220 protein-coding genes, 14 tRNA genes, 4 rRNA genes, 2 riboswitches and 1 other annotated feature (2 of these 241 running past the window's edge) are annotated in these 230,686 nt (G+C 44.8%); of the genes, 204 read left to right on the top strand and 34 right to left on the bottom strand.

The genetic code is table 11. The features are described 5' to 3' along the window. From rplW to NST94_RS26740, 35 genes are all read left to right on the top strand, one after another. Window positions 1-141: the end of a 50S ribosomal protein L23 gene (rplW, locus tag NST94_RS26910; protein WP_036680537.1), read on the top strand. Its footprint begins 153 nt before the window's first position; only the last 141 of its 294 coding nucleotides appear in the window; its start codon lies off the left edge, out of view; it ends in the stop codon at window positions 139-141. 29 nt (window positions 142-170) lie between these two features. Next, complete coding sequence (gene rplB / locus NST94_RS26905; protein WP_076303340.1) at window positions 171-1,001, top strand: 50S ribosomal protein L2; 831 nt, start codon at window positions 171-173, stop codon at window positions 999-1,001. A 76-nt stretch (window positions 1,002-1,077) separates the two neighbouring features. Next, window positions 1,078-1,356 carry a 30S ribosomal protein S19 gene (rpsS, locus tag NST94_RS26900; protein ID WP_036652940.1) on the top strand — a complete coding sequence of 93 codons (279 nt, stop codon included), beginning with the start codon at window positions 1,078-1,080 and terminating at the stop codon, window positions 1,354-1,356. A 33-nt stretch (window positions 1,357-1,389) separates the two neighbouring features. Further along, the gene (gene rplV / locus NST94_RS26895) at window positions 1,390-1,722 is read left to right on the top strand and encodes a 50S ribosomal protein L22 (protein WP_036680546.1); all 333 of its coding nucleotides are present in this window, start codon (window positions 1,390-1,392) and stop codon (window positions 1,720-1,722) included. A 13-nt stretch (window positions 1,723-1,735) separates the two neighbouring features. Then, window positions 1,736-2,401, top strand: coding sequence for a 30S ribosomal protein S3 (rpsC, locus tag NST94_RS26890; RefSeq protein ID WP_038573452.1), 666 nt, complete (start codon window positions 1,736-1,738; stop codon window positions 2,399-2,401). 2 nt (window positions 2,402-2,403) lie between these two features. Next, window positions 2,404-2,838 carry a 50S ribosomal protein L16 gene (gene rplP, locus NST94_RS26885; RefSeq protein ID WP_036680552.1) on the top strand — a complete coding sequence of 145 codons (435 nt, stop codon included), beginning with the start codon at window positions 2,404-2,406 and terminating at the stop codon, window positions 2,836-2,838. Next, window positions 2,828-3,025: a 50S ribosomal protein L29 gene (gene rpmC, locus NST94_RS26880; protein WP_019908232.1), complete on the top strand. Its 198-nt coding sequence runs from the start codon at window positions 2,828-2,830 to the stop codon at window positions 3,023-3,025. Before rplP ends, rpmC begins: the two co-directional genes overlap by 11 nt. 43 nt (window positions 3,026-3,068) lie before the next feature. Next, window positions 3,069-3,335 (top strand): 30S ribosomal protein S17, encoded by a 267-nt coding sequence (rpsQ, locus tag NST94_RS26875; RefSeq protein WP_036680554.1) that lies wholly within the window; start codon window positions 3,069-3,071, stop codon window positions 3,333-3,335. A 38-nt stretch (window positions 3,336-3,373) separates the two neighbouring features. Then, the gene (gene rplN / locus NST94_RS26870) at window positions 3,374-3,742 is read left to right on the top strand and encodes a 50S ribosomal protein L14 (protein WP_036680556.1); all 369 of its coding nucleotides are present in this window, start codon (window positions 3,374-3,376) and stop codon (window positions 3,740-3,742) included. A 48-nt stretch (window positions 3,743-3,790) separates the two neighbouring features. Continuing rightward, complete coding sequence (gene rplX, locus NST94_RS26865; RefSeq protein ID WP_076099615.1) at window positions 3,791-4,144, top strand: 50S ribosomal protein L24; 354 nt, start codon at window positions 3,791-3,793, stop codon at window positions 4,142-4,144. A gap of 31 nt (window positions 4,145-4,175) precedes the next feature. Beyond that, window positions 4,176-4,718, top strand: coding sequence for a 50S ribosomal protein L5 (gene rplE / locus NST94_RS26860; protein ID WP_036680558.1), 543 nt, complete (start codon window positions 4,176-4,178; stop codon window positions 4,716-4,718). Between the two features lie 49 nt (window positions 4,719-4,767). After that, the gene (locus tag NST94_RS26855; RefSeq protein ID WP_013312154.1) at window positions 4,768-4,953 is read left to right on the top strand and encodes a type Z 30S ribosomal protein S14; all 186 of its coding nucleotides are present in this window, start codon (window positions 4,768-4,770) and stop codon (window positions 4,951-4,953) included. Window positions 4,954-4,985: 32 nt separating this feature from the next. After that, complete coding sequence (gene rpsH / locus NST94_RS26850; RefSeq protein WP_036680560.1) at window positions 4,986-5,384, top strand: 30S ribosomal protein S8; 399 nt, start codon at window positions 4,986-4,988, stop codon at window positions 5,382-5,384. 30 nt (window positions 5,385-5,414) lie between these two features. Then, window positions 5,415-5,957, top strand: coding sequence for a 50S ribosomal protein L6 (gene rplF, locus NST94_RS26845; RefSeq protein WP_036680562.1), 543 nt, complete (start codon window positions 5,415-5,417; stop codon window positions 5,955-5,957). An 84-nt stretch (window positions 5,958-6,041) separates the two neighbouring features. Beyond that, window positions 6,042-6,410 carry a 50S ribosomal protein L18 gene (rplR, locus tag NST94_RS26840; protein WP_036680564.1) on the top strand — a complete coding sequence of 123 codons (369 nt, stop codon included), beginning with the start codon at window positions 6,042-6,044 and terminating at the stop codon, window positions 6,408-6,410. Window positions 6,411-6,437: 27 nt separating this feature from the next. Beyond that, a complete protein-coding gene (gene rpsE, locus NST94_RS26835; protein WP_036652980.1) occupies window positions 6,438-6,935 on the top strand; it encodes a 30S ribosomal protein S5 in 498 nt (165 codons plus the stop codon). Between the two features lie 14 nt (window positions 6,936-6,949). Then, complete coding sequence (gene rpmD, locus NST94_RS26830; RefSeq protein ID WP_036680567.1) at window positions 6,950-7,135, top strand: 50S ribosomal protein L30; 186 nt, start codon at window positions 6,950-6,952, stop codon at window positions 7,133-7,135. Between the two features lie 40 nt (window positions 7,136-7,175). After that, window positions 7,176-7,616, top strand: coding sequence for a 50S ribosomal protein L15 (gene rplO, locus NST94_RS26825; protein WP_036680569.1), 441 nt, complete (start codon window positions 7,176-7,178; stop codon window positions 7,614-7,616). Further along, complete coding sequence (gene secY, locus NST94_RS26820) at window positions 7,616-8,914, top strand: preprotein translocase subunit SecY (RefSeq protein WP_076130016.1); 1,299 nt, start codon at window positions 7,616-7,618, stop codon at window positions 8,912-8,914. The genes rplO and secY overlap by 1 nt, the downstream gene beginning before the upstream one ends. A gap of 96 nt (window positions 8,915-9,010) precedes the next feature. Then, on the top strand, window positions 9,011-9,655 hold the full coding sequence (locus tag NST94_RS26815) for an adenylate kinase (protein WP_038573451.1): 645 nt from the start codon (window positions 9,011-9,013) through the stop codon (window positions 9,653-9,655). A 4-nt stretch (window positions 9,656-9,659) separates the two neighbouring features. Further along, window positions 9,660-10,412 (top strand): type I methionyl aminopeptidase, encoded by a 753-nt coding sequence (map, locus tag NST94_RS26810; RefSeq protein WP_038573450.1) that lies wholly within the window; start codon window positions 9,660-9,662, stop codon window positions 10,410-10,412. An 11-nt stretch (window positions 10,413-10,423) separates the two neighbouring features. Further along, a complete protein-coding gene (locus NST94_RS26805; protein ID WP_036680581.1) occupies window positions 10,424-10,732 on the top strand; it encodes a KOW domain-containing RNA-binding protein in 309 nt (102 codons plus the stop codon). Between the two features lie 2 nt (window positions 10,733-10,734). After that, a complete protein-coding gene (gene infA / locus NST94_RS26800; RefSeq protein WP_036652996.1) occupies window positions 10,735-10,950 on the top strand; it encodes a translation initiation factor IF-1 in 216 nt (71 codons plus the stop codon). Between the two features lie 53 nt (window positions 10,951-11,003). Further along, window positions 11,004-11,117: a 50S ribosomal protein L36 gene (gene rpmJ, locus NST94_RS26795; protein ID WP_003322638.1), complete on the top strand. Its 114-nt coding sequence runs from the start codon at window positions 11,004-11,006 to the stop codon at window positions 11,115-11,117. Between the two features lie 19 nt (window positions 11,118-11,136). After that, window positions 11,137-11,505, top strand: a complete 369-nt coding sequence (gene rpsM, locus NST94_RS26790) for a 30S ribosomal protein S13 (protein ID WP_036680583.1) — start codon at window positions 11,137-11,139, stop codon at window positions 11,503-11,505. 19 nt (window positions 11,506-11,524) lie between these two features. Then, window positions 11,525-11,920 (top strand): 30S ribosomal protein S11, encoded by a 396-nt coding sequence (gene rpsK / locus NST94_RS26785; protein ID WP_019908251.1) that lies wholly within the window; start codon window positions 11,525-11,527, stop codon window positions 11,918-11,920. A gap of 130 nt (window positions 11,921-12,050) precedes the next feature. Next, the gene (locus tag NST94_RS26780; protein ID WP_036680585.1) at window positions 12,051-12,995 is read left to right on the top strand and encodes a DNA-directed RNA polymerase subunit alpha; all 945 of its coding nucleotides are present in this window, start codon (window positions 12,051-12,053) and stop codon (window positions 12,993-12,995) included. A gap of 34 nt (window positions 12,996-13,029) precedes the next feature. Then, window positions 13,030-13,395: a 50S ribosomal protein L17 gene (rplQ, locus tag NST94_RS26775; protein WP_019908254.1), complete on the top strand. Its 366-nt coding sequence runs from the start codon at window positions 13,030-13,032 to the stop codon at window positions 13,393-13,395. A 317-nt stretch (window positions 13,396-13,712) separates the two neighbouring features. After that, window positions 13,713-14,495, top strand: coding sequence for a tRNA pseudouridine(38-40) synthase TruA (gene truA / locus NST94_RS26770; protein WP_076303339.1), 783 nt, complete (start codon window positions 13,713-13,715; stop codon window positions 14,493-14,495). A gap of 229 nt (window positions 14,496-14,724) precedes the next feature. Beyond that, entirely contained in the window at window positions 14,725-15,162 is a 438-nt protein-coding gene (gene rplM / locus NST94_RS26765; RefSeq protein WP_036680589.1) for a 50S ribosomal protein L13, read from the top strand. Between the two features lie 20 nt (window positions 15,163-15,182). Continuing rightward, window positions 15,183-15,575, top strand: a complete 393-nt coding sequence (gene rpsI / locus NST94_RS26760) for a 30S ribosomal protein S9 (protein WP_025706574.1) — start codon at window positions 15,183-15,185, stop codon at window positions 15,573-15,575. A 229-nt stretch (window positions 15,576-15,804) separates the two neighbouring features. Beyond that, window positions 15,805-16,497, top strand: coding sequence for a phosphoadenylyl-sulfate reductase (locus NST94_RS26755; RefSeq protein WP_036680616.1), 693 nt, complete (start codon window positions 15,805-15,807; stop codon window positions 16,495-16,497). Window positions 16,498-16,534: 37 nt separating this feature from the next. After that, window positions 16,535-17,704 carry a sulfate adenylyltransferase gene (gene sat, locus NST94_RS26750; protein ID WP_076303338.1) on the top strand — a complete coding sequence of 390 codons (1,170 nt, stop codon included), beginning with the start codon at window positions 16,535-16,537 and terminating at the stop codon, window positions 17,702-17,704. A gap of 78 nt (window positions 17,705-17,782) precedes the next feature. Then, on the top strand, window positions 17,783-18,523 hold the full coding sequence (cwlD, locus tag NST94_RS26745) for an N-acetylmuramoyl-L-alanine amidase CwlD (RefSeq protein WP_076303337.1): 741 nt from the start codon (window positions 17,783-17,785) through the stop codon (window positions 18,521-18,523). Between the two features lie 90 nt (window positions 18,524-18,613). After that, entirely contained in the window at window positions 18,614-19,723 is a 1,110-nt protein-coding gene (locus tag NST94_RS26740) for an Mrp/NBP35 family ATP-binding protein (RefSeq protein ID WP_076130012.1), read from the top strand. 59 nt (window positions 19,724-19,782) lie between these two features. On the opposite strand, the gene gerD is transcribed toward NST94_RS26740, so the two are convergent. Next, a complete protein-coding gene (gene gerD, locus NST94_RS26735; RefSeq protein WP_036680627.1) occupies window positions 19,783-20,469 on the bottom strand; it encodes a spore germination lipoprotein GerD in 687 nt (228 codons plus the stop codon). Window positions 20,470-20,601: 132 nt separating this feature from the next. Here gerD and NST94_RS26730 point away from each other — a divergent pair, with 132 nt between their 5' ends. Both NST94_RS26730 and NST94_RS26725 read left to right on the top strand, forming a co-directional pair. Beyond that, window positions 20,602-21,192 carry a KinB-signaling pathway activation protein gene (locus tag NST94_RS26730; RefSeq protein ID WP_038574906.1) on the top strand — a complete coding sequence of 197 codons (591 nt, stop codon included), beginning with the start codon at window positions 20,602-20,604 and terminating at the stop codon, window positions 21,190-21,192. Window positions 21,193-21,627: 435 nt separating this feature from the next. Next, entirely contained in the window at window positions 21,628-22,449 is an 822-nt protein-coding gene (locus NST94_RS26725; RefSeq protein WP_052097348.1) for a PPK2 family polyphosphate kinase, read from the top strand. A 50-nt stretch (window positions 22,450-22,499) separates the two neighbouring features. Here the strand turns inward: NST94_RS26725 and pdaB are convergent, their stop codons facing one another. After that, entirely contained in the window at window positions 22,500-23,303 is an 804-nt protein-coding gene (gene pdaB / locus NST94_RS26720) for a polysaccharide deacetylase family sporulation protein PdaB (protein WP_036680629.1), read from the bottom strand. A 108-nt stretch (window positions 23,304-23,411) separates the two neighbouring features. On the opposite strand from pdaB, the gene NST94_RS26715 reads away from it, so the two are divergent. The 20 genes from NST94_RS26715 (at window position 23,412) to NST94_RS26620 (ending at window position 31,312) form a co-directional block, all read left to right on the top strand. Next, complete coding sequence (locus tag NST94_RS26715; protein ID WP_076138447.1) at window positions 23,412-24,023, top strand: stage II sporulation protein M; 612 nt, start codon at window positions 23,412-23,414, stop codon at window positions 24,021-24,023. 253 nt (window positions 24,024-24,276) lie between these two features. Next, complete coding sequence (locus NST94_RS26710) at window positions 24,277-24,507, top strand: hypothetical protein (RefSeq protein WP_036680631.1); 231 nt, start codon at window positions 24,277-24,279, stop codon at window positions 24,505-24,507. A 358-nt stretch (window positions 24,508-24,865) separates the two neighbouring features. Beyond that, window positions 24,866-26,423, top strand: a 16S ribosomal RNA gene (locus tag NST94_RS26705). A 124-nt stretch (window positions 26,424-26,547) separates the two neighbouring features. After that, window positions 26,548-26,664: ribosomal RNA gene (gene rrf, locus NST94_RS26700) — 5S ribosomal RNA — on the top strand. A gap of 46 nt (window positions 26,665-26,710) precedes the next feature. Further along, window positions 26,711-26,787, top strand: a tRNA-Ile gene (locus NST94_RS26695). Between the two features lie 24 nt (window positions 26,788-26,811). Then, a tRNA-Ala gene (locus tag NST94_RS26690) sits at window positions 26,812-26,887 on the top strand. Between the two features lie 139 nt (window positions 26,888-27,026). Further along, window positions 27,027-29,953: ribosomal RNA gene (locus NST94_RS26685) — 23S ribosomal RNA — on the top strand. 142 nt (window positions 29,954-30,095) lie between these two features. After that, window positions 30,096-30,212: ribosomal RNA gene (gene rrf, locus NST94_RS26680) — 5S ribosomal RNA — on the top strand. Together the 16S, 23S and 5S rRNA genes with 14 tRNA genes alongside form the textbook arrangement of a ribosomal RNA operon. A 6-nt stretch (window positions 30,213-30,218) precedes the next feature. Continuing rightward, window positions 30,219-30,294: transfer RNA gene (locus tag NST94_RS26675), tRNA-Asn, on the top strand. A 1-nt stretch (window position 30,295) separates the two neighbouring features. Continuing rightward, window positions 30,296-30,371, top strand: a tRNA-Thr gene (locus NST94_RS26670). Between the two features lie 11 nt (window positions 30,372-30,382). Next, window positions 30,383-30,457, top strand: a tRNA-Glu gene (locus NST94_RS26665). Window positions 30,458-30,497: 40 nt separating this feature from the next. Beyond that, window positions 30,498-30,573, top strand: a tRNA-Val gene (locus NST94_RS26660). Window positions 30,574-30,616: 43 nt separating this feature from the next. After that, window positions 30,617-30,691: transfer RNA gene (locus NST94_RS26655), tRNA-Gln, on the top strand. 5 nt (window positions 30,692-30,696) lie between these two features. Then, window positions 30,697-30,769: transfer RNA gene (locus tag NST94_RS26650), tRNA-Lys, on the top strand. Between the two features lie 16 nt (window positions 30,770-30,785). Beyond that, window positions 30,786-30,869, top strand: a tRNA-Leu gene (locus NST94_RS26645). A 6-nt stretch (window positions 30,870-30,875) separates the two neighbouring features. Beyond that, window positions 30,876-30,950 (top strand) — tRNA-Gly (locus NST94_RS26640). Between the two features lie 7 nt (window positions 30,951-30,957). Next, window positions 30,958-31,034, top strand: a tRNA-Arg gene (locus NST94_RS26635). A gap of 31 nt (window positions 31,035-31,065) precedes the next feature. After that, window positions 31,066-31,139: transfer RNA gene (locus tag NST94_RS26630), tRNA-Pro, on the top strand. Between the two features lie 11 nt (window positions 31,140-31,150). After that, window positions 31,151-31,224, top strand: a tRNA-Gly gene (locus tag NST94_RS26625). 14 nt (window positions 31,225-31,238) lie between these two features. Then, a tRNA-Pro gene (locus NST94_RS26620) sits at window positions 31,239-31,312 on the top strand. A 100-nt stretch (window positions 31,313-31,412) separates the two neighbouring features. On the opposite strand, the gene NST94_RS26615 is transcribed toward NST94_RS26620, so the two are convergent. Together NST94_RS26615 and NST94_RS26610 are read right to left on the bottom strand one after the other, a co-directional pair. Continuing rightward, window positions 31,413-31,826: an ImmA/IrrE family metallo-endopeptidase gene (locus tag NST94_RS26615; protein WP_036681396.1), complete on the bottom strand. Its 414-nt coding sequence runs from the start codon at window positions 31,824-31,826 to the stop codon at window positions 31,413-31,415. Window positions 31,827-31,854: 28 nt separating this feature from the next. Further along, window positions 31,855-32,286, bottom strand: coding sequence for a transcriptional regulator (locus NST94_RS26610; RefSeq protein ID WP_076129758.1), 432 nt, complete (start codon window positions 32,284-32,286; stop codon window positions 31,855-31,857). A gap of 285 nt (window positions 32,287-32,571) precedes the next feature. Between NST94_RS26610 and NST94_RS26605 the strand changes: the two genes are divergently transcribed. The 23 genes from NST94_RS26605 (at window position 32,572) to NST94_RS26495 (ending at window position 48,640) form a co-directional block, all read left to right on the top strand. After that, window positions 32,572-33,072, top strand: coding sequence for an ArpU family phage packaging/lysis transcriptional regulator (locus NST94_RS26605; RefSeq protein ID WP_094902361.1), 501 nt, complete (start codon window positions 32,572-32,574; stop codon window positions 33,070-33,072). Between the two features lie 531 nt (window positions 33,073-33,603). Next, window positions 33,604-34,017, top strand: coding sequence for a DUF6838 family protein (locus tag NST94_RS26600; protein ID WP_038573440.1), 414 nt, complete (start codon window positions 33,604-33,606; stop codon window positions 34,015-34,017). Further along, complete coding sequence (locus NST94_RS26595) at window positions 34,014-34,193, top strand: hypothetical protein (protein ID WP_036681241.1); 180 nt, start codon at window positions 34,014-34,016, stop codon at window positions 34,191-34,193. Before NST94_RS26600 ends, NST94_RS26595 begins: the two co-directional genes overlap by 4 nt. Then, entirely contained in the window at window positions 34,193-35,515 is a 1,323-nt protein-coding gene (locus NST94_RS26590; RefSeq protein ID WP_076193913.1) for a phage tail sheath family protein, read from the top strand. Before NST94_RS26595 ends, NST94_RS26590 begins: the two co-directional genes overlap by 1 nt. A 1-nt stretch (window position 35,516) precedes the next feature. Then, a complete protein-coding gene (locus NST94_RS26585; protein WP_036681245.1) occupies window positions 35,517-35,987 on the top strand; it encodes a phage tail tube protein in 471 nt (156 codons plus the stop codon). 125 nt (window positions 35,988-36,112) lie between these two features. After that, window positions 36,113-36,535: a phage portal protein gene (locus tag NST94_RS26580; RefSeq protein WP_076129761.1), complete on the top strand. Its 423-nt coding sequence runs from the start codon at window positions 36,113-36,115 to the stop codon at window positions 36,533-36,535. Between the two features lie 194 nt (window positions 36,536-36,729). Beyond that, window positions 36,730-38,775, top strand: a complete 2,046-nt coding sequence (locus NST94_RS26575; protein WP_339281467.1) for a hypothetical protein — start codon at window positions 36,730-36,732, stop codon at window positions 38,773-38,775. Window position 38,776: 1 nt separating this feature from the next. Next, complete coding sequence (locus NST94_RS26570) at window positions 38,777-39,529, top strand: LysM peptidoglycan-binding domain-containing protein (protein WP_339281466.1); 753 nt, start codon at window positions 38,777-38,779, stop codon at window positions 39,527-39,529. A gap of 9 nt (window positions 39,530-39,538) precedes the next feature. Beyond that, a complete protein-coding gene (locus NST94_RS26565) occupies window positions 39,539-40,501 on the top strand; it encodes a hypothetical protein (protein WP_339281465.1) in 963 nt (320 codons plus the stop codon). A 5-nt stretch (window positions 40,502-40,506) separates the two neighbouring features. Next, a complete protein-coding gene (locus tag NST94_RS26560) occupies window positions 40,507-40,803 on the top strand; it encodes a DUF2577 domain-containing protein (RefSeq protein WP_076099903.1) in 297 nt (98 codons plus the stop codon). Continuing rightward, the gene (locus tag NST94_RS26555; protein WP_076186586.1) at window positions 40,800-41,231 is read left to right on the top strand and encodes a DUF2634 domain-containing protein; all 432 of its coding nucleotides are present in this window, start codon (window positions 40,800-40,802) and stop codon (window positions 41,229-41,231) included. Before NST94_RS26560 ends, NST94_RS26555 begins: the two co-directional genes overlap by 4 nt. Continuing rightward, entirely contained in the window at window positions 41,224-42,282 is a 1,059-nt protein-coding gene (locus NST94_RS26550) for a baseplate J/gp47 family protein (RefSeq protein ID WP_339281464.1), read from the top strand. Before NST94_RS26555 ends, NST94_RS26550 begins: the two co-directional genes overlap by 8 nt. 1 nt (window position 42,283) lies before the next feature. Beyond that, window positions 42,284-42,697 carry a hypothetical protein gene (locus NST94_RS26545; protein ID WP_036681259.1) on the top strand — a complete coding sequence of 138 codons (414 nt, stop codon included), beginning with the start codon at window positions 42,284-42,286 and terminating at the stop codon, window positions 42,695-42,697. Between the two features lies 1 nt (window position 42,698). Further along, window positions 42,699-43,721 (top strand): DUF2793 domain-containing protein, encoded by a 1,023-nt coding sequence (locus NST94_RS26540; RefSeq protein WP_339281463.1) that lies wholly within the window; start codon window positions 42,699-42,701, stop codon window positions 43,719-43,721. 11 nt (window positions 43,722-43,732) lie between these two features. Beyond that, the gene (locus NST94_RS26535) at window positions 43,733-44,068 is read left to right on the top strand and encodes a hypothetical protein (RefSeq protein WP_076099872.1); all 336 of its coding nucleotides are present in this window, start codon (window positions 43,733-43,735) and stop codon (window positions 44,066-44,068) included. A gap of 3 nt (window positions 44,069-44,071) precedes the next feature. Then, entirely contained in the window at window positions 44,072-44,683 is a 612-nt protein-coding gene (locus tag NST94_RS26530; RefSeq protein ID WP_076186581.1) for a putative phage tail protein, read from the top strand. Between the two features lie 11 nt (window positions 44,684-44,694). Then, window positions 44,695-46,257, top strand: a complete 1,563-nt coding sequence (locus tag NST94_RS26525) for a hypothetical protein (RefSeq protein WP_339281462.1) — start codon at window positions 44,695-44,697, stop codon at window positions 46,255-46,257. 245 nt (window positions 46,258-46,502) lie between these two features. Continuing rightward, complete coding sequence (locus NST94_RS26520; protein ID WP_339281461.1) at window positions 46,503-46,721, top strand: hypothetical protein; 219 nt, start codon at window positions 46,503-46,505, stop codon at window positions 46,719-46,721. Window positions 46,722-46,815: 94 nt separating this feature from the next. Continuing rightward, window positions 46,816-47,097, top strand: a complete 282-nt coding sequence (locus NST94_RS26515; RefSeq protein WP_036681272.1) for a hypothetical protein — start codon at window positions 46,816-46,818, stop codon at window positions 47,095-47,097. Window positions 47,098-47,099: 2 nt separating this feature from the next. After that, window positions 47,100-47,300 carry a hypothetical protein gene (locus NST94_RS26510; protein ID WP_036681274.1) on the top strand — a complete coding sequence of 67 codons (201 nt, stop codon included), beginning with the start codon at window positions 47,100-47,102 and terminating at the stop codon, window positions 47,298-47,300. After that, window positions 47,269-47,682, top strand: coding sequence for a hypothetical protein (locus NST94_RS26505; RefSeq protein WP_339281460.1), 414 nt, complete (start codon window positions 47,269-47,271; stop codon window positions 47,680-47,682). Before NST94_RS26510 ends, NST94_RS26505 begins: the two co-directional genes overlap by 32 nt. Next, the gene (locus NST94_RS26500; RefSeq protein WP_339281459.1) at window positions 47,654-48,346 is read left to right on the top strand and encodes a M15 family metallopeptidase; all 693 of its coding nucleotides are present in this window, start codon (window positions 47,654-47,656) and stop codon (window positions 48,344-48,346) included. Before NST94_RS26505 ends, NST94_RS26500 begins: the two co-directional genes overlap by 29 nt. A 12-nt stretch (window positions 48,347-48,358) precedes the next feature. Then, window positions 48,359-48,640, top strand: coding sequence for a holin (locus NST94_RS26495; protein WP_076220613.1), 282 nt, complete (start codon window positions 48,359-48,361; stop codon window positions 48,638-48,640). Between the two features lie 103 nt (window positions 48,641-48,743). Here NST94_RS26495 and NST94_RS26490 read toward each other — a convergent pair whose 3' ends face one another. The 4 genes from NST94_RS26490 to NST94_RS26475 all read right to left on the bottom strand — a co-directional run bounded on the left by NST94_RS26490 (window position 48,744) and on the right by NST94_RS26475 (window position 53,874). Continuing rightward, window positions 48,744-50,054, bottom strand: coding sequence for an MBL fold metallo-hydrolase (locus NST94_RS26490; RefSeq protein ID WP_339281458.1), 1,311 nt, complete (start codon window positions 50,052-50,054; stop codon window positions 48,744-48,746). Continuing rightward, window positions 50,051-51,730, bottom strand: a complete 1,680-nt coding sequence (locus tag NST94_RS26485) for an iron ABC transporter permease (RefSeq protein WP_076129775.1) — start codon at window positions 51,728-51,730, stop codon at window positions 50,051-50,053. The genes NST94_RS26490 and NST94_RS26485 overlap by 4 nt, the downstream gene beginning before the upstream one ends. A gap of 5 nt (window positions 51,731-51,735) precedes the next feature. Beyond that, window positions 51,736-52,815 (bottom strand): ABC transporter substrate-binding protein, encoded by a 1,080-nt coding sequence (locus NST94_RS26480; RefSeq protein WP_038574896.1) that lies wholly within the window; start codon window positions 52,813-52,815, stop codon window positions 51,736-51,738. A 90-nt stretch (window positions 52,816-52,905) separates the two neighbouring features. After that, window positions 52,906-53,874: an ABC transporter ATP-binding protein gene (locus tag NST94_RS26475; protein ID WP_339281457.1), complete on the bottom strand. Its 969-nt coding sequence runs from the start codon at window positions 53,872-53,874 to the stop codon at window positions 52,906-52,908. Between the two features lie 165 nt (window positions 53,875-54,039). Here NST94_RS26475 and NST94_RS26470 point away from each other — a divergent pair, with 165 nt between their 5' ends. From NST94_RS26470 to glmS, 8 genes are all read left to right on the top strand, one after another. Further along, a complete protein-coding gene (locus NST94_RS26470) occupies window positions 54,040-54,933 on the top strand; it encodes a LysR family transcriptional regulator (RefSeq protein ID WP_076129777.1) in 894 nt (297 codons plus the stop codon). Window positions 54,934-55,167: 234 nt separating this feature from the next. Further along, complete coding sequence (gene ppc / locus NST94_RS26465) at window positions 55,168-57,960, top strand: phosphoenolpyruvate carboxylase (protein ID WP_038573414.1); 2,793 nt, start codon at window positions 55,168-55,170, stop codon at window positions 57,958-57,960. Window positions 57,961-58,473: 513 nt separating this feature from the next. Further along, on the top strand, window positions 58,474-59,040 hold the full coding sequence (gene sigW / locus NST94_RS26460) for an RNA polymerase sigma factor SigW (RefSeq protein WP_036681288.1): 567 nt from the start codon (window positions 58,474-58,476) through the stop codon (window positions 59,038-59,040). Between the two features lie 121 nt (window positions 59,041-59,161). Continuing rightward, a complete protein-coding gene (locus NST94_RS26455; protein ID WP_036681404.1) occupies window positions 59,162-59,776 on the top strand; it encodes a zf-HC2 domain-containing protein in 615 nt (204 codons plus the stop codon). Between the two features lie 214 nt (window positions 59,777-59,990). Next, complete coding sequence (gene cdaA / locus NST94_RS26450) at window positions 59,991-60,821, top strand: diadenylate cyclase CdaA (protein WP_036681290.1); 831 nt, start codon at window positions 59,991-59,993, stop codon at window positions 60,819-60,821. Beyond that, a complete protein-coding gene (locus NST94_RS26445) occupies window positions 60,814-62,274 on the top strand; it encodes a CdaR family protein (protein ID WP_339281456.1) in 1,461 nt (486 codons plus the stop codon). The genes cdaA and NST94_RS26445 overlap by 8 nt, the downstream gene beginning before the upstream one ends. A gap of 88 nt (window positions 62,275-62,362) precedes the next feature. Then, window positions 62,363-63,703, top strand: a complete 1,341-nt coding sequence (gene glmM, locus NST94_RS26440) for a phosphoglucosamine mutase (protein ID WP_339281455.1) — start codon at window positions 62,363-62,365, stop codon at window positions 63,701-63,703. Between the two features lie 640 nt (window positions 63,704-64,343). Further along, window positions 64,344-66,176 (top strand): glutamine--fructose-6-phosphate transaminase (isomerizing), encoded by a 1,833-nt coding sequence (gene glmS / locus NST94_RS26435; protein ID WP_076129781.1) that lies wholly within the window; start codon window positions 64,344-64,346, stop codon window positions 66,174-66,176. Between the two features lie 427 nt (window positions 66,177-66,603). On the opposite strand, the gene NST94_RS26430 is transcribed toward glmS, so the two are convergent. Next, window positions 66,604-67,278 carry a DUF4097 family beta strand repeat-containing protein gene (locus tag NST94_RS26430; protein WP_339281454.1) on the bottom strand — a complete coding sequence of 225 codons (675 nt, stop codon included), beginning with the start codon at window positions 67,276-67,278 and terminating at the stop codon, window positions 66,604-66,606. 254 nt (window positions 67,279-67,532) lie between these two features. Here NST94_RS26430 and NST94_RS26425 point away from each other — a divergent pair, with 254 nt between their 5' ends. From NST94_RS26425 to NST94_RS26415, 3 genes are all read left to right on the top strand, one after another. Then, the gene (locus NST94_RS26425; RefSeq protein ID WP_339281453.1) at window positions 67,533-68,327 is read left to right on the top strand and encodes a MerR family transcriptional regulator; all 795 of its coding nucleotides are present in this window, start codon (window positions 67,533-67,535) and stop codon (window positions 68,325-68,327) included. A gap of 466 nt (window positions 68,328-68,793) precedes the next feature. Next, window positions 68,794-69,198 (top strand): GNAT family N-acetyltransferase, encoded by a 405-nt coding sequence (locus NST94_RS26420; RefSeq protein ID WP_076186548.1) that lies wholly within the window; start codon window positions 68,794-68,796, stop codon window positions 69,196-69,198. A gap of 192 nt (window positions 69,199-69,390) precedes the next feature. Continuing rightward, window positions 69,391-69,879: a DUF2199 domain-containing protein gene (locus NST94_RS26415; protein WP_339281452.1), complete on the top strand. Its 489-nt coding sequence runs from the start codon at window positions 69,391-69,393 to the stop codon at window positions 69,877-69,879. Window positions 69,880-70,401: 522 nt separating this feature from the next. Here NST94_RS26415 and NST94_RS26410 read toward each other — a convergent pair. Beyond that, window positions 70,402-70,926 (bottom strand): histidine phosphatase family protein, encoded by a 525-nt coding sequence (locus tag NST94_RS26410; RefSeq protein WP_339281451.1) that lies wholly within the window; start codon window positions 70,924-70,926, stop codon window positions 70,402-70,404. Between the two features lie 50 nt (window positions 70,927-70,976). After that, entirely contained in the window at window positions 70,977-71,447 is a 471-nt protein-coding gene (locus tag NST94_RS26405) for a tautomerase family protein (RefSeq protein WP_339281450.1), read from the bottom strand. A 254-nt stretch (window positions 71,448-71,701) separates the two neighbouring features. Here NST94_RS26405 and NST94_RS26400 point away from each other — a divergent pair, with 254 nt between their 5' ends. From NST94_RS26400 to NST94_RS26370, 7 genes are all read left to right on the top strand, one after another. Then, window positions 71,702-72,265: a PadR family transcriptional regulator gene (locus tag NST94_RS26400; RefSeq protein ID WP_076219066.1), complete on the top strand. Its 564-nt coding sequence runs from the start codon at window positions 71,702-71,704 to the stop codon at window positions 72,263-72,265. Between the two features lie 297 nt (window positions 72,266-72,562). Then, window positions 72,563-72,781: a helix-turn-helix transcriptional regulator gene (locus tag NST94_RS26395; protein ID WP_036681352.1), complete on the top strand. Its 219-nt coding sequence runs from the start codon at window positions 72,563-72,565 to the stop codon at window positions 72,779-72,781. Further along, window positions 72,765-73,199 (top strand): hypothetical protein, encoded by a 435-nt coding sequence (locus NST94_RS26390; RefSeq protein WP_339281449.1) that lies wholly within the window; start codon window positions 72,765-72,767, stop codon window positions 73,197-73,199. The genes NST94_RS26395 and NST94_RS26390 overlap by 17 nt, the downstream gene beginning before the upstream one ends. 58 nt (window positions 73,200-73,257) lie before the next feature. Next, window positions 73,258-73,629 (top strand): iron chaperone, encoded by a 372-nt coding sequence (locus NST94_RS26385; RefSeq protein WP_339281448.1) that lies wholly within the window; start codon window positions 73,258-73,260, stop codon window positions 73,627-73,629. A 420-nt stretch (window positions 73,630-74,049) separates the two neighbouring features. Continuing rightward, window positions 74,050-74,838 carry a helix-turn-helix transcriptional regulator gene (locus NST94_RS26380; protein ID WP_076129796.1) on the top strand — a complete coding sequence of 263 codons (789 nt, stop codon included), beginning with the start codon at window positions 74,050-74,052 and terminating at the stop codon, window positions 74,836-74,838. Between the two features lie 358 nt (window positions 74,839-75,196). Continuing rightward, entirely contained in the window at window positions 75,197-75,697 is a 501-nt protein-coding gene (locus NST94_RS26375) for a hypothetical protein (RefSeq protein ID WP_339281447.1), read from the top strand. A 30-nt stretch (window positions 75,698-75,727) separates the two neighbouring features. Beyond that, a complete protein-coding gene (locus NST94_RS26370; protein ID WP_339281446.1) occupies window positions 75,728-76,252 on the top strand; it encodes a hypothetical protein in 525 nt (174 codons plus the stop codon). Between the two features lie 55 nt (window positions 76,253-76,307). Here NST94_RS26370 and NST94_RS26365 read toward each other — a convergent pair whose 3' ends face one another. Then, the gene (locus tag NST94_RS26365; protein ID WP_076208631.1) at window positions 76,308-77,141 is read right to left on the bottom strand and encodes an AraC family transcriptional regulator; all 834 of its coding nucleotides are present in this window, start codon (window positions 77,139-77,141) and stop codon (window positions 76,308-76,310) included. A 170-nt stretch (window positions 77,142-77,311) separates the two neighbouring features. Here NST94_RS26365 and NST94_RS26360 point away from each other — a divergent pair, with 170 nt between their 5' ends. The 14 genes from NST94_RS26360 (at window position 77,312) to NST94_RS26295 (ending at window position 101,234) form a co-directional block, all read left to right on the top strand. After that, the gene (locus tag NST94_RS26360) at window positions 77,312-79,363 is read left to right on the top strand and encodes a beta-galactosidase (RefSeq protein ID WP_339282164.1); all 2,052 of its coding nucleotides are present in this window, start codon (window positions 77,312-77,314) and stop codon (window positions 79,361-79,363) included. A gap of 71 nt (window positions 79,364-79,434) precedes the next feature. Further along, window positions 79,435-79,543: riboswitch (TPP riboswitch) on the top strand. A gap of 102 nt (window positions 79,544-79,645) precedes the next feature. Continuing rightward, window positions 79,646-81,388 carry a phosphomethylpyrimidine synthase ThiC gene (gene thiC, locus NST94_RS26355; protein WP_076194050.1) on the top strand — a complete coding sequence of 581 codons (1,743 nt, stop codon included), beginning with the start codon at window positions 79,646-79,648 and terminating at the stop codon, window positions 81,386-81,388. Between the two features lie 85 nt (window positions 81,389-81,473). Continuing rightward, a complete protein-coding gene (locus NST94_RS26350) occupies window positions 81,474-82,460 on the top strand; it encodes a phosphotransferase (RefSeq protein ID WP_339281445.1) in 987 nt (328 codons plus the stop codon). A gap of 254 nt (window positions 82,461-82,714) precedes the next feature. Next, entirely contained in the window at window positions 82,715-86,260 is a 3,546-nt protein-coding gene (locus tag NST94_RS26345) for an alpha-amylase family glycosyl hydrolase (RefSeq protein ID WP_339281444.1), read from the top strand. Between the two features lie 93 nt (window positions 86,261-86,353). Continuing rightward, window positions 86,354-87,235: an aminoglycoside phosphotransferase family protein gene (locus NST94_RS26340; protein WP_076186522.1), complete on the top strand. Its 882-nt coding sequence runs from the start codon at window positions 86,354-86,356 to the stop codon at window positions 87,233-87,235. A 249-nt stretch (window positions 87,236-87,484) separates the two neighbouring features. Then, complete coding sequence (ahpC, locus tag NST94_RS26335) at window positions 87,485-88,048, top strand: alkyl hydroperoxide reductase subunit C (RefSeq protein WP_036681373.1); 564 nt, start codon at window positions 87,485-87,487, stop codon at window positions 88,046-88,048. A gap of 14 nt (window positions 88,049-88,062) precedes the next feature. Next, window positions 88,063-89,592, top strand: coding sequence for an alkyl hydroperoxide reductase subunit F (ahpF, locus tag NST94_RS26330; protein WP_076277814.1), 1,530 nt, complete (start codon window positions 88,063-88,065; stop codon window positions 89,590-89,592). A gap of 257 nt (window positions 89,593-89,849) precedes the next feature. Beyond that, window positions 89,850-90,671, top strand: coding sequence for a methyl-accepting chemotaxis protein (locus NST94_RS26325; protein WP_339281443.1), 822 nt, complete (start codon window positions 89,850-89,852; stop codon window positions 90,669-90,671). A 116-nt stretch (window positions 90,672-90,787) separates the two neighbouring features. Further along, entirely contained in the window at window positions 90,788-91,504 is a 717-nt protein-coding gene (deoD, locus tag NST94_RS26320) for a purine-nucleoside phosphorylase (RefSeq protein ID WP_036681380.1), read from the top strand. A gap of 301 nt (window positions 91,505-91,805) precedes the next feature. Then, on the top strand, window positions 91,806-97,943 hold the full coding sequence (locus tag NST94_RS26315) for an S-layer homology domain-containing protein (RefSeq protein WP_339281442.1): 6,138 nt from the start codon (window positions 91,806-91,808) through the stop codon (window positions 97,941-97,943). 233 nt (window positions 97,944-98,176) lie between these two features. After that, window positions 98,177-99,184 (top strand): cation diffusion facilitator family transporter, encoded by a 1,008-nt coding sequence (locus NST94_RS26310; protein ID WP_076193680.1) that lies wholly within the window; start codon window positions 98,177-98,179, stop codon window positions 99,182-99,184. Between the two features lie 74 nt (window positions 99,185-99,258). Then, window positions 99,259-99,579 carry a metal-sensitive transcriptional regulator gene (locus tag NST94_RS26305; protein ID WP_076128794.1) on the top strand — a complete coding sequence of 107 codons (321 nt, stop codon included), beginning with the start codon at window positions 99,259-99,261 and terminating at the stop codon, window positions 99,577-99,579. 105 nt (window positions 99,580-99,684) lie between these two features. Further along, window positions 99,685-100,014, top strand: coding sequence for a four-helix bundle copper-binding protein (locus NST94_RS26300; protein WP_076128792.1), 330 nt, complete (start codon window positions 99,685-99,687; stop codon window positions 100,012-100,014). A gap of 221 nt (window positions 100,015-100,235) precedes the next feature. Further along, window positions 100,236-101,234 (top strand): globin-coupled sensor protein, encoded by a 999-nt coding sequence (locus NST94_RS26295; protein WP_076137072.1) that lies wholly within the window; start codon window positions 100,236-100,238, stop codon window positions 101,232-101,234. A 79-nt stretch (window positions 101,235-101,313) separates the two neighbouring features. On the opposite strand, the gene NST94_RS26290 is transcribed toward NST94_RS26295, so the two are convergent. Beyond that, window positions 101,314-101,484, bottom strand: coding sequence for a hypothetical protein (locus NST94_RS26290; RefSeq protein ID WP_155288200.1), 171 nt, complete (start codon window positions 101,482-101,484; stop codon window positions 101,314-101,316). A 137-nt stretch (window positions 101,485-101,621) separates the two neighbouring features. Between NST94_RS26290 and NST94_RS26285 the strand changes: the two genes are divergently transcribed. From NST94_RS26285 to arsC, 14 genes are all read left to right on the top strand, one after another. Beyond that, window positions 101,622-101,945, top strand: a complete 324-nt coding sequence (locus NST94_RS26285) for a PadR family transcriptional regulator (protein ID WP_339281441.1) — start codon at window positions 101,622-101,624, stop codon at window positions 101,943-101,945. A 16-nt stretch (window positions 101,946-101,961) separates the two neighbouring features. Continuing rightward, the gene (locus tag NST94_RS26280) at window positions 101,962-102,498 is read left to right on the top strand and encodes a DUF2812 domain-containing protein (RefSeq protein WP_076185471.1); all 537 of its coding nucleotides are present in this window, start codon (window positions 101,962-101,964) and stop codon (window positions 102,496-102,498) included. Window positions 102,499-102,736: 238 nt separating this feature from the next. Then, window positions 102,737-103,969, top strand: coding sequence for a glycosyl hydrolase family 8 (locus tag NST94_RS26275; protein WP_254847763.1), 1,233 nt, complete (start codon window positions 102,737-102,739; stop codon window positions 103,967-103,969). 743 nt (window positions 103,970-104,712) lie between these two features. Beyond that, window positions 104,713-105,462 carry a CPBP family intramembrane glutamic endopeptidase gene (locus tag NST94_RS26270; protein ID WP_339281440.1) on the top strand — a complete coding sequence of 250 codons (750 nt, stop codon included), beginning with the start codon at window positions 104,713-104,715 and terminating at the stop codon, window positions 105,460-105,462. 137 nt (window positions 105,463-105,599) lie between these two features. Next, on the top strand, window positions 105,600-107,981 hold the full coding sequence (locus NST94_RS26265; RefSeq protein ID WP_339281439.1) for an ATP-binding protein: 2,382 nt from the start codon (window positions 105,600-105,602) through the stop codon (window positions 107,979-107,981). Beyond that, window positions 107,959-108,615: a response regulator transcription factor gene (locus tag NST94_RS26260; RefSeq protein ID WP_248549609.1), complete on the top strand. Its 657-nt coding sequence runs from the start codon at window positions 107,959-107,961 to the stop codon at window positions 108,613-108,615. The genes NST94_RS26265 and NST94_RS26260 overlap by 23 nt, the downstream gene beginning before the upstream one ends. A gap of 168 nt (window positions 108,616-108,783) precedes the next feature. Beyond that, a complete protein-coding gene (locus tag NST94_RS26255) occupies window positions 108,784-109,302 on the top strand; it encodes a DinB family protein (protein ID WP_076128815.1) in 519 nt (172 codons plus the stop codon). 16 nt (window positions 109,303-109,318) lie between these two features. After that, window positions 109,319-109,462: a hypothetical protein gene (locus NST94_RS26250; RefSeq protein WP_162636847.1), complete on the top strand. Its 144-nt coding sequence runs from the start codon at window positions 109,319-109,321 to the stop codon at window positions 109,460-109,462. Between the two features lie 207 nt (window positions 109,463-109,669). Next, entirely contained in the window at window positions 109,670-111,631 is a 1,962-nt protein-coding gene (locus tag NST94_RS26245; RefSeq protein ID WP_339281438.1) for an ATP-binding cassette domain-containing protein, read from the top strand. Window positions 111,632-111,659: 28 nt separating this feature from the next. Continuing rightward, entirely contained in the window at window positions 111,660-112,328 is a 669-nt protein-coding gene (locus NST94_RS26240) for a response regulator transcription factor (RefSeq protein WP_076128780.1), read from the top strand. After that, window positions 112,329-113,672 carry a HAMP domain-containing sensor histidine kinase gene (locus NST94_RS26235; RefSeq protein ID WP_339281437.1) on the top strand — a complete coding sequence of 448 codons (1,344 nt, stop codon included), beginning with the start codon at window positions 112,329-112,331 and terminating at the stop codon, window positions 113,670-113,672. It abuts the gene before it with no gap. 338 nt (window positions 113,673-114,010) lie between these two features. Continuing rightward, on the top strand, window positions 114,011-114,337 hold the full coding sequence (locus NST94_RS26230) for a metalloregulator ArsR/SmtB family transcription factor (RefSeq protein ID WP_036680319.1): 327 nt from the start codon (window positions 114,011-114,013) through the stop codon (window positions 114,335-114,337). 128 nt (window positions 114,338-114,465) lie between these two features. After that, window positions 114,466-115,755 (top strand): arsenic transporter, encoded by a 1,290-nt coding sequence (locus NST94_RS26225; RefSeq protein WP_076277127.1) that lies wholly within the window; start codon window positions 114,466-114,468, stop codon window positions 115,753-115,755. Window positions 115,756-115,776: 21 nt separating this feature from the next. After that, complete coding sequence (gene arsC / locus NST94_RS26220; protein WP_248549614.1) at window positions 115,777-116,196, top strand: arsenate reductase (thioredoxin); 420 nt, start codon at window positions 115,777-115,779, stop codon at window positions 116,194-116,196. 18 nt (window positions 116,197-116,214) lie between these two features. Here arsC and NST94_RS26215 read toward each other — a convergent pair whose 3' ends face one another. Beyond that, window positions 116,215-117,399, bottom strand: a complete 1,185-nt coding sequence (locus tag NST94_RS26215) for an oxalate decarboxylase family bicupin (RefSeq protein ID WP_076307276.1) — start codon at window positions 117,397-117,399, stop codon at window positions 116,215-116,217. Between the two features lie 164 nt (window positions 117,400-117,563). Here NST94_RS26215 and NST94_RS26210 point away from each other — a divergent pair, with 164 nt between their 5' ends. The 4 genes from NST94_RS26210 to NST94_RS26195 all read left to right on the top strand — a co-directional run bounded on the left by NST94_RS26210 (window position 117,564) and on the right by NST94_RS26195 (window position 123,595). Beyond that, window positions 117,564-118,418 carry a copper amine oxidase N-terminal domain-containing protein gene (locus NST94_RS26210; protein WP_076128771.1) on the top strand — a complete coding sequence of 285 codons (855 nt, stop codon included), beginning with the start codon at window positions 117,564-117,566 and terminating at the stop codon, window positions 118,416-118,418. A 55-nt stretch (window positions 118,419-118,473) separates the two neighbouring features. Continuing rightward, complete coding sequence (locus NST94_RS26205) at window positions 118,474-120,030, top strand: SAM-dependent methyltransferase (RefSeq protein ID WP_339281436.1); 1,557 nt, start codon at window positions 118,474-118,476, stop codon at window positions 120,028-120,030. Between the two features lie 45 nt (window positions 120,031-120,075). Then, window positions 120,076-120,336: a binding site (T-box leader), on the top strand. 81 nt (window positions 120,337-120,417) lie between these two features. Further along, window positions 120,418-122,097 carry a glutamine--tRNA ligase/YqeY domain fusion protein gene (locus tag NST94_RS26200; RefSeq protein WP_339281435.1) on the top strand — a complete coding sequence of 560 codons (1,680 nt, stop codon included), beginning with the start codon at window positions 120,418-120,420 and terminating at the stop codon, window positions 122,095-122,097. 205 nt (window positions 122,098-122,302) lie between these two features. Then, window positions 122,303-123,595, top strand: coding sequence for an Nramp family divalent metal transporter (locus NST94_RS26195; protein ID WP_076219332.1), 1,293 nt, complete (start codon window positions 122,303-122,305; stop codon window positions 123,593-123,595). A 94-nt stretch (window positions 123,596-123,689) separates the two neighbouring features. On the opposite strand, the gene NST94_RS26190 is transcribed toward NST94_RS26195, so the two are convergent. Then, window positions 123,690-124,838, bottom strand: a complete 1,149-nt coding sequence (locus NST94_RS26190; protein WP_339281434.1) for an N-acetylmuramoyl-L-alanine amidase — start codon at window positions 124,836-124,838, stop codon at window positions 123,690-123,692. Window positions 124,839-124,987: 149 nt separating this feature from the next. On the opposite strand from NST94_RS26190, the gene NST94_RS26185 reads away from it, so the two are divergent. Both NST94_RS26185 and NST94_RS26180 read left to right on the top strand, forming a co-directional pair. Further along, window positions 124,988-125,995 (top strand): TIR domain-containing protein, encoded by a 1,008-nt coding sequence (locus tag NST94_RS26185; RefSeq protein ID WP_175617364.1) that lies wholly within the window; start codon window positions 124,988-124,990, stop codon window positions 125,993-125,995. Continuing rightward, window positions 125,992-126,231: a hypothetical protein gene (locus NST94_RS26180; RefSeq protein WP_036680302.1), complete on the top strand. Its 240-nt coding sequence runs from the start codon at window positions 125,992-125,994 to the stop codon at window positions 126,229-126,231. Before NST94_RS26185 ends, NST94_RS26180 begins: the two co-directional genes overlap by 4 nt. Before the next feature lie 60 nt (window positions 126,232-126,291). Here the strand turns inward: NST94_RS26180 and NST94_RS26175 are convergent, their stop codons facing one another. Further along, on the bottom strand, window positions 126,292-127,377 hold the full coding sequence (locus NST94_RS26175) for an LLM class flavin-dependent oxidoreductase (RefSeq protein WP_076303105.1): 1,086 nt from the start codon (window positions 127,375-127,377) through the stop codon (window positions 126,292-126,294). Window positions 127,378-127,686: 309 nt separating this feature from the next. Between NST94_RS26175 and NST94_RS26170 the strand changes: the two genes are divergently transcribed. From NST94_RS26170 to NST94_RS26160, 3 genes are all read left to right on the top strand, one after another. Further along, entirely contained in the window at window positions 127,687-128,976 is a 1,290-nt protein-coding gene (locus tag NST94_RS26170; RefSeq protein ID WP_339281433.1) for a PQQ-binding-like beta-propeller repeat protein, read from the top strand. Between the two features lie 164 nt (window positions 128,977-129,140). Beyond that, on the top strand, window positions 129,141-130,424 hold the full coding sequence (locus tag NST94_RS26165) for an ArsB/NhaD family transporter (protein ID WP_036680299.1): 1,284 nt from the start codon (window positions 129,141-129,143) through the stop codon (window positions 130,422-130,424). Between the two features lie 62 nt (window positions 130,425-130,486). Beyond that, window positions 130,487-130,648 carry a hypothetical protein gene (locus tag NST94_RS26160; protein WP_339281432.1) on the top strand — a complete coding sequence of 54 codons (162 nt, stop codon included), beginning with the start codon at window positions 130,487-130,489 and terminating at the stop codon, window positions 130,646-130,648. A gap of 470 nt (window positions 130,649-131,118) precedes the next feature. On the opposite strand, the gene NST94_RS26155 is transcribed toward NST94_RS26160, so the two are convergent. Next, window positions 131,119-134,262, bottom strand: coding sequence for an S-layer homology domain-containing protein (locus tag NST94_RS26155; RefSeq protein ID WP_339281431.1), 3,144 nt, complete (start codon window positions 134,260-134,262; stop codon window positions 131,119-131,121). A gap of 326 nt (window positions 134,263-134,588) precedes the next feature. Here NST94_RS26155 and NST94_RS26150 point away from each other — a divergent pair, with 326 nt between their 5' ends. The 8 genes from NST94_RS26150 (at window position 134,589) to NST94_RS26115 (ending at window position 142,378) form a co-directional block, all read left to right on the top strand. Then, a complete protein-coding gene (locus NST94_RS26150) occupies window positions 134,589-135,365 on the top strand; it encodes an ABC transporter ATP-binding protein (RefSeq protein ID WP_036680296.1) in 777 nt (258 codons plus the stop codon). A 106-nt stretch (window positions 135,366-135,471) separates the two neighbouring features. Beyond that, window positions 135,472-136,275, top strand: a complete 804-nt coding sequence (locus NST94_RS26145; RefSeq protein WP_076185456.1) for an ABC transporter permease — start codon at window positions 135,472-135,474, stop codon at window positions 136,273-136,275. A 35-nt stretch (window positions 136,276-136,310) separates the two neighbouring features. Beyond that, window positions 136,311-137,198, top strand: coding sequence for an ABC transporter permease (locus NST94_RS26140; protein ID WP_076185455.1), 888 nt, complete (start codon window positions 136,311-136,313; stop codon window positions 137,196-137,198). A gap of 24 nt (window positions 137,199-137,222) precedes the next feature. Beyond that, the gene (locus NST94_RS26135; RefSeq protein ID WP_036680291.1) at window positions 137,223-138,830 is read left to right on the top strand and encodes an FAD-binding protein; all 1,608 of its coding nucleotides are present in this window, start codon (window positions 137,223-137,225) and stop codon (window positions 138,828-138,830) included. Then, a complete protein-coding gene (locus tag NST94_RS26130) occupies window positions 138,827-139,159 on the top strand; it encodes a ferredoxin family protein (protein WP_076307272.1) in 333 nt (110 codons plus the stop codon). The genes NST94_RS26135 and NST94_RS26130 overlap by 4 nt, the downstream gene beginning before the upstream one ends. 47 nt (window positions 139,160-139,206) lie before the next feature. Further along, window positions 139,207-140,271 carry an ABC transporter substrate-binding protein gene (locus NST94_RS26125; RefSeq protein WP_076282670.1) on the top strand — a complete coding sequence of 355 codons (1,065 nt, stop codon included), beginning with the start codon at window positions 139,207-139,209 and terminating at the stop codon, window positions 140,269-140,271. Between the two features lie 158 nt (window positions 140,272-140,429). Then, window positions 140,430-142,040: an FAD-binding protein gene (locus NST94_RS26120; RefSeq protein ID WP_076219603.1), complete on the top strand. Its 1,611-nt coding sequence runs from the start codon at window positions 140,430-140,432 to the stop codon at window positions 142,038-142,040. Beyond that, window positions 142,037-142,378 (top strand): 4Fe-4S binding protein, encoded by a 342-nt coding sequence (locus NST94_RS26115; RefSeq protein ID WP_076099941.1) that lies wholly within the window; start codon window positions 142,037-142,039, stop codon window positions 142,376-142,378. The genes NST94_RS26120 and NST94_RS26115 overlap by 4 nt, the downstream gene beginning before the upstream one ends. Before the next feature lie 66 nt (window positions 142,379-142,444). Here NST94_RS26115 and NST94_RS26110 read toward each other — a convergent pair whose 3' ends face one another. After that, on the bottom strand, window positions 142,445-142,990 hold the full coding sequence (locus tag NST94_RS26110; protein ID WP_038573366.1) for a glutathione peroxidase: 546 nt from the start codon (window positions 142,988-142,990) through the stop codon (window positions 142,445-142,447). A 622-nt stretch (window positions 142,991-143,612) separates the two neighbouring features. Between NST94_RS26110 and NST94_RS26105 the strand changes: the two genes are divergently transcribed. The 6 genes from NST94_RS26105 to NST94_RS26080 all read left to right on the top strand — a co-directional run bounded on the left by NST94_RS26105 (window position 143,613) and on the right by NST94_RS26080 (window position 149,924). Beyond that, on the top strand, window positions 143,613-144,689 hold the full coding sequence (locus NST94_RS26105; protein WP_076193656.1) for a bifunctional 3-deoxy-7-phosphoheptulonate synthase/chorismate mutase: 1,077 nt from the start codon (window positions 143,613-143,615) through the stop codon (window positions 144,687-144,689). 261 nt (window positions 144,690-144,950) lie between these two features. Further along, window positions 144,951-146,327 carry a SulP family inorganic anion transporter gene (locus NST94_RS26100; RefSeq protein ID WP_339282163.1) on the top strand — a complete coding sequence of 459 codons (1,377 nt, stop codon included), beginning with the start codon at window positions 144,951-144,953 and terminating at the stop codon, window positions 146,325-146,327. A 188-nt stretch (window positions 146,328-146,515) separates the two neighbouring features. After that, complete coding sequence (locus NST94_RS26095; RefSeq protein WP_076137019.1) at window positions 146,516-146,998, top strand: Rrf2 family transcriptional regulator; 483 nt, start codon at window positions 146,516-146,518, stop codon at window positions 146,996-146,998. 21 nt (window positions 146,999-147,019) lie between these two features. Next, window positions 147,020-148,018, top strand: a complete 999-nt coding sequence (locus NST94_RS26090; protein ID WP_339281430.1) for an LLM class flavin-dependent oxidoreductase — start codon at window positions 147,020-147,022, stop codon at window positions 148,016-148,018. Between the two features lie 193 nt (window positions 148,019-148,211). Further along, window positions 148,212-148,985 carry a hypothetical protein gene (locus tag NST94_RS26085; RefSeq protein WP_339281429.1) on the top strand — a complete coding sequence of 258 codons (774 nt, stop codon included), beginning with the start codon at window positions 148,212-148,214 and terminating at the stop codon, window positions 148,983-148,985. 105 nt (window positions 148,986-149,090) lie between these two features. After that, window positions 149,091-149,924 carry a prohibitin family protein gene (locus tag NST94_RS26080; RefSeq protein ID WP_076128733.1) on the top strand — a complete coding sequence of 278 codons (834 nt, stop codon included), beginning with the start codon at window positions 149,091-149,093 and terminating at the stop codon, window positions 149,922-149,924. Window positions 149,925-150,341: 417 nt separating this feature from the next. Here the strand turns inward: NST94_RS26080 and NST94_RS26075 are convergent, their stop codons facing one another. Next, window positions 150,342-151,334 (bottom strand): ketoacyl-ACP synthase III, encoded by a 993-nt coding sequence (locus tag NST94_RS26075; protein WP_076277142.1) that lies wholly within the window; start codon window positions 151,332-151,334, stop codon window positions 150,342-150,344. Between the two features lie 10 nt (window positions 151,335-151,344). Further along, window positions 151,345-151,686, bottom strand: a complete 342-nt coding sequence (locus NST94_RS26070; RefSeq protein ID WP_076099934.1) for a hypothetical protein — start codon at window positions 151,684-151,686, stop codon at window positions 151,345-151,347. 297 nt (window positions 151,687-151,983) lie between these two features. On the opposite strand from NST94_RS26070, the gene deoC reads away from it, so the two are divergent. The 7 genes from deoC to NST94_RS26035 all read left to right on the top strand — a co-directional run bounded on the left by deoC (window position 151,984) and on the right by NST94_RS26035 (window position 161,531). Next, complete coding sequence (gene deoC, locus NST94_RS26065; RefSeq protein ID WP_036680262.1) at window positions 151,984-152,661, top strand: deoxyribose-phosphate aldolase; 678 nt, start codon at window positions 151,984-151,986, stop codon at window positions 152,659-152,661. Between the two features lie 311 nt (window positions 152,662-152,972). Further along, window positions 152,973-154,265 (top strand): homocysteine synthase, encoded by a 1,293-nt coding sequence (locus NST94_RS26060; protein WP_036680260.1) that lies wholly within the window; start codon window positions 152,973-152,975, stop codon window positions 154,263-154,265. A 210-nt stretch (window positions 154,266-154,475) separates the two neighbouring features. After that, window positions 154,476-155,546, top strand: a complete 1,071-nt coding sequence (locus NST94_RS26055) for a hypothetical protein (protein ID WP_339281428.1) — start codon at window positions 154,476-154,478, stop codon at window positions 155,544-155,546. A 1,165-nt stretch (window positions 155,547-156,711) separates the two neighbouring features. After that, on the top strand, window positions 156,712-157,851 hold the full coding sequence (gene aroB, locus NST94_RS26050; RefSeq protein WP_076128722.1) for a 3-dehydroquinate synthase: 1,140 nt from the start codon (window positions 156,712-156,714) through the stop codon (window positions 157,849-157,851). A 324-nt stretch (window positions 157,852-158,175) separates the two neighbouring features. Continuing rightward, entirely contained in the window at window positions 158,176-160,140 is a 1,965-nt protein-coding gene (locus NST94_RS26045; protein WP_339281427.1) for a heavy metal translocating P-type ATPase, read from the top strand. 183 nt (window positions 160,141-160,323) lie between these two features. Next, the gene (trxB, locus tag NST94_RS26040) at window positions 160,324-161,265 is read left to right on the top strand and encodes a thioredoxin-disulfide reductase (protein ID WP_076128718.1); all 942 of its coding nucleotides are present in this window, start codon (window positions 160,324-160,326) and stop codon (window positions 161,263-161,265) included. Window positions 161,266-161,297: 32 nt separating this feature from the next. Then, window positions 161,298-161,531 (top strand): glutaredoxin family protein, encoded by a 234-nt coding sequence (locus NST94_RS26035; protein WP_076128716.1) that lies wholly within the window; start codon window positions 161,298-161,300, stop codon window positions 161,529-161,531. 138 nt (window positions 161,532-161,669) lie between these two features. On the opposite strand, the gene NST94_RS26030 is transcribed toward NST94_RS26035, so the two are convergent. Together NST94_RS26030 and NST94_RS26025 are read right to left on the bottom strand one after the other, a co-directional pair. After that, window positions 161,670-161,870, bottom strand: coding sequence for a hypothetical protein (locus NST94_RS26030; RefSeq protein ID WP_036680251.1), 201 nt, complete (start codon window positions 161,868-161,870; stop codon window positions 161,670-161,672). A gap of 192 nt (window positions 161,871-162,062) precedes the next feature. Continuing rightward, window positions 162,063-163,223 (bottom strand): ROK family transcriptional regulator, encoded by a 1,161-nt coding sequence (locus NST94_RS26025; RefSeq protein ID WP_076179356.1) that lies wholly within the window; start codon window positions 163,221-163,223, stop codon window positions 162,063-162,065. Window positions 163,224-163,491: 268 nt separating this feature from the next. Here NST94_RS26025 and xylA point away from each other — a divergent pair, with 268 nt between their 5' ends. The 4 genes from xylA (at window position 163,492) to NST94_RS26005 (ending at window position 170,034) form a co-directional block, all read left to right on the top strand. Then, on the top strand, window positions 163,492-164,808 hold the full coding sequence (gene xylA / locus NST94_RS26020; protein ID WP_076128712.1) for a xylose isomerase: 1,317 nt from the start codon (window positions 163,492-163,494) through the stop codon (window positions 164,806-164,808). A gap of 187 nt (window positions 164,809-164,995) precedes the next feature. Further along, complete coding sequence (gene xylB, locus NST94_RS26015) at window positions 164,996-166,492, top strand: xylulokinase (protein WP_076128710.1); 1,497 nt, start codon at window positions 164,996-164,998, stop codon at window positions 166,490-166,492. A 207-nt stretch (window positions 166,493-166,699) separates the two neighbouring features. Beyond that, window positions 166,700-168,487 (top strand): sensor histidine kinase, encoded by a 1,788-nt coding sequence (locus NST94_RS26010; protein ID WP_339281426.1) that lies wholly within the window; start codon window positions 166,700-166,702, stop codon window positions 168,485-168,487. Further along, window positions 168,484-170,034: a response regulator transcription factor gene (locus NST94_RS26005; RefSeq protein ID WP_339281425.1), complete on the top strand. Its 1,551-nt coding sequence runs from the start codon at window positions 168,484-168,486 to the stop codon at window positions 170,032-170,034. The genes NST94_RS26010 and NST94_RS26005 overlap by 4 nt, the downstream gene beginning before the upstream one ends. Before the next feature lie 78 nt (window positions 170,035-170,112). Here the strand turns inward: NST94_RS26005 and NST94_RS26000 are convergent, their stop codons facing one another. Further along, window positions 170,113-170,514: a hypothetical protein gene (locus NST94_RS26000; protein WP_339281424.1), complete on the bottom strand. Its 402-nt coding sequence runs from the start codon at window positions 170,512-170,514 to the stop codon at window positions 170,113-170,115. A gap of 741 nt (window positions 170,515-171,255) precedes the next feature. Between NST94_RS26000 and NST94_RS25995 the strand changes: the two genes are divergently transcribed. From NST94_RS25995 to NST94_RS25975, 5 genes are all read left to right on the top strand, one after another. Continuing rightward, the gene (locus NST94_RS25995; RefSeq protein WP_036680239.1) at window positions 171,256-172,236 is read left to right on the top strand and encodes an ABC transporter permease subunit; all 981 of its coding nucleotides are present in this window, start codon (window positions 171,256-171,258) and stop codon (window positions 172,234-172,236) included. Between the two features lie 65 nt (window positions 172,237-172,301). Beyond that, window positions 172,302-173,207 (top strand): carbohydrate ABC transporter permease, encoded by a 906-nt coding sequence (locus NST94_RS25990; protein ID WP_036680237.1) that lies wholly within the window; start codon window positions 172,302-172,304, stop codon window positions 173,205-173,207. 141 nt (window positions 173,208-173,348) lie between these two features. Beyond that, window positions 173,349-175,106 carry an ABC transporter substrate-binding protein gene (locus NST94_RS25985; protein ID WP_080742630.1) on the top strand — a complete coding sequence of 586 codons (1,758 nt, stop codon included), beginning with the start codon at window positions 173,349-173,351 and terminating at the stop codon, window positions 175,104-175,106. Between the two features lie 115 nt (window positions 175,107-175,221). Next, entirely contained in the window at window positions 175,222-177,594 is a 2,373-nt protein-coding gene (locus tag NST94_RS25980) for a glycoside hydrolase family 95 protein (protein WP_339245016.1), read from the top strand. A gap of 139 nt (window positions 177,595-177,733) precedes the next feature. Beyond that, window positions 177,734-178,873 carry a transglutaminase domain-containing protein gene (locus NST94_RS25975; RefSeq protein WP_076273155.1) on the top strand — a complete coding sequence of 380 codons (1,140 nt, stop codon included), beginning with the start codon at window positions 177,734-177,736 and terminating at the stop codon, window positions 178,871-178,873. 109 nt (window positions 178,874-178,982) lie between these two features. On the opposite strand, the gene NST94_RS25970 is transcribed toward NST94_RS25975, so the two are convergent. Both NST94_RS25970 and NST94_RS25965 read right to left on the bottom strand, forming a co-directional pair. Further along, window positions 178,983-180,464, bottom strand: coding sequence for an amino acid permease (locus NST94_RS25970; RefSeq protein WP_076219968.1), 1,482 nt, complete (start codon window positions 180,462-180,464; stop codon window positions 178,983-178,985). A 199-nt stretch (window positions 180,465-180,663) separates the two neighbouring features. Beyond that, window positions 180,664-180,869: riboswitch (Lysine riboswitch) on the bottom strand. A gap of 101 nt (window positions 180,870-180,970) precedes the next feature. After that, window positions 180,971-182,107: a virulence factor gene (locus NST94_RS25965; RefSeq protein WP_339245011.1), complete on the bottom strand. Its 1,137-nt coding sequence runs from the start codon at window positions 182,105-182,107 to the stop codon at window positions 180,971-180,973. Between the two features lie 223 nt (window positions 182,108-182,330). On the opposite strand from NST94_RS25965, the gene NST94_RS25960 reads away from it, so the two are divergent. Together NST94_RS25960 and NST94_RS25955 are read left to right on the top strand one after the other, a co-directional pair. Next, window positions 182,331-183,296 (top strand): MBL fold metallo-hydrolase, encoded by a 966-nt coding sequence (locus NST94_RS25960; protein ID WP_076185434.1) that lies wholly within the window; start codon window positions 182,331-182,333, stop codon window positions 183,294-183,296. Window positions 183,297-183,451: 155 nt separating this feature from the next. After that, on the top strand, window positions 183,452-185,077 hold the full coding sequence (locus NST94_RS25955; protein WP_036680232.1) for an ATP-binding cassette domain-containing protein: 1,626 nt from the start codon (window positions 183,452-183,454) through the stop codon (window positions 185,075-185,077). Between the two features lie 324 nt (window positions 185,078-185,401). On the opposite strand, the gene NST94_RS25950 is transcribed toward NST94_RS25955, so the two are convergent. Beyond that, a complete protein-coding gene (locus NST94_RS25950; RefSeq protein WP_036680230.1) occupies window positions 185,402-185,587 on the bottom strand; it encodes a hypothetical protein in 186 nt (61 codons plus the stop codon). 133 nt (window positions 185,588-185,720) lie between these two features. Between NST94_RS25950 and NST94_RS25945 the strand changes: the two genes are divergently transcribed. Both NST94_RS25945 and NST94_RS25940 read left to right on the top strand, forming a co-directional pair. Beyond that, complete coding sequence (locus tag NST94_RS25945; protein ID WP_076128688.1) at window positions 185,721-186,590, top strand: cation diffusion facilitator family transporter; 870 nt, start codon at window positions 185,721-185,723, stop codon at window positions 186,588-186,590. A 204-nt stretch (window positions 186,591-186,794) separates the two neighbouring features. Next, entirely contained in the window at window positions 186,795-187,892 is a 1,098-nt protein-coding gene (locus tag NST94_RS25940) for an SH3 domain-containing C40 family peptidase (protein WP_076310340.1), read from the top strand. A 221-nt stretch (window positions 187,893-188,113) separates the two neighbouring features. On the opposite strand, the gene NST94_RS25935 is transcribed toward NST94_RS25940, so the two are convergent. Continuing rightward, window positions 188,114-188,491 carry a hypothetical protein gene (locus tag NST94_RS25935; protein ID WP_076128684.1) on the bottom strand — a complete coding sequence of 126 codons (378 nt, stop codon included), beginning with the start codon at window positions 188,489-188,491 and terminating at the stop codon, window positions 188,114-188,116. 219 nt (window positions 188,492-188,710) lie between these two features. Beyond that, window positions 188,711-188,878, bottom strand: coding sequence for a DUF1328 domain-containing protein (locus tag NST94_RS25930; protein ID WP_036680225.1), 168 nt, complete (start codon window positions 188,876-188,878; stop codon window positions 188,711-188,713). A 183-nt stretch (window positions 188,879-189,061) separates the two neighbouring features. On the opposite strand from NST94_RS25930, the gene NST94_RS25925 reads away from it, so the two are divergent. The 9 genes from NST94_RS25925 to NST94_RS25885 all read left to right on the top strand — a co-directional run bounded on the left by NST94_RS25925 (window position 189,062) and on the right by NST94_RS25885 (window position 199,547). Then, entirely contained in the window at window positions 189,062-189,574 is a 513-nt protein-coding gene (locus tag NST94_RS25925; RefSeq protein ID WP_326058466.1) for a DUF948 domain-containing protein, read from the top strand. A gap of 59 nt (window positions 189,575-189,633) precedes the next feature. Then, on the top strand, window positions 189,634-190,158 hold the full coding sequence (locus NST94_RS25920; protein ID WP_339281423.1) for a hypothetical protein: 525 nt from the start codon (window positions 189,634-189,636) through the stop codon (window positions 190,156-190,158). Between the two features lie 237 nt (window positions 190,159-190,395). Next, window positions 190,396-191,562 carry a fused response regulator/phosphatase gene (locus tag NST94_RS25915; protein WP_076128679.1) on the top strand — a complete coding sequence of 389 codons (1,167 nt, stop codon included), beginning with the start codon at window positions 190,396-190,398 and terminating at the stop codon, window positions 191,560-191,562. A gap of 2 nt (window positions 191,563-191,564) precedes the next feature. Further along, the gene (locus tag NST94_RS25910) at window positions 191,565-195,233 is read left to right on the top strand and encodes a response regulator (RefSeq protein WP_076128810.1); all 3,669 of its coding nucleotides are present in this window, start codon (window positions 191,565-191,567) and stop codon (window positions 195,231-195,233) included. A 79-nt stretch (window positions 195,234-195,312) separates the two neighbouring features. After that, window positions 195,313-196,179: a protein-glutamate O-methyltransferase CheR gene (locus NST94_RS25905; protein ID WP_051491113.1), complete on the top strand. Its 867-nt coding sequence runs from the start codon at window positions 195,313-195,315 to the stop codon at window positions 196,177-196,179. 21 nt (window positions 196,180-196,200) lie between these two features. Then, window positions 196,201-197,871, top strand: coding sequence for a response regulator (locus tag NST94_RS25900; protein ID WP_076128677.1), 1,671 nt, complete (start codon window positions 196,201-196,203; stop codon window positions 197,869-197,871). 96 nt (window positions 197,872-197,967) lie between these two features. Further along, complete coding sequence (locus tag NST94_RS25895) at window positions 197,968-198,306, top strand: STAS domain-containing protein (protein WP_076128675.1); 339 nt, start codon at window positions 197,968-197,970, stop codon at window positions 198,304-198,306. Between the two features lie 18 nt (window positions 198,307-198,324). Beyond that, a complete protein-coding gene (rsbW, locus tag NST94_RS25890) occupies window positions 198,325-198,780 on the top strand; it encodes an anti-sigma B factor RsbW (protein ID WP_036680217.1) in 456 nt (151 codons plus the stop codon). Further along, a complete protein-coding gene (locus NST94_RS25885) occupies window positions 198,777-199,547 on the top strand; it encodes a sigma-70 family RNA polymerase sigma factor (protein ID WP_076128673.1) in 771 nt (256 codons plus the stop codon). The genes rsbW and NST94_RS25885 overlap by 4 nt, the downstream gene beginning before the upstream one ends. 189 nt (window positions 199,548-199,736) lie before the next feature. On the opposite strand, the gene NST94_RS25880 is transcribed toward NST94_RS25885, so the two are convergent. From NST94_RS25880 to NST94_RS25870, 3 genes are all read right to left on the bottom strand, one after another. After that, on the bottom strand, window positions 199,737-200,069 hold the full coding sequence (locus NST94_RS25880) for a DUF5665 domain-containing protein (protein WP_036680215.1): 333 nt from the start codon (window positions 200,067-200,069) through the stop codon (window positions 199,737-199,739). Between the two features lie 148 nt (window positions 200,070-200,217). Continuing rightward, window positions 200,218-200,715, bottom strand: coding sequence for a YtxH domain-containing protein (locus tag NST94_RS25875; protein WP_076128671.1), 498 nt, complete (start codon window positions 200,713-200,715; stop codon window positions 200,218-200,220). Between the two features lie 253 nt (window positions 200,716-200,968). Further along, on the bottom strand, window positions 200,969-202,735 hold the full coding sequence (locus NST94_RS25870; protein ID WP_305953968.1) for a glycoside hydrolase family 13 protein: 1,767 nt from the start codon (window positions 202,733-202,735) through the stop codon (window positions 200,969-200,971). A 446-nt stretch (window positions 202,736-203,181) separates the two neighbouring features. Between NST94_RS25870 and NST94_RS25865 the strand changes: the two genes are divergently transcribed. The 4 genes from NST94_RS25865 (at window position 203,182) to NST94_RS25850 (ending at window position 208,002) form a co-directional block, all read left to right on the top strand. Then, entirely contained in the window at window positions 203,182-204,531 is a 1,350-nt protein-coding gene (locus NST94_RS25865) for a maltose ABC transporter substrate-binding protein (RefSeq protein WP_254847769.1), read from the top strand. Window positions 204,532-204,549: 18 nt separating this feature from the next. Beyond that, complete coding sequence (locus NST94_RS25860) at window positions 204,550-205,857, top strand: sugar ABC transporter permease (protein WP_076128669.1); 1,308 nt, start codon at window positions 204,550-204,552, stop codon at window positions 205,855-205,857. Further along, the gene (locus NST94_RS25855) at window positions 205,854-206,690 is read left to right on the top strand and encodes a sugar ABC transporter permease (protein ID WP_076128667.1); all 837 of its coding nucleotides are present in this window, start codon (window positions 205,854-205,856) and stop codon (window positions 206,688-206,690) included. The genes NST94_RS25860 and NST94_RS25855 overlap by 4 nt, the downstream gene beginning before the upstream one ends. A gap of 307 nt (window positions 206,691-206,997) precedes the next feature. Beyond that, window positions 206,998-208,002, top strand: coding sequence for an asparaginase (locus NST94_RS25850; protein WP_076185432.1), 1,005 nt, complete (start codon window positions 206,998-207,000; stop codon window positions 208,000-208,002). 131 nt (window positions 208,003-208,133) lie between these two features. On the opposite strand, the gene NST94_RS25845 is transcribed toward NST94_RS25850, so the two are convergent. Then, window positions 208,134-208,358: a DUF1128 domain-containing protein gene (locus NST94_RS25845; protein ID WP_036680203.1), complete on the bottom strand. Its 225-nt coding sequence runs from the start codon at window positions 208,356-208,358 to the stop codon at window positions 208,134-208,136. Between the two features lie 143 nt (window positions 208,359-208,501). Between NST94_RS25845 and yyaC the strand changes: the two genes are divergently transcribed. The 6 genes from yyaC to NST94_RS25815 all read left to right on the top strand — a co-directional run bounded on the left by yyaC (window position 208,502) and on the right by NST94_RS25815 (window position 216,476). After that, entirely contained in the window at window positions 208,502-209,026 is a 525-nt protein-coding gene (yyaC, locus tag NST94_RS25840) for a spore protease YyaC (protein ID WP_248549634.1), read from the top strand. 108 nt (window positions 209,027-209,134) lie between these two features. Next, on the top strand, window positions 209,135-209,941 hold the full coding sequence (locus NST94_RS25835) for an alpha/beta hydrolase (protein ID WP_076128663.1): 807 nt from the start codon (window positions 209,135-209,137) through the stop codon (window positions 209,939-209,941). 194 nt (window positions 209,942-210,135) lie between these two features. Beyond that, the gene (locus tag NST94_RS25830; RefSeq protein WP_248549635.1) at window positions 210,136-210,807 is read left to right on the top strand and encodes a DUF6483 family protein; all 672 of its coding nucleotides are present in this window, start codon (window positions 210,136-210,138) and stop codon (window positions 210,805-210,807) included. Beyond that, window positions 210,807-211,625 carry a PhzF family phenazine biosynthesis protein gene (locus NST94_RS25825; RefSeq protein WP_254849012.1) on the top strand — a complete coding sequence of 273 codons (819 nt, stop codon included), beginning with the start codon at window positions 210,807-210,809 and terminating at the stop codon, window positions 211,623-211,625. Before NST94_RS25830 ends, NST94_RS25825 begins: the two co-directional genes overlap by 1 nt. An 88-nt stretch (window positions 211,626-211,713) precedes the next feature. Continuing rightward, a complete protein-coding gene (locus NST94_RS25820; RefSeq protein WP_076303094.1) occupies window positions 211,714-212,904 on the top strand; it encodes an SAM-dependent methyltransferase in 1,191 nt (396 codons plus the stop codon). Window positions 212,905-213,896: 992 nt separating this feature from the next. Further along, window positions 213,897-216,476 carry an O-antigen ligase family protein gene (locus NST94_RS25815; protein WP_339281422.1) on the top strand — a complete coding sequence of 860 codons (2,580 nt, stop codon included), beginning with the start codon at window positions 213,897-213,899 and terminating at the stop codon, window positions 216,474-216,476. On the opposite strand, the gene NST94_RS25810 is transcribed toward NST94_RS25815, so the two are convergent. Then, window positions 216,465-217,121, bottom strand: coding sequence for an SdpI family protein (locus tag NST94_RS25810; protein ID WP_076303468.1), 657 nt, complete (start codon window positions 217,119-217,121; stop codon window positions 216,465-216,467). The genes NST94_RS25815 and NST94_RS25810 overlap by 12 nt on opposite strands. Continuing rightward, window positions 217,121-217,459, bottom strand: coding sequence for an autorepressor SdpR family transcription factor (locus tag NST94_RS25805; RefSeq protein ID WP_051491108.1), 339 nt, complete (start codon window positions 217,457-217,459; stop codon window positions 217,121-217,123). Before NST94_RS25805 ends, NST94_RS25810 begins: the two co-directional genes overlap by 1 nt. Window positions 217,460-217,675: 216 nt before the next feature. Here NST94_RS25805 and NST94_RS25800 point away from each other — a divergent pair, with 216 nt between their 5' ends. From NST94_RS25800 to NST94_RS25725, 16 genes are all read left to right on the top strand, one after another. Then, window positions 217,676-218,434, top strand: coding sequence for a glucose 1-dehydrogenase (locus tag NST94_RS25800; RefSeq protein ID WP_248549639.1), 759 nt, complete (start codon window positions 217,676-217,678; stop codon window positions 218,432-218,434). A gap of 350 nt (window positions 218,435-218,784) precedes the next feature. Further along, a complete protein-coding gene (locus NST94_RS25795; protein ID WP_036680184.1) occupies window positions 218,785-219,399 on the top strand; it encodes a DedA family protein in 615 nt (204 codons plus the stop codon). Further along, a complete protein-coding gene (locus tag NST94_RS25790) occupies window positions 219,396-219,962 on the top strand; it encodes a thioredoxin family protein (RefSeq protein ID WP_076128653.1) in 567 nt (188 codons plus the stop codon). The genes NST94_RS25795 and NST94_RS25790 overlap by 4 nt, the downstream gene beginning before the upstream one ends. Before the next feature lie 4 nt (window positions 219,963-219,966). Continuing rightward, window positions 219,967-220,596 carry an MBL fold metallo-hydrolase gene (locus tag NST94_RS25785; protein WP_076208640.1) on the top strand — a complete coding sequence of 210 codons (630 nt, stop codon included), beginning with the start codon at window positions 219,967-219,969 and terminating at the stop codon, window positions 220,594-220,596. Window positions 220,597-221,141: 545 nt separating this feature from the next. Then, window positions 221,142-221,687 (top strand): RNA polymerase sigma factor SigY, encoded by a 546-nt coding sequence (gene sigY / locus NST94_RS25780; protein WP_076179762.1) that lies wholly within the window; start codon window positions 221,142-221,144, stop codon window positions 221,685-221,687. Next, a complete protein-coding gene (locus tag NST94_RS25775; RefSeq protein WP_076136947.1) occupies window positions 221,674-222,003 on the top strand; it encodes a YxlC family protein in 330 nt (109 codons plus the stop codon). The genes sigY and NST94_RS25775 overlap by 14 nt, the downstream gene beginning before the upstream one ends. After that, complete coding sequence (locus tag NST94_RS25770; protein ID WP_036680176.1) at window positions 222,000-222,215, top strand: hypothetical protein; 216 nt, start codon at window positions 222,000-222,002, stop codon at window positions 222,213-222,215. Before NST94_RS25775 ends, NST94_RS25770 begins: the two co-directional genes overlap by 4 nt. Window positions 222,216-222,267: 52 nt before the next feature. After that, on the top strand, window positions 222,268-222,459 hold the full coding sequence (locus NST94_RS25765; RefSeq protein WP_036680175.1) for a PLDc N-terminal domain-containing protein: 192 nt from the start codon (window positions 222,268-222,270) through the stop codon (window positions 222,457-222,459). Then, on the top strand, window positions 222,459-223,373 hold the full coding sequence (locus tag NST94_RS25760) for an ABC transporter ATP-binding protein (protein WP_076128642.1): 915 nt from the start codon (window positions 222,459-222,461) through the stop codon (window positions 223,371-223,373). The genes NST94_RS25765 and NST94_RS25760 overlap by 1 nt, the downstream gene beginning before the upstream one ends. Then, on the top strand, window positions 223,370-224,140 hold the full coding sequence (locus NST94_RS25755; RefSeq protein WP_076128640.1) for an ABC transporter permease subunit: 771 nt from the start codon (window positions 223,370-223,372) through the stop codon (window positions 224,138-224,140). Before NST94_RS25760 ends, NST94_RS25755 begins: the two co-directional genes overlap by 4 nt. Before the next feature lie 147 nt (window positions 224,141-224,287). Continuing rightward, complete coding sequence (locus tag NST94_RS25750; protein ID WP_036680170.1) at window positions 224,288-224,671, top strand: hypothetical protein; 384 nt, start codon at window positions 224,288-224,290, stop codon at window positions 224,669-224,671. Between the two features lie 249 nt (window positions 224,672-224,920). After that, window positions 224,921-225,208, top strand: a complete 288-nt coding sequence (gene gatC, locus NST94_RS25745) for an Asp-tRNA(Asn)/Glu-tRNA(Gln) amidotransferase subunit GatC (RefSeq protein ID WP_036680166.1) — start codon at window positions 224,921-224,923, stop codon at window positions 225,206-225,208. A 27-nt stretch (window positions 225,209-225,235) separates the two neighbouring features. Beyond that, complete coding sequence (gene gatA, locus NST94_RS25740) at window positions 225,236-226,693, top strand: Asp-tRNA(Asn)/Glu-tRNA(Gln) amidotransferase subunit GatA (protein WP_076128638.1); 1,458 nt, start codon at window positions 225,236-225,238, stop codon at window positions 226,691-226,693. Window positions 226,694-226,716: 23 nt separating this feature from the next. Then, window positions 226,717-228,150, top strand: coding sequence for an Asp-tRNA(Asn)/Glu-tRNA(Gln) amidotransferase subunit GatB (gene gatB / locus NST94_RS25735; protein WP_175617363.1), 1,434 nt, complete (start codon window positions 226,717-226,719; stop codon window positions 228,148-228,150). Between the two features lie 122 nt (window positions 228,151-228,272). Then, window positions 228,273-228,743 (top strand): GNAT family N-acetyltransferase, encoded by a 471-nt coding sequence (locus tag NST94_RS25730; RefSeq protein WP_076280551.1) that lies wholly within the window; start codon window positions 228,273-228,275, stop codon window positions 228,741-228,743. A gap of 45 nt (window positions 228,744-228,788) precedes the next feature. Continuing rightward, on the top strand, window positions 228,789-230,686 hold the 5' portion of the coding sequence (locus NST94_RS25725) for a DUF4097 family beta strand repeat-containing protein (protein ID WP_280753541.1). It continues 4 nt past the right edge of the window; the window shows 1,898 of its 1,902 coding nt (coding positions 1-1,898); its start codon is at window positions 228,789-228,791; its stop codon lies beyond the right edge, outside the window.

The raw sequence follows: 230,686 nt of genomic DNA, 5'->3' as shown, positions 1-230,686 counted from the left end.
ACTAATGTGAACACAATGCGCGTACCTGGCAAACTGAAACGTTATGGTAAATATTCTGGTTACACTCCAGAGTGGAAAAAAGCCATCGTTAAGCTTAGCCCGGACAGCAAACCGCTTGAATTTTTTGAAGCGGTAGAATAATACTCTGTTGAAGTAAGGAGGGAACTACAGTGCCAATCAAAAAGTACAAACCGACCTCTCCGGCAAGACGCGCTATGTCCGTGTCTACGTTTGAAGAAATTACAACAAACCAGCCAGAGAAATCGTTGCTTTCTCCGCTGTTCAAACATGCGGGACGCAACAACCAAGGTAAAATTACGGTTCGTCACCATGGCGGCGGACATAAACGTAAATACCGTATTATCGACTTCAAGCGGACTAAAGACGGCATACCAGGTAGCGTTGCTACAATCGAGTATGACCCGAACCGCACATCTAATATTGCTTTGATCCACTATGCTGATGGAGAGAAACGTTATATCATCGCTCCTAAAGGTCTAAAAGTTGGGGATAAAGTAGAGTCCGGTCCTGCGGCCGACATCAAAATTGGTAACAGTCTTCCACTGGAGAACATTCCAGTAGGTACAGTTATCCACAACATTGAGTTGAAACCAGGTAAAGGCGGACAATTGGTTCGTGCAGCTGGTACAGAAGCTCAATTGCTTGGTAAAGAAGAAAAATACTGTTCCGTTCGTTTGTCATCCGGTGAGGTTCGTAAGATCCTTAGCGTATGCCGTGCAACTATCGGTTCCGTAGGTAACGAAGATCACGAATTGATCAAAATTGGTAAAGCTGGACGTAGTCGCTGGCTCGGCCGTCGTCCTGAAGTTCGCGGGGTAGTAATGAACCCTAACGATCACCCACACGGTGGTGGTGAAGGTCGCGCTCCAATCGGACGTAAATCGCCAATGTCTCCATGGGGCAAACCAACCCTTGGTTACAAAACGCGTAAGAAAAACAAGGCATCTGATAAATATATCGTTCGCCGCCGCACTAAATAAGACGCTTCTGGCAAGTTAATAAAGCGCGAAGCGTCGATTCGCGGTTTGAAGAACCGGATGAAGGGAGGATTCACACATGGGTCGCAGTTTAAAGAAGGGGCCGTTTATCGATGGCTACCTGCTTAAAAAAGTTGAGGAACTGAACGAGGCTGAGAAAAAGGTTGTAGTTAAAACTTGGTCCCGTCGCTCAACCATTTTCCCTCAGTTTATCGGACATACGTTTGGTGTATATGACGGCCGTAAACACGTGCCTGTATACGTAACAGAAGATATGGTAGGTCACAAGTTGGGCGAGTTCGCGCCAACACGTACTTACAAAGGCCACGCGGGTGACGATAAGAAAACAAGAAGATAATAATAAGGTCTCTGTTTGAAAGGAGGTTAAACAATGGAAGCAAAAGCACATGCAAGATCGGTGCGAATTTCCGCTCGTAAAGCGAAACTGGTTGTTGACTTGATTCGTGGTAAGCAAGTGGGGGAAGCAATTGCTATTCTTCGCCACACTCCGAAATCCGCTTCTCCGGTCGTTGAAAAGTTGCTTAATTCGGCAATTGCGAATGCTGAGCATAACTATTCTTTGGACGTGAACAGTTTGTTCGTTAGCGAGGTTTTCGTTAACCAAGGACCTACTATGAAACGTTTCCGTCCGCGCGCCATGGGCCGCGCAAGTCGGATCAATAAACGCACGAGCCACATTACACTGGTGGTATCTGAGAAATAAGGAGGGATAACACGTGGGTCAAAAGGTAAATCCAATCGGACTCCGAATCGGTATTATTCGCGATTGGGAATCTAAATGGTATGCAGGAAAAGATTTCGGTACTCTTCTGATGGAAGACGTCAAAATCCGGGAATACCTTAAAGGCAAATTGAAGGATTCCGCTGTTTCCCATATCGAGATCGAAAGAGCGGCTAGCCGCGTGAACGTTACAATTCATACAGCTAAACCAGGTATGGTTATTGGTAAAGGTGGAGCAGAAGTAGAAGTACTTCGCAGCGCAGTTACAGCAATCGCTGGTGGCAAAAAAGTACACATCAACATCAATGAAATCAAGCACCCTGAATTGGATGCAATTCTTGTAGCTGAGAGCATTGCTCAACAATTGGAACGTCGTGTATCGTTCCGTCGTGCCCTCAAACAAGCGATTCAAAGAACTATGCGTTCTGGCGCAAAAGGGATTAAAACTCAAGTGGGCGGACGTCTTGGCGGAGCTGAGATTGCTCGTTCAGAAGGTTATAGCGAAGGAACAGTTCCACTTCATACGCTTCGTGCCGATATCGATTACGGAACGGCTGAAGCACATACAACTTACGGCCTTATCGGCGTAAAAGTATGGATCTACCGTGGAGAAGTTCTTCCCCCAGCTAAGAAACAAGCTGCTCAGGAAGGAGGCAACTAATCATGTTGGTACCAAAACGCGTAAAACACCGCAAGCAACAACGCGGACACATGAAGGGTATGGCAAAAGGCGGTACTGAATTGAACTTCGGCGAATTCGGCCTGGTTGCACTTGAACCGTCTTGGATCACTAACCGTCAGATCGAAGCTGCTCGTATCGCGATGACACGTTATATCAAACGTGGCGGTCAAGTTTGGATCAAGATTTTCCCAGATAAACCTATTACTCAAAAGCCTCTCGAGGTTCGTATGGGTAGTGGTAAAGGTAACGTTGAGAAATGGGTAGCCGTAGTTAAGCCGGGCAAGATTATGTTCGAACTCGGAGGCGTGTCGGAAGAAATCGCTCGTGAAGCGATGCGTCTTGCCGCTCACAAGCTGCCTGTAAAGACTAAGTTTGTGAAACGTGAAGAATTGGGTGGTGAAGCAAATGAAAGCTAATGAACTTCGCAACTTAACCACTGCTGAGATTGAACAAAAGATCGCTGGATTCAAAGAGGAACTTTTTAATCTCCGTTTTCAATTGGCAACTGGCCAATTGGACAACCCAACTCGGATTCGTGACGTGCGTAAGGAAATAGCTCGTGCTAAAACCGTGATCCATCAAAGAGTGCTTGGGATTAGTTAAGTGAGACGGATCGCAGATCCGTATTCAGGAAGGAGGCTAACTAATGAGTGAAGAACGTAATGCACGTAAAGTGCTAATCGGTAAAGTGGTCAGTGATAAAATGGATAAAACCATCGTAGTTGCTGTTGAAACCTATAAGAAACACAATTTGTACCACAAACGCATCAAGTCTACGAAGAAATTCAAAGCACATGATGAGGGAAATGTTGCAAAGATTGGCGATACCGTAAAACTCATGGAAACTCGTCCGTTGTCTAAGGACAAACGTTGGAGACTAGTTGAAGTGGTAGAAGCAGCGGTTATCATCTAAGATAATCAAGAGAGTTTTTCCGGAAGGAGGAAATTATAATGATTCAACCATTTACACGTTTGCATGTGGCTGACAACTCTGGTGCGAAGGAACTGATGTGTATCCGCGTACTGGGTGGTACTGGACGCCGTACAGCAGCAATCGGTGATTTGATCGTTTGTTCCGTTAAACAAGCAACACCAGGCGGCGTTGTCAAAAAAGGTGATGTTGTTAGAGCGGTAGTTGTTCGTACGAAACGTTCCGTTCGTCGTAAAGATGGATCTTACATCGCATTCGACGAAAACGCAGCTGTTGTTGTTAAAGACGACAGAAGCCCTCGTGGAACACGTATCTTTGGACCAGTTGCTCGCGAACTTCGCGATAAAGACTACATGAAGATCGTTTCCTTGGCACCGGAAGTTATCTAATAAACACGGCACCAATAAGTTGAAGGTTAGTTATAGGAGGTGTAATAAATGCCTAGAGTGAAAAAAGTTCTGGAATCCCATAACAATAAACTGCACGTGAAGAAAGATGACGTGGTGCTTGTGATCAGTGGTAAAGACAAAGGCAAAAAAGGCCGTGTCATCGCTGCTTATCCTCGTGAAAACCGCGTTCTGGTAGAAGGCGTCAATATGGTGAAAAAACACCAAAAGCCGAACCAGCTGAATCCACAGGGTGGAATTATTGAGCAGGAAGCTTCGATTCATGTGTCCAACGTAATGCACATCGATCCGAAGACCGGCAAAGTAACCCGTATCGGTTACAAAGTTTTGGACAATGGTAAAAAAGTTCGGATTGCTAAAAGATCCGGAGAGATTATCGACTAATCTAGCCCTTAAGAAAGGAGGTTAAATCTTCATGGCAGCAAGAATGAAAGAACGTTTTCTTAACGAAATTACACCTGCTTTGATGCAGAAGTTTAACTATACAACTGTTATGCAAGTGCCTAAGATCGAGAAGGTTGTCATCAACATGGGTGTGGGTGACGCTGTTCAAAACTCCAAAGTACTTGATGCTGCAGTTAATGACATGCAGTTGATCGCTGGTCAAAAACCAGTAATCACTAAAGCTAAAAAATCCATCGCTGGTTTCAAACTACGCGAAAATATGCCGATTGGGGTTAAAGTAACACTGCGCGGAGAGCGTATGTATTACTTCTTGGACAAATTGTTCAACGTAACACTTCCACGTGTACGTGACTTCCGTGGTGTTTCCACTAAAGCCTTTGACGGCCGTGGTAACTACACACTTGGTCTTAAAGAACAATTGATCTTCCCCGAGATCGAATATGACAAAGTGGATAAAGTCCGCGGTATGGACATCGTTATTGTAACGACTGCTAAGACGGACGAGGAATCCCGCGAGCTGCTGGGTCAGCTGGGAATGCCTTTCGCAAAATAAAGTCGGTTAATCCATTTTCTCCGAAAATGTTTAGGAGGTGTCAGGCTAAGTGGCAAAAACTTCGATGAAAGTTAAACAACAACGTACGCCTAAGTTTAAAGTACGTGCATATACACGTTGCGAACGTTGTGGTCGTCCACATTCGGTACTGCAAAAGTTTAAAATTTGCAGAATTTGTTTCCGTGAATTAGCTTATAAAGGCCAGATCCCTGGCGTGAAAAAAGCAAGTTGGTAAGAAGTTTATAAACGGGAAGGAGGTTTACACACATGACTATGTCTGATCCTATTGCAGATATGCTTACTCGTATTCGTAACGCTAACATTGTGCGTCACGAGACGGTAGAAATGCCTGCTTCTACTATGAAGAAACAAATCGCTGACATTTTGAAGCGTGAAGGTTTCATCCGCGATGCGGAATTCGTTGAAGATAGCAAACAAGGGATTATCCGTATCTTCTTGAAATACGGCCCTAACCAAGAGCGTGTTATTTCTGGTTTGAAAAGAATCAGTAAACCAGGCCTTCGCGTATACACGAAGAGCAATGAAGTGCCTCGTGTACTCGGTGGTCTAGGAATCGCGATTATCTCCACATCTAAGGGAGTTATGACCGACAAAGAAGCTCGTCAATCAAAATCTGGCGGAGAAGTTGTCTGCTACATTTGGTAATAAACGTCACAAGATAAGGAGGTGCAACACATGTCTCGTATTGGTCGCAAACCAATCGCAGTACCTAGCGGTGTAGATGTCACTTTGGACAACGCCGTTATTACAGTAAAAGGTCCAAAAGGTTCTTTGACTCGTGAGCTTCATAAAGACATGAAGGTTACAGTTGAAAATAACGAAATTACCGTTGTTCGCCCGTCGGATAACAAATTGCATCGTTCACTTCACGGCACAACCCGCTCCGTTGTCAACAACATGGTAGCAGGTGTGACTGAAGGTTTCTCGAAATCTCTGGAACTGGTTGGGGTCGGATATCGTGCAAGCAAATCCGGAGATAAAATCGTTCTGAACGTTGGTTATTCCCACCCGGTTGAAATTACACCGGAAGCTGGTATCGAGTTCGAAGTTCCTGCGAACACGAAGATCATCGTTAAAGGTATCGATAAAGAACGCGTTGGCGCATACGCTGCTAAAATCCGTTCCGTTCGTGAACCAGAACCGTATAAAGGTAAAGGTATCAAATATGAAGGCGAGCGTATCATCCGCAAAGAAGGTAAAGCTGGTAAGAAGAAATAACCAGTTTAAACTTAATTGTAAGATACCCCGTGCATCTTAAAGTGAAGCTGTTTACGGCAAACTGAAGGGAGTGAAAGGGAAGTCATGATTACAAAAGAAGATAAAAACAAGGCTCGTCTCAAAAGACACCTGCGTGTTCGTAAGAAGATCCAGGGAACTACTGAGCGTCCACGTTTGAACGTATTCCGTTCTTCGAAACACATCTACGCTCAACTGATCGATGATGTTAAAGGGGTTACTATCGTATCCGCTTCTACACTTGATAAAGATCTGAGCGCTAACATCGGTAATGGCGGTAGCGTTGAAGCTGCAGCGAAAGTTGGCCAATTGGTCGCTGAGCGTGCCAAAGAAAAAGGATATGCAGTGGTCGTATTCGACCGCGGAGGTTACTTGTACCATGGACGGATTCAAGCATTGGCTGATGCAGCTCGTGAAGCTGGTCTTGAATTCTAGAATAATTCTTAAAAGGAGGTTAACGACTTGCGTGTAGATCCGAACAGTTTAGAACTGACAGAAAGAGTTGTACACATTAACCGTGTTGCAAAAGTTGTAAAAGGCGGACGCCGTTTCAGCTTTAGTGCACTTGTTGTTGTGGGCGACGGCAACGGCTACGTCGGTGCTGGTATCGGTAAAGCCGGCGAAGTTCCGGATGCCATCCGTAAAGGCATTGAAGACGCCAAGAAAAACCTGATTCACATCCCAATCGTAGGAACTTCGATTCCCCATCTCGTTACTGGACACTTCGGCGCAGGACGCGTGTTGCTGAAACCAGCATCAGAGGGTACTGGCGTTATCGCTGGCGGTCCAGTTCGTGCGGTATTGGAATTGGCAGGCGTTGGCGACATTTTGACAAAATCACTGGGTTCTTCGAATTCCATGAACATGGTCAATGCAACTTTGGAGGGACTTTCCCGTCTGAAACGCATTGAAGAGGTCGCGAAACTTCGCGGCAAATCTGTCGAAGAATTGCGCGGTTAAGGAGGGGAACGTCAATGGCAAAATTGCAAATTACCCTCGTACGTAGTGTAATCGGACGTCCAGAAACACAACGTGTTACTGTTAAGACGCTCGGCCTGCGTAAACTCAACACGACAGTGGTTCACAATGACAGTCCTGCAATTCGCGGAATGATCAATAAAGTGAGTCACTTGCTATCTGTAACTGAAATTGAAGGCTAATCGCCTCGCATAAATTAACAAACATAAGGAGGTGCAAACGATGAAGTTACATGAACTTGCTCCAGCTCCTGGTTCCCGCAAAGAACGCAATCGCGTTGGTCGTGGTCCTAGTAGCGGAAATGGTAAAACTTCCGGTCGCGGTCACAAAGGTCAAAACTCACGTTCTGGCGGTGGTGTTCGTCCGGGCTTCGAGGGTGGACAAAATCCGCTCTATCGTCGTCTGCCTAAACGTGGTTTCGTCAATCCTACCCGTAAAGAGTATGCGATTGTGAACCTGGAAGATCTGAATAGCTTTGCAGAAGGAACTGAAGTGACTCCGCAGTTGTTGCTTGAAACTGGTGTTGTCAAGAATTCCAAAAGCGGCATCAAGATTCTCGGCAACGGTGAGTTGACCGTAAAATTGACTGTACAAGCAAATAAGTTCTCTCAATCTGCGGTAGAGAAAATCGAGGCTGCCGGCGGTAAAACCGAGGTGATCTAATGTTCAAGACGCTTAAGAATATCTGGCATGTTGAAGATTTGCGCAAAAAGATCCTGTTTACCTTGTTCATTCTGATTATCTACCGTATCGGTTCGTTTGTTCCGGTTCCTGGTGTGAACAAAGATGTACTGCAAACAGCAAATCAGAGCGGTGACGCTTTGATGGGACTCTTGAACACCTTTTCGGGCGGAGCGCTCAAAAACTTCTCGATATTTGCGATCAGTATTTACCCGTACATTACAGCATCCATCATCGTGCAATTGCTGTCGATGGATGTTGTTCCTAAGTTTGCTGAATGGGCTAAACAAGGGGAGCACGGGAAAAAACAATTGGCGCAAATCACTCGTTACGGTACAGTGATATTAGCCCTGATCCAAGGTTTTGCTACGTCGATAGGGTTTAACCGGATATATAATACTCAAATGATGCCGAATGCGACATTTGCTGATTACTTGCTGGTTGCCATTATCTTGACGGCGGGTACTTCTTTCTTGATGTGGCTTGGTGAACAGATTACCGAAAAGGGAATCGGGAACGGGATTTCGATCCTGATTTTTGCGGGAATCGTCGCCGCCATTCCGGGATATATCACAAGTACGGCTAACTCAAGTTTTATTCAGCCGGATCAGGTGTTCCTGAATATTCTTAAAGTCGTTATCGTGCTGATTGTGATTGTAGCGATTATTACAGCAGTTATCTTCGTACAGCAAGGTATTCGGAAGATTCCTGTTCAATACGCTAAACGCGTAGTCGGCAATAAAATGTACGGTGGACAGAATACACATATCCCATTGAAAATTAATGCGGCAGGTGTAATTCCGGTAATCTTCGCCGTATCATTGCTTCAGTTCCCAGTTGTTCTCTCCAGTTTCTGGTCAACACATGCCTGGGCTCAATGGATTGCTAAGTATTTAGCAACCGATGCTCCACTTGGTATGCTTCTGTATGTAGTGATGATCATCGGGTTCACGTTCTTCTATACGTTCGTGCAGATGAATCCTCAGCAGATGGCCGATAACATGAAGAAGAATGGTGGTTACATTCCAGGTATCCGTCCTGGTAAAGCTACAGAGAAATATCTGACTAGAGTAATGTCTCGTCTGACTATGTCCGGCGCTTTGTTCCTAGCTTTGATCTCTGTTCTGCCGATGTTCTTCGGTGCTTTATCTGGATTGCCTAAAGAAGTTCGAATTGGCGGTACATCACTGCTGATCGTAATCGGTGTGGCATTGGATACTATGAAGCAGATCGAGAGCCAATTGATCAAACGCCATTACAAAGGCTTCATCAATAAATAGGTGATAGGTTCCGGTGAAGCTTAAGTTTTTATTCTTCCCGGCACCTATTATGCTGTTTCTTGCTTGGTGGCGAACTTTTGGGGGGAGAGAGAAATCGTGAACATTTTATTCATGGGCCCTCCTGGGGCAGGCAAGGGAACACAAGCGGCAGAAATCGTTAAAGAATTTGGTATTCCTCATATTTCGACAGGAGATGCTTTCCGTTTGGCAATCAAACAGGAAACTCCGGTAGGATTGAAGGCCAAATCATTTATAGATCAAGGTTTGCTTGTACCAGATGATGTGACCATTGGGATAGTCGAAGAACGGTTGCAGCAGTCCGATTGCGAAAAAGGATTTCTATTGGATGGTTTTCCAAGAACTCTTTCGCAAGCGGAAGCGCTGGATGATATTCTTAGCCGTTTGAACACTTCTTTGGATCATGTCATCAACTTGAATGTTGACCGTGGATTGCTAATGGCGCGTCTTACTGGACGTCGTATCTGCAGCGTTTGCGGAGCATCCTACCATTTAATCTTCAACCCGCCGAAGCAAGATGGCATTTGCGACATTGATGGCGGTGAATTATATCAACGTCCGGATGACAACGAAGAAAGTGTAGGCAAGCGCCTGGATGAGTATGATAATAAAACAGCGCCGCTGCTTGCGTTTTATGATAATAAAGGTCTTTTGCGTCAGGTAAACGGGGAAAACGAAATTAATGTCGTTACTTCTGAAATCGTGTCTTTAATGCGGGGTTAATGTAATGATCATTTGTAAATCCGAACAGGAACTTGCCTTTATGAGGGAAGCTGGTCGAATTGTTGCCGAGAGTCACCGTCTTATTGCTCAGGCTATTGAGCCTGGCATTACAACGGGCGAGCTCGACAGAATCGCCGATCAATACATTCGCAGTCAAGATGCTGTGCCGTCTTTCAAAGGCTACAACGGTTTTCCTGCCAGCATTTGCGCTTCAGTCAACGAACAATTGGTGCATGGATTTCCAGGTAAACGTAAACTGATCGAAGGCGATATTGTTACGCTGGATATCGGTGCAGAGTACCGCGGTTATCACGGTGATTCCGCCTGGACCTACGGTGTGGGCAGCATTTCCGAAGAGGCTCAGCGTTTGCTGGACGTTACGGAAGGCTCCTTGTACGCGGGACTGGCGTTAGTTAAGCCGGATGTGCGCTTGTTTACAATCTCCCATGCTATTCAGCAATACATCGAAGAGGCTGGTTTCTCAGTCGTACGTGAGTATGTTGGTCATGGTATTGGGGCAAAACTGCATGAAGAACCGCAAATTCCGAATTATGGCATAGCGGACCGCGGACCACGTCTGAAACCGGGTATGGTGCTCGCGATTGAGCCGATGGTAAACGCAGGAAAGAGACATGTCAGAACACTGGAAGATAACTGGACTGTCGTTACGGTTGATGGCTCACTATGTGCTCACTTCGAGCATACAGTAGCAGTTACTCCGGACGGTATGGAAATTTTCACAAAACTGAATGCGTAGGTGATCTCCACTTGAATACTGTGAGCAGCCCGCAGGTTGGTCAATTAGTGAGAATTCTCAAAGGCAAAGATGCCGGAGAGGCAGCCGTTGTTATCGCAGTTGTTGATAGCAGATTTGTATACATTGCAGATGGAGACAAACGTAAGTTTGATGGGCCAAAGAAGAAGAATATTCTTCATCTTGAGCTCATACCCTTCATCAGCAGTGAGGTTGTGGACAGTTTGAAGGAAACTGGGCGGGTAACAAACGGAAAGCTGCGATTCGCAGTCATGAAGTATGCTGGACCCACCGGAATAAGTGCTGATGAGAAAGGAGACTAACTGTGGCTAAGGAAGATGTCATTGAAGTAGAAGGTACTGTCCTTGAACCGTTGCCAAACGCAACGTTTAAGGTTGAGCTTGAGAACGGTCATCAAATACTTGCCCATGTATCCGGTAAATTGCGGATGCACTTTATCCGTATTTTGACCGGAGACAAAGTGGTCGTGCAGTTATCGCCTTATGATTTATCAAAAGGTCGTATAACTTACCGTAAATAGATGGGAACTACGAAAAAAGTTTTGCTTCGCAAAACTTTGAGGAGGTAATTAACATGAAGGTAAGACCTTCTGTAAAGCCCATTTGCGAGAAATGTAAAGTAATCCGCCGCAAAGGGACTGTTATGGTGATTTGCGAAAATCCGAAACACAAACAAAAACAAGGTTAAGAAGGGGGTGTAGCGTAAAATGGCTCGTATAGCTGGAGTGGATTTGCCACGTGACAAACGCGTTGAGATCGCCTTGACTTATATTTTCGGAATCGGTAAAACGACTTCTCAGAAAATTCTTAATGAAACAGGCATTAGCGCTAATACACGTGTCCGTGATTTGACGGAAGATGAAGTCAGCAAACTGCGTGAAACGATCGACAAAACGGTTAAGGTTGAAGGTGACCTGCGTCGTGAAATTTCCTTAAATATTAAACGTCTTACTGAGATCGGCTGTTACCGCGGTGTTCGCCACCGTCGTGGATTGCCTGTTCGCGGTCAACGTACTAAAACGAATGCCCGTACCCGGAAAGGCCCGCGTCGTACGGTAGCAAACAAAAAGAAATAATAAGGGGGGATAAGAGACAATGGCTAAACCGAAAAAAGTCGTACGTACCAAACGTCGCGACCGTAAAAATATCGAATCCGGCGTGGCACATATTCGTTCCACGTTCAACAACACCATCGTTACCATCACGGATCCTCACGGAAATGCAATTTCCTGGGCAAGCTCCGGCGGCCAAGGATTTAAAGGTTCCCGTAAGTCCACTCCATTCGCAGCGCAAATGGCAGCTGAATCAGCAGCTAAAGCAGCTATGGAGCACGGCATGAAGTCGGTTGAGGTTATGGTTAAAGGACCGGGCGCGGGCCGCGAAGCAGCCATCCGTTCCCTTCAAGCTGCAGGGCTTGAAGTTAACCTTATTAAAGACGTAACTCCGGTTCCTCACAATGGATGCCGTCCGCCTAAGCGTCGTCGCGTATAGTGAAATCAGTATTGTGAATGTGGTATAATTCTGACGCATCTGCTAATAATAGGTGTTTAGGCATACTACATGATGCACCTGATGGGGTGACAGTTTCATATAGGAGCGACGTTGAAGGAGGGGTAAACTCGTGATAGAAATCGAAAAGCCGAAGATTGAGACCGTAGAAGCTAATGATGAAGGTACCTATGGGAAATTCGTAGTTGAACCGCTGGAACGTGGGTATGGCACGACTCTGGGGAACTCGCTTCGCCGGATATTGCTTTCTTCGCTTCCAGGAGCCGCAGTGACTTCGGTCCAAATTGACGGCGTTCTGCATGAGTTCTCGACCGTTCCAGGCGTAATGGAAGATGTGACGGAAATCATTCTGAACCTTAAAGCCTTGTCTCTGAAAATTCATTCAGACGAGGAAAAAGTGTTCGAGATTGATGCTGAAGGGGAAGGCATCGTTACCGCAGGTGATATCCGTGCGGACAGCGATGTTGAGATCCTCAATCCGGATCTTCACATTGCAACGCTGGGACCTGGTGCGAGACTTCATATGCGTATTTTTGCAGGCCGTGGTCGCGGCTATGTCCAAGCGGACCGGAACAAACGTGACGATCAGCCAATTGGTGTTATTCCAGTTGACTCCATCTACACTCCAATTTCACGCGTTAACTACGGCATAGACAATACACGTGTTGGTCAAGTGACTAACTACGACAAATTGACGCTTGAAATTTGGACGGATGGAAGTATCAGACCGGAAGAGGCTGTAAGCCTCGGAGCCAAAATTTTGAACGAGCACCTCGTTCTGTTCGTAGGTCTTACGGACGAAGCGAAAGACGCCGAAATTATGGTTGAAAAAGAAGAAGACAAAAAAGAAAAAGTACTTGAGATGACAATCGAAGAGCTTGATCTTTCTGTTCGTTCCTACAACTGCCTCAAACGTGCTGGTATTAATACCGTACAAGAGCTTACCACGAAGACTGAAGAAGATATGATGAAGGTGCGTAACCTTGGTCGCAAATCTTTGGAAGAAGTTCAGGAAAAGCTTGAGGAACTTGGTTTGGGGCTCCGCACAGAAGAATAGCTGCAGATTGCTTTAGTAAAGGAGGGAAAACACAATGGCATACCAAAAATTGGGCCGTGATTCCAGTGCGCGTAAAGCGTTATTTCGCGACATGGTAACGGATCTGTTTTTATACGAGCGCATCCAAACAACGGAAGCTAAAGCGAAAGAAGTTCGTTCTATCGCTGAAAAGCTGATCACTAAAGCTAAAAAAGGTGATCTTCATGCTCGTCGTCAAGTAGCTGCATTTGTTCGCCGCGAGACTGTTGATGGTGAACAAGATGCAATTCAAAAATTGTTCTCTGACATTGCTCCTCGTTACACTGAGCGTCCAGGTGGATACACTCGTATCCTTAAACTAGGACCTCGTCGTGGCGACGCTGCGCCTATGGTTTATCTTGAATTGGTAGACCGCGCGTAGTATCACAAGTATTGATTTCCGATGCTTCCCTTTCATCCAGCCCTCTTTGGAGTAAAGATGGGGGAAATATCAGCGTTATTGTGCTGCAGAGGCGCAAGACTCTGCTGTACTAATAACCGTGGGAATCACCTTGGTTCAATTGAAGGAGCTCCCGCAGGGGCTCTTTTTTTTGAAATTAAGGATCCTATAGGACTTGTAGTTCTATATATGAAAAATGGATGCCGTCCTTCTAGGGACGGCGAAGCCATTTCTTCAAATAGAAGATCAGACAGTGCTTCGATCGACGTTCTGCTGACCGGTTTAAAAAGGAGAACGGAATGCGCAATCTATTGATGAAGGTCAATTATGACGGAACGAATTATGATGGCTTTCAGACCCAGCCTCAGGGCAATACGATTCAGGATCGGCTGGAGCAAGCCATACTCCATCTGACTGGTGAGAAGCTGAAGATTACTGCTTCAGGCCGCACAGATGCCGGAGTACATGCCTATGGCCAGCCTTTTAACTTTACAACCTCCTCTCGAATCCCAACTGAACGTTGGTGTCTAGCGCTTAATGCCCGGCTGCCACAAGACATCGTGGTTACAGAGGCTAGGGAAGTTCCGCTAACGTTTCACTCTCGTAGAGGGGCTAAGCGTAAAACTTACCGATACACGATTAATGGCAACAGGTTTCCAGATCCGTTTCAACGGCGCTGGCAGCTTCACCATCCAGTGAAGTTGGATATTCCTGCGATGCAGCAAGGCTTAACGCAAATTATAGGGACACATGACTTCACTTCGTTTGCATCACGACGGTCTACGAAGACTTCTCATGTACGAACGATCTTTGAAGCTCATATGGAAGTAGATCGCAGTATGTGCCGACCCTCTTCATCAGATCAAGGAGTTATCCATACTTATATAACGGGTAGTGGATTTCTTCAGCACATGGTTCGCATTATTATGGGGACTTTGATCCATGTGGGGGAAGGTAAAATACCTGCTGATAAGGTTGCTGAAATATTGGCAGCATGTGATCGATCACATGCTGGTCCAACAGCTGTGGCCATGGGGTTAGCTTTGTGGAGTGTTGAATATGACGAGAATGAAAGTGAATAGTTTTTTCTATAAATTTCTTCCTAATTAATAGGCTAAATGTTTAAAAATCACTTGCACTTGTTATGTTTATACTGTAATATAAAAGTTGTGTTTTCTTGATGGCTATCCCACAGCCCCGATCAGGAAAATGCCAAAAAAATGCTTTGCTTAACTCACATAATCGTAATTCAATGAGAAACAAGATATACGAAACAGAAGATTTTCGTACGAGAACAAGGAGGAAACATTCATGCGTACCACCTATATGGCGAAGCCGAACGAAGTTGAACGCAATTGGCACATTATTGATGCCGAAGGCAAAACACTCGGTCGTTTGGCCAGCGAAGCCGCTGCTTTGATCCGTGGCAAACACAAACCGCAATTCACTCCACACGTTGATACAGGAGATTTCGTTATCGTAATCAACGCTGAGAAAATTCACTTGACCGGTAAGAAATTGCAAAACAAAAAATACTACCGTCACTCGATGCACCCAGGTGGTTTGAAAGTTACTAATGCTGAAACTCTGCTGAATACTAAACCAGAACGCGTAATTGAATTCGCGGTTCATGGTATGATTCCTAAGACTCGTCAAGGGGACCACATGAAGCTGAGATTGAAAGTATATGCAGGCGCCGAGCATCCACATGCAGCACAAAAACCTGAAGTTTACGAACTTCGCGGATAAGAATAGAGGAGGACAGTTTCATGGCACAAGTACAATACTATGGGACAGGTCGTCGTAAACATTCGGTAGCACGTGTTCGCCTTGTACCGGGTGAAGGACGCATTGTCATTAACAAACGTGAGATGGACGAATATTTCGGTGTGGAAACACTGAAAATGATCGTAAAACAACCTTTGAACCTGACTGAAACACTGGGCAACTACGATGTAATCGTTCTTGCACATGGTGGCGGCATTTCCGGTCAAGCTGGAGCAATTCGTCACGGTATCTCCCGTGCATTGCTTAAAGTTGACCCTGAATATCGCGGTGCATTGAAGAAAGCCGGCTTCCTGACTCGTGACCCACGTATGAAGGAACGTAAGAAATACGGCTTGAAGGCTGCACGTCGTGCGCCTCAGTTCTCGAAACGTTAATATCTACAGAATTCAACCCTTGGCCATATGCCCAAGGGTTTTATTTTTTTATTGCCCCTTTCCACAAGAAATGGGCTTTTTTTGCATCTATTTACTAATTCTAACGGTTGAAACGCATTGACTTCCTCAGTAAAAGTTATATACTATTTCATATAGAATTAGTTGGTTTTATTACTTCTTTTACCTCATTTATTCATACGATTAATATTTTGGATGGAGGAATACCTTAATGAACCTGCTCGAGAAAGAGGATTTAATCAAAGTTAAGGCCGAAGAATTAGAAACTGCTTCACCCGAGGAAATTATCCGCTGGGCTGTAGAAACATTTCCTAACATTACTTTTGCCTGCAGCTTTGGTGCCGAAGATGTAGTGCTAGTTGATATGCTTCACAAAGTTAGTCCGTCTACAGACGTCTTTTATCTCGATACAGATTATCATTTTAAGGAAACCTATGAGACCCGAGATTTGATGGCAGATAAATACGGGCTGGAGTTCGTACGAGTGTCTCCACAAATCACTCCGCAGGAGCAAGCACTTCAACACGGTGATGCGTTATGGACAGTAGACCCTAACCAATGCTGTGGGATTCGTAAAGTAGAGCCGCTGACTCGTATCCTATCTCAATATGAAGCTTGGATTACAGGCATTCGTCGTGACCAAGCGCCTACCCGTGCTAATGCCAAAAAGGTTGAGTATGATTATAAATTTGGTTTGGTTAAGTTTAATCCAATTGCGGATTGGACAACCGAAGATGTATGGAACTATATTCGTGAAAATGATGTAATTTATAACCCTCTACATGACCGTAACTATCCAAGTATCGGCTGTGAGCAATGTACACGTCAGGTTATGCCTGGTGAAGATCCGCGTGCTGGACGTTGGGCTGGATCAGAGAAGACTGAGTGTGGATTACACAAGTAAGACCTATCCCCGTGAGAACACAGAAGGAGAGACGATAATGACTTCAATACGTCCGCATGGCGGAACATTAGTTAACCGTGTAGTAGAGGGTACAGAAAGAGAAGAATTGCTGCAGCTTGCACGTGAATATAAGACGCTTTCCGTGAACACTTGGACTTTATCTGATTTGGATCTAATAGCGGTAGGTGCATTTTCTCCACTAACTGGATTTTTGAATGAACAAGATTATCACTCCGTAGTCAAAAACATGCGTTTAGCAGATGGCACAGTGTGGAGCATTCCAATAACACTTGCTGTAGAAGAGGATGTGGCCTCTGGTTTAGCTATTGGAGACAAGGTATCTCTAATCAGTGAAGAGGATGGCGAGATCTACGGTTTATTGGATATTGAGAGTATTTATACGGTTGATCAAAACCTTGAAGCGCAAAATGTATTCAAAACAACAGACCCTGAACATCCAGGAGTAAGTAAGCTGTTGGCCCGCCCGGCTACCTATGTAGGAGGACCAATTACAGTGCTAAATAGACCACAGCCAGAAAAGTTCGGAGAATTTTATTTTGACCCTTCAGCTACACGTAAGATATTTGCAGACAAAGGCTGGAGAACAGTTGTAGGCTTCCAGACGCGTAACCCTGTTCATCGTGCACATGAATATATTCAGAAGTGCGCTATGGAGGTTGTAGACGCTCTGTTCTTAAACCCGCTAGTGGGTGAGACGAAGTCTGATGATGTACCGGCAAATGTACGAATGAAGAGCTACCTGGCGCTTTTGGAGAATTATTATCCTGAGGATCGTACCTTTCTAGGTGTTTTCCCGGCGGCCATGCGTTATGCTGGTCCGAGAGAAGCGATTTTTCATGCTATGGTTCGCAAAAATTACGGCTGCACCCATTTTATTGTCGGACGTGACCATGCGGGCGTAGGTGATTACTACGGAACTTATGAAGCGCAAGAAATTTTTGCGAATTTCACCGCTGAGGAACTTGATATTACTCCATTATTTTTTGAACACAGCTTCTTCTGTAAAAAATGCGGAAATATGGCTTCCAGTAAAACCTGCCCACATCCTGGCGACGATCATATGACATTGTCGGGTACAAAGGTACGGGCTTTGCTTCGGGAGGGGCAATGTCCGCCTCCTGAATTTACGCGACCTGAGGTTGCGCAGATTCTAATTGAAGGCATGACTCAAGAAGTAACAGCTTAATCATCGTTAGCTAGTACTATTTGGCCTTCTTGTCCCATATAGATGAGTATTATCTATCGGGACGAGGGGGTCTTTGTTATGTCTGGCCGAAAACACAGTAAAGTCTCGGTCTGGATCTCATGGAGCAGTATCAAAAAATGTATGCTGGGCGCGACACTGCTGGCTATAATGATCGGCATTATAGCGTATGACATGCCTACTGCCAAAACGTTAAATTATTGGAGTCTGCCTTTGTCTGGTAAAGTGATCGCTATCGACGCTGGACATGGGGGAGCAGATGGAGGGGCAGTTAGCCGGGAAGGGCTAATTGAGAAAGACATTAATCTTGCGGTCTCTCTTTATTTACGTGATTACCTGCAACAGGCAGGGGCTATTGTTGTAATGACCCGTGAAGGGGATTATGATTTGGCTCATGAGGGCACTAAGGGCTATTCTAAGCGCAAGACTGAAGATCTTAAGCAAAGAGTAAGAAGCATTGAAGAGAAGGGCGCAGATCTTTTTATAAGCGTTCACATGAACAGTGTGCCTTCAAACCGATGGAGCGGGGCGCAGACCTTTTACTATCCCAATCACAAGGATAATAAAGCTATCGCAGAGTTTGTACAGAGTGAGCTGAAGACTACACTGGAGAATACTGATCGTGTAGCTAAGACTGTAAATACTGTTTATCTACTAAAGGCATTAAAAATACCTGCGATCCTTGTAGAGGTCGGTTTTTTGTCGCACCCTCAGGAATCAGTTCTACTCGGAGATGATGTTTATCAACGCAAGGTAGCGACTAGCATATATCGTGGCATTCTTCGTTATGCTTCCGAGTAGCCGGGACTACTCATCAGGAGATGGGTAATGCTATAATAGACAAAAACTCCGGAAGATTTCTCCTCCGGAAAGGAAACAGAGGTGCTTTCCATGCTGACTAGGGAACATATCCAGGAAATACTGCAGTCAATAACAGACCCGGAAACCGGAAAAAGCCTTGTGGAACTACAGCTAATCCGTGACATTATGATTAAAGAAGATCGTATATCTTTATCAATCGTGTGTCTGGATCCTGAAGAGCAAAGTCGCATGGATCTAGAACAACGGGTTCGTGAGTTGCTTGAAGCGGGTGGAGTCACTAATGTGCATATCCGGCTGCGTGATGCAACCGATTATGAACGTGCTCTGCTTCGAGGAGAGAGTGCCGGGGAAGAGCCGTTGGTTGATGAACCGGGGAAACTTAAGGGACATGCAGCAGGCCTTGACGATCATGAATTAATCAATGAGAACTCTGGTGTTAACTTTATCGCCATTGCCAGTGGTAAAGGCGGTGTTGGAAAGTCTACGGTTACTGTGAATTTGGCAGTAGCTTTGGCTAGAAAAGGTAAAAAGGTTGGATTGATTGATGCGGACATTTATGGGTTTAGCATCCCTGATATGATGGGAATCGAAGAGGGACCCGTTGTAGAAGAGGGAATCATTATTCCTGTGGAACGTTTCGGAGTGAAGGTCATGTCTATGGGCTTCTTTATCCGTGAGAATAGTCCGGTAATTTGGCGGGGACCTATGCTTGGCAAAATGCTGCGCCAATTCTTCGGTGATGTGGGCTGGGGAGAACTTGATTATATGCTGCTTGATCTTCCTCCAGGTACAGGTGATGTGGCGCTTGACGTACATCAGATGCTTCCTCACAGCAAAGAGATTATTGTTACTACCCCTCATGCTACCGCAGCGTTTGTGGCGGCTAGAGCGGGCTCTATGGCTCTGCAGACAGAACATGAGATTATTGGGGTCATTGAGAACATGGCTTATTATGAGTGTAAAGACTGCGGTAAAAAAGATTATATTTTTGGCAGAGGCGGAGGCGCTCGGCTTGCGGAGACACTCCATACGGAGCTGCTTGCACAAGTTCCATTGGGCGCACCGGACAACCATATTTCTGAACCGGATTTCTCACCTTCCGTATACAAGGAAGACACAGCAACTGCGTTGTTGTTTGCTGATATCGCCGATAAGCTGATTGCGAAATATGAGCACTAATTATTGTGCATAAAAAGAGGCCGTCCCACTTTGTTAGGTGGGATAAGGCCTCTTTTTGGTTATGTGCTTGAATCATCGCCGCTACCGCTGCCACTTTCACCACCGCTGCCGCTGCCTTCCTGTTTATCGCCGCTTTCGCCGCCCTTTTTCTGTTCCTTCGGTTCGAGCTCGTCCTGAACGACCTTTTTAAGTAAATTCAATACCTCCATCCGGAATAATGGAGTCTGCATAGATTCCTGGATGGTCTTCATGGATTGCTTTCGGTAGTCAGGTGTTTTGGTGAGATTAAGAAACATGGTCATCATTTCTGGAGACTTCATGATTTCCTCGACGGATTTTTGATAGGTGGGATCTTTAATTAGTTGCAGGTGCAATTCTTTGCTTTGTGATTGAATGGCTTTAGCAAAATCGCCTGCGAACTTGGGATCAGTCATAATTTTCTCGATTTCCTTTTGATATTCCGGTGCAGTGAGGGTATCTTTAACAGCGGTTTTTATATCCTCTGTTGTTTGAAGTGGCATCATTTTCATACTCATTCCGCTGGTGCCTCCAGAACTGGAATTTGATAATGATTCCTCAACTGCTTTTTTTCCATCTTCACTTTTTAATATATCAATAACCATGGTCTTCATTTCTTTATAACTGCCCTGACCAGAAGAAGAACTGCTCTGCTCACTTCCGCAAGCCGTTAAGGCCATAACAAAGCTTAAAGCCAAACCCACAGATCCGATAAATCTCCATTTCATTGGCGCTGCCCTCCTTTATTAGGATTCTCCAGTTGTATTATGCCGCATTAACACACATTTATGTTGCTGATGTAATGGTGTTTTGTCGGTATCCTTGGTAAAATAAATCTGACATAGGGGGAGGTGAAGTGGCTGAGTATAAAAAAATGGTTTTATTTATTTTGGACAACCCTTCTAATAGGAGCGGGCGGAGCAGTAATCGCAGGTCTGGCACTGCAATTCGTGAACGGTCGAATTGATTTCAAAAGTGTCGCTGATTTCTTTTTATACCCGCTGATACTATTCGGCTACGGTATGCTTGTCAGTGTTTATGCACAACTTGGTTTTTTTGCTTATCTAATTTTAAATTACATGGGCAATGGTGTTTTCCCGCCAAAAATTTGGAAATACATACAACTGGTGCTTTCTGTGCTCGCATTGCTTGAACTGATTTTTTTGCGTACCGTCGTTGGCGGGGAAAGAAGTGTCTTGTCTGATCTAATATTAGGAATCTTTATTTTGTTAGCTGCCATTATTGTGTCTTATTTCAAAGTGAAAAGTACAAACATCTCAGCTTGGATTCCAACCCTCTTTTTTATGACAGCTATTTCAATTGTGGAAATTATCGGCGTGCTCCGTATAGGTGTTGATAGTGCGACAGTGTTTATTGTTGTTCCGCTCATCGCCTGTAATGCATTCCAAATTTTGATGCTTCACCGTATTCTCAAGCCGGCAGCCGGATAAAGGCTGGGGCGAATTCAGCAAATCATGAACCCCGTGCTCTGGCCTTCAGAAGACGGGGTTTTTTGCTCTAGAATGTATCCTAACGATTAAAATCTGCTGGAGGAGGTTAATCTTAAAGAACAATAGAGCGGATTCTTTGTGTGTAGCACCGCTCACAAAACTAAGTAGATGCTTCCGAAGCGAGTTTTGTACGAAGTAATACAAGTGTAGCAACGCTCACAAAACTAAGCAGATGCTTTCGAAGCGAGTTTTGTACGAAGTTTTTCAATGATGCATATGCTTTACAAAACTAAGCGTATGCTTCCGAAGCAGTTTTGTACGTAGTAATACTAGCGTAGCAACGCTCACAAAACTAAGTAGATGCTTCCGAAGTGAGTTTTGTACGAAGTTTTTCAATGATGCACATGCTTTACAAAACTTTTAGGAGGGGAATATATGGACATCAAGCGTTATATGATAAAAGACACAAATGAAATCCAGCTTAACAAGCTGGACCCGGACGATACAGGTAACTTTAAATCAAAAAAAGAAGCAGAAGCCAAAACAGAGCAGTTAAAGGAACGGTTGGCAGAGCTTCAAGATATTCTTTTTGCACAGAAAAAGCATTCACTGCTCGTAATTCTGCAAGGGATGGATTCCAGCGGTAAGGATGGAACAGTTAAACATATTTTTTCAGGGATTAATCCACAAGGCTTTATAGTGACCAGTTTCAAGAAACCTTCTCTGGAGGAAGAAGCTCACGATTTCTTATGGAGAGTGCATCAAAAGACACCCCCTAAAGGCTACATCTCTGCATTTAACCGCTCACACTATGAAGATGTATTGGTACCGCGGGTACATGGGGGACTGAAAAAGGATGACTTGAAGCGCCGCTTTCGTTACATACGGCAGTTTGAGGAGATGCTGGTGGAAGAGGGAACGACAATTATCAAGCTTTTTCTGCATATTTCAAAAGAGAAGCAGCTTAAGAAAATCAAAGAACGGCTTGAAGATCCCAAAAAACACTGGAAATTTGACGCAAGTGATCTACAGGAGCGGGAGTTTTGGGATGATTACCAAGAGGCATATGTAGATGTTTTTAAGGAGTCTAGTATTGATAAAGCACCCTGGTACTGGATACCAGCCAATCATCAATGGTACCGCAACTATTTGGCCTTATCCATCGTTGTAAAGACACTGGAGAGTCTGGATCTGAGCTATCCGAAGCTGAATACCCCCACACCCGACATATCGGAGCTCATTTCCCCGCGTCATTAATATTTGGATAAAACCAACATCTATTGCGGTACCTAAGATTGGGAGGAGCGTTACAGCCCGGCAGCATCCTCTAAGGCACTATTTAGTGAGGCCGAGTCACGAACCTCTTTACCCTCTGCGTTGCTTTGGCTGATCAGCTCAGAGACGGTAACGAATTCATAACCTTGTCTGCGGAGCTCATCGATAATTTGCGGAAGAGCTTCGTGAGTTTGTTTGCAGGAATCACTGGCATGTAGTAGAACGATATCACCAGGATGTGCTTTAGTCGTTACACGCTTCACGATATTGTCTACACCTATGTTCTTCCAGTCCAGAGAGTCTGTGTCCCACTGGATGACTTTGTAACCAAGATCATTGGCCACTTGCAGAACTCTTTTGTCAAAATCGCCATTAGGCATACGAATTAAGTTGGGTTCTTTACCGGTTAATTCTGTAAGCACAGTGTGAGCCGTTGTGATCTGAGTGCGAATCTCTTCGTTACTTAGAGTGCTGTAATTGACGTGTTTATGGCCATGGCTGCCAATTTCGAATCCTGCGTTTTTAATGCTTGTTACAATATCCGGGTGAGTCTTACTCCATGGTGACGATAGGAAGAAGGTGGCTTTGTCCACTTTCTTGTCTTCAAGTACCTTCAAAATTGGTTCGGGTCTCTTTTCTCCCCAGCTAATATCGAAGGTTAGGGCAATCAGCTTCTTCTCTGTTGGCACACTGTAAATGGCAGAAGGTCCAGCCTCAGAAAAAACGGTGATATTACCCCTCTCGACATAGACAACTCCAGCAGCAAGAAGCACAGCGGCGAAGATATAGATGAACCTTTTGATCTTTTTGCCGCTGAATACATAAAAAGAATTCATTAATGACAGCGCTCCTCTCCCATGCGAAATGCTTGTTTGTTCTAAATGTATGCTCGTACCGCACGGTTATGACCTAAGAAACAGAGATCACAATTTCAGGAGGTATTTATGTTGTCGTTCTTCACGTTTGTTAAAGATATTAAATCGATCCGCAAGGCTTTGCTGCTATCCTGTCTGCTCTTCGTAATAGGAGCGGTTGTTGGCTGGGTAGCGACAAGTAGTCTGGAAAAACTATTGGTTCAGCAATTGGAAGGGCTTAGTGAGATCAGTGGGAACTTAAGAGACACCGCTAATCCGCAATGGAACTTCTTTGTATTTATATTTCTGAATAACGCCATCAAGGGCGTGGTTATTATTTTCCTGGGAGCGTTGTTCGGCATATTGCCAGCTATATTCTTATTTATAAACGGAGCGGTAATTGGCTACTTGATACATTTATCCGCACTGCAAGGACAGGATTTATTCGATTTAATCGTAAAAGGATTGCTGCCACACGGGATTATAGAGATTCCGGCAATCATTATCGCTTGTGCCTTTGGACTGCATTTTGGCGGGAAAGTGATTTCAAGTTTATTTCGATCTACAGATAGAAAAGAGGAGAGAAGCGCAGACTGGTCTGCATTCATGCGTCAAACACTTACGGCTTCCATATGGACTGTAATCCTGTTATTTGTTGCAGCCATTATTGAAAGTACAATTACTTTTTCACTTTTATCATAAAACTTCAGGGAATAGAGCATAACATTAAGGGCGTTCATCCAAGGATTGCCTAAAGGTAAGGAGTATATAATCGAGACGAAACCATAAAGGGAATTTTTAATAATTATGGTTATAAAAAGAGGACTCCGGTTAATCTAGTGTAAGAGGATCTTAAGGCAGCTTTCTCCATGAGATGTACTTACTGATTATGCAAAAAAGGTTTTGGGGGTTTAGAGAAGGTGTTAATTGCAACTTCATGAAGGAGGCCAAGCATATGTTGGGAATGTTGTTTAACGAAAAGGAATGCAAGGAACTGGATTATGTTTTGAGAAAAGAACTAGATGAGATGCTGTTAGATTTGAGTGATCAGCGCTTGGACCAAAATATCAGGCACGCCATCGCTAATAGATATAAGACTGTATTCCGGATGTATGCTCGCTTCGCTCCTCAGAAAGAGCTTTCCAAGTATGCATGGGGTGGGCGTTCTTCTCAGTATAAACACTGAAGATATACGAGAATTGCTACAGTTTTATAAAGTTTTCAGATTATTTAATAAAATAGCTTGACTAAAAAGGAGTGCTCATGATAAATTATATCTCGCGCTCCTTTTGCTTGTGTAAAAGGGAAGCGGAAGGCAAGAAAAATTGAAAAAAAGATTTTTCGAAAAAAAGACTTGCCAAACAGCTCAACACTGTGATATATTATAAAGGTCGCCGCTGATAAACAACGACGACGAAATGAGAGACATTGATCTTTGAAAACTGAACAACGAGTGAGTGGGAAATCACTTAAGTGAAATCCAAATTAGAGAATTAATTTTCTCGTCAGATGTTTCAAAATGAGCATATCGCTCTTTTCAATACTAATTGGAGAGTTTGATCCTGGCTCAGGACGAACGCTGGCGGCGTGCCTAATACATGCAAGTCGAGCGGAGTTACTTTGAAAGCTTGCTTTCAAAGTAACTTAGCGGCGGACGGGTGAGTAACACGTAGGCAACCTGCCCTTCAGACTGGGATAACTACCGGAAACGGTAGCTAATACCGGATAATTTCTTTTTTCTCCTGAGAGAAGAATGAAAGACGGAGCAATCTGTCACTGAGGGATGGGCCTGCGGCGCATTAGCTAGTTGGTGGGGTAACGGCCCACCAAGGCGACGATGCGTAGCCGACCTGAGAGGGTGAACGGCCACACTGGGACTGAGACACGGCCCAGACTCCTACGGGAGGCAGCAGTAGGGAATCTTCCGCAATGGGCGAAAGCCTGACGGAGCAACGCCGCGTGAGTGATGAAGGTTTTCGGATCGTAAAGCTCTGTTGCCAGGGAAGAACGTCCGGTAGAGTAACTGTTACCGGAGTGACGGTACCTGAGAAGAAAGCCCCGGCTAACTACGTGCCAGCAGCCGCGGTAATACGTAGGGGGCAAGCGTTGTCCGGAATTATTGGGCGTAAAGCGCGCGCAGGCGGCTATTTAAGTCTGGTGTTTAAACCTTGGGCTCAACCTGAGGTCGCACTGGAAACTGGGTGGCTTGAGTACAGAAGAGGAAAGTGGAATTCCACGTGTAGCGGTGAAATGCGTAGATATGTGGAGGAACACCAGTGGCGAAGGCGACTTTCTGGGCTGTAACTGACGCTGAGGCGCGAAAGCGTGGGGAGCAAACAGGATTAGATACCCTGGTAGTCCACGCCGTAAACGATGAGTGCTAGGTGTTAGGGGTTTCGATACCCTTGGTGCCGAAGTTAACACAGTAAGCACTCCGCCTGGGGAGTACGGTCGCAAGACTGAAACTCAAAGGAATTGACGGGGACCCGCACAAGCAGTGGAGTATGTGGTTTAATTCGAAGCAACGCGAAGAACCTTACCAGGTCTTGACATCCCTCTGAATCTGCTAGAGATAGTGGCGGCCTTCGGGACAGAGGAGACAGGTGGTGCATGGTTGTCGTCAGCTCGTGTCGTGAGATGTTGGGTTAAGTCCCGCAACGAGCGCAACCCTTAACTTTAGTTGCCAGCAAGTAATGTTGGGCACTCTAGAGTGACTGCCGGTGACAAACCGGAGGAAGGTGGGGATGACGTCAAATCATCATGCCCCTTATGACCTGGGCTACACACGTACTACAATGGCCGGTACAACGGGAAGCGAAGCCGCGAGGTGGAGCCAATCCCATCAAAGCCGGTCTCAGTTCGGATTGCAGGCTGCAACTCGCCTGCATGAAGTCGGAATTGCTAGTAATCGCGGATCAGCATGCCGCGGTGAATACGTTCCCGGGTCTTGTACACACCGCCCGTCACACCACGAGAGTTTACAACACCCGAAGTCGGTGGGGTAACCCGCAAGGGAGCCAGCCGCCGAAGGTGGGGTAGATGATTGGGGTGAAGTCGTAACAAGGTAGCCGTATCGGAAGGTGCGGCTGGATCACCTCCTTTCTATGGAGAATCGTTCTCTGCAATGAGAACATTCAAATCGGAAGCTTAGCTTCCACAATAGAACCTTCGGGTTCGAACACTCACTCGTGTTCAGTTTTGAAAGAGCAAGTCTCTTTCGTATGCGTTTGGTGGCGATAGCGGAGGGGTTCCACACGTACCCATCCCGAACACGACCGTTAAGCCCTCCAGCGCCGATGGTACTTGGACCGAAGGGTCCTGGGAGAGTAGGACGTTGCCAAGCGGACAACCAATTCATTGGTTGATTCACAATGTTATATATGTTATATGGGCTTTTAGCTCAGTTGGTTAGAGCGCACCTCTGATAAGGGTGAGGTCGGTGGTTCGAGTCCACCAAGGCCCACCATATAACATTATAGAGTAATTTTATGGGGCCATAGCTCAGCTGGGAGAGCGCCTGCCTTGCAAGCAGGAGGTCAGCGGTTCGATCCCGCTTGGCTCCACCATAAATTTTTAAATGAATAACTTTTTTAACTTGATCCTTGAAAACTGGATACCGAAACGAATTTGCGTTTTAGAACATCTTTTAGCAACTTGTGCAAACAAGTAAATGTTATTAGTGAGATTTTTCTTCGGAAGAATCAAGGTTAAGCTAATAAGAGCACACGGAGGATGCCTAGGCGCCAGGAGCCGACGAAGGACGTGGCGAACAACGAAACTGCCTCGGGGAGCTGTAAGCAAGCTTTGATCCGGGGGTGTCCGAATGGGGAAACCCAGCTGTGGTAATTCGCAGTTACTCATACCTGAATACATAGGGTGTGTAGAGGCAGACCAGGGGAACTGAAACATCTAAGTACCCTGAGGAAGAGAAAACAATAGTGATTCCGTCAGTAGCGGCGAGCGAACGCGGAACAGCCTAAACCTAAGAGCTTGCTCTTAGGGGTTGTGGGACGTCTCACATGGAGTTACAAAGGAATATGGTAGGCGAAGAGGTCTGGAAAGGCCCGCGATAGAGGTAAAAGCCCTGTAACCTAAACTGTATTCTCTCCGAGACGGATCCCGAGTAGTGCGGGGCACGTGAAACCCCGTATGAATCCAGCAGGACCATCTGCTAAGGCTAAATACTACCTGGCGACCGATAGTGAAACAGTACCGTGAGGGAAAGGTGAAAAGCACCCCGGAAGGGGAGTGAAATAGAACCTGAAACCGTGTGCTTACAAAAAGTCAGAGCCCGATCTATGGGTGATGGCGTGCCTTTTGTAGAATGAACCGGCGAGTTACGTTTAACATGCAAGGTTAAGCCGAGAAGGTGGAGCCGCAGCGAAAGCGAGTCTGAATAGGGCGACTTAGTATGTGGACGTAGACCCGAAACCGTGTGATCTACCCCTGTCCAGGGTGAAGGTGCGGTAACACGCACTGGAGGCCCGAACCCACGTACGTTGAAAAGTGCGGGGATGAGGTGGGGGTAGCGGAGAAATTCCAATCGAACTCGGAGATAGCTGGTTCTCCCCGAAATAGCTTTAGGGCTAGCCTCGGTATAAGAGTAGTGGAGGTAGAGCACTGATTGGGTGCGGGGTCCGCAAGGATTACCAAGCTCAGTCAAACTCCGAATGCCATATACTTATTGCCGGGAGTCAGACAGTGAGTGCTAAGATCCATTGTCAAAAGGGAAACAGCCCAGACCATCAGCTAAGGTCCCCAAGTGTGTGTTAAGTGGGAAAGGATGTGGAGTTGCACAGACAACCAGGATGTTGGCTTAGAAGCAGCCACCATTGAAAGAGTGCGTAATAGCTCACTGGTCGAGTGACTCTGCGCCGAAAATGTAACGGGGCTAAACACACCACCGAAGCTATGGCTAGATACGTATGTATCTGGGGTAGGGGAGCGTTGTGTAGGGGTTGAAGGTGTACTGAAAAGAGCGCTGGACACTACACAAGTGAGAATGCCGGTATGAGTAACGAAAAGATCAGTGAGAATCTGATCCGCCGAAAGCCCAAGGTTTCCTGAGGAAGGCTCGTCCGCTCAGGGTAAGTCGGGACCTAAGGCGAGGCCGAAAGGCGTAGTCGAAGGACAACAGTTTGAAATTACTGTACCACCGTAATCCGCTATGAGCGATGGGGTGACGCAGGAGGGTAGTGACGCGGACTGATGGATGTCCGTCTAAGCAGTGAGGCTGATGTGTAGGCAAATCCGCACATCGTTAAGGCTGGGCTGTGATGGGGAGCGAAAATTGTAGTAGCGAAGGTCATGATCTCACACTGCCAAGAAAAGCCTCTAGCCAGGAGAAGGTGCCCGTACCGCAAACCGACACAGGTAGGCGAGAAGAGAATTCTAAGGCGCGCGGAAGAACTCTCGTTAAGGAACTCGGCAAAATGACCCCGTAACTTCGGGAGAAGGGGTGCCCCGGTAGTGTGAATAGCACGAGGGGGCCGCAGTGAAAAGGCCCAAGCGACTGTTTAGCAAAAACACAGGTCTGTGCGAAGCCGCAAGGCGAAGTATACGGGCTGACGCCTGCCCGGTGCTGGAAGGTTAAGGGGAGTGGTTAGGGGTAACCCGAAGCTATGAACCGAAGCCCCAGTAAACGGCGGCCGTAACTATAACGGTCCTAAGGTAGCGAAATTCCTTGTCAGGTAAATTCTGACCCGCACGAATGGCGTAACGACTTGGGCGCTGTCTCAACGAGAGATCCGGTGAAATTTTAATACCTGTGAAGATGCAGGTTACCCGCGACAAGACGGAAAGACCCCATGGAGCTTTACTGCAGCTTGATATTGAATTTGGGTACGATCTGTACAGGATAGGTGGGAGCCGTAGAAATCGGAGCGCAAGCTTCGGTGGAGGCGCCGTTGGGATACCACCCTGATCGTATCTAGGTTCTAACCTAGTGCCCTAATCGGGTACGGGGACCGTGTCAGGCGGGCAGTTTGACTGGGGCGGTCGCCTCCTAAAGAGTAACGGAGGCGTTCCAAGGTTCCCTCAGAATGGTTGGAAATCATTCGCAGAGTGCAAAGGCATAAGGGAGCTTGACTGCGAGACCTACAAGTCGAGCAGGGACGAAAGTCGGACTTAGTGATCCGGTGGTACCGCATGGAAGGGCCATCGCTCAACGGATAAAAGCTACCCTGGGGATAACAGGCTTATCTCCCCCAAGAGTCCACATCGACGGGGAGGTTTGGCACCTCGATGTCGGCTCATCGCATCCTGGGGCTGAAGTAGGTCCCAAGGGTTGGGCTGTTCGCCCATTAAAGCGGTACGCGAGCTGGGTTCAGAACGTCGTGAGACAGTTCGGTCCCTATCTGTCGTGGGCGCAGGAAATTTGAGAGGAGCTGTCCTTAGTACGAGAGGACCGGGATGGACGTACCGCTGGTGCACCAGTTGTTCCGCCAGGAGCATGGCTGGGTAGCTACGTACGGACGGGATAAGCGCTGAAAGCATCTAAGCGTGAAGCCCCCCTCAAGATGAGATTTCCCAATTAGTAAGACCCCTTGAAGACGACGAGGTAGATAGGTTGGAGGTGGAAGTGCAGTAATGCATGGAGCTGACCAATACTAATCGGTCGAGGGCTTATCCTAAAAATACCCCAAAAAGTGAAGAAGAAGCTGCGAAGCTAATTCCGAATACTTTCCGGGGGCCCCGTAAGAAGGGCAAACGCAAATTCGTTTCGGATTCAGTTTTCAGGCGATTAAGCCTGAGCATTTACGCTGTAAATGCCCGTTTGGTGGCGATAGCGGAGGGGTTCCACACGTACCCATCCCGAACACGACCGTTAAGCCCTCCAGCGCCGATGGTACTTGGACCGAAGGGTCCTGGGAGAGTAGGACGTTGCCAAGCGGATATTCCCTGATAGCTCAGTTGGTAGAGCACTCGACTGTTAATCGAGTTGTCACAGGTTCGAGTCCTGTTCGGGGAGCCATGCTCTCATAGCTCAGCAGGTAGAGTGCTTCCATGGTAAGGAAGAGGTCACCGGTTCGAATCCGGTTGAGAGCTCCACAGATTTGCAAGGCCCGTTGGTCAAGGGGTTAAGACACCTCCCTTTCACGGAGGTAACATGGGTTCGAATCCCATACGGGTCACCAACTTTTACTTGTACTTACCCTTAGAGGGTCCCATAGATATGGAGGCTTAGCTCAGCTGGGAGAGCATCTGCCTTACAAGCAGAGGGTCGGGGGTTCGATCCCCTCAGCCTCCACCATAATCTTCCTAAGAGATTATGGGCAACATAGAGGTACCATCAATGGGGATTAGCCAAGCGGTAAGGCAACGGACTTTGACTCCGTCACTCATAGGTTCGAATCCTATATCCCCAGCCAAGTGCGAGCCATTAGCTCAGTTGGTAGAGCACCTGACTTTTAATCAGGGTGTCGAAGGTTCGAGTCCTTCATGGCTCACTTTTATTATTATCATGCGCGTGTGGCGGAATGGCAGACGCACCAGACTTAGGATCTGGCGTTTCACGACGTGGGGGTTCAAGTCCCTTCACGCGCACCACTTATTGCGGACGTGGCTCAGCGGTAGAGCATCGCCTTGCCAAGGCGAGGGTCGCGGGTTCGATTCCCGTCGTCCGCTCCATAATTTTGCGCCCTTAGCTCAGCTGGATAGAGCGTTTGACTACGAATCAAAAGGCCGGGAGTTCGAATCTCTCAGGGCGCGCCATTTTATTATTAAGCAATTATAGTATTTATAACGGGATGTAGCTCAGCTTGGTAGAGCACCTGGTTTGGGACCAGGGGGTCGCATGTTCAAATCGTGTCATCCCGATTTTCACCTTTGCGGGTGTAGTTCAATGGTAGAACTTCAGCCTTCCAAGCTGATAGCGTGGGTTCGATTCCCATCACCCGCTCCATAATTTTATAGTAACGGGATGTAGCTCAGCTTGGTAGAGCACCTGGTTTGGGACCAGGGGGTCGCATGTTCAAATCGTGTCATCCCGATACTCAGCTTAATCGCTGCTCAAAAGCTCTTACTTCGGTAAGGGCTTTTTTGTTATGTATTGAATATACATATAAATACATCATAAGAACGTATGTTCTATTATTCCTCCAAAAAAAATCGGACTTCCGGTGGAATTCCAATCCGTAGATAATAGTTTCTCCATGATTCCTCTTGTTCGGGGCTTCTGCCTGAAGATAATAATTTTACAGCAAATACATTAGCTTGACGTTCAAGCTTCCCAGGAGAGAAATAGGAGCTTTCCTCCAGAAAAAAGCGATTGATCCCCTTGTGAAGCCGATCATGTCCTAATTCATGCGCACAAACGAAGCGCTGCCATTCTACAGGCAACTCATTATGAATGACGATAAACCTTCTTCTTAATTTTCGATAATATAATCCCTTTGTGCCAGTCCCCAGATTCATGAAACGAATTTGAATGCCTAGTGCTGCGGCAAGCTCGAACGGGCAGTTGGTTTTATATTTTTTAATCAGACTATTGATCAGTTCATCCATGTTCTTCACCTGCAGCATGTTAGTATAGTTATTTAGTGTCTTTGGATTTTTTTCTCTTATTCATCTGTTTGGCTTCCCAGAACAATCCGGTTAGTACATCTTTTATCCTCTGTTTATCTTCTTTGTCTAATGGAATTCCGTCAAACATCAGCTCTCCATCATCCTCTAGCATTTTTCGAAAGTCTCTTTTATCTTTGCTTGTGGCCCAATCTGGGACAGCCTCATCGCTTGAAAGAGTCTGGTCCTGCAAATACCCTGCTTGATCCATTAGCTCCTCGTAGGGGACGCCAGTGGCCTCAGCAATTTTGCGTAACGTGGTTGGTTTAGGAACCCCTCTTAATCCATTCTCAATCCGGGAAATTTGCGAACCGCTGATTCCGGCAGCTACTGCTAATTGATTAATGGTGAGTCCCTTTGTTTCCCGAAGATGCTTCATATAATCCCCGAATTCCTGTTTCATCTCAACTCACTCCTTATTGGCTGTAACCTTATGATAATAATATAAGCCATTTTTGCCAATAGGTAAACAACAAAGCGCATATAATTGCCAAAAGGCAAGATAATGGAGGGATATACGCTCTTTTTCGATAAAAACAGCCTAAAACGGGGTTTTACGAGATTGGTAAAGAAGTGGTATATTATAGAAAAATACGAACAGAATACGAACAAGATTTATTTTATCACATTGGGCTGGAAAATTCCGCAAATTAAATCTCATTCAGTTAAACCCAAAAGGAGTGCATAAATGATGAACATATCAACTTTACCAGAGTTGGACCGTCGCCGAACCCAGGTCGCTATAGAGAGCATGTTGGAGAAATACCGTATTTTTAAGACCGTTACATTTGAAGCTAAGGAAGCAAGCACAACTTATTCATACACAGAAAGATTTCATGGTCCTACTAACACTGTAACTGATCAGACTGCTGCGATAGCTTCTTATAATGTGGACATCCCCGCCGCAAGGAGAGCTTATTGTTCCGCAATAGACTCTGTGGTAGAGAGACTCGATACGAGAGAACAGCAGCTGGTACGGGAAAGGTATATGAGAAGAGACGAGATGTACGATTATACGATTTACAATCATGTGTTTGATCCACCGGTAAGTAAGGACACTTACGTGAAGATACGCTCGAAGGCTTTTTACAAGATGGCATTAGCGTTAACGGATCTCGGCTTACTGTCTCTGCAAACTTTAGTAACAACAGCGCCTAGGGTAAAGAAAGAGAAAATGAGTATTACTTAATAGAAGTAGAATAGTTTGATTAGTAAAGAAGACTGTATCGTCCGAGCGGATGATGCGGTCTTTTTTTGAATTATAAGAAAGTATAAGTTTCAGGGTGTACTTTATCCTTATAATCCTCGCACAAATGCTTGCCGTCCATAAAAGGAGGGTCGAAAGCTCTTTAGCTTGTCTTCAATTGTGTACCTCCAAAAAAACGCTCTATACCATCCCAAAGCTAGCCAAAACCTCGTCCGTTTACCCTCTCCGCAAGGATAATATGGGGGTATGATTATAACATGGCAAATGAAGCAAAAGAACACCGCAAGAGCATGAATGCTCTGCTAATAGTTCCGCCCTAAGGGTGATGAGAACAACCTAGCGGTGAAAGATTCTTCTCGCATTTGCCTAATGAAGAAGGGATATTATCCAACCTCGGATAGTATCCTTTTTTCTTAAATCTAGTTGAGGGGGTGTCTGCTTAATGTTCATGCAGTTGAAGGTTAACACCATCAAGGATCGACGAACGGTCGCAGATCAGAAAGGAATGGAGTGATGTCGGTACAACAATTGCGAGAACACATTACAAGTACACTTGAACGGTATTTTCCTGATGTGCCTGTATATGTAGAAGGAGAAAAACCTCAAACCGCTTATTTTCATCCCGGATTGATCTCAGCAACACTGGATCGGCAGCGGGAGGGCAGATATTTAGCGGTCTACCGTTTTGGCATCCGTTATGAGCAAGGCAATTTGCTGGAAGCTGAGAGAATGGCAGATAAGCTGAGTGAGGCGATGGCAGGAATGGAGCAGGATGGTGGAGCTTTTCGTGTAGTTAGGCAAGCTTGGGAAGCTGGAACTGAAGGGCATGGGCCGCTGTTTACAGTTGACTATATGTTGTATTTGCAAAACGACAAGCCTGACAGCATTAAGATGGGACAAATGATTGGAGGAGAACGATTGAAATGAGTACTAAAGGGAGTAACGGGAATGGGTTCAGTAAGGAACAGATTGTGAATTCCTCACTTTTTACGCCGAGGGAAAAGGATATATTGAACGTTATTTTGCAGGATGGCAAGAACTATACGCTCGAAGAAGCAAAGCAATCTATGGGATTGTTCAAAAATAAGGAGGTAATGAACTAATGGCAGGCGGAACATGGACAACGCAAAATAAGGTGCGCCCTGGGGTGTACGTAAATGTAGCATCAAATCAAGGTGCCATCGGCAAAATGGGAGAACGCGGGATTACGGCATTGGCGCTTGCCCTATCTTGGGGAGAGCCGGGAGTAATCATGAAGATTACCCCGCAGGATGATGTGAATAAGCTGCTAGGAGTGGATTTGGAACATCCAACTCTACTGCCAGTGCGTGAAGCGCTGAAACGGGCGGGAACCTTGCTGCTCTATCGATTGAATGAAGGCGTTAAAGCGGCAGTCACGAATAACGGCCTTCAGGTAACAGCTAAATATGGCGGTGTACGCGGAAATGATCTTTTGATTGTGATTGAGAAAAATATAGAGAATGCTGCTCTTTTTGATGTAAAGACGTTGCTTAATGGAACCGAACTGAACAAGCAAACGGTCGGAACGGCTGAAGAGTTGGTCGCGAACGATTATGTTCAATTCCAGAAAAATGGTGCAGAAGGCTTGAAGCTAATTGCAGGCATGCCGCTTACAGGGGGGGCTAACGGAACCGTGACGAATGGAGCACATAGTGACTTCCTGTCTGCTCTTGAGGTGCAGGAATTCCAAACAGTGGGTCTAGTATCGCAGGATAGTGCTCTGAAGGCACTCTACAGTTCTTTTGTGAGACGGCTTCGGGATACAGAAGGGAAAAAGGTACAGGCTGTACTATCCGATTATGCGGCTGCAGGTCATGAAGGTGTGATTAGCGTGAATAATGGGGTAGTACTGAGCGACGGAACTACGATTGATAACGTCAATGCCGTTGCTTGGGTAGCTGGTGCTACAGCAGCAGCTGCTGTTAATGAATCGCTGACTTATCAGGGTTATGATGATTCGGTGGATGCTGATGTAAGACTTAGCCATTCTGAGACTACAGCTGCGTTGCTAAAAGGAGAGCTTATCTTTACTTACAGTGGCGGACGGGCTGTGGTGGAACAGGATATCAATACATTTACCGCGTTTTCACCGGACAAAGGCAAAGCATTCTCCAAAAATCGTGTACTGCGCGTGCTGGATGGAATTGCAAATGATATGAAGCGTATTTTTGAGAACTACTATATCGGTAAGGTCGCGAATAATGAAGATGGCCGTGCTCTTTTCTGGTCACAGTGTGCAACTTATATGAATGATTTGCAGGATATGGGTGCGATTGAGGGCTTTAACGCGCAGACAGATGTTGTAGTTGTGGCTGGTGCAGATAGTGATAGTATCGTGCTGGATGTGGCTGTGAAACCGGTAGATTCCGTAGAAAAAGTATATATGAAAGTGAAGGTGGTTTAAGATGGCATTTTTAAAAGCTAGTGATACGATTTCCGGCCAGGAGGGCCGTGCTTATGCTGTGATTGGTACGCAAACCGAAGAGATGTTCTATGTGAAAACTCTTGAAGCTACAGTAGAAAAAACAAAGGCAGAGGTGAAAACACTGGGCCGCCGGGGTGTTCAGCATAAAGCGACTGGATGGTCGGGCAGCGGTTCGATGACGATTTTTTATATGACTAGTCGTTTCCGCCAGATGATGCTCGATTATATGAATACGGGTGTTGATCAGTACTTCGATATTGAGGTTACGAACGAAGATCCATCGTCCAGCGTGGGAGCACAACGTATTATTTTAAAAGGCGTGAACCTTGATAGTGTCATCATGGCCTCACTTGATACAGAGTCAGATGCTCTGGAAGAAGAAGTTAGCTTTACCTTTGAAGATGTGCAGATTGTGCAAGCTTTTGGTGCTCCGGCAGGTTCCGGGCTTTAATTAAGACAACTAGATAGATTGGAGCAAGCAAGACCCGAACGTAGAATGAGCGGCGGGTCTCTTCTCTGTCTATTGGCAGCTAGTAGCAGGAGAAGTATCTAATAAATAATTCTAGGAGGAAGACAATGAGCGAATTAAGTTTGTTTTTTGCCCAAAATGTAGCATGTGACACGACCGAGGAGTTTGTAGTATCCCAGCGTTTTAAGGATAAGGAAGGAAATGCGGTAGCTTGGAAGCTGCGCAGTATGACTGAGGATGAGAATCAGGAATGCCGCAAGGCCGCAACCCGTAAAGTCAAAGGTAAAAACGGAGTGTATACCTCCGAAATTGAGCCTAACGATTATATGGCGAAGCTGATGACCTCAAGTGTAGTGCATCCGGATCTGAAAAATGCTGAATTGCAGCGTTCTTATGGCGTACTTGGCGCTGAGACACTGCTGCGTAAAATGCTGCTACCAGGTGAATTCGCGGCGTTGGGTGAGCGGGTGCAGGCCTTAAATGGTTTTGGCACGGACATGAACGAGCTGGTGGATGAAGTAAAAAACTAATCAACGAGGGCGATAGTGAAGCCAATTTTGCTTATTACGCCCTCCATGAGCTGCACATTTTACCCCATGAGCTGATGAAGCTGTCTTCACGCGAACGCGCCGCAATATATGCGATGATTGCTGTTCGTGTGGAGAAGGAGAAGCGCGATCAGGCACGGAGTAAGGCGAGGAAGAGATAGTTAGGGGGTGAGAGAATGGCAGGTGTACAAAATAATATAGCTGGAATACAGCAAGTCTCTAATCAATGGATCAATGATATAACCAATCAGATTACAACACAGGTTTCGGCAAATATTTCAAATTCCTTCTCAGCAACCTTAAACCGTATCAGTATGAAAATAGTCAATAAACCCGTGTACAACATCACTAATAATTACAGTGCAGCTTATACCAGAATTCAAGCATCTATTGGAGGTGCGGTTCAGGCTCAGGAGAGACTGAATGATGCGGCTGATAGAGGGGCTGGAGGAGCTGAAAAGCAAGCTGGAACCTGGGAAAAGCTTACTGGGGCCTTTGAAAAGGCTAAGGGTATGGTGGAAAAAGTTAAAGGTGTCATGGAGAAGGTGCTTGTGCCCGCTGCTGAGCAGCAAAAGTGGGAAGATCTTTTTAAAGCAAAAACCGGAAATGCTGATGTTGGTGTAGCTATGTTTGATAAATTCAAGAAGAGAGCGCTAGAAACCGGACAGGACGTCAGCAAGTCTATGGAAAGTGTCTTGTCGTTTTATCCTAAAACACAAAATACGGACCAGCTAGATAAGCTAATGGATTATTCCACAAGGCTTAGTATGATGTCTCCAGAAGGTAAGGATATTGACGATACTTCATCAGCGATTAATTCTGCATTTGATGGAGACTCTAGTGACTTAGCATCGATGCTTCAGGTAGATGAAGAGGAGCTTGGTGGACTCGACCTAGTAGCCAGTACGGGGAACATGGGCGCTTTTTTAAGTACTTTGGGAGATATCATGACAACGGCAGGTATGACGAGTACTTCGCTGCAAACCATGATGGATTCACCCGTAAATCAGTGGCAGACGCTTCTTGGAAACTATAACAATTCCTTAGCTGGTATGGGGCAAGGGGCTCTTGCAGCATTTTCCCCGTTGTTAAGCATTCTTAACGATGCGTTCTCAGAGGGTACCTTTCAGCCTATTATCGATGGGATGGCCATTGGATTGGCTATTATAGCACAAGGTTTTTCACAAGTAGTACAGGGAGCTTTGTTTCTTTGGAGTGTTCTTAGCAGTACGTTGCCTTATGTAGTACCAATTCTTTTGGGAATTGTTGCTGGGATTATAGCTTATAAAATTGCCATGGGTGCAGCTGCAATCGCAACTAATATGTCAGCAATTGCGACTGGGATCGCTACCGCTGCGCAAGGGATTTACAACGCTGTGTTAAATGCTAATCCTATTGCGCTTGTAATTGGACTTGTTATTGCACTTATTGTGGCTTTTCTAGGAATTGTCGCAGCTCTTCAGCCAGTAAGAGATTTTCTTGCCAATATGTTCAGGGCTCTGGGACAGATCGTTGCAGATTTTGTAGGTTATGTGATTGATCTTTGGACCGGGTTTATTAATGGCATCATTGATGCTGCCAATTTTTTATTAGGTGGTATTAATAAAGTAATTGGCGCTGTTGGTAAATTTATTGGTATAGAATCAGAGATTAATCTTCATCTTGAACAGGTTGACAGCAGTCAATTTAAACAGAACGTGGAGATGAGCATTGAAAATACTTTTGATACAGCTGCGAATTTCACGCAAGATTTTGATGTTAATAAATTTAAAGAAAGCCTAAACGTTGGTGGAAACACGAATAACGAGACTACAATCAATCAATGGAATACTACTCATCAAGATGATTCAACGAAACCTCCGAAATCGCCTACCATTCCTGAGGTTCCAGTAGTTCCTGTGACGACGACTCCTGCTTTAAATACGCCTTCCGCTGTAGGTTCTTTTCAAAATGCAGGAGTACCGGGTAATCTGAGCACCGTCAACCGTGTGAACGAGCTCGGCTCCATCAACGACACCGTAGACATCTCCAGTGATGATCTGAAAATGCTGCGCGAGCTGGCCGAGATTCAGGCGATCCAGAATTTTGTGGAGCTTACGCCGACGGTGCAGGTGACGACCGGGAATATTAACAATGCCGGAGACATTGATACGATTATCAACAAGATCGGGCAAAAGCTGAACGAGGAGTTTGTCTCTACGGCGCAGGGGGTGTATACGTAACGTGGAAGAGTACGGGATTTTTTTGGGCTTTAATAATCAGGAGGATGCAATCCGGCTGCCAGTCAATCCAGAGACCTTGGAAATCAAGGAGAGTGGAGATGGAAAAAGCTATACCATTATCGATCTGGGTGAGATCAATACGATTGCTTATCCGAAGCTTACGGAGATCACAATTGAAAGTATTTTCCCGGCACAAAGGTATCCATTCGTATTGGTGCAAGAGGATGGATTGAAAAGGCCTTTTGAATATGTGGAGCTTATTAAGAAATGGATGAAGAGTCGTCGTCCTATTCGGTTTGTGTTCTCCGGTGTGAGGTATCCCGATGATACGAAAAAGGATGAAAAGAAGTTAAACAAACCGCAGAAATGGCTAGAGGAATCTTCAATTAGTGAGGATAGATCTTTAGAAATTGATTTTGCTGTGAATATGGCTATGAGCATTGAAGGTTTCACTTGGAAGCTTAGTGCGGGTACGTCAGGGGATATTGAATATTCGTTATCTCTCAAAAAATACGTATTCTATCAGGCGGTAGCTGTGAAGGTTGTCAAAGGTGAAGTGAAGGCGGAGCAGAAGCGGGCCAATGAAAAAGCAAAGCCTACTACCTATACCTTAAAAGCTGGAGACAGTCTATGGAGCATCGCTCAAAAAAAACTAGGTGATGGCTCGAAGTACAAAGTCATTCAGAAGCTTAATGGCATTCCGGATAGTGAGCTGAAAAAGCTGCCCATCGGTAAAGTCATCAAGCTGCCGTAGGAGGGTGTTATGGAACTGCTAGTGAAGAATAAGGAAGGGAACCTATGGGATATTTCTGGCATCGTCTCAGATATTTCTTGGAAAACCGCACGGTCAGGTAAACCGTCAACGCTAGAGTTAACGCTTGTGGACAGCGGAATCTATCAGCTCCCCAAGTTCGGGATCAGCAATGGTGATATTATTCAGTTCAGTAAAGATAATGTGGATGTATTTTACGGATTTGTGTTCAGCATTGATACGGGCTCGGATCAGGAGATTAAGCTGACAGCCTATGATCAGATTCGTTATTTGCTGGGCAATGGTAGTTATATTTTGCAGGATGTTACGGCTAGTGATGTGATCAAGAAAATAACAACGGACTACGGATTAAAGACAGGTGTGCTGGAGGAGACAGAGTACCGGATTCCTTCTTTAATTGAAGATGACAAAAAGCTGTTGGACATCATTATGGGAGCCATCGGCAGTGAGCTTCAGTATAAGGGGCGGTTGATGGCTTTCTACGATGATTTTGGGAAGCTGACGCTGCGTAAACCGGATTCTATGCTGCTTAACCTGGTGCTCGGAGCGGGTCATTATCTGTACGATTATTCGCTCAAAAAAAGTATTGATGACGATACGTACAACACGATTTTTCTGTACAAGGATAACGAGGCATCGGGCAAACGCGATTTCTATCCGGTTAGTGACAAGGACAATGTGAAACGCTGGGGTATCCTGCACTTGTATCAGAAGGCTGATGACAAAGCGAATGCTGCCCAAATTCAGGAGAAGGCAAACAATTTACTGAAAATGCACAACCGCGAAAAGCTCAGTCTCTCCGTACAGGCGATTGGTGATATGCGTGTAAGAGCAGGCAATTTCATTTATGTCCTATTGGATGAATTCGAGACTCAATTGTTTCTGGTAGACCAATGCAGCCATAAGATTTCTGGAGGGGAGCATACAATGTCCCTCGATATTAAGGTGGTGTAGAAATGATGTTAGATATTATTAAAAAAGCAAGTCTAGGAGCCGTGGGGAGTACAAATCCCGTGGCTTTTTCTTATGGAACGGTAACGGAGGCAGCTCCTTTGCAGATCCAGGTGGATCAGCGGTTTATTTTATCGGGGAATGCGTTAGTGCTGCCTGAATCGGTAATGGAAAGCAAGATCGACATCGAGGGCAAAGAAGTAATACTTCGGCGAGGACTAGCGAGTGGGGACCGCGTATTAATGGTTCGAATGCAGGGCGGACAAAGCTACATTGTTCTGGATCGGCTGGTGAGCCCGATATGATCCCTGCGATTGGAAAAGCTGGACCGATAACGGCCCTGCTTGAGGGGGAGGTCAACCTTGAGCGTGGGGAAAGTCCTAGTCTTACGTACCGGATGGATTGGGAGAGAAAAAGGATTACAGGCCAAACGGATGGACTAGAAGCTGTTCAACAGGCGGCGGCTAAAATATTGCGAACCGATCGGTTTGAACATCTGATTTACAGTTCTGATTACGGAACAGAGTGGCGGTTGGTGCTTGGTAGGGACCGGCTGCTGGTTAGAGCTGAAATCAGACGTATCGTTAGTGAGGCACTACTTCAGGATGAACGAATCCTTAGTTTAGAGAATATTGTTGTTTCGTTTACCGGAGATAATCTAACTTTTGACTGTAAGGTCGTCACACGTTACGGAAATTTTCAGCTGAGAAAGGAGTGGAATGAGGATGTATGAGGATCAGACGTATGAGGCTCTTTTGGAGCGGATGTTGGACCGGATTCCATCAGGATTGGATAAACGCGGGGGCAGCATCATTTATGACGCGTTGGCTCCAGCAGCTGCTGAGTTGGCACAGATGTATATTGAGCTGGATGTGAATAATAATCTGTATTTTGCAGATACGGCTACCGGAGAGTACTTAGAGCGAAGTATCTCCTGGTCAGGCATTGTAAGGCGTGAAGCTAGCAAGGCGCAGCTGAAAGGGATTTTTTATAAGGCGGATGGAGGATTGTTAGATGTTCCACTCGGCAGCCGCTTCTCACTCGAAATACTGAATTATACGGCTGTGGAGAAGTTATCTCCTGGAGTGTATCGCTTGGAAAGTGAAACCGCTGGAGAAGAAGGAAATCGATATTTTGGCTCTTTACTCCCAGTGGATTATATTTCAGACCTAGCGCGCGGAGAAATAGCTTCTCTTCTGATCCCTGGGGAGGACATTGAAACGGATGATGCACTACGCCAGCGTTATTTGGATTCAGCCAGACGCCCAGCTACTAGCGGAAATAAATATCACTATATGGAGTGGGCACTGCAAGTTCCGGGTGTGGGAGGCGCACGTGTTTTTCCATTATGGAAAGGTCCTAAAACTGTGAAGGTGATTATTGTGGACGCCGAAAAAAAACCAGCATCCGAGCTGTTGGCGGCTCAGGTGCAGCAATACATTGATCCGGTCTCAGGAGAGGGTGAGGGACAAGCACCGGTAGGGGCTGTTGTGACCGTGGCGCCGGCTGCGGGCAAAAACATCAGTATAAGCGCCAAGGTAACCCTTGCTTCTGGCTATGCTCTGCAAGCTGTAAACCAAGGCTTTCAGGTGATGCTTGAGAAATATCGCAAGGAGAAGGCTTTTTCAGCAACCTATATCAGTCAGTCTGTCATCGGGGCATTATTGCTTGCTACTGAAGGAGTTGCGGATTACACAGAGCTGAAGTTGAACATTGGAGCGGGCAATGTGATGTTGAACGAAGAAGAAGTACCGTTGTTCGGCAACGTTCTACTGGAGGTGTAGCATGGGTTATCCAGAGCAAATTGATATTTTTCAAGAAAAACTTAATAAAAAAGCAAACGGTAGCAGTTATGTTATCGAAGAGAGATTACCGCTTGTAAATGGCGTTTATAGTGGTCTTCTAGCGCATGACAATATTAATAATCAGACCATTGCGGTGTACACAGGGTCACAGTATTCCGGGATCGAGCTACGCAATTTCACTGTGTCTTTTCCGGATGAGGCGCCCTGGCGGCGCTTGATTAAGATTTTTGCCGATGTGCCTGAGGTATATGTGACTTACGAAACCCCCGGCGATACGGTTGAAGCAGAGGATATTAACGGTTTGCAGGTGAGTCTTACCGCTGTTCAAACTGAAATAGAGCGTTATAAGAACAAGGGCCAGATTGACGGAGGATCATTTAGAAGAGAGGTGTAAAATGGCACAGACCATACAAATAAAGCGGGGTACAAAGGCTGAGCTAACGAGTTATGGCGTGTTGAAGGCAGGCGAGCTTGGTTTTTGCAGTGATACTAAGGAAGTTTATATTGGTGACGGCACGTCCAATTCCATGGTCGGCAGGGCGCTGTCAGGGCCAGAAGCTTCGCGTCCGGTTGCAGGATCCGTTGGTCGTTTGTATTACGTGACTACGGGTTCGAATAGCGGATATTTATATTTTGATGATGGGGCAGCTTGGCGGCGGGTGAATGCGCAGAAGCTTACCGATCTGACAGGTACAATTGATGATATCGCTGATGGAGCAACCTATGCGAAGGTGCTTAAAGCGGATATTAGTGCGGGACATATCAATAAAGTATCGGATGGCACAAACGTAAAGACTGCCGCTGAGATCAAGACTCACATTGATGATGTGGCCAAGCACCGGACAATCAATGATACAGGGACTACGATTACAGACTTGTGGTCAGCGCAGAAGATTAAAAATGAAATTGAGTTGGCCAAGCATAACATCGAACCGCAAGCATCGGTAAAAGACCAGAACCTGCTGGCTCCACCTGCCAGTCCGGTTGAGGGAGATCGATACATTATTCCAGCGGGAGCAACCGGGGCATGGGCGGGGAAAACGAATCAAATTGTTGAATACCAATTTGCCGCTTGGGTATTTTATGTTCCTGCCGTCGGTTGGACCGCTTACGTCGATGATGAGCAGAAGATTTATAGCTGGAACGGCAGCGCATGGGTACGCACGGGTGGTGCACTACAGACCATTACAGCTGGGAACGGGCTAATTGGTGGGGGTCAGGCCGATGCTGTGACACTCAATATTGGTGCAGGCAATGGAATCACGGTTACTGCAGACGCGATTGCGGTTACGGCAGGAAAAGGGATCACCGTAGATGGATCCGGTGTAGTTGTAAGTGTGGATGGAAGCAGCATCATTTATGATGCTGCGAATGGCAATAGACTTACCGTAGCCAGTATTGATGGCGGAACATTCTAGGGGGCGGGACAATGGCTCTAAAAACATTGATTCAAATACGCCGCGGCTTGGAAAGCGCCATTGGAGCGCTGGCTATTGGTGAGCTTGGGTATTGTACAGACAGTGGCAAGCTGTACATTGGTTCTGCCGCTGGTAATGTCTTGCTGGTAGCCGCGCAGAGTACCGGGGATATGCTGAAAAGCATTTACGATACGAATAACAATGGCAAGGTGGATTTTGCACAACAAGCGGATAGTGTAGCTTGGGCGGGGGTAGCAGGTAAACCAGTGGTATTTCCTCCGGCGGCGCATACACATGATTATTTGCCCAAAGGCCCCCTAACCTGGAATCAACTGAAGGGGGTGTAGAGGATGAGTTACGGCAGCTCTTTATACAGCGAATTGCAATATTCCGCAGATAAAGATTCGAGCCATCCGGGTGAAGTCGAGGCGCCTGATCTAATGCAGTATTTGCCGGACTATTATAAGGATGTCCGCGAAATGGAGAAGCTTCAGGAGACCATCGGGCTAGAAATTGGTGGACTGAAGCTGGGCACTATAGACGTACTGGATCAGGCTTTTGTTGAAACGGCAACGGTGAGCCTTGGACGATGGGAAGCTGAGCTTGGACTAAATATCGATTCATCCAAGTCATATGCCACACGCCGAGAGATGATTAAGGCAAAGCTGCGTGGAAATGGGACGACCACACCGGAGATGATTCAGCGGACGGCGTCAGCTTTTTCAGGTGGAGTGGTTGAAGTAAAGGAAGTGCCTGAGGAGTACCGTTTTGAGATTCATTTTGTGAGTACACTGGGGATTCCTCCAAATATGGCAGGGTTGATTCAAATCATCGAAGAGATTAAACCTGCGCATTTAGCTTATGAATTTGTGTTCAGCTATACCTGGTGGGACTCTGTTAAAGCCTTGACTTGGGAGAGTGCTCACAGTAAAACATGGAACGAATTAAGAACTTATAGATAGGAGAGTGACATATGCAAACCACAGGAAATTTGGGCTTAAAAAAGCCAGAGGGAACAGATATCGTTGATATTGCCGATTTGAACGGGAATATGGACATTTTGGACAATGCCGTTAATGGCAAGGTCGATAAAGTAACAGGCAAACAGCTATCTACGAACGACTACACCGCAGCTGAGAAAACGAAGCTGGGGGGGATTGCAACGGGAGCGAATAATTATACTCACCCAGTTACCCACCCACCAGCTATTATTGCTCAAGACGCGAGTAATCGGTTTGTTACTGACACAGAAAAGACAGCATGGAATGCGAAAGAGACTCCGGCTGGCGCTCAGGCAAAGGCGGATGCAGCTGTCGCAGCAGCAAAAGCAGACTACATTCGTCAACCGGGATATGCAGCCACTAGCGGTACGGCTGCAGCCTATATCGCAGTTCTTACTCCAGCACCTACGACCACACCGGATGGATTTGGTATTACTATCGTCCCTCATGTAACCAATGGGGCAAACCCTACATTAAGTGTTAACGGCCTTGCAGCAGCGCCTCTTAAAGATCAAAAAGGTGTAGCTTATGCAGCTGGCAAGCTCATCGCTGGCAAGCCTTATGCGTTCCGTCGTGTGGGTACGGATTTTTTGGCAGATAGCGCGGGTGGCTCTGGTAATGCGGTAGCAGGAGATATTCGCGCAGGAAAAACGGCGGCAACAGATGTAGGGGATATTACAGGTACACTCCAGGTTCAAACTGGTGGTACGGTTACTCCAGGGGCAACGGCTGTTGTTAAGCCAGCCGGGATTTATGATACAGCTATTACTGTTGCTGGGGTAAATGTTCCGGCTGCAAAGGTTCTTAGTGATACGACAATAGCTGGAACTAAGGGGACTATCCCAATAGCTAATCCTGTAGTCAGTTCCCATTGGGCTGCCAATCAGGTTTCTTACGGAGCGTACTCAGGTGATGGTATTCCGTATTTGTATCTTCAAGCTCCGAATGGTCACTTTCTAAATGGTGTTAATTGGGTTAGATATCGTGAGCCTAATTTTAACTCCGCATATTTCAGATCAGATGTAAGTATGTTTGGTGTGCAAGGCACTCTGCCAGTTATCACCTCGGGTGGGGACCCAGCGCAGGGGGTTGGCCTATGGCCAGATGGAGCATTAGCAGTTTATCCGAGTGAGGGATATCGTAAAGGTGGATCGGGAGCCGGGGAGATTAAGGTTAGTCCAGTACAGTTGCAATCAGTGACTCCTTTGCAACCGGGAAACATCCGAGCCGGGGTGATGATTTTTGGAGTAACGGGCAATTTACAGCCGGGCCCTCCATATTTTGAAAAAACAACGCAGAATCCATATGGAACAGATAGGTTTGACGTTGGTTTTGCACCGAGATTAGTCTATGTTGTGATAAATTCATCCGGTCGAGGTAATAACTCCGCATATTCATCAATAGACACGGGCTGGGGATTGACGCATAATTACGGCAGTAATGCGATGATTAGCAGTATAGAGGTATCCGGCAACAGTGTGAGCGTAGCGGGGTTTGAAACTCTTAACAGTTGGACGATAAGAGTATATGGGTAAATGAAATGAATGATATTATGCGAATTTTTAATTATTTATGGTATGACATGCCACATTATCAGCAGAAATAGGGGTGAAATTGCATTGACTAAATCACAAAGTGGGAGCTAACAAACCACCAGAATTAAGCGAAGTCGAGCAACTCCGTGCTGAAAATACTACTTTGCAAGACAGGCTTCAAGATGTCGAAGTCATTATGGCTGAATTACTCAGCATATAAACCCAAAGGGAGGTGAGTTGTAATCATGACAATGAATTCATTAACAGCCGCCAAAATTCGGTTGATGGCTAATGCCTGCATCACTCGTTTTGATCGTGAGGAGGGTCCGATAGAGAATATCATTTCTTCCTATAACATGCAGCCGGATAATGAAACTTTGGTTAAGGATCAGATTATCGAGAAACGATCAGATATTCATTTTGCTGAAAACGATTCGACTGAGCAAGCTTCATCAGCCAAATAATTAGCACGCATCCACACAGGAGCGTGTTTTTTTGTGCCCTCGGTGGTGCCGGGGGCTATTACGCATTAACATCATTACAGAAAGGAGCGGACGAATGGGCGAAGGGGATATTGCGCAATTGGAGAAGCTGCTGCCGCTGGCAGATAAGTATGGGCTGGCTTATATCGTTGCTTTCATTTTGATGATCGTGCTGATGGTGTTATTGCGTGCGATTGTCAAAGGGAACCTTGTACCGCGAGAAATGCTGGATCGGGCAGAGGAGGATCGGGATCGTCTGCAAGCGATTTTGGATAAGGAGCGCTCGGAGTTTATGCAGCCCACACTGGACGTCTTAAAGAAACTGAAGATTGACCATACGGAAGACAGGGGGAGTTAGGAATGCTGTCACAATGGATTCGGCGGCTGCTTCTCCCCCGGCATGTTGATAAAGAGATGGAGCTCCGCAGAGCCTCTACCAGCGTTACACTGACCATAAGTCATTATAAAAATGTCTCGCAGGAAATTCAGGAGGAGATTGATCGCAACCGGTTCGCCAAATATTTAGTTTATGATCGAGGGGATCATGATGCACATGATTGATTTTTTATTATTGGTGCTATATGGCACTACTACGGCCTGCGGAATATACATTATTCATTGCCACAGGCAATATTTTTACGAAAGATTTCATAAAGGTGTGGTCAGCGTTTTTATGCTGGCTATGCTTTTTTTCTTATTGGCTTATACATTCAATATGCTTATCGTTCTACTATTCCGTTTGGCAGAATTACTAGGAGTGGACATGGCAACATGGCTGACTTGGCTTCATTATAGCTGGGCTATTGCCCAATTCGGTACAACTGGTGGAATTATCATATTAGCGATACTGACACGTTCCGGGAAATACGACCAATTTATTTATCTGAAAAAGATAGACAGAAAAGAGGAACATCATGCTGACATTAACTCAGGTGAAAAATAAATCAGCCCAACGCCTAACAGGCCTACATCCCGTAGTCCGTTCCGCTGCTACTGCTCTAATCGAACGCTGTTACAAACTCAACATCCCCATTCTCATTACGCAGGGACTTCGCACAATTGCCGAGCAGGATGCTCTATATGCACAAGGCCGCACCAAGCCCGGAGCGATTGTAACCAATGCGCGAGGCGGGTATAGCTATCACAATTTTGGATTGGCCGTAGATTTTGTTCTTTTGCTGCCGAATGGATCGAGTGTGTCATGGGATATGTGCCGGGACGGCAATAACAACCAGATCGCAGATTGGCAGGAGGTTGTGAAGGAGGCAAAAGGGCTGGGCTTCGAGTGGGGTGGCGACTGGACAAGCTTCAAGGATTACCCCCATTTTCAAATGGCGTTTGGGTTAACACTCACACAGTTACGAGCAGGGACAAAGCCCTCAACATCTGCGGTGGAGTCAGCGTATAAGGTCATCAATCGGAAGGAGGAGGAAGAATTGAAGAGTGATGTTATTGCTGTCGTAAAGGTTAACGGGGTTAAGGTTGCAGATGGAGTGCTTGAAAAAGGCATCACCTACGTCCCTGTACGTGTTATTGCAGAAGCGCTGGGTGCTCAGGTAGGTTATGATTCTGCGACTCGAACGGTTGAGATTATAAGTAGCCACTAAGGAGGGAAAAGGATGGAAAATGGAACAATTTTAGATGATGTTATGGCATTCGCCTCTATATTAGCAGTATTCGTACTGGCACTGGTTCAGTTGGTCAAAAATAGTATCAACATCCCGCGTAATGCAGTCCCGATTATCGGACTATTGATAGGTTTGTTCATCGGCGTAGTAGCGTATCCTTTTACCGAACTAGATTTAGTGCTTCGCCTTTGGGCTGGGGGTCTTGCAGGTTTATCTGCGACGGGGTTGTTTGAGCTAGCTTTTAAGGATCGCCCGGGCACGACGAAAGGGTAAGTGGATAATAGGTACGAATTATAAAAAGGGCTGTTCCAAAAAGTCTGAAAAAGACCTAAGGAAGAGCCCCATTGTTTTTCTCATGATATTACATAAATAAGTCTCAGAATGAAAGCGTGCTGCCGGGTTGTAAAGAATATAGTCCTGTGAAACCTTCTCCTTTTAATATAGAAGCTACTTGGTCGATATGTGGTTTGGGAGCATGGACGAGCACTGTCCGGTGGCTGGGAATCGTTTGGAGCATTTTGCGAATGTCCGGCAAGCCTTGATGGACTTTATAGCGGATAAGTGAGACTGTACAGCGTACGCTGCTAGATTCTCCGATCATAGCTTGCTTAACAAGACGATGTCCAAAGCTTCCCGCCGCTAAATGTCCCGTAAAAATCACATGGTTGTCAGGAGAAACAGAGAGCTGGTGAAAGTATTCTTGCGCTTTTGCCGACTGCATCATCCCGTCATTGGTGAATACGATAGCTCCCTTAAGATTCAACATTGCCTTCGCGCGTTCGTCCGAATTAGATACAACACACAAGTTTTTTCTGTTAAAAAGCGCATTTACGCGCTGAATAGCGTCCTCTTTCAGCCATTCCACCTTGTCGCTTAATGCTCGTAAAGGAGCGACGAGTGCTTCTTCAACGATCAATTGATGATCTGGAAAACATTCATTTGCCCATACGATCAATTCCTGGCTTCTGCCATGGATAGGCACGGGAAGGAGAACAGAACCCCCTTTTTGCAAGGTGTTGTGGATGGCTATCTCTAATTGCTGTAATTTTACAAGCTGCTCATCAGGATCTGCCCCATAAGCGGCATCGATAATGGACAGATCAGCCACATTTTTAGCTTCGGCTTCCATAATTGCTGGTGTGTCTGCCGTGAGCAGCTGCGATTCCTCCGAATAATCCCCCGAGAAAAATACAGTCTTGCCCTCCCATTCTAGGGCCAACCAAACCGAACCTGCTAAATGCCCGCTACGTCCCCATTGAACTCGAAGGTTAGGCGCAAGCGTCAGCCAAGTGTGAGGGGAGACATACTCCTCTAAATACATGAATTGAATAGCTTTTTTATCCGTTTCCTCATAGGGGAGCGGGGCGGATTGAGCCGCCACATATTTATCCCAGGCCTCGAAATAATCAGGAAGCTGTAATGAGGTAGATCTAGTAGTCCATACCTTACCTCTGTATCCGTGTTTATAAAGTAAGGGCAGCGCTATGGAATGATCCTCATGCGCATGAGACAGAAATACTGCCTGCAAATGTGGAATAATATCCGTATCAAGTAGGGGGTATTCACCGGGGCCTTCTTTTTTTACGCCACAATCGAGCAGGATGCCATTTCGTGAATCCTTGCCCTGCAAAAGATAGGAGGAACGGCCATGCTCTCCGGCCCCTCCCCAAATCGTTAGTGTGCTCATTGTTGTCTCCGCTTTCTATCTGGGCTTAAATATTCTAAGACTAATAGTAGTATGGTGGTGATACCTACTGAAATTACAGCCATGGCCATCCCCATCGCTACCGCACCTTGTTCAAACTGGGCGAAAATATATGTTGCCGAGGTCTGCATTGAAGGCGGAAGAATGAGTAATGAGGCTACCAGTTCCCGATTGGAAATGGTGAAGGTCATCATCCAGCCAGCCACCATCCCCGGAAGGATGAGGGGAAGCAGGATACGGCGGAACACATACAGCTTACTACCTCCGAATACTTGTCCCGCTTGCATCAGAGAGGAATCGATTTGCCCATAGCTTGCTTTTACATACTGAACAGTATAAGGAAGGAAAAGTACGACATAAGTCAGTACAACCATCCAGTAGGTATTATAGAGCGGGATAGGCATCCAGCGGGCATTCCACAGCAGAATTAGCCCTACTACAATTACAATTCCAGGGACTGTATTAGGAAGCAAGCTGAATAAATCTGTAATTTTCTGCTTGAATGTAGCCCCTTTTCCTACCGTTAAGGCAAACCAAGTCCCGAGAATAACAGCGATACTGGAAGCAACGATAGCTAATGTGAAGCTATTTAATAAGGCCTCTAGTCCTTGCGAACCCGGGGATAACAGCTCTGCATAATGTTTTAAGGTTAGATTGCTCCAGGATACACCTTCTCCCCGAAGCTTCAATAATGAGGCTGTTATGATAGAGAAATAAGGAATGCCGATGGATGCCAGAAGCATTAGAAGAACATAACCCCAGCTAAGAAACCCTACGATTCCTGTACTCTTATAACGTTTAGTACGAGTTCCTTTTCCACCGATCAGACGGTAAGAGTAGCGGCTGCTAATTATAGTTTGGATGTACCACATGACAAGACAAACTCCGAGCAGCAAGGAGGCTAGTGAAGTAGCCTTACCAAAATCAATCGGCCAACTGGAGATATATTTATGGATCTCAGAGGTCAGCACGTAAAAGCCGATCCTGCGGCCAAAGGTCGCAGGGGTACCGAATTCAGCAATGGTTTTGACGAAGATGAGCAGTGCTCCAAGCCCATAGCTAGAGAGCAGTAAAGGAATAATCACTCTTTTAAATCTGTAAAAGAAGGGGGCGCCGTGAACCGAGGCTGCTTCCTCCAGATTGCCCCCGATCTGCAAAAGCGCATTGCGCAGCAGCAAATACAAGAAAGGGAACAGATGAAGGCTCATGATCAGCACCATACCCCCATAACTAAAGAAATACGGTGTCAACACGGAGGAGGAGGGAAGAAACTGCTCCATATACCCACCCGTCTGCATAAACAACATCCAGCCCATAGAACCAATGTAAGGCGGCGTCATAAATGGAATTAACAGCACGACATCCAGCCAGTTGTGGCGCCCTAAGTCGGTTTTTGCCATAATCCAGGCTAGAGGCAGCGCAAACAACGTAGTTAGCAGAATAACGCTTACCCCAAGCCCGATAGAATTCAGCAGCACCTCTACTAGGTCATTGCTCGCCATAATGGTTCGTAGTGGTGCGGCTATGTCAAGATGCCCCTCTGGATAAATACTGGTCCAGAAAATGAGCAGGAGTGGCAGCAGCACGAGCACGGTTAGTATAAATAAAGCCAGTCCACCGCTCACCCATTTAAATGAGCGCAAAGAGTTAGTATTCATTACGCTTATTTAAAAATTTGTGTGAAGGTCGAGGAAACTTCATCGCTGTGCTCATTCATCCATTCCCAATTCACATCAAATGTTTTGATTTCTTCAAGATTGGCACGATTTTCTGCCTTCACGTCAGTTCTGCCTGGCAGCAAATAGGCTTTGGCAACAAGGGCTTGCGCTTCATCGGAGAGAAGGTAGTCGATAAAAGCCTTGGCGTTATCTACATTCGGGCTTGTCTTAATGATCGCAGCTGGGCGGGGGCTGATCACTGTTCCTTCAGCAGGATAGACGATATCTACAGGTTCTCCGTCAGCTTTTGCTTTATAAGCCATGTAATCTACGCCAGCAGCAACGACGGATTTAGCACCGGTAATCACCGGATCAAGTGCCTCTTGATTGGCGCCTGCCATAGCTACTTCATTGCTTTTATATTGTTTAAAAAGATCCCAGCCACTGTCCCCCTTAGCACTTAAATACCCAGTCATGAAATCAAGAGCCGAGCCGGAAAGTGAAGGATCGGGGATATTGACTGCACCCTTCCATTCCGCTTTGCTGAGGTCATCCCAGGAGGTCGGCGGTGAGCTTACTTTTTTGGTATTGTAGACAATACCGAGTGCGGATGCACTGTAACTGAAATAGTTACCTTCATCTATATCTGACCAATCGCTAACCAGCTTGTCTGCATTAATCGCTTCTTTATATGGAAGTAATAATCCGTCGTTTTTCATTCCTTGCATGGACGGAAGAGAGGCGAGGACAACAACATCAACGACCGGATTGGATTTTTCTGCTTCCATGCGGGCAAGTATTTTTCCTGTAGTGCCTTGGAACATTTCAACCTTAACGCCAGTTTTGGCTTCAAAGCCGTCTTTGATTTTATTAGCTAAGCCTTCAGGGCCTGCACTGTAAACGACAAGATTGCCGCTTAGTGTCTTTTCTGTTGGTTGTGGGGCTTCAGTTTGCGTCGCCGCCGCAGTATCGGTTTGGTTGTTGCTTGCGTTAGCCGCAGGGGTGTTCGAGGAGCCGCAGCCCATTAAAGTAATACCAAGTGCAGTTGTTAGAAGAAGTGAACTTAACCCTTTTGTCTTTTTCATTTGATTCAATGTAATTGCCTCCCTAATATTGTTGTGTGCATCTTGCTGCATGGAACAGCATCATATAGAGCCATTCCATGCAGTGGACGCTTAATTCAGATGATGGATTTGGTGCTCTGAAGCGTACAGCTGAATCTTTTCCCCTACAGGTAGGCGCCGATCATGATAAGCGGTCCAAGTCCCATTGTGCTCCATGTCCAGAATGATCTCATAGCGATCCCCCATATAACTCACATGCTGAATAGTCCCTGTAAAAGGAAGAGAGGAAGCATTCTCCTGAGACCAGCGTAAATGTTCTGGACGCAGCATCTGTTTATCCGGAACGATCCAGTTGGATTTACCAATAAAGTGGGCTACAAAAGGATGACTCGGTTTACGATAAATGTCCTCAGGAGATCCACTTTGTAAAATAGTACCACCTTGCATTACAACTACTTCATCTGACATAGACATCGCTTCGGTTTGATCATGCGTCACATACAGGGCTGTAATGCCCATGTTTTTCACCAAGGAGATTAACTCCAGCCTCATTTCATCTCGCAAGACCGCATCCAGCGCACTTAATGGTTCATCGAATAATACAAGCTGAGGGCGCATGACTACGGCTCTGGCAAAAGCAACCCGCTGCTGTTGTCCACCGGACAGCTGATGTGGAAAACGCAGCTCCAACCCCTCCAGCTTGACCGATCGAAGCGCCTCCTGTACCCGAACCCGTAAATTCTTTTTTTGTTTGGAAGCTCGAAGTCCGAAGGCTACATTCTCGAACACAGTCAGATGCGGCCAGAGGGCGAAATCTTGAAAAACCATGCCAAAGTTACGGCGATGAATGGGGTGGCTAATTCTTTTGCTGCCTGAAAAAATAAACTCATCATCGATCAGAATTTCTCCTGCATCCGGTGTTTCCAGCCCAGCAATCAGACGGAGTAGTGTCGTCTTTCCACAACCTGAAGGACCGAGTAATGTCGTAAAGCTTCCAGCGGGAATCTTCAGATCTGCAGCTTTCAAGGCATGCACATCTCCGAATTTCTTTTCCAATCTGTGGATTGTAATTTCCTTCATTCTATCTACCTGCCTGTTCTTAAGCTTGTTCTTAGTGTAAAGGTAAAGAATTCCCGCTATATTTGCTGAATGTAACTGTGATATTAACTTTTTTGCCGATTTATTTTAACATTCATAGAATTCTTCTATGTTACCGTTTAGGAAAAGGCGAGGGAGTGGAAGAGAATGAACCTTAATCTAATGAAGCTGGAAATTGTAGAACTGCTGAATAAACATAAAAAAATTACCACGGTAGCAGATAAACTCGGACTAAAGCAGCCCACCGTTACGTATCATTTGAAGAATTTAGAGCAGCAATTGGGGGAGAAGTTATTTGAATCCAGAATGGATAAAATGATTCTTACGGAGAGTGGCAAAGCTTTTCTTCATTATGCGATCAAAATCAATGCGCTTGCTGCGGAAGCGGAGCGGGTGGTAAAAGAGTTCAGTCAGGCAGGTCGGGGGACACTGAAAATTGGCGCCAGTTATGTTCCAGCTACTTATATTCTTCCACAAATATTGGGGCAGTTTGGCGAACAGCATCCGGGGATTACCATTTCTTTATCGGTTAAGCCTTCACCGGTGATCAAAGAAATGCTTGCCAGTCATGAGATTGATCTTGGTATTTTGTCTACGGAATCTTTTTATCTGCCTGATCTGCATACTCAAGCCTTATGTGAGGATGAGCTTGTCCTTGTTTTTGCACCTACACATGATTTTGCCGGATTTTCTAATTTAAACTCAGCGATGATTGCTTCAGCGAGCTTTATTTTACATGACAAGGAATCAAGCACACGCCAGTTGACGGATAAATGGTTTGAACGAGAGGGAAAAGAATCAAAACCGCATATTTTGCTCGATTCACTGGAGGCAATTAAGCAATCGCTCATGAGTGGACAACATGTTTCATTTATTTCACGCCTTGCTGTGGAGGACGAGGTAGCCAGAGGAAGATTGCTAATGCGAGCCATTCCGGATTATAATTTTGAAAGACATATTTATTATTCGTATAACCGTGATCGCCATTATTCTCCTTTAATTGGACTGTTCATTGATCAGCTCCGCACAATCCGAATATAAGCATACATAGAGAATATACGATAGAGCCATTATATATATGAAAGAATACATAAAATATAAGGACTGTATAAATTCAGAAATTGGTGTATAATCTTAGGTGCTGTGTCGCTTTACAGCACAAAAAAGTTGCAGATTTTCAAACGGTTTTATTGTATGATATGAGGAAGCTTTAATAGACGATATTTAGACAGACAAACTTAACACATTGATCCGGAAGAGAATGGGGGGAGCAGCATGACCGAACTTACGACTACCGTCAGCAAAAGCAACTCTAACAATCTGCTGCGACGGGACGTACGGTTCTTGGGGAACATTTTAGGAGAGGTCTTGGTTCACCAAGGCGGTAACGAACTGCTAGAGATCGTGGAGAAGATCCGCGAGACCAGTAAATCGCTACGCTCACTATTTTTACCTGAACTGCATAGTGAATTTAAGGAGTTAATCAATTCTTTGGATCCGGAGAACCGTCATCAGGTAATAAGAGCGTTCGCCATTTATTTTCAATTGGTGAATATTGCCGAACAGAACCACCGGATTCGCCGTAAACGTGACTATGAACGTTCAGCTGGGGAGACAGTACAACCCGGTTCTATAGAAAGCGCTATTCAAGAGCTTCGTGAACGTGATTTCTCTCATGAGGAAGTCAACGAGATTATTGAAGGATTGTCTCTGGAACTTGTAATGACGGCACATCCAACGGAAGCTATGCGCCGTGCGATTCTCGATATTCATAAACGGATATCCGATGATGTTATGGGTCTTGATAACCCTACCTTAACTTTCCGTGAACGTGAACAGCTTCGCGAGAAGTTATTGAATGAAGTGATTACGCTTTGGCAAACGGATGAGCTGCGTGACCGCAAGCCTACAGTACTCGATGAAGTGCGTAATGGAATGTATTATTTCCATGAGACGATTTTCCATGTATTGCCCGACGTGTATCAAGAGCTTGAACGCTGTCTGAGCAAATATTATCCAGGACAGAATTGGCATGTGCCAACCTACTTGCGTTTTGGATCATGGATTGGCGGAGACCGTGATGGTAACCCATCGGTAACCTCAACAGTCACTGCGCAGACTTTACGCATGCAGCGTAAGCTGGCCATTCGTGAATATCAGCGTATTATGCGTGAACTCATGAAATATCTAAGCTTTAGCACAAGTATTGTTAAAGTGACGCCTGAGCTCGTAGAATCCATCGAAGCTGATCGTCAGATCATTAACCTAGGCAAGATGGAAGAATGGCGCAATGACAATGAACCTTACCGTATTAAACTTAGCTACATGATCTCTAAGACACAAAATGTTTTGGATGATGAGAAAAAAGATACTCCTGAGCGTTATGCTACACCTGAGGAGTTCATAGATGATTTAAATGTCATTGACCGCAGTCTACGGCATCACTACGCCGACTATGTGGCCGATACTTATATTAAAAAGCTAATCCGCCAAGTGGAGCTGTTCGGATTCCATACGGCAACTCTTGACGTGCGTCAACACAGTCAAGAACATGAGAATGCCATGACAGAAATTTTGGCGAAGATGAACATTTCGCCGGATTACTCTAAATTGACGGAGATTGAGAAGATTGATCTGCTGGAGAAATTGCTGAATGATCCACGTCCGTTGACCTCTTCTTACCAGACGTATACTGAAAGTACAGAGGAGTGTCTGGCTGTTTACCGGACGATTTTCGCATCGCAGGAAGAGTACGGCAAACAATGTATCACCAGTTATCTGATCAGTATGGCTGAAGCTGCGAGTGACATTCTGGAGGTTATGGTCTTCGCCAAAGAGGTAGGACTATTCCGCAAGGATAACGACGGTACAGTTGTATGTACCCTGCAAGCTGTGCCACTTTTTGAAACGATTGATGACTTGCATGAAGCACCGCAAATTATGAACACACTGCTCAATATGCCGATCTACCGTGATGCGGTAAGAGCAATGAATGATTTGCAGGAAATCATGCTTGGATATTCAGATAGTAATAAAGATGGCGGCGTGGTTACTGCTAACTGGGAACTGCGTGTTGCCCTAAAAGAAATTACAGCGACAGCGGATAAGTTCGGAATCAAGCTGAAGTTCTTCCATGGTCGTGGTGGAGCGCTCGGCCGCGGGGGTATGCCACTTAACCGCAGTATTCTTGCTCAGCCTGCTTCGACAATTGGCGGCGGGATTAAGATTACCGAGCAGGGAGAAGTAATCTCCTCCCGTTACTCCATGCAAGGGATTGCTTACCGCAGTCTGGAGCAAGCGACATCTGCGCTTGTAACAGCAGCAATTAGTGCGAGAGTGCCACAAGCGGATCTTTATGAAGAGAAATGGGAAGAGATTGTTGCCCGTATTTCTGAGGTCTCGCTGAACAAGTATCAGGATTTGATCTTCCGTGATCCGGATTTCCTGACTTATTTCAAAGAATCAACACCTCTGCCTGAGGTTGGAGAGCTTAATATCGGTTCCCGTCCTTCCAAACGGAAGAACAGCGACCGTTTTGAAGATTTGCGTGCAATTCCTTGGGTATTTGCATGGACACAAAGCCGTTATTTGCTCCCAGCCTGGTACGCTGCTGGAACCGGACTGCAGAGTTTCTATGAGGGTAAGGAAGAGAATCTGAAGATAATGCAACATATGTATGAGAACTTCTCATTCTTTACTACACTGATAGATACGCTGCAAATGGCTATTTCAAAAGCGGACTTGATCATTGCTAAGGAATACGCCAGCATGGGCAAGAACGAGGAAGCACGTCAACGGATCTTTGGCCAGATTGAAGATGAATTTAATCTGACTTCTGAGCTAATCCTGAAGATTACAGGCCAGCAGGATATTCTGGATAACGTTCCTGTGATTCAAGAGTCGATCAGACTCCGCAATCCATACGTTGATCCGCTTAGCTACCTGCAGGTTCAATTGCTATCTGAGCTTAGAGCGCTCCGTGAAATTGATGGAGATGATAGCGAGCTGCTTCGCGAAGTATTGCTTACCATCAACGGCATTGCCGCCGGTCTTCGGAATACCGGCTGATATAGTCTTAACAACAAAAAGTCCGCCCTATTTGGGGCGGACTTTTTTTGCCTAATACAAGTTGTTGTGATCATAAACTGTATATTGCTGCTGTGAACATTACTTGTTCCTAAATATTGGAGAGTCATACCCGATAGTTCTTTATTGCCCTACCCAAGTAACCGAGTTGTAAACGTAGGTAAATAACGTGGCACTTATTACTTCGGTGATGGAGCAGCGTAGAGAATATTTGGAACTGTAGGAGCGCCAGCGTTCGCCTTTATCCTCAGATTTCGACCGCTATATGCGGTTTCTAATCAGGAAATCAGAGGATAACAGCGACCGAAAGTCCAAATATTTCTCGGAGCTGCACTTAATCGCCTATACCAACTTGTCCAGTTTTTAACTCAGTTTACATAGAAGGTTACAATACAATCCTTGATTTTTACACAAACTTGAATTACGATTTAATTGCTTGTACCGTGGATATTTGCGAAGAAATACCAAGGGCGGCAAGTCTGGGGGAGTTAACAGGTGGAGAATTTGGAAGGCAGATTGACAAAGCTCGCCTTGAAGGGCGACCAAAGGGCATTTGCCGAGCTTGTGGAACTATATAAAGACAAAATATATCATCTAGCTTACAGGATGTTGAACAATCGCCATGAGGCGGAGGATATTGTTCAGGAGACCTTTTTGCGTGTGTATAGGAATTTGGATCGTTATGATGATAAACAGAAGTTCTCCACATGGATTTACCGGATTGGAACGAACCTCTGTATTGATAGATTGCGTAAACGAAAACCAACCTATTCGCTGGATGCTGAAATGAACGATCAGGAGGGCCTTGATGGCTATTCATTGATTCCAAGCGACAATGTGACACCTGAGACCGAACTATTGCTCTCTGAGACGCAGGGACTAATCTATGAAGCGATTGACAGTCTGCCTGTGAAATACAGGTCGGTGATGATTCTGAGATACCTGCAGGATCTGTCCCTTCAGGAGATTAGTGATGTCCTGGATATGCCCGTGACCACGATTAAGACGCGTGTACATCGAGGCCGTGAATTTTTGCGTAAAAAATTAGGCCCAAAAATGTAAAAATAGATTTTATTTATGAAACATCTTTTCGAGAGCGACGTATGTAAGTTAAGCAAGTCTTATGTGTCCTGACCCTTTGTCTTAGGATAATTAAATAGCACTCATGAAAGGATTGGCTCCTATGGAATGCAAACTGGCCGTCTCTATGATGCATGACTACTTGGATGACGACTTGCCCGAACAGCAGCAGAGGGAATTGAAGGAGCATCTTCTATCCTGTCCAGATTGCCGTGCAAAGTTTAAAGAATTGGAACAGACAGATATGTTGATGTTCTCCCTAATGCATCAGAATCCTGTAGCTTCAGATGATCTTGTGAGCCGGATAATGAGTTCATTGCCAAAGACTAAGAAAGAAAAAGCCTTTATTACCTGGATCAAGAGACACCCTGCACTTACAGCGGCATCTCTATTCCTTGTCGTTATGCTGATGAGCACCGTAACTTTTTGGAGTCCAGACCGACAACTTGTAGTTAGAGGTGTTGATTTGGATCAAGTGGTCATCAAAGGGGATACTGTAATTGTACCTTCCGGCAAAATAATTACCGGGGACCTTACCATAGAGAACGGTAAAGCACAGGTATATGGAGAAGTGAACGGCAACGTGACAGTCATTGACGGATCTCTATATCAGGCTTCAACAGCTCATATTTCTGGGCAAGTCAAAAGCATAGACCAGGCAGTAAGCTGGTTCTGGTATAAAGTGACGAACATGTTCTCTGAAGTTGCCTACCGTTAATGCGGGCAGTGGTTACCTTGAGCAGGAATATTAATTAGCGCCTCTTTTTCCGGAAAGATGGCGCTTTTTTGTTTCCTTAAATTGGGTGGTTTCGGAAAGGATTGAGGGACTAAACTTGCAACTGAAGCCCGAACGTTATAACCTAGATATGATACAGAGCTAACAGACATTTTACATAAACCCAGCTAATTTGAAATGACGGGGGTTTTAGGCAATGAGTTATTTTACTGAGCTAACATGGAAAGATTCCATTAAAGATATAATTGATATCCTAATCGTCAGTTACATTATTTATAAAGTGCTTAATATGGTACGCGGGACGCGGGCGATTCAGCTTTTAAAAGGGATACTGGTTCTGGTCTTGATTTGGGCGGTAAGCACAATCTTGGACTTGTATACACTTAAATGGCTAATGAATCAAATGTTTACTTTCGGGGTCTTAGCTGTCTTTATCATTTTTCAGCCGGAACTACGAAGGGGACTGGAGCAGCTTGGACGGGGCAGATTTTTCGGACGGGCTGGAGAAAGTGACGAAGAGATCAGTAAGTTAATCGGCGAAGTGATTAAAGCCGTGAATTATTTATCTCGCAGAAAAATAGGGGCGTTAATCGTTTTTGAGCGGGAGACGGGGCTAAACGAATATACAGAGTCAGGTATACCCATGCGTTCCCTGGTCAGCTCCGAATTGCTTATTAACATCTTCATTCCCAATACACCTTTGCATGACGGAGCCCTTATTATGCAGGGAAATCAGATTGCTGCGGCTGCTTGTTACTTGCCTTTGTCCGAGAATCCTTTTATCAGCAAAGAACTGGGAACCCGGCATCGGGCTGCTATAGGAATAAGTGAGGTTGCAGACTCGGTGTCTGTCATTGTCTCGGAGGAGACAGGGCAGATTTCCCTTGCCATAAATGGCCAGATCGTTAGAGACATTAAGGAAGAATCCATGATATCGAAGCTCCATCAAGAGCTTAGTGTAAGCTCATCGCTGAAGGAGAAGGGTTCAACTTTCTGGAAACGGAAGGGGGACAAGAATCATGGATAAGTGGATGAACAATAACAATTTCAATAAGATTCTGGCCCTTGTGTTTGGGATCATTTTGTTTACGATGGTTCATGTCGATACTGCGCCTTCTGGACAGACAACAGTGGATATTAAAACAAAAACTATTGAGAATGTGAAGATTGAAGTGACCGGCCTTGACGAGGACAAATATGTCCTTGAACCCTTGGCTGTCGATAGTGTCAGTCTGGAGGTAGCGGGTAAAAATTCCGATATCTCCTTTCAGTTCTCGGATGACTATAAAGTGATGCTTGATCTGAGTAAGGTTGAACCTGGAGACACCACGTTGCCACTTTACTATAAACTACCCAAAGGTGTATCTCTGGTAAGAATGAATCCTAAAGAGGTTACTGTACATGTAGAACCGCGAAACACGAAGTCTTTTCCCATAACATTGGTTACAAAGGGAAAACCTGCAGCGGGCTATCAAATAGGCACGCCTGTCTTGCAGCCTACAGATACTGTAAAAGTGACACTTGCCGATAATGAACTAAGCAAGGTAGCCAAGATACAAGGGACTATTGAGCTTAACGGTGAGAACGAAACCTTTGTAGAAAAAAAACTGAAGCTACACGCTTATGATAATAATGGAAATGAAATTAAAAATGCTGTAATTGAACCTTCTACTGTATCTGTGGAATTGCCGATTACCTTACCTTTTAAGAGTGTGCCGCTGGAGATTGGCTTTACTGGGCAACTTCCAGATTCACTCGTATTATCCAAAGTGACCCCTGAGCAGGAAACGGTCGTAGTGTATGGACAAGCAGAGGCTTTAAAAGCTTTATCTGCTTATGAAGCTACAGTCGACCTTAGTGCAATAGATTCTGCGGGGACGAAACAAGTGAAGGTTGATCTGAAGGCACTGGCTGGAACGGAGAAAGTTATGCCAGAAGCTGTGAATGTTTCATTAACCATCTCAGAAATTGCTGAGCGGACGATTGAGGCGGTACCCATCAAGCTCCAAGGCGTGGGGGATGATTTGGAAGGAAGTATTGTTAATCCTTCAAGCAAGGAAATTGCGCTTACCTTAAAGGGTGCACCTGCTTTACTTGATCAACTTGATAAGAAAAATATAGGGGTTGTGGCTGATGTTAGCGGACTTTCAGCTGGAACTCACGAGGTTTCTTTGCGGGTATCATTACCCAAGTTCATCGCATTAGCCAATGCAGGGGTGCCACTTACTGTGACCGTGCAGCTGCTATCGCCTGCAGCACCAGTCCCTACGCCTCATCCAGATACGGGGGGTGTGACTACTCCTGAGCCGAGTTCTGAACCTGTTATAGGCGATGTGGAACCTACGGAGAAGCCCACGCATAGTGGAGAGGCTGGTGGAGCAACACCAACGCCTGTCCCGACGGATAGCAATCCGGAGAATAACGGCACAGCTAACACAAGTACGAATTCCGAGAATCCTGTAAGTACAGGTGGGACGTAATCTTTTGAGCCCAGAGGTACACCAAAATAGTATGCAATTCATATGATAGTACATTAAGCTAACGTAGCGTATTCAAAGGAGAAAAATAATGGGGAAGTATTTTGGAACTGACGGTGTGCGGGGAGTAGCAAACCGTGAATTGACTGCAGAAATGGCTTATAGTATTGGCCGTTGTGGAGGATATGTACTAGCGGGTAACTTGGATAAACCGAAGGTTGTTATCGGAATGGATACACGTATTTCCGGTCCTTTATTGGAATCCGCGCTGATAGCGGGCTTATTGTCTATTGGAGCCGATGTAATCCGTATAGGCGTAGTGAGTACCCCTGCTGTTGCTTATATTACGAGATTGTTAAAAGCAGACGCAGGCGTCATGATTTCAGCTTCTCACAATCCTGTAGAGGATAACGGCATTAAGTTCTTTGGTGGGGATGGCTTCAAGCTTACAGATGAAACTGAACTGCGCATTGAAGAGCTTATGGATGCTGAGGTAGATGAATTGCCACGTCCTATCGGTTCGGGTTTAGGTATGGTTATCGTAGATAATGATGCTAAGTATCTTTATCTGGAGTATTTGAAAACTACCATTTCTCAGGACTTTAAGGGAATCAAGGTTGTACTGGACTGTGCGCATGGCGCAGCGTATGAGCTTGCTCCAAGACTGTTCAGAGAGCTTGGCGCTGAGGTTATTTCTATCGGGGCTGAGCCAGATGGATTGAATATTAATGATGGATTTGGTTCGACACATCCAGAGACTTTGCGTGAAGAAGTCTTGCGTCATGGAGCCGATTTGGGACTTGCTTTTGACGGAGATGCTGACCGCCTGATCGCTATTGATAATAACGGTGATGAAGTCGATGGCGACTTTATCCTTTGTATTTGTGGTGATGCCATGAACCGTGCAGGTAAGCTGAAGGATAGCACGATTGTGTCAACCGTTATGAGTAACATCGGATTCTATAAAGCTACCGAGAAATTATCCCTGAATACTGCTAAGACAGCTGTAGGGGATCGTTATGTTATGGAAGAAATGCGTCGTGGGGGCTTTAATCTAGGTGGAGAACAGTCTGGACATGTTATTTTCCTGGATTACAATACAACTGGTGATGGTATTCTTACAGCTATTCAGCTGGTAGATACGCTTAAGGCTACAGGCAAACAGCTTAGCAAAGTTAAGAGTATGATGACTAAATACCCGCAGGTGCTGGTTAATGTTCGTGTACAGGATAAGACTAACTACCCTAATAACCCGGCTATAGAAGCGGCTATCGCTGAAGTGGAAGGTAAGCTAGGTGACAATGGCCGTGTGCTTGTACGTCCGTCAGGTACGGAATCTCTAATCCGCGTTATGGCAGAGGGACCAGATAAGTCAGATCTAGATCTTTATGTGAATCAAATTGTGGAAGTAGTTCAACGCGAATTGGTATAATCCATTACCTTAACTATAAGGCTGGTGCAGTGAGCGGGAGCGATTCGAACTCGTTGCACCAGTGTTATTTTATTTTAGGATTGGATCGTTTGAACTCGTTTTGTAAAATTTAGGTTGATGCGCCATTGCCAAAGTACTACAAGGTGCATATAATAGATTAAGTGTCATTCTAGAAGGAAAGCGGGGATTGTGAGGTTAGCAATAGCAAGCGCCAGAGCTTGGTCTAGCGCGGGGGAGAAGGGAAAGCTGCTTACTTGTTATGTAGGCTATGGCTTGAACGGATCACGGCAGACGTAAGCTGACGAGGTGGAGGTGTTCGAAATGTTCGGCGGGGACCTCCCGGTGATGCACCAGAGCCGTAAATGGATACGGAAAATGAAAGGGCGACCTTTCACACAACGTTTTCATGGGTGCAACAAATTATATTATTCATGTGTGCGCGCATCAGAAGGAAACACGTTATTTCTGCCACGGCAGAGGAGAAGGCTGTGCATTTCATGAACATTAGAATGTAAGTGACAGTTTATTTTGTTGATCCTAAAATACAACAGAATATTTGCTTTTTCTCAAAAACATGCCGCACGGCACGTTTCTTTCCTTATGCCGCCACATTACGATAACTCGGACGGGGGAAATTATAATGTGTGGTATTGTAGGATATATTGGTAATCAGAATTCGCAGGGGATCTTGGTTGAGGGTTTGAAGAAATTGGAATATCGTGGATATGATTCCGCTGGTATTGCTGTATTTACCCAAGAAGGACTGCAAGTAGTGAAAGCTCAAGGCCGTTTGGCGAATCTGCAGTCGAAGCTCGAAGACAGCCCGCTGGCAGGTAGCGCAGGTATCGGACACACACGCTGGGCGACTCACGGTAAACCATCCGATGAGAATTCACATCCACATACGGATAACAGCATGAAGTTCTCGGTAGTTCATAACGGTATTGTCGAAAACTATCTGGATCTGAAAGAAGAGCTGATCGCTGGCGGATGCCACTTTGTCTCTGAAACCGATACAGAAGTTATTTCACATCTGATTGCTCGCGAATATGACGGAGATATCGTGAAGGCTGTACAAAAAGCGATTACGTTCATGCGCGGTGCGTTTGCATTAGGTGTCCTGACTGAATATGAGCCAGATAAACTGGTGGCTGTGCGTCAAGCTAGCCCGCTCATTATCGGTCTTGGCGAAGGAGAAAATTTTATCGGGTCAGATATTCCGGCACTGCTTGAATATACCCGTAACGTATATATTTTGAACGACGGCGAAATGGCTGTGCTGACAAGAGATGCTGTCGAATTGATGACGATTGAAGGCAATTTTATTTCTCGGGAAATGATTACTGTCGATTGGGATGCAGTTACCGCAGAAAAAGGCGGCTACGAGCATTTCATGCTGAAAGAAATACACGAGCAACCTAAGGCTTACCGCGACACCATGCGTGGTCGTATCAATGCCGAAGGTAACAAGGTTGTATTGCCTGAACTGAACATGACTGAAGAACAAATCAAGAACATTCGTAATATTCAAGTCGTTGCTTGCGGAACGGCATACAACGCAGGTGTGGTAGGACGTACTATGATCGAATCTTTGGTTCGTATTCCAGTTGAAAATGATATCGCTTCGGAATATCGTTACCGTTCACCAATCGTGACTCCAGAAACTTTGGTTATCGTAGTCAGCCAATCCGGTGAGACTGCAGATACTTTGGCAGCTCTGCGTGAAGCGCAAGCTAACGGGGCACACGTATTGGCGATCACTAACGTAGTGGGCAGTTCTATTGCTCGGGAAGCAAACGATGTGTTGGTAACCTTGGCGGGTCCGGAAATTGCAGTAGCTTCGACCAAAGCTTACACTTCACAATTGATCGCATTTGGATTGTTTGCTCTTTACTTGGCTGAAGTTCGTGGTACACAAACCGAAGCACAAGTTACTAAGATTCTTGCAGCTATGCAATCTCTACCAGAGCAAGTAGAAGAGATCCTAGCTCAAAAAGAAGCGATCAAAGGTTATGCTGAACAAATTTCTGAGCACAAAAACTTGTTCTTCATCGGCCGCGGCGTAGACTACGCTGTTGCTCAAGAAGGATCCTTGAAGCTGAAAGAAATTTCTTATATTCACTCCGAAGCTTATGCTGCAGGTGAATTGAAACACGGTACATTGGCTCTGATCGAAGAAGGCGTTCCAGTTATTGCCCTGGCAACTCAGGAAGCTGTACTTGAGAAGACCGTCAGCAACATCAAAGAAGTGAAAGCTCGCGGCGCAGACGTGCTGGCAATCACTCACCAAGAGCATTTAACTGACCTGCTTAGATCAGTTGATCAAGTGTTCGTGATTCCTAAAACACTTCCAATGCTGACAGCAGCTTTGTCCGTAGTGCCTCTGCAATTATTGTCCTATTATGCTTCTCTTGCGCTGGGTCATGATGTGGATAAACCACGTAACTTGGCGAAGAGTGTTACTGTGGAGTAGGATTGGTGATGCTTCATTAAGCTAACTGGCAGGATAGTTTGAATATCCAATATACGGTATTATAATAATTATATCGATAGTAGTACTTTTTATATGCATCGGATACATTCAGTTCCAAAGGATGGTTCAAAACAGTCAAACAAAATCATGAAGGTATAAGCCGCTATAATGCGGCTTATACCTTATTTTGATGGAATTCACGATCAAGCTTCATTTTGCCCTTCGGGTACATCATAAGATAATCGATTTACGGGTCGGATTAACAACTTTATTAAGGTGATTTTCCATTACAAGAGGGAGGGATATTTTATCGGTCATAGGCCGGTGGAATAGTCGAAGAGGTAGGCCAGAAGTTTCAAAAGTGAAACAGAGGTTATCCCTTTCAATATTGTATCTGACTTCATACGATCTAATATTTAACTGCTGGCTACTCAGAAAATTGTAAGGTAATATCGCCGTTATTTGTATAAGTAGATAATTTTTTCGAACCATTCTCTTTATTGGCAGGCAAATTGCTATCTCCTTTCTTTACCTTGCTTAAGATCGCAAAATCATCATATGACCCTAGAATTGAACCGCTAATATTTCCGTTTTTTGTTTCAAGGGTTATAGCCGTCCCTACATTCAATTTGTCCAGTTGGATATTTCCGTTATTTATGTTTACTTCCACTGTCCCTAAAAACGAGATTGTTGGTAATACAATACTTTCATTTGATGTTTTTAAAGTCAAATTTTTTAAAGTTGCATCAGGTATCCATACCTGAATAGTTCTGGTTACTTGTGAGCCTTTTCCTCCGATATAGTCGTTCCATTCCTTATTACTGTCACTTACCATTAACAGTTCTTTATCATCAGATAGATCAATGTTGTAAAAATCTTTCTCACTTTCATAGTAAACAATATGAATTTGTTCATCTTTAGATTGGAGGATAGTTATTTTTTTATCCTTTACATCAATTGTTAAGGTATCAATCTTTTGGGCAGGGATGATGTAATTTTTTTCCTCTATGGAAGTGGAGTGGGAGGAGCATCCTGCCAATGATATCAATAGTGTCACCAATATGCCTATAGTAGTTAGTAATTTTTTTGCAGTACTTTTCATTATAAAATGCTCCTTCGTTAAATCATTTTTCTTTTTAATATAGCCAGTCCTACGAATACCAATCCTAAGCTGCTCTGCAAAAAATTGCGATATGCAATTAAGCATTAGAGTTGAACATAATGATCTTGAAAAAGTCTACCCAAATATGTTGTAAGAGTTGGATCGGATCATTTTTGTATTTCGTTGCGTTTATCAGTCGCATATGTTTTAATCATCATAAACTTTTGTGTTACAAAAAGGTCAAGAGGGTAGATATGAACAACTATTTTACAATTAAGCAAGCAGCAGAGATCGTAGAGATGACCAGTGAGACCTTGCGGCACTATGATCGGATTGGATTAGTCAAGCCATGCCATAAAGATGAATTGTCGGGATATCGATACTATTCCGAGCAGGAGCTCGTAAAGCTGCAAACCATTGAACTGCTCAAAGCAATGGATCTTACTTTAATGGATATTAAAGATATATTGCAGCAGAATGATCTCTCTAAAGTAATTGAATTTCTAAAACAGGCAGAAAAAAGAGCAGACGATAAAATTGCTCGTCTGCAGTATGCAAAATCGAAAATTAAACGTGCCTATCTACATTATGAAAATAAGTTCCACAACGGTTATAGTCAAAGTGAAAATTACTTTGTCAGAAACATAGAGGAAAGGGTAATTATGCTTTCGAATAAAATGGAAAGCCCCACACTTAAGAATTTATGGGACTATCACAGACATTTCTATCAACAAATTGAGACTTCTCTGCGTTCACAATTTCTGTTTGAAGATATGGCGGGAATGTTCACGACTGAAGGAATAACACGGTTATTTGCTGTTTGCTTGAAATATCCGTCTTTAGAGGGGTTAACTGTGCTACCAGAAGGGGACTATCTGTGTGCAAACTGTACCGAAGAGAATAAGAATGCTGTATTACAAAATTTACTTGAAAGGGCAAAGACGGAATACGATGTGTGTCCAGATTTTGTTCTTCATAACATTATTGTGACTGGAATATTGCAGTGGGATTATCAGATACAACTGTTCATTAAGAAACGCACATGTTAGATTAAATACAAAGGAAAAGGTTTAGGAAGAGAGAATCGTTTGATTAAAAGTCGCTAATTTAGCGGCTTTTTTTTGATTAAGCAATCACGTTTCTTGCCCCAGGCTGAGGACAAGTACGTTATACTTCGCCGATTAGCTAAATATTTAACTATAGTTCAATGTTATCTATTTAGCTAACTGGCAGATTAACGCTATAAGCCTCTTAGGATTAGTATGCTTAAGTGAAAAAAGTATTCTCATGAATTATCTAATGTGAATAAATACAAATTCCACTGCAGTTAATCCATTTTCTATACATATTTTTAATAGTATATTGAGGTAAATAAAGTGATTATTCACTTTGATAATTCCGAAATTGCTTTGTCGGTATTATTTTATGGCTTCGTAAGGATTGCAAACCATCGAAATATGGGAGTTTAAAACAGATGTTGTGCCGTAGTTAGTTTTTTGAAAGGAAGGTATAGGGGTGAGTATTTATTATGCTTCAAGCAAAGAGGATATCACTAAGGATGCACTCCAAGAGTTATTTCTTTCGGTAGAATGGGAGTCTGGCAAGTATCCAAACGAGCTTTTACAAGCAATCGGAGGGTCTCATTCAATTGTTACCGCTTGGGAAGGAGGAAAGCTTGTCGGTTTAATAAATGCTTTGTCAGATGGTGTTTTAACGGTATATTTTCATTATATGCTTATTAATCCGAGTTATCAGAGTATAGGTATAGGTAAGGAAATGATGAATATAATGCTTGATAGATATAAAGGGTGTAAAACAAAAGTATTAATTTCTTATCCTCATGCAGTGGATTTCTATAATAAATTTGGCTTTAATACAGAGGATGGAGCTATACCAATGTTTATCTCAGAGTTGATATGATTAAAATAACGGATCACGATAGTTTAATCGCAACAAGAAGGCAGCCGATCAGAGGATCAGCTGCCGTTTTTATTGAAGTAAAGGGGCAGGATAACTCAGTAATTTCGCGAATACTCAAAAGATGGAATTATCACAAAGCTCCCGAATAAGACGTTATAAGAAATCGGCGAGAAACTATAAGGAGCAGAAAACATGAAATGCCCTCACTGTAACACCGAATTAAGTGAACTTCCTTTATGTTACGGAAGTGAAGCACCATATTATTTTTACACTGTACCAGAAGAGAAAAGAACAGAATTAATTAGAGATTTTTGTGTAATTGATGAACAGCATTTCTTTATTAGAGGCCATATTGAAATACCAATAATCGATAGCAAAGAGAAATTTATATGGAGTGTGTGGGTTTCTCTTAGTGAAGAAAACTTTCTGAAGTCTAATGAATTATTGCACGTAGAAGGAAGGGAGACGGAAGAACCTTATTTTGGTTGGTTATCGACTGAACTTTCAATATATCCAATAACTACATTATCGTTAAAGACAATGGTGCATACACAAGAGGTTGGTGCTGTTCCGTTAATAGAATTAGAACAAACGAATCATCCACTTGCAGTTGAACAAAGAGAAGGAATTACAATGGAGAGAGTTAAAGAAATTGCTCATTTAATAAATCATAGTCAGTAAGAGAAAAATTTGAATCTATAGTCGAAGAAGCTGCCGACATCTTATTAAATCATATCTACGCCAGCAGACAACCTTGCAAGGCTAAACTCGGTGTGTAATGTCGTTTAAGCTAACAGGAGACTTTTGTTCAATGAAACAGAGACAATCTAATATTTTATTTTCTGCTGACAATGACACGTTAGTCCCGATGATGTGAATAATCATCGGGACTTTTTATTCAAAAGGCAAATTTTAGATGCTATTACCATGATTGTACGGAATGTTATTTCCTGATTATTTGAATTGCCGCCTGGACCGGTCGAAGCAACTGCTTAATCGGTCAACCTGAGATGGAGATACAAGAAATCGTCCTGTCCAAGTTCCCGGACGGTCGGAGAGTGAATTGAAATATACTTGTAACTAATGCAGCAGCTGACCTAAAGAGTGGGGCAGCTGCTGCATTAGTATGGAAATCTGAAGGACACCGGAGATCTTGGCTAGTCAGAGCTCATTTTTTGGATCAGGAATTTACTCCGGAGAAAATTAGAACTCGTAGGTCTTTAGTTCTCCATTTCTTGACGCCAGTTTCAGAATATTTCCATCCTCAGGCATCCCTTCAAAATATGCTCTTATTGTGCCTGTTGTACACTGGTGCCCGCATATGAGGATATTGATCTCTTTTCCACCGTGTTCCGCTTCAAGCTCCTTCATAAACCCAAAGACTCTTGAGACATAATTAGCGACATCTTCAACATTCTCGTAAAAGGCTGGATCAGGAATGCCTCCTGCCAGTCTGACCTCTTCTTTTTTCAGACCATCGGCTGTGCCCAAATCAAAGACATTAAGCCGTTCATCGTTGCAGGCTTGCATACCGGTTGCGATTTCAGCTGTTTGAACAGCTCGTTCCTGTGGTGAGGAGAAGATATAATCAAACTGGATTCTATTGATTTTTTCTTTAAGGTTCTCCGCTTGTTGGAATCCGGCGTTATTCAAGGGAAGGCCATTGCGGCCCTGAACTCTCCCTTCTTTGTTAACGTCTGTTTCTCCGTGCCTGATCACATAAAGCATGATTAACCTCCCGATGTATCTATAATTTTCTGATTTCCTGGAGCTTTAGATTACGAAAAATTTTGACGGATCGACTCAGCTTTTTCTTTGGTAAAGACACCTGAATCAAGCAGGTCTAGTATGGACAATACTCCTCCACGAGAACCCCAGCTCCCTTCATCGATCACTTGGAAGGATACCCACCAGCCTGGAGATGGCTCCTTCATGTCAAGAGCTTGGGTCAAATTAGAAAGTATATTCTGAATAACCTCTTTTCGAACCTCATTTCTCCAGTCGCCGTCCATGACCAGAATGTTTATGAGGATGATATCCCTTTCCGGTGTATCCACTACCAATTTCCCCCCAATACCCATATGTTCGGTGGAGAACTCTGAGAATCGGACCTGGAAACCTTCACGTGCAGGCGGGCAAAACTGTCCAATCTCTGGAACTAGTACTGCATCTGTCAGTGTTTCCGCAAGAATGCGGCGTTGCTCTAAAGAAATACGGCCTTCCGGATAGTTAACTGCAATCATAGTCATGATGATTCGCTCCTTTTTTTTGTAGGCGACATTTAAGAAATAGTCGGACTTCTAAATGAGCATCCTGCTCATACCTATAATCTAAACGGCTATCAAAGCATTGTCAACAAAGATTATTTTAAAAATATATATTATTATAATATATGTGCGAAATCAGTGTATCTTCAGCTGAAATGTTTTATAATAAACTTGTCAGCTTCATTCGAGGTTAGCGTTTTGATTTTGGCAGCATTTCCATGGGAGGTAATATTAAAATGGCTTCACTATCGGCAAAAGAGAACACGATGCTTGCCATATTAGGCATTCTTACAATTGGTCCCCACACTGGCTACGATATTAAACAGCATATGGAACAAAGCACCCAGTATTTTTGGAAAGAAAATTATGGTCAAATCTATCCAGGTCTAGCTGAGCTTCTGAAAAACAAGGATGTGGCAGTCCGTGTACAGCGCCAGGATGGAAAGCCTGATAAAAAAATATACAGCATTACAGAACAGGGGAAGCAACTCTTAAATAATTGGCTCTCCCAACCCATGGAGCACATGGTGATGCTAAAGAAGAACGAATTATTACTAAAGGTTTTTTTTGGAAGTAATACTTCAGCTGATATTATTATCGGGCATATACTGGATCATAAGAAAAAGCTAGAGGAAGCATTACAGATCTTTTTGGGACTTGAGGAATGGCTTCTAAAGCAAGAAACGGATGACCCCAATATTAAATACTGGCTAATCACAAATGATTATGGGAAAAGACAGTTTAGCAGCCTTATTCATTGGTGTGATGACAGTATCAGTTTGCTTAATAAATCCATTTGAATAATCCTAAAGAACCCACGCCTGAGAGATTTATATGACCCGACAATTGATGTTTTCTTTCATGAGTTGTCGCCCGTGAAACACTCAACGTCACCCGTACTCCTATTAGGGAGTTAACGGGTGGCGTTTTTTCATGCCCAATTCTACATATGTAGTATCAACAAGGCGTGCCCTAAAAGATCACGGGTTAAATTGCAATCAATTTCAAGCTAATGGAAAGTTAGCTTTACATACACACTTCAATGTGTTATTCTTACGGAAAGTTAACTTTCCATAATTGCTTCAGGAGGTAAGATATTGAAAAACAGGCTTGAAGAGATTAGAAAAGAAAAAGGCATTAAACAAGAAGAACTAGCGGATAAATTGGAAGTATCCAGGCAAACGATTGGTTCACTTGAAAATGGCCGGTATAACCCATCCATCATTCTTGCATTTAAGATTGCGCGATTTTTTGAAATGAGTATTGAAGATATTTTCATTTACGAGGAGGAGCTGGGTAATGAAAACGGCAAGTAAATGGGTGCTCTTAAAAATTGCAGGTGCTATTATGGTTTATATGGGTGGATTTATTTTAATCGACGAGAAGCTAAAAGGAATTTCCGGTTTGCTCATTGGTGTGGGTTCAGTCCTTGCAGTGCTTGGAGTAGGAAATATGGTGTATTCGTTATGGCTTAATAAGCCAAAGAACAAAGTAAAAAATGATGAGAAAGTTAGAATGAGTAAAATTGAGGCTAATGATGAACGGAAAATAAGAATAAGAGAAAAAGCGGGTTGGAAAACTAATATTGTTAACTTTTACATCCTAATGGCTCTAACTGTTGTATTTAGTTTAATGGGAGTAGATCAAACTGTAGTCACTGTGTTATGTGGTGTTTTTGTTTTTCAAATCTCCTTAGGAATCTTCCTGTTTAATTATTATGCTAAGAGAATGTAATTGGAATGACGTAACATCAATTAGAATATTCGAAAATATTTTGTTAGGAGAGAATGACATGGAAGTATTTGCAGAATATTTAGCGCAGATTGATAACCCGCAACATCGGGAAAGAATGGAAGAGGTTTTAGCTTGGGTAGCTGGAAAATTTACTGATTTAAAGCCAAAAGTTGCGTGGAATCAGCCTATGTTTACCGATCACGATACTTTTATTATTGGTTTTAGTGTATCCAAACATCATTTGGCGGTTGCCCCTGAAATTGCAGGAATTAATCGTTTTTCTGATGAAATTGTGCAGGCAGGTTATGATCACACCAAGCAGTTGTTCCGCATCCGGTGGGAAAGTCCCGTTGATTTCTCATTACTTGAAAAAATGATCGAGTTTAATATGTTGGATAAGGCAGACTGTTCAACTTTTTGGCGGAAATAAAATGTATTATTTAGCGTTCAATTCATTTTAAGCAAATTTATATGTGGAAGCCCCGGAGGACAAGTCACTTTTAATATGTGATTTGTCTTTTTTATTTGAATTTTCAGCACGAAATATTCAATATTTTGGAAGGTGGATGGAATGTTGGAAGCGAATTTATACACGTTAGTTCAACCTGTTATGCGGAGCAGGCAGACAATCCGAGGAGACTACGACCCGGTGCTGGAACGCCTTAAGCCACTAGTATTCCTGAACGCGGAAACGTTTAAGAGGTCAGGGTATTGCTGCGATTCTAGATGTCAGAAGAAATGTATTACGCATTTGCAACTGCAAGTGTCGTAAACGCAACCTCAATCATATAGCATAGACTCCATTGTTTTTCTATAATTAAGGCAAGATATAGCAAAGGAGAGCAAGCAAATGTCTTTCAGTGAAAAATTGTTGCAACTTAGAAAAGAAAAAGGTTATTCCCAGGAAATGCTGGCCGAAAAACTGTGCACAACCAGACAGGCAGTCAGCAAGTGGGAAAACGGACAGGGGTTCCCCGAAACCGAAAAATTGCTAATGATTGGAAACCTGTTCGAGGTGTCCATTGATTATTTGCTAAAGGAGGGAGAGGTAAAGGGCGGGGTTGAAGAGCGTGGGTATTATGTCAGCCAAGAGATGGCGGAAGGGTATTTGATTCATCAGCGAAAGTCATCCAATCGCATTGCGACAGGTGTGTGCCTTCTAATTATGTCTTTTTTGCCGTATTTGATGCTTCGGAAGGAACAAGTCATTTATTCTTTTCTTATTATCATTTTGTTGGCGGCAGCGGGTGTCGTTGTTCTTGTGTCCGCCATACTGAAAGACGAGGAAAGGTACCATGTGCTGGATAAAGAGGCTCTTATGCTGGATCAAGGTTATGTGAAGCAATTAACAGAACGTTTGAATAGATTGAAGAGTAGGTACGCAACTGTGATCATTGTGGGTGCTGGCATGTTGGCGGTAGGTGGAATGGGCTTTTTGCTAGAGAGAAAGGGGATCTCCAAAGGCGTGTTAATCCCTTATTATCCTATTTGCGTCATTTTGATTGCTATAGGCACATATGTAATTATTCGAACATCTACTTTGTTGTCCTCCTATAGTCTGCTGATCTACAATGAGAAGCATATTAATCGGAGGAATGACGGCTTTTGGAGAAAAATAAGAAAAAAGTTGGCGGAATAATAAGCTAGGCTCTTGAATCAATGTATAATATTTAGCAGATGTCTATTGTTAACAATATGTAACGAATCCTGATTAAGAAAGCAAATAAGTTAAGGAATATTATGTTAATGGGGAACTTTAGTTTAATGAAACAGCGACAGTCTAGGACTTTATTTTCTCGTCCATTGCTGTCGCTGTTTCAATTTCTAGGGTCAGTTTAAAACTTATTTTATGAAGTCAGAAGGTATAATAATTAGAAGAGCAGCGTGGAATGGAGAGCCTATAAGACGCTAAAGAGTTTGATGATACTAAATTCATACAATAAGATTAATCTATGAGACTATTAAGGAGGTAATAAACACTCCAAGGAGAGGAACCTATGAACAAATTAAGGGCAATCATAGTTCCGTTATTCTTAATCTTTTTATTGGGATGTAGTAAGGAGCAAATTAGCGATAATTCAAAAAAAGAATATAGCCAAGCTGAACAATTTATTACCGATATGGGCTATCTGATCATTAGTAATGAAGGAATTGTTTCTGAATATTTATTAGATAAAAAACTGCTGACGGAAATGCCATACATGCAATACTGGAGTGTTCAAAGTGTTGATCCAGTCGATTATATAGGCAAGGAAATAACTACAAGTAAGTTCATCGTTAAAAATCACCCCTTAGATAATAAGAAGGATAATACAAAAAAACAAACCCTGATTTTTCTGCTAGAAGCAGACGATGAAGTGATAGGAGGCTATAGTTTTCCTGATTTCGATGAATTACATATGGGCTGGGTTTACACCATTGATGGAAAAACACTCGAAGAATTGACCAGAGAAGCTTTCCCGAAATGGTCTAAGGAGTGGAATTTAAGATATAAATAATGGTTGGGGAGTATTTATAAAGGAGCAGATATGAAAAAACTAATCCTAGTGCTTGTAGCGGTGGTTATTATTTCGAATGCGATATGGAGTTATTTATATTTCAATAAAGAGGTCGAAACAAATTTAAACACTGGTGTTCAAGTATATACGCTTAAGGGTACAGGGGATACATGGGATGTTTTAGATTACAAAATAATAATTTCATCTAGCAAAATTTTACGGGGACATGGGAAGTTAGTGTTCAAGGGAGACCCAAGCGCTTTAGTGAATAGTAGCTATTATAAGTATGAAGTTAATGAAAAAAACACTAATAATAAGGATGAAACAGTTCTTGTAAATGAAGCTAGGTCAACGGATGGACCCATTTCAATATTAAGTAACACTGATATCGGGTCTATAACTGGTCCATATTTATATGACGAATTAAATAAAAATAGACAAAATTATGAAAACACCACTTTATCTATTACATGGAATGATAATGAAGGGGAGCTTCATTCCGAAACAATAAGTTTAGATATTGAGAGTGAAATTTCTCTTAAGGATGATCTTTAAGGGTGATAAATCCAAGAGACTAAGATTGAATCTCTACGGACTGAAGGAAGATCCTCTACGCCCCAAAAGCCTGCCGGTACTTCACAGGAGACATGCCTTCAAACCTTCTGAACACTTTAATGAAATAGCTGGACTGGGCAAAACCGGACTGAGTCGCAACCTGAGCAATGGAGAGTCCTGTGGAAACCAGTAAAAGCTTGGCTTTAGCCAGCCGACAATCGGTTAAATAACGGTTTGGAGTTTTACCCATAACCACCCGGAACAGCCTTAGAAAATGATAGCTGCTGTAACCGGTCAATCTTGCCATCGATTCAAGAGACCAAGGGCTGGCACATTCGACATGAATGATATCTGCAGCACTGCGGATGGACTGCCTAACCTCGTGCGGTACTGAGCCGTGAAGCGGCTCGGAGTTCTGCAGCAAGTTTACTAGAAGCTCATACAGCAGAGCAGATAGTCTTGGCTCGCTACGGGTCACGTAGGAAGCACTCAGTAGGTACATTTCCTCGAATAGCTCGTCCAGCTTAGCATCCAAATCAAAAGTGAACAGGTATGCACGAGACTGGTCCACTTCTTCTAATAAGGGAAGGACAATTTCAGTGTTAAAATGAACCCAGCGGACATCCCAAGGCTCGCCTGGGTCAGAGCCGTATTGCTGATAAGCCCCTTTGGGGTACAGAAAACCTCGTCCTCTACTCATCGGAATACGTTCGCCCTCATGGAATACATAACCCTCCCCACCAAAGATCAAATGCAGGTTATAACTCCCCAGAAACCCTTCGCTTCTTCTCTCTGTATGTTGTGGAAAGTGAGTGTAATGTCCCAAAAATTCAGGATAACAGACATATTTTGAAAAAGCCGGTGTCGGCAAATACCATTGTTTCTTCATGTTTGGCAGCACCCATTTCTGTAGCGCAACAGAGCGCAAGTTGGATTAAGGCAATGAACGCAAGATTGTTATATGATAGCAATATTTTGTTATATAAGACCTCTTAACATTGATACTACAATAGAATTATATAATATTGAAAGCATATTTTTAATACTTTGGAGGTAATGATGAAGAAACCTGTCGCAACTGAAAAATTCGAGCTTGGCGTCTGTTATTATCCGGAGCACTGGCCAGAAAACATGTGGGAGGACGATTATCGCCGGATGCGTGAACTCGGCTTTACGATCATTCGGATGGGGGAGTTTGCTTGGTCTATTTTTGAACCGGCAGAAGGGCAGTTTCAGTTCGGGCTCTTTGATCGGGCGATTGATCTAGCACATAAATATGGTCTTCAGGTTGTACTTGGTACTCCGACGGCCACGCCTCCAGCTTGGTTGACTGATAAGTATCCCGAAGTTTTAAATGTAACCTACGAAGGTGTTACACTTCAGCATGGCATGCGCCGTCATTATAATTACAGCAGTCCTAAATACCGGGAACTGTGTGCACGTATTGCAGAACAAATGGCTGAACATTACGGCAATCATCCGGGTGTAGTTGGCTGGCAAATTGATAATGAGCTCAACTGTGAGATCAGTGAATTTTATTCGGAGAGTGACCATAAGGCTTTCCGGGAATGGCTACAGCAGAAATATGTTACACTTGAGCATTTGAACGAGGCTTGGGGAGCTGTTTTTTGGAATCAAAGCTATAGTGACTGGTCTCAGGTCTATCTTCCACGTCCGACTCCAGTACCGAAGCAACCCAATCCTCATCAGGCATTGGATGAAAAACGGTTTATTTCGGACAATACAATTTCTTTTGCCAAAAACCAAGCGGATATCATCCGTAAACTTGCCCCTAAGCAGTGGGTAACCACGAACGGTCTGTTCGGGCATCTCGATAGCCATGAAATGACGGATGAACTGTTGGATTTCTTCAGCTATGATTCCTATCCTCAGTTCTCTACTATTTTTTATGACCCGAATGAGCGGAATCCGCTGAATGATAGAGGCTGGGGACTGTCGTTATCTGTTGTTCGTTCGATATCCCCGAATTTCTGCATTATGGAGCAGCAGTCGGGCCCGGGTGGCTGGGTGAACCGGATGGATATGCCTTCTCCAAAGCCCGGGCAGATGCGGTTATGGACTTATCAGTCGATCGCTCATGGAGCAGATATGGTGTTATATTTCCGCTGGCGGACAGCTACGATGGGCAATGAAATTTATTGGCATGGAATCAATGACTATCATAATCAGCCTAACCGGAGAGTGCGGGAAGCGGGGCAGATCGGTCAGGAGCTGGCAGCAGCAGGTCATGCGTTTGTCGGTACTCGTAATCAGGCTAACATTGCTATTGTTCGTGATTATGACAATGAGTGGGATGGAGAATACGATGTTTGGCATGGCCCGTTTATGTGGAAGAGCAATAAGGAGTGGTACAAGGCGCTTCAGCAGAAGCATATCCCGAATGACGTACTCTATTTACGCAAAAAAACAACGCTGGAGGAGCTTGCAAGGTACGACGTGCTTATCTATCCTCACCCAGCGATTATGACAGATGAGACAGCAGCACTGCTGGATGAATATGTTCAGCAAGGCGGCAAACTGATCTTCGGCTGTAGAACCGGCTATAAGGATGAGCGCGGTCAATGTAATATGCGTCCTTTCCCAGGTGCTGCTAAGGATCTATGCGGGATCACAGTTGAAGAATTCACAATGGTTAAGGGCAGTCGTCAGCCAACAACAATTAGCTGGTCAGGCGCGGCCGAAGTCGTTACGGGAGCAGATGACTTTAATGATATTCTCAAAATAGAGGAAGCTTCGGTTGAAGTGATGGCGGTTTACGCCTCTGATTATTATGCAGGAAAACCGGCGGTATCTAGAAATCGTCGCGGCAAGGGTGAGGTTTGGTATTACGGAGCCGTATTTAATGAACAGGCAGCGGCTGAGATCATAAATTTAATTGATCTACAATCGCCAGCAGATTGGCTGGAGCTCCCAGAAGAGGTAGAGCTGCAAGTCCGTACCGGAGCTTCTTCCAGTTATGCTTTTTTGCTTAATTATAGTGAGACTCCTGTCACGATCCATCTTCATGAGACCAAAACAGATTTACTGAGCGGCACAACATTGTCGGGCGAGGTTCTTCTGGAAGGATTTGGGGTATTGGTGTTGAACTAACGTATACATTGATCTCACATTTGAGTAGATTTGGATAATTCTCTCTTTTCGGTTATACTTTGAAGTAGCAATTATATAGTCACGGGAGCTTGGTGGAACCAGGCTGAGAGGATAGTTATAACTATCGACCGTCAAACCTGATCTGGATAATGCCAGCGGAGGAAATGGAGCTCTATTTCTATTTGTCTACTCTAAGGCCGCATCTTATACAGATGTGGCCTTTTCTATGTGTGGGAGTAGACCGTCTCCGCTTGATCAAATCACCTTATAGGAGGAATTGAGATGACAAGCGAATTGAACAACGATCCAATCAATCTATCAGCTTTTCCAGCAAGTCAAAAAGTGTATGTAAAGGGTTCACGGCCTGATATACAGGTGCCTATGCGGGAGATCTCACTTAGTCCAACTGCGGGCATAGACGGCGAAGAGGAGAATGCCCCAATTCATGTCTATGACACAAGCGGGGCTTACACGGATGCTAATATTCATACTGATATTCGTCAGGGGTTAGAGCCCAATCGTCTAAGCTGGATTGAGGAACGAGGGGATGCGGAAGCGTACGAAGGAAGAACCGTGAAGCCTGAAGATAACGGGAATGCAACAGGAAAAGCTGTGGCGGAAGTGTTTCCAGCGCTCCATAGAAAACCTTTGCGAGCGAAAAAGGGGCGTAATGTCTCTCAAATGCATTATGCACGCAAAGGGATTATTACTTCGGAAATGGAATACGTTGCGATTCGTGAGAATGTGGCACCGGAATTTGTAAGAGATGAAGTAGCCCGCGGCCGCGCCATCATCCCAGCGAATATCAATCATCCAGAGAGTGAACCAATGATTATTGGACGCAATTTTTTAGTGAAGATCAATGCCAATATAGGAAATTCCGCAGTATCCTCATCCATAGAGGAAGAGGTAGAGAAGATGAGATGGGCCACCCGCTGGGGTGCAGATAATATAATGGATCTCTCAACAGGTAAAAACATTCATACGACACGCGAGTGGATCATCCGTAATTCTCCTGTTCCTATTGGAACGGTGCCTATCTATCAAGCGTTGGAAAAAGTGAATGGGAAAGCGGAAGATTTAACGTGGGAAGTATACCGTGATACGCTCATAGAGCAAGCGGAGCAAGGGGTTGATTATTTTACCATTCATGCAGGGGTTCTGCTTCGTTATATCCCGTTGACTGCACAACGTATGACAGGCATTGTTTCAAGAGGTGGCTCCATCATGGCGGCATGGTGTCTTGCGCATCATCAAGAGAACTTTTTATATACACATTTTGAAGAGATATGTGAAATCATGAAGCTGTACGATGTTTCTTTTTCCCTAGGCGATGGATTACGTCCGGGTTCGATTGCTGATGCGAATGATGAAGCACAATTTGCCGAGTTAGAGACGTTAGGTGAATTAACAGCTATAGCTTGGAGTCATGATGTACAGGTAATGGTAGAGGGTCCAGGACATGTGCCGATGCACTTGATTAAAGAGAATATGGATAAGCAACTTGAAACTTGTAACGAAGCCCCTTTTTATACATTAGGTCCACTGACTACAGATATTGCGCCTGGTTATGATCATATTACCTCTGCTATAGGTGCAGCGATGATTGGTTGGTTCGGTACAGCTATGTTATGTTACGTAACTCCGAAGGAACATCTTGGCCTGCCTAATAAGGAAGATGTACGTATAGGGGTCATTACTTATAAAATAGCGGCTCATGCCGCAGATTTGGCGAAAGGGCATAAAGGAGCACAAGACCGGGATAATGCTCTTTCGAAAGCCCGTTTTGAATTTCGTTGGCGTGATCAATTTCATTTATCGTTAGATCCTGAGCGAGCGCTCGAATATCATGATGAGACATTGCCTGCGGAAGGCGCTAAAACAGCTCATTTCTGTTCCATGTGCGGGCCGAAATTTTGCAGTATGAAGATCTCTCATAATATCCGGAATACGACGAGAATTGAATCAGGAATGCAAGAGAAGGCGCAAGAGTTTCTCCAAGGCGGGAGCCTCATTTATAGATAACTTTTTCTGCTAAAAAGAAATATCTAAAAGAAGTCGTCATTGGCGGCTTCTTCTTTTATACTTTGAATAGATAGGAGTTGATGAATTGGAAGCGATTCGTTCAGAGGAAGCCATTTTAGAGGATTTAAGTAATAGTTTCTATCATTTTTTTGGATTGAAAGTCCTTCATGCTACCCCAATAAAACGTGGCTGGTTAAATCTTAAGTGGAAAATCACAACGGAATCAGGACCATTTCTACTTAAACAATACAACAAAAAAAGATATAAATTGTATAACCCAGAAGAACTGAGCTTCGCCTTTTCTCAACAGAAAAGATTGTATCTACAGGGACTCCCATGTCCCGAATTGTTGGCTTATAACCATAAAGTTTTACTGGAATCAGATATGGGAGAGACGTTTATGGTTATGGAATATTGTGAAGGGCGTGTCATAGAGCCGGGCAAAATTAACATCCTTCAAATGTTTGATTTGGGTCGTGCCACAGGTAAAATGCATCGTTTATTAAATGATGGGACCCTTAGTTTGAAAAGAACCCCACAATTTATTCCCCAAAGCCCTGAGGAACGTTTAGAACATTGGAATGTACTCCTACAACAATCAAAGGAAATGGGCAAAACTTCACTCATCACTGACCTAGAGATACAACTGAGAGCGACTGAAGAAATAGATCCGGAAATATTCGATGGACTTGAAGCTGGATGGGCACATCGTGATTTATGGGTTGATAATCTTTTATTTCAAGATAGTCAATTGTCTGCAATTCTAGATTTTGATCGGTTCAAATATGATTATCCGCAGCTTGATGTTGCACGTGCAGTGATGTCATGTGCTTTAGATGAAGATTTAGATGGAGCACTAGCTTCAGCATTTATTGACGGATATCGTGAGGAACGAACGGTGGAGCAGGGGTATTTAACAAAATCATTGCAGTTGTTGTGGTATATGGAAAGCCCGTGGTGGATTAATGCCGCGATGGACAAACATAGTGTACCTCCAAAACGTTTTGCAAAAGAAATGAATTGGCTGGCTAAGAACCTGAACAATTTACCTGGTATCTTAGGGAACTTATAGTGAAAACGATTGAATTATAGCCTAAAAGATGCATTGACCAGCAAAAGTTTGGCGCCTATAATCTTAACAAGGAAAATCCATCAGATATAGAGCTGTTTGTAAACGCATACAATGAGTTTTTTCCTTATTAATCATTGAAGGAGGAGATCAAACCTATCAAGTATTTCTTTTTTTCTCATTTTTGCAAACGTTTGCACCCCACGATAGCGCTTAAAATCGTAAGCTGCACTTAAAATTATGAGGAGGTTATTTACTTGGTATCCAAACAATCCAGGCGTTATATTTCGTGGTTAATTATTTTTTCACTCATTTTTAGTTTATTTGGTTTATCGGGTGGAGCATCGGCCAGCAATACGGATCATACAGTCACCTATACCAATCCTACAGCGGCAGCTGTGACCTTACATTGGACTACGAATAACTGGGCTAATACTACGGACACGGTGATGACCAAAAATGGAACCACGTTCATCGCCAACCTCAATGTTCAGGAAGGCGCCACCCTAATTTATTGTTATCACATCACGGCTCCAACGGATAGTTGGGACAATAACGGCGGGAAGAACTGGACGGTTGTTATTCCGGTCGCCGGGAAATACGAAGCAGAGAGTGCATCCCTGTCTGGTGGTGCAAAAGTAAATACGAATCACACCGGATATTCGGGCACTGGTTTTGTTGATGGATATACAACTACAGGAGCAGCCACCACTTTTAACGTCCAGGCTTCCGCAGCAGGGTCCTATAATGCCACGCTTCACTATGCTAATGCATCCGGCAGTGCTAAAAAAGTGTCCATTTATGTCAATGGAATAAAGGTTACACAGACAACATTAGCCAACCTGACCAACTGGGATACATGGGCAGACCAAACAGAAACACTCTCTTTACAGGCAGGAAATAACACGCTTGCTTATAAATATGACTCGGATGATAGCGGGAATATTAATATCGACTATGTGACCCTTTCGGCCGGAGCTACACCAACACCAACGATAACTCCTACCCCAACAGTGACACCAACACCTACGGTAACTCCTACCCCAACAGTGACGCCAACACCTACGGTAACTCCTACACCTACGGTAACTCCTACACCAACAGTGACGCCAACACCTACCATAACACCCACACCAACGCCAACAGTGACGCCAACACCTACACCTACTTCAGCGGGGCTAACCGTTCACTTTAAGAAACCAGCAAGCTGGAATGCAGCGATCCGCATCCATTACTGGAATCTGAATCCGGTAACCGTTCCGACTAGTGGAGCATGGCCGGGAATACTGATGAAATCGGACGGGAACGATTGGTATAGCTATACTGTTCCAAATGCTACAGGGGCAAGCCTGATCTTTAATGACGGCAATGGCAAGCAGACGGCTGACTTATCTCGCAGCGTAAAAGAGGGCTGGTATAACTCAGATAACGTATGGTATGACGCCAATCCAGACGTTCCTAAGGTTCCGGTGATATCCGTCTCTCCTGTGCCCAAAACCTATGATTCTGCCCAAACGGTGACCCTATCCAGTACAAATAGCGGCGATAAAATTTATTATACGACCGACGGATCAACACCTACGACAACCTCAACGTTGTATACGACTCCAATCCAAGTACCTTCTTCTTTGACTATCAAAGCATTCGGCGTTAACTCTATAGGGCAAGCGGGTAATGTAGGCTCTTTTGCTTATGTGATTGATCTGAATGCCGATTTGCAAGCTCCGATTATCACTGCGAATCTGCCTGTTGGGAATTCGAGCTCAGCGGTTTCCGTATCTTTTAATATAAAAGACAACAAGGCGGCAACGACCACAGCATATTACACAGATAATGGTACGGAACCAACAACGAGTTCAAAAGTCTATATTTCAGGCAATGCACTGACATCTCTTACCGGACCGTCTATCTTGATTAACAAGACGACAACCTTAAAATTCCTTGTGATCGATGGTGCCGGAAATGAAACTAAACAGAGTTTTGTTTATAACATTGGTAATAAGGGCGATTTTCGTGAAGATACGATTTATTTTGTAATCACTTCCCGGTTTTATGACGGTGATCCGAGTAACAACGAACATGCATGGGAGGATGCCAAGGCAGGAAATCCGGACTCTGATCCAGCTTGGCGAGGGGATTTTAAAGGACTGATTCAAAAGCTCGATTACATTAAAGCACTAGGCTTCAGTGCCATCTGGATTACACCTGTGGTGCAGAATGCCAGCGGTTATGATTATCATGGGTACCATGCAATAAATTTTGCAAAAGTAGATCCAAGATATGAATCCGCAGGGGCATCTTATCAGGATTTGATCAATGCAGCACACGCTAGAGGGATAAAGGTTATTCAAGATATTGTCGTCAATCATACCGGTAATTTTGGAGAAGAAAATCTGTTCCCGATGTTCAAAAAAGATCCAACGGCGGCGGACACCGTGAGTAACATGCTCAAAATTACGGATAAGCTGCCAGCTAACTATGATTCCATGGCCCCGGATCAGCAATATCAGGCAAGACTTGCCTTAATGAAGACTGCGGAGACTAACAATAACATTTACCATACAGAAAAAAGTCTTTCTTGGGAGTCTTACACCGTCCAGACAGGACAGATTGCGGGAGACTGTGTGGACTTAAACACAGAGAATCCTCTAGTGAATCAGTATCTAATCGACAGCTATAATCAATATATTGATATGGGTGTGGATGCTTTCCGGGTCGATACTGTAAAGCATGTAAGCCGGTATATTTTTAACAAATATTTTGTGCCGGCATGGAAAACAAGAGGGGGCTCAGACTTCTTTGTCTTTGGGGAAGTGGCTACTCGGTACAGAGATGTGTGGAACAGTGGAATTCCGGCGATATCAACACCATTTTATACTTGGAAAAGCTCAAAACCCTATCCAGGTGACGGTCAAAATGACTACGCTTCCAACAAGCTATCGGTGGAACAAGAGTGGGCAGATAACTCTACTACAGCAGGACAACCTACCTCGAACAATGCTTTTTTAACAGGAAATACTTATCATACGCCTGATTATTCGAAGAAATCGGGTATGGATGTTATTGATTTTCCAATGCACTGGGCTTTCAAAACTGCTCAGGAAGCATTCAGTATGAGAAGCGGTGATCAATTCTATAATGATGCTACCTGGAATGTAACTTATATTGACTCTCATGACTATGCACCTGACCAAGCACCAGAAAATCAAAGATTTGCCGGCACACAGGACACTTGGGCTGAGAATCTCGCGCTGATGTTCACCTTCCGAGGAATACCTGCGATCTATTATGGTTCTGAAATTGAGTTCAAAAAAGGATCAGTCATTGATGTAGGTCCAAATGCGCCGTTAAGTACAACAGGCCGTGCTTACTTTGGCGATCATATTGAGGGTAGTGTTACTGTTCAAGATTACGGTAAATATACCAATGCTACTGGCACACTTGCAGACTCGTTAAATTATCCTCTGGCGAAACATATCAGACAACTTAATTTAATTAGAAGAGCTGTTCCTGCTTTGCAAAAAGGCCAATATTCTACAGAAAATGTATCAGGTGATTTGGCATTTAAAAGAAGATACACTGATAGTAGCAAAGGAATCGATAGCTTTGCTTTGGTTACGATCTCAGGAAATGCAACATTCACCGGAATTCCTAACGGAACATATGTGGATGCGGTCACTGGTGATACCAAAACCGTTACCAACGGTGTGATCACAATCAACTGCTCCGGTAAAGGAAATGCACGGGTGTATGTATTGAACGGTAGTGGTGGAATCGGAGAGTCAGGAACCTATTTGAAGTAGGATCTTGTATCCATTTCATAGTTAAAAAGAAGCAACATCAGCTCGGATTCCGCAACTGATGTTGCTTCAATTTCATATATGTGGAGAGATATTATGCATACTATAGACGTCGATTTAGTAGCAAGATTAATAAATGAACAATTTCCTGAATGGTCCGATTTAGAGATCAGACCTGTGAAATTCAGTGGGCATGATAATCGGACTTTTCATTTAGGTGAACAGATGAGTGTGCGATTACCAAGTGCAGTCGCTTATGTTCCTCAAGTGGAGAAAGAACAACAATGGTTACCTTTTTTAAAGAAAGGACTGACGTTACCTATTTCAACACCATTAGCGAAAGGGACACCTACCAAAGAATATCCCTGGCCTTGGTCTATTAATAATTGGCTAAAGGGAGAGACTTTATCCCATGAGAACATTAATGATCTCAATCAATTTGCGAGAGACTTGGGAAGCTTTTTAATTGAATTACAGTCTATTGATGCTAGTGGGGGACCTTTAGCCGGAGAGCATAATTTTTATAGAGGTGGGTCCTTAGCTGTATATGATGAGGAATCTAGAAATGCGATTGAGCATAATAAAGATATTTTTAATGAAGGTCTATTGAAAAAGATCTGGGAACTGGCATTAGACTCTGAATGGGAGTCAGAACCAGTTTGGGTTCATGGTGATGTCGCACCTGGAAATATATTAGTCAAAGACGGACAGCTTTGTGCAGTCATTGATTTTGGCATATTAGGGGTGGGTGATCCTGCTTGTGATGCTGCAATGGCGTGGACTTTTTTTGATCAGGCTAGTAGAAGGAACTTTAAAAAGGTATTAAACATGGATGCACAAACGTGGAATAGAGCAAGAGGGTGGGCTTTATGGAAAGCACTGATCACCTATAATGGAAATCGATATTATTCTAACCCAACAGTAGCGGAAGAATCCTTGAATATTATCAATCTAATAGTAGAAGACATCGAATTGTAGAAATTGAACTACATAAAACATGTAAACTAAACCATAATAGTCAATAAGCACGAATGAGCATCAGTCAGATGATAAAGTGTTGTACTTAAATCCGAAAGAAAGGAATTTGTATGAACATTTAGCGACTGACAACGATTATCATATTAGAATTATTATAAATAACTTGACAGGCCTTAATTTGGTTAATTATAATAATTATAAATAGTATCCACTCTATTCATAAATTAAACCCAAAGGAGATTAAACAATATGTCATTAATCGGAACAGAAGTACTACCATTCAAAGCAAGCGCATTTCAAGATGGGAAATTTATCGATGTTACAGAAGAAAACTTCAAAGGTAAATGGAGTGTAGTTTGCTTTTACCCAGCTGACTTCACATTCGTATGCCCAACTGAACTAGAAGATTTGCAGAACCAATATGAAACCCTCAAACAACTAGGTGTTGAAGTATATTCCGTTTCTACTGACACACACTTTACACATAAAGCATGGCATGAAAGCTCCGCAGCAATTGGCAAGGTGAAGTACATTATGATCGGCGATCCTTCCCATGTGGTTTCCCGCAACTTTGATGTATTGATCGAAGCTGACGGTCTTGCAGATCGTGGTACATTCATCATTGATCCAGACGGTGTTATTCAAACTGTTGAGATTAATGCTGGTGGTATCGGCCGTGATGCTAGCGCTCTTGTTAACAAAATTAAAGCAGCGCAATATGTACGCAATCATCCAGGTGAAGTTTGCCCAGCGAAATGGTCGGAAGGTGCAGAAACTCTTAAACCAAGTCTCGATCTTGTAGGTAAGATTTAAGGAGCGAAAGCTAAATGAAACTAGATCAAGAAATAAAAGCTCAACTAGCGCAATACCTTGAACTCTTGGAAGGCGATGTAGTACTGAAACTCAGTGCAGGCGCTGACGAGGCATCACAAGAGATGACCGAACTAGTTGATGAAATTGCCAAAATGTCACCTAGGATTACGGTGGAAAGAACCGAACTGTCTAGAACCCCAAGCTTTAGTGTAAATCGTGTGGGTGAAGATACGGGCGTAACCTTTGCCGGAACTCCGCTTGGACACGAATTTACTTCATTAGTATTGGCTCTGTTGCAGGTTAGCGGAAGAGCTCCTAAGGTTGAGCAAAGTGTAATTGATCAGATCAAAGGCATTAGTGGTGAATATAAGTTTGAAACTTATGTTAGCCTGAGCTGTCATAATTGCCCTGATGTTGTACAAGCACTGAATCTTATGAGTATCTTTAATCCGGGCATTACCCATACGATGATTGACGGTGGAGTATTCAAAGAAGAGGTAGAAAGCAAAGAAATTATGTCTGTTCCAAGCGTCTACCTTAATGGTGAATTTTTCGAAAGTGGTCGTATGACGGTTGAAGAAATTTTAGCTAAAATGGGCAGCAGTGTGGACGCATCTGAGTTTGACAATAAAGCTCCATATGATGTGCTTGTTGTCGGCAGCGGCCCAGCTGGTGCAAGTGCAGCCATATATGCGGCACGTAAAGGTATTCGTACAGGTATTGTTGCTGAACGCTTTGGCGGACAGGTTAACGACACGCTTGGTATCGAGAACTTTATTAGTGTGAAGTACACTGAAGGTCCTCAACTCGTAGCTAAACTTGAAGAGCAAGTAAAAGAGTATGGCATTGATGTTATGAAATTGCAGCGTGTCAGACGTCTAGACAAAAATGACTTAATTGAAGTTGAACTCGAGAACGGTGCTGTTCTAAAGAGTAAGACGGTCATTCTGTCTACAGGTGCTCGTTGGCGGAATATGGGCGTGCCTGGTGAAGCTGAATTCAAGAACAAAGGTGTAGCCTACTGCCCACATTGTGATGGTCCTTTGTTTGCAGGCAAAGATGTTGCAGTTGTTGGCGGCGGTAACTCAGGTATTGAGGCAGCTATTGACCTTGCAGGTATAGTGAAGCATGTAACGGTTCTGGAATTTGCTCCAGAGCTCAAAGCTGATGCTGTACTGCAAGATCGTCTCTATAGCCTTCCTAACGTTACTGTTCTTAAAAACGTGCAAACTAAAGAGATTACCGGAACTGATAAGGTAAATGGTATTTCTTATGTTGATCGTGCGACAGAAGAGACTCACCATGTTGAATTGCAGGGTGTATTTGTACAGATCGGTCTGGTTCCAAATACAGAATGGCTAGGTGACACAGTTGAACGTACTCGCGTAGGTGAGATTGTTGTAGATAGCCATGGTGCTACTAGCTTACCAGGAGTATTTGCTGCTGGTGACTGCACTAATAGTGCTTATAAACAAATCATTATCTCGATGGGATCCGGTGCAACTGCAGCGCTAGGAGCATTTGATTATCTGATCCGTAACTAATCGATATTATTAGTAACAGCAAGAGAACGAAAGCCCTCACTTTTCACAAAGTGGGGGCTTTTTTTATCTTTTGTGAGAGAGAAATGGGTGTTTGTAAACTTTTTTGGAGGATTTTATGAAGATTTTCGCGAATACATATCTAAAATATGAATTAAGCAAAATTAAGGATTTAGATTAAATGCATGTCTGCAAGGCATAATCTGGTTAGACTTGGTGCGCTATAAATAACGTTTTGCTGGAATGGAGACTATATTTCTGTGATTAACAACATTGAATCTTTAGACAAATTTATCTCACTTATACCAATTATAAAATTATCTATCCCCGCTGATTTATCAATAGCGATATGTGATTTGGAACGGTTCGTTGCTTATTTTCCTGGCGACACCATAAATTTAAACATTAACGAAGGACAACCTTTACACAAAGAAGAACCGCTTTACTTAGCGATACAAGAGAATCGTATCTTGAAGTCCGATGTTCCAGCCCACTTTTATGGATTTGAGTTTACAGGTACAGCAACACCTCTTCACGATCAAACGGGACAAGTCATTGGCGGGATTGCAGTTCAGATTCGAAGACAAAGTGAATTAAAAGCTATTGTAGAACAAATCTCGGAATCATTATCCCAAGCCAATGAGCAAATTAATAATATTTCCTATGGTGTAAGTTCACTTTCCGATCACTCTCAGGAACTACTCATTCAATCTCAGCAGGCTGGAAAAGATGTGGAGAATACAACAGAAGTCCTATCCATTATAAACAGGGTTGCTGATCAAACGAATTTACTTGGGCTGAATGCTGCAATAGAGGCAGCGCATGCAGGTGAGAAAGGTAGAAGTTTTGAAGTCGTAGCCAAGGAAATCCGGAAATTTTCAAGGGAAACCGTCGCCTCGACGCAAAACATAAATAAAACCATGTTACAGATTAAGGGAATTACGAATCAAATGGCTAATTCGATAGAGAAGATAGCAGCTATCGGCCAAGAACAGGCGGCATCTGTTCAGCATACTTCTACATTTATTGAGGAAATAAAGATAATGTCCCAAAAACTTAATGAGTTTGCTAATAAATTATAAAAAGAGATTCAGTAGCAGTATTTTTGTCGCAATAAAAGAAAATTTTAAACGTATATTTAAAATCATGAATGGTATAGTAAGATAGTAATGAGTAATCAACATAGGAGGAATAAATTATGTCAACGCCGCACAATGCAGCACAAAATGGTGAAATCGCCAAAACAGTATTAATGCCAGGAGATCCTTTGAGAGCGAAGTATATTGCAGAAACCTATTTGGAGAACCCAACCCAATTTAATACGGTACGTAATATGTTTGGATATACAGGAACTTATAAAGGCAAAGAGGTTTCGGTAATGGGTTCGGGAATGGGAATGCCAAGTATCGGTATTTATTCTTATGAACTATACAAAAACTATGGTGTGGAAAACATCATTCGTATCGGTAGTGCTGGAGCATATACTGATAAATTGAATTTATTTGACGTGGTGTTGGCGGATAGCGCGTGGAGTGAATCTACATATGCCTATGTGCAAAGCGGTGTAGAAGGAGATATCCAGCTGCCAAGTAAAGAATTGAACGAAGTCATTGAAGCAGCGGCTACACGTATTAACAAGCCAGTTCTGACGGCGAGAATTCATTCCAGCGATGTATTCTATCATGAAGACAATGTGCCTGGAGTTAATGAATTTTACAATGAACATGGCTGTGTTTGTGTAGAAATGGAGAGTTATGCGTTGTTCCATAATGCGAAAGTGTTAGGTAAACAAGCTGCATGTATTCTTACCATTTCCGATTCGTTAGTTACTCATGCTGTAACCACGGCAGAAGAAAGACAAAATTCTTTCAACGGCATGATGGAAGTAGCTTTAGAAGCAGCGATTTCTATTTAATAAAAAAGATTAAGCAGCTTAAAAAGTTCTACGAGAAAAAGCTTGAAAGCCTATTAAATTCAGGATTAAGTCCTGATATTTAATAGGTTTTTTTCTCATTTGTAAGGTTGTGGAAATGGATAGGTGAAGCGTGTAAAATATTGTTGTTTTTAATCAAAATTTAATGTTAAATTCGTAATAATTCTCTCGGATTATACCGATATAAAAATCAAACCAAATGGCTACAAATCTTAGAAAAGACATCTAATCTCCATATGGTGGAAGTATTTATATTTTGGTGTAATGCCAAAGGGGGAAAATTGTGATTAAGCGGAGTGGCAATCTTTTATTAGCAATAAGTTTAGTATTCTCTATCGTCAGTTCTCTGTTTATGCCTGCAGTAATTTATGCAGCACCCAGCAATAGCAATATCATAGATCAAAGCTCCACATCAGCTGGAAATTTGAGCAGTGTTGCTTTTGGTAACAATGTTTTTGTAGCGGTGGGCCAAGGAGGGATATCTACATCATCAAATGGCGTAGATTGGTCTATCTCAAAAAAGGCGGGGAACCCCAAACTAACTTCTATTGTGTTCGCTAATGGGCTGTTCTTAGCTATTGATGGTAGCGAAAAGGCAGTTTACAATTCACTCGATGGTGAAAATTGGACAAAAAAAACGTTAGCTATCACACCGGAAAGGTTGAAAGCGGTCAATGAAAAGTTCTTTGTATGGCAGTCAGTATATAAACCTGGCACCAATCCACCTTCTTATGATGTAACTCTACTACAATCCTCGGATGGCATTAACTGGACAGACACAGGAATCACTTCTACCAATGCAATATTCGGAATGCAAAGCTTAACGGATATTGCTTATGGCAACAACAAATATGTGGTCTCTGCTAACAATGCTGTCTATTATACCTCAACGAATCTGATCAATTGGACAACGGTCACCTTAACCGATCTTGTGATCAACCACTATAACTCTAGTTGGCCTTATGTTACGAATGTAATCTATTTAGATAATCGTTTCTTTAGTTATATCGTGACTCCTTATGCTAAAAAAGTATTCACCTCTACAGACGGTGCTAATTGGACCGTTGATGCCTCATGGGATAACAAGCAATTTTATGGGGGAGGTTCTTTAAATGGGAGCTATTTGTTGTTTGGGCAGGGTGTAATTTATAAATCTTCTGCGGCTCCGCTGGACAGCACCCAGTGGACATCTTCGGATACCCATACAACAATGATGGTGAGCAATATGGTTTACGGAAATGGCAAATATGTTGCTTCAGGGGGCAACGGCTTACTGGTTTCTTCTGACCTATCGGCGTGGAGTAATGTCAGCGGTAATCTGAAAAGTATTGCTAAGGATGGTAATGGCAATTATGTTGCCGTCTCATCCGGGGAATATGGCTCTATTTACAAATCTAATAGCTCCGCAGTATGGAACGATGTCACACCCTCCAAGCTGCCGGGAATGAATGCGGTCACTTATGGAGCAGGGAAGTTTATTGCGGTTACAGATAAAGAAAACTACAATCTTAACGCCAAAGTGGTGACCTCGACCAACGGTGATACTTGGACTATGACAGATACCGGAGTGCAGGACAATCTGACTGGCGTTGCTTTTGGCACAAATCAGTACGTTGCTGTTTCCGATTATGGCGGAATTTATTCTTCAGTTAACGGAACCTCATGGACAGAGAAATTTAAAAATGGGGATTTTGCATTTAATACAGTAGCTTACTTGAATAATCAATTTGTAGCTCTTGGGATGAAATACAATAGTACTACTTATGAGCAAGAGAGCGTTGTTATCGCAAAATCATCAGATGGAATACAGTGGAATGTGCCCTTAGAGATTGGGTTCCCCAATACTTCTTTAAAGGGAATTGCCTATGATGGTAGAGCTTATATTCTGGTTGGAGAAGATACACTTAGCCAGCAGGCAGTAATTCTAACCACAGAAGATTTGGTAACTTTTACGAAGGTTACAATATCAGCTAGCGCACTAAATAATATCAGCTTTGGTAATGGAAGTTTTCTGGCTGTTGGATTGAAGGGGGAGTTATTCTCTTCGGCAGACGGATCCACGTGGACTCAGGAAACATCTGATCTTACTTCTAATCTTAATGGCATTATTTACGATGGTACTAACTTTAAGGTCGTGGGGGATTATTTCACTAAAATGACCCTGAACCTAGGACCTACTCTTGCATATAGCATCACCGCCTCAGCGGCGACGTTGACACCTGTCGTAGGTGTGGATAATGGGATTACGCTGACCGTGAAAAATTCGCTGGGCGATACGGATACAACGTTCACCGGAACAAAAGAAGTGACGGTAACGGGTTATGGTGTTGCGCCGGACGGAACGTACGGAAGCTTAGGAAGCACCGCTTTAGCGGCTTCACCGAGCAAGATCAACGTTAATTTCGTTGAGGGTGTAGCACAGGTGAACCTTAAGCTGAATAAAGCGGGAGCACAGGCTGTGGTGTTTAGCCAAGCAGGCGTAACCTCGCCAGCGGCAACAGCGCTGAACATTGCACCTGTCGCAGGTAGCACGGCGACAATGAAGCTGACCACGGGCGTAAGTGCCCCGCAGGTCAATGGCGGCAGCTTCGCGCAGCAGCCAGTAATTACTTTGCTGGATCAGTTTGGAAATGTAAACCTTGGCGACAGCAGTACGATTGTTACTGTGTCGAAGAAGGATGCAGGAAGCTGGATGTTGACGGGGAATACGACGTTGACGGCAGTAGCGGGTGTCATTTCCTTTACGGATCTGGGAGCTACGAATGCAGCTGGAATCACCGGAGCCCAACTGGCATTTGATGCGACAGGACTTCCACAGATCACTAGTGTAGCGTTGAATCTTCCAGAGCCACAGGGAGCCCAAAGCATCACCGCCTCAGCGGCGACGTTGACACCTGTCGTAGGTGTAGATAATGGCATTACGCTGACCGTGAAAAATTCGCTGGGCGATACGGATGCAACGTTCACCGGAACGAAAGAAGTGACGGTAACGGGTTATGATGTTGCGCCGAACGGAACGTACGGAAGCTTAGGAAGCACCGCTTTGGCAGCTTCACCGAGCAAGATCAACGTTGATTTCGTTGAGGGTGTAGCTCAGGTGAACCTGAAGCTGAACAAAGCTGGCGCGCAAGCGGTTGTGTTCAGCCAAGCAGGCGTAGCCACGCCAGCAGCAACAGCGCTGAACATTACACCTGTCGCAGGCAGCACAGCGACAATGAAGCTGACCACAGGCGTAAGTGCTCCGCAAGCTAATGGCGGCAGCTTCGCGCAGCAGCCAGTAATTACTTTGCTGGATCAGTTTGGGAATGTAAACATTGGCGACAACAGTACGGTTGTTACTGTGTCGAAGAAGGACACAGGAAGCTGGACGTTGACGGGGAATACGACGTTGACGGCAGTAGCAGGTGTCATTTCCTTTACGGATCTAGGAGCTACGAATGCCACTGGAATCACAGGAGCCCAACTGGCATTTGATGCGACAGGACTTCCACAGATCACTAGTGTAGCGTTGAATCTTCCAGAGCCACAGGGAGCGCAAAGCATCACTGCCTCAGCGGCGACGTTGACACCTGTCGTAGGTGTAGATAATGGCATTACGCTGACCGTGAAGAACTCGCTGGGCGACACGGACACTCTGTTTACCGGAACAAAAGAAGTGACGGTAACGGGTTATGATGTTGCGCCGGACGGAACGTACGGAAGCTTAGGAAGCACCGCTTTGGCAGCTTCACCGAGCAAGATCAACGTTGATTTCGTTGAGGGTGTAGCACAGGTGAACCTGAAGCTGAACAAAGCTGGCGCGCAAGCGGTTGTGTTCAGCCAAGCAGGCGTAGCCACGCCAGCAGCAACAGCGCTGAACGTTACACCTGTCGCAGGTAGCACAGCGATAATGAAGCTGACCACGGGCGTAAGTGCCCCGCAAGCCAATGGCGGTAGCTTCGCTCAGCAGCCAGTAATTACTTTGCTGGATCAGTTTGGGAATGTAAACCTTGGCGACAACAGTACGGTTGTTACTGTGTCGAAGAAGGATACAGGAAGCTGGACGTTGACGGGGAATACGACGTTGACGGCAGTAGCGGGCCTCATTTCCTTTACGGATCTGGGAGCTACGAATGCAGCTGGAATCACCGGAGCGCAACTGGCATTTGATGCGACAGGTCTTGCAGAGATCACTAGCGCAGTTATTGACCTTACCTGGCCTGAACTTGCTGCGCCAAGTATTGAGTCTGTAACAGCAGGAAACGGACATATTCGAATTACTTGGAGTCCCGTATATGGTACCGATAGTTACGCTGTATATCAGTCTACAGCTTCAGGTGTTTATGGAGCTGAGGTAGCTACTATAAGTGGCTCTGAGAACAGTTACGATGCTGTAGGATTAATTAATGGAACTGCTTATTATTTTATTGTTAAAGCTGTTAATCCTGATGGTATCAGTGCGGCTTCCAATGAAGTAACTAGAACGCCTCAGGTTCCAGCGCCGGGCGCGCCAATACTTCATTCACCTGTGGCAAGTAATGGCCTCATCGGCTTAACATGGGATCCGGTGAAGGGTGCGATTGGATACACTATATATCAAGGTATCACTTCCGGAATCTATGAGACCCAAGTGGCTACAGTAAGCGAATCTGTCTACAACTATGATGTGACAGGGTTAACTAATGGCCAATCTTATTATTTCGTAGTTAAGGCATCTAATCCGGGCGGGGAGAGTGCAGCTTCTAACGAAGTCAGCACGAAACCAAGAACATCACCATCTGCACCTACGGACTTAATAGCGGTAGCGGGAGATGGCGAGGTGACTGTGACATTTGCAGTTCCTGATTCGAACGGGGGAACTCCAATTACGAATTATGAGGTAACTGCTTCTCCGGGTAATATCGTAACGGTTGGGGCAACAAGTCCAATAAAGGTAACAGGTCTAGCGAATGGAACCACTTATTCGTTTACAGTTAAAGCGATTAATAGCGCTGGTAGTAGTGTAGCTTCTGAAGTTTCGAACTCCGTGACACCGAAGTCATCAACTGAGGTTGAGGTTACACCTACACCGCCAACACCAACACCAACGCCAACAGAATCACCGACATCAACACCGACTGCACCACCTTCAACAACTGCACCAACTGCAACAGCAGGATCCACTGCTACAGCTACAGCTACACTATCTAGCAGCATGGTTGAGGTATTGGTGAACGGTAAGGTTGAAAATGCCGGAACAGCAACGATATCTGAGCATAACGGGCAGACGGTTACCACGATTGTTGTAGATCAGGCAAAAATAGAGCAACGTATCGAAAAGGAAGACCAGAATGCAATTATAACTATCCCTGTGACTGCGACTTCAGATGTGATTATTGGCGAGCTTAATGGCCAAATCATCAAAGATATGGAGCAGAAGCAGGCGCTGCTAATCATTCGTACTCCAAAAGGTACTTATACAATATCAGCAGCACAGATTGATATCAGTGCAATTTCAAAACAGTTTGGCACAGACATTGCTCTACAAGATGTGAAGGTGCAAATTTCAATTTCTGTTCCGACTGCGGATGCACTGAAAAGAATAGAAATGTTGGCAGCCAATGAAAAACTAACGTTGGTAGCTCAGCCATTAGATTTCACGGTGAAGGTTACTTACGCTGGGAAAACTGTTGAACTCACTAAGTTTAATACCTATGTGGAAAGAACTATTCCTCTAGCGGATGGTGTAGACCTTAAGAAGATCACGACTGGGCTAGTGCTTGAAGCGGGGGGGACGTTCCGCCATGTACCCACACAGATTGTTGCCATTGATGGCAAACACTTTGCGAAAATACACAGTTTAACGAACAGTACGTATTTTGTAGTTCAAGATCCACAGAACTTCAAGGATGTCGCTACCCACTGGGCTAAGGACATTGTCAATGAGATGGCTTCCCGTAAGGTTATTAATGGAGTCGGCGACGATTTGTTTAACCCTAATCTGGAGATTACACGTGCAGAATTTGCGGCGATTATCGTACGTGGATTGGGATTGAAGTTGGAAAGCGGGACAACATCCTTTACGGATGTAAAGGTCTCAGATTGGTATAATGATGCGGTGCAGACAGCTTACTCCTATAAGCTAATCAACGGTTTTGAAGATGGAGCGTTCCATCCAACAGACAAGATTACTCGGGAACAGGCGATGAGTATTATTGCTAAAGCTATGGTGATTACCGATTTGAAGACAAATCTTCCTGCCAAAGAAGCAAGCGAGCTGCTGAGCATTTACACGGATGCGAATGAAGCATCAGACTGGGCGAAGAGTGGCATCGCAGACAGCCTGCAAGCAGGAATCATCACGGGCAGAAGCGGAAATGTACTTGCCCCACAAGCCTTCATTACGAGAGCAGAAGTTGCGGCTATCATCCAAAGATTGCTGCAACAATCAGATTTGATTTAATACACGGTTCTGATTCGAGAGGATCCTTCATGCAGGAAGAGCTGCGGAGGGTCCTCTTTATTTTATTAGGTCAGAGACAATCATTTGTTGCTTTTTTATTGACAAGAAGAAAAATCCAGTTAATAATAACATATGAACACATGCTCATATGTTATTATTAACTGGAGCTTTTGAATGTAACTGCGCAGGGCTACGAATACTATCTAGCTGAAGGTAATAGGAGGTTAAGCATGATGAACAAGAAGAACAAACGCAATCATCAGGTCGAGAATGTACACGGGCAACAGTCCAATCACGATCACAGTAACCACGACCACACTCATGAAGGACACAGTCACTCCCATGGCTCTCACGGGCATCAACATTTTGATCCTAGTGGAAATAAAAAAGGGCTTTTGATTGCGTTGATCATTACGGTTGGAATTATGTTTTTGGAGTTTTTTGGTGGGTTGATTACTAACAGCTTAGCCCTGTTATCGGACAGTGGGCATATGTTAAACGATGCAAGCTCTCTAGCATTAAGCCTAGTAGCGGTCTGGTTTGCAACTAAACCTGCTTCTCCGAACAAAACGTATGGTTTTCATCGATTTGAAATTTTGGCGGCACTCTTAAACGGAGTTACTTTATTTGTAGTTGCTGGATTTATCATTGTAGAAGCTTATGGGCGGTTTTTTGAGCCGCCGACAGTTGCCAGCGGATCTATGATGCTGATCGCAAGTATTGGTCTTTTAGCCAATGTGGCTAGTGCATGGTCGCTTATGAGAAAAGGGGATGTGAAAAATAACATTAATCTCCGTAGTGCTTATCTCCATGTGCTTGGTGATGCTTTAGGTTCAGTAGGGGCAATTATTGCCGGTTTAATCATGATGATTTTTGGCTGGTATGTTGCTGATCCAATCATAAGCGTACTGGTTGCTCTATTGATTCTTAGAGGGGCATGGGGAATTATCAAACATACCGTTCACGTCCTTATGGAAGGCACCCCGATTACAATTAATCCAGCTGAAGTAAAGGAAATCCTCGAAAGCATTGAGGGGGTTAGAAATGTTCATGACCTGCATATCTGGACCATAACTTCGGGATTAGATTCACTCAGCTGTCATATCTTAATTGAAGAGGAAGCAGATGACCAACGCATTTTGCAGCAAGCGATTCGGTTAATTGCCGATCATTTCAAAATTCAACATACAACCATTCAGGTTGAAACTTCAGCTATAGTTCATGAAGAATTGAAAATCTAATCAATGATTTATTTTTTGAATAGAATAGGGGGGCTATAGTATAATAAAAATACGAGGAAAGGGGTGATCGGTGCATGGATAATCTGACTCACGAGCATGAATCATGCAGTACGGATGAGCGGAAAAGTCATCACTCAGATAAAACTAAAAAGAATTTGATTAGCCGGCTCAATAGAATTGAAGGTCAGGTTAGAGGGCTAAAAGGGTTAATTGAAAAAGACACCTATTGTGATGATGTGCTGCATCAAATCTCCTCGGTCCAATCTGCATTGAACGGCGTGGGCAAGCTTTTGCTGGAGCATCATATGAAAAGTTGTGTAGTGGAACGTATCCAGGAAGGTGAGAACGAGGTACTGGATGAACTATTAGTTACCATTAATAAATTAATTAGATAATTGATCAATCGGAAGGATTCCCCGGAATCCTTTTTTATTTGCTTAAATTGGGTATATATAGAGTAGGGGACTATCCTAATTAATGAATTGAGAGGAGAATGTGTTATGGCACATCAAAACTACAAAGAGTGTATCGATGAGTGTTTAAAATGTATGATAGCTTGCAATCACTGTTACTCAGCTTGTTTGGATGAGGATCATGTGGGGATGATGAAGGAGTGCATTCGCCTGGATCGTGAATGTGCAGATATATGCGAGTTTGCAGCTCATGCCATGTCGATGAACAGTAAATATGCAACAGAGATTTGTTTAGCTTGTGCAGAAGCTTGTGAAGCCTGCGGCAACGAATGCCAAAAGCATGATCATGAACATTGCCAGCAATGTGCAGAAGCTTGTTTTGCTTGTGCAAAAGTTTGCCGTGAAATGGCGGCGTAAATTAAAGCTTGAAACTGAAAGGGCTGCTGCGGCAGCCCTTTATTCATGAATAGGAAGCCAAATCTAAGGGCAACTAGTGAGGTTTTGTAAAATTATTAAGCAATATATGTAAATATAGTGTTAAAATTTATTGAAATAATACCTTTATAATCAAGAGATATAGATGCCATAGGGGATGGCTGAGAAAAATAAACAGTTATGAGAGGGATGTTAACGACGGTATGATCAATCTTAGTCCAGAACGACTCCAGCAAGTTAGCTATATAGGGATTACTGAGGCTGATTTAGAATTATTAAAAAGCAAGGAGAAAGAATTCAACTTAATCGTTAGCTCATTGGTTGAGGAGCTGTATAAACAGATGACGATGGAGCCAGAACTGCTCCACATCATTGAGCAGCACAGTACACTGGATCGATTGAAAGAAACACAGCAGTGGTATTTTTTATCTATGGCCGCTGGTGTGATCGATGAAGCATTTATTGAAAGACGTTTGCTTATCGGGAAAATCCATTCCCGTATTGGATTAACAACGAATTGGTATTTGGGGACGTACATATTATATCTGGATCTGGCTACTGCTTATTTTGAACGGATATTACCAAACGAGTGGAAGCCTGTTATCCATGCCTTAACCAAGATGTTTAATCTCGATTCACAGCTCGTTCTTGAAGCCTATGAAGTGGATGAAAAAGCAAAAATAGAAAACTTGCTGGAGAAGCAAAATCACCTGCTTACAGGAGTGAGTTCAGCCGTTCAGGAGCTGGTATCTTTGATGGTTCAATTAAAGGATAGCAGTGAATCGATAGAAAGTTTAGCTAGTAAAAATGCTGATTATCAAGAGAAAACGCATCAAACGGTATTATATTTGGACAAAGAGGTGGAGTCTATTCATCAAGTGGGTACGATGATTAGAGAAGTGGCTGATCATACGCATCTTTTAGGCCTGAATGCGGCTATTGAAGCAGCCAGAGCTGGGGAGTTTGGAAGAGGTTTTGAAGTTGTGGCTAATGAAGTTCGTAAGCTAGCCCGTCGCTCAAAGGATTCACTGGTAACCATTGACCAGAAACTCGACAATATCAATGCCACCCTTTCCAAGGTGAAAAAAGAATCGGAACACAACTCCATGTATTCCAAGGATCAGGTCAAAAGCTCTCAAGAGCTGGCTTCCTTCGTGAACTTAATTGAAAAAGTGACTGCTGAGTTAGAGAGCTTGAAATGAAACTGCTACGGATTGAAACACTCCTTCAGAAAAATCTGAGGAGTGTTTTTTTGTTTGAAGAAGTTATTAGCGGTATAGCTTAAACATCAGTTTTGGAGACACCGTTTAAGCTGGGCACATAATCAGCAGCCTTATCGATGTTCACCATCTGAGCGGCTTCATTGAAATTGTTGTTATTCTCCGCATTGTTTTTCTTACTTGGTTGATGTTTTCCTGGAGCTTCTTTGGGATTGGCACTATTTTTGGGCATGACATTCACCTCCATATTCTTCACCTAGTATGAGAAGGTAGTTTTAATTTTATGCCAGCAGTTGACAAGTGTATCATTAAAAGATATAGTTCATTTAATGATATATCTTTTAATGATACATATGAGGAGGTGATTAAGTGTCAAGAACGGACTCATTGGAAATGGGAGAGCTCACAGACACTGCATTTTATATTCTCTTGTCTTTAGTCGAAGCCAAACACGGATATCTGATTATGAAATCAATCGAAACGATGACGAACAATCAATTTTCAATTGGGCCTGCTTCCATGTATACAACCATTAAGAAGCTGCTAGCGGCTGAATTTATTGAGCTGTATAAAGAAGAAGAGGACGAAAAACGAAAAACGTATATTGCAACGGAAAAAGGGATTGGATTGCTAAGAAAAGAAGTAGAGCGCCGAAAAGAAATGATTAGACATGCAGAACAAATTCTCAAATAAAAGGTGGGGAATAGGCATGAAGAATACAAAATATGTGACCAGCGGGGGCTTAGCTTTTACTGAAAAAGGAGATATGCAGAAATTGAGTAAGTATGCCAAAGGGGGCTGGCTCCTGGAGAGCTTTGCACCTTTGGGTTATAAGTTAAGAAAGGGAGATCCTCAGAATCTTGAGTACAGTGTAGATTATCACACAAATGTCGATGAGGAGTATTATTTGATTTTTGAAGATGCCGGATGGACTTATGTCTGTTCTGCCGGAAATGGGTTTCATATCTTTCGGGCAGCTGCAGGTACGGCGCCTATCTACTCGGACACAGGGACCCTCATTGACAAATATGAACGTGAAAAGAAAACGATGGGCAAAGTAGCCTTGCCATTGCTTATAGCTTTGATTGCTTTTATCTTCCTAGCGATCTTGGGCGTTAATGGATGGTTACCTGAGATCGTGAGGAATATCAGCCTGGTGTTAGTAGTGGTCACACTTTGTATGTTGGTCTTTCCGGGTCTTCCATACATTGCGTATCGATTCAAATTGAATAAATTACGAGAATAGCGAATGGATTTTTATCTAAAGGATGTTTGCACAGCCATGAATGAAGTTGGTTGTGGAACCATCCTTTTTTTAGTTGAGGAGTGAGAACAAATCTAAGTCTCAGATATATAGTACTAATGATCTATTAATGGAATTGCTTATATATTAATTCCATATTCTGTATTACAATGATAGCGAATACGAATTAGCTTGCTGTTTTCTTTCAAATTTATTACCACAATTGAAGAGGAGGCAATGAATGATGAAGAAGGATGCAAAGCTTAGGTTGAGTTGGAAAAGCCTTATTGTCGTATGCTTGGTAATTAGTATTCTTCCTGCCGGTTCCGCGTTTGCAGCAGTGAACAAACCTTTTCCGCAACATACCACCTACACGAGTGGATCTATCAAGCCAAACAATGTAACCCAGACCAGTATGGATAATTCAGTGAAGACCAAATGGGATGCGTGGAAAACGGCCTATCTCAAACCAGCTGGCACTGGCAAATATTACGTTAAGTATAATTCAGATGGAGAAACGGTATCTGAAGCACATGGTTACGGGATGTTGTTCACAGTTTTGATGGCTGGTTATGACAGCAATGCTCAGACTTATTTTGACGGCTTATATAATTATTACAAGGCTCACCCAAGTGCAATTAACCCTTATTTGATGTCCTGGAAGCAAAACAGCAGCTTTCAAAATATTGAAGGCGAGGACTCTGCTACAGATGGAGATATGGATATAGCGTTCTCATTGCTGCTTGCGGACAAGCAGTGGGGAAGTAGTGGGACGATCAATTATTTACAAGCTGCAAAAGATATCATTAATGCGATTATGGACAATGAGATTAACCAGACACAGTGGACGATCCGTCTAGGTGACTGGGCGAATAGCGGCTCGTATAATACGGCAACTAGACCTTCTGATTTCATGCTAAATCATTTAAAAGCATTCCAACAGGCTACAGGAGATACCCGCTGGACGAATGTTATCGATAAAACGTACACGATTATAAATAGCCTTTATACGGGTTATAGCTCTAGCACTGGGCTCTTGCCTGATTTCGTAGTTTACTCTGGGGGTGTGTATAAACCTGCTGCGGCGAATTTCCTTGAGGATGCCAATGACGGGAATTACAATTACAATTCTTGTCGTACCCCATGGCGGATCGCAACAGATTATTTGATTACTGGAGACAGCAGGGCGCTTACGCAGCTCAATAAGATGAATAGCTGGATTAAGACTAAAGTAAGCAGTACACCTGGTAGTATAAAAGATGGGTACAAGCTAAACGGAACCGTATTTGGAAGTTACAATAGCGGTGCCTTCTATGCTCCATTTGGAGTCAGTGCGATGACCTCATCAACTTACCAAAGCTGGTTGAATTCTCTCTGGAGCCACACAGCAAGCAGTGCTGCAGAAGATTACTATGAAGACAGCATCAAGCTGTTTTCGATGATCGTTATGTCTGGTAACTGGTGGACCTATTAAGATAACGTATAGTTAGAAAAAGGCTGTCCCCAAAACGTTCATGCCCAAAACCATAAAAGTCAAACAGAACAGCGATTCTCCTAATATCGGGGAATCGCTGTTCTGCATTTTTGGTCAACTACTGTTTGCTTCAGTAGATTAGGGGCAAAAGTAAAGCCACCTGATCTCTAATGTTACGGCGGAGCATCCTTTATTTGATAACCAATTGAATCATGGAGCGTACCTAATGATGCTCCAAATGATGCAATAAGTGAAGCATTTATACAGCAATTGGGGAATTTCTCCCTAAAATTCAGAGATTTCTGTTCATCAGACTTATAATTAGGGAAAACTTCCCTGAATTTTGGCCGATTCAGTAACTAATAAAGAAATCCCCCTGATTATTAGGGAGGAATTCCCTGATTCCGTCCTTTTAGAGCCAAAATCGGCTATTTTCAGGGAGTATTTCCCTAATTAGTTTACACTTACGCTGCACATCGCACATCGCACATCGCACATCGCACATCGCACACCATTTCACTATTTTTAGGACAACCTTACTGAAGACTTTGCGGCATACAGATATGCAGTACCGCAAAAGAATTGTGGTTTTAACGAACGTTGTTTTCGGTGAAACGTCCTGCCTGGTTATATACAATTGGATTAAATAGGAAGATATAGTTCCTTATATCTAAAAAGGGTAGGTGATAATATTGCTCTCAGACAAGAAACAATCTCTTCTATTTATTATTATCGTATGGGCAATGGCGTTAGGGATGTTGCTGCTTCCGGAATCGGCGCAAGGTCTGTATGGATTTACTCCTTTTTTCACAGTATGTATCATGATGTTTCTGATTGTGAGAGATGGATACAGTGCTGAGGGATGGAGAAGGTTGGGCTTCAAAATTAGGGGAGGCAAAGAATACATATTGGCTTTAGTTATTCCCTTAGGTTCACTGGGAGCGGGATATGCTGTCTATTGGATGGGATGGAACTCAAGCTTAATTTCTCCAGATTCATGGATCAAGACTGCTATATATTTGCTCGTTTACATTGTTCTTGGTTCATTATCTGCTTTGGGGGAAGAGATCGGTTGGAGGGGTTGGCTGCTCCCGCGTTTTCAATGGATGGGAAGAGTAAGTTCTAGTGTAACAATGGGCTTAATCTGGGCTATATGGCATTATCCGGCGATTCTTGGGCCGCGTGCTTATCATTCCTCTGGAAGCCGCTGGCTCGTGGTGGTGCTCTTTACCTTATCTGTTATGTTTGCGGGCATCATTATAAATGAACTGCGTCTGACCTCCGGTAGTATTTGGCCGGCAGTGCTTTTACACGGAACTAATAATGCTGTAGATAATGTTTTGCACAATATTACTGTCAGTTCTTCACCTATGTTGGAGTATGTAGCCGGGGAGAGTGGTTGGGTTCCAGTGATTTTATATGGCTGCGCAGCTATATGGATTCTGGATCGAAACCACAGAGTGAACCAGCAAAAAGCCAGGATAGAGCTATAATTCAATGCGGATATTTAGAGGAGAAGGAATATCATGCATAAAAGTATATAATTTCCTTTGTGATTCATATAAAATGGTAGGGGAATACCAAATAAGAATAGAGATATGTATAATTTTGTTCGTTCGGGGGATTTGAAATGACAGTAAAACTCCGCCAGTTATTCATATCAGGGTTACTTTGCATTTTTGTTTTTCTTATTATTCATTTTGTGTGGGTCATTCACTCTAACATCTTGCTTGGCGTTGGTCTGGAGCAGAATGAAGAAGGGCAATATTATATTGCTGAGGCAGACGTTTCAAGCGAAGGGTATAAACAGAATCTAAGGGAAGGGGATATCTTATTACGGGTTAATGGGAAACCGATTGATAAAGTGGATGAAGCTGTGAGATATGGAAGCTTAACTCAGGTTCAATCCGTTGGCCTTCTTCGTAACTCCAAAGGGGGGGCTCCACTTGCTTTGCATTATGATATTGAGAATAAGTCCTCCATCTATCATACATTTACCCAGCTTGTAGTCCCTGGAGCGACATTTGTTTTTTTGGCAGTGTTAAGCCTTCTATTATACCGCAGGAAAAGCGGGGATCGCTCAGCAGAGCTGCTGATTTTATTCTTTTTATTAGTCGGAATAACTTACTTTGCGGGATATGCCTCAAGTAGATCTGATCTTATAGGTAGAATCGCGATGGGTAGCGTGTTGCCTTTAATTCCACTGGTTTTTATTCACTTTCTCCAAGTATATCTGAAACGATTTGATGTATTAGTTCTATCTACTACTGTAATCAAAATATACTATGGCCTGGTCATTTTACTAAGCCTATTTTCCACCTCCAGTCTAATGGTTTACTCCTGGGATAGATCTTTGTATTCCTTTATAAGGTTAATTATTATTGGGTTCTTTATTTTTGGGATTTTTTACAGCATATTTAAGCTGCTATATTTATACATTACTTATCGAAGCACAGCGCTTAAATCGATGTTTAAAATTATGCTTACCGGACAAATCCTTGCGTTTACACCGTTTGTTCTCTTCTCAGCTGCACCCATTGCTGTTGGGGTCAACCTGATTCCTTACGAAATTACTACGATCTTTTTGTTTTTGATGCCAGTTACTTATTTTTATCTGCTGACGGCTAGGCAACTATTTGATATTGATTTCGCTTTTAATCGGTTTAAATATTATTTATTAATTGCTTTTTTTCCGGCGCTAATGATTGTAGCCGTACTTGCGATCATTCAGAGCAGGCAAGAGTATGATTGGATCAAATGGATTCAGATGTTTTTGGTTGTATATTTATCTATTACAATCTTTTTATTCTTTAAGGAGAAAATAGATTATTACTTCCGGCCTAAACTGTTCCGTGAGCTTTATCATTATCAAGGTAGTCTGGAGCGATTCTCGAAGCAAATCTCCAAGGTTATGATGCGGTCTGATTTGGAGGCTGCAATTTACAAGGAAATCAATGAGATTTTACCGGTTAGTCGGTCTGCTTTTTTTGAGAGAGATGAGGATATGAGTAACCTCGAACAAATAGTCGACAATTCGGGCCAAGAGATCAACATAGAATTTGTATCGAAATCTCCAGTTTTTAAGGTAGGAGAAGTAGTTCAACTCAAACAGGGGATCTTACTCGTAATCGGACGTCACCAAAAAAAATTTCATCTCCTCTGGATTGATCATAAGAAGAACCATACAAAGCTTAATTCGGATGAGCTTAACTGGTTAAATACCCTCGCAAATTATGCGAGTATTGTCTATGAGAATTTATATCTTATTGAAGGCTTGATTGAAGACCTTGAAGCAGAGATGAAAAAAGAGCTACATGCAGCACCATGGGTTCTACGCCTGATCTTTAACTTATCAGAGAAAGAACGCAGAAAGCTGGCGGCGGATTTACATGATTCTGCTCTTCAGGATCAGCTCATTTGGCTTCGCAGGCTGGAAACACTGATCTCCGATCATGATATTGAGGCGGATATTTTGCCAGAGCTGCTTCAGATTAAAGAGGGACTTCTGGATGTGATATATCAGATTAGGGAGACCTGCAATGAACTGCGTCCACCGCTGCTAAGAGAGACCGGAATTGTGAAGGCACTGGAACTATTGTTTGAGTATGCCCAGCTGCAGTCCAACTACATTATCACCTTTACATCCAGTCCGATTGGTGAGCTAAGTGAAGACCTGGTGATTGCGTTGTATCGAATAGTACAGGAGCTCCTGCGGAATGCCGGGAAACATGCCAAGGCGAATCAGATTGAAATTGAGCTGGACCAGCAAGAGCACCTCTATTTTCGATATAAGGATGATGGGATTGGCATGAATATAGTTGATATCAGGGAATCTTTTCAGCATATGGGCCTGTCTGGAATCAAAGAACGTGTTGCTAGCTTAGAGGGGGAGTGCACTTTTACCTCGGAGAAAGGGAAGGGACTGGAGGTTATTATTTATTTACCGACAATGGCTTTTGTAGAAGAAAAGCACAGAGGAGGCGATGACGATGATACGTATCTTGTTGGTTGATGATCATCCTTCAGTCGGAGAAGGAACCAAAACTATGATTGAGCAGGACGCGGATATGGAGGTTACTTTTGTTTTGTCAGCGATGGAAGCTTTGGATAGGCTGGAGCAACAAGAATTTGATGTGATCTTATGCGACCTCAACATGCCTACGATCAGCGGACTTGAATTCGCCAAAAGAGCCGTTCAACGTGATCCTGAATCTAAAGTGGTGATTTATACCGGATATGAGATCAGTGCTCATTATAATCTTTTGATGGAGTCAGGGGTCATAGGATTTATCTCTAAAACAGCTTCCCGGGAACAGTTGTTAAATACTATTCGTTGTGCACTGAGGAATGAGGCGGTCATTCCGGTGTCTTTACTTAAACAGCTACGAAGAAATGATATCAAGATTTCTAATCACCGGGATAATCGGCTGCTTGAGGAAGTGTCCATTAATCAAAGAGAACAGGAAATACTCCAAGAAGTAGCTAGTGGAAAAAGCAATAAAGACATAGCCAGCAAGCTTTTAATGTCACAAAGGACTGTAGAGTATAACTTGACGAGAATCTTTGAGAAGCTTAGTGTACATTCCAGATCCGAGGCTATTGTTGAGGGTAAACGACTAGGTCTTGTTAGGATGGAGACTTTCTAAGTTGAAGCCCATACAACCCAATACATAGTTTTGTTAGTTTTATTCATGGTGTTAAGTACCTCACTTTTGCATCTTGATCGTCATTACCTGTAATTCATAATTCTGAACCATTCAGGTATTTAGAGTATTATTCTGAAGAAATCAAGGAGGAACATCCATATGATTGACATGAACCAAATATTTTTGATTACAGATATCCCAGGTTACTCCCCGCAAATCAGCCGACTTTTATCCATGATGAACTATGCAAGATATACAACATTAGAAGCCGTTAAGGGTCTAACTGTGGAACAACTGGATTATTTATTGGATGCTCAGAGTAACTCTATTGGAGCGTTATTATTGCACTACGCTGCTGTAGAATATGCATATCAAGTGGCAACGTTTGAGCAAAGAGATTTGTCTGAAGAAGAGCTAACAAGATGGGGGCCAGCATTAAATTTAGGAGACGAAGGACGAGCCAATATTAAGGGAAATGACCTGAGCTATTATTTAGATCGCCTAAATGAAGTTAGACAAAAGACTTATGAATTATTCGCAACCGTCGATGATAATTGGTTATATACTGAAGAGGAATTCTGGCATAACAAACCTGCGAACTACTATTTTATGTGGTTTCACGTTTTTGAGGATGAAATCAATCATAGAGGCCAGATTAGGCTGATCCGAAAAAGAGCACTAGCTTAAGAAAGGAGGCGCGCGAATGGAGTACATAGAGAAAAATATAAAGCCTTTATTTAAGAAATATCCGCTGCTCTCGAAATTTGTATTAACAGTGGTGATTATAGACATCGTTTATTACGCCGGAAAACAAGTTGGAGGATTAGCTTATTACCTCATGCACTAATTTCTTTTGAAAATAAGCCGAATAGAAAAGGCGAGTTCCACTCATTTTGAGTGTGAATTCGCCTTTTTATATTGCTTAACCTAAATATCTGCTGTAGCTCTGACTCTTCCATGTGGCTATCCAGTTCATTATCAGTTCACACAAATTTGTTAGGATATGAAACATCAAAAGAGATATAGAGCATGACCAGGAGAGGAAGAGAAATAAATGAAAATATTAGAAGTTAAACATGTAAAGAAATCATATACTTTGTACGGTAAAGAAAAGGTGCCAGTACTCCATGATGTGAATCTAAGCTTTGAGACAGGTGAATTCGTCTCTATTCTAGGTGAGTCTGGCTGCGGAAAGTCCACACTGATGAACATCATTGGGGGAATGGACTCCGATTATGAAGGCGAGGTCCTTGTCCGCGGAAAGAATTTAAGCACGATGACCGAAAAGGAAATGGATGATTATCGCAAGAACAATATTGGCTTCGTTTTTCAAAATTTCAATCTGATCCCGCATCTGTCAGTTTTGGAGAATGTTACAGTGGCGATGCAGATGACGGATACCAGTGAGAAGGACCGTAATAAACGTGCTATAGATATTTTGACTGAGGTAGGCTTGAAAGAGCACCTGAAAAAACGTCCCAATCAGCTGTCCGGTGGACAGAAGCAAAGAGTATCCATCGCCCGCGCGCTAGCGAATAATCCTGATATTATTTTGGCAGATGAGCCTACAGGGGCCTTGGACAAGGATACCGGCGATCAAATTTTAGCCTTATTGGACAGCATAGCCAAAAGAGGGATATTGGTCATTACCGTGACCCACTCACAGAAAGTAGCCGACTCTGGTACCCGTATCGTAAAGGTGGAAGAAGGACGGATTAAAGATGATATTCAGTTAAAGGACCGCTCTTTGATTAGTTACGATGGAGGAGAGGGGTCATCCCGGAATCTCAGTTTATTTGCATCTTTTAAAATGGCTCTGCAGAACATGAAACTCAACGCCAAACGTAATGTATTGGTAGCTTTGGGTGGGTCTATTGGTATTTTAAGCGTACTGTTGATGCTTTCCTTAGGGAATGGAATTACGAACTATATGAATGACGAAATTAATTCAAGTATGGATCCTTTACTCGTGGATATAACTAAACCCAGTGAAGAAGCTAAAGGCATGCAAGGTCCAGAGGCAATGATGTTGCCCGGCGAAACGTTTACGGCTGCCGATATTGAAACCATCCGAAATATTCCAAATGTTGATTATGTAGAAACCATCACTTCCATTTCGGGCAAATCTACTATGGTTTATGCAGATCAGACGGTTAGTCTTACACAATTAACAACCTTAACGGATGCTTTTGCTAAAGAGACGATTACCGCAGGGGCTTTTCCAGAGGGCAAAGAGATATTATTACCCGTGAAAACGGCTAGTAAATTAAGCGGAAACGACAGTCCAGAGTCTTTGGTAGGGAAATCGATTCATCTATATATTAATGAAATGGATGCTAAGCATAAACCGATCACATTGGAACAAGAAGTCACTATCTCTGGTATTTATGAAAGCACTGATCCAAGAGCGCAAATGCAACCCACGGGTTATCTTCCAGCGCAGACTTTGGAGCAAATGTATGCTGACAAGGGGATTACAATAGGTCCAATTCAAGTTAATGCTTTTGCAACCGATATGAAATATGTGAATGATATTAATGCAGCCGCTGTTGATGCTGGGTTCTCAGGTTCTCAATCGGCAAAAATCATGGAGCGAATCACAACTTATGTGAATATGGTTACTATAGTTCTCTCTGGTATTGCCGGGATTTCACTTCTTGTATCAGGGATCATGATATTGGTTGTGCTATATATCAGTGTAGTGGAACGGACTAAGGAAATTGGGATTCTTCGGGCAATTGGCGCAAGGAAAAAAGATATCAAACGTATATTCTTTTCTGAATCAGCTTTATTAGGTGTATTCAGCGGTATCTTTGCGGTACTCTTTGCCATTGTCATTAGTTATGTGTTAAATATTCTCTTGGACAATGCTTTTGGAGTGAAACTTATTAATCTATCCGGTTATTATGTGTTATTTGGGATCGTTGTGAGTACCCTGATTAGTATTATCGCAGGTTTGATGCCATCCTCTAAGGCTGCCAAACTGGATCCAATGGAATCTCTACGATATGAATAAATAGGTTAGCGGAGAGGAAAATTGAGAGATGAACACGATTCTAGTGGCGGATGATGATTCTCATATCCGTAGATTAATACGATTATATCTTGAAAAAAACCAATTTTCCGTAGTGGAAGCAGCAGACGGTCAAGAGGCATTAGACATTCTAGCGCATACAAAGATCGATTTGGTGATTGTAGATGTGATGATGCCAAATGTAGATGGTATTGAATTGACCGAAGATATCCGATCTTATATCGATATTCCAATTCTGATGGTTACAGCTAGAGGAGAATCTAAGGACAAAGTCAGAGGATTTAATGCCGGATCAGATGATTATTTAGTCAAACCGTTTGATCCCATAGAATTGGTCCTGAGGGTAAAATCACTATTAAAAAGATATCATTTAACCTCCTCGAGTGTGATTCAACTAGGCGCAGTGATGATTGATCTGGGGAATTTGAACGTTGTTACGGCTCAGAGAACGGTGGAGTTGAAGAAAAAGGAATGTGAGTTGTTATTTGCTCTGGCGGGTTCGCCAGGGCAAATATTCACGCGTTCTCAGCTCATAGAGAATATTTGGGGTGTCGATTATGAAGGCGACGAGCGTACGGTAGATGTGCATATCAAACGTCTGAGAGAAAGATTGGAATCGATCCCTGAGCTAATTATTTCTACGGTAAGAGGACTTGGATACCGTCTGGAGTTGGCCTGAATGTTGAAAAAAAGCCTGCGTCTGCGTATTGTCATTACGTTCATTGGGATTGTGATCGTCAGCTTAATGATCTCTTTTTTGCTAAATGTACGGTTTTCCGAAAATAATGTGACCCCAAACCATATCTTCATTAGAGTAGCTGGAGACGTAGCCAAAGTGCTTACCCTAATCGATGATCCGGAAAAAGCACAGGCATTTACTAAACTGCTCAATAAATATGGGGTCGATATTGCGAAAGTGAGAGTGAATGAGTGGAGTGATGCTGTTTTTTCAGTGGATAAGGAGAAGGTTGCCGCTCTATTTAAGCCAGATTCCACAGACGCAGTGATGCTTAATGATAAGTCTGGTGTTGCTATTGTTGGCGTTCCCATTGTAGATAAGGAGAAAGCTGCGCTCATCATTAAAATTGATTTTTCGTCGAGCTTGATCACATTCAGACGCAACGTGTTTTTTACACTTCTAACGGTTTTAGTCATTGGAAGTTTACTGATTCTCTTGATGTCCGGATTCATTGTTAAGCCTATCAAACGTCTGACGGAAGCAGCTAAAAAAATGGCATCAGGCGATTTATCTGTGCGCTTGACGCATAAAAATCAAGATGAGTTCGGGGAACTGATGGAAAGCTTTAATCATATGGCTAGTGAGCTGCAAAAGATAGATTCAGTTCGTGATGATTTTGTCAGCAATGTGTCCCATGAAATGCAGTCTCCACTTACGTCCATTAGAGGGTTTACTAGAGCGCTGCAAGATGGTGTCGTTCCAGTAGAAGAGCAAAAAGAACATCTGGATATTATTTATCAGGAAACGTTGCGCTTATCCCGCCTAAGTGACAATCTGCTTAGATTAGCCTCGCTTGATTCAGAACATCATCCGGTTAATCTCACCACTTTTCAGCTGGATGAACAGTTAAGAAGAGCGATCGTTCTGGCGGAGCCACAATGGGCACAGAAAAACATTCAGATAGAATTGGATTTATTACCCTGCCAAATTACGGTGGATAAAGATTTGTTTGATCAAGTCTGGCAAAACCTAATCAATAATGCTATAAAATATACAAGCCAAGAGGGTATCATTCATGTCGAAATCGAGCGTTCTATAGCGTGTGTGAAGGTTTCTATTAAAGATTCTGGTCAAGGCATACCAGAGGCAGCATTGCCCCGCATTTTTGATCGTTTTTATATGGTGGATAAAGCGCGGAGCAGCGTTCATAAAGGGAATGGACTTGGATTATCTATTGTATTAAAAATTCTAAAAATGCATGATTGTAAAATAGAAGTGGAGAGCAAGGTTGGGGAAGGAACTCAGTTTATTGTCTCGATCCCTGTCTCTCAACCCTATGAATAGTTAACGGGCTGAAGCTTAAGGCAAACGCAGACCCTTTCATTTGTGAACCAAGCAATAGAAGACTCTCAAAAAGTTCCCAGAACTCGGTTCGCGCAAGCCATAGTTGCAGTAGGAACTGAACATTTGATCGGCATGATTGAATTAAATATTAGAAGCCATACGGACAGAAGCGGTGAATTCGGCTATATTGTCCATCCTGATGCCTGGATTCTTTGATGTTCAGTATGTTGGAGCATGAGTGGACGGTAGCCCGCTAAAAATTAACTCTTGATTCCCAATGGTAAGTTCACTAGAATATAAGTATTAGCTTATATACTTTCAAGAGGAGGAGAGAAGGAATGCAGACACTAACGGAAATTGCTGAAGACTTGAAGCTGTTCGGAGATAAGACACGATTGGCAATGCTTTCTCTTCTGAAAGAGCGGGAATGGTGCGTGTGTGAATTCGTTGATATCTTTGACATTTCCCAGCCGGCGATTAGCCAGCATTTACGGAAATTGAAAAGTAGAGGAATCGTTAGGGAAAGCAAGCGGGGACAGTGGGTACATTATTCGTTAAATGTCGAGGATAAACCACATCTTAAGGCTGTTCTTCAACAGATGCCTAGTACCAAATCGATATTGGCTGAACTGAATAAAGAGGCTAAAGAGCCATGCTGCGACTAAATTTCAGGTAAGAATTTTTATGACTTATATATAACTATATAGTTATATAATGATGTTGGATTGAAGTCACATGCTTATATAGGAGTGTTGAAAAAGATGTGGATTTGCAGTAAAAGGGGGATGGCACTTTGGCTATTGTAGCTATCCTTATATTTTTAGTAACTTTAATCCTTGTAATCTGGCAGCCCCGTAATTTATCAATTGGATGGTCAGCCTGCGGTGGCGCGATTATAGCTTTGCTAGCTGGGGTAGTCAGCTTTAATGATGTTCTGGATGTAACGCAGATCGTGTGGAATGCTACTTTAGCGTTTGTGGCTATTATTCTGATTTCTTTAATTCTGGATCGAATCGGATTTTTTGAATGGGCTGCTTTACATATGGCGCGGGCTGCCCGCGGGAATGGCAGACGAATGTTTGTGTATGTCATCGTTCTTGGTGCGTTAGTGTCTGCATTTTTTGCGAATGATGGAGCGGCTCTGATTCTTACGCCTATTGTGCTTGCGATGGTAAGGGCGCTGCATTTTGATGAGAAAAAAGTATTTCCGTTTATTATCGCCAGCGGTTTTATTGCCGATACCACCTCATTGCCGCTCGTGGTCAGCAATCTGGTCAATATCGTATCAGCGGATTTTTTCGGGATTACGTTTATGGAGTATGCAGGCAAGATGATCATACCTACGCTGTTCTCACTTGTGGCGAGCATCGTGGTGCTCTATTTCTTTTTTCGCAAAAGTATTCCCAAGCATTTTAACGATTCACAGCTAAAAGATCCGCATGAGGCGATCAAAGACAAAAAAATGTTCCGGCTGTCATGGATTGTATTGGCTGTTCTTTTGGTAGGGTATTTTGTCAGCGAATTTTTGGGTATTCCGGTATCTGTGGTTGCGGGGATCATAGCTATTTTGTTCCTGCTTCTCGCGAGAAGAAGCCCTTATGTCAAGGTGAAAGAAGTGATTACCGGAGCGCCTTGGGCGATTGTGTTCTTTTCTATCGGAATGTATGTCGTAGTATATGGACTTCGAAATGTTGGGCTGACGGATTTACTTGCTAAGATGATTGGGTCTATTGCTGATCAGGGCTTATTTGCCGCAACGATGGGTATGGGCTTCATAGCTGCATTGATCTCATCGCTGATGAATAATCTGCCTACCGTTCTGATTGACGCGCTTGCCATTGATGCGACGCATACCACTGGAATCATTAGAGAGGCTTTAATATATGCGAATGTTATAGGTTCGGACTTAGGACCGAAGATCACTCCAATTGGCTCACTCGCCACACTGCTGTGGCTACATGTACTTTCGGCTAAAGGCGTGAAGATTTCTTGGGGAACGTATTTTAAGACAGGTATTATTTTAACCATTCCAACGTTATTTATTACGCTTTTAGGTCTTTATATGTGGTTGTTGATTAACTAATTTGGACAGGGGAAGATCAAGATGAACAAGAGAACGATTTATTTTTTATGTACAGGGAATTCCTGCAGAAGTCAGATGGCTGAAGGCTGGGCTAAGCAATATCTAGGAAAAGAATGGAGCGTGTACAGTGCAGGTATTGAAGCTCACGGTCTAAATCCAAAAGCTGTACAAGCGATGAGCGAAGTAGGCATAGATATTTCCGGCCAGACTTCGGATATTATTGATGCTAATCTGCTGAATAATGCCGATCTGGTCATTACCTTATGCGGAGATGCTGCGGATAAATGTCCAATGACCCCTCCGAAGGTCAAACGGGAACACTGGGGCTTCGATGATCCGGCAAAAGCGCAAGGGAGTGATGAAGAGAAGTGGGCAGTGTTCCAGCATGTGCGTGACCAGATTGGTAAAAGAATCAAACAATTTGCGGAGACGGGTGAATAAGCAAAGGGAGGAAGTAACCTATTCTTTTAACTTAGGGTATTTCACCACTGGCCATTTCACTTTCCGTAAGGCATTGATCACTTCGGGCCCAACGTTCAAATTACTTTGAACCAATTCATGGGGAGTGAGAGCCATCCATTGGTTCAGAGAGACGTCGGCAAAACGGTCACTTTTGAACATTTCGAGGAACCACAACGATTCTTCTCCTGTATTCTGAATATAATGTCCAAATGCAAAAGGAACATACCCAACATCGCCAGCCCTGTAATTAAAGGTACGTGCTGCACCGTTTCCGGCAAACACAGTCATCCGTCCTTTTCCGGTAAGATAATATTGCCACTCATCGTTGTTGGGGTGCCAGTGGAGCTCTCTCATTCCTCCAGGTTCAATCTCTACCAGTGCAGCAGCCACGGTCTTGGAGACCGGAAAGTTGCTGGAGTCAACGATTCTGACGCTCCCGCCAGGAGTCTTCAATGGAGGCTGTGCCAACAGCGAATGTTTGAAGCTCTGTGGAATTTCTCCATACGGCGATTGCACCTTTTGGCTTTGTAATGAGCCGGGAACTTGATCCTGATAAATGTAAACCTGTTCAGTGGGGATGGAGTCGAAGGCCTCGGCAGGTATTCCAAAGTTAGCTGAAAGTACCTCTTTGGGCGTATGGGTGAACCAATCGGAAATAGACAAGGTATTCAGATCAGAGAAGCTTCCGTCGTCGAAGACAAGGAGAAATTCACAGCCTTCTTCAAGACCTTGTATAGAGTGAGGAATACCCGGCGGAAAATACCATAGATCACCAGGTCCTACATCTGCTATAAAGTTCCGTCCATTCTGATCCACAGCAGTAATCCGGGCGCGGCCTAACAGCATATAAGACCATTCCGCTTGCTGATGCCAGTGAAGCTCTCGTACTCCACCGGGGGTCAGGCTCATATTCACACCTGCCAGTGTAGTTGCGATAGGGAGTTCTCTGACGGTTACTTCTCTGGACCAGCCACCATGATTAAGCTGCATATGCGCATCGGAGAAAGAAAATTTCAAATTGGGAACCAGGCCCGCATCAGTCACCGGAGGTACGAACATATCCGGATTCTCAAGATCCCGCATAACATCGCGGGGTCCTTTATCTAATCCCCCTGTGCCATCGCTTCGGATGGGCTGGGGGATGTTTGTTTTGTTTGCCGAATCCTGTCCAGCAGAAGTCATAAGATGTTCTCCTTTCTTGTTCCTTAAGAGTTCAATGAAAATATATGCGGAATGCTGTCTTTTATGATGGATAGCAGAAGTGGTACAAGTTGACATGTGTAGGGTCATCATTGATTATTACTAATAGAGGCTAAGGTTCTAGATGAACTGGAGAGGGGTTTGTGATGATTCACATCAAGGAGTCCTTACAACGATTAGGGAAAATAAAAGCTTACGTAATAGGTCTATTAGTGATTATGTTCGCCGCGGGATCTGCGGTTACACCTACATCGGTGTCGGCAGCTGTCCAGTTAGGGACACAGGTAATGCCACTGTCATACGGGGGATATTACGTGCTTTTTCCAGGTAAACTCGCCCCTTATTTCAAAGCAGGTAAATTAATGGTGCCGATTCGAGCCTTCTCCAATGCGATTGGCGCAGATTTGCTTTATGACGCTCTGAGCAAGAGTATTACTGTTTCACTGCTGGACCGATCGGTAGGAAATATTAAAGCAGGGCAGCTAGAGGCAGATTTTAATGGGGAGACCGTAGATTCATTAGGCGTTGCTCCAGAGATAAAGGATGGCACTCTGTTTGTTCCGGCGTCCCCCATTTTAGAAGGGCTTAAGTCTTTTCGCTGGGAAGTGCAATTTAATAATGTGAATAAATTAACCCTTGGCATTGGAGCCAGAAAAGGGGAGGAATGGGTGAAGCCTGAGGCAGATCGTGCGCTTGCTCCTTATCCACTCGAAACGACAGCACATCCGTATCCGTTATATCCTACTATGCTAACGCAGGCTCAATCCGGGAAAGAATATAGATTAACCTTAGGCGTGCAAAATACCTCCGGATTCATCATCCCCAAAGGAAACGCGGAATTAGAGCTGGTGAGTGTGGACAGTAAAGGGAATTCTTTTTATCAAACGTTGAAAGGACCTGATTCCTCAACCTCCAAGGCGGCATTATTATCATTTTCCGTTACCATTCCAACAGAGGCTGAATACGTCATTTTCAGGTCACGCACATTGAGAGCGCAATAAGGCAATTGCTATAGATTATTCCAACAAGCTAGACAGAGAGCGGGTAAAGAAACAGATGACAGGTAACAAAGAACAGCAATATCGCTTCAGCGAAGCACCGATTTGGGAATTGCAACGAACATATTATGAAGAGCAGGGATTAAAGGCTTGGAATAATGATCAGGTCCCGCAGTACATCACGAGTAACCCTATGATTGCGACAGCATACGCAGAGATGATCTTTGGATTTCTGCAAGACCGGGCTGGACAAGGGCATCTCTCAGAGACCGTTACGATTCTAGAACTTGGAGCGGGAGCAGGCCGGTTAGCCTTCCATGTGCTTAAAAAGTTATGTGAAATCGTAGACTACGCAGATATTCCTCTTCCTCCTTTTCGTTATGTGATGAGTGATTTGCCTTCCAAAAACATATCCAGCTGGCAGCAGCACCCGAGCCTACTTCCTTACGTAGAGCAGGGTATTTTGGACTTCGCTCGTTTTGATGCTGTGCAGGATGTAGAACTACATTTAGTACACGCTAAGCTCAGCATTCGGCCGGGTGATTTACAGCAGCCATTGGTGATTGTGGCAAATTATTTTTTTGACAGCATTCCGCAAGAATTAATTTATGTGGATGAAGGAAAAATATATGAATGTGAGGTTTCGATCCAGTATTCGGCGGAAGTTGATCCGGATAACCCCTCCGATGCGCTCGGCAAAATCATCCCGCAGTACCATTATCGGCGTGCGGCTAGTTATGAAGAGGAGACTTATCCCTATCATGACGTTATAACGCTTTATCAGCAGAAGCTGGAGGATTCACATATACTCTTTCCGGTGGTGGGGCTTACTTGTCTGGAGCGGCTTGCGCGGCTCTCTACAGAGGGATTCGTGCTGCTTACAGCGGATAAGGGAGACCATCGCTTAGAGAACTGGGAATTTGCAGAACCTCCATTGCTGATTCATCACGGAAGCTTCTCTTTGACCGCGAATTATCATGCGATAGAGCATGTGCTGAAACAAAAAGGGGCGCATTCAATATTCACCAGTCATCACTATAAAAACCTGAACATCGGCTGTATTCTTATGCTACCAACACCGCTGAGCTATACAAACACTCGGCTGGGTTACAAGCGGTTTATAGAACGTTTTGGCCCGGATGATTTCTTTAGTATGAAGGAATGGATGGATCAGCAATTAGATACGATGGGGCTGCAGCAAATTTTGGCCTTTTGGCGTTTGGGTGGGTATGATGCTGAATGGTTTATCCATAGCGCTGAACAGATTTCGGAGCTGCTGCCGGGTGCCAGTGATGAAGAAATGCTGGATCTACAGCGAGGTATACAGTTGATGTGGACGGGCTATTATCCGATGGAACAGAGTTATGATCTGTCGCTAGATGCGGGGTTGCTGCTGTATGAAATGGATAAATTCGCGGAAGCATTGGGTTACTTAGAACGCTCCATGCATGCGAGTACGGAAGAACCATTGGCATCAGTGCTGTATAGCATGGCAATCTGTAACTATGAGCTAGGAGCTGAAGCTACTGCATTGGAATACGCGCGTAGAGCTTTGGCTGCAGAGCCTGACAATGAAGTAGTATTGGAGCTCCTAACGGCGCTTAGCGGGGAATAAGCACATTTACATAGGGTTATCTTTTTGGTATCCTATACAAAATAATCAAACGCGATGACGAGAAGAGTACATGAAATCATTCCTTCACAGAGAGCCCTGGATGATGAGAACAGGGTAAGGGAGATTTTATCGAAACAAGCCTCTGAGCGGCATATCGGAACCGGACTAAGGGGATGGTATGACGGGAGCTCCTGTTATAGAGCTAGAGTATAAGCACTGCGCAAGATGTTTTGCCGTACTTGATGAGATTAATATGGCGACATATTAATGAACCTGGGGTGGTACCGCGAGAATTTCGTCCCCAAGACCATAAGTCTTGGAGGTGAGGTTCTTTTTATTTTGCAGATTAAGCAGGCGGATATCACTTATAAACAGGAGGTAACACCAATGAACGAGGAACCGGAAGTATTAGCAGAGAGTTACATCGACAGATGGATTCAAGAAGAGCTGGAAGCAGGGACTTACAGTAGAGATATTTGCACGAGATTTCCACCGGAGCCTAACGGGTATCTGCACATTGGCAGTGCGTATGCTATTCATACGAACTATACGACTGCGAAAAAGTATGGCGGGAAGTTCCATTTGCGCTTTGATGACACCAATCCTTTAAAAGAGGATCTGGAGTATGTAAATGCCATCATCGAAGATATTCAATGGATGGGCTATCCACCGGACTATATTTTTTATGGATCAGACTATTCTGAGAAAATATACAATAGCGCAGTTACGTTAATCCGAAAAGGAAAGGCGTATGTCTGTGATTTATCACCTGAAGAGGTGACAGCCTATAGAGGGACGCTTACGGAGCCGGGAAAAAACAGCCCGTTCCGGGAGCGTTCTGTGGAAGAGAATTTGCGGTTATTTACGGAGATGAAAGCTGGAGATTATCCAACGGGAGCCAGAGTGTTGCGAGCTAAAATAGATATGAGCTCACCTAATATCAACTTACGTGATCCGGTGATTTACAGAATCATTCATGCGGAGCATTATAGAACGGGTAACGAATGGTGTATCTATCCGATGTATGATTTTGCCCATCCTATACAAGATGCTATCGAAGGGATTACGTATTCCTTATGCTCGATTGAATTTAAGGATCATCGGCCGCTCTATGAGTGGGTATTGAAGGAGCTGGATATCCCTGAGGCTCCTAAGCAAAGAGAGTTTGGACGGGTGAACATCACCGGAGTTGTGACGAGTAAACGGTATATCAGACAACTGGTTACAGGCCATTATGTGGATGGCTGGGATGACCCGAGACTTCCTACGCTTCGCGGTTTACGCAGAAGAGGTTTTACGCCGGAGAGTATCCGGAATTTTGTGAAGGAAATTGGCTTTGTCAGAAATAGCACCATTGTGGATATTGCCATGTTAGAGCATGCGCTTAGACAAGATTTGAAGGCAAAGGTTCCAAGTGTGATGGCTGTTCTTAAGCCTTTAAAAGTGGTCATTACTAATTATCCTGAAGATCATAACGAAGGGCTGACGATTGAGAATAACAGTGAAGATAAGTCACTTGGAGAAAGAGAGGTTCCTTTTTCACGGATCCTTTATATTGAACAAGAAGATTTCATGGAGGAGCCGCCAAAAGGGTATCACAGGCTGACTATGGGGAACGAAGTAAGGCTGAAGGGTGCTTATTTCATAAAGTGCAATGAAGTAATCAAGGATGAAGTTACAGGAGAAATCCTAGAGCTTCGCTGCACCTATGATCCGAGAACGAAGAGCGGAAGCGGGTTTAATGAACGGAAGGTTAAGGCAACCATTCACTGGGTATCGGCAGACCAGGCTATCAAGGCTGATGTTCATCTATATGAGCGGCTGCTAAAAGATAACGATGGTCCTAAAGAAGACGGTGAGCGCTGGGACGCGTATCTTAATCCGGATTCCTTAACGGTCCTGAAGGATTGTTTGCTGGAGCCATCGATGGGCAACGCAAGACCAGAGGATAAGTTTCAATTGATCCGGCATGGATTTTTCTGCGTGGATAAGAAGTATACCACGGCAGATAAGCTGGTGCTGAACCGGATAGTACCGCTGAAGGACACATGGAAGAAAAATTCATAAGCAGCTTAAGCTGGGCGAAGATCGGGTAATTCCTGATCATCGTCCAGCTTTTTTTGTGCCTAGTCGTTGGTGAACAAGCAAATGAAAATTCCATATGAAACATGTTTACATTTTTCAGAAATAAGCATATACTTTAAATATAAGTTGCACAGGGGAAACTTTCGTGTATATAGACAACTTTTTCAGGGCAAGAGGAGGAATTGAAATGCTCGAACAAACTTTAGTAGAACAACCACATATAAAACAACATAAGAACTCGATTTCAGCACAAGCCGTACTTAACGGGGAGATCAAAGGGATTAAACGATTACTTCCTTTTCTAGGCCCAGCTTTTATCGCTGCTGTTGCTTATCTGGATCCAGGTAATTTTGCCACCAATATTACGGCGGGCTCCAAATATGGATATCTCTTATTGTGGGTGATCGTGGCCTCTAATCTAATGGCTGTGCTAATCCAAGCGTTATCCGCCAAGCTGGGGATTGCGACAGGCAAGAACTTGCCTGAGATCGCCCATGATCGTTTTCCGAAGAGTGTATCTATCTTCTTATGGATTCAAAGTGAGCTAGTGATTATAGCTACGGATCTGGCAGAGTTTATCGGGGCGGCATTAGGACTATATCTCTTATTTGATATTCCCATGCTGCCAGCAGCACTGATTACTGCGGTGGGCTCATTTGCTATCTTAGAGCTGCAACGCCGGGGATATCGCTCCTTAGAGGCAGGGATTGCCGCGATGATCCTTATAGTCGTATTAGCCTTCGCTTTTCAAGTTATTGTAGCTAAACCGGATATGGGAGCAGTTGCCGTAGGCATGTTTACACCTAAGTTTGAAGGGGTGGACAGCATCCTATTGGCCGCAGGAATTCTAGGTGCAACCGTGATGCCACATGCGATTTACCTGCATTCATCACTTACACAGAACCGTATCGTCGGGGTGAATGAATCGGAGAAAAAACAGATTTTCAAATTGGAATTTATAGATATTATTATTGCGATGATTATCGCAGGTGCAGTAAATCTGGCTATGGTTATTGTCTCCGCGGCATTGTTTTTCAAAAATGGTCTCGTGGTTGAGGATCTGGATGTCGCGTTTCAACAATTTGGTCACTTAGCTGGGCCAGTAACGGCGATCTCGTTTGGGTTGGGACTACTCATTGCGGGACTGTCGAGTTCCTCCGTAGGGACTATGGCTGGCGATGTGGTTATGCAAGGCTTCATCAACAAAAGAATTAACCTGTACTTGCGCCGTGCGATTACCATTATTCCGCCACTAGCGATCATTGGTTTTGGTGTGAATCCAACCAAAGCACTCGTGATCAGTCAGGTGATCCTGTCCTTTGGGATTGCGTTCGCGTTGATTCCGCTGGTTGTGTTTACAAGCAATCGCCAGATTATGGGCGGGTTAGTGAATCGCAAAATGACAGCCACTCTGGGCTGGATTATCTCCGGTCTGGTTGTCTCGTTGAACTTGTTCTTGGTCTATCAAATGCTCGTATAAGGAAGCAGTCAAAAGAGCCCGACCCACAGATCTCCTCAGATCATACCTGAGAGATACATGGGTCGGGCTTTTTTTGGAGTGTTGTTCCAGCCAGTTATTTAAAATAATCCGCAACGCCTTCAGCGATGGCTTTAGCCGCTTTTTTCTGATAGGAGGCCTTGCGGACAATGGACTCGTCTGTAGGATTGGTAAGGAATCCAAGCTCAACCAAGGTAGCTGGAATCCGATTCTCCCTTAGGATGTGATAATCGCCAAAGGACAACCCGTTGCTTTTCAGACCGATGCCTTGCCCCAGCCGGGTTTCAATCGCCCGCGCCAGCTTCAAATCATCCGCTTCTGAATAAAAGAAGGTCAACGTTCCGGACACATTTTTAGGTGAAGAATTATAATGAACGCTTACAAAAGCATCAGCACGCAGGGCTTGGCTCATCTGAACACGACGAGCTAACGTCGGCTTCTGATCGTCTCGGGTGCGCGTCATCTCTACCCGTGCTCCTTTAGCAACAAGAGCATCGCGGACATAAAGTGCAGTATGCAGATTCAAATCTTTTTCCATGGTGTTATATGTAGTGCCAAGCATGCCCGGATCACTGCCGCCATGACCAGGATCGATGACGATCAGCTTTCCTCGTAGTCCGCCTTTATGCTGGACGGTGCTTATGCTGCTTGTACTGCTTGATGTGCTTCCACTTCGGATATACTGCTCTGCCACCCAACCGGTTTCACCGCTGACTGTGCGAATTCGAGCCCAGCCGTTCTGATGAAGAAGGAGAGTGACTGTATCCTTGGCTTTTAAAGAACCGAGCACCTTATAGTGAGTTCCTGGGCCACTTCGGATGCGCAGAGAATCAGCCGTGACTGAAGCTTTTGAAGTTCTACTAGAAGTATTGGCTGATGTTGACGAGGCAGTATTGGTTTTAGTAGCAATAGACGTTCCAGAAGCGCTGGATTGCAGGGAGTTGCTGTTCACCTTTTTTAGGTAATAACCCGCTACCCAGCCAGAGGTGCTCCCCGCTTTAACCTCTAACCATCCATGCTGCTCATCAGTCACAGTAACCCGAGCCCCATTCTTAATTGATCCTACAACAGTTGCATTCTTAGCCGGTTCATCGCGTACATTTAAAGAACTCGCATATACCTGTGCGGTATAACTTCCCGCTGCTGTCTTTGCTTCAGCAGACTGTGGCGTTGCTATACCCAAAAGGCAAGCTGTGAGCAGGGTGACACCTATCATTTTGTTCATAGTATCCTCGCTTTTTGAGAGTAGTCGTAATTCCTTACCCAATTTACGAGGTTTAGAATAATATTTTTTGAGAATATGGCCTCTTTTCTGGTGGTCTAAAGACTTGTATAATTATTACATATCGGGAAAGAGGATGAAGGAGCATTGCCGTGACTAAACCAAAGCTATTCATTGGATCTTCCAGGGAGTCTATACGTTATGCAAGAGCGATTCATGAGCAGCTGAAGAGGGATGCTGAAGTGCATCCTTGGTATGCCAACGCTTTTCGGGCGAATGAATACACTATGGAGGCGTTGGAGCGAAATTTGGATGAGAGCGATTTTGCCGTATTTGTGTTCTCGCCAGATGATGTCGCCAAAATCCGTGGTAAATATTATTATGTGACCCGCGATAATACGGGGTTTGAAATGGGTTTGTTTTGGGCTAGATTACGGCGCAGCCGTGTTTTTTGTCTAGTGCCTGATCAGGTAACTGCGCGTGATGATCTCATCCCTGGAGAAAATGTAGAAGAATATCATCTGCTATCTGATTTAGCGGGAATTACATCTTTAGAGTATGAAGTGCATCACGATAATCCTACGGCTGCTGTGGATGTGAGCTGTGGTAAGATTATTGATAGTATTCAAGAACGTGGAAGATTCCGTGACCCGCTTAAAGATTTAGAGCAGCTAAAGATGGATTTAAGGCGCAAGGAAAGTATCCTTCATTTTTTTTGGCAATATAATAGTAATGTGACCATCTCCGAGAATGGAGATAAATATCACGCACTTAGTGAGGCGATACGCAATTCCTTTTTACCTCCGAAGCATTGTCGTGTAATCGGTGCAGCCATCTGGCAGGCACAAGAGAAGGAACAACTTGTTCAGGTGGGGGGGAATGTCGGACGTGGTCACTCCTATCCCTTGTCTGTAACGAAAGGGAATGAGAAGCAGCCTAGTGTGGTAGATGCATTTTTATCGAGTAAATGGACTTTTTTTCAACGCACGGAAGTTGCAGAGGTATATATCCTATGCTATCCTCTAGGTAAGAAGTATGTTCTTTCCGTTCATTTCTCAGGAAGTGATGGATTATCTGCAGATGATCTTAAGGCGGTAGTTGGGAATAATCAGGATTTATTCCGTACCATCAATCATTTAGTAGGAGAGGATTCAGCATGAAGAGAATAAAAGGTATTAACAGCTTATCCGATGCTGTTCTCCGATCTGCGAGTGGTGGGAGCAGGAGTGCAGGCGGCGATGACAAAAGCACCAAAAGAAAAGCAGGCTCGAGTCATTCTGCTCAGCAGCCAGCTTCAGCTCAGATTTATACTGCACCTTCTTTGGACGGCGGAGACGACGAATATAAGAAGCTTATCAGCGGGAAAGTAGATAATAATAAACCATCCTTTGCGTGATTTTTTTATAAAAAGGGGGCCTCAGCCGTTGGCTTGAGGGCCCCTTTTTGGTATTCCATTCTAACGGCTGTTCTTCTTGGCGATCTCGCGCCGTACGACAGGTGCAACCTCTGTTGCCAAAAGTTCAATGGCTTTGGCTACCTTAGCGTAAGGAAGGCCGCCGATATCGAGCTGAGTCATAAAGCGGCTATGACCGAACAGCTCATGCTGATAGAGAATTTTTTCGATAATTTGCTGCGGGCTGCCTACAGCCATCGTGTTATCAGCAGATACATATTGCCCAAAGTCATCACGAGACACCTTGTACTCTTGACCCGGTTTTGGACTGATAGAGTTACGGTAACTATAGTAGTAAGGGTAATATTCATCCAACGCCTGCTGTGAGGTTTCAGCAATGTAGCCGTGGCTAGTGATCGCAATCTTTAGATCCCCAGGTGGATGTCCTGCTTGAATTCCGGCACGCCGATAGGTTGCGGCAAGCTCTTGAAAAGGCTCTGGACTGCCGCTTAGGATGGCGATAGCCATTCCGGTCCCGAGCATCCCGGCCTTCTCCGCACTTTCTGGAGAACCGCCTACACCAATCCAGAGCGGAAGATTCTCTTGCAATGGACGTGGAGCAATCTCCGAATCCTTCAGCGATGAACGGAAGGAGCCCTCCCAGTTCATAACTTCATGTTTGTTAAGCTCCAAGAGTAAATTGATGTTCTCGGAGAATAGACGGTGATAATCTTCAAGCTCATACCCGAAGAGCGGAAAAGACTCCACAAAAGCACCACGCCCCGCAATAATCTCTGCACGTCCATTCGACAGCAAATCAAGTGTGGCGAAATCCTCGAACACCCGTACAGGATCAATGGTGCTTAATACGGTTGTTGCGCTCGTTAGTTTAATTCTGTTAGTAACCTGAGAAATGGCAGCCAGCACCACTGGCACCGAAGAAATTACAAAATCAAGACGATGATGCTCACCTACACCAAATACATCAAGTCCCGCCTCATCTGCCAGCTTAGCTGCAGCTACAACTTCGTCGAGACGTTGTTTTGGACTGATCTTCTTCCCTGTATGACAATCCGCTACGATGTCTCCTAAGGTATAGATACCAAATTCAAAATCGGATGCTGGTGCTGCGGTTGCTTCGTTACTCATGCTCACAAACCCCTTGTTATTCATATATTTGCTAAAGCCTGTCCGTGTATGGAGGAATGTGATTATTATAACACAATGACTTACAAAATGTAAGTTTGTGAGTAAATGTTTTGATTTCTTCTGTTGTTTTTGACAAAATGGAATAATAATCCATAAGTATTATGTCCTGCTCGTCCAATATTATTATATTTGATTTTAAGAAGCTATCCAAATGAGGCAGTTACTTATATGAGGAGGAGTTTGGTGGTGAGATGAACAATATTGAAATCTTATCTTCGTACTGCAGTTATTGGTTTAGGGGTATTGCTTATGGTAAATCCAGTACAAGCAGCTGCGGTTGATCCACACACCTCTTTTATAGGCTCGAATGGTGATGATTACTATGCAAACCTGCCTGCTGCGAAGGTTGAATGGTCAACAACAATGGATTTGCCAGCTTTGAAAGATGTGCCGTCGGATTATATCATGGGTAAGGGTGTTGTTGCAGTCGGAGCGGGCAAAGCTTTTATCCTTCAAAAGGGTCAGCTTTTAGCGATTAACGTCCAGACTGGAAAAGTAATGTGGAAATACGGCTCCAAATTAACAACGCCGCTGCTCTATCAGGATGGCGTGGCTTACGTCACTTCGGAGGCAGGTACGATCTATGCAGTTAACGCGGCTACGGGCAAAAATAAATGGAGCTCATCGGCAACCAGTAAAGGTGTCAGTAAATTGTTAATTGATAAAGAGCAGCTATTCGCTGCTAATGGCGATATTCAAGCCTACAATCTGAAAGATGGCAAGTTGCAGTGGCGCGATAATTTCAGCGAAATGCTGTTTGAACCATTTATGGTTGAGGGGAATCTGGTGCTAGCTCAAAACTCAGAATCCGGAGCGTATACGTATGACATTTTACATGCGTTTGATCGAACAACAGGTAAAGAGCTTTGGAATAGTGGTAATCATAGTCTTCCGATTGCAGCAGATGGGACTACGCTTATCTCACAACGGGAAGCTACATTGGTAGACCCTCTTCCTTTGACGACACTCGATCATTTGGATGTGAAGACAGGTAAGCTTGTAAAGGCTGTAGAGTATAACCCCGCTCATATAGATCCTAATCATCCGAAACCAGAAGAAGAATATATGACTAGCGGAGGCAGAGCCTGGATCATTGGGGACAGGATATATATTGGGGGACAAAAAGGAGTCTATGGCTACCCAGTAAATGTTGATCCAGCTGCCGTAACACGAGATAATTATTCGTATGAATCCATCGGAGCTAAGTTATCCTACGCAGCGGGTCCTTATGATGGAAGAATTCTTTTTAGTAACGAACAGAGCATCTATGGTGTTAAAATGTCTAATAAATCTGTGTTCCAGTACGGAGGAATCAGCAATCCGATTGCCCGCTTCGATCTGCTCGGACATGGCATGTATGTTGCCCAGACCGATGGGAAATTGGTTGCTATTGATCTAATTACCGCCAAACCGATCGTGCAGCTCAAAACATCAGGTAGAGTATTCGGCCCAACCTTGCTGGAGGATGGGATGATTATTGTGCAGAGTAAAGGGAAGTTAACTGCTTTCAAGGAGCCTCAGGCTCTGAAAATGAAATAATCGAATCCACAACGGCTCTCCGATAAACATCCGGCAGAGTCGTTTTTTAGTGGAATGATTCCACAATCCCAGTGCGAAAAATACAAATCTATTTTATGATAATAAGGTTATAGGATGAGTAGACTGTAAGTTAACGAAATTACATAGAAGGACCGAGGGATATTATGGAACAGCAAGCGGTTTGGGCGATAGGTATTTTTCTGCTGATTTATGGACTTATTATTTCCGAAAAGATTCACCGTACCATTCTGGCGATGTTAGGAGCTATCGTCATGATAGCGATGGGCATTGTGGATCAGGAGACGGCACTACAGCACATCGATTTTAATACTATAGGATTGCTTGTAGGGATGATGATGATTGTAGGGATTACCGCTGAGACGGGTCTCTTTAAATACGCAGCTGTGAAATCAGCTAAGTTGGCGAAGGGGAAGCCGAAGAGAATACTGATTGCTTTGTTTGTGATTACCGCAGTGGCTTCAGCCTTTTTGGATAATGTGACGACAGTGCTGCTTATGGTGCCAGTCACCTTCAGTATTACAAGACAACTGCGCATACATCCGCTGCCTTTTTTGATGTCACAAATTATCGCATCTAATGTAGGGGGAACGGCAACCTTGATCGGAGACCCGCCTAATATCATGATTGGCAGTGCGGTTAAGGAGCTGACCTTCATGGCTTTTATTAGCAATCTGACACCCGTGATTATCATCATTGTTTTGGCGTATATCCCGCTGCTGTTATTGATGTTCGGTAAACAAATTAAAACTACACCTGAATTGCAGCAGAGCATCATGGACATGGATGAGAAGGTTATGATTACGGATCATAAGCTGCTGCGAAAATGTTTGATCGTACTGGCAATTACGATTGCCGGGTTCTTTTTACATCAGGCGTTACATTTGGAGTCCGCTACGGTTGCGCTGGCTGGTGCATTTTTACTGCTGCTGCTGACCGGAGGGGAACATATGCTGGAAAAAGCTTTTCACAGCGTGGAATGGATTACGATCTTCTTTTTTATCGGACTGTTCGTGTTGGTGTCAGGGCTTGTAGAGACAGGTGTGATTGCAGAGCTGGCAGCAAAAGCGATTGAAATAACGAATGGGGATGTGCTGATGAGCTCAATGATGATTTTATGGGTCAGCGCCATTACCTCGGCATTTCTGGATAACATCCCTTTTGTAGCAACTATGATCCCGCTGATTCAGGAGATGGGCAATATGGGGATCAGCAATTTGGAGCCGTTATGGTGGAGTTTGGCCTTAGGCGCTTGTCTGGGTGGGAATGGCACATTGATTGGTGCGAGTGCTAATTTGATCGTAGCGGGTTTGGCAGGAAAAGAGGGGTACCCGATTACATTCATGAAGTATTTGAAGGTCGGATTTCCTTTAATGCTGTTATCCATTGTGATCTCCAGCGTGTATTTATATTTAAGATATCTGATGTAAGCAGCGTTGCTAAGAGCCGGGGAGCGATATGCTTGAAGTGATATTTTGAAACGGTAGAAGTTGTGGAGGAAGTAGAAGGAGTAGGAGTAGAGGAAGTAGAGGAAGTAGAGGAAGTAGAGGAAGTAGAGGAAGTAGAGGAAGTAGAGGAAGTAGAGGAAGTAGAGGAAGTAGAGGAAGTAGTGGAAGTAGAGGAAGTAGTGGAAGAAGAGGGAGTAGTGGAGTAGAGGAAGTAGAGAAAGTAGAGGAAGTAGATGCAGAAGTATAAGTAACAAGTGGAGGCAAAATGCAGATTTTGAAGTGGTAGACATAGGTTGGAGTAACGGTGGGAGCATATAAGTGTATTTTGTACAGTTATAACTCATCGAATAAATTGTCCCCAAAAAATAGCTGTATTCAGTACACTTATTTTCATGATTTCCTCAGCTAAAGGTGGTTTTTCTGGATTTTAATTGTACAGAATACAGTTATATTCAGGATAGCCCCTTTTTTATACGAAATAAGTGTAAAGAATGCAACTAAATCAAAGATTGGGTTTAGATTCGGTAATTAAAATATACGGGGGGATCCGGAGGAGTTATTCCGAGGTTTACCCAAAGTCGACTTAACCCTACGCAATGCAGATAAAAAGCAGGCAGTGTTTCTCCAATATTTGGAGGCTCACTGCCTGCTTGTTTTTTACATTAGAAAGGGCTGCTTAAGGAGTATGGCTTCCAAAATACTGGTAAGTTCCTTTGGGATATTGATTCCACTCGCCCTCAAGTGAATACTGCTGTGATCCAGTGTATATACCAGATTTACGGACAATAGTTCCACCTGTGGAGAGGAATTGCTGAGTAGAGGTAGGGTCACCGAGAACATCCACGATTTGACCGTTTTTCTTCAGTACTAATGCTGTAATATTATATGTTTTTGGATTATATAGACTCAGCTCATCATTGTAATAGGAGATATTCATTAAATCAAATGCGTCCCCAAAAGTAGAATCTATAAACATATACGGCATTGCTACAGGTACAGGAAATAATGGCCGGGAATAAACCTGTTTGGTTTGGGTGGCTTTCATAAATTGGTGAACTTCAAGGGTGTAACCTTCTGCTTTTCCTGCGGGATTACCATTTCCTTTATAGTACAGCTCAACTGCGATTCTGCCGTCACCGCCGTCCAGATACTCTGAGAAGAATAGCTCAGAGGTACCCTGTGAAGCCACGCTTATAGATAATACAACCGCTTTGCCATCAGAACCTACTATCCATACCGTTCCTGGACTTGTAGGACCATTCCATATAGCTCCATTCAGAGTTGCAGGTCCGCTCAATGAACCTGTGCTGCTTTCTGTATACACTTTAAATTGACTCTGATTAGGAATCAGCTTGGAAATATCGAAGGAAATATTGGATACACCTTGCTTGGTGGTTATTGGCACAAAGCCGTTGTTTACAAGCTGGGCTGTAATCAAGGTGAAAGTTGAGGTAGCTGAACCTCCTTTATCATCCGTTGCTGTGAGGGTCACTAAACCACTAGCTGAACTATTAGCTGCCGGAGTTACCGTCAGAGTGTTGCCATTAAGGCTAAGTGTACCAGCATTTACGTTATCTATAGAAGCTGAATAAGTAAGCATGTCATTGTCGGGATCTTGAAAAAGCTGGGCCAGATCAAATGTACGTGGTGCAGTGATACCTGGTGTTAAGAGTTGAGTAGTGATTCCAGATATCGCAATTGGTGGCTGATTAGACGTTACAGTGAATGCAAAAGTAGCAGTGTTAACGCCACCTTGGCCGTCCATTGCTGTTATTGTAATCATGGCTGTGCCTGAATCGACCGGCACAAGGTTGAGATGATTCCCATTTACAGATACAGTGGCAACGCTAGCGTCAGAGGATGCAGCTGCGAATGTAAGCGGGTCGCCGTCCGGATCAATGAACACATTACTGATGTCGACGTTTTGGACACCACTTGTGATCAGAGCAGATATTGGATCAATATTATTTTGCACGACTGGTGCATGGTTCACCGGAGTAGGCGCCGGAGTAGGGCTCGGAGTCGTCGCCGGAGTAGGCTCAGGAGTCGTCACCGGAGTAGGACTAGGAGTCGCGACCGGAGTAGGCTCAGGAGTCGGCGCCGGAGTAGGACTAGGAGTCGTCACCGGAGTAGGACTAGGAGTCGCCACCGGAGTAGGACTAGGAGTCGTCACCGGAGTAGGACTAGGAGTCGCCACCGGAGTAGGACTAGGAGTCGCCACCGGAGTAGGACTAGGAGTCGCCACCGGAGTAGGACTAGGAGTCGTCACCGGAGTAGGACTAGGAGTCGCTACGGGAGTAGGCTCAGGAGTCAGCACCGGAGTAGGACTAGGAGTCGCTACGGGAGTAGGCTCAGGAGTCAGCACCGGAGTAGGACTAGGAGTCGCTACGGGAGTAGGGCTCGGAGTCGTCACCGGAGTAGGGCTCGGAGTCGCGACCGGAGTAGGACTAGGAGTCGCGACCGGAGTAGGACTAGGAGTCGCTACGGGAGTAGGCTCAGGAGTCGCCACTGGAGTAGGGCTCGGAGTCGCGACCGGAGTAGGCTCAGGAGTCGCTACGGGAGTAGGCGTCGGAGTAGGACTCGGAGTCGGATCGCTCACGGAGTTAGCAGACGTGGACGAAGTATATGCAGGAGCAACGACTCCAGATGCATTTTGAACCTTTTGGATATTATCTTGAATGGCTGTGTAATTTGTTATGAAATGTGAAGGCAGACTGTTGCCAAGCAACTGCAGATTTTGAATAGACAAGGAGGGATCGATGGTGATCCTAGCGCCGCCTTCGACTATTTTTAAGGTTTGCAGGGGACCGCTGCCATGAATAGTAACTGGAGTTATAGAGTCCACAATGATCTGCCCAATTTGGCCCTGAAAAGTTATACTCGAAACGCCATTTTTAATCTTTAGATCACCGGTAACATTACCTTTAATAACAACATCATTTCCAGAAATATTGAGCAAAGAACCGGAGGGAAAGCCGGAGGTATTTAGTTGAACCCCTTTTTGTACAATTTCAAGCTCTTGCAAACCATCTACATGACGATTCAAGGAATTGAACTTAAGGACAGCTCCTCTTAAAGCATCATGGTTGCTATCACCCATTAATTCTTTGAGTGTACCTTCAATGAGGTAAGGCGTGCCATTGATCGTTACGAAATCTCCATCTATATTGTCGATCGTTGCAGTTTGTTGTTCTTCTTTAAAAATATTCAGCAGAAAAGAAGCCATATCCTGCCGCTGAACAGTACCTTTGGGGCTGAACATATCTTCGGGAGAGTCTATAAGTTTAAGACGTAGTGCGACATCAGTATACTCTTTTGCCCAATTGCTGATTGTGGATTCGTCATTAACCTTGTTGGCTTGTCCGCCTTGTGCTCCAGTTCCGCGGATGGCACGTACAAATATAACTGCAAGCTCTTCCCTAGTTACAGGTCTGGATGGATTAAAATTACCTGTAAGATCACCCTCCATAAATCCTGCCTTTTTAACAGCCTCAATAGCGGAGACACTCCAACTGGAATCAGATACGTCTCTAAAGGAAGAAGCGGAATTCACTGAGGAATCTAGCTTTAAGGTCTTCGCTAAAATGGCTGCCAGCTCTTGGCGAGTCATAGTCGCAGTGGGTCTGAATTGTCCATTGGGATCGCCTTTAAGCAATCCTAGACGAGCAGCCTCGAGGATTGCGGCACTTTTCGTCTGTTGTATTTCGGTTAAATCGGAGAACGGTGGAGTGATTTCAGCTGCAGATGCATAGAGAGTACCACCGAACAAGGTGTTAAGGGCAACAAGTGTTGCTCCCCATTTTAATGATATGCTTTTCAAGCAAAAGCCCCTTCCTTAGAACCAATTTGTCATAAGCTTACTTCATTATATCGACGCAAAAGCAAAGTTTTTTAATACTTTCATCCTACTAAAAGTGATTAAATTCATTGCTTTTCTAACTTATGAACTAGAAATAATTCCACTTCTATTCCATAAAAGGGCTTGTTTTTTGTTGACAGCTTATAAAATCGATGATATTTTAAATATTATAATTCCAATTGATTTACTTTGAATAATGTTTGCCGACTGTTCCTACAGAGGTATTGCGAATGTAAAAACGCAATGCCTCTGTTTTTTTGTCCATACAGATTAAAGGAGGGGTCAAGGTGGGAGAAGCGTTGCTGTCTATTTCGAACCTAAATAAACGTTTTGAGTCTGCCGGTGGTCATGTTCAAGCACTCCATAATGTAGATCTCCATGTACAGGAGGGCGAATTTATTACAGTCATCGGCCCCAGCGGCTGTGGAAAAAGCACACTATTACGCATCGTAGCCGGTCTGGATAGCGGGTACACTGGCAGTGTCACCCTGGAAGGGGCGGAGATTGGGGGTCCTGGGATCGATAAGGGTTTTATTTTTCAGGAGCATCGCCTCTTTCCCTGGCTTACCGTTGAGAAGAATATTGCCTCTGATTTACCGCTAGGGAACAAGGAGGTTAGGCGGAAGGTCGATGAATTGATTGATCTGGTGAAGTTAAATGGATTTGAGAAATCTTATCCCCGCGAGTTGTCGGGAGGGATGGCCCAGCGGGTGGCAATAGCTCGTGCACTTCTGCGCAATCCGAAAATACTGCTGCTGGACGAACCGTTTGGTGCACTGGATGCATTCACTCGGGCTCATATGCAGACGGTATTGCTGGACATTTGGCGGGCTAACCAAACAACCATGATTTTTGTGACACATGATATTGATGAGGCTGTGTTCTTGGGGAATCGGGTAGTGATTCTAGAGCCGCGTCCCGGGAAAATACGTAAAATTGTACCGATAGATTTACCGTATCCACGGAAAAAAACAACGACCTCCTTTCAAGAGCTGCGTTTGAAGGTGTTGAATTATTTTGAAAAGGTAGATGAGCTAGAGCTTACAGACGGAGCCGGAATATAAAATAGGTCGACCATACCCATGGAGACTTTCGAAGACATTAACATTCGAGGGTCTCTTTCTGTTTATTTAAAGTGATTGTAAAGCTGAAAAAAGGTGGGTTCAAAGTATGACAAATCGGGCTGTAGCCATAAGAACTTCCGGAAGACCCGGAAAGGCGGCAACACTAGGACTTGGTCTTTTGCTGCCGGGCAGTGTACTGATTCTGTGGCAGACGCTCGGGCATTATGGAATGATCTCGGAGATGCTGTTCCCTACGCCGTATACGATTGCGGAATCTTTTGTAACTTTAGCGGCTTCAGGCGATTTGTGGCCGAACTTTAGGATCAGCTTGGTCAGAGCCTTTTCTGGATTCCTGCTAGGTGGTGGACTGGGGCTGCTGTTAGGACTTCTCGTAGGTCTGTTCCGCAGATCGGAGAAGCTGTTAGATCCCTCCCTGCAAATGATCCGCATGATTCCCAGTCTGGCGGTAGTACCGCTGTTCATTTTATGGTTCGGGATCGGTGAGGAGTCAAAGGTGCTATTGATTGCTAAGGGAGCTTTTTTCCCGCTTTATATTAATACGTTCATGGGAATTCGCGGCGTGGATAACAAGCTGTTCGAAGTTTCCCGGGTACTTGGCTTCAGCCGGTTGAAGCAGATTGGCAGGTTAGTACTTCCAGCAGCGCTGCCGAACATTATTCTCGGAGTGCGTCTCTCTCTAGGGCTTTCTTGGCTGGGGTTAGTAGTGGCAGAGCTTATTGCATCTACCTCAGGCATTGGGTACATGATGTCCGATGCGCGTCAATTTGCGGACACACCAGTGGTGTTCGTGGGGATTATTATTTTTGCCGTAGCTGGATTGTTGAGTGATTCCATTGTTCGTTACATTGAACGACGGTTGTTGAGATGGCAAGACAGTTATCGCGGATAACCTTGAACGCTCATTAAACAAAAGGGGGATGCACCATGAGCGATGGAGTAGAAGCTATTATCAAAAATACTAAAAGAGCCAGAGAAACGCTGGATAGCGGCGGCACAGCTCCTTTATCCAAGAAGACACCGAAGAAACCCGCAATACAAGTTGCATGGAAACCCCTGCTCTCTGATTGGGGAATGGGTGCAATTATCCCGGTGGTGACGTTAGTCCTTTGGCAGCTGGCAGGGAGTACGGGGCTGGTCTCAGCAACCTTTTTGCCGACTCCGCTTTCGATTGCAAGAGCTTTTACCGACTTGTTGGTTACTGGAGAGTTAACTCATCATCTGGGCGTCAGCATGGGTAGGGCGGGCATCGGATTTCTTATTGGAGGTGTGTTGGGTCTTCTATTCGGCGTACTGACTGGCTTGTTTCGCAGTGTAGAATATGTGCTCGATCCTAGCGTACAAGTGCTTAGGCTTGTTCCCCATTTAGCTATAGCGCCGCTCATTATTCTCTGGTTCGGGTTTGGAGAGATGTCAAAAGTTGTGATCATTATGACAGGCTCATTTTTTCCGCTCTATATTAATACATTTATGGGCATCCGCAATGTGGACAATAAATTGTTCGAAGTAGCTCGTGTATTGGGATTCAGTCCATATCAGAAGCTGCGCAGGCTTATACTCCCGGCGGCGCTGCCCGGAATTTTGTTAGGGCTAAGATTGTCGCTGGCTGTAGCTTGGATTGGTTTGGTTGTAGCAGAGCTTATTGGATCACAGTCAGGTATTGGTTTTCTTATCAATGAGGCGAAGCAGAACTCTAATACGGAGGTTGTATTCGTAGGCATTATTATTTTTGCAATTGTCGGTAAGCTGATCGATTCCTTGTTCCGGATTATTGAACGAAAGTTCCTGTTCTGGCGCGATAGTTACGAAGGCTAAACAAACTGAGGAGGTCTTGAACATATGAGTGGATCGGTGAAAAAAGGATCGGTGAATTTGGTGGCAGACGTGCTCGTTATCGGAGGAGGTCCGGCAGGAACGTGGGCAGCCCTTACTGCATCAGCGAAGGGGGCCAAAGTAATCCTTGCAGATAAAGGGTACTGCGGTTCAAGTGGGGCAACGGCACCGTCGGGAACGGGAGTCTGGTATGTGAAGCCGGATGAGAAGCTCCGGAAAGAGGCAAAAGCAAGTCGTTATGCGCTTGGCGGGCAGCTGGCTGAATCTCGCTGGATGGACCGGGTGCTGGATCAAACCTATGCCAATATGAACAAGCTGGGTGTTTCCGGTTATCCATTCCCTGTAGATGAGCAGGGCAATCAATTCCGAAGAAGTCTGCAAGGACCGGAATATATGAAATTAATGCGTAGGCTGGTGAAAAAGGCAGGCGTTAAAATTCTAGATCACAGCCCAGCCTTGGAACTCCTGGCAGATGAGCATGGCGTAGCTGGAGCGGCTGGAGTTCATACCCAGAGTGGAGAAACATGGACTGTTCAGGCAGGAGCAGTCGTCATTGCTACCGGAGGCTGCGCCTTCCTAAGCAAGGCACTTGGTTGCAACGTGTTGACCGGAGATGGTTATCTCTTCGCTGCTGAGGCTGGGGCGAATCTGTCCGGCATGGAATTCTCCAATGCCTATGCGATCTGCCCTACGTTCTCTTCGGTGACCAAGACGGCGTATTACAGCTATGCCAGCTTTTATTATGAGGATGGAAGCATTGTGGAGGGAGCCGGTTCCAAGAAAGGCCGTTCTGTAATTGCCCGGAATCTGTTGGCAGGTAATCAGGTGTACGCCAAGCTGGATGGGGCACCAGAGGATTTAAGACCGCTGCTGCGGGTGGCGCAGACGAACTTTTTCCTTCCTTTTGACCGCCAGGGAATTGATCCGTTCAAGGATGCGTTTCCGGTTACTTTGCGGCTCGAAGGCACGGTTCGGGGGACGGGTGGCATCCATATTACAGATGAAAGCTGCGGCACAGGTGTTCCCGGACTTTACGCGGCAGGAGATGCGGCTACCCGCGAGCTGATTTGCGGAGGTTTTACTGGCGGTGGCAGCCATAATGCGGCGTGGGCGATGTCTTCAGGTTCTTTTGCTGGTGAAGGAGCTGCTGTCTATGCACAGAGTCTGGGGTCGCACGCTGCGCAGCGTAGTCCAGTCGGCTTATCATCATCACCACTGGTGCATCAGGAAGTGAAGCCGGGAGTGGCAGCCCAAACAGCAGAGTATGTGTCTGCTGTACAGGCTGAGGTGAAGCCGTATGATATCAATTTGTTCCGGACAGAACAAGGGCTGACGTCTGCACTAGATCGTCTGGATGGATTGTGGAAAGAGCAACGAAGCCGCGAAATTCAGCGTACGCCAGAAGGGGTCAAGGCACGGGAAGCCGAAGCCATGACCGCAACAGCCCGCTGGATGTACAATTCTGCACTTGCTCGTACAGAGACGAGAGGCATGCATAAGCGTGAGGATTTCAAGGCTACAGATCATGGCCAGCATCACCGCTTGATCAGTGGCGGATTAGATCAGGTATGGGTGAAGACGGAAGCCGTGGCTAAGGAGGGTGTTCTATCGTGATTGAGGTGATCAGCGCTGCCAGATGTGTAGAGTGCAACCAATGTGTATCTGTCTGCCCGACTAATGTTTTCGAACGGGTAGAGGATGGCATTCCTGTTATTGCCCGGCAGAGTGATTGCCAGACTTGCTTTATGTGTGAGCTGTATTGTCCTGTCGATGCTCTCTACGTTGCACCAGACTCTGAGAATATTATTGGTGTGACAGAAGCGGAACTTCAGGAGCAGAAACTACTTGGCGGTTATCGTGAAAAAGTAGGCTGGGGTAAGGGCAGGCAGCCGGTGGCAAGCCATGACTTTATGTATAAATTGGCGTCGAGGGCAGGGTTCTGAGCTGGATCAAGATTTAAATAAATAGCATAAACCTAGGGGGAGAAACAATGAAACAAGCGTACAGAGAGATTCAAGGGAAACGTTCTAGGAAGATTCGGTTTGCACTTTTAACTACAATTATGATGGCCATGCTGGTGCTTCAGGCTTGCGGAAATAATACGGGCGGCAATGGAGCATCTGCCTCCGGGGGATCAAATACGGAGAAGGCGGGAGAAGGGGCCACGAGCACGAGCAATGTTCCAGCGGTATTGAACTTTGGGTTTATCGGTTCCAACAAATTGAATGTGCCCGGCGGTGCAGAGGGTTGGGGCTTTTATAAAGGGATTATTCAAGAAGAGTTGAAGAAATACGGCATTACTGAAGTGAAGCTTACTGGCTTTCCAAACGGTCCGGATCAGACAGAATCCTTGATTAGTGGTCGGCTGGATATCGGCAGCCTTGGAGATACACCTGCTATTATTGCCTACGCTTCTGGAGCCAAGACCCGTCTGATTTCACAATCTTCCGCGAACACGATTGGTTATTTGATCGGCAAGAAGGATGGGCCCAAGACGGTGAAAGATCTGCAAGGTAAAACTATCGCGATTCAAAAAGGCTCCTTCATGCACCGTTATGTAGTTGGATTACTACAGGAAGAAGGCGTGACCGACTACAAACTCGTGCATATGCTCATTCCTGATGCTACTGCAGCTTTAGCCCGTGGAGATGTAGATGCTACAACAAATCTAGGTGTTCCTGCGCTGAAGCTGATTGACCAAGGTTACACTCACTTGGATGATGCCTCGAAGCACCCGAACCTGCTTGGTTCTAGCGCAACAGTTGTGTCTGAGGATTATCTGGCGAAATTCCCTGATTTTCCGAAGGTATGGAATGAAGCTAGAGAGAAAGCCTTGGCAGACTTGAAGCAGCATGAAGATGAGTATTATCAATTTCTGGCTGAAATCGGAGATACAACGCCTGAGCTGGCGAAGCAAGTGAATCCGATTAGTGATATCAAGGATACTGCGTTCACTGATGAAGGAACAAAGCTGCTGGACGGTACCAAAAACTTCCTCGTCGAAGAGAAGTTAGCGAAAAAAGACTTCAATATTAGCGATTGGCAGCTGAAATAAGTTGCTTAAAGGTTGCTTTAATTGAACTTAAGATTCTTCTGTAAAGGTAATTGAGTGACTGCGGTGAATGTTTGGACTTTCGGCCGCCTCTCCGCCACTCCTCCCTTTAGTGATTTTTAAGTTCAACTAACTCAGCTAATGGTGTAGGAGGAAAAAATATGTCGCAGCTTAAGAAGGAAATGACAGTGGATGTCCTCGTGCTTGGCGGAGGTCCTGCTGGGGCGTGGTCGGCATGGAGTGCAGCCTCGCAAGGTGCAAAGGTAGTCCTGGCGGATAAGGGCTACTTGGGCACTAGTGGCGCAACTGCACCGGGAGGAACAACGTTGCTAGTTATTCCTCCCATTGCCGAGCTGCGGGAGCAGGCAGTGCAGGCCAGACTTAAGGCCGGCGGATATTTATCGGAGAATGCTTGGATTCACCGGGTGCTGGATCAGGTAGAGCAGAACCTGGCTCAAGTGGAGCAGTGGGGGTATCCGTTTCCGAAGGATGAAGAAGGAAACTCACTGCGTACCCATCTCCATGGACCAGAATATATGCGGATTATGCGAAAAGTTGTGCGCAAAGCAGGGGTCACAATTCTTGATCAGTCACCAGCGCTGGAACTTCTTCATGATGAACACGGTGTTGGTGGAGCGCGTGGGATCAACCGCCTGACAGGAGAGTCTTGGGAAGTGAAGGCAAATGCCGTTGTAATGGCTACCGGCGGCTGTGCTTTTCTCAGCAAAGGTCTTGGTTGCAACGTGCTGACAGGGGAGGGATTGTTGATGTCCGCAGAGGTGGGAGCTGATCTTTCGGGTATGGAATTCAGCCGCCAATATGCGCCAAGCTTTGCGGACGGAACCGTAACACGTGGACGCATGCTGGCTTGGGCCACTCTCTATGACGCGGACGGTCATCCGTTGCATAGAGGGGATCGGACCTTTGGCAGCATTCCTGAGCTGATGCTGAAGGGTCCGGTTTACGCTTCGCTGGATCTGGCAGACACCGCGGAGAAACAGGATTTCCTGCGCAAAGCGCATCCGATTTTCTTTATGCCGCTGGAGCGGGCGGGAATTGATGCGTTTAAGCAGAAATTCCCGCTTACCCTGCGCTATGAGGGCACGATGCGCGGCACTGGGGGTCTGCGCTTGAGCGGCACGGATTGCCAGACGACCGTGCCCGGACTCTATGCGGCCGGAGATGCCGCATCTCGCGAGAAAGTGACCGGCGCCATCTCCGGCGGCGGGGCTTATAACGCTTCCTGGGCCATGTGCAGCGGAAGCTGGGCTGGACAGGGAGCCGCGCAGCATGCGCTGTCCTGCCGAGGACAGGCGAACAGCCGCAAGCTGACCGCAGCGGGACGCTACGGGCTGGCGGCTGGCGCCGATGCCTCGGAAACGCTGGAGGTGAAGCCGCTAATCGCGGCAATCCAGCGTGAAATCTTGCCGCTGCAGATCAATTATTTCCGCAGCGAGCCGGGCATTTCTTCAGCCTTGAAGCGGCTGAATGCCTTGATGCCCTATTTGAACGGGCAGGCTCCTGCCAGCGTTCAGGGCATCGTGCAATCACGTGAAGCCGCGGCTATGCTCGCGGTCGGCAGGTGGATGTACACCGCGGCACTCGCCCGGAAAGAGACCCGCGGACTGCAAAAGCTAGCGGAATATCCGGAGCTTGATCCGCGCCAGACTCACCGGCTGATCTTATCCGGTATTCAACATATAAGCGTCAGTACAGAGGCTGTGCCCCATGCTCATGAACTGAATGCGCTGAAGGAGGGGCAAACGATATGATCGAATTAATCAGCTTGGAGCGTTGTGTTGGTTGTAAGCTGTGTACGAAAGTGTGTCCGACGAACGTATTCGAAATGCAGGGGAAGATTCCGGTCATTGCCCGTCAGGAAGATTGCCAGACCTGTTTCATGTGTGAAGCTTATTGTCCTGTAGATGCTTTATACGTGGCACCACAGGCGGATCAGCTGATCGGTGTAAATGAGGAGGCGCTGATTCAGTCAGGTGTGTTGGGAAGCTGGCGTGCTGAAATCGGCTGGGGACCTGGTGCGAATGGTTCGATGGCGGAGAGGGACACGACTCCTTATTTTGAAGTGTTTACCGAGCAGTACCGAACATGATTAAGCAGATGCTTAAACCCAAAAAATCCGCCCGAAAGCTGGGCGGATATTTCATATATTAGAAACTTATAGCAGGGCTTCGATAGCTGGTTCAATATCCAGCGGGTCCACCGTAGATTCGAATCTAGTGACCACATTGCCTTCGCGATCAATCAGGAATTTAGTGAAGTTCCACTTGATTTCGTCATTGTTCAGAGCCTCTGGATCTTTGTCTTCAAGCATGCTTTGCAGCAGCTTTCCTGAAGAATGGTTGATGTCGAACCCTTCAAATCCAGCCTGTTCTGTCAGGTAGGTGAAAAGAGGGTGTTTAGCTTCGCCTTTTACGTCAACCTTTTCAAAGAGTGGGAAGGTTACCCCGTAATTGATTTGGCAAAATACATTAACCTCTTCATTGCTGCCGGGTTCTTGCTCTCCAAATTGATTGGAAGGAAAGCCGAGAATTTGGAGGCCGCGTTCCTCGTACCGCTCATAAAGCTTTTGCAGATCTGAATATTGGTGGGTAAATCCGCACTTACTTGCTGTATTCACTATCAGTAGCACTTTACCTTTGTATTGCTCTAGCTCGATATCTTTTCCCCGAATACTGCGTGCTGAATATTGATAAATGCTCATGGCTGCTACATCCCTTCAGTTATCTATGCTTTTTGAAAAAGAACAGGAAATATTTATAATAATTAAATTGTAAACAATTCAATTATCGCTGTCAAACAATACAGCTTGAAGGAATTGGAACCGTAATTGCCAGGTTGGAATAGGATAGATAATGGGTATGGATCAGTCAAAAAAATTTATTGCGTTAAAGCTACTCTGCGTTCCATTATTATCTTGCATCGGGGACGTTTTTTGATTAAGATAGCAGAAACCAGCGCAAAAGCCGCGCTGACATAGATAAGGACTATGACGAAGAGAGTAAGCATTATAGCGGATCTTAACAGGGAAGGCGTGCCGGAGACTGAGAGCACCCTCATGAGACGATTAATGCCGAAGTTCACTTCCGAGTTGGCCCCTGAAGTAGTTTGTCACAGGTTGTGGCAGGTATGAGTAGGGAGGCCCGCGCCCCGCGTTACCGGGTGAAAGACAGAATTAATTCTTAGTCAGGGGAACATGAGATTCTATTCCTTTGTGCTAGTATTCGGGTTAATTCTAAATAAGGGTGGTACCACGGCTCCTCGTCCCTTGCGACGGGGGGCCTTTTTGTGTTCCAAATTATAACAAAAGAGGGAGTGGAAGGGTAATGAGTAACGTGGAATTGGATGTTCTTAGAGGTCGTCTGGATGAAATTAATGGGCAATTGCTGGAGCTGATCTCCGAGCGGGCTAAGATTGTTCAGGAGATTGGAGGAGTTAAAGAAAAACAAGGTGTCCCTAAATTTGATCCAGAACGGGAAAAACAGATGCTGGATAAGCTCGTAGCGAGCAACAAAGGCCCTTTCACTAACGGGACGATCCGTAGCCTCTTCAAACAAATTTTCTCAGCTTCTCTGGACTTACAAACAGATGATCATAAAAAAACTTTACTGGTAGCCCGCAAGAGCCACAAAGAGGATACAGTGATTGTTCTGCCGGGAGATGTAACGGTTGGCGGTCCTTCTTCACTGATGGTAGCCGGACCTTGCTCTGTGGAAAGTGAACTGCAGACTCGCACCGTAGCTGCCGCCCTGCAAAAAGCCGGAGTACGTGTAATGCGTGGTGGTGCCTTCAAGCCTCGGACTTCACCTTATGATTTCCAAGGGCTGGGAATGGACGGTTTAAGAATATTACGAGAAGCAGCAAATGAATATGGACTGCTGACCATCAGCGAAATTGTAGATCCAAGACATATTGAAGAGTCACTTGATTATGTGGATATCATCCAGATCGGTGCACGTAATATGCATAATTTCGAGCTGCTAAAAGCGGTCGGAGAAGTCGACAAGCCGGTACTGCTGAAACGTGGATTGGCTGCCACACTCGATGAATTCATCCATGCAGCGGAATATATCATGTCTCGTGGAAACACACAGATCATGCTGATTGAACGTGGAATTCGTACCTATGAAAAAGCGACCCGCAATACGCTTGATATCTCAGCAGTGCCAATTCTCAAACAGGAATGTCATTTGCCAGTATTGGTTGATGTAACTCACTCGACAGGCCGCAAAGACATCCTTATTCCATGTGCGAAAGCCGCACTCGCAGCTGGAGCTGACGGTATTATGGTGGAAGTGCATCCTGATCCTGCAACGGCATTGTCTGATGCCGCTCAGCAGCTGAACATTGATGAATTCAACACCTTCTTTAATGAAGTGAAGGCTTCCGGATTGTACCGGTAATCTAGAAATATAGAATTTGCATGATATTTTAAGGATTCGCTAGAAAATGAGGTGTATAAGCGCTTACAAGTCTAACTAATCTTTTTGTGAAGGTGAAGGTGGGTCGAGTACAATAAGCAACATTAGCGTTGCACCGGCCCCGGGTCTTTTCTGACAAAAGATCCACACATTTTAATAGTCACAGGAGGAAAATAGATTTTGAAGCAGCTTACCTTAAATAATGGGTGGTTTTCTAACACTCGAACCGATATTTTATCGGGGATGACCGTAGCCGTTGCGCTGATTCCTGAAGCGATCGCTTTTTCGATCCTGGCGGGAGTAAGTCCGATGGTTGGTTTATATGCCTCTTTTTGCATTGCGATTGTAACGGCACTTGCCGGAGGCAGACCCGGAATGATCTCGGCGGCTACGGGAGCTATGGCTCTGTTAGTCGGAAGTCTCGTACTAGAACACGGAATAGAGTATCTGTTCGCGGCAACTGTATTGGCTGGCGTGTTTCAGATATTGATGGGGATGCTAAAGCTGGGGCGGTTTATCACGTTTTTGCCACAGCCGGTCATGACGGGTTTTGTCAACGCGCTGGCGATACTGATTTTTATGGCACAGCTTACCCATTTTAAAGGACAAGGCTGGGTGATGTACGGACTGGTAGCTCTGACCTTGCTTATTATCTACACGGTTCCTCGGTTTACCAAAGCCGTACCTTCAGCACTTGTAGCGATTGTTATTGTTTCTGTTCTTAGTATCGCTCTTCATCTGGACGTAAGAACCGTAGGCGATATGGGGAATATTACAGCAACTTTGCCACTATTCCATCTCCCGCAAATCCCGTTCACGCTGGATACGCTGCTTATTATTTTGCCATATTCACTTTCGCTGGCCGTAGTTGGGCTATTGGAATCCCTGATGACTGCCACCTTAATAGATGATATTACGGGCACAGGTAGTGATAAGAACAGAGAGGCGAAGGGACAGGGGCTTGCGAATGTAGTCACTGGTTTTTTCGGAGGGATGGCAGGCTGTGCGATGATTGGCCAATCGATGGTTAACATGAAGTCAGGAGGACGCACGCGTCTGTCCACGTTTGTATCAGGGATCTTTTTATTATTCTTAATTATCGTACTTGGCGTTGTGGTGAAGCAGATCCCGATGGGTGCGCTCGTCGGCGTAATGATAATGGTCTGTATCAGCACCTTTGAATGGGGCTCACTCAAAACTTTAACCCGTGTTCCGCTAAGCGATGCGCTGGTTATGATTGTGACGGTGGTCACTGTGGTGGTTACGGACAACCTTTCTATTGGGGTTTTGTTTGGAGTTCTGCTAAGTGCTTTAACGTTTGCTTGGAAAATAGCTTCGATCCGCCTAACTGTTCAGGAAGCAACCTCTTCCAAAACATATGCGGTATCCGGCCAGTTGTTCTTCGGCACGACAAGCCACTTCATTCATGAATTCGCCTACGATAGCGATCCGGATCATATTATTATCGATTTTTCACACTCCCATGTGTGGGACCAATCCGCTGTCCATGCCATAGCGAAGACGATGAGCAAATACGCCGAGCATGGTAAAAAAGTCACCATTACCGGACTTAATGACCAGAGCTCACAGCTGGTTCAGCGGGTGGGATTATCCATATGAAAAAAGATTGCGCTATATGCGCGATCTTTTTTTTATAGCAGATATTAACTGAAAGAAAGGCCAGCAAGGTTTTACTTTGGGTTTAAAATAATATAAAATATAAAGTGGATAATGTTTATCCGCTTTATACGCGGATGGCATTATCTACAGTTTGAATCAAGCTATTTACGTAAATCGAGGTGCTGTACATGCATATGAAAACAGGGGTAGAACAGTCGGTATATGCACTGGTTCTACTCAACATGCTGCCGGATAAGGCGGTGTTGTCTGGGGAAGCGATTAGCCAGCAGCTCGGAGCATCGGCGACCTATTTTCAGAAACTGTTAAGAAAGCTGGTAACCGCAGACATCATCACGTCTGTTCCCGGCATTAAAGGCGGTTTTAAATTAAAGAAAAGCCCTGAAGATATTCGTGTATATGACGTTTACCTCGCGGTGGAAGGCCAGCAGTCGCTGTATTCATCGAATGGTATTCTGGTAGATATGTTGGATTTAGAAAAAGAAGACAGCTGCTGCCTGTTATCGAATCTGATGGAAGAAGCTGAATCCTCTTGGAAAGCCGTATTAAAGCGGGAGACTATTGCTTCGTTGTCGGAGGAAATGCGTGGTGAACGCTTTAAAGATAAGATTGCAGCCCTAGAGGAATGGGTCAGTAATAAAATGGTCATCTAACCAAAGAAGGGATGTATTCGCATGAGATTAAGCATATTGGATCAGGCACCCGTGACAAGCGGCAACACTGCGGAAGGTGCCCTGAATAAAGCAGAAGAACTCGCTATTTTAGCAGATGAGCTGGGATATAGCAGAATGTGGATGGCAGAGCACCATGGTGGAAATACATTTGCTAGCTCAGCTCCGGAAGTAACGGCTGCCCGTTTAGCCGCCAAGACCAACCGTATTCGAATCGGCACCGGCGGTGTAATGATGATGCATTATTCTCCGCTTAAGATGGCGGAAGTATTTAAAACGTTAAGTGCTTTTTCCCCGGGGAGAATTGATTTTGGTGTGGGACGAGCTCCTGGTGGCGATACAAGCGCCATGTACGCTTTATCTGAAGGCCGCGAGTTAATGCTGCATAATATGTATGACAAGCTTGGCATTACCATGCAGCTGCTTAGTGATCAGATTCCGGAAGATGAGCTATATGCCAAAAATCTCGCTGCTCCAACGAAGGTGGCGCTCCCTGAAGTATGGCTGTTAGGCTCGAGCGGCAATAGCGCGCGAAAAGCTGCACAAATGGGAGTCAGATACTCCTTCGCACAATTTTTTAATGGTGCGATGAGTAATGAGATCTTGGACCATTACCGGAATAACTACCAGCCTTCTATCTTTATGGACAAACCAGAGATCAGTGTATCCTATATGGTGACCACAGCAGAAACGAAGGAAGAAGCTGAGTATGAAGCATTACCGCAGGATATTTTTCGGTTGATGATGAGTAAGGGCCGGATTACTCAGGTGCTGACACCAGAAGAAGCTCAGAACATTTCGCTATCGGAAATTGACCGGATGTCAATCAAGGAAGGGCGCAAGATTCATTTAGTTGGTGCGGTTAAAGACATCGCCGTACGTTTGCAAGAAGAACAAGCACAATATGGATTCCAAGAAGCAATGATATGCAGCATCCCACATTCGCAGGAGAAACGGCTAGAAGTTTACCGACTACTGGCGCGTGAACTGCTAGGCTCTTGATTCTGGATAGCTAACCTTAACCCGCATTTGATGCGGGTTTTTTGTATGCCAATTTAATTTTTTTGATCGAAGTTGGTCCTCAAAAGACAATAAATTAACCCTCCCGCCTCCTAAAAGTAACATTTGAATGCCTAACTTCATCTATGATTAGTGAAAGATTTATTTTTAAAAAGAGGTTAGGAAGTGATCAAGGATGTTTCCTTTACTTAAATCCGTTACGCTGACAGCCTTGCTTCTAATGAATCTACTGGCAGGTTGCCAACATCAGGTGGACCCATCCCCCTCTCAATCGGCTAACGACTACCACATCTCAAGACCGAAGCCAACAAACACCGCTGCTAACCTCATTAAGCTGGATTGGAAGCTGGTGGATACAATACCCATAGTCTCTCAACTAAGTGCTCCACCCACAGGCGCTACTTTGATTACAGAGAAGAAGCTGGAAGACTTCAGAGGAGTCAAAGTGAGTGTGTATACGGTGGCTAGTGACGAAGACTATGTGTATGCCAGAACTTCTACTTCCAAAGGACAATACAGTCTAGGGGCGATAGGAACTTATAATTATCGTCAACCGGAGGATATTAAGGTAGAAGTAGTGCGGCTGTTTAGCGAAAAGGTGTTGAAAATCACCGGGGGACTAGGAGCAAATAACTCGCTCAGTAACTATTATTTAATCGACGAGAGCGGTAACCCCTCGGGTTTGCTGCAAATTGATACCGGACATTCCAAAGAGCTGGATGTTGATCAGGATGGATCTTTTGAGGGTGTAGCCGCACATGGAAATCCAATGAGTGCCTATATTTACCGCTGGAATGTTGATCACGCTGAGATAACTTTTGTTAATGATGCTTTAAAGGCGGACTCCGTGGTGCTAACGGATGAAGGAATATATGAAGCTTCTAATATCGGGGACAAGCAGAGCAAGAAATTCCGGTTGACCGTAGAAGGACTGATTCCAGAGCGGTAACGCCATGACCACTGCTGTTGAAATATTTCCTGCGACCATTTACCCTAAACCTCCGTATAGACGGTTAAGCTTGAATGATTATCCATAATCTAGGAGGGGTATTGGATGAATATGCAAATGAATCCGAAATTGAAACAGCTGCGTCCGGGAAAAATAGTCACCGGTATTGCAGCGGTGCTTATTGTATTGTTGATCGGCGCGAACTCTTTTGTATCTGTGGAATATGGGCATGTAGGTTTATACAAAACCTTTGGTAAATTAAATGACAATACATTGTCACCCGGCATTCATTTTAAAATTCCATTTATTCAGACGGTGATTCAGGTCAATACACAGGTAACGAAGGCGGAGACCGATACTTCAGCCTCTTCAAAAGATCTTCAGCCCGTGTCCACACATGTGGCGGTGAACTATTCCGTAAATAAGGCTTCCGCCTTTAATCTGATGAACAATATCGGAGGTAATTTTGATAGTGTAATTATCAATCCGGCCATTCAAGAAATCGTTAAAGAAGTGACAGCCAAATATCCAGCAGAGGATTTGATTACGCGTCGTGATGTAGTGTCTAGTGAGATTAGTGAGCACTTAACCGCTAGGCTGGCAAAATATGACCTGATCGTCAACGATATTAACATCGTTAACTTTAAATTCTCGGAGGCGTTTAACCAGTCGATTGAAGCAAAGCAGGTCGCCCAGCAGCAGGCATTGAAGGCCGAAAATGATCTCCGGCGGATTGAAATTGAAGCGAAGCAAAAAATCGCCCAGGCGCAAGCAGAGGCTGAATCTTTAAGACTTAAGAAGCAAGAGGTTACACCTGAGCTGGTGCAGCTGAAGCAAATTGAGGTTCAGGAGAAAGCGCTGGAAAAATGGAACGGCGTGTTGCCATCTGTAACAGGGGGAGCCACACCTTTTGTGGATGTTCAATCCCTGACTAAATAATTCATTATTGGGTTTCTGATTTATTTCACAATTTGCTGTTCTGTGATTGAGATCGTAGCTGTCTGCTTCAACAGAGTATTTATTATCCCTTTACGCTTACGGACTCAGAAGATGTTATTTGTAAGTTTTAAGGCTTAGGAGCATGGCTTCGGACTCCAGTGGCGCTATCCCTTAGGTAGAGGTTCGGATTTGGTGTTTTTTATGCCAATAGCGGCTATGGGGTCCGATAGTTTCCCAAATGTACAATTATGCTGCCTATAAGGTCAGCTGTGTCCGATAGTGGCTCGTACGCAATAATTCTCCCTATTTTACCTTATATAATTCCGGGTTTGGCAATAAGGACAGCCCATAGTGTATCAACAACTGATCCTCTGATAGGAAAGCCCTACTTCTATAGAAGTAGGGCTTTTTATGCTATTAATATTGATAAAGCATCGTAGGAATTTGCCAGCCAGCGCCAACTGACCAAAAGAAGACATAATCGCCACGTTTAATTCGTCCGTCCTCGACTCCGCGTTGAAAGGCGATAAAAGGACTGCTTGTGGCTGTGTAGCCGAACTCGTCGCCTACATAAATGAACTTTTCTGCGGTTAGCCCAAGTCCGATTTGGATGAGCTCGATATTTTTCAGTGAGAATTGTGAAAGGCAGAATGCAGAGATATCATCCGTAGTCAGACCGTTGCGTGAGAGAAGCTCCTTCATATCCGCTATAGCCGCATCCACACACACTGTACCGTCAAAAGGGGTCCACCGTATCCGAATCTGCTCTGGGGTCATACCCTCTTGATAAATATTCGACAGGCCGCAGGCCGGGAACATAATATTTTCGGAGCCTTCAGAATCGGTGTAATAAAGGGAATCTATGAAGCCTGCATGCTCACTGCTGCGCTCTAGAATCACTGCTGCTGCGGCGTCCCCAAAGTTAGGGTAAGTAATTTCATCATCTGTATTGCAGTTTACTGAGCTGTAGTCGCTTCCTACAACGAGTGCGTACCTGATGCTGGGATTGGCTTGCATATAACGACTTGTCTGCTCCACGGCGGAGACCATTCCTGCGCAGTTAGCATTGGAATCCTGCGTAATGGTCCGGTGTTTACCTTGAAGCATACGGTGTAGGAGAAGTGCATTGGTAGGATAGGTGTACTCTGGCGTCTGTGAAGCGAACATGATCATGTCCATATCCTCACCTTGCAAATTCGCTTCGCTAAGCACTTTTTGGGCAGCCTTTAATCCCATCGTCAGAGCATTTTCACCCTGTTCTTTTACGATGTATCTCCGGTCGCGACCCATGACTTCTAGGAATCGTTTGATGTCCTTGCCCATACTCTGAAAATGCTTCAGATAATATTCGTTATCTACGATATGCTCTGGGTGGTAATAAGCAGCTTGGCGAATCGCTATATGTCCCAAGTGACGCCTCCTATGCTTCAATAATTTCGTAATTTTCTAATTTCGTTGCCCGTGCCACTCGGCTTAACTGCATTTTTAGGACAGGGCTTTTGGCAATAATAAAGGTTACTTTTTTAAATCCGGATTGTTTGTACAGTATGTAGCATTGCTCAAGCATGGGAAGTGTGTCCTTTGAGGATACATTCAATGTCTTGCAATCTAGGATGATCTCATATTGTTTCGGGTCGAATGCACTTATGATTTGGTTGTACTCATTAATGAAACGTCCTGCATCTTCTGGCGACATAGTTCCTTCCACTTGTACATTCAGTTTTTGATCGGCAGCATTTGTGGCGAAATTGAAGTTTCCCATTTTTGATTAATCTCCTCCTAAGTTTTATCTAAGAAAAATTTTGATGAATAGGATAAAAAAACCTATTTATCTAAGACTATTATCGTATTTTTAATTGGGAAAGTTTAGGGGATTAAACCTTTATTTTTTTTAAAAGATAATTTAGGGAATGATAAACTACTTAAAATCCATAAAATCTGCACAAATTAAGGTTTGAGGTAGGCATGCCCACCCTGTTTGCTTTGCAAAGCACAGTTCTATTGGTATGATTACAGAGATGAAAAAAACTACTATCCAAATCATGGAGGAATAATAAAAATGAGCGAAATTACACTATCGGGGATCATTGATCATACACTGCTTAAAGCAGATGCACGGAAAGAAGACATTATTAAATTGGCGGAGGAAGCTAAAACTTATAAGTTTGCTTCTGTTTGCGTAAACCCTGCTTGGGTAGCTACTGCCCATGAAGTGCTGAAAGATACGCCTGAGGTTAAAGTATGTACAGTAATCGGCTTTCCGCTGGGGTCATCGACAACAGAGAGCAAAGCATTCGAGACTACCGATGCTATCGCTAAAGGTGCAGGCGAGGTGGATATGGTCATCAATATCGGAGCATTAAAAGATGGCAACGATGAGCTGGTTAAACGTGATATTGCAGCTGTTGTAGATGCAGCGCGCGGCAAAGCCCTGACAAAAGTCATCATTGAGGCTTGTCTGTTAACGGAAGAAGAAAAAGTTCGTGCCTGCAAGCTATCTGTTGAGGCCGGAGCAGATTACGTAAAAACATCCACTGGATTCTCTACAGGCGGGGCAACGAAAGAAGATATCGCGCTTATGCGTGCTACAGTTGGACCTAATATCGGTGTAAAAGCTTCCGGTGGTGTACGTAGTGCAGAAGATGCACATGTAATGGTACAAGCAGGTGCAAGCCGTATTGGAACTAGTGGTGGTGTAGCGATTGCTAAAGGCGAAACAAGCCAAAGCAATTACTAAGCCGAAGGGCTGAATCGGAAGCGGCGAGTGAGGAGGACAAGCTCATTCGCCGCTGTCCTGATTCAAACTATTAACCGATCAGCTTGATTAGCGATTGTGTTTTATACATAAGGTTGAGGTTTTTATTAATTTATATTGAAAGCGTTATCCAGTAGGTAGAGGACACTAGCAGAAGCATTTGACCAAAGTACAATAATTCACACCGGAATAATGAGATTTTTTTCTTTTCAAATGACGTGGTTTGTGAGAGAATGGGTACAATTCAAAATTGTTAATCATTTCTATACTTAATTATAGGGGAGGAAATACCTATGTCAGAAGATCGCAAGCTGTCGTTTGAAACTTTGGCTGTCCATGCAGGCCAGGAAATTGATCCAACTACTTTCTCACGTGCTGTACCGCTTTATCAGACCACTTCCTACGGGTTCCGTGATGCTGATCATGCAGCGGATCTGTTCGCGCTTAAAGAATTCGGTAATATTTATACTCGGCTGATGAACCCAACTACGGATGTATTTGAACAGCGTGTGGCAGCACTTGAGGGCGGGGCAGGTGCGCTTGCTACAGCTTCCGGGGCAGCGGCTATTTCCTTTTCCATTCTAAATATTGCGGGCGCTGGGGATGAAATTGTATCTGCAGCAAGCCTATATGGCGGGACTTATAATCTATTTTCGACAACACTGCCTAAGCTTGGTATTAAGGTACATTTCGTAGATTCGGATAATCCTGAGAACTTCCGTGCTGCGATTACAGATAAGACCAAAGCCTTGTATGCAGAAACAATCGGCAACCCACAGGGAAATGTTCTGGATATTGCGGCAGTTGCAGCGATCGCCCATGAACATGGGATTCCTCTCATCGTAGACAATACGTTCCCAAGTCCATATTTATTGCGTCCGATAGAGCATGGCGCGGACATTGTTGTCCATTCGGCAACCAAATTCATCGGCGGACATGGTACATCCATTGGCGGGATTATTGTTGACGGCGGTAAATTTGATTGGAAGGCAAGCGGTAAATTCCCAGGTCTTACGGAGCCAGATCCAAGCTATCATGGAGTGGTTTATACGGAAGCGGTGGGCCCGATTGCTTATATTATTAAAGCCCGCGTTCAATTGCTTCGCGATTTAGGGGCGGCGATTTCACCGTTCAACTCTTGGATGCTGCTGCAAGGTCTGGAGACTCTTCATTTGCGGATGGAACGTCATAGCCAGAATGCGCTGAAGGTAGCGCAATATTTGGAGGCACATTCAGATGTGGAATGGGTAAGTTATTCGGGACTTCCTACGCATCCATCTCATGAATTGGCGCAAAAGTATTTGCCTAAAGGCCAAGGTGCGATCCTTACTTTTGGTATTAAAGGTGGAAGTGCTGCGGGACGTAAGCTGATTGAGAATGTGAAGCTGTTCTCTCATTTAGCGAATGTTGGGGATTCCAAGTCATTGATCATCCACCCAGCGAGCACAACTCATGCACAGCTGTCGGATGAAGAGCAAATCACAGCCGGAGTAACGCCGGAATTGCTGCGTTTGTCGATCGGGACGGAGTCCATTGATGATATTATCTATGATCTGGAGCAAGCTATTGCTGCCAGTCAACAATAGAAGTTTATATTTCGAAAAGCATTACCGCTCTGCGGTAATGCTTTTTTTGTTGCCTAAAAAAGTTGGAATATTCATCGGATTTGGCAACGCTTGCATATTTCAGGTGTGGCTCCCGTATTTATAAGTGAGGTAGGTAATGAAATGTCGGTCGCTTATGTTATATAGCTTGGCATACCGGCAGCAATCCAAAGATAAAGGGTGGGTGCGAGGATGAAGGGTGAACGTCAGCAGGATGGTTTGCGGAGTAGTGAAGAGCGCCCGTTCAAGTTCATGTATAAGGCTGGTGATCGGACTGTGGGAATGGAAATGAGCCAAGCTGGATCCGTAGCCTCCGCTGCCGCAGAATTTATCGCTGGAGTAGAGCAGAGGGATGTCATTGAGCCTTTGAAGCGGTCTTATTTTAAGCGGCCGGGGGAACCATCGACATTCCTAGTGCTGCGTGAAGGAAGAGAAGAACGTCTTGCTGGACGGGAAGGAACAAGGACTGTTCAAGCGGGCCCGTGTTTGATACGGAGTGAGGAATGGCTGCTGGAACCAGAGCTGTTCTGTCTTTATGAGAACTGGTTATCTAGTGAGGATGAACTGCAAACATCGCGCTTTCTACAGCGAATCTCTTATCGTCTGCGCGCAGCTGTTGTCGAGCTGCTCGAATCGCCGGATGGCGAATGGGCGGCAGTCACCCTGCTGCATCCAGAGTCACTTGCGGTGGCGCAGCCCGCCAAGCTTGCCGCGCTTCAGGACGCGCAGCTCGAAGCGCTGTTCGCTGCGGTGGCGGAGAGCCAGCGGCAAGGCGGTGATTGCCGCCTTGACCTGCTGGTCGCCTACACCGCAAGCGCAGCCGAATTCGCTGCAAAGCGCGAATTCATCGAAGACGTGGCCGATCAGACACTCGGCCACGCTTATGCGGCGGCATGCCGCATCGGGGCGCTGATCGCGCCCGATGTGGAGCCTGCCGCCGCTGCGGAAATCGCGCGTATCGCCGATTTCCTAGTGCTGGACGGCGCGGCGGGCGAGCACGCGCCGGAAGAGACCGCCGCGGAGGAATTCGCCCTGGCGGCGGGGAAGATCTTTGCCGCCGTGACGAGCGTGAAGCCGGCGGCGGTGGTGCTCGCCGCGGGGACACCGGCGGCGTCGGCTTTGGCCGATCTGTATCAGATCGGGCTCAGCGGGATCTTTTGCAGCGCCGGTCAGCGGACCGAAGCGCTGCTGAGAGCGGCCTGCCTGATCTGGATCGCCAGGCAGCGAGAAACGCTGGATACTGCCGCCGGGGGAAGGCAGTAAGCTTTTTCTGATGAACGATACGGTGCAGTTCATATAAGAATCGAAAAAAGACTTCAGAGCAGCGATTATCCGGTTATCGGAGAATCGTTGCTTTGTTTTTTTGGTCGTTAGCTACCTGCTTCAACAGCGTACATATATCCCTTTACTCAATCACTATACTCAACCTCCGTGCTCAATACTGTACTCTACCTCCGCACTCAAACTAATCGTGCACCTCTGCACTTAAACTAATCAGCACTCAAAGTCTGCACTTAACCTCCGCCCCCTGATGCTTAAGGACCCAGATGACGCTATTTGCCTGATTTTAGCTTTTTAAGCATGGTTTCGGACACCAGAGACACTATTCGTTAGGAAGAGGTACATATTTGATTCTTTTCAGGTCAATAGCTGCAAAGGGGTCCGTTAGAATACAAAATGTGTTTAAAACCAGCGATTAGGGTCAGCTGAGTCCGATAGTAGCTACATTCGCGAGCAACTTGCATCATACGTTCATCAATCGTGTCGTACTCATACTTTGCGCTCAACCTTCGTACTCAACCTACGTACTTAAACTAATCTGCACTCATGCTTTGCATTTAAACGCCGTACTCATACCGGGTACTCATACCATGTGCCCAAACACCGCACTCAACCTCCGCACTTAAACTAATCGTGCACCTCTGCACTTAAACTAATCAACACTCAAACTAGGCACTAACCTCCGCACTCCTCACCCCCCTGATGCTTAAGGACCCAGATGACGCTATTTGCCTGATTTTAGCTTTTTAAGCATGGTTTCGGACACCAGAGACACTATTCGTTAGGAAGAGGTACATATTTAGTTCTTTTCAGGTCAATAGCTGCAATGGAGTCCGTTAGAATACCAAATGTGTTTAAAATCAGCGATTAGGGTCAGCTGAGTCCGATAGTAGCAACATACGCGAGCAACTTGCATCATACGTTCATCACTCGTGTCGTATTCATACTTTGCGCTCAACCTCCGTACTCAACCCCGCACTCAAACTAATCTGCACCGATCCTCTGTACTATCACCAATAGCTACAGACAACATTAGTTTTGGAACCTCCGCATTTGTTTCCAGCTTCTCCTTACATTTTACATAAACAGGATAATGACAGTGAAGGCTCGAATTTTATTAGCATCTTGCTGAATAGGGGTGCTGTAGATGTCTACAAATTTTAGAGTTGGCCTGCAAAAGGTCGTAGATCATTCTTACGATATTGAGATTGGGGAAGGTCTTTTTGGCGCTCTGATCGAGGATTTGAAACATGGAATTGTCGAGAATGTAAGCAAATTCGCGATTGTTACAGATTCAAAAGTTGAAGCCCTGTATGGACAAGCCTTGCTGGAACAACTGCATCAGAATGATTTTCAAGCGGAGTTATTTTCTTTCCCTGCTGGAGAGAAGTCTAAAACCCGAGAAACGAAGGCACAGCTGGAGGACCGGCTATTAAGCCGTTCTTACGGACGAGACTGCTGTATCCTTGCCATTGGAGGTGGAGCGGTAACGGATTTGGCAGGTTTTTTGGCTGGAACATTTGGTCGGGGAGTGCCAAGTTTGAACTATGCAACTACCCTTTTAGCAGCAGCGGATGCTTCTATTGGTGGTAAAACGGGCGTGAATACACCGGTTGCAACCAATCTAATTGGTGTTTTTCATCAGCCTAAAAAGGTCTACATTGACCTAGCCACTTGGAGAACGCTTCCGGTACGTGAGCTTCGTAGTGGGTTGGCTGAAACAATCAAACATGCCTGCATCGCGGATGCTGATTTTTTTGAGTTTCTTGAACAGAATATGGAGCGAGTGGTTTCCTCAGAAGGCGATCTTGTATTAGATCGAGAGGTTTGCGAACGGATTGCTTTTCATAATTGTGAGATCAAGTATAGCGTGGTGGAAAAGGATGAACTGGAGAGCAACCTGCGCCAAATTCTAAATCTGGGGCATACTGCTGGCCGGGCGTTAGAGGCTTTAAGTGGTTATGAATTATTACATGGTGAAGCTATTGCGATTGGACTCGCGGTTCAGGTGCAGCTGGCAGAGCAGTTGGGGTATGTAACACCTGACCAAACTCAGCGTGTGATTGCTTTGTTGAAGAAGGCGGGACTTCCGACTGAAATACCAGCAACTATTACAAATAGAATGCTGATTGATAAGATGTATACGGATAAAAAGGTTCGCAAAGGGCGTATACGGTTTGTGTTCCAAGCTGGAATTGGAGCGATGAAGTCTTTTGAAGGTGGAGCTTATTCGACGCCAGTTGAAGAGCAAGTCCTATCCGAGCTTTTAAATAAAATACGCAGCTAAGATAGGAAAAAGTTATTCTAAATTTATGACGAATAGCCCGGAAGGTAGGGTTTACTTTTTCGTTCAAGGTGGTATTATTAAAATATAAGTTGCACTAAGGAAATATAGTTGTACTATTGCAACAATGATTATCATTCTCACTACTCATAGTTATCATTCATGCTGTCCCGGCTAAGCCGGGGCAGCATGTGTCATTTTAGGGGTCTTAAGAATGGCTCTCATTATCATTTAGACAAAACAAAACGTATGCTCCCGATGCAAGTTTTGTTGCGAAGAGAAGTCAATGAAGTAATCCTACACAAAACTTTCAGGATGGTGATTATTATGCAAGCAACATCAAAACATTTACCCCAGCAAACCTCAATCTCCGGCAGCATGAAGAAACCAGGCGCTCCAAAACGCCGGTTCGATCTGAGAGCCATGCTCAGCAACTCCGAGATGCAGGCTGCGCTTGGCAGCGGAGTACTTATGCTTTTTGCTTGGGCTATGGGCAGCTGGTCAGAAGTTTTCTCTATAGTACTTTATGTTATTTCGTATACCATTGGTGGCTGGAACAAAGCCAAAGAAGGCGTTGAGACGCTCGTCAAAGAACGTGATCTCGATGTGAACCTGCTGATGATTGCGGCCGCACTAGGCGCAGCTACCATTGGGTACTGGAATGAAGGTGCTATGCTCATCTTTATTTTTGCGCTTAGTGGAGCTTTAGAGAGCTATACGATGGAACGGAGTAAGAAGGATATTTCCTCACTTATGGCCTTGAAACCTGCCACAGCCATGCGGATTGAGAAAGGAAGCATGAACGAGGTAGCTATCGATCAGTTAGTAATTGGAGATCTGTTGCTTGTACGTCCAGGGGATCTTATTCCTGCAGATGGTAAGGTGTACAGAGGAGAATCGGCAGTAGATCAGGCTTCCATTACAGGAGAGTCAGTGCCTGTTGAAAAATGTGCCGGCAGCGAAGTATTCGCAGGTACGGTCAATGGAGAAGGTCCACTTTATATTGAAGTAACGAAATCAGCAGAGAACACACTTTTTTCCAAGATCATTAAGATGGTAGAAGAAGCAGAGACGGATGTTCCAAACTCACAGCGATTCATTAAAAGACTGGAAGCCATCTATGCACGGGTTGTCGTTGCCTCGACTGTGGCTCTTATTTTTCTTCCACCCTTTTTGCTGGACTGGAGCTGGAGCGCAACCTTTTATAAAGCGATGGTTTTTCTTGTAGTAGCCTCGCCTTGTGCGTTGGTCTCATCGATTATGCCTGCGATGCTGTCGGCCATTTCCAAAAGTGCACGAAAAGGGATTTTATTTAAAGGTGGGGTCCACCTCGAAAATATGGCCCGGACCTCTGTTGTAGCTTTTGATAAGACAGGAACCCTTACAGAGGGAACTCCGCAGGTGACAGACTTTATTGCAGCTGAAGGCTACAACCGGGAAGAATTACTGGCGATTAGCGCATCCATTGAGCATATGTCCCGCCATCCATTGGCGGAAGCCATTGTGCGTAAAGCTGAGGAAGAATATCTGGAGCTGCGGGGTGTGCAGGAAAGTAAAACCATCACTGGCTGGGGAATTGAAGGTCAAGTTGACGGGCATCTCTGGAAAATTGGAAAGTCCAATTTACTGGATGAGCTGACTTCGTCTGCGATAAGTTCTGAGCTTGCATTCTGGAGAACTAAACGGCAGCAGTTGGCGGAAGAGGGGAAGACTGTCTCCATTATTTTGGACGGTGAGCATATCGCAGGTATGATTGCATTGCAGGATACAGTTCGCCCACAAGCAGAAGCCGCAGTGCGGAAGCTGCAGGAGCTGGGGATTAAAGTGGCTATGCTTACGGGTGACCGGGAAGCTACAGCAAAAGTTATTGCGGCTTCAACCGGAGTAGATTTAGTATTTGCCGACCTTTTACCAGAGGATAAAGTAAAGCATATTAAGGCGCTTCGTGAAGAGCACGGTAATGTTGTGATGGTGGGTGACGGTGTGAATGATGCGCCTGCTCTGGCTACAGCGACTGTTGGCATGGGTATGGGCATGAAAGGCAGTGGTGCAGCGCTTGAGATCGCCGATGTAGTACTTATGAATGATAATATTGAAGAGATCGCCTCGACCATTTCATTGGCACGGCGCTCACAGCGTATTGTGAAGCAAAATATGATTTTTGCTGTAACAGTAATCGCGGTTCTGATGATCAGTAACTTTGTGCAGGGCATCGCCCTTCCTTTTGGCGTGATCGGTCATGAAGGCAGTACGATATTGGTTATTCTTAATGGGCTGCGATTGTTGCGGTAAGTGGTCAGTGAAGTTACTGTGTATTATTTATTGCCAAAAATTAAATTGTTCACAAATGATTTTTCCCTGAGGGAGTCTGGCTTATTGACATTTTTGCTTTCAGTTAGCATAATTAAGACTACATTATAATTATTTTAAATAAGAAGCGACGTCACTGCCGTCTAACTCAAGGAGGATATAGATATGTATAAATCAATAATTGTTGGAACCGGACCGGCGGGGTTGACTGCTGCTATCTACTTGGCTCGTGCCAATTTGAACCCACTAGTAATCGAAGGACCTCAACCTGGCGGACAATTGACCACCACTACAGAAGTGGAGAATTTCCCGGGATTTCCTGATGGAATTATGGGTCCAGACTTAATGGATAATATGCGTAAACAAGCTGAACGTTTTGGTGCGGAATTCCGTACGGGTTGGGTGAACAGTGTAGAACTTGGAGAGCGTCCTTTTAAGCTTAATGTTGAAGGATTGGGTGTTCTTACGACGGATACCCTGATCATTTCCACTGGCGCTACGGCAAAATACCTCGGTATCCCAGGCGAGCAGGATAATGTGGGACGCGGTGTGAGCACCTGTGCTACCTGTGATGGATTCTTCTTCCGTAATAAAGAGATCGTGGTTGTTGGCGGTGGAGATTCTGCGCTTGAGGAAGCGGGTTTCTTGACTCGTTTTGCCTCCAAAGTAACGCTGGTACACCGTCGTGAAGAGCTACGTGCTTCCAAGATCATGCAGGATCGCGTTCGCGATAATGTTAAAGTAGCTTGGAGCCTGAATCGTACTCCTCTGGAAGTAACTTCTGGAGACAAAGGCGTGAGTGGACTAAAAGTGCTGAACAATGAGACCGGACAAGAAGAAATCATTGAAGCAAGCGGAGTGTTTGTGGCGATTGGCCACCATCCTAACACTGCATTTTTGGGTGGACAAATCACAACTAATACTGAAGGTTATATCATGACTAACCCAGGTACTTCTGAAACTAATATCCCAGGTGTATTCGCTTGTGGTGATGTGCAGGATACCCGTTATAGACAAGCAATTACGGCAGCAGGCAGTGGATGTATGGCAGCTATGGATGCTGAGAAATACATTGAAAGTCTGGAACATAGCGCGGTTATTCTGTAACATAACTGTAATCTTCCATAGGAGGTCTAATGATGGAAAATGTAATTGTATATACATCAACAAATTGTCCACATTGCCGTCAGGTGAAGAGCTTTTTGAGTGAAAAAGGCGTAGCCTATGAAGAGCGTAATATTGAGCAGAATGATGATTACGCGCAGCAGGTTTGGGATATGGGAATGAGAGCTGTTCCTGTAACTGTAATTGGTGAGCACAAAATCGTGGGGATGAATAAAACTCAGTTCGACAAAGCATTGGCGACTGTTTAATTAAATATATTTCTGTGAGGAAATTGCAAAAGGTCGCTTCCATTTTGGAGGTGATCTTTTTGTGGTCTAAGTATACAAAAATAGCCTGACGCTAATATGCGCAGGCTATTTTTTATGATGTAAATCGCAAAGTTCAATTTAAGCTTGAGTGAAAGAGGTAATGATCTGAAATAGGACGTATACAGCAACACCGCTGCCGATCAGAATGAATCCTGATTTCTTTTTGGCTTGAAAAAAACGGAGCACACCGAGACTGATCAAAGGGGCAATAATGAGCAGAAAAAGCAACACAGTGATGAACATCTGTGCCGAGATATCAGACGTATCAACATAGGTCATGGACTCGCTCTCCATTTCAAAAAAGGGGTTGTAGTGATAAATGTCACACTAACTTATCCTTTATTATATAGGATTTAAGTTGCTTTTACTGCACTTTTGATCCACCTAAATGCGGCAATTTTACGTCAATTCTATCCGCTCTTGAATTTCACTCGTGAAACTGTCCCGCAAAACGTTGTCCATTAGACTACATTAAACGGTCACCCGAATATCGCCTAGAAAATGCATAACTGCAGAGAACCCCGCGCCTATCATCGTGCCTCGGCTGCCCAGCTTGGAGAAGGTAATCTCGAGCTGCTGCTTATGATAAGGAAGTGTACGCTCGGCTACAACCCGGCGAAGGGGCTCCCCTAACCAGGCTTCTGCTTCGGATAAGGCTCCACCGATGACAATCAGCTCTGGATTAAAGCTATTGATTAGATTCGTTACTCCGATGCCGAGATATTCACCCATTGATGAGAAGTGGCGCAAGGCGTCTTCTTGTCCAGCGGCTGCATAACGGACCAGTTCTTGTGTAGTATGAGCAGGGAGGGAGAACTCGGAATGGTCATAGGTTTTCTCCGAGGCATATAGCTCCCAACAGCCACGGCTCCCACAACTGCACGGCTTGCCTTGTGCTTCAATCGTCATATGTCCGGTCTCGCCGGCATATCCTCTTGCACCTTTGTACAGCTCTCCGCCAATAATAATACCGGATCCGATCCCTGAACCCGCACTGATATAGAGCAGATGTCTAACATCTTTTGCCGCCCCAAAGTTCAGTTCACCTTGTGCACCTGCGTTAGCTTCGTTATCAATAGTGACTGGAACCGCGAATTCCGCCTCCAAAATACCCCGCAGGTCGACCATTTCCCAGCCAAGGTTGGGAGCAAAAAGAACAACCCCGTTCTCATCCACCATCCCGGGGACACCTACTCCGATGCCGACGATACCGTACGGGGATTCAGGTGCTTTATCAATCAAGTCTGAAATTGTTTTTTTCATCCGTTCCAGTACATAAGGCAGAGCATGATTGTCCAGGGAGAAATCGCTTTCGAAAAGAATGCCACCACTTAAATCACATAAGACGGCTGTCAGTTGCTTCACCCGTAGCTCTATACCGATTACACTGCCGGCCATGCTGTTAAAATGCAGCATTAGCGGCTTACGTCCGCCACTGGATTGACCTGGTCCAACTTCAGTCACTAATTCTTGAGCGCATAGCTCAGCCACCAGATTGGATACGGTAGCTTTATTCAGTCCGGTCATCTCTGAAACCTTGGCGCGCGAGAGCGGAGAGTTCCTTCGAATAGTATGTAGTACGATCGATTTATTGATTTTTTTGACCAGCGCCTGATCTCCGGTAACCTTCACGAATCACACATCCTTTTTAGCATAGTTCCCTTTTGTTGTATGCCACTTAGTCTAGAGTGATGTGCTGGAAATTGCAATACATCGGCAGAAAAGAGGAAATCTATGTTTGTTGGATTTTTTGAATATTAAACGGATAGGCAAGGGAGACTTAAAGAGGCGGAAATTTTATAAAAAAACTTTGTTTAACCAATATACAAAGTCAAAAAGATGTGTTAAGATGATGCTGTAAACGCTTGCTAGCGTAGCACAATATGAGGAGGATTACACAATGGCTTATTTTGAGACAGTGAACAAAATCTCTTACGAGGGAAGCCGTTCCACCAACCCTTATGCATTTAAATTCTACAATCCTAAAGAAGTCGTAGCCGGCAAAACTATGGAGGAACATCTGAAATTTGCAATGGCTTATTGGCATACATTAACTGCTGGCGGTTCTGATCCGTTTGGCGCTGAAACTGCAATTCGCAGCTGGGACAAATTGAGTGGTCTTGATAAAGCTAAAGCTCGCGCTGAAGCAGCATTCGAATTTATGGACAAGATGGATCTGCCTTACTTCTGCTTCCATGATGTAGATATCGCACCAGAAGGCGCATCTTTGCGTGAGTTCTACAGCAACATCGACACTATTGTTGATATCCTTGAACAAGGCATGAAGACTTCCGGCAAGAAATTGCTGTGGAATACAGCTAATATGTTCACTAACCCGCGTTATATGCACGGTGCAGGTTCTACACCTAACGCTGATGTTTTCGCACATGCAGCAGCACAAGTGAAGAAAGGTCTGGAAGTTGGTAAACGTCTGGGCGCAAGCAACTATGTATTCTGGGGCGGCCGTGAAGGTTACGAAGAATTGCTGAATACAGATATGGGTCTTGAACAAGATAACATTGCACGTCTGTTCAGCATGGCTGTAGATTACGCTAAGGAAATTGGTTTTGATGGTCAATTCCTGATCGAACCTAAACCAAAAGAGCCTACTAAACATCAATATGATTTCGATGCAGCAACAACAATTTCGTTCTTACAAAAATACAACCTCGACAAGCACTTCAAGCTGAACCTTGAAGCTAACCACGCTACGCTTGCAGGTCATACTTTTGAACATGAACTTCGTGTAGCTCGTATTAATGGCATGCTTGGATCACTTGACGCTAACCAAGGGGATACACTGCTTGGTTGGGATACTGATGAATTCCCAGTAAACATCTACGATGCAACACTTACTCTTTATGAAGTATTGAAGAATGACGGTCTTGGCAAAGGCGGAATTAACTTCGACGCTAAAGTACGTCGTCCTTCCTTCGAGCCACAAGATCTGTTCTTGGCACACATCGCTGGTATGGATACTTACGCAAAAGGCTTGAAAGTTGCTGCTAAATTGATCGAAGATCGCGTATTCGAAGATTTCATTGACAAACGCTACAGCAGCTTCACAGAAGGCGTTGGTGCAGACATCGTTTCCGGTAAAGCAACATTGGCTTCTTTGGCTGAATATGCTTTGAACAATGAGAACCCACGTCCTAACCAATCCGGACGTCAAGAATACCTGAGAGCTACCCTTAACCAATACATCTTGGCTGAGTAGTCCTTATAGGGAGCTTGAAGCTTAGGCTTTGAGTCGAGTTTGAACAAATGCAACGGGGGTTGCTGAAGAGAGCATTCTTCGGCAGCCCCCTTTTTGTAGTAAAAACTAAGCAAGATGCTTACGAAGTAAGTTTTGCTCGAAGTAATTCAATGAAGTCTATGCTAACAAAACTTTTAGGAGGTCAAAAATGAAATACGTTATAGGTGTTGATTTGGGGACTAGTGCAGTGAAGACTGTTCTAGTGGACCCGCAGGGGAAGGTGGCTTTTGAGCATTCCGAGTCCTACCCGCTAAGCAGACCCCAACCGAACTGGAGTGAGCAAAATCCTGAAGATTGGGTAAAGGGCACGCTGGTCAGCCTGCGCCGTCTGATTGAAGTATCAGGCATAGACCCGTCTCAAGTAGACGGTCTAAGTTTCTCCGGACAAATGCACGGATTGGTACTAGTAGATAAAGAAGGGCAAGTGCTGCGTCCAGCTATTCTTTGGAATGATACCCGTACTACTGCACAATGCCGTAAGATTGAGAAGACGCTTGGAACGAAGTTGATCGATATCGCCAGAAACAAAGCATTGGAAGGTTTTACACTGCCTAAGATTCTGTGGGTTCAAGAGAATGAACCAGAAGTATTATCACAGGCGCATCAGTTCCTGCTGCCAAAAGATTATGTTCGTTATCGGTTGACGGGTGATTATGCAATGGATTACTCCGATGCTGCCGGAACGTTGCTATTGGATGTAGGTTCTAAAGAATGGAGTGCAGAAATCGCAGAGGCTTTTGAACTTCCGCTTTCTCTTTGTCCTAGATTGGTAGAATCCTTTGAACAGACTGGAACTTTATTGCCGGACATTGCTGAAGCGTCAGGTCTTTTATCTTCAACAAAGGTATTTGCTGGTGGTGCAGATAATGCTTGTGGCGCGCTCGGAGCGGGTGTATTGGGAGAAGGCCGGACCATGTGCAGTATTGGTACATCTGGTGTAGTTCTTTCTTATGAAAGCAATAAAGATTTGAATCTCGAAGGCAAAGTCCATTTCTTTAACCATGGTGAAAAAGATGCCTACTATATTATGGGGGTTACACTAGCTGCTGGTCATAGCCTTACGTGGTTCAAAGAAACCTTTGCGGCGGACAAAAGCTTTGATGAGCTGTTAAGCGGAGTTTCCTCTATTCCAGCTGGCAGCGGCGGCCTGTTATTCACACCTTATATTGTAGGAGAACGTACACCACATCCAGATGCGAATATTCGCGGAAGCTTTATTGGTATGGATTCAGGGCATACGTTGACGCATTTTACACGTGCAGTATTAGAAGGCATTACCTTCTCACTGCGTGAATCCATTGAGATTGTACGTGAGTCAGGCAAAGAGATTACAGAGATCATTGCAATTGGTGGTGGAGCTAAAAATGAGGCTTGGCTGCAAATGCAGGCTGATATTTTCAATGCATCCATCGTGAAGCTGGAAAGTGAACAGGGTCCGGCAATGGGAGCAGCTATGCTGGCGGCTTATGGAAGCGGATGGTTCACATCCCTTGCGGAATGTGCAGAAGCGTTTATCCGTCCTGCTGATGTATATAAACCAGATCCGAAACAAACGGCAATCTATGATGGTCTATTCAACCTCTATCAGGAAGTTTACGGCCAGACCCGCGAATTGAATAACAAGCTGGCTGCATATCGCCAATAAAATGCCATTTATCAATCTGTCTGATATAAAAAAGGTCTTTCGCATCTGGCGGAAGGCCTTTTTAAAGACCATCTTCTTTATAGAGGTGATGAACGGCAATATTCAAAAATGTTGCCGTTTTCATTTTTCTTCTGTAAAGTATGGAATATCTCCATGGTAGTGGCAGCCTGTACATGAGATAGTGAAGGTTTCGGGGGGCGAAAGGCCATGTTTCAATGGTTTGTTAAGGTGCTGAATGACATCAAAATCCGCAATAAGCTGCTGCTTGCTTTTTTACTGACTACACTTTTACCGGTATTACTGGTAGGTGGTTATCTTACGATTGAGATGAGGACCATGGCGTTTGAGAACGCACTGGAGCAAGCTTCAATTAACGTAGATCGGGTAAAAAAAAGAACAGAAGAAGTCATCGGTGTATCGCAAGATATAGCGTATCGATTGTCCAATGATGCCCGGCTGAAAAAACTCGCCATACGCCAGTATGTAAGCACTTATGATGTGGTTGAGGCTTATCGGGATTACACTGATATGCGTGAATACCTAAGATTATATAAAGACATATCCAACATACGTTTATACACTGATAATGCTACGCTGCTTAACAACTGGGAGCTGATCAATCCTTCGTCTGCCATTAAGGAGAGCCAGTGGTATCAGAGAGCACAGCGGTACGATAGCCTCGTCGGTTGGGAATATATAGAGGATGAGCGTGATCAGCGGAATTATTTAAGTCTTGTCCGCAAAATCGAGCTGGAGGGCTCCAGTAAGATTGGCGTGCTCGTTATTAATGTAAACAGTCACCAGCTAACCTCAATTCTGAGCCAGGAATCATTTGATACCATGATCGTGGATGATCAGGATAATATCATTGCTGCGAACCGGAGCGATCGGACAGGAAAGAAACTGGCAGATGTTTCTTTTGATACAAAGCTTTTGGGGCAAGGAAGCGGGAGCTATGAGGCAGAAGTAGATGGTGAAGCCTCCAAAATAGTGATAGAAGAACTTAAACCACAAGCCAGCCGTAACGCCCTGCGAATTATTTCTGTTTTTTCTATTGATAGTATAGTCAAAGAACCTAATCGGGTGATTAAGCTTTCGATTACCGTGATTGCCGTAAGCGTTTTATTGGCCTTTTTAATCATATATAGTTTCTCTTCGTTATTTTCACGTCGATTATTGCAGTTAAGCAGACATATTAACCGCGTTAGTACGGGTGATTTTGACACTTCATTAAAAATTGATGGTAAAGATGAAATTGCTCTGTTAGCTCGTCAATTCAATTCTATGGTGCGGAGTATTAACGATTTGATGTACGAGGTACAGGAATCTAATGACCAGAACAGTCTGCTGGAACAGAAACAGAATGATATCCGTTTTAAAATGCTGGCAAGCCAGATCAATCCTCATTTCTTGTTCAATGCGCTGGAATCTATTCGTATGGAGGCCCATATGAAAGGGCAAGTGGAGATTGCACGGGTAGTGCGTCTTCTTGGCAAAATGATGCGCAGTAATCTGGAGGTAGGCCGAAGTAAAATTTTGCTTAGCCAGGAGCTTGAAGTGGTTCGTTGTTATTTGGATATTCAGCAATTCCGTTATGAGGATCGTTTGAAATATCAATTTATTGTAGACCCTGCCGTCGAATCACTCTACATCCCGCCGCTGATTGTGCAGCCGCTTGTGGAAAATGCGGTGATTCATGGGTTAGACAACACGATGGATGGAGCAATGGTTACGGTGAATATCAAGCGTGAGCAGAATCATGCGGTCTTTACCATTACCGATAATGGAGCCGGGATCACTCCGGACAAGCTGGAGCAGATCCGTTATACCCTTGAGGTTCGTGATGAGCAGGAAGAGGCACGGATCGGGCTGCGCAATGTACACGACCGTTTGAAGTTATCCTACGGTGTTGAATTTGGACTGAATATCGAAAGCCGGATGAATGAAGGAACATCTATTACGTTTCGTATTCCAATGGAGGACATAAATCTATGATCAAAGTATTGATTGTTGATGATGAGCCAAAGCTGCGGGAAGGCCTTCGGGCTCTAATCCCTTGGGAAGAGCTAGGGTATACGGTGGTGGCTACGGCCGCCAACGGCTTGCAAGCTCAGGAGAAATATCATATTTTTTATCCGGAACTGATTGTGGTGGATATCCGCATGCCTGGTATGGACGGGCTGGAGTTAATCGGTGAGCTGCGCGAGGAAGGCTCGACCAGCCATGTGCTAATTTTAAGTGGTCATGCGGATTTTGAGTATGCCAAACGAGCCATTTCTTACCGCATTGACGGCTATTTACTGAAGCCGGTGGATGAGGAAGAGCTAATCAACTATTTGGAGGAACTCAGAGTCACGATCGCTCAGGAAGATCGCTTTAGCCGCTGGAATGAAGAGGAGCCTGCCCGTAATCGCGAAAGCCTGCTGCGTACATTGCTGCAGCCTTCAACTGCGGAGGAGGGGGAGAATGATCCTGTTAAGCAGGCGGCAGCACTGGGTCTTAAATCTGACCGTGTCGAAGTGATCCTACTCGAATTACTCGCGCCTGCGGGCGGCAGTGAGGAAGGGGAGCGGGCCGTTAAGGCCGCGGTAGAACAGTATTTTGGCAGCAGTGAAGAGCGGATGTTTTTCACGATGCCGCCATATATTGGATTCCTGCTGCAAGAGCCGCTGCCAGGAAAGCAGGAACAGGAGCGGCTGATGGAAGAGCTTGCTTCCTTAATTTGCCGCGAGGGATACAACTTCAGCGCAGCAACGGGAGGCCCTGTAGCTGGACCAGAAGAGGCGGCACAGTCTTTTCAAGTGGCGCGTGAACTGCTGCGCCGGGCATTTTTTTACCGCAAAGGGATTCTGATCAGCGCCGATCTCTCCGGTATGTTGTTTCCTGGAGTGGCGGAGGCGTACACCGAAGAAGGGCAGGATGCGGAGAGCCGCCTAATGCTTGCTGTTGAAACCGGAAGCCGCGCGGCCATTGAACCGCTGGTGGATACGATCTGTGCGGAGCTACTGGCTGCGGGCAGTGAGGAGCAGCAGATCAAAGATACATTTGTGCGGATTCTCAGTACGGTGTTGGCCCGTCTCGAACCGGTCTATCCAGAGATTCGCAGCAATGCCGCTAAGCATTCCCCGCCGATCGGTGAGCTCTACCATAGTCATTATCTGGCAGACCTGCAAGAGCAGGCCGTTAATTTCATGGCGGAGATCGCCGATCAAATGTCCAGTGGCAGCAAAGGGAATGAGATCAAAAAAATTACGGAGCTAATCAACCGCCGTTACAATGAGAACCTTAAGCTTGAGACCTTATCTGAGTTATTTAATTACAACAGCGCATATCTAGGTAAAATGTTCAAGAACACTACCGGGGAATACTTCAATACGTATGTGGACAAAGTGCGGATTGAGAAGGCGAAGCAATTCCTAGCGCAAGGCATGAAAGTATATGAGGTGGCCGAGAAAGTTGGGTACATGAACCCCGATTACTTCAACGCCAAGTTCCGTAAATATGTAGGACTCTCCCCAAGTTCTTTTCGCAAAAACATCTAAAATAGAAGCCCAAAAAGCCACAGTTGCAGTTCAGGTATAACCTGAGCTTTAGCTGTGGCTTTTTTTCTTACATTAAAGCTACTTCACTAATAATAAATCTAATCTTTGTTGCAATTCTTGATTTGCAGGGTCCTTTAGAAGGGCCAGAAGTAACGCTTGAATTTGATCCATCTCTTTAAAAGGTTCATTTTGTACATATTTGTCATGTATTCTGGTTTCCAAGGTATATCCATAATCGAACCCTAATGTTGAATACGTCGAAAGGGCAGCAATTTTACTCGCTTGCTCTACAGCAAGAATGCTTGGTGTTGAGGACCGTTCTAATTCCACTCTTAGACCGTCGAGTTCTGATGTCAGATTCAGGTCCAGCCTATTCATTAATCTGTTATGGCTTACGTTGTTATTGAATTGAAATAAATTTAGTGTCAATAATACTGCGGCAATAATCAATAATAATATCTTGATGTTTTTGTTTTTCATTGCTCTCCTATTACCCTCCTTTAGGAAAAGAAATTGCAGGTACAACAGATAATGTCGACTCGGTATGTGCGTATAAGGAATATGTATCTGAAATAGTTGAAGTACTGATGTATCAGGTAATATTTTCTAGCTAAGATGATATTAAAGTAATTAATTTTAATTGAACCATACGGAGGTTTTCGTTGAGGAGCAGGGCAGGGGTTACGGGTATACTTGTTACGCCTCATCTGAGAGCACATTATAGTTTTCATTCGCGGGTATGACGGACTCCAGAGTCGTTATTTGGGCTATTTCGAGTCCAATTTCGATTTATCGGACTCCATGTACGTTATTAGCTGCAAATGTTCTCCAAAAGGTGGTTTTTTAAGTGAATAAGGTCTTTATAGTCCGCCTAACCCAATAAGATGTGCAATTTGCTTAAATAAGGTCATTTCAGTCCGCGCCTTCGCTTCCGGCCACGTTCACTCATAGAACGTTAGCTCGGGGTGTTTTTAATTATGGGATGAAGTATTAATTGTGTGAAATAGACAGGGGATTAAGTATCGTATTGATTTATGAAATCAAATAATTTCACTTAATTTTATTTTCAGTAAATTCATGTTTGTTTTCAGTGTTTTCAACGATGTATCCGCTTTATTTGGGCTCTAAATCTCTAATTTTCACCTGATTTTAGGTCGAATTTATAGGGTACTGCAATCGCTTACAGAGATTTAGAATATAGACATAGAGAGGAGGGGCTTTATGAAAGCGGACACAGTAACTTCTCAAATCCCGCCGGATACCCGAACACGCAACAAAAAGCCTGCTTCAGGAGGACGGTTTTGGAGAAGCTTTAAGAATCAAAAGTACTTATGGATGATGTCGATACCTTTTGTGATCTGGGCATTCGTCTTCAGTTATCTCCCGTTATGGGGCTGGACGATGGCTTTTCAAAAGTACAAGCCCGCACGTGGCTTTTTTGAACAAGAATGGGTAGGTTTTGAACACTTTAAGACACTGTTCAGTGACTCGCAATTCCTTCTGGCGCTGCGTAATACGCTAGCGATGAGTGGAATGGGCTTGGTCGCAGGCCTTATCTTTCCGATAACGTTTGCAATATTGCTCAATGAAGTGCGTCTCGGCTTCTTTAAACGATTTGCTCAAACAGTCTCGTATTTGCCCCACTTTGTATCATGGGTGGTTGCAGCAGGGATTGTAACTAAAATGTTATCTGGTGAAAATGGTATTGTAAACGATATCTTGTTAGGAATAGGATTCATAGACGCACCTATCCAGTTTATGGCCCAGGGCCATCTTTTCTGGGGAATCGTTACCTTATCGGATATTTGGAAAGAGACCGGATGGAATGCCATCATCTACCTTGCAGCTATCGCAGGTATTGGGCCTGAATTGTACGAAGCAGCCCGGGTAGACGGTGCCAGCAGGCTGCGTCAGGTATGGCATATTACACTTCCGGGTATTCGCCCAACAATTACTGTACTACTTATTATGTCGATTGGTAATTTGCTCAATATCGGCTTTGAGAAGCAATTCTTGCTTGGAAACAACCTCGTTACCGACTATTCTCAGGTGTTAGACCTGTATTCACTTAAATACGGACTGGGCATGGCGAGATATTCCTATGGTACAGCGATCAATATATTCAACTCAGTGATCAGTGTAATTCTACTGTTTACGATTAATGGAATCTTTAAACGTACAACAAAAGAGAGCCTTCTGTAACACAGAGGGCCCTTCAACCCAATCGTGGCAGCAAATTGCCCTTTTCATGAAAGGAGAGCGTTACCGTGGGAGAATCAGCTATCACCAGAAAGTCATGGTCAGACCGGATCTTTGATTTCTTTGTATATTTTGTAATCCTGTTTGTGGTTGTAATCACGATTTATCCGTTTTTGAACGTGCTTGCCATCTCACTGAATGATTCAGTGGATAGTGTGCGCGGTGGAGTGACCATCTATCCCCGCCAGTTTACTTGGGACAATTACTTGAAAATCTTCACCTTCTCGGGATTAATCACCGGGTTTAAAATATCCGCTTTACGGACAGTTGTTGGAACTTTATTCGGACTGATCAGTGCCTCGATGCTGGCGTTTACGATCAGCCGCCCTGACTTTGCAGGCCGTAAATTCGTTTCCACATTCTTGGCAATGACCATGTATATCTCTGGAGGAATGATTCCTATATACATGCTGATCAAGGATCTGCATATGATGAACAGCTTTGCAGTTTATGTCCTACCTGGATTGGTCAGTGCTTTTAACGTTTTCGTTATCCGCTCCTTTATCGACGGTCTGCCTTATGCGCTGCAGGAATCAGCGAAGCTGGATGGAGCCAATGACTTTACTATCTACTTCCGGGTCATTTTGCCACTGATGAAACCAGCGTTAGCAACAATTGCGCTGTTCCTAGCAGTAGGTCAATGGAATGCTTGGTTGGATACTTATCTGTACAATGGTTCAAGCCCTAACTTAACCACATTACAGTTTGAATTGATGAAGGTTCTACAGACCACAACCAGTGGTAACGGAGGCGACTACCGCTCCAACATTGCTTCGCTGGCTTCCAATCAGGTCTCGCCGGAGTCGCTCAAAATGGCGATTACGATTGTCGTAACCGTACCGATTCTGTTGGTTTATCCGTTCATTCAGAAGTATTTTGTTAAAGGTATGACACTTGGTGCTGTGAAGAGCTAATCACAGTTTAACGGGGGAGCTTAGTCTCCCCTATGCTTAAAACCTATTGTGTATCCGTTTTCTTTTGGCAAGCTGGGTAAAGTATTAACAGGTCTTCACCTGTGATACGATAGATAAACAATTTTAAGGAGGGTTTATTTAATGGGAAGTAATAGAAAGATAAAAGCCAAAGCTACGGCATTAACGCTCACTTCTATTATGCTGCTCGGTGTGCTTGCAGGCTGCGGCGGTAACAATGGCAACAATGGTAATGCTGCAGCTGGAAATACAGGCGGCAATGCAACTAATGCTGGAAATGCGACCAATGCGGCTGAGGATATTTCCCCGCTCACGATGACCTTCTTCAGTGCAGACCCTAACCCGAACTGGACAGGTATGCAAGATGAAGTTGGTAAAGTGATTACGGAAAAAACGGGAGTAACCCTAAATGCTGAATATGCAGTTGGTGATCCTCAACAAAAAGTAGCCTTGATCGCAGCGAGCGGCGAATATCCGGATTTGATCAGTGCTAAGACTGATGTCAGCAAGCTGGTAGATGCAGGCGCAATGCTTGATCTAACAGACCTGATTGAAAAATATGCTCCGAATATCAAAAAAGTATTGGGCGAAGAAGGCATGAAACGTTCACGTTACAGTGACGATGATCACGCGATTTATGCCATCCCTACCTATGCAGGTGTGGACAACAAATATTTTGATGCTGGTGGCGGATTTGAACTACAGCACCGTGCTGTTAAAGAAGCTGGATATCCTGCAATCAAAACTGTTCAAGATTATGAGAACGTAATCAAGGCTTACCTGGAAAAACATCCTACGGATGAAAATGGTAACAAAAACATCGGCCTGACTCTGAATGCAGATGATTGGTACATGTACATTACAGTAACTAACCCAGCATTTATTACTACTGGTTCTCCTGACGATGGTGAATATGCGATTGATATCGACACCCAAGAAGTAACTTATCACTTCCGTCGTCCGGCTGAAAAAGAATATTTCCGCTGGCTCAACCACATGAACGATATCGGATTGCTTGATCCAGAAAGTTTCGTTCAAAAGTATGATCAGTACAAAGCTAAAATCGCTACCGGCCGCGTTATTGGTTTGATTGACCAAGACTGGGGTTATGGCGATGGAGAAAGAGCATTGAAAGCTGAAGGCAAGCTGGATCAAGGCTATGGACACTATCCTGTAACCTTGTCTGAGGAGTACAAAGAAACCTCCTTCTGGCCTACAGGCTTCATGGGTGGTAACGGAATTGGGATCAGCGTAGATGCTAAAGATCCAGTTCGTGCGATTAAATTCCTGGACTACCTAGCTTCCGACGAAGGTCAAGTATTGGTTAACTGGGGTATTGAAGGCAAACACTACAATGTTGTGGATGGCAAACGTGTCATTCCTGAAGATGTGAACGACCGTAAATATAATGACACTACCAACTTCCAAAAAGAAACTGGTTTGGGTAATGTCGGATCAAACTATGCATTGCTGAGCGCTCACTATGGCGACGGTGTATTGGATCCATCTGGTAACTACTACACAACTCGTTTCCCTGAGCAAGTAACTGTAGGTTACAATGCGGTTGAAAAAGAAACACTTGCTGCTTACAAAGCAACAACTTGGAAAGACCTCTTCCCAAGTGAAGATGAGTTCAAAGTTAAACCTTGGGGCGCAGCATGGAACATCACGATTCCTGGGGATAGCGAAATTGTCGTTCTTGACAACAAGCTGAAGGATATCAGTTGGAAACGGATCCCAGAAGCAATCTTGTCTAAACCAGCTGATTTCGATAAAGTTTGGGATGCTTACATGGCTGAGCTTGATAAAGCTGGTGTAACGAAAGCTGAAGATTTGCGTGAAGAGCTGGTTAAACAACGCGTGAAACTTTGGAATGATTAATTATTAAATTTCGTCTAATCCAATAAAAGCATGAAGATGGCGGGAAGTCCGAACGAAAGTCCGGGCCTCCCGCTGATTGCTTTTCACCGGTAATAACAGGACAGGAGGAATATACATGGGAGAGAGCAAGAACTCCGGACGGCATGAGTTATGGTACAAGCAGCCGGCGGCTGTATGGGAAGAGGCGCTGCCCGTAGGTAACGGCAGGCTGGGCGGCATGGTCTTTGGTGGAATCGAAGAAGAACGGATTCAATTAAATGAAGACACTCTATGGTCAGGTTTCCCGCGGGATAAAGCCAACTATGAGGCACTGCGGCATTTGGCTCCAGCTAAACAGCTAGTTGCAGAGGGGAAATACAAGGAAGCAGAAGCACTGGTGGACGCCAAAATGTTAGGCAGCCGGACGGAATCCTATCAACCGCTTGGAGATTTGCGATTGAAGTTTAATTTTGCAGGTCCTGTAGAGGATTACCGGAGAGAGCTTGATCTGGATCAGGCGTTGGCTACGGTAACCTATACTGCCGGTGGTGTAAGGATCGTACGTGAAGTATTGGCCAGCAGACCGGATGACATTATAGCTCTTCATATCCGTGCTGAGGGGGGGGAGGGCCAAGCTACTCTGCCAGATTTCTGGGCGGATCTGGCATCACCACATCCTTTCAACTCGGAGATTACTCCGGATGGCATGCTGATTATGACTGGCCGTGCCCCGTCGCATGTGGCTGATAACTACGTAGGGGATCACCCGCGTGCCGTATTATATGAAGAGGGGCTTGGCATAAGTTTTGCTGCGGTTATGGAGATCCAGACGGAAGGTGGGACTTGTGTAGCGGAGAACGGCTCGCTGTTGATTTCTGGCGCGCACTCTATTACCCTTCGTCTGGCTGCGGCAACCGATTATGCCGGGTATGACCGGATGCCGGGAAGCGGTGGCAAGCTGCCAGCGGAGTTGTGCCTAGTGCAGTTAGCTTCAGCCTCTAAAGGATACGCAGAGCTTAAGCAGCGCCACTTAGAGGATCATCAATCCTTGTTCCACCGTGTGGAGTTGACGCTTGCATCTGCTGCTTCCCGAGGAGAGCTTCCGACTGATGAGCGCCTGGTACAATACCGCGAAGGACAGGCAGATCCTGAACTGGAAGCGTTGCTGTTCCAGTATGGCCGCTACCTGATGATTGCTGGCTCACGGCCGGGGACGCAAGCTCTGAATCTGCAGGGCATTTGGAATCCCTATATTCAGCCACCATGGAACAGCAATTATACGACAAATATAAACACCGAAATGAATTATTGGCCAGCCGAGTTATGCGGATTGGGTGAATGCCATGAACCTTTAATAGATTTTATCACGGAGCTTAGCGTGGCTGGCAGCCGTACAGCGAGTATTCATTATGCCGCACGTGGCTGGACAGTACACCATAATACCGATTTGTGGCGGATGACTTCTCCATCAGACGGTAAGGCGATGTGGGCTTTTTGGCCGATGGGCGGGGTATGGCTCTCTCGCCATCTATGGGAGCGTTACGCTTTTCGTCCAGATGAGGACTATTTGCGCACAGCTTATCCCATATTAAAGGGAGCCGCATTGTTTTGTCTGGATTGGCTAGTAGAGCTGCCTGATGGAAGATGGACCACAGGTCTGTCTACCTCGCCAGAGAATGTATTTCTGACTGCTGACGGCACACCATGCAGTGTCTCGGCTGGCTCAGCTATGGATTTATCGCTTATCGCTGAGTTGTTCAAGCACTGCATTCAGGCTGCTGATATTTTAAATACCGATGTAGAGCTGCGTCAGGAGCTTATGCAGAAACAGAAACAGCTTGCCCACCAAGGGATCGCACCGGACGGAACTGTCCGCGAATGGAATGAGGATTTTGCTGAACAAGAGCCTGGGCATCGTCATGTTTCTCATTTGTATGACCTGTACCCTGGGAACGTAATTAGCCCTTCCTCCACACCAGAGCTAGCGGAGGCGGCAGCCTTAACACTGAAGAAACGCATAGAACACGGAGGTGGCCATACAGGCTGGAGCGCAGCATGGTTGCTTAATCTTTATGCGCGTCTGAAGGATGGCGAGAGTGCGGTTAGCTGTCTACGTCGCATTTTGCAAGATTCCAGTTTGCCGAACCTGTTCGGAAATCATCCTCCGTTTCAGATTGATGGAAACTTCGGCACTACAGCCGGAATAGCAGAAATGCTTTTGCAGAGTCATCAGGAGGGTCTGGAACTATTACCTGCTCTTCCAGAGGAATGGTCTGAAGGCAGCGTGAAAGGGTTGGTGGCACGTGGTGGCTTTGTCATGACTATAGAATGGAGCGGGGGCTGTTTAACTAGGGCAGAGGTTACCTCGACTCATGGCCGATCCTGCAGAATTGTTCAACACCAGCCTTTGCTCATTCAAAAACCGGATGGTACACAGATTGAAGGAGCGGGGCTGGAATTTGAAACAGTAATAGGAGAGACCTATATCATTACACCCCTAAAGAAATAATTCATATTGATCTGGCTTAGAGGCTGTTCTCAGAGTAGAATTATTCTACAGAGAACAGTCTTTTTTTGCCCAAGTCTTCATTATCTATTAAATGGAGGGTTTTGAATAAGTCTGTAGGAGCCGGAGGATCAGAATAATTATGTGGAAAAAACGCTTCACGTTGGCAAAAGTCATTCTTGGAGGAGTGATTATTTGCGCAGCCATTCCCCCGACATTGTATTGGACCTGGGGGCATGCTTATGCGGCCACGACTTCACCGACCGTTCGTTCTGTGAGTGAAATTGCCCAGAAGCTAACCGGTGCGATGAATAATCGTAGAGAGACTATCACTTTTACTTATGAGGGGAAAACCTCGAATTTAAAAACACAGATACAAACGGGTCTAGATCAAGCGATGAATAGCGATCCCTATTTGTATTACATCATAGACAGCTACGGATACACTTATCGAGGGAGCAAAAGTTCTGTAAAGGTTACGGTAGAAGTGAAATACTTGGAAACGCTGGAGCAGACCGCTTTTGTGAACAAAGAAGTAAAGGCAACGCTCAAGAAGATCATTACACCGGGCATGAATAATCATCAGAAGGTTAAGGCTATCCACGACTGGGTGGTGCTGCGTCTGAAGTATGATACCTCTTATCGTAAATATACGGCTTATGAAGGCCTGAAGAGTGGCAGTGCCGTTTGCCAAGGGTATTCGCTGTTGACCTATAAGCTGCTCAAGGAAGCGGGATTCAGTAATAAAATCGTCGAGGGCACTGCAAAACAGCCGGGAGGACGCAGCCAGTCTCATGCTTGGAATCTAGTGCTGCTCGAAGGGAGATGGTATCATCTCGACACAACTTGGGATGACCCGACACCTGATAAAGCCGGCGTGGTAAGCACCGCGTATTACTTGAAGACGGATGCACAAATGCGTCAGGACCATAGCTGGACGAAGTCTTATCCGGCAGCTTCGGTTGCCTATTATAAGACCTTGTCAGCACTTGTAGAGCGTGGAGGACAGAGCGCCGGGGTGTATAAGCAGCTTCAGAAGGACCTTAATTATGAGCTGTATGCCGAGGAACGGATTGTACGTTCAGCAGCAGATTTAATTCAGCTGGCGAATAAGGCTGTCGCTTCAGGAGAGGGATCTTTATTATTCCGTTATCACGGTAGTGGAACCCAGCTGAAGAATGATCTACAGGAGTTATATAAACTTGGACTAGAGGAAGTGTCTTATTCTAGCACTTCTTTTGATAATACGGGTGATCTAAAAGTGTATGTGACTTGGGAATAGGCAAAGGGCTAAGTAAAATCAGGAGTTGAATATACTAGATTGATTTATATAAAAAGGGATATCCCGCAGCCTTTCAGGCTTCTGGATATCCCTTTTTTGCGGAGTCTATTTATTCTGGGTGAGTACTAAGATCGCATTTTTCCAAAGGAATAATATTACTCTTGCGGAAGAAGCGATAGCCGGCCCAAATCAAGACGAATAATGGCAGACTGATATAGGAAACGGCAATACCGTACCAGTCGATGTTTCCACCTGAGAAGGCACCCATATTCTGGCCAAGGATGGCTACCGTACAAAGTACTAAGGCAAATATAGGCCCAAACGGGAACCATCTAGCCCGGTAAGGCAGCTCATCAAGGGAATGACCTTGAGCTATAAAGGCGCGTCTGAAACGATAATGGCAGACAGCGATGCCGAGCCAGTTAATAAATCCACACATACCGGAAGCATTAAGCAACCAGTTGTATACAGCACCATCACCAAAGAATGATGCTAAAAAGGCTAACATACCAACGGCTGTGGTCACGAGCAAAGCACCAACAGGAACACCGCGGCGATTAAGCTTGCCTAGAGCACGTGGAGCCATTCCATCCTTAGCCATAGCGTACAGGACGCGGGTGGAGGCGTACATTCCCGAGTTCCCGGCTGACAATACGGAGCTGAGAATGACAGCATTCATGACGGATGCGGCAATAGCAAGTCCTGCTTTATTAAATACGATCGTAAACGGACTGACTCCGATATCATCAATACCACCGCGCAGCAGATCTGGATTCGTGTAAGGAATCAGCATTCCGATTACTAGTATAGCGAGGATATAAAAGATTAATATACGCCAGAAGACTTGGCGAATAGCAATAGGTACGTTACGGCGAGGGTTCTCACTCTCACCTGCTGCAACACCGATTAGCTCGGTGCCTTGGAAGGAGAATCCCGCAGCCATAAAGACACCGACGAAAGCGAAGAAGCCACCGTGGAACGAGCTGCCCCCGATCTGGAAATTGCTGAAGCCTACGGCTTTTCCGCCCATGATTCCGAAAATCATCAAAACTCCGACAATAAGGAAGGCGATAACAGTAATAATTTTGATAATGGCAAACCAATATTCTGATTCTCCGTATCCACGAGCAGATAGGAAATTAAGACCGAACATCAGCAGCAGGAACACGAGACTCCAGAGAAAGGAGGGACTGTCCGGGAACCAATATTTAATAATGACGGTGGCGGCAGACAATTCTGCTGCAATCGTAACCGCCCAGTTATACCAGAAGTTCCAGCCGATGGCGAACCCAAAAGCGGGGCTGACGAAACGCGTGCCATAAGTGCTGAATGAGCCCGAATCCGGCAAATAGGTAGCGAGCTCTCCCAGACTGGTCATGAGGAAATAAACCATAACACCAACAGCCGTATAGGCTAGAAGTGCTCCACCGGGTCCGGCTGAAGCGATAGCGCCACCACTGGCCAGGAAGAGTCCAGTACCAATAGATCCTCCAAGCGCAATCATGGTCAAATGCCTTGCTTTAAATGATTTTTTTAGCTCAGGCGGGTTACTTACGTTGCCTTGTGCTAGATTTTGCTGCTTGCCCTGCATGATTTGACACTCCTTATGATCTAATCTTTCAATTCATGAACGGGGAGTGCTGAGCTGCTTCCTCCCGCAGAGCGGGAGAGTGTATTTGGTGGTCTCCATAAGGTTATGGACAAACACTAAATATACAAATTCTGTAAACGCAAAGAAACCGCAGACTATATCTGCGGTTTCCATCTATACAGCTCCGCATCATACTCCCTGTGAAGATAGCGCAACACATTATGACCTGCTGCTTATGCAGGTTATACAATGTGACAGTTCCGTGCCTTTCGGCAACGGCCCCAGCCTGCACCGCTGTAAGAGCGACAGTGCAGACTTCGGCAGATATTCCTTTCGACGCGATTCATAGACGGCTCTAACGTCTCCACGCGCGTACTCTTTATATCCGCGACCTCTACCTCATCTTAGTATGACGAGGCTATCTTTACTTCATTCATTTATAAACAACAGGAATTAGTATAAAGCAAGTTCGCAAGTCAAGCAATGACAAAATCCGGTAGGGAATGTTAGCTGCGACGACGCTCTGACATTTGCTGCCAAACGGTACCCGCCGCTGCTTCACCGGAAGCGATACGTTCCAAAGCCATTTTGGCCTGAAGTCCAACCTCGAATTCCGGATCTTCCGCCGCAACTGACAGCGCTTCTTGGGCATCGGATGTGCCCACCTCATAGAGGAAACGAGCTGCGCGCCAGCGGACAAGCTTGCTCTTATCTGTCAGTGCTGCCGTCATCACTGGCGTGGCGGCAGGATCGCCGATGTCGGACAGCGTATCGCCTGCCGTACGTCTCACGGCTGGCGCGCTGTCTGCCATCGCCTCATAGAGCAGCTCCATCGCTTCAGGCGTGCGAAGGTCGCCTAGATACACGACCGCAAGCCTGCGAATATGCAGCTTGGGATCGTGCAGCGCCGCCTTAAGCTCCGGCAGGAGCTCCGCCGTCGGCGTAAGATCCTCCAGCGCGGCGTAGCGCACGCGCCAATCCTCATGCTTCAGGTCTCGCAGCAGCTCATCCTGACTGCGGGTTCGTCTCTGCTCGACGAACTCGCCTTCGGCGCCGTGCGCAATGGCTTGCTGCACGAGAGAGTCGAGGCGTTCCTGCGGATACGCCGCTTCGACCTCTTGCTCCACCTCGCGTGCAATCTCCGCGGGCTCGCCATAACGCACGCCGTAATCAGTGAGCTTACGCTCTTTAATCATCACGGCGCTAGCCACATCCATAACCGCCTTCGTGAAGCGGTTTGCTAAGGAGATGCGCTCTTCATTCGCGCCGGTCTTAACGCGGATCTGCAGCGGAATTCCGCGGAACATCTGGACGAAGACTTGAGCTTCGCCGAAATGAGCGCCAGCGTTCTCATCGGCAAGACTCCAATCGTCATTTAAGCCTTCGCTGTTGCCGAAGCGGTTCTGGACTTCTCTTAGAATCGCTGCCCAATCCGCATTGCCCTTGCGTTCGAGCGCTGCAAAGTCAGCAGCGTGATAGATGCTAATAACGCCCGGTATCGTTAACATTTCGCGTGCCCAGGCCGGTGCGGAACGTTCACTTTCTGGTGTATAGGTTCTGCGAATTCCAGGTTCCAGACTTTCGTCCAAATGAAGCTTCATCGTATTTGGACTTGGAGTCGGTTCAATAAAAGTAATCTTCATACGTAGCTCCCCCTTGAACGGTATATGCACCGCCATACTTTATACACATATTATCTCATTTCTGGCGTGAAACACAAAAGGGTACTTAGATATTTTGCGGAAAAAGGGCGCACCATTACCAAGTAACTTGTATATTTTGCAAAATACTCTGCCGTTCAATATAGTTGTATTATATTCGCTAAAGTAAAGCATGCTCTGCAAACTTCTAAAGATGAGGTGCTCTATGGCTAAATTTCGCTACAATAACCTCGACAATGTGAGTACCGATAAAACACTTAAAGAGTTTCGTAAGTGGCGGGAGGAACGTCGACGGAAGAAAAAAGATTATTCATATGTAGTGCCAAGTACGCCGCCGAGGTTAGCTTATCTGGCGGAGAATCGCCTGGAGACCACCATTACGTGGATTGGGCATTCAACGTTTTTCCTTCAATATGAAGGGATGAATATCATTACTGATCCAATCTGGGCGAGAAGACTAGGCTTTGAGAAAAGATTGGGGCAACCCGGGATTCCGCTCAGCGAAGTGCCTCCCATTGACCTGATTCTGATCTCGCACTCTCATTATGACCACTTGCATATGGCTTCTATCCGTAAATTATATAGAGCAGGGACAACCCTTGTTGTTCCTATAGGCTTGAAACGAAAGATGCTCCGCAAAGGATTTCATAACTGCATAGAAATGGAATGGTGGCAGGAAAATACGCTAGGTAAAATTAAGCTTACCTTCGTGCCGACTCAGCACTGGACGCGGAGAACGCCTTGGGACACGAATACTTCTCATTGGGGAGGATACATTCTGCAGCCGATCGAATCGGATAGCGACAAGCTGCCTCCTAACCTGTATTTCGCAGGAGATAGCGGTTATTTTCCGGGTTTTAAGGAGATTGGGAGCCGCTATAAGCTTCATGTTGCACTCATGCCGATTGGAGCTTATGAACCGGAGTGGTTCATGACCTCGCAGCATGTAACCCCTGAAGAGGCTATACAAGCATTTGTAGATGTTGGAGCGGAGACCATGATTCCGATGCATTACGGCACCTATAGACTTGCTGATGATACGGCCCGGGAAGCGCTGGATCGGATGGAAAGTGCCCGGCTTAAACAGGGTATTTCTGAAGAACGAATCCGTACGCTCAGCTATGGCGAAACGCTTATTATACAACCCGAGAATCGCATAACTGGACAATAATTGAAAAAATTCCTCCTAACTGGCGACCTCTGTACAGCAGCTGGAATAACTTTAGTATTGGAGAGAACAGCTGAAAAGGCTATTTTACGGGCTTTTTGCTCTCTATTTATGCTATAATGAGCCGAAACCCTAAGTGAAAAGGATGGTAATGCGTAATGATTAGCACAAGCGGCGTAACACTCCGCTACGGAAAACGCGCTCTCTTTGAAGATGTAAACATAAAATTCACCCCTGGTAACTGCTACGGTTTGATTGGTGCCAATGGTGCCGGTAAATCAACCTTTCTGAAAATTCTGTCTGGTGAGATCGAAGCAAATACCGGTGAGGTACATGTTACACCGGGCGAACGTCTCGCAGTACTCAAACAGAACCATTTTGAGTATGATGAATTCCCAGTACTTGAGACCGTAATTATGGGTCATACACGTCTTTATGAAATTATGAAAGAAAAGGACGCGCTTTATGCGAAGTCCGATTTCACAGAAGCGGATGGCCTGCGTGCAGGGGAGCTTGAAGGTGAGTTCGCTGAGCTTAACGGCTGGGATGCTGAGCCAGATGCAGCTGCCATGCTGATTGGTCTCGGAATTATGCGTGAACTGCATGACAAAAAAATGGCCGAACTGAGCGGCAATGAAAAGGTACGGGTACTCTTGGCGCAAGCCTTGTTTGGCCGTCCAAATAACCTGCTGCTAGATGAGCCTACCAACCACTTGGATCTCGAATCTATTGGCTGGTTAGAGAACTTCCTCATGGACTATGAAGGTACTGTTATCGTCGTATCCCATGACCGTCACTTCCTGAATAAAGTATGTACGCATATTGCGGATATTGATTTTGGCAAAATCCAGATGTACGTCGGCAACTACGACTTCTGGTATGAGTCCAGTCAGCTTGCGCAAGCTTTGCAGCGTGATTCTAACAAGAAGAAGGAAGATAAAATCAAGGAATTGCAGGCATTTATCCAGCGTTTCTCGGCCAATGCTTCCAAGTCTAAACAAGCGACATCACGTAAGAAGCAACTTGAGAAAATTACCCTGGACGACATTCGTCCGTCCAACCGTAAATATCCGTTCCTTAACTTCAAACCAGAACGTGAAGCGGGTAAACAATTGCTGACAGTCAGCGGATTGTCCAAAGCGGTTGAAGGTGAAAAGCTTCTTGATGAAATTAGCTTTGTAGTAAATAAAGGGGATAAGATTGCTTTTGTAGGCCCTTACTCCCAGCCTAAATCACTGCTATTTGATGTGATCATGGGTGAGCAAGAAGCGGATGCGGGCGAATATACATGGGGAGTAACTACAACTCAAGCGTATTTCCCGAAAGACAACTCCAGCTATTTCGATGGTGTGGAAATGAATCTTGTAGAATGGCTACGCCAGTATTCAAAAGATCAGGACGAAACTTTCCTGCGTGGATTCTTGGGCCGTATGTTGTTCGCCGGAGAAGAAGCACTGAAGAAAGCAAGTGTGCTGTCCGGGGGCGAGAAGGTTCGCTGTATGCTGGCCAAAATGATGCTCAACGGCGCGAACGTGCTTGTGTTCGATGAACCAACCAATCACTTGGATCTGGAATCCATCACGGCACTGAATAACGGGCTGATCGATTTCGATGGCACGATTCTATTCACTTCCCATGACCATCAGTTCATCCAAACCATTGCTAACCGCATCATCGAGATTACACCTACAGGTGTAATTGATCGCTCCATGAGCTACGATGAATATTTGGAGAATCCAGAAATTAAGGAAATGCGCCAGCGCATGTATCCTGTAGAAGTATAATATTTAATTTCCGCTATGCGGAAGGAATCCATGAAGCAGCTACACTAATCCTTTTAGGATCAGGGTAGCTGTCTTTATAATTTCAATTTTGAAAAGTTATTAACAAGTAGAATTCTACGGGGTGTATGCGGGGTTTCCAAGACAGGAGTCTTTAGCCCTTGAGGTTTCCCAAAGCGCATGTTTTCAGCTGGCTAATCGTACATTAAAGAGAAGCAATTATGAATTTGAAGAGTTCTAATCCATCCTATCAGGCAGGACGAACGTATAAACGGCTGCGTTTCCCCGAGGGATTCGCAGCCGTTTATGTTTAAGTATAAGTAAATACTAAGATCCGCCAGTACGACGGCGTTGGTTGTTAGGCTTTTTGTTATTTTGGCTTTTTAGCGGTTTGGCGGAACCGGCCTGAAATGTGGATCCAGGCTTGGAGGAAGATTGTTGCTTCTTCTGTTCCAGTTTTTTACGGATAGCTTCCGCTAAGTTGATTTTACCTTTATCGTTGCTTTCGCTCATTATGATAACCTCCTTCGAAGCAAGTCCTTACACTTTATTCTAATTGTTTTTAAATGCTGCCACAAGGGCAAGAATAATTGAAAGAATTCTTTTCCGTATTTTAAATAATCGGGGAAAAGAGGGGGAGCCAAGAATGACTGATATTTACGAAGATATACGTAAAGGTGAACGAGGAGCTTGGGTGAGCATAGCGGCTTACCTCATCCTATCATCATTCAAGCTGGTTTGTGGTTATTTATTTGCATCTAGCGCACTCGTAGCGGACGGGGTCAACAATTTAACAGATATCGTAGCATCCATAGCTGTACTGGTGGGGTTACGGATTTCGCGGAAGCCACCTGACTCTGACCACGCTTATGGGCACTTCCGGGCAGAGACCGTAGCGGCGTTGTTGGCTTCTTTTATCATGGCGGTAGTGGGCCTTCAAGTGATTGTGGAGGCGGTGCGTTCCTTTTTCGATCGTACAAAAGAAACGCCGCAGCTCTGGTCGGCAGGGGTGGCTATTGTATGTGCAGTAGCTATGATGGGGGTATACATATATAACAAAAGACTGGCCAAACAAATTAACAGTGGAGCACTTATGGCAGCGGCTAAGGATAATTTTTCTGATGCAATGGTCAGTGTTGGAGCCGCAGTTGGGATTGTGGGTGCACAGTTTGGTTTGCCATGGATTGATTCCGCAGCAGCTGTTCTTGTCGGACTCATTATCTCCAAGACCGCTTGGGATATTTTTCGTGATTCGACCTATCGGCTTACCGATGGCTTTGATCAAGATAAATTGATGGATCTACGCAGTACGATTGCTCGAACGCCGGGAGTTGAAGAGATTAAAGATGTGAAGGCACGGGTTCATGGTAATCATGTGCATGTGGATGTTGTAGTGGAAGTGGATGCGAATATTTCTGTGACGGAAGGTCATGAAATAAGTGATTCCATCGAAGAAAGAATGAGCAAAATGCATAATATTATGAATGTGCAGGTGCACGTGGAACCTAAAAAATAAATCACGAAATGCTATATTAAGGAAAAATAACACATATTCAAGGAGAAATCGAGACTTTAGACCTGTGTGTTACCATAAAGTGGCATGATTATATGTGAAATTTGGAGCATGTTCCAAATCCCGGGCAAGCCTATAATGAGGGCATAAAGGAATAATGTAGTACAATCCTTTATTGAAATCTCATCATGGAATTTGGGGGAACGTATGATCAAATCACATAAGCAAATTACAGCATCTTTGTTAGTATCTGCTGCAATTGTTGCAGGTTTAGGAGTATCTGCTCCTGGACAAGCAGCGGCAGCCTCAAGTTCATCTAATTCAGTTACAGCAGCTTCAGCCGTTCAAACAGGTGTGATCGAGGCTAGTGTTCGCCTTCGCAGCACCCCTTCTACTGACGGAGAAATAGTGAAGTACTTGCAAAAGGGAGATCAAGTGCAGATCCTTTCGCAGCCGAACAGCTATTGGTATCAAGTAAAAACGGCTGATGGTTCAGTGGGTTATACAAGTGCAGGAGATAAATATATCAGTGTATCCTCTGCTTCAGTAACGACACCATCGGCACAAACTGGCACCATTAAGTATGGTGTGAATCTTCGAGTTTCACCTTCAACAAGCGGGAAAATAATGAAGCTTTTGAATAAGGGAGAAAAAGTAGAAGTTCTGGCGCAGCCTAACAGTTACTGGTATCAAGTTAAAGCGGCGGATGGTAGCATCGGATATATAAGTTCAAGTGAACAATATAGTACACTTTCAGGAAACGGTGGGGGATCTGGAACGGTAACACCAACGCCTACACCAACGCCTACACCAACGCCTACACCAACGCCTACACCCAATCCACCTGTAACAACACCGGGGGCTTCAGCCCAAATCGAACGGGTGATTGCTGCAGGTATGGGATATCTAGGAACGCCTTATGAGTATGGCTCCAGCAGAAATGATACAAGCACCTTTGATTGCTCGGACTTCATCCGGCAAATTTTTATGGATGCAGCCAATCTCAAACTGCCGGCGGATTCCCGTCAACAGGGAGATTGGGTGAAGTCGAATAGTACGGTGGTTACGTCTATTTCCAATTTGAAGCGCGGCGACTTAATGTTCTTTATGGATTATAAGGGGAATTCTGCTTCTGCTTATGAGGGAATCGACAAATCTACAGCTAGAATATCGCATGTTGCAATGTATCTAGGAGATGGACAAGTTCTACAAACTTATTCCGTAGCTTCAGGCGGGGTAAGAGTAGATAAACTAAGCGCTTCTTGGATGAATCGTTTTCTCTACGGAGGTTCGGTCATTCGCTAAATATATGAAAATGCAGGAAGCGACAGCATCGCATGTTTGTGACGGGTGAACGATGGCGGGCGTACGCGCAAGAGGGCTATCCTTTTAGTAGAATTCTCTACTGAAGGGGTAGCTCTTCCTGTTTATCTGTTCAGAATATGTACTCTCCACATAAAAAAAAGGGCAGTACCATCGGCCATTTTCTTGGCTCTTGGGACACCCCTTCTTCGCTTATTGATTAATTATGGCAAAATCACATTGGCTGATACTGGAACCTTAACCCATGCTTTTCCTAGCCAAGTGTAAATTTCTCTCCATTCATTACCCCAAGTATCCGAAATGACTTCACCTGTTGTATCAAGAGTCTGAACGCCAAGCCAGCCTGCTGGAATTATACCTCCGACTGAAAAGTAGAAAGGTGTTTTCTCAGTCAGCACTATTTGCGGTGTAGCTGGACTCATATCCGCTGGAGTAATAATGGTTTCAAAAGAATTGCTGTAAGTGCTTCCAGTTACGGTTGCAGGAGCCGTAGTAGTTCCTGTTACTTCAGCTGCTGAAGCTGTAGCTGCAATGGAAGCCATAAGTCCTAAGGCTACTGTAAGGCTGGCGATTTTTTTCATGTTTGGTTCCTCCTGTGGGGGTTGGATGTATTTTTTTCCAAAAGTACTGTTTGCTAATAAGCTAGTAAACGTAAATGATGCGTGATGAACCACCCATTCAACATTTCTTATTTTCTCAAGTGACATCCGTGCAGGAATGACCTATACTTTCTGCATGATGAATAAGATATATGGATAGATATGGGAGGGATACGAAAGTCACACCATTGAAATGAGGGGCTACATTGATCTACCTCTGCGTCCCGTGAAGAGAGAAATTACAAACAGAACCAGGAAGACGAAGAACAGGATCTTAGCAAGACCAGCAGCGGCAGCTACTAGGTTGAAGAAACCAAAGATTCCGGCGATTACTGCGACTACAAGTAGTATTGCGGACCATTTTAACATTACATATCACCTATCCTTTTTTGATTAATGTAGTCATTGTATAAACGGGGACTTTGATTTTGAAACAAAAGGGAAGAGGGACTCTTGACAACGCTCGACAAGATGTTTCGGCTTATGGGACCAGGGGTAACTATGCAGTATACAAGGCTGATTAGCCGATATTTATGAGATATGGAAGGGGTTATGAATATGATCATTGAACTTAGTGTAGCTCTCGTCGCAATTGCATTCGCAGTACTTGTTTTCTTTTTAATTAAAACCTTAAAGTCGGCAAAGGATTCACTCGACAAAGTCAGCCAAACCTTGGTGGAAGTACAGAAGACGATGGATGAGCTTACTTATGAAGTGAAAACGACGGTCAGACACGCAAATGAAATCACTGCTGATGTACAGCATAAGATTCAAAAGATTGACCCAGTCATCGATTCAGTCAAGAATCTGGGTGATGTCATGAATGAGCTGACCTTAACGGTCAAACAAGTGTCAGTCACAGTGATTGAGAAATATCGTAAATCGCGTGAGCTGAAGGAGAAGAGTAAGGAAGTCTCTATAAAAGAAGCTCCGTTAACTCCTGCTGAAGAACGTACTGTTAACTCCTATGATGCCATTTATGCTGAGAAGTCACCGGGAAAAATAGCTACAGTGCTAAAAGGTGTAGACGTAGCTGCAACTCTTTGGAAAAAATTTCGTCATTAAGCATAAGATAGTAAGGCTTCTGTAATCGGTGGCTGCAGATAAGAAAGGTGGGACACAACATGAACATGATGATCCTTTTATTTGGTCTTCTTTTCCCATACTTTGATGCGTCTCCACAGTTGGGGCCTATCTCTACTTTTATTGAACAACCTAAGTCGGTTCTCGCATTTGAACATGCTTCAGCATCCAGCCCATATATAAATCACTTTGATTCTCTGCAAGGTGTTGCTTTATACACCACAAAGGAAGAACTGCTTCTGACCAAAGGCAATCCGCTTGCGGTGACAAATGATCCATTGCTAGAGACAGTGGAGTACCATTACGCAGATGTGACAGTGGGTGTGGGCGAGGGTGTTGTACTTTATGTACATGTTGCACCTCCGCAAGCACAGCAGTTCGGTTTACATGTAGATGGCGTAGAAATCGATCCTTTAACAGATAATCTGCAAGATACTCTGGGCAAACCGTATTTTATAGCCGAAGATGGGGATGTATACCTGAGAGGGAATAACGCACTCAAAATATATCGAAATTTGGCGGGTGAATTTGAAGGAATTGATTTATTTGATAGTATTTCTTCCTAATCTGTTTCATATTTGAGCAAATTGGTTAATAAACATAGGCTGTCTTTAGAATAGAGTAACCTCCAGCCCCACTAGGTATAGTGGGGCTGGAGGTTACTTTGCTGAATACGTAAATTGATCCTATGACTATATTTACATATTATGAAAATAGAAATAACACTGTGAAATAGCGTATGATATAGTTAGTAGGTTTGCAGAATTTTACGGTCGTAATACTACTCGTGTGAGGTGAAGATGATGAGAATCTTAATCGTGGATGACAATCCGACTAATGTTATCATTATCCGTGAAATCCTGAAAAAAGAAGATTACCGAAATTTCGTAACCGCATCCTCTGCCAAAGAGATGCTGGAACGGCTTGGAATCGGTTCGGGGAGTGAAGATGGACGTCCCCGGATGTCAGATATTGATCTGATTTTACTGGATATGATGATGCCAGAAATGGATGGGATCGAAGCATGTCGTGTTGTGCAGCAATACGAACATCTTAAGGATATTCCAATAATAATGGTTACAGCTGTAGGTGATTCAAAGAAATTGGCCGAAGCGCTGGACGCAGGTGCAGTAGATTATGTTACGAAACCTATTAATAAAGTGGAGCTAATGGCCCGGATTCGGCTTGCTCTGCGGTTGAAACGTGAGAAAGATTGGCATAAGGAACGGGATCAGCGGATTCAGGAGGAATTGAGACTGGCTGCACTCGTGCAGAATGCTGTACTCAGCCTACCCCTGCAGGAAGAGAATTTCGAGGTGCATGCTATCTATCAGCCTTCCTCTGAATTGGCGGGTGATTTATATGCCTGGTATCCCCTTGGGGATGGCCGATATGGCGTAATCCTCCTGGACATTATGGGACACGGTATATCGTCCTCTCTTTTTTGCATGTTCCTTGCGTCAGTATTAAAGGATACGGTAACTACCTATGTAGAGCCGGAAAAGGTAATTCAGGAACTCAATCGAAGGTTTAACCAACTTTATATTGAGAAAAAGCTGATTCAATATTATTTTACGACGATTTATCTTGTGATCGACACTCGTATAAAGCGTATTGACTACGTTAACGCCGGGCATCCACCTGCGCTATTTTTTGAGGGCGCAGCTAAGACTCCGGTCTTGCTGGAAAGTAATTGTCACCCTGTAGGCCTGTTTGAACGGATTGATATTCAGCCTCAGAGCTTGACCTACGAAGATGAAGGGCATTTGGTTCTCTATACAGATGGTCTGCTGGAGCTGGTTGAGGGTGAACAGGAAGAGCAGCTGAAGTTTATGATTAAGCATTTAAATGTTGAGCATGAATGGAAGGAAGAAACTATACGGGCTGCTTTTTTCAATGCTGATGTTCCTAAAGAGCGTGACGATGACAAATGTATAGTGTGGATCTCACTGAAGAAGGGAACAGAATGAGGATGAAAATAAAGGCTAAACTCTTAATTGGTTTTAGTGCGATGCTGGCGATTATGCTGGCACTTACTATGATTGGATACGATCGTTTGGATTATATGAATGGTCAGCTTGAGGGTTACCAGGATAGATATATGAAGGGGCGCTCTTCTTCAGGTATGCGTGGAGAAGTGAATGATATGGCGCGCATATTAACGACGACCATGTTAAGCGCGGATACATCAACGGTAGAATCACAAAAAAAAGAGATTGATAAAAAAATAGCTAAGGCGAATGAGCACTACGACAAAATAAAAGAATCAATGACTAGCGCTGAAGAGATGCAGATCGTTAATCAAATTGATGATTCTTATACGATCTATCTAAATTATCAGGAAAAAATATTGAAGCTGCTATCAGCTGGTTATTTCCAGAATGCCAGCACGTATTCTAACACAGAGGGACAAGCGATTCAGAATGCCGTGTTAAATGCTCTGAACAGTCTCTCTGATTATAATGCCTTTATTATGAATGAAGAGAGCGCAAAAGCTAAAGATGCCTATCAAAGCTCTACTCAGATGGTCATCTTGATGATGATTGTGGGCCTGCTACTTGGACTTGGAGTTGTTCTATGGATCATTCCAAGCATTACGCGGGGGCTTAATGTCGTTTCGATGATGATTACCAGCTTTGGCAACGGCAGAATTCGGGCCATAAGGCGCATAAAGGTTACTTCGAAAGATGAGATTGGTGAGGTTGCCCTTGTCTTTAAGAAAATGGCGTTAGATCTTGAAGAGAAACAGCAAATGGAACAGGCTTATGCACAGGCACAGAATGATCAATCCTGGCTGAATGCAAATGTTGCTCAGGTGACAGAACTTCTCCGGGGGGTTAGCTCATTGGATCAGGTCTCACAGACCTTTATCAACGAGTTCACCCCTGTGCTCGGAGCCCAGTTTGGAGCTGTGTATTTGAAGGATGCTAATCGTCCCGATTTTTTACGAAGCAGTGGTTATTATGCAGTAGATAACGATAAGAAACCAAAGGAAGGTTTTTTGATTGGAGAAGGGCTTGTAGGACAAAGTGCGCTTGATATGCACCCAATCAGATTGGAGCGGGCTCCTGAAGATTATATCTCCGTGAAATCCGGCTTTGTGGATTCACAGCCAGGATATATTTCCATTCATCCGCTTATTTTTGAAGACGAGCTGCTCGGTGTAGTAGAATTCGCTTCATTCCAGCCATTTAGCAGTCTGAAAAATGATTTGCTGCAACAACTTGCGAATAATTTAAGCATTATTTTCAATAATATTAGTCGTCGTCTGATTGTAGAGAAATTACTGCGTGAGTCACAAGCACTTACGGAAGAACTGCAATGTCAGTCAGAGGAGCTGCAGACTCAGCAAGAAGAACTGCGCCGTTCTAATGAGAACTTGGAAGAGCAGACAGATGCGCTTAAACGTTCAGAAGAACTGCTGCAACGTCAGCAGGAGGAACTGGAGCATTACAATACGGAACTCGTCGCCAAGACTCGTGCACTAGAGGAGCAAGTGCAGGAGGTTGAGGAGAAAAAAGATGAAATTGAGCATGCTAAGGTTCAGCTAGAGAAACAGGCTATGCAATTATCCGTGACTAGTAAATATAAATCGGAATTTATGGCGAACATGTCCCATGAATTGCGGACGCCGCTCAACAGTCTGCTGATCTTGTCTCAGCTGCTTACTGAGAACAAGGATGGTAATCTAACGGAGAAACAGGTTGAATTTGCCCATACGATTTACATGTCAGGTGCTGACCTGCTTAAAATGATTGATGAAATTCTCGATCTATCCAAGGTTGATGCAGGAAAAATGGAACTGAATCATGAAGAAATTAAACTGACTGAGCTGAAAAGCTTTGTGAAGCAGAATTTTGCTCCGCAGGCGATCAAAAAAGGACTCTCCTTACGGATAGCCTTTAACGAGCCGCTGCCAGATAGCGTTATTGCCGATAGTCACCGGTTGAAGCAGGTCTTAAGAAATCTGCTCTCCAATGCCTTTAAATTTACAACCGAAGGTTTTATTGAGTTTTCAGTTAGCCCGGCAGATAATAATCTCTTGCCACTAAATCTGCCGAGTGATAATGAATATATTGCTATTGCTGTGAAGGACAGTGGCATTGGTATTCCGGCTGACAAAACAGATATTGTATTCGAAGCCTTCCAGCAAGTAGACGGAACAACCAGCCGTAAATATGGAGGCACGGGGTTGGGATTGTCGATCAGCCGTGAATTGGTTCGTATAATGGGTGGCGCTATTGTGCTCGAATCCCGTGAGGGACAAGGCAGTACCTTCACTTTATATTTGCCGGTGAAGGCAAATTACAGTAAACAACGTGCAGAAATAGAAGCTGCGGTGTCCAAAGAGGATTCCACATATGATGAATATATTGGAGACATGCTTCCAACCTTAGTGCCAGCAGCCGTTAACGTACCCCTTCCACAACTGACAATTGAGGATGACCGTGACAATTTGACGGCAAATGACAAAGTCCTGCTTATTATTGAAGATGATGAAAGCTTTGCGAAAATCTTGTTAGACATGGCTCGTGGGCGCAGATTTAAAGGTTTAGTAGCGCTTCAAGGCGATATTGGACTACAGATGGCAAAAACTTATTTGCCAGATGCGATCATTCTCGATATACAGCTGCCTGTAATGGACGGCTGGACCATCCTTAGAGAGCTGAAAAGTGCATCTCAGACCCGTCACATTCCTGTTCATGTTATCTCAGTGAACGATGAAGTGAAGCAAGGATTAATGATGGGAGCTATGGCGTATCTTAGAAAACCATCTTCAAGAGAAGCATTGGAGCGGGCTTTCTCACAAATTGAGAACTATACGTCCAGCACAGTGAAGTACCTTCTGATTGTTGAAGATGATGAGATTCAACGTCGTTCCATTATGGAATTGATCGGTCACGATGATGTAGCTATCACCGCGGTATCAACCGGCAATGAGGCACTGATGGAGCTGCGCAAGCAGAGATATGATTGTATGGTTCTGGATCTTATGCTTGGGGATATGAACGGCTTTGAATTGCTGGATCAGATTCGTGATGATGAAGAATTAAATGATCTTCCTATTATTATTTATACAGGTAAGGATTTAGATAGCAAAGAGGAGACACAGCTCCGCAAGTATGCTGAATCCATAATTATCAAGGATGTTCGTTCTCCGGAACGACTACTGGATGAGACAACGTTGTTCTTGCACCGGGTAGAAGCCAATCTTCCGGAAGATAAACGTAAAATTTTGCAGAAGCTGCATAACAAAGAAGAGTTATTCGAAGGGAAGAAAATACTGCTCGTCGATGATGATATTCGTAATGTTTTTGCACTCTCTAGTGTACTGGAAGAATACCACATGGAAGTGAAGTTTGCGGAGAACGGACGTGAAGCGCTGGAAATGCTGGTAGAGCAGGAAGATTTTGATCTCGTGCTTATGGATATGATGATGCCGGAAATGGACGGATATGAAGCTATGCGCCGAATCCGTGAAATGCCGCAATATCAGAAACTGCCTATTATTGCGCTTACCGCCAAAGCAATGAAAGAGGATCGCGCCAAATGTATTGAAGCGGGAGCTTCTGATTATATGAAGAAACCGATCGCAACAGGTCAACTTCTTTCGTTAATGCGTGTCTGGTTGTATTCGTAAACTCAAATTTGGGGTAATACCTTTTTAAGAACTAACATGACTAGAATTACGGTGTGTTAATAAGGGAGTCGGGATAACAATGAAAGCGATAGAACACGGATATGAGGAGCAGCCCGTTATGGTAGGAAGTGACGAGTTGGAGCAAATTGAGATCGAGCTGCTCCTTGATGGAGTACACCGTTTATATGGATATGATTTCCGGAATTATGCGTTGCCTTCTTTGAAGCGACGTATCTGGCATCATGTGCATGCGGAGAATGTACACAGCATATCCGCGCTGCAAGAAAAGGTGCTGCATGATCGTGCCTGTTTTGAACGATTTGTCTATAGTCTCTCCATTCCGGTTACCGAAATGTTTAGGGACCCGGGGTTATTTTTAACGTTTCGCCAGAAGGTAGTTCCGTTGTTGAGGACTTATCCCTATATTCGTATCTGGCATGCCGGATGCTCCACTGGTGAAGAAGTATACTCTATGGCCATCCTGCTTCATGAAGAAGGGCTTTACGATAAGGCTCGGATTTATGCCACAGATATGAATGAGCGTTCTTTACAGCAGGCTAAGGAAGGCGTCTATGATATTAGCAGAATGAAGCAATACACTAAGAATTATTTGGAGGCGGGAGGTACCCGGGCATTCTCTGAATACTATACAGCGAAGTATAACTCGGTTATTTTACAGCCATATTTACGCAAAAACATTATATTCGCTGAGCATAACTTGGCTACAGATACTTCTTTTAATGAGTTTAATGTTATTTTCTGCCGCAATGTGATGATTTATTTCAATGATGAGCTGCGGGATCATGTTCACGGCTTGTTTCATGAAAGTTTGAGTCGTTTTGGAATACTTGTTCTAGGCTCTAAAGAATCCATTCACTTTACGAAGTACAGCGATTGTTATGAGTCTTTGGACAGAGTAGAAAAAATATACCGTAACATAAAATAACGCATGAAGGAGGGTGGTCCTATGGGGTTTCAAGAACCAATTCATATACTACTAGTAGATGACCGTCCTGAAAATCTGCTGGCGCTGGAGGCGGTACTTGAAAGCCAGCATTATGAGCTAGTCAAAGCCACCTCCGGCGAAGAAGCGCTGCGGTGTTTGTTAAGGTATGATTTTGCTGTCATCGTACTGGACGTGCAGATGCCAGGTATGGATGGGATCGAGACCGCAAAGTTGATTAAAGCCAGAGAAAAAACAAAGGAAATTCCGATTATCTTTATCTCTGCGAATAGTAAGGAAGCGGAGCATTTATTCGCGGGCTATTCTGCAGGGGCTATTGATTATATGGTCAAGCCCTTCATTCCACAAATTCTGAAGTCTAAGATACAAGGTTTTGTCGAAATGTATATTACGAGCAAAAAACATCAGACTCAGACCATGCTGCTGCAGCAAAAGACGAAAGAACTGGAAATCATAAATAGTGAGCTCGTAAAGGCTAAGGAAGAGGCGGAGATCGCCTCCAAAGCGAAGTCGGAATTTCTGGCTATGATGAGTCATGAGATTCGTACACCAATGAATGGCGTAGTGGGTATGATTGATTTATTAATGGAGACTGACCTTGCTCCTGAGCAGAAGGAGTATTCTGAGATCATTAGGAAAAGTGCAGACACGTTGATTACGGTTATAAACGATATTCTTGATTTCACCAAAATGGAATCCGGTAAAATGGAAATCGAAGAGCAGCTGTTCGAACTTCGCACATGTATTCAAGAGGTGTTCAGCCTCTTTTCGGTGGAAGCGGGAAAAAAGAACCTGGAGCTCGCTTATTTTATCGATCAGAAGTTGCCTAGACTTTTATATGGAGATATGGCCCGTTTACGCCAAGTATTAATTAATCTGATTGCTAACGCAGTTAAATTTACGAATCAAGGCGGTGTCTATTTAGTCGCTTCCATCAAAGAAACATCTGGGAACAAGGTAGAAGTCGAGTTCACGATCATGGATACTGGGATTGGTATTTCTCCAGAGAAATGCGACCGATTGTTCCAACCGTTCTCACAGCTGGATTCTTCAATGACACGGAAATACGGGGGGACAGGGCTTGGTTTAGCCATATGTAAATCCCTTGTAGGCATGATGGGTGGAGAAATACGGGTAGAATCCATGGAGCAAAAAGGAGCTACCTTTATTTTTACGATACAAGCATCCGTACCTGGAGAAGATTTGACAGGAGGTTATCAAGAAGAGGAATCGCCTCATCTTCTTCTTAATCAGGAGAGCAGAAGCCGAATCCTTGTTGTAGATGACCATCCTATCAATCAGCGTCTGATGGTTAGCATGCTAGATAAGCTCGGCTATGAAGCTGATATGGCTGAGGACGGGAAACAGGCTGTGCAAATGGCGCTTAAGCAGCCCTATGATTTTATCTTTATGGATCTCCAAATGCCAGTAATGGATGGCCTGGAGGCAACCGCTCAAATCCGTCGAGAAGGCGGTCCGGCGGCTGAGAAGACTATTATTATTGCAATGACTGCGAATGTCATGGATGGCATCCAGAATCGCTGTAAAGCCTCAGGAATGGATGACTATATCAGCAAGCCACTTAAGATGAGTAGTATTAAGCAGATTATCTCTCGGTATTCTAGCAGCGATAATCGGATGGTTGAAACAGATACCTCTATTTTTCAGGCGTAACCCAAGATTTACTAGTTTATATTTTAATGTTATTTGTTTCAAAGGTAGGACTATGAGGTTATTAATATAGAAAATATTTATCAGGAGAGATCGTCTATGAACACGCATAAAAGTAATAAGTTTCACGCTAAGACAGAGACAAAAGAAAGTGTATGTACGGTTTTCCTGAATGGTGAACTTGATCTATCCGTGGCTTCCGATTTCCGTTTGGTAATGGAGCCGCTTGTAGGTGATACGAAGCATGATTTAGTAATAAATCTTAAAGAATTAAAATACATCGATAGCACAGGTATTGGTATTTTACTTTCGATCCTGAAATCAAGACAAGGTATGGACGTTAAGTTTATGGTTGAGGATGTTCCTCCCCAAATTCAGAAGCTGTTTGACATGACTGGTATTACCAAGTTTTTTGCCTCCCAAGAGAATTCCCACTAGGAAAGGATAGAACAAAGAATGAGTGATGATGTGCAAAAAGTAATTCTTCAGCTGCCGGCTAGCGCAGAGTATGTGGATATTGTTAGGTTGAATTTATATGGTATTGCTTCAAAAATGGGCTTCACCTACGAAGATATTGAAGATATGAAGGTAGCTGTATCAGAGGCGTGTAACAACTCAGTATTGTACGCCTATGGACAACAAGACGGAATGGTTGATGTAATCTTTGAGGTGGGTGAAAGTGCCCTATCCATTACAGTCAAAGACGAGGGGGAGAGCTTTGACGGTTTGGAAGACTCGTCCAGTGAGCGTATGACACTGCATGATAAAGAGTTAAGTGACGTTCAGGTCGGCGGTTTAGGGTTCTACTTAATGCAAGCGTTGATGGATGACGTGAGCGTCGTAAGTGAGGCCGGAAGAGGGACGGTAGTAACTTTGAAGAAGCACCTTAACTTTAGCGAGGAAAAGGTATGAGTGATAAGGTGACTCCCCCCGAGTCCATGAATGAAGCAGTCACCCAAATTTGGGAATATCAGCAGACTAAGGATAATGAACGCGCAACAGTGCTGATTAAGAAATATGAGCCTATGGTAAAAATGGCTGCTGGAAAAATTTCTCGCAACCGCCCCGACTTGTATGAGGATTTATATCAGGTCGGGCAAATGGCGCTCATCCGGTTATTACAGCAATATGATATTAGCCTTGGAATCCCTTTTGAGCCCTATGCGATGAAAAGCATGATTGGACATATGAAGAATTTCCTACGTGATAAATCTTGGTACATACAGGTACCTAGACGGATTAAAGAAAAGGGAGCACTTGTTCAACACGCGATTGACGAACTAACAGTGAAGCTGGAACGTTCGCCTGCGGTGGATGAGATTGCTCATTATCTTGATTTGTCTGTTGAAGAAACTGTAGAAGTACTGGCGGGCAGAGAATGTTATCATTACGTCTCCCTAGACTCGCCCCTTTCTCAAGAGGAGACAGGAGCCACACTAGGCGAGCTGATCAGCTCTGACGCAAATGATTACGAGACCGTAGAGAAACGTATGGATTTGCAACAAGCACTAGGTCAATTGAAGGAACAGGAGCAGCAGGTGCTGCTGTTAGCGTTCCAAGATGGACAATCCCAGCGGGCGATCGCCCAGAAGCTGGGGGTATCACAGATGAGCGTTTCACGCATACAGAAGCGGGCCACTGAGAAGTTAAAGCAGATTATGGCCAACTCTTCCTATTGAGTTCCTGTATGGGTAATATACATTTTCGACGATAAGGACATGCCTCTCTCCGCTGACTGGAGACCCGCATGTCCTTTATTTGTATACTGTTGTAGACTTATTCCCCCGCTTGTCCGTCCAACCTAGAGGATTAGACGGACAAGCGGGGGAAGCGGTCGATAGTTGGGGAATAGATTGATAGTCTTGCGGTTAGCTATTAGCATCAATGTATTTTTTAATTTCCCCAAGATACTCTCCGATTACTGGAACATTAAGAAAAAGACTAAGAATGTAGCCTAATAAACCAAGGACTACAAATGTTCCGAGAGATAGTCCAAGTCCCCGAGATATACCGGCCATCAGGTTTGTGATGATTCTTTTTTTCGGATCTGAATAGTTGTCGAGAATGTCTTTGAATTCTGATTTTTCCAGTGAGTGAGCGATCTTATCAAGACGACTGTTTAAGCGTTTCACTTCATGTCGCAACTCGAAAGGATGTTCATCAATTTCATAAGGTTTTGTTTGGTTATTTGAATCTGCCATGCGCCATCCCTGCTTTCTATAGCCCGAACGGGCATTAATTAAATGTCTAGTTGTATCTGCTGATGTGAATAAAGGTGTAACTAAACAACAGCCAGCTGCGGTCAGCTGGCTGTTGTTTGTTAAAGTGATAGCTGTATGATGCCGCAGATTAGTAATTGGATTTATAGGAGGATTTTACATCCTCTTTCGCATCCTTAGCCTGATTGGCAACCTCTTTAGAGGATGCTTTAGCTTCATCAGCTACGTCTTTAGAGGCGTCTTTAACATCCGAGCTTACATTGCTTGAGGCTTCACTTACAGTGTCACCAATTTTACTTCCAGCCTCTTGAAGAGTGGCGGCAATTTGTTGTTTGCTGTCACTGACAGTGGTATAGATATCAGAAGCTTTATCTGACACCGTACTAGCCAAATCGGTTGCTTTTTCGCCAACGGTTGTCGCAATAGCTTTGGTTTTGTCAGTTACGGCACCAGCAACTTCTTTGGTCTTGTCTGTAGCTTGAGAAAGTTTATCTGACAGATCACTGCGCATTTCACGACCAGGCTTTGGTGCAAATAGCAGGGCTGCTGCGGCACCAATTAAGCTACCAATAAAGATACCTTTTAATAAGCTGCTTCCGTTCTCTACTTCATGTTCTACGTTACTCATCACCAATCACTCCTTATAATTTATCTTACTTCGTATATAAACTTTGGCGTATGGGCTGAAACAGTTGAAGAGCAAGGGGGAGATTACGGGAGTTTAAGGGAGGATACGGTAACCTAGAGGGCTTTAGGTCATATAAACCGCCTTTTTAAGGCTTTATCAAGATTTGTTTATGCGCAAAAAGAAGGGCGAAGACAGGCTGTGATATGCAGCATATGTCTCCATCCTTCCACGATTGAATTTATAATGTTACGGATTAATCATTAACGGCTTGGAGTACCGCATAGCCGAATTCAGGCAGATTCAGATGCAGCTGGGATGTGGAGGTTTCAGTCCGTTTCTGCGTCTTTAGATTTACCCATATTGTGTCTGCTCCGGTTACAGGAATGATGACTTCGGCCATAACATCTTCATTGTTCAATACGATTATGAACCGGCTTTGTTTGTCCCACCGCTCATATACAAGCAGCTTTGGATAACCCGGAATCTCCAGCGCTTTAAATCCACTGCTCCGGAATGCGGGATGAGATTTACGAAGGCTGATCGTCCAGCGATAGTATTCGAACAATTCTTGATTCTGTTTCTGGGAGTCCCACTCCATACATTTTCGGTTGTCCGGATCGTATCCGCCATCCATGCCGATTTCATCGCCATAATAAACACAGGGTGCTCCTTGAAAGGTCATCTGGAACAAAACGGCCAGCTTTAACTTCCTGATGTCACCGCCACAAAGTGTCAGGAAACGAACTGTATCATGGCTGTCTAGCAGATTAAAGGCGGCTTCCGTAATTTGCTGCGGATAATTCGCTAGCATAGTAGCAACCGACTGAGAGAATTGTGCAGCATTGATCTGTCCGTGAGCGAAAAAATTAATTTGAATATTCGTTAGCGGGTAATTCATAACGGCGTCAAATTGATCGCCAAGCAGCCACGGCAAGGAATCATGCATGATTTCTCCTACGAGATAGGCTTCTGGATTAATGCTTTTGATCGTACTGCAGAATTGCCGCCAGAACGAATGGGAGACTTCATTTGCGACATCAAGCCGCCATCCGTCTATACCGATTTCCTCGATCCAATAGCGGCCTGCATTCAGTAGATATTCTATGACTTCAGGATTCTCAGTGTTGAACTTAGGCATGATAGGCTCAAATGCAAAGGTGTCATAGGTGGGAATTCCGTCGATGACCTGTGGCGGCCACTCGCGTACATGGAACCAATCCGCATAACGTGAAGATTGCCCGTTCGCGAGCAGATCAACAAATGGCGGGAAGGTATGACCGCAATGATTAAAGACACCGTCCAGGATGACACGGATGCCTTTGGAATGACAGGAGTCCACAAGCTCTTTCAGCAATGTATTAGTGCCAAAATGAGGATCGACCAAGTAATAATCTTTTGTATCGTATTTATGATTGGTGGTTGCCGCAAATAAAGGATTAAAATATATAGCATTGATGCCCAATTCACAGAGATAATCCAAATGATCTAGTACACCCTGTAAGTCCCCTCCGAAGAAATTCCGAGGACTCGGCGTGCCGCCCCATTCCAATACATCTGTCGGATCGTTGGTGGGATCCCCATTCGCGAAACGCTCCGGGAATATTTGATAAAATACTGCATCTTTCACCCACGATGGAGGGGAGTGGACATCTTCACGATTCAAAAATGGAAAGTCGAACAAGCCTTCATATACCACAGCAGGTGGCTCTGGATAAAAACCTTTTTCTAAAAAATAAAGAACTTCGTCTTTGTCATAAAGCGCAAAGTAATACGCGAGTCTGCGGTAAACAGGACGGACGGAGGCTTGCCAGTAATCGAACAAGCCGTCAGAAGCGAGGCGCTGCATTGGAATGACCTCATGCGTTTTGTCCCAGCCAAATTTATCTCCACAGAAAAGATCGATCTGTGATACGTTGTCCCGCTTAGTTCTTATGCGAATATGAAGTGTAGACTCATCGTAGGCATATGACCAATTTTGTCCCATACGGTGATAAACGGCTTCCGGTTGAATCATACTCATTTTCCATCCCTTCGGGCATGTAAACGCAAAAAAGGGCCAACCTCATGATTTTCAGAGGTTGAACCCTTGGCGGTTTCATTGCCTTTAAATTTGTCTGCATCTTACCATAACCCTCAAGAGCAAAGCAAGAGGTTATTTCACAAGAAATTACAATATGGAATATTTAGTATGTGGTAGGGATAAAGAGAAAATAAAAGAAAAGAAAAGATAAACTTTGTTAAACCGTCTTTTTTGGACTTATACTCTGATTGCAATCAAAATTATGGATATTATAGAATGAGGGCGAACGAACTTGATTTTTCATAACACGCATTCAAATTAAAGGCACTGTTACCTGGAAAGGTACAACCTCGGCACTTTGTGCAAATGAGGTTGTACCTTTTTTATATGCTTTTTTTCAATGCGGGTTAGGTTTAATCACTCATGAACGAAGGGGAGATGAGCAAATGAAGAAGAGTAAACGTTCCAAAATGCAAGCGGTAACATTTAGTTTAGTCCTATGCCTGCTGTTAACTTTGACGGTCACCGCATGCGGTTCAGGCAATGGGAACTCCGCATCAAAGCCGAATTCGAGTCCGAATTCCGCAGTGAACGAGCCGGGGGGAACCACAAATGAGACAAATACTTCCGGAGAGAATACCACCGATGAGGAAATGAAACCAGAAGCAGGGGCCAAACTGATGGTCTGGGAAGCCAAGGAGCAGCTTGAGTACATGAAGCAGGTTGCTGCTGATTTCGAAAAAGAATATGGTGTTCCCGTCACAGTTGAGGAAATGGCAGGTGGTGATCAAGGCGCAAGACTGGCGACGGATGGTCCGTCTAAACTTGCTGCAGATGTGTTGACTCTGCCCCATGACCAGATCGGGCAAGCCGTAAAAGCAGGGCTGCTTTTGCCAAATGATGTTTTTGAGGAAGAAACCAAATCAACGATGGTGGCAACAGCCGTTCAGGCATCGTCTTATGATGGCATTCTTTACGGTTATCCTAAATCGGTAGAAACCTATGCGCTGTTCTACAACAAGGACCTGATTCCTGACGCTCCTAAAACGTGGGATGATGTGATTGCTTTTGCAGATACTTACAACAATCCGAAGGAAAACAAATTTGCAATCATGTGGGAATTCGTCGGATATTACAGCTATCCGTTTATTGGCAGCTTCGGCGGATATATTTACGGAGACAACAATACGAATTTCAAGGATATTGGATTGAACAATGAGGGCACTATCAAAGGGTTTACGTTTCTGCAGAGCCTCAAAAAAATTCTGCCTTTGAATGCAGGAGATATCACTTATGACGTGAAAACACAGTTGTTCCAGGAAGGTAAGCTGGCGATGAATATCGACGGGCCGTGGTCCATAGCGGCGTTTAAGGAAAATGTTAACCTGGGTGTGGCTCCTCTTCCAAAGGGACCTGACGGTCAAGACAGTCTTTCTTTCTCCGGGGTCAAATCGTATTATGTCAACTCATATACGGAATATCCGGTCGCAGGCCGTTTGTTCGCACATTTTGCAAGCAACAAGGAGAATCAGCTTAAGAATTTTGAGATGACGGGAGCGATTCCTGCGAGTATAGAGGCTGGAGAAGCGCCGGAAATCAAAGATGACCCTATTATTGGCGGATTCTTCGAGCAATTCCAAAATTCCGTTCCAATGCCTTCCGTTTCAGAAATTAAATCGGTCTGGGAACCCCTAAAAGCAGCGTTTGTGTCCCTGTGGAACGACTCAAATCTTGATGTTAAACAGACGCTGGATCAGACTGTAACCACGATTCAGGCCGATCTGGAGTCGAAGTAAAGGGCAGGTGATTTAACCATGAGGAAAAAAACAGGCGCAGCGCTACTCTCGGCTATTATTCCGGGACTGGGCCAGTTCTACAACCGGCAGTGGCTGAAAGGATTGGTATTCCTGCTGGTGGGGTCTGCTGGAATCTACTATATTGCTCATGATCTGATGGGACATTTGCATGGCTTAATTACGCTTGGTGAATTTCCAAGCCGTATGGTCAAGGTAGGCAAATTAACCCGGATGGTGGAAGGCGACCACTCCATTTTTATGATGATCAATGGTCTAATGGCATTGCTGGCGCTGCTCTTTTATACAGCTTTTCATTTACTGAACATCAGAGATGCATTCCTAGTTGGAGCTGCACGGGACCGGAAAGAGCCCATTCATTCATTCGCTGAATCGCTCAGAGCTATGGGGCGGAGGAATTTTGCCTATCTTGTCCTCGCGATTCCCTTTGTGGCCGTGGTTTTTCTGACGATATTACCACTTGTTTTTTCGGTGCTGCTGGCGTTTACGAACTATGCCGACCCGATTTTACCGCCAGCACATCTGGTAGACTGGGTGGGTTTCGGTAATTTTAATAAAATGCTTAGTCTGGATGTCTGGAGTTCCACCTTTGGTGGAGTGCTGACTTGGACCTTGATCTGGGCGGTTATTGCTACTGCGACGACTTACATTGGAGGTGTGCTCATTGCAGTACTTATTCACCAGCCCCGTGTCCGCTGCAAAAAGCTTTGGCGCACACTTCTGATCGTTCCTTTCGCTATTCCCAATATGATTTCTCTGCTCGTCATGCGCAATATGTTCAATAATCAATTCGGACCGATCAATAGTTATTTAAGAGCCTTGGGACTGGAGGGTGTGGCCTGGCTAACCAATCCTTTCTGGGCTAAGGTCACTGTAATTCTGGCTAATATGTGGATCGGCATTCCGGTGACCATGATTCTGGCCTTCGGGGTGCTGACAACAATTCCGAAGGATATGTATGAAGCGGCAGAAGTAGACGGTGCTGGGTCATTTTATAAATTCCGCATGATTACGCTGCCCATGGTATTGTTCGCAACCGCGCCTATCCTGATTATGCAGTTTGCCGGCAACATTAACAGCTTTAATGTCATTTATCTAATGACTAACGGAGAACCGGTTAATCCCAACTACCAGTACGCGGGCCACACTGACCTGCTGGTGACTTGGCTTTATAAACTGGCGCTGAACCAGTCACAGTACAGCTTTGCTTCTGTCATCGGGATTGTCATCTTCCTGATGGTCGCGACATTCTCCATCTGGAGCTACCGGCGGACGCGATCCTTTAAAGAGGAGGATATGATTGCATGAAGCTAAGACTGACGGAAGCGTTAAAAACGTTTGGAAGCCATTTATTGCTGATTGTGCTCAGTTTTATTAGTCTTTTCCCAGCTTTCTGGATTATTATGTCTTCTTTCAAAACAGGAAACAGTTTGTTCAGTGACTCATTGATTCCTAAGAATTTCACCTTTGTTCATTACAAGGAACTGTTTGAGCAAACTAAATATTTGTTATGGTTCATGAATACGCTAAAGATTGCGGCGTTGTCTACGCTGCTCGGCACCTTTTTGCTGCTGCTGACTTCGTACGCCATTTCTCGTTATCGATTTACGGGCAGAAAAACTACACTAACCACGCTCCTAGTTCTGCAGATGTTTCCGGGATTTATGGCTATGATAGCAGTTTACGTGCTGCTGAACACACTTGGGCTACTGAATTCTCATTGGGCACTTGTGCTCGTGTACAGCAGCGGTGCTATTATCACGAATGTTTTTGTGGCTAAAGGTTTTTTTGATACGATTCCTAAAAGCTTGGAAGATGCTGCGCGAATGGATGGGGCGAGTCATATGAAAGTATTTCTTTCTATCATGATCCCGTTATCTAAGCCGATGCTCACCTATGCCAGCCTTATGATTTTCAACGGCTGCTTTGTGGATTTTATATTCGCCGACCTTGTATTGCGCACGGAGGATACAAGAACGCTCGCCGTTGGGCTTTACCGGATGGTGAACCAAAGTAACTCAACCGAGTTTACGTTGTTCGCTGCCGGAGCGGTATTGGTCGCTCTCCCAGTCACGCTGCTGTTCATTTTCCTACAGCGTTTCTTGGTGGATGGCCTGACCGCAGGTGCAAGCAAAGGATAAGACGAACTGCGCTACCCTTGTGAGGCTACGCTGAATTCCATAAAAACCGCTTTCTACTCAGAGATCAAGGTTCTGAGAAGGAAGCGGTTTTTTATATTTTATCCGGTTTCTAAAATCTTCTTGGTGGGGACAGGATTGAAGAATAATGAAAATAGGAGTAGAATTCCTCATGGAACCAACACTTAAGGGAGTTTGTAGAGTACTGAAAAATCCCGGAGCACGGGGTTATTTTCTAGCATTTATTAAATGTGAATACTAATAAGTCCTTGTGAGTTATAGAGCATCTAGTTAAAAGAGGAGAGAAATCATGGAAACCGTATTAGTACGAGAGTATCGGGCGGATTTGCTGGAATGTGTCCATAGTGGGCATATTGCCATCGTAGGAGAGAACGGAAATTTAAAGGGGTATGCAGGTGATCCGGAATTTGTATCGTTCACCCGTTCAGCTGCTAAACCCCTTCAGGCTATTCCAGGCGTACGTGGGGGGATTGTGGAGCATTACGGCTTTACACCCGCAGAGGTTGCCCTGATGACCGCCTCTCATCGGGGAGAGAGCTACCATGTAGCTGCGCTAGAGAGCATATCCTCCAAGATTGGCATCGATGAGCAACAAATGATCTGTGCAACGAGTTACCCACTGGATTATTCCAGCAGGGAGAACGCCATTCGTGGTGCGGGCAAAAGAAAGTTCTATCATAACTGTGCGGGCAAGCACATGGGTATCTTATCTTACAGTAAGCTCAAAGGTTTGCCGCTTGAAGAATACTCACAGCCGGAGCAAACGGTGCAGCGTGAGATTATCTCCACCATTGCTTATATGGCCGGTGTGGCCCCAGACAGTATCGGTTTAGGTACGGACGGATGCGGGCTGCCGGTGTTTGCTCTGCCTCTGACCGCCTTGGCGACGGCCTATTTGAAATTAGCCAATCCGGATTTGATTGCAGATGAAGCTACTCGCAAAGCGGTTACTACTATTACAACGGCAATGAATGCTTATCCGGAGATGGTTTCTGGATCTGGTCGCCTTGATTCTATTCTTTTGGAAGATGATAATATTATTGCTAAGGGTGGATTTAAGGGTGTGTATTGCTTCGGCTTACGCCGTGAGCGACTGGGGATTGCCTTCAAGATTCTGGATGGGTCGGAAGAAGAGTGGGGACTTATTGTACAGGGAATTTTAAATCAAATTGGTTATAGTCAGAAAAATACCTTGGAAAAGCTGCGCAATGCATTTTCAGGCGTGATTTACAATGACGGGGGTACACGAGTAGGCCATGCGGATACCGAGTTCAAGCTTAATTTCATAAAGTAGGATCATATAAAAAGAGCCCTTCGACTACGAATCCATCTTCTGGATACGCAGCGAAGGGCTTTTTTCTACGAGAAGCGGTGGTCATCTTTAAAGGACGGCAACATCGGTTCTTCTTGTAATAGGGAGAACTATTATTTATGACGTAGCCGGCCGAGTTCGGAGACGAGTGCTTCCACCTGAGAAATACTCAGTCTGTCACTGCCCATGGCTACCTCATAAACATCATAGATATCTTCATAATGATCTACTGAAAAAGCGGAGGCTTGCATCGCCGCGGCACTGGCCATTTTTAATTTGTTCTTGATAGCCTCGATCATATACTCAACATTTTCCTGACTAGGCTTTGTTAAATCCATTAGGTTAAAACATCCTCTCTGTATACTGATTCATGTATTTTACCATGTTTGGCAGCTTGACCACCATTTTTTTGTCGGGTTCACTGAAATCATGTTAAATTAAAGGCATGAGATCAAAAATATCATCGAAGGGAGGAAATGTATTGGCAATCAGAGAACAGGGAAGCGGAAAACGCATTAAAATGGACGATGCTGGATTAGTGTCCTTTTTCATGGAAATAGCTGCTCTGCATTCCGCCGAGGAAGTCACGTTCCTGTGCATTGGAACAGATCGGTCTACAGGAGATGCACTCGGTCCGCTGACGGGCAGCAAACTTGTGGAACATGGCTTCCGACATGTAATCGGTACGTTGCCGTCTCCTTGCGATGCAGATAACTTGGTGGCCAGAGTGGCTGAGATTCCCTCCGGGCATATTGTAGTTGCGGTAGATGCTTGTCTGGGTCCTCCGATCGCGCTTGGATATTACTTCGTTTCGAGTGAGCCACTACAGCCTGCACAATCGGTGGGGGCAAATCTTCCAGCCGTAGGTCACTATAGTTTGGCGGCCGTTGTAGATATGAATGGCCCGAAACCCTATAGAACGTTGCAGACCACTCCACTGCATAGAGTGATGGTTATGGCAGAACATATCGCTATAGCGGCAGCAAAAGGATTCGGACTCCAGTAGTACCCATTGGGCACTTAAAAATAAGTTGTCCGTTTCAAGGCGGGCTGTTTTGCTTAATAATAGATATTAGACACATTATCTTAGTATTCTAGAAAGAGGGAAGCAGCCATGGAAAGAGTTCGTTGTGACGGAAGCAATATATGCTACAGTGATCAGGGGAAAGGCGAAGTTATTGTATTGCTGCATGGCTTTTGTGGAAGCGCTGAATATTGGGAACAAGTCATTCCTGTCTTAAGCAGCGGCTACCGAGTGATTGCTCCCGATTTACGTGGTCACGGAGCTTCGGAAGCTCCATTAGGACCTTATAGTATTGAACAAATGGCAGATGATGTTCTGGGTCTGTTAGATTCGCTGGAGATTGCTGAATGCATCATGCTTGGTCATTCGCTTGGCGGATATATTACGCTATCGTTTGCTCAGCGTTATGCTTCTCGATTGAAAGGCTTTGGATTAATTCATTCTACTGCTTATCCAGATAGTGAAGAAGCTAAGGAAAAACGACTGAAGAGTGTCAGCGCGATTCAAAATGAAGGGATTACTCCTTTCGTAGACAGCTTCGTACCAGGATTGTTTGCTGAAGCAACCGCTTCTGCATCTCCACAGCTGCTGGAGCGCGCTAAAGAAATCGGCTACAAAACGCCTCCACAAGGAGCGGCAGGAGCTGCACTGGCGATGCGTGAGCGTCCAGATCGACGGGATGTAATTACGGCCACTACGTTGCCGGTATTGCTTGTTGCTGGCGAGCAGGATGGATTGATTCCTGCTGAACGAACCTTTACTGCGGATAAACCGAATATAACGCAAGCAACGATATCGGGTGCAGGCCACATGAGTCTTTTTGAAGCTCCTGAACGATTAGCCGAGATCATAAAGGATTTTGTTCAGGCTTCCGTTTTAGACAATAGCCGCGTATAAAAAATCATCTACAAAGAGGCAGCACGGCGCCATTATGGCGTGTGCTGCCTCTTTTTTTAAGGGCTATCTAATGATCTGGTATTCTCCTTAACTGGCATAGAATTCGGCAATGGTTTAAGATAAATCAATAGAATAACTTAAGTGCTCTGAGTCCTGAATTTTTTGCTACCACAGTACGGAAAAGGAGGAATTGCATGTTTCGAAGAGACTATATTGTCCGGATGATCGAAGATATGACGGCGATGGTTGCCAAGGTATTTTCTCTGAAGCAGGAACGGAAGACGACAGAAGCTTTATGGGAAATCGATGAGCTGTTGAACCGGCATTTTCCGCTGAATTCACGTCTTTTAAATTCACTATCTGTAGAAGATATCATAGATATGTTTCGTTTTGGCGGTGTGGTTGAGTCCGATAAGCTTCAAGGTCTGGCCAAACTGCTGAAGGAAGAAGGCAGCATTTATGCGGCAAATGGCGATAAGGATGCAGCATTATTTAGAAGTATGAGAGCTTTACATTTATATTTGTACGCGGATCTTCATGGAGCAGACAGGGAGCTGCTGCATATGACTCAGGAAATTGATGAACTCTTGCAGGATGTGCAGGCCTATCGTCTCCCGTCTAAAACGGAGCGGCTACTGTTGGAGTATATGGAGTCGGTAGGACGATATAGTAAAGCGGAGGACAGCCTCTACCGGCTGTGGGAGCAAGGAGAAGATGTTGTAATAGAAGGGGATAAGCTGTACAATCGGCTGCTGCTCAAATCATCTGCAGAATTGGAACAAGGTGCCCTTCCTCTGGAGGAAGTAGAGCAGGGGTTAAAAGAGTGGGGCAGGGTAACAGCGATACGAAAGGAAGCAGGAAGCTGATGAATACGATGAATATCCCTTTATATATTATCGATGCTTTTGCAGAACAGGCTTATTCAGGCAATCCTGCGGCGGTATGTTTACTGGAGCATCCTGTCGATGAAGGTTATATGCAGAAGACAGCGGCGGAAATGAACTTGTCAGAGACAGCTTTTCTCTGGCCAGAGGAAGATGGATACCGCTTGCGATGGTTTACACCTAAAGTTGAGGTCAAGCTATGTGGGCATGGGACTCTAGCAAGTGCGCATGTACTATGGGAGAGCGGATTGCTAGCGCCTGACATGGAAGCAAGGTTCTATACACGCAGTGGGTTGCTCAGAGCTTCTCGTTCAGGAGATTTGATCTCACTGTACTTCCCGCCTTATCAGCTTCAACCCTCTCCTGTAATTTCAGGTCTCGCAGCAGCACTTGGTATTGCAGAAGCCAATGTGGTGGAAACTATGCGATATGCTGACAATGTACTTGTACGACTGGATCAGGAAGCCCGGGTTCGCGAACTCAGCCCTGACTTCGGAGCTTTATCCGGGCTTGAAGGGAGAGGTTTCGCGGTTACCGCAGAAAGCTCTATCGAAGGTATTGATTGTATATCACGTTTTTTTGCGCCGAAGGTAGGAGTGAATGAGGATCCGGTAACAGGCTCAGCGCATACTGCATTGGCACCTTTTTGGGCGGATAGACTCAATCGTACGCAGTTGACCGCTTATCAAGCTTCGAAACGTGGAGGTTTGCTTCAGTTAGAGGTAAGTAAAGACGAGATTAAGATGTCTGGGCGAGCATTAACTATAGTTAGTGGAGAGCTGCATGTTAAGCCCTGCTAGAACAAGGAACGCCCCTTGTTAACACGTGATATAATGAACGATGATGGTTAGGAGACATAGATTCTCCATTTTTAATCCCGAAAGTGAGATGTGCGTTGTGGAATCTTTAACAGCTCTAATTGAACAACTAATTAATGACCGTACTTTGATTACGGCTACCCTAAGTCAAGTACGTTATAAAGGCGAAAATTGTACCAAAGTGCAGGTTAAACCTGTTGAACTAAAGGGGAAGCTGCATTATCAGTTTGCGTCCTATATTGGTACAAAGGTAGAACATCGCAACGTACCCGCAGAGTTAGCGGCGGAAGAAATATCTCTTTTATTTAGAGAAACTTATCGGCAAGGTTTGTTGTGTACAGTAGAAGCCGATTATCAGGTGCTTATTAGTAAGAAATTCAAAGTATCAATCCTAACCAAGTCTCCAAGTAAAAAGGAAGAGCCGGATCTAGCTCACAACCGTCGCAAACGTTATGTGCTGGAGGATGGAGAGCCTGTGCCATTTCTGGTGGAGCTTGGAATCATGAATAAAGAAGGCAAAGTGCTGGCCAAAAGATATGATAAGTTTCGGCAGATCAATCGTTTTCTGGAGATGGTAGAGGACGTGCTTGCCGATCTGCCAACAGGCCGACCGTTGACGATTGTGGATTTTGGCTGTGGAAAATCATATTTGACCTTTGCGCTGTATCACTATCTGACCGTTCGCAAGAAGCGGGAGCTTAATATCATTGGGTTAGATTTAAAAGCAGATGTGATTGAGCATTGTAACGAACTTGCTGCCAAAATCGGTTATGATCACTTGAAGTTCTTCGTGGGTGACATTGCCGAGTATAATGAGCTGGAGCAGGTGGACATGGTGATCACACTTCATGCTTGCGACACAGCTACCGATGCTGCCCTTGAAAAAGCAGTACGTTGGGGAGCGTCTGTTATTTTGTCCGTGCCCTGCTGCCAGCATGAATTATTCGCACAAATCGAAAATGAAGTAATGAGCCCTATGCTCTCGCATGGCATATTGAAAGAGCGTTTTTCCGCCTTGGCTACAGACGCCATTCGCGCCAAATTGCTCGACATGATGGGTTATAGCAGCCAGCTGCTGGAATTCATCGATCTGGAGAATACACCGAAGAACATTTTGATTCGTGCCGTTAAGAGCTCAGCCGGGGACAACTCCGTCAAATGGCGCGAATACACCGCATTCCGCGATTTTCTGGGAGCAAAACCCTACCTCGAACGCGTATGCGCGGATCTGCTTCCTACTGAGAGTTCGGTAGAAGGGTAGAGGATATTAAGGTAGAAAGCGTAGGATGTTGCAGTGAGTGCGATCTAATGGCGAGTTGGTTTAGTTGTACTTTGTGCAATTAAATATGCTCTGAAGCTGCATTTTAGTGATTTAGTTGCACTTTGTACACTTAAAAATGAACAATACTCCACATATGGCGGGATTCTCGAAAAACAGTTGCACAAAGTACAATTAAAGTGGAAGTAAGCGGCGAGAGCACGGGAATAGCTGCACTTTTTACAATTATATAGCTTTTTTGATGAGAATTCGGATAGTGCAACTAGTGTGATCTAATGGTTAGGATGTTGCAGTGAGTGCGATCTAAAGGTTAGGACGGTACGGCTAGTGCGGTCTAATGGTGAGTTGATTTAGTTGTACTTTGTGCAACTGGATATGCTCTGAAGCTGCGTTTTAGTGATTTAGTTGCACTTTGTACACTTAAAAACGAACAATACTCCACATATGGCGGGATTCTCGAAAAACAGTTGCACAAAGTACAATTAAAGTGGAAGTAAGCAGCGAAAGCACGGGATTAGTTGCACTTTTTACAACTATATAGCTTTTTTGGATGGGAATTCAGATAGTACAGCTAGTGCGATCTAATGGTTAGGATGGTGCAGTGAGTGCGATCCAATGGTGAGGACGGTACGGCTAGTGTGATCTAATGGCGAGTTGGTTTAGTTGTACTTTGTGCAACTAAATATGCTCTGAAGCTGCATTTTAGTGATTTAGTTGCACTTTGTACACTTAAAAATGAACAATACTCCACATATGGCGGGATTCTCGAAAAACAGTTGCACAAAGTACAATTAAAGTGGAAGTAAGCAGCGAGAGCACGGGAATAGCTGCACTTTTTACAATTATATAGCTTTTTATGGGAATTAGGGCGGTACGGCTCCTTTGTGGAGAGGTATCGTCTTTTTGCGTTCTAGTCTTGTATAAGTGAAATGTGGAAAGGATAGAGATAAATTAACGAATACAGGGGTATCTAAATGTGGCGTTTTAAAAAAGACCGGAGTCTGGAATCATTAACCGCATATATTTGTGGAGCCTTAGTGATAGCGGCTGGGGTGGGTGCTTGTTTGTTGCGGGGATTTTTTTTTACTGAGGAGATGTATCCCTTTCTAACCTTATGGTTTGTGCTGTGTTGTGCGTGCTCGCTTTATTATCTTGTTGGGGTTGGCGCATGCAGAAAAAGTGGGGGAGGAGTAGGTGCAGATGCAGTAAGAGGTATTACGGGAGTCAATGGAGTTAGTGAAGTTAGTGAAGTTAGTGGAGAAAATAAAGCGTTAAGAATATTATTAAGCGTCCCTTTAATTATTCTATCGCTTTATGTGATTCATTGGTTGCGCGGGCCGCTTTCCTCCCAGGGAACTATGAATGAAATGCTGCGGTGGGGCTTGTATGCTAGCTTTGCATTATTGGTTTGTTTTTGGGCGGTGAACCGGGTGGGGCGGCGGATTGTAAATGTAACTTGGTCTATGGCGGGTATGTTTTTGAGCATGAGCGCTTTGTTGGCTGTTTGTGGAGTGGTAAAGTTGCCTTTCGCTGTGGCCTACAGCAATTCATCGGAAGTGAGCGCCACAGGGGTTAGGTTAGCAGGATTGATGGAATATCCGAATGCTTTTGGTGCTGTGATGGCTGTTTTTCTGCTGGAACGGCTATTTGCTGTTGCTGTTTATTACGGGGAGCCAAAAAAGAGCGTGAATATGTTGGGAGCAAGAAGTGTTGGGCTGGGGATGGAGTGCGCAGAAGCAGAACGGAGGAGCAAAGGGGCAGGAGGCGTGGAAGCGGAGCAGGGAAAAGCGGGAAGCACGACCGCCGCGCTGCTGCGCTTGCTGCCGCTGTTCCCGTACACCGCCGCGCTGCTCCTCAGCGAGTCGCGCGGCGCATGGCTGACGGCGGCTTGCGCCTGCGCCGCCGTCTTGCTCTGGAAGCGGCAGCTAATCGCGCCGCTTCTTGCTGCTGGCGCCGCGCCCGTGGCCGCCGCGGCGCTACTCTACCGCCAACTGGCCCGTGCCGGGTTGGCGGTAGAGCCTGTGCCCGGCCTGCTGTTGCTGGCCGGGCTTTGGGCCGGCGCGCTGCTAGCCGGCCTGTGGCTGTGCCGCCGCCAGCGCAGCGCGGCGGGCACTGCCCGAGCCGCCATGCTGGCATTGGCGGCGGCGGGTTGGACGGCGGCGGGGATCGCCGTCCTCCTGCACGTGCGCGAGCGGATTACCGGACCGTCATCGACGGTATCCGCACGCGGGCTGTTCTACCGCGACGCCTGGCGGCTAGCGGCAGAGGCACCTTGGCTGGGACGTGGGGGTGAGACTTGGCGGCATGCCTACCTTGCCGCCCAATCTCGCCCTTATGTAGGCAGCCAGGTGCATAATGGATACCTTGACATCCTGTTGAACTTAGGATTCGTTGGTCTTGCAGCCATACTCCTTATGCTGTTGGCAGCAGGCTGGCTGCTGGCTACTAAATCGCCGCGGTTGCTGCCGCCATTTCTGGTCATCGTCTTACACAGCGTCGTCGATTTTGACTGGAGCTACGGATTATTTTGGCTGCTGCTATTCTGGCTGCCAGCGCTTGCTCTGGCTGAGGATAAGCAGAAACATCAATCTGCGCTAACCCACCCTCAGTCTGAGACCAAGCTGCCAATTCAATCCACATCTACGAACCCGCTCACCAATGTCACTACACCAGCGAATCCGCTAATTGCTCAATCCACATTTACGAACCCACTCACCAATGTCACTACACCTGCAAATCCGCTAAACGCTCAATCCACATCTACGAACTGGCTCACCAATGTCACTATACCTGCGAATCCGCTAATCACTCATAACCCGCTCACCAATGTCACTACACCTGCGAATCCACCAATCGCTAACTCCACATCTACGAACCCGCTTACCAATGTCCCTACACCAGCGAATCCGCTAATCGCTAACTCCACACCCAAGAAACAGCCCCAAATCCGCCTTCGCCGACTAATCGGAACTGCGGCATGTTGTTATTCACTTATGCTGGGGATGCTATCTTTTCACGCCGCTCAAGGAGAGAAGTTCTTTCGACAAGCGATTATGTCGGTGAATCCTTCGGTGAAGGTAGAGCTGCTACAGCAATCGCTGGGGTGGAATCCCCGGTCACCTCGAACGGCTATAGCATTATCTAGGCTGCTCTCGGGTGAACAGAGCGTGAGTCTGCTTCGGCAGAGTTTGTTGTATTCTCCCGAGAATGCCAGCTTAAGCTGGGAGCTGGCTGAACGATGGATGAGCAGTGACCATCCGGGGGCAGCGTTATATTGGATAGGCCAGAGCCTTAGGCTGGATAAGTACAACAATGCCAAGTGGGTGAAGGCGATTGAAGGGATGCTTCTTATGGGGCAAAAAAAGCTTGCAGAAGGAAATCGAAAGGAAGGCCTAGTCTGCGTCGCCTCTGGGAATGAACTGCTTCTGGAATATAGAAAGTTGGCAGAAGAGGAGGCTAATAAAGGAGGGAAACATAATGACCGTGAGTTCCAAATGACAGAACAAGCCGACGACTTGAGTCGACGGCTTAGTATGTTGGCTTTACGATTTTAGCGGACGTGAAATCATCCAGGAGTAGAGAATGGGCACGATAATTGCAAGTACGAGTGCCGTAATAATAAGAAGCTGAGACAAGGCTCCGCTCAAAAAGGCTCCTGCAAAAATAAGTAGGCCACCGATCATCCACATTATCCCGGATAGGCGATGTGTTTTTCGCCATACCTCAGGGTTGGCGAGCGTCCAGGCTGTACGAACCCCAAACAAGTAATTATCTTTTACCTGTGGCATGTAGTTGCCAAGAGCAATAAACATTATTCCAACAGCTCCTATGGCGATCTTCCCAACGTTTATATCTTTACCTAGACCGTAAGCAATCGATAGCACCAGCATTAGATTAAAAAGCATCCCAATAGTAAGTCTGCTCATGGCATAGGCATTTTCGAATTTTTTGTAATTGTCCCGCTTAGGGTCGATGCTGCGTGTGAACTGCATGATCAGCGGGAGCACAATGCCTAAGATTCCGAACACAAAAATAGCTATATTTTTGTCCCAGTATCTGTTGACCTTACCCGTAATTCCAAATTGTGCCGGTAACTCCTGCGGAAGCTTGCTGTAATTGATCAGAGCGTAGGCTAATGTAGCTAAACCTAATATTACGATGAGGGTATCCTGCCATCTCCATTTGAAATCTTTCATCATTAATCCGCCTCCTTTTTGGAATCGATATCCTGACGTTGCTGCTTTCCGTCCAGTGATTTACTCTCCGTCTCCGTTTGCTTACCTGTCCCAGTGAGCTCCAATAACCAACCGAGAACCTCTTCGAGGACTGTTGTGTTTAGCGAGTACATAATAAATTGTCCTTTTCGCTCATCCTGTACAAGATCGGCATGCTTCAGCGCATTCAGATGGTGAGAAATGCTTGGCTTAGACATGTTGAAAAAATCTGCGATTTCACCTGCGGTTCGATCTTTCTCCCTTAGTAACCGAATGATTTGGCGACGGGTAGGGTCAGCTAGTGCTTTGAAGGATTCATTCATATTCCACCCTGCCTTTCGATATTTAAATAATTATCTAAATATATAATAACTCTTTGTTTTAATAGCTGTCAATGCAGTATTCACTTAGCAATAGCGTGTGTAAAAGTGTCACCGAATCTTTAAAATTAAGGACCGTTCAAAGCCTCCTCCTGTTCATACTAACGAAGGGCATGCATTCCTTGATGCACCGAACATACGATGCAGAGGAGCGGATATATGATACTAACCAATAAAGTCGCAGTTGTTACGGGTGCAGGATCGGGGATCGGAGAAGCGATTGCTCTGCTTTTTGCCCGACAGGGTGCTAAAGTGATTGCTGCGGACATCCATCTGGCGAATGTAGAAGCGGTAGCCAAAAAGGCGGAAAAGGGTGAGGGACACGGAGTCGTCTACCCCGTAAAGGCTGATGTCTCGAAGGAAGAGGACACACAGCGAATGATTGATGCCGCAACCACACAGTTCGGAGGCCTTCATATCCTTGTTAATAATGCCGGAATTATGGATAAAATGACGCCAGCGCACGAGATCACTGATGACTTATGGGAGCAGGTGCTTGCGGTCAACGTAACCGGTCCGATGAGAGCCATTCGTAAGGTTTTGCCGATTTTCATGGCGCAGGAAAGCGGATGTATCATCAATGTAGCCTCTATTGGCGGCTTAGCGGGCTCGCGTGCGGGAGTGGCTTATACTTCCTCTAAGCATGCTGTAATCGGGATGACCAAAAATATAGGATTTCAATACACTAAGCTTGGAATTCGCTGTAATGCCATAGCACCGGGCGGGGTAAAGACAAATATTGATCTGTCTGATCCAAGTCCTTTTGGGAGTCAAAAAGCGGGCGAAGGTATGGAGTCGATGCCACGGACAGGGGAGAGCAGTGAGATTGCTTCGGTAGCTTTATTTTTAGCTTCAGATGCTGCAAGCTTTTTGAATGGATCGGTGATAACGGCGGATGCCGGCTGGATGGCTTATTGATTGAGCGCAGATAAAAAGGTGTTCATTTTCCCTTTATTGGTGGAATTTGTTCACCTTTTTTGTTTATGCCTATTACTCAAACTCTTTTTAAGTATGGATTGGAAGATGGAAGCTGCTTGCCGCGTAAGTAGAAGTGATAAGGTTGCTTGTGCTAGAATAGGCTAAGAGAAACTGGAAAATATAGCAGAGCGGCAAAGCTTTTAAAAATATAAGAAAGTATAAGATTAGTATCTATGCTTTTATGTTCTTATATTTCACTCGCTTAAACGCTTAGTGTCTTATAAAGATGCCAAAGGCGATTAGCTTGATACATGTAGCCATATTCTGCGGAAAAGGGAGGAGGAGCACGTTTGCATTTTATTTCTGATCTGATCTCGACATTATTTGAATGGATTCAGAGTCTTGGTTATTTTGGGATTATGATCGGACTGATGATTGAAGTTATTCCTAGTGAAATTGTATTGGCTTTCGGTGGTTTCTTGGTATGGAGTGGAGATATTAATTTTTTCGGCGCAGTATTGTTTGGTACGATAGGCGGAGTGATTGCCCAGATCTTTGTATATTGGATTGGCCGTTATGGGGGCAGGCCTGTACTGGAGAAATACGGGAAATATATTCTTATCCAAAAAAAGCATATTGATCATTCGGAAGAGTGGTTCAATAAATATGGGACAGGCGTAATCTTTACGGCACGCTTTATTCCCGTTGTTCGCCATGCCATTTCCGTTCCAGCGGGGATTTCTCGTATGCCTTTAGGTAAGTTCACTTTATTGACTACACTTGCTGTTATTCCATGGAGTGCTTTGTTCGTATATCTCGGTATGACATTGGGGAATAAGTGGGAAGATATTGACGAGGTAGCAGCTAAGTATACCAACGAAATTATTCTCGTAGCGTTAGCACTAATCATCATTTATTTTGTGTATAAGTGGTTTAAATCCAAGAAGAGGGGGACTGCAAAATGAAACCGAATGTAGCTCATAAATTTGGAAAAGGTCTTACACCGCGCCAATTTGTAGAAAGCATGACGAAGAACCAGCAGGCTTTTGAATCCTGGTATGAGAAGTTTTCTTGGGAAGATGAGAGTGACAAGGAATTTTTTGAAAGCCTGAACCATCGTGATGATTTGCGGGTACTTATCCTTGCCGCTGATTGGTGTGGAGATGTAGTTCGTAATGTCCCTGCGGTATTCCGTATTTTGGAGACTGCCGGAATGAAGACAGAGGTATTCATTTTGGAGGAGAACCAGGAGCTTATGGATGAATTTTTGACCATGGGCGGAAGATCTGTTCCGATTGTGATCTTTGCAGATACCGGCGGATATGTGCTTGGACATTGGGGCCCTCGTCCAGAGCATGTGCAGAGCCTAATGAGAGAGTTCAAACGTGAGAATCCTGATCGCGAGGCCGCTGATTACGACAGCAAAATCGCAGAAGTACGTAAGGCTATGGGGCAAGCTTATGGGGAAGGAACGGAATCACAGGCAGTTATCGCAAAAGAGCTGCGAAGTCTGATTTCCGGATTCTAGACCAATGCTAAATATACGTTCGTTTAATTTAGGTCCGCTTCAGACCAATGCCTACTTGCTGACAGGTGCGGATCCAACGAAGGGTATCATTATTGATCCCGGTATGAATCCTGCGGCATTAGTGCGGAGTATTGAAGGGATGGAGATCGAGGCTATTTTGCTGACCCATGCGCACTTTGACCATATGGGCGGCGTAGACGAAATTCGTAAAGCTAAGAAATGCCCTGTTTATTTACATCCACTAGAGAGTGAATGGCTCAGCAGCCCTAAGCTGAATGGTTCATTGATGTGGCCTGATGTTTCACCTCCTTTGACTACAGATCCTGCAGAATATGATCTGGCAGAAGGACAAGTTCTGCAATTCATCGGACATACCTTCCGCGTGTACCATACACCTGGGCACTCTCCGGGCAGTGTCAGCTTCCTCTGCGGGAATGATTTATTCTCTGGAGATGTGCTGTTTAAGATGGGAGTTGGGCGCACCGATTTGCCTGGTGGCAGGGAACGTGATTTGTTCGATTCTATTCGTGGCAAGCTGTACAAAATGGATGATGAAGTGAAGGTTTATCCAGGTCACGGCTCCCGAACAACCATCGGTTTTGAAAAAGTTCGTAACCCTTATATCCCTCAATAAACAATCATTCTAGTAGAACTGACAAGAATCGAGGAATTTTTGATAGACAAAGGGATACAAAAGGACTACAATATTGTTAATTAAATGTAACATTAACCTCGCGAAGCACGCAGACTGCGGAATTAATCCCGGTTTGCGTTCTTTTTTTGTCTACATATAGGTTTAAAAGCATGGGGGGAAATAGATTGGAGAAGAATATATATTACCCGTTGGATTACGGATGGTATGACTCCAAGGAGAAATGGACTAGTTTTTGCAGCAGTAAATGCCGATGTTTTTCAGAATGTTCTGGAAAGGGCGGTTTTTGTACTTCCATCGAACGCAGGGACATACAATCTGAGAATAAGGATGGGAGAATACCAGTGAATTCAGGAGGCGAGCCTAGAAGAACGCCTCTTTTTTGGCATTTCCCTGCTGAAGCAGGATTGCTTCAGCCATGGCGGCGTAAGCTCTGGGAGCTCAAAAAATAAAATTAAAGCGCATTGAACGAATCACTATACATAATCGTATTACAAATAAGAACGAAATCCTGAATGGAGGGGCAGATGAGCGATCAGGCGCTGGAGAAAATCAGACGGGCACAGCAGGGAGATACTTCAGCACTGTCTTCACTGCTGCGAGAACATTATACTTTTCTGTTCAAATATCTACTCAAAGTGACTATGGATCCGTTGCTGGCAGAGGATCTTGTACAGGACACGATGGTCAGATGTATGGAAAAAATCAATACCTATAACGGTTCTTCTTCGTTCTCCTCTTGGTTAATTACGATAGCCACCAGAATATTTATCGATCGAAAGCGGCGCTGGAAACGTGAGGCAGAATGGAAGAAACGGGAACAGCAGGCGCAGGGCACCCGTTCGATTCGTTGGCGGTTTGAGAGCAGGGGGGAAGAATGGAGTGAAGTACTTGATTCCATTTCCAAGCTACCCTCTGCTCAGAGGGTAGCTGTGCTGCTGAAGCATTATTATGGCTATAGCTATGAAGAAATCGGTGTGATCATGCAAATTCCTTCTGGCACGGTCAAATCGCGTGTGTCCCTTGGTCTTAACCAATTGCGAAAGGAGCTGAATGAGGATGGAGAAGGATAAGGAGCCAGAACTGTATTTGCACAAGCTTACTGAAGAGCTTGAACGTTTGGATGCGCAATATGATGACATCACCCCACCTTCGTTACAGGAACTGGAGTGGTTAATGGCTGATGCAGCTGTGCAGAGAAAGAGAAGGGAACGCAAAGAACTACTGTTATTCTGGGGGGTCTCATTGATCCTGATCTGCGCATTTTTATCCATTCTCACTTCTGCGCCAATGATCTATTGGATTATTCAGGCGATCATTCCTATTGTAGGACTGGGTGGCTTAGGGATCGCCAGGATCAGAAGAAATAGAGAAGGTGTACAAGAATGAATGAGCTGCAGGATGTGCCTCTTTGGTTGTGGTTTGGCATAGCAGTAGCGTTAATGCTGCAGGGGACCTTACTGTTCCGGGACGCAAGACGGCGAGGGAAAAAAGCTTGGTTCTGGGGATTATGGGCGATTACTACAGTTCCGTCACCCGCATTAGTCTACTTACTTGTTGTTATTCTTCCTGATCGACGTAGACGGAAGAAGCAGTTGTGAAGCTTTAGTAAAAAGCTCGTTCCTTTCATCTTATTACAAGGAGTGGTACTTCATGGAAGAGGTAAAATGGGGTTTAATCATGCCGTTAATTATTCTGCAGGCTTTGCTTGCTATTATTGGTCTGATATCTCTGGCCAAAGCGGATAACGTTCGTGGTCCAAAATGGATGTGGATTATTATCATTATTTGCGGAAATATATTAGGCAGCGTAGCTTATTTCACAATAGGAAGGAAAGATGTCTGATGTCACTCCTTCAAGTTAAGAATTTGCGCAAAAGCTATGGGGCGCATATTTCCGTAAATGATATAAGCTTTGAAATTGAGAAAGAACGGTGCGTCGCTTTACTGGGGCCTAACGGTGCTGGGAAAACGACCACACTTCGTATGCTGGCAGGGCTGCTAGAACCCACCTCTGGAATGATTTCATTTGAGGGGAGCCGTCCTGGAGCCGAATATCGCAGAGGATTAGGATATGTGCCACAGTCCCCAGCTTTTTATGGTTGGATGACTGGACATGAATATGTTGTTTTCGCTGCAAAGCTTAGTGGAATGGGAACTAAAGACGCAACCAGCAGGGCATTGGAATCGCTCGAGCGTGTAGGGCTTAAAGGTGATGCTCGTCGCCGGATTGGTGGATACTCCGGTGGGATGAAGCAGCGGCTGGGTCTGGCTCAGGCGCTTGTGCACCGGCCTCGTCTGCTGTTGCTTGATGAGCCTGTATCTGCACTTGATCCGATTGGCCGCAGAGAAGTAATGGGACTGCTGCGGGAGATACGTGAAGAGACAACTGTAGTTTTTTCTACACATGTGCTGCATGATGCAGAAGAAATTTGCGATGATATTATTTTAATGAATCAGGGCTTGATTGCTGAGAAGGGGTCTTTATCACAGCTGCGTACACAATACAGCCTTCCTGTTATTCGTTTACGTACAGAGAAGCAAGAAAAAGCTATTCAGTGGCTGGAGTCTCTTGCTGCCAAACCGTTTGTACTAGAGACTCAGTTGTTCGGAGATCAGGCAATTTTTAATGTGAACGATGTAGACATGGCCCGATGGACGATTCTGCAAGAAGCGGCGCAGCTCGAAATTCCATTACTGCAATTTGAAGCGGGTTCTTCCACGTTAGAGGATTTATTTATGAAGGTGGTGGGAGTATGAGAAGCGCCTGGGTCCTTTATCGCAAAGAAATGCTCGAAATGGCTCGCAGTTATAAGTTAATCTGGATACCTGTCGTTTTTATCCTATTAGGTATTATGCAGCCGTTAACTACTTATTATTTGCCGGAAATATTAAAAGCTTCAGGTGATGTTCCCCCAGGTCTGCTAGAGGGGTATGAAATACCGAGTGCCGCAGCTGTGATGGCGCAATCTCTGGGACAGTACGGAACGATCGGAATGTTAGTATTGGCGCTTGGCGCGATGAATGTTTTAGCCGGTGAGCGCTATAGCGGAACTATGGAATTAATTCTGGTAAGGCCGGTTTCTCCAGCCGCAATAGTGTTCGCTAAATGGGCAGCGCAGCTGACCCTGTTGATCGTTGCTCTAGGATTAGGTGCAGCGGGCGCAGCTTACTACACGGAGCAGTTGATTGGTTCACTATCTTGGGGAGATGTCATCGCAGCTTCTGGAGTATATGGATTGTGGCTGTTATGTGCTGTCTCAGCTACGTTGTTGTTTAGTGGATTTTTAAAATCTCCAGTTGCCGCCTTTTTAGCATTGGCGCTAATGGCAGGATTATCATTAGGCCAAAGCTTATTACCTTCATGGTTTGAATGGGCACCTGCGGGTCTTTCCGGGTTATCGGCTGGAATTCTTATGGCTGGAGAAGGCTTCAGGGTTGGACCCTATCTTTCAGCAGCTATTTTGATCTTGATTTGTTTAGTGGGTGCTGCACTTTTGACAAGGAAGAATAACTTACCCGCTTGAACCATAAGTTATATTTTTATTAAATATAGTATATTTTCATAGAATTTGTAGGATCGGCCAGCCTTCAACTAGACAGTTCTATCTTTTTTTAGTAGACTGTTGAAACAAGCAAAATCTTGAAAGATTTTGGGGTTAGGAGGTAGGGCGATGCTGCGTTTAGGAGAGAAGATTGTCATTGTTGCGGACGCTTTCGAGCAGAGTCTTCCTATCGGGGAATACGGCTACCTAATTGCTTACGACCGCAATCCCGATAATGCGTTTGACTATGTTATTCGTGTACCAGAGGCTAATAGGAACTTTTATGTTCCGGCTGAGGACATTGAGGCGGAAGAACATTTATTAGTAGCTGAGGCTGAGAGAGCAACGCATGAAGCGTTGATTGATTATGCTTTGTCCACGTACAATGAGAAGCTGTTCCATCATTTGATGAACGGTGAAGATATGGATATAGAAGAGACGGAATCAACGTCAAGCGAAAGCATGTCCCAAGCGGATTTCATCAAACAAGTGAATCTTCGAGCTTGGATTTAAGGAAGGCCGGCGCAAGCCGGCTTTTTTGTTTTGTCATACCGCTACTAAATGCTGTGAAATCACTGACTGTCAAAACCCTTCTCTATGAATATACTAACGAAACGTTCCTTTAAAATGTGTAGGAATCCCCTTCACTTTGATAAAGGAGCGTTTGTTTTACAGCCCATCATTGAATTGTCCAAGCTTCTACAATATAATTAAAAACGTTATCCGGGCGCTTTAGCCCTTTAAACAGGAGGGATTTTTCTTATGAGCATTACCGTTAAAGATGTGCAGCATGTGGCCAAGCTGGCTCGTCTGCAGCTGAGCCCGGAAGAAGAGGCAACCTTTACAGAACAAATGAATGCTATTTTACAATATGCCGAGAAATTAAATGAGCTAGATACGGAGAATGTAAAGCCGACCACGCATGTGCTGCAAGTCAGCAATGTAATGCGGGAGGATGTTGTGAAGGATAGCCTTACGCAAGAGGAAGCACTTCTTAACGCTCCAGATGATGAAGACGGACATTTCAAGGTTCCAGCTGTTTTGGAATAACTACATAATTAGAAAGGGGGAAGAATCTTGAGCCTGTTTCAAAATCGATTGCCTGAAGTACACCGCATGTTAACTGCTAAAGAGGTATCGGTCAGTGAACTGACTGAAGAATCGCTGGCGATTATCGCTGAGCGGGATAAGAACGTAAATGCATTTTTGACCTTGAATGAGGAGGGCGCTCGTAGCACTGCACGCGCTTTGGACGACAAACTGGCATCCGGAGCAGCACGTGGGTTGCTGTTTGGTCTTCCTGCTGGAATCAAGGATAATATTGTAACTAAAGGCCTGCGCACAACTTGTGCCAGCCAATTTTTGAGCGACTTCCAGCCGATTTATAACGCTACTGTAGCTTCTAAACTGCAGCAAGCAGATGCCGTAACGATCGGTAAATTAAATATGGATGAATTCGCAATGGGCGGATCTAATGAGAACTCAAGCTTTGGTCCTGTACGCAATCCTTGGGATTTAGAGCGTGTGCCCGGCGGTTCCAGTGGCGGATCTGCAGCAGCAGTAGCTGCGGGCGAAGTGTTCTTCTCACTAGGTTCGGATACTGGGGGTTCCATCCGCCAGCCAGCTTCCTATTGTGGTGTTGTAGGTCTCAAACCTACTTACGGTCTTGTATCACGTTACGGGCTGGTAGCCTTTGCCTCCTCACTAGATCAGATTGGACCATTAACACGTAATGTAGAGGATTCTGCCTATGTGCTTCAAGCAATTGCTGGTTATGATGCCCAAGACTCTACTTCGGCTAAAGTAGAAATTCCTGATTATTTGAGTTCACTTACTGGTGATGTTTCCGGACTTCGCATTGCTGTTCCTAAGGAATACCTGGGAGCAGGTGTCGATGCTTCTGTGCGTGAGACAGTTTTGTCTGCACTTAAAGTGCTGGAAGGAATGGGTGCTGTCTGGGAGGAAGTTTCATTACCACATACGGAATACGCAGTAGCAGCTTATTATTTGCTGTCCTCTTCGGAAGCTTCATCTAACCTCGCGCGTTTTGACGGTGTGCGTTATGGCGCACGTGTAGATGAAGGCGGAGGATTGCTTGATCTATATCTTAATTCCCGCAGCCGCGGCTTTGGCCCTGAGGTTAAACGTCGTATTATGTTGGGTACTTATGCACTCAGCTCCGGGTATTACGATGCTTACTATTTAAAAGCACAAAAGGTGCGTACTTTGATTAAACAGGACTTTGATGACATCTTTAAAAAATATGATGTGGTCATCGGCCCAACAGCACCAACGACAGCATTCAAATTGGGTTCACAGACTGAAGATCCGCTGACCATGTATCTGAACGATATTCTCACGATTCCTGTAAGCTTGGCGGGTATTCCGGCCGTGAGTGTTCCTTGTGGTTTTGCGGAAGGCATGCCTGTAGGTCTGCAAATTATCGGTAAGGAATTTGACGAGAGCACGATTCTGCGTGTCGCTCATGCTTTTGAACAAAATACAGATCATCACAAGCAGCGTCCACAGCTGTAGTAAAGGAGGGAATGGGATTACTTATGTCTAAATACGAAACGGTCATCGGCTTGGAAGTTCACGTAGAGCTTCATACCAACTCCAAAATCTTTTGCGGATGCTCCACTGAATTTGGAGCCCCACCTAACACTCATACCTGTCCTGTCTGCTTGGGTCACCCCGGCGTATTGCCAGTGCTCAACAAACAAGCGGTAGAATACGCTATGAAAGCAGCGATGGCGCTGAATTGCACCATTGGTGATGTTAGCAAATTCGACCGCAAGAACTATTTTTACCCGGATTCACCAAAAGCTTATCAGATTTCACAATTTGATCAGCCTATCGGCCTGAACGGTTGGATCGACATTGAAGTTAACGGAGAGACCAAACGGATCGGCATTACTCGTCTTCATTTGGAAGAGGATGCAGGTAAGCTTACGCACGTAGATGGCGGTTTTGCCTCGCTTGTCGATTTTAACCGGGTGGGAACACCGCTTATCGAAATCGTATCCGAACCTGATCTGCGCTCCCCTGAGGAAGCTCGTGCTTATCTGGAGAAAATCCGTGCGATTATGCAGTATTGTGATGTATCCGATGTCAAGATGGAAGAAGGATCGATGCGCTGTGACGCGAACATCAGTCTACGCCCAGAAGGACAAGAGGAATTCGGCATTAGAGCAGAGCTTAAGAACATGAACTCCTTCCGCGGTGTATTGCGTGGACTGGAGTATGAACAATATCGTCAGGCTGAGATCCTGGATGATGGTGGAGTTGTTGTGCAGGAGACTCGCCGCTGGGATGAAGCACAAGGGAAAACATTATCGATGCGCGGGAAAGAAGAAGCGCATGATTATCGTTACTTCCCGGACCCGGACTTGATCGTTCTGCATATTGATGATGCTTGGAAAGAATCCATTCGTTCAACGATTCCAGAACTTCCGGATGCTCGGAAAGCACGTTATAGCGGGGAACTGGGCCTGACAGCTTATGATGCAGGCGTCATTACATCCTCTAAATTGTTAGCGGACTTTTTCGAAGGGTGTCTTGCCTATACGCAGGATGCCAAGGCTGTAGCTAACTGGATTATGGGTGACTTGCTTGCCTATTTGAATGGTAATAATCTGGAGTTGTCGCAGGTACAAATTACACCACAAGGGCTAGGCGAGATGATCGGGCTGATTGCAGCCGGAACCATCAGCAGCAAAATCGCTAAAACAGTATTTAAAGAAATGCTAGAGAGCGGTAAACTGCCAGCTGTTATCGTTGAGGAAAAAGGTCTAGTGCAGATCAGCGATGAAGGTGCCATTAAAGGGATAGTGGAAGCAGTCGTAGCCGCCAATCCGCAATCAGTGGAAGATTATAAAGCGGGTAAACAGAAAGCAATCGGCTTCCTGGTCGGACAAGTCATGAAAGAAAGTAAAGGTAAGGCGAATCCGGGTCTTGCTAATAAACTTCTCATCGAGGTATTGAGCAGCTAAACGCTTGTCGTCTGTAAAAGGACGCCAGCGGCGTTTATAATTGGGGTAATATACTTATGTAATAAGCTAAGGGCTTGTCGGCAACGGCAGGCCCTTAGCGGCATATAAGGGGACTGGTTAGGATGAATACAATTAACAAGCTAAATCTGCAGGATGAAAGCACCGTTAATGAATTATGGAGTCTTCAGCATAAGGCCTATAGACTGGAAGCTGAACTAATAGGCTTTCGTGAAATTCCACCTCTGATGGAGACGAGAGAAATGCTCAGCAGCTCTAAAGAGGATTTTTATGGCTGCTTCGATAAAGATGAGGAACTAATGGGTGCTGTTGCTGTAGAGGAAGAATCTCCTGGCAAATTGACGATTACACGAATGATGGTGGGGCCGGACTTTTTTCGTAGAGGTATCGCTAGCCATCTTTTGGAATATGTATTTGAGCATTTTGCAGGGATGGAGCAATTCATTGTGTCGACAGGCAAAAAGAATACACCTGCCGTTTCGTTGTACAGTAAACATGGTTTTCTGCCTACCGGTGTGGAGGAAGTCGCTCCAGGAGTTGAATTGATTGAATTTCATCGGAGTGGTTCTCTTTGAAAAAAGATATTCATAGACAACTATTTACGAAAGGAGGAGTCCAAAATGAAACATGACTCTGCAATGCTCCCAGAGCAGGAAGAACTGCAAGGTTCTGTTGATATAGAGACTAAGGAAAATGAGATACAGAAGAGGATTATTCCTCCGCGTACGAAGCGGCGCCACCGCAAACGTAAATTTATTGCTGGACTGCTGGCAGCACTCATCCCTGGGACGGGGCATTTGTATTTTGGGCTTCTCCGAAAAGGGATCACCTTCATCTTTCTAATTCTTTTGGATATCTCAGCTTTATTGTATTTCTCATCCATCGGGATGCAGATCAATGTTCCACTGCTTATTTTACTTGCGCTCATTATTCCAGTGATCTATTTTTATAACGTGTATGACGTATTGCAATCAGCGGACAGGCTTCTTCGCTTCCCAGAGGATCATGATCTGGCTATTCCTGTGACCAAAGCAAACGAGGCTCCTAAACGTCGTAGTATCGTTAGCGAGCCTGGGATATCCTTTGGACTCTTATTGCTCTTAGGGGGCGCCCTGCTTATTCTGTTCCGGCAGAAACCAACATGGCTCCAGTTCTTTATTGAACATTATGCCGAAATGGCCGTGTCTGTCATTTTAGTATGCGGTGGCTTATTTATAGGAGCTAGAGAAATTGCCAGAGCAGTTGTGCAGCGTAAAGACAATGAACCTCGCAAGCGGCGCGTGGGAAGATATACAGCTTCTGTATTATTGATAGCTATTTCTGTTCCTTTGTTTTTAGATTGGAGAGAGGGAACTGACTATATGCTTCTGCTCTTGAAGTGGTGGCCAGTCATCCCGGTGTTATGGGGGATTGAGTTCCTGCTGATGTTTATCTTCTCTAACCGTTCAGCCAAGGGAACCAGAATCAGATTGGATTTACGTGGACTTTTATCTGCTATATTGCTAGCTGCGAGTGTATTTATTGTTGCAGAGCAAGAACATTATTTATATCTATGGAAAAATGTCAGTCTAAACCTGACGGCAGCAGCAGTGGACTATGGTGAGGCTAAAGGCAGCAAATATCAGAAAGCCCCGCTAATTGTTCCGGTGGAATTAAATACAGCAAAAATATCTATTGATAGTATTAATGGTGATATTTTATTACACCGTGCTCCAGTGGATGATATTCAAATTACAACGACAGTTTGGGTAGATCAGTTGGATGGGCCGATGGCTGAAGCTATATCAGAACAGTCCTTTGTGGACGTTGTTGAAGGGCCCAACATAAAAATCACCTCGAATAGTAAGGCCTATGGAGAATCCGGTAAACGCCAGCCACGCATGGATCTAGACATTTACTTGCCGGAGGATCGCCGCTTTAACCTCGATGTTCGCACTATGAATGGCGGGATCACGTTGCAGAATGTAGAAGCCATTGAAGACATTTCTCTGGAAACGGGGAATGGAGAGCTGATCCTTCATCGTATCTTTGGTAATGTTAAGGGAAAAACACTGAATGGAGCTGTCCGTGCCAGATCTGTTCAAGGCAGCGTTGATTTAACAACGAGCGGAGGCAATATGAATGCTTGGGATGTTACCGGTGCTTTGAAATTATCGACGGCTGTCGGCAATATTAGTGCGATCGGAAATAGCAATGATATCGATATTACTACCAAAAACGGTAATTTAGAGGTGGATGGAGCCAGATCCAAGCTACATGCCGAATCTCTAAATGGTACCATTGATGTTCGCTCTTCTGATGTCGCTGGAGATTGGGACATTTATAGCGCAGTTGGTGACATTCAATTGTATTTACCGATGTTAAGCAACTATACAGTGAATGGTTCCAGTGGATATGGTGATATTACTTCAGATTTGCCTGAACTTACAATTGATAAGAAAAAAGTATCAGGTGAAGTGGGAACCGGCGAGTTCAAGCTTCATGTTGAAGGAAATAGCAATCTAAATGTTAGGAAATA

The organism is Paenibacillus sp. FSL H8-0282 (genome assembly GCF_037963825.1).
Classification (GTDB): domain Bacteria; phylum Bacillota; class Bacilli; order Paenibacillales; family Paenibacillaceae; genus Paenibacillus_AQ; species Paenibacillus_AQ odorifer.
The sequence above is the reverse complement of the archived record's forward strand: the minus strand, read 5'-3'. Positions and strand labels throughout refer to the sequence as shown.

Coding starts and splice junctions, on each gene's coding strand:
- NST94_RS26030 (WP_036680251.1), bottom strand. CDS start 161,870: ATGACCTATGTTGATACGTCTGATATCTCGGCACAGATGTTCATCACT.
- rplV (WP_036680546.1), top strand. CDS start 1,390: ATGGAAGCAAAAGCACATGCAAGATCGGTGCGAATTTCCGCTCGTAAA.
- NST94_RS26045 (WP_339281427.1), top strand. CDS start 158,176: ATGCAAGCAACATCAAAACATTTACCCCAGCAAACCTCAATCTCCGGC.
- NST94_RS26140 (WP_076185455.1), top strand. CDS start 136,311: ATGAGCGATGGAGTAGAAGCTATTATCAAAAATACTAAAAGAGCCAGA.
- NST94_RS26110 (WP_038573366.1), bottom strand. CDS start 142,990: ATGAGCATTTATCAATATTCAGCACGCAGTATTCGGGGAAAAGATATC.
- NST94_RS25750 (WP_036680170.1), top strand. CDS start 224,288: ATGCTGCGTTTAGGAGAGAAGATTGTCATTGTTGCGGACGCTTTCGAG.
- NST94_RS26520 (WP_339281461.1), top strand. CDS start 46,503: ATGACAATGAATTCATTAACAGCCGCCAAAATTCGGTTGATGGCTAAT.
- NST94_RS26530 (WP_076186581.1), top strand. CDS start 44,072: ATGAGTTACGGCAGCTCTTTATACAGCGAATTGCAATATTCCGCAGAT.
- NST94_RS25960 (WP_076185434.1), top strand. CDS start 182,331: ATGGCTAAATTTCGCTACAATAACCTCGACAATGTGAGTACCGATAAA.
- NST94_RS26360 (WP_339282164.1), top strand. CDS start 77,312: ATGAAGAAACCTGTCGCAACTGAAAAATTCGAGCTTGGCGTCTGTTAT.
- NST94_RS26300 (WP_076128792.1), top strand. CDS start 99,685: ATGGCACATCAAAACTACAAAGAGTGTATCGATGAGTGTTTAAAATGT.
- NST94_RS25935 (WP_076128684.1), bottom strand. CDS start 188,491: ATGAAAAAAATCGCCAGCCTTACAGTAGCCTTAGGACTTATGGCTTCC.
- NST94_RS26605 (WP_094902361.1), top strand. CDS start 32,572: ATGATGAACATATCAACTTTACCAGAGTTGGACCGTCGCCGAACCCAG.
- NST94_RS26175 (WP_076303105.1), bottom strand. CDS start 127,377: ATGAGTAACGAAGCAACCGCAGCACCAGCATCCGATTTTGAATTTGGT.
- NST94_RS26000 (WP_339281424.1), bottom strand. CDS start 170,514: ATGAAAAACAAAAACATCAAGATATTATTATTGATTATTGCCGCAGTA.
- NST94_RS26035 (WP_076128716.1), top strand. CDS start 161,298: ATGGAAAATGTAATTGTATATACATCAACAAATTGTCCACATTGCCGT.
- NST94_RS25820 (WP_076303094.1), top strand. CDS start 211,714: ATGTGCGTTGTGGAATCTTTAACAGCTCTAATTGAACAACTAATTAAT.
- NST94_RS26715 (WP_076138447.1), top strand. CDS start 23,412: ATGTTGTCGTTCTTCACGTTTGTTAAAGATATTAAATCGATCCGCAAG.
- NST94_RS26425 (WP_339281453.1), top strand. CDS start 67,533: ATGAACAACTATTTTACAATTAAGCAAGCAGCAGAGATCGTAGAGATG.
- NST94_RS26380 (WP_076129796.1), top strand. CDS start 74,050: ATGTCTTTCAGTGAAAAATTGTTGCAACTTAGAAAAGAAAAAGGTTAT.
- NST94_RS26485 (WP_076129775.1), bottom strand. CDS start 51,730: ATGAATACTAACTCTTTGCGCTCATTTAAATGGGTGAGCGGTGGACTG.
- rplP (WP_036680552.1), top strand. CDS start 2,404: ATGTTGGTACCAAAACGCGTAAAACACCGCAAGCAACAACGCGGACAC.
- NST94_RS25880 (WP_036680215.1), bottom strand. CDS start 200,069: ATGGCAGATTCAAATAACCAAACAAAACCTTATGAAATTGATGAACAT.
- NST94_RS25870 (WP_305953968.1), bottom strand. CDS start 202,735: ATGAGTATGATTCAACCGGAAGCCGTTTATCACCGTATGGGACAAAAT.
- NST94_RS26560 (WP_076099903.1), top strand. CDS start 40,507: ATGTTAGATATTATTAAAAAAGCAAGTCTAGGAGCCGTGGGGAGTACA.
- NST94_RS26525 (WP_339281462.1), top strand. CDS start 44,695: ATGCAAACCACAGGAAATTTGGGCTTAAAAAAGCCAGAGGGAACAGAT.
- NST94_RS25925 (WP_326058466.1), top strand. CDS start 189,062: ATGAATATGATCATTGAACTTAGTGTAGCTCTCGTCGCAATTGCATTC.
- NST94_RS25770 (WP_036680176.1), top strand. CDS start 222,000: ATGAATGAGCTGCAGGATGTGCCTCTTTGGTTGTGGTTTGGCATAGCA.
- map (WP_038573450.1), top strand. CDS start 9,660: ATGATCATTTGTAAATCCGAACAGGAACTTGCCTTTATGAGGGAAGCT.
- NST94_RS26580 (WP_076129761.1), top strand. CDS start 36,113: ATGAGCGAATTAAGTTTGTTTTTTGCCCAAAATGTAGCATGTGACACG.
- gatB (WP_175617363.1), top strand. CDS start 226,717: ATGTCTAAATACGAAACGGTCATCGGCTTGGAAGTTCACGTAGAGCTT.
- rplO (WP_036680569.1), top strand. CDS start 7,176: ATGAAGTTACATGAACTTGCTCCAGCTCCTGGTTCCCGCAAAGAACGC.
- NST94_RS25830 (WP_248549635.1), top strand. CDS start 210,136: ATGTTTCGAAGAGACTATATTGTCCGGATGATCGAAGATATGACGGCG.
- NST94_RS26725 (WP_052097348.1), top strand. CDS start 21,628: ATGGACATCAAGCGTTATATGATAAAAGACACAAATGAAATCCAGCTT.
- NST94_RS26005 (WP_339281425.1), top strand. CDS start 168,484: ATGATCAAAGTATTGATTGTTGATGATGAGCCAAAGCTGCGGGAAGGC.
- rpsM (WP_036680583.1), top strand. CDS start 11,137: ATGGCTCGTATAGCTGGAGTGGATTTGCCACGTGACAAACGCGTTGAG.
- NST94_RS26500 (WP_339281459.1), top strand. CDS start 47,654: ATGCTGACATTAACTCAGGTGAAAAATAAATCAGCCCAACGCCTAACA.
- NST94_RS26115 (WP_076099941.1), top strand. CDS start 142,037: ATGATCGAATTAATCAGCTTGGAGCGTTGTGTTGGTTGTAAGCTGTGT.
- NST94_RS26210 (WP_076128771.1), top strand. CDS start 117,564: ATGATTCACATCAAGGAGTCCTTACAACGATTAGGGAAAATAAAAGCT.
- ppc (WP_038573414.1), top strand. CDS start 55,168: ATGACCGAACTTACGACTACCGTCAGCAAAAGCAACTCTAACAATCTG.
- NST94_RS25940 (WP_076310340.1), top strand. CDS start 186,795: ATGATCAAATCACATAAGCAAATTACAGCATCTTTGTTAGTATCTGCT.
- NST94_RS26565 (WP_339281465.1), top strand. CDS start 39,539: ATGGAACTGCTAGTGAAGAATAAGGAAGGGAACCTATGGGATATTTCT.
- rplF (WP_036680562.1), top strand. CDS start 5,415: ATGTCTCGTATTGGTCGCAAACCAATCGCAGTACCTAGCGGTGTAGAT.
- NST94_RS25845 (WP_036680203.1), bottom strand. CDS start 208,358: ATGGATTTAACAAAGCCTAGTCAGGAAAATGTTGAGTATATGATCGAG.
- NST94_RS25950 (WP_036680230.1), bottom strand. CDS start 185,587: ATGAGCGAAAGCAACGATAAAGGTAAAATCAACTTAGCGGAAGCTATC.
- NST94_RS26545 (WP_036681259.1), top strand. CDS start 42,284: ATGGGTTATCCAGAGCAAATTGATATTTTTCAAGAAAAACTTAATAAA.
- deoD (WP_036681380.1), top strand. CDS start 90,788: ATGTCAACGCCGCACAATGCAGCACAAAATGGTGAAATCGCCAAAACA.
- NST94_RS25860 (WP_076128669.1), top strand. CDS start 204,550: ATGAGGAAAAAAACAGGCGCAGCGCTACTCTCGGCTATTATTCCGGGA.
- NST94_RS26540 (WP_339281463.1), top strand. CDS start 42,699: ATGGCACAGACCATACAAATAAAGCGGGGTACAAAGGCTGAGCTAACG.
- NST94_RS26265 (WP_339281439.1), top strand. CDS start 105,600: ATGACAGTAAAACTCCGCCAGTTATTCATATCAGGGTTACTTTGCATT.
- NST94_RS26105 (WP_076193656.1), top strand. CDS start 143,613: ATGAGTAACGTGGAATTGGATGTTCTTAGAGGTCGTCTGGATGAAATT.
- NST94_RS26180 (WP_036680302.1), top strand. CDS start 125,992: ATGAAGAGAATAAAAGGTATTAACAGCTTATCCGATGCTGTTCTCCGA.
- NST94_RS26275 (WP_254847763.1), top strand. CDS start 102,737: ATGATGAAGAAGGATGCAAAGCTTAGGTTGAGTTGGAAAAGCCTTATT.
- NST94_RS26120 (WP_076219603.1), top strand. CDS start 140,430: ATGTCGCAGCTTAAGAAGGAAATGACAGTGGATGTCCTCGTGCTTGGC.
- NST94_RS25765 (WP_036680175.1), top strand. CDS start 222,268: ATGGAAGAGGTAAAATGGGGTTTAATCATGCCGTTAATTATTCTGCAG.
- rpsH (WP_036680560.1), top strand. CDS start 4,986: ATGACTATGTCTGATCCTATTGCAGATATGCTTACTCGTATTCGTAAC.
- NST94_RS26200 (WP_339281435.1), top strand. CDS start 120,418: ATGAACGAGGAACCGGAAGTATTAGCAGAGAGTTACATCGACAGATGG.
- NST94_RS26445 (WP_339281456.1), top strand. CDS start 60,814: ATGGATAAGTGGATGAACAATAACAATTTCAATAAGATTCTGGCCCTT.
- NST94_RS25965 (WP_339245011.1), bottom strand. CDS start 182,107: ATGAAGATTACTTTTATTGAACCGACTCCAAGTCCAAATACGATGAAG.
- rplR (WP_036680564.1), top strand. CDS start 6,042: ATGATTACAAAAGAAGATAAAAACAAGGCTCGTCTCAAAAGACACCTG.
- NST94_RS26235 (WP_339281437.1), top strand. CDS start 112,329: ATGTTGAAAAAAAGCCTGCGTCTGCGTATTGTCATTACGTTCATTGGG.
- NST94_RS26230 (WP_036680319.1), top strand. CDS start 114,011: ATGCAGACACTAACGGAAATTGCTGAAGACTTGAAGCTGTTCGGAGAT.
- NST94_RS26575 (WP_339281467.1), top strand. CDS start 36,730: ATGGCAGGTGTACAAAATAATATAGCTGGAATACAGCAAGTCTCTAAT.
- NST94_RS26145 (WP_076185456.1), top strand. CDS start 135,472: ATGACAAATCGGGCTGTAGCCATAAGAACTTCCGGAAGACCCGGAAAG.
- NST94_RS26585 (WP_036681245.1), top strand. CDS start 35,517: ATGGCATTTTTAAAAGCTAGTGATACGATTTCCGGCCAGGAGGGCCGT.
- NST94_RS25790 (WP_076128653.1), top strand. CDS start 219,396: ATGAAACCGAATGTAGCTCATAAATTTGGAAAAGGTCTTACACCGCGC.
- NST94_RS26505 (WP_339281460.1), top strand. CDS start 47,269: ATGATCGAGGGGATCATGATGCACATGATTGATTTTTTATTATTGGTG.
- NST94_RS25760 (WP_076128642.1), top strand. CDS start 222,459: ATGTCACTCCTTCAAGTTAAGAATTTGCGCAAAAGCTATGGGGCGCAT.
- NST94_RS25855 (WP_076128667.1), top strand. CDS start 205,854: ATGAAGCTAAGACTGACGGAAGCGTTAAAAACGTTTGGAAGCCATTTA.
- NST94_RS25945 (WP_076128688.1), top strand. CDS start 185,721: ATGACTGATATTTACGAAGATATACGTAAAGGTGAACGAGGAGCTTGG.
- NST94_RS26415 (WP_339281452.1), top strand. CDS start 69,391: ATGAAATGCCCTCACTGTAACACCGAATTAAGTGAACTTCCTTTATGT.
- NST94_RS26190 (WP_339281434.1), bottom strand. CDS start 124,838: ATGAACAAAATGATAGGTGTCACCCTGCTCACAGCTTGCCTTTTGGGT.
- NST94_RS26480 (WP_038574896.1), bottom strand. CDS start 52,815: ATGAAAAAGACAAAAGGGTTAAGTTCACTTCTTCTAACAACTGCACTT.
- NST94_RS25850 (WP_076185432.1), top strand. CDS start 206,998: ATGGAAACCGTATTAGTACGAGAGTATCGGGCGGATTTGCTGGAATGT.
- arsC (WP_248549614.1), top strand. CDS start 115,777: ATGAACAAGAGAACGATTTATTTTTTATGTACAGGGAATTCCTGCAGA.
- rpsK (WP_019908251.1), top strand. CDS start 11,525: ATGGCTAAACCGAAAAAAGTCGTACGTACCAAACGTCGCGACCGTAAA.
- gerD (WP_036680627.1), bottom strand. CDS start 20,469: ATGAAATGGAGATTTATCGGATCTGTGGGTTTGGCTTTAAGCTTTGTT.
- NST94_RS26515 (WP_036681272.1), top strand. CDS start 46,816: ATGGGCGAAGGGGATATTGCGCAATTGGAGAAGCTGCTGCCGCTGGCA.
- NST94_RS25810 (WP_076303468.1), bottom strand. CDS start 217,121: ATGATGAAAGATTTCAAATGGAGATGGCAGGATACCCTCATCGTAATA.
- NST94_RS25900 (WP_076128677.1), top strand. CDS start 196,201: ATGGGGTTTCAAGAACCAATTCATATACTACTAGTAGATGACCGTCCT.
- sat (WP_076303338.1), top strand. CDS start 16,535: ATGACTTCAATACGTCCGCATGGCGGAACATTAGTTAACCGTGTAGTA.
- NST94_RS26070 (WP_076099934.1), bottom strand. CDS start 151,686: ATGGGAAACTTCAATTTCGCCACAAATGCTGCCGATCAAAAACTGAAT.
- glmM (WP_339281455.1), top strand. CDS start 62,363: ATGGGGAAGTATTTTGGAACTGACGGTGTGCGGGGAGTAGCAAACCGT.
- rplN (WP_036680556.1), top strand. CDS start 3,374: ATGATTCAACCATTTACACGTTTGCATGTGGCTGACAACTCTGGTGCG.
- NST94_RS26430 (WP_339281454.1), bottom strand. CDS start 67,278: ATGAAAAGTACTGCAAAAAAATTACTAACTACTATAGGCATATTGGTG.
- truA (WP_076303339.1), top strand. CDS start 13,713: ATGCGCAATCTATTGATGAAGGTCAATTATGACGGAACGAATTATGAT.
- NST94_RS26610 (WP_076129758.1), bottom strand. CDS start 32,286: ATGAAACAGGAATTCGGGGATTATATGAAGCATCTTCGGGAAACAAAG.
- NST94_RS25985 (WP_080742630.1), top strand. CDS start 173,349: ATGGGAAGTAATAGAAAGATAAAAGCCAAAGCTACGGCATTAACGCTC.
- rplM (WP_036680589.1), top strand. CDS start 14,725: ATGCGTACCACCTATATGGCGAAGCCGAACGAAGTTGAACGCAATTGG.
- NST94_RS26490 (WP_339281458.1), bottom strand. CDS start 50,054: ATGAGCACACTAACGATTTGGGGAGGGGCCGGAGAGCATGGCCGTTCC.
- NST94_RS26055 (WP_339281428.1), top strand. CDS start 154,476: ATGAAGGGTGAACGTCAGCAGGATGGTTTGCGGAGTAGTGAAGAGCGC.
- NST94_RS26250 (WP_162636847.1), top strand. CDS start 109,319: ATGGAGTACATAGAGAAAAATATAAAGCCTTTATTTAAGAAATATCCG.
- NST94_RS25920 (WP_339281423.1), top strand. CDS start 189,634: ATGAACATGATGATCCTTTTATTTGGTCTTCTTTTCCCATACTTTGAT.
- NST94_RS26165 (WP_036680299.1), top strand. CDS start 129,141: ATGGAACAGCAAGCGGTTTGGGCGATAGGTATTTTTCTGCTGATTTAT.
- NST94_RS26710 (WP_036680631.1), top strand. CDS start 24,277: ATGTTGGGAATGTTGTTTAACGAAAAGGAATGCAAGGAACTGGATTAT.
- NST94_RS26205 (WP_339281436.1), top strand. CDS start 118,474: ATGACAGGTAACAAAGAACAGCAATATCGCTTCAGCGAAGCACCGATT.
- NST94_RS25970 (WP_076219968.1), bottom strand. CDS start 180,464: ATGCAGGGCAAGCAGCAAAATCTAGCACAAGGCAACGTAAGTAACCCG.
- NST94_RS25910 (WP_076128810.1), top strand. CDS start 191,565: ATGAAAATAAAGGCTAAACTCTTAATTGGTTTTAGTGCGATGCTGGCG.
- NST94_RS26390 (WP_339281449.1), top strand. CDS start 72,765: ATGAAAACGGCAAGTAAATGGGTGCTCTTAAAAATTGCAGGTGCTATT.
- NST94_RS26375 (WP_339281447.1), top strand. CDS start 75,197: ATGAACAAATTAAGGGCAATCATAGTTCCGTTATTCTTAATCTTTTTA.
- NST94_RS25865 (WP_254847769.1), top strand. CDS start 203,182: ATGAAGAAGAGTAAACGTTCCAAAATGCAAGCGGTAACATTTAGTTTA.
- glmS (WP_076129781.1), top strand. CDS start 64,344: ATGTGTGGTATTGTAGGATATATTGGTAATCAGAATTCGCAGGGGATC.
- NST94_RS26255 (WP_076128815.1), top strand. CDS start 108,784: ATGAACCAAATATTTTTGATTACAGATATCCCAGGTTACTCCCCGCAA.
- xylB (WP_076128710.1), top strand. CDS start 164,996: ATGAAATACGTTATAGGTGTTGATTTGGGGACTAGTGCAGTGAAGACT.
- NST94_RS26405 (WP_339281450.1), bottom strand. CDS start 71,447: ATGACTATGATTGCAGTTAACTATCCGGAAGGCCGTATTTCTTTAGAG.
- NST94_RS26060 (WP_036680260.1), top strand. CDS start 152,973: ATGTCAGAAGATCGCAAGCTGTCGTTTGAAACTTTGGCTGTCCATGCA.
- NST94_RS26215 (WP_076307276.1), bottom strand. CDS start 117,399: ATGACTTCTGCTGGACAGGATTCGGCAAACAAAACAAACATCCCCCAG.
- NST94_RS26295 (WP_076137072.1), top strand. CDS start 100,236: ATGATCAATCTTAGTCCAGAACGACTCCAGCAAGTTAGCTATATAGGG.
- NST94_RS25785 (WP_076208640.1), top strand. CDS start 219,967: ATGCTAAATATACGTTCGTTTAATTTAGGTCCGCTTCAGACCAATGCC.
- NST94_RS26755 (WP_036680616.1), top strand. CDS start 15,805: ATGAACCTGCTCGAGAAAGAGGATTTAATCAAAGTTAAGGCCGAAGAA.
- NST94_RS25835 (WP_076128663.1), top strand. CDS start 209,135: ATGGAAAGAGTTCGTTGTGACGGAAGCAATATATGCTACAGTGATCAG.
- NST94_RS26240 (WP_076128780.1), top strand. CDS start 111,660: ATGAACACGATTCTAGTGGCGGATGATGATTCTCATATCCGTAGATTA.
- NST94_RS26470 (WP_076129777.1), top strand. CDS start 54,040: ATGAACCTTAATCTAATGAAGCTGGAAATTGTAGAACTGCTGAATAAA.
- NST94_RS26260 (WP_248549609.1), top strand. CDS start 107,959: ATGATACGTATCTTGTTGGTTGATGATCATCCTTCAGTCGGAGAAGGA.
- NST94_RS26615 (WP_036681396.1), bottom strand. CDS start 31,826: ATGGATGAACTGATCAATAGTCTGATTAAAAAATATAAAACCAACTGC.
- NST94_RS26600 (WP_038573440.1), top strand. CDS start 33,604: ATGTCGGTACAACAATTGCGAGAACACATTACAAGTACACTTGAACGG.
- NST94_RS26125 (WP_076282670.1), top strand. CDS start 139,207: ATGAAACAAGCGTACAGAGAGATTCAAGGGAAACGTTCTAGGAAGATT.
- rpsI (WP_025706574.1), top strand. CDS start 15,183: ATGGCACAAGTACAATACTATGGGACAGGTCGTCGTAAACATTCGGTA.
- NST94_RS25905 (WP_051491113.1), top strand. CDS start 195,313: ATGAAAGCGATAGAACACGGATATGAGGAGCAGCCCGTTATGGTAGGA.
- rpmC (WP_019908232.1), top strand. CDS start 2,828: ATGAAAGCTAATGAACTTCGCAACTTAACCACTGCTGAGATTGAACAA.
- NST94_RS26495 (WP_076220613.1), top strand. CDS start 48,359: ATGGAAAATGGAACAATTTTAGATGATGTTATGGCATTCGCCTCTATA.
- NST94_RS25815 (WP_339281422.1), top strand. CDS start 213,897: ATGTGGCGTTTTAAAAAAGACCGGAGTCTGGAATCATTAACCGCATAT.
- NST94_RS26135 (WP_036680291.1), top strand. CDS start 137,223: ATGAGTGGATCGGTGAAAAAAGGATCGGTGAATTTGGTGGCAGACGTG.
- NST94_RS25885 (WP_076128673.1), top strand. CDS start 198,777: ATGAGTGATAAGGTGACTCCCCCCGAGTCCATGAATGAAGCAGTCACC.
- ahpC (WP_036681373.1), top strand. CDS start 87,485: ATGTCATTAATCGGAACAGAAGTACTACCATTCAAAGCAAGCGCATTT.
- NST94_RS25995 (WP_036680239.1), top strand. CDS start 171,256: ATGAAAGCGGACACAGTAACTTCTCAAATCCCGCCGGATACCCGAACA.
- NST94_RS26305 (WP_076128794.1), top strand. CDS start 99,259: ATGGATAATCTGACTCACGAGCATGAATCATGCAGTACGGATGAGCGG.
- rplQ (WP_019908254.1), top strand. CDS start 13,030: ATGGCATACCAAAAATTGGGCCGTGATTCCAGTGCGCGTAAAGCGTTA.
- pdaB (WP_036680629.1), bottom strand. CDS start 23,303: ATGAATTCTTTTTATGTATTCAGCGGCAAAAAGATCAAAAGGTTCATC.
- rpmD (WP_036680567.1), top strand. CDS start 6,950: ATGGCAAAATTGCAAATTACCCTCGTACGTAGTGTAATCGGACGTCCA.
- secY (WP_076130016.1), top strand. CDS start 7,616: ATGTTCAAGACGCTTAAGAATATCTGGCATGTTGAAGATTTGCGCAAA.
- NST94_RS26280 (WP_076185471.1), top strand. CDS start 101,962: ATGAAGAATACAAAATATGTGACCAGCGGGGGCTTAGCTTTTACTGAA.
- NST94_RS25800 (WP_248549639.1), top strand. CDS start 217,676: ATGATACTAACCAATAAAGTCGCAGTTGTTACGGGTGCAGGATCGGGG.
- NST94_RS25955 (WP_036680232.1), top strand. CDS start 183,452: ATGATTAGCACAAGCGGCGTAACACTCCGCTACGGAAAACGCGCTCTC.
- NST94_RS26270 (WP_339281440.1), top strand. CDS start 104,713: ATGGCGTTAGGGATGTTGCTGCTTCCGGAATCGGCGCAAGGTCTGTAT.
- NST94_RS26550 (WP_339281464.1), top strand. CDS start 41,224: ATGTATGAGGATCAGACGTATGAGGCTCTTTTGGAGCGGATGTTGGAC.
- NST94_RS25915 (WP_076128679.1), top strand. CDS start 190,396: ATGAGAATCTTAATCGTGGATGACAATCCGACTAATGTTATCATTATC.
- NST94_RS26080 (WP_076128733.1), top strand. CDS start 149,091: ATGAATATGCAAATGAATCCGAAATTGAAACAGCTGCGTCCGGGAAAA.
- NST94_RS26475 (WP_339281457.1), bottom strand. CDS start 53,874: ATGAAGGAAATTACAATCCACAGATTGGAAAAGAAATTCGGAGATGTG.
- NST94_RS26090 (WP_339281430.1), top strand. CDS start 147,020: ATGAGATTAAGCATATTGGATCAGGCACCCGTGACAAGCGGCAACACT.
- aroB (WP_076128722.1), top strand. CDS start 156,712: ATGTCTACAAATTTTAGAGTTGGCCTGCAAAAGGTCGTAGATCATTCT.
- rpmJ (WP_003322638.1), top strand. CDS start 11,004: ATGAAGGTAAGACCTTCTGTAAAGCCCATTTGCGAGAAATGTAAAGTA.
- NST94_RS25775 (WP_076136947.1), top strand. CDS start 221,674: ATGGAGAAGGATAAGGAGCCAGAACTGTATTTGCACAAGCTTACTGAA.
- rsbW (WP_036680217.1), top strand. CDS start 198,325: ATGAGTGATGATGTGCAAAAAGTAATTCTTCAGCTGCCGGCTAGCGCA.
- NST94_RS26290 (WP_155288200.1), bottom strand. CDS start 101,484: ATGCCCAAAAATAGTGCCAATCCCAAAGAAGCTCCAGGAAAACATCAA.
- NST94_RS26370 (WP_339281446.1), top strand. CDS start 75,728: ATGAAAAAACTAATCCTAGTGCTTGTAGCGGTGGTTATTATTTCGAAT.
- NST94_RS26245 (WP_339281438.1), top strand. CDS start 109,670: ATGAAAATATTAGAAGTTAAACATGTAAAGAAATCATATACTTTGTAC.
- rplX (WP_076099615.1), top strand. CDS start 3,791: ATGCCTAGAGTGAAAAAAGTTCTGGAATCCCATAACAATAAACTGCAC.
- sigY (WP_076179762.1), top strand. CDS start 221,142: ATGAGCGATCAGGCGCTGGAGAAAATCAGACGGGCACAGCAGGGAGAT.
- ahpF (WP_076277814.1), top strand. CDS start 88,063: ATGAAACTAGATCAAGAAATAAAAGCTCAACTAGCGCAATACCTTGAA.
- cwlD (WP_076303337.1), top strand. CDS start 17,783: ATGTCTGGCCGAAAACACAGTAAAGTCTCGGTCTGGATCTCATGGAGC.
- NST94_RS25930 (WP_036680225.1), bottom strand. CDS start 188,878: ATGTTAAAATGGTCCGCAATACTACTTGTAGTCGCAGTAATCGCCGGA.
- rpsQ (WP_036680554.1), top strand. CDS start 3,069: ATGAGTGAAGAACGTAATGCACGTAAAGTGCTAATCGGTAAAGTGGTC.
- NST94_RS26365 (WP_076208631.1), bottom strand. CDS start 77,141: ATGAAGAAACAATGGTATTTGCCGACACCGGCTTTTTCAAAATATGTC.
- NST94_RS26535 (WP_076099872.1), top strand. CDS start 43,733: ATGGCTCTAAAAACATTGATTCAAATACGCCGCGGCTTGGAAAGCGCC.
- NST94_RS25805 (WP_051491108.1), bottom strand. CDS start 217,459: ATGAATGAATCCTTCAAAGCACTAGCTGACCCTACCCGTCGCCAAATC.
- NST94_RS26740 (WP_076130012.1), top strand. CDS start 18,614: ATGCTGACTAGGGAACATATCCAGGAAATACTGCAGTCAATAACAGAC.
- NST94_RS26310 (WP_076193680.1), top strand. CDS start 98,177: ATGAACAAGAAGAACAAACGCAATCATCAGGTCGAGAATGTACACGGG.
- NST94_RS25895 (WP_076128675.1), top strand. CDS start 197,968: ATGAACACGCATAAAAGTAATAAGTTTCACGCTAAGACAGAGACAAAA.
- NST94_RS26195 (WP_076219332.1), top strand. CDS start 122,303: ATGCTCGAACAAACTTTAGTAGAACAACCACATATAAAACAACATAAG.
- NST94_RS25975 (WP_076273155.1), top strand. CDS start 177,734: ATGTGGAAAAAACGCTTCACGTTGGCAAAAGTCATTCTTGGAGGAGTG.
- NST94_RS26100 (WP_339282163.1), top strand. CDS start 144,951: ATGACCGTAGCCGTTGCGCTGATTCCTGAAGCGATCGCTTTTTCGATC.
- NST94_RS25980 (WP_339245016.1), top strand. CDS start 175,222: ATGGGAGAGAGCAAGAACTCCGGACGGCATGAGTTATGGTACAAGCAG.
- deoC (WP_036680262.1), top strand. CDS start 151,984: ATGAGCGAAATTACACTATCGGGGATCATTGATCATACACTGCTTAAA.
- xylA (WP_076128712.1), top strand. CDS start 163,492: ATGGCTTATTTTGAGACAGTGAACAAAATCTCTTACGAGGGAAGCCGT.
- NST94_RS26170 (WP_339281433.1), top strand. CDS start 127,687: ATGGTAAATCCAGTACAAGCAGCTGCGGTTGATCCACACACCTCTTTT.
- NST94_RS25875 (WP_076128671.1), bottom strand. CDS start 200,715: ATGAGTAACGTAGAACATGAAGTAGAGAACGGAAGCAGCTTATTAAAA.
- NST94_RS26095 (WP_076137019.1), top strand. CDS start 146,516: ATGCATATGAAAACAGGGGTAGAACAGTCGGTATATGCACTGGTTCTA.
- NST94_RS25730 (WP_076280551.1), top strand. CDS start 228,273: ATGAATACAATTAACAAGCTAAATCTGCAGGATGAAAGCACCGTTAAT.
- NST94_RS26555 (WP_076186586.1), top strand. CDS start 40,800: ATGATCCCTGCGATTGGAAAAGCTGGACCGATAACGGCCCTGCTTGAG.
- NST94_RS25755 (WP_076128640.1), top strand. CDS start 223,370: ATGAGAAGCGCCTGGGTCCTTTATCGCAAAGAAATGCTCGAAATGGCT.
- cdaA (WP_036681290.1), top strand. CDS start 59,991: ATGAGTTATTTTACTGAGCTAACATGGAAAGATTCCATTAAAGATATA.
- NST94_RS26455 (WP_036681404.1), top strand. CDS start 59,162: ATGGAATGCAAACTGGCCGTCTCTATGATGCATGACTACTTGGATGAC.
- NST94_RS25825 (WP_254849012.1), top strand. CDS start 210,807: ATGAATACGATGAATATCCCTTTATATATTATCGATGCTTTTGCAGAA.
- NST94_RS26410 (WP_339281451.1), bottom strand. CDS start 70,926: ATGCTTTATGTGATCAGGCACGGAGAAACAGACGTTAACAAAGAAGGG.
- rplE (WP_036680558.1), top strand. CDS start 4,176: ATGGCAGCAAGAATGAAAGAACGTTTTCTTAACGAAATTACACCTGCT.
- trxB (WP_076128718.1), top strand. CDS start 160,324: ATGTATAAATCAATAATTGTTGGAACCGGACCGGCGGGGTTGACTGCT.
- NST94_RS26510 (WP_036681274.1), top strand. CDS start 47,100: ATGCTGTCACAATGGATTCGGCGGCTGCTTCTCCCCCGGCATGTTGAT.
- gatC (WP_036680166.1), top strand. CDS start 224,921: ATGAGCATTACCGTTAAAGATGTGCAGCATGTGGCCAAGCTGGCTCGT.
- rpsS (WP_036652940.1), top strand. CDS start 1,078: ATGGGTCGCAGTTTAAAGAAGGGGCCGTTTATCGATGGCTACCTGCTT.
- NST94_RS26385 (WP_339281448.1), top strand. CDS start 73,258: ATGGAAGTATTTGCAGAATATTTAGCGCAGATTGATAACCCGCAACAT.
- NST94_RS26085 (WP_339281429.1), top strand. CDS start 148,212: ATGTTTCCTTTACTTAAATCCGTTACGCTGACAGCCTTGCTTCTAATG.
- NST94_RS26400 (WP_076219066.1), top strand. CDS start 71,702: ATGGCTTCACTATCGGCAAAAGAGAACACGATGCTTGCCATATTAGGC.
- NST94_RS26340 (WP_076186522.1), top strand. CDS start 86,354: ATGCATACTATAGACGTCGATTTAGTAGCAAGATTAATAAATGAACAA.
- thiC (WP_076194050.1), top strand. CDS start 79,646: ATGACAAGCGAATTGAACAACGATCCAATCAATCTATCAGCTTTTCCA.
- NST94_RS26010 (WP_339281426.1), top strand. CDS start 166,700: ATGTTTCAATGGTTTGTTAAGGTGCTGAATGACATCAAAATCCGCAAT.
- NST94_RS26590 (WP_076193913.1), top strand. CDS start 34,193: ATGGCAGGCGGAACATGGACAACGCAAAATAAGGTGCGCCCTGGGGTG.
- NST94_RS26595 (WP_036681241.1), top strand. CDS start 34,014: ATGAGTACTAAAGGGAGTAACGGGAATGGGTTCAGTAAGGAACAGATT.